The 230,686-nt window shown below is 49.0% G+C and carries 197 protein-coding genes, 2 tRNA genes and 1 riboswitch (1 of these 200 running past the window's edge); of the genes, 85 read left to right on the top strand and 114 right to left on the bottom strand.

The window, feature by feature from the left end; genetic code table 11:
- A protein-coding gene (locus I2I11_RS07660) for a PQQ-dependent sugar dehydrogenase (protein WP_196267091.1) crosses the window boundary here: on the top strand, nucleotides 1-1,341 show its 3' portion. The gene continues 147 nt to the left of window position 1, outside the view; the window shows 1,341 of its 1,488 coding nt (coding positions 148-1,488); its start codon lies beyond the left edge, outside the window; the stop codon is at nucleotides 1,339-1,341.
- 132 nt (nucleotides 1,342-1,473) lie between these two features.
- Here the strand turns inward: I2I11_RS07660 and I2I11_RS07655 are convergent, their stop codons facing one another.
- The 4 genes from I2I11_RS07655 to I2I11_RS07640 all read right to left on the bottom strand — a co-directional run bounded on the left by I2I11_RS07655 (nucleotide 1,474) and on the right by I2I11_RS07640 (nucleotide 6,549).
- Nucleotides 1,474-3,429 (bottom strand): CHU_0125 family OmpA-like outer membrane integrity protein, encoded by a 1,956-nt coding sequence (locus tag I2I11_RS07655; RefSeq protein WP_196267090.1) that lies wholly within the window; start codon nucleotides 3,427-3,429, stop codon nucleotides 1,474-1,476.
- Nucleotides 3,430-3,468: 39 nt separating this feature from the next.
- The gene (locus I2I11_RS07650) at nucleotides 3,469-3,951 is read right to left on the bottom strand and encodes a hypothetical protein (RefSeq protein WP_196267089.1); all 483 of its coding nucleotides are present in this window, start codon (nucleotides 3,949-3,951) and stop codon (nucleotides 3,469-3,471) included.
- Between the two features lie 290 nt (nucleotides 3,952-4,241).
- Nucleotides 4,242-5,024, bottom strand: coding sequence for a (Fe-S)-binding protein (locus I2I11_RS07645; RefSeq protein ID WP_196267177.1), 783 nt, complete (start codon nucleotides 5,022-5,024; stop codon nucleotides 4,242-4,244).
- A gap of 130 nt (nucleotides 5,025-5,154) precedes the next feature.
- Nucleotides 5,155-6,549, bottom strand: a complete 1,395-nt coding sequence (locus I2I11_RS07640; RefSeq protein WP_230679961.1) for a 4Fe-4S dicluster domain-containing protein — start codon at nucleotides 6,547-6,549, stop codon at nucleotides 5,155-5,157.
- Between the two features lie 147 nt (nucleotides 6,550-6,696).
- On the opposite strand from I2I11_RS07640, the gene I2I11_RS07635 reads away from it, so the two are divergent.
- Nucleotides 6,697-6,772 (top strand) — tRNA-Phe (locus tag I2I11_RS07635).
- Nucleotides 6,773-6,870: 98 nt separating this feature from the next.
- Here I2I11_RS07635 and I2I11_RS07630 read toward each other — a convergent pair.
- Complete coding sequence (locus I2I11_RS07630) at nucleotides 6,871-7,965, bottom strand: tetratricopeptide repeat protein (RefSeq protein ID WP_196267088.1); 1,095 nt, start codon at nucleotides 7,963-7,965, stop codon at nucleotides 6,871-6,873.
- 156 nt (nucleotides 7,966-8,121) lie between these two features.
- Here I2I11_RS07630 and I2I11_RS07625 point away from each other — a divergent pair, with 156 nt between their 5' ends.
- From I2I11_RS07625 to I2I11_RS07615, 3 genes are read left to right on the top strand one after another with little or no spacing between them, the layout of a single operon-like run.
- A complete protein-coding gene (locus I2I11_RS07625) occupies nucleotides 8,122-8,502 on the top strand; it encodes a phage holin family protein (protein WP_196267087.1) in 381 nt (126 codons plus the stop codon).
- Nucleotides 8,499-9,122, top strand: coding sequence for a hypothetical protein (locus tag I2I11_RS07620; protein ID WP_196267086.1), 624 nt, complete (start codon nucleotides 8,499-8,501; stop codon nucleotides 9,120-9,122). Before I2I11_RS07625 ends, I2I11_RS07620 begins: the two co-directional genes overlap by 4 nt.
- The gene (locus I2I11_RS07615) at nucleotides 9,112-9,879 is read left to right on the top strand and encodes a geranylgeranylglyceryl/heptaprenylglyceryl phosphate synthase (protein ID WP_196267085.1); all 768 of its coding nucleotides are present in this window, start codon (nucleotides 9,112-9,114) and stop codon (nucleotides 9,877-9,879) included. Before I2I11_RS07620 ends, I2I11_RS07615 begins: the two co-directional genes overlap by 11 nt.
- Here the strand turns inward: I2I11_RS07615 and I2I11_RS07610 are convergent.
- From I2I11_RS07610 to panC, 7 genes are all read right to left on the bottom strand, one after another.
- Nucleotides 9,862-10,788 (bottom strand): AraC family transcriptional regulator, encoded by a 927-nt coding sequence (locus I2I11_RS07610; RefSeq protein WP_196267084.1) that lies wholly within the window; start codon nucleotides 10,786-10,788, stop codon nucleotides 9,862-9,864. The genes I2I11_RS07615 and I2I11_RS07610 overlap by 18 nt on opposite strands.
- 161 nt (nucleotides 10,789-10,949) lie before the next feature.
- Nucleotides 10,950-12,089, bottom strand: a complete 1,140-nt coding sequence (locus I2I11_RS07605; protein WP_196267083.1) for an acyl-CoA dehydrogenase — start codon at nucleotides 12,087-12,089, stop codon at nucleotides 10,950-10,952.
- Nucleotides 12,090-12,319: 230 nt separating this feature from the next.
- Nucleotides 12,320-13,000, bottom strand: a complete 681-nt coding sequence (locus tag I2I11_RS07600) for a zinc metallopeptidase (RefSeq protein WP_196267082.1) — start codon at nucleotides 12,998-13,000, stop codon at nucleotides 12,320-12,322.
- Between the two features lie 12 nt (nucleotides 13,001-13,012).
- Nucleotides 13,013-13,498 carry a D-glycero-beta-D-manno-heptose 1-phosphate adenylyltransferase gene (gene rfaE2 / locus I2I11_RS07595; protein WP_196267081.1) on the bottom strand — a complete coding sequence of 162 codons (486 nt, stop codon included), beginning with the start codon at nucleotides 13,496-13,498 and terminating at the stop codon, nucleotides 13,013-13,015.
- Nucleotides 13,485-14,528 carry a lysylphosphatidylglycerol synthase transmembrane domain-containing protein gene (locus I2I11_RS07590; RefSeq protein ID WP_196267080.1) on the bottom strand — a complete coding sequence of 348 codons (1,044 nt, stop codon included), beginning with the start codon at nucleotides 14,526-14,528 and terminating at the stop codon, nucleotides 13,485-13,487. The genes rfaE2 and I2I11_RS07590 overlap by 14 nt, the downstream gene beginning before the upstream one ends.
- A 12-nt stretch (nucleotides 14,529-14,540) precedes the next feature.
- Nucleotides 14,541-14,888: an aspartate 1-decarboxylase gene (gene panD / locus I2I11_RS07585; RefSeq protein WP_196267079.1), complete on the bottom strand. Its 348-nt coding sequence runs from the start codon at nucleotides 14,886-14,888 to the stop codon at nucleotides 14,541-14,543.
- Between the two features lie 88 nt (nucleotides 14,889-14,976).
- A complete protein-coding gene (gene panC / locus I2I11_RS07580; RefSeq protein WP_196267078.1) occupies nucleotides 14,977-15,831 on the bottom strand; it encodes a pantoate--beta-alanine ligase in 855 nt (284 codons plus the stop codon).
- A gap of 134 nt (nucleotides 15,832-15,965) precedes the next feature.
- Between panC and I2I11_RS07575 the strand changes: the two genes are divergently transcribed.
- The 3 genes from I2I11_RS07575 to glmS all read left to right on the top strand — a co-directional run bounded on the left by I2I11_RS07575 (nucleotide 15,966) and on the right by glmS (nucleotide 20,065).
- A complete protein-coding gene (locus I2I11_RS07575) occupies nucleotides 15,966-16,778 on the top strand; it encodes a glycogen/starch synthase (protein WP_196267077.1) in 813 nt (270 codons plus the stop codon).
- Nucleotides 16,762-18,141 carry a DUF4270 family protein gene (locus I2I11_RS07570; protein ID WP_196267076.1) on the top strand — a complete coding sequence of 460 codons (1,380 nt, stop codon included), beginning with the start codon at nucleotides 16,762-16,764 and terminating at the stop codon, nucleotides 18,139-18,141. The genes I2I11_RS07575 and I2I11_RS07570 overlap by 17 nt, the downstream gene beginning before the upstream one ends.
- Before the next feature lie 88 nt (nucleotides 18,142-18,229).
- Nucleotides 18,230-20,065, top strand: a complete 1,836-nt coding sequence (gene glmS, locus I2I11_RS07565) for a glutamine--fructose-6-phosphate transaminase (isomerizing) (protein WP_196267075.1) — start codon at nucleotides 18,230-18,232, stop codon at nucleotides 20,063-20,065.
- A gap of 86 nt (nucleotides 20,066-20,151) precedes the next feature.
- Here the strand turns inward: glmS and I2I11_RS07560 are convergent, their stop codons facing one another.
- Nucleotides 20,152-20,829: a 3-hydroxyacyl-CoA dehydrogenase family protein gene (locus I2I11_RS07560; RefSeq protein WP_196267074.1), complete on the bottom strand. Its 678-nt coding sequence runs from the start codon at nucleotides 20,827-20,829 to the stop codon at nucleotides 20,152-20,154.
- A gap of 48 nt (nucleotides 20,830-20,877) precedes the next feature.
- Here I2I11_RS07560 and I2I11_RS07555 point away from each other — a divergent pair, with 48 nt between their 5' ends.
- Complete coding sequence (locus tag I2I11_RS07555; RefSeq protein WP_196267073.1) at nucleotides 20,878-21,258, top strand: RidA family protein; 381 nt, start codon at nucleotides 20,878-20,880, stop codon at nucleotides 21,256-21,258.
- Nucleotides 21,259-21,361: 103 nt separating this feature from the next.
- Here the strand turns inward: I2I11_RS07555 and I2I11_RS07550 are convergent, their stop codons facing one another.
- On the bottom strand, nucleotides 21,362-21,889 hold the full coding sequence (locus I2I11_RS07550; protein ID WP_196267072.1) for a Riean_0653 family protein: 528 nt from the start codon (nucleotides 21,887-21,889) through the stop codon (nucleotides 21,362-21,364).
- A gap of 352 nt (nucleotides 21,890-22,241) precedes the next feature.
- Here I2I11_RS07550 and gltX point away from each other — a divergent pair, with 352 nt between their 5' ends.
- The 3 genes from gltX (at nucleotide 22,242) to I2I11_RS07535 (ending at nucleotide 25,240) form a co-directional block, all read left to right on the top strand.
- Nucleotides 22,242-23,783 carry a glutamate--tRNA ligase gene (gltX, locus tag I2I11_RS07545; protein WP_196267071.1) on the top strand — a complete coding sequence of 514 codons (1,542 nt, stop codon included), beginning with the start codon at nucleotides 22,242-22,244 and terminating at the stop codon, nucleotides 23,781-23,783.
- Nucleotides 23,784-23,921: 138 nt separating this feature from the next.
- Entirely contained in the window at nucleotides 23,922-24,275 is a 354-nt protein-coding gene (locus I2I11_RS07540; protein ID WP_196267070.1) for a hypothetical protein, read from the top strand.
- A gap of 197 nt (nucleotides 24,276-24,472) precedes the next feature.
- Entirely contained in the window at nucleotides 24,473-25,240 is a 768-nt protein-coding gene (locus tag I2I11_RS07535; protein ID WP_196267069.1) for a TIGR00266 family protein, read from the top strand.
- A 392-nt stretch (nucleotides 25,241-25,632) separates the two neighbouring features.
- On the opposite strand, the gene I2I11_RS07530 is transcribed toward I2I11_RS07535, so the two are convergent.
- Complete coding sequence (locus I2I11_RS07530; protein WP_230679960.1) at nucleotides 25,633-27,150, bottom strand: GH3 auxin-responsive promoter family protein; 1,518 nt, start codon at nucleotides 27,148-27,150, stop codon at nucleotides 25,633-25,635.
- A gap of 28 nt (nucleotides 27,151-27,178) precedes the next feature.
- Entirely contained in the window at nucleotides 27,179-27,910 is a 732-nt protein-coding gene (lptB, locus tag I2I11_RS07525; protein ID WP_196267068.1) for an LPS export ABC transporter ATP-binding protein, read from the bottom strand.
- 196 nt (nucleotides 27,911-28,106) lie between these two features.
- Here lptB and I2I11_RS07520 point away from each other — a divergent pair, with 196 nt between their 5' ends.
- Complete coding sequence (locus tag I2I11_RS07520; protein ID WP_196267067.1) at nucleotides 28,107-28,919, top strand: glycoside hydrolase family 25 protein; 813 nt, start codon at nucleotides 28,107-28,109, stop codon at nucleotides 28,917-28,919.
- A 481-nt stretch (nucleotides 28,920-29,400) separates the two neighbouring features.
- Here the strand turns inward: I2I11_RS07520 and recJ are convergent, their stop codons facing one another.
- The 11 genes from recJ to I2I11_RS07465 all read right to left on the bottom strand — a co-directional run bounded on the left by recJ (nucleotide 29,401) and on the right by I2I11_RS07465 (nucleotide 42,701).
- Complete coding sequence (recJ, locus tag I2I11_RS07515) at nucleotides 29,401-31,107, bottom strand: single-stranded-DNA-specific exonuclease RecJ (protein WP_196267066.1); 1,707 nt, start codon at nucleotides 31,105-31,107, stop codon at nucleotides 29,401-29,403.
- Nucleotides 31,108-31,422: 315 nt separating this feature from the next.
- A complete protein-coding gene (locus I2I11_RS07510) occupies nucleotides 31,423-33,231 on the bottom strand; it encodes a tetratricopeptide repeat protein (protein WP_370582940.1) in 1,809 nt (602 codons plus the stop codon).
- Nucleotides 33,232-33,381: 150 nt separating this feature from the next.
- Complete coding sequence (locus I2I11_RS07505) at nucleotides 33,382-35,490, bottom strand: peptidylprolyl isomerase (RefSeq protein ID WP_196267064.1); 2,109 nt, start codon at nucleotides 35,488-35,490, stop codon at nucleotides 33,382-33,384.
- 76 nt (nucleotides 35,491-35,566) lie between these two features.
- Nucleotides 35,567-36,868 carry a hemolysin family protein gene (locus I2I11_RS07500; protein WP_196267063.1) on the bottom strand — a complete coding sequence of 434 codons (1,302 nt, stop codon included), beginning with the start codon at nucleotides 36,866-36,868 and terminating at the stop codon, nucleotides 35,567-35,569.
- A gap of 14 nt (nucleotides 36,869-36,882) precedes the next feature.
- Entirely contained in the window at nucleotides 36,883-37,056 is a 174-nt protein-coding gene (locus I2I11_RS07495; protein WP_196267062.1) for a hypothetical protein, read from the bottom strand.
- A complete protein-coding gene (gene lptC, locus I2I11_RS07490; protein WP_230679959.1) occupies nucleotides 37,053-37,592 on the bottom strand; it encodes an LPS export ABC transporter periplasmic protein LptC in 540 nt (179 codons plus the stop codon). The genes I2I11_RS07495 and lptC overlap by 4 nt, the downstream gene beginning before the upstream one ends.
- A 400-nt stretch (nucleotides 37,593-37,992) precedes the next feature.
- Nucleotides 37,993-39,285 (bottom strand): BamG family beta-barrel-assembly machinery protein, encoded by a 1,293-nt coding sequence (gene bamG, locus I2I11_RS07485; RefSeq protein ID WP_196267061.1) that lies wholly within the window; start codon nucleotides 39,283-39,285, stop codon nucleotides 37,993-37,995.
- The gene (locus I2I11_RS07480; protein WP_196267060.1) at nucleotides 39,278-39,997 is read right to left on the bottom strand and encodes a type III pantothenate kinase; all 720 of its coding nucleotides are present in this window, start codon (nucleotides 39,995-39,997) and stop codon (nucleotides 39,278-39,280) included. The genes bamG and I2I11_RS07480 overlap by 8 nt, the downstream gene beginning before the upstream one ends.
- A gap of 3 nt (nucleotides 39,998-40,000) precedes the next feature.
- Nucleotides 40,001-41,638 carry a pseudouridine synthase gene (locus I2I11_RS07475; protein ID WP_196267059.1) on the bottom strand — a complete coding sequence of 546 codons (1,638 nt, stop codon included), beginning with the start codon at nucleotides 41,636-41,638 and terminating at the stop codon, nucleotides 40,001-40,003.
- A gap of 97 nt (nucleotides 41,639-41,735) precedes the next feature.
- The gene (scpB, locus tag I2I11_RS07470; protein ID WP_196267058.1) at nucleotides 41,736-42,299 is read right to left on the bottom strand and encodes an SMC-Scp complex subunit ScpB; all 564 of its coding nucleotides are present in this window, start codon (nucleotides 42,297-42,299) and stop codon (nucleotides 41,736-41,738) included.
- Between the two features lie 12 nt (nucleotides 42,300-42,311).
- Nucleotides 42,312-42,701, bottom strand: a complete 390-nt coding sequence (locus I2I11_RS07465; protein ID WP_196267057.1) for a TraR/DksA family transcriptional regulator — start codon at nucleotides 42,699-42,701, stop codon at nucleotides 42,312-42,314.
- 369 nt (nucleotides 42,702-43,070) lie between these two features.
- On the opposite strand from I2I11_RS07465, the gene I2I11_RS07460 reads away from it, so the two are divergent.
- Complete coding sequence (locus I2I11_RS07460; RefSeq protein WP_196267056.1) at nucleotides 43,071-43,658, top strand: DUF3575 domain-containing protein; 588 nt, start codon at nucleotides 43,071-43,073, stop codon at nucleotides 43,656-43,658.
- 138 nt (nucleotides 43,659-43,796) lie between these two features.
- On the opposite strand, the gene ribH is transcribed toward I2I11_RS07460, so the two are convergent.
- From ribH to pdhA, 3 genes are all read right to left on the bottom strand, one after another.
- Entirely contained in the window at nucleotides 43,797-44,273 is a 477-nt protein-coding gene (ribH, locus tag I2I11_RS07455; protein ID WP_196267055.1) for a 6,7-dimethyl-8-ribityllumazine synthase, read from the bottom strand.
- 184 nt (nucleotides 44,274-44,457) lie between these two features.
- A complete protein-coding gene (locus I2I11_RS07450; RefSeq protein WP_196267054.1) occupies nucleotides 44,458-45,177 on the bottom strand; it encodes a tetratricopeptide repeat protein in 720 nt (239 codons plus the stop codon).
- A gap of 116 nt (nucleotides 45,178-45,293) precedes the next feature.
- Nucleotides 45,294-46,343, bottom strand: coding sequence for a pyruvate dehydrogenase (acetyl-transferring) E1 component subunit alpha (pdhA, locus tag I2I11_RS07445; RefSeq protein ID WP_196267053.1), 1,050 nt, complete (start codon nucleotides 46,341-46,343; stop codon nucleotides 45,294-45,296).
- A 121-nt stretch (nucleotides 46,344-46,464) separates the two neighbouring features.
- Here pdhA and recF point away from each other — a divergent pair, with 121 nt between their 5' ends.
- A complete protein-coding gene (gene recF / locus I2I11_RS07440) occupies nucleotides 46,465-47,571 on the top strand; it encodes a DNA replication/repair protein RecF (RefSeq protein WP_196267052.1) in 1,107 nt (368 codons plus the stop codon).
- 87 nt (nucleotides 47,572-47,658) lie between these two features.
- On the opposite strand, the gene I2I11_RS07435 is transcribed toward recF, so the two are convergent.
- A complete protein-coding gene (locus I2I11_RS07435; protein WP_196267051.1) occupies nucleotides 47,659-48,171 on the bottom strand; it encodes a DUF488 domain-containing protein in 513 nt (170 codons plus the stop codon).
- A gap of 90 nt (nucleotides 48,172-48,261) precedes the next feature.
- On the opposite strand from I2I11_RS07435, the gene I2I11_RS21540 reads away from it, so the two are divergent.
- The 4 genes from I2I11_RS21540 (at nucleotide 48,262) to I2I11_RS07415 (ending at nucleotide 51,059) form a co-directional block, all read left to right on the top strand.
- Complete coding sequence (locus I2I11_RS21540; protein ID WP_370582944.1) at nucleotides 48,262-48,495, top strand: nucleotidyltransferase domain-containing protein; 234 nt, start codon at nucleotides 48,262-48,264, stop codon at nucleotides 48,493-48,495.
- Between the two features lie 30 nt (nucleotides 48,496-48,525).
- Nucleotides 48,526-48,849, top strand: a complete 324-nt coding sequence (locus I2I11_RS07425; protein ID WP_196267050.1) for a DciA family protein — start codon at nucleotides 48,526-48,528, stop codon at nucleotides 48,847-48,849.
- Between the two features lie 63 nt (nucleotides 48,850-48,912).
- Complete coding sequence (locus tag I2I11_RS07420; RefSeq protein WP_196267049.1) at nucleotides 48,913-49,467, top strand: acyl-CoA thioesterase; 555 nt, start codon at nucleotides 48,913-48,915, stop codon at nucleotides 49,465-49,467.
- 209 nt (nucleotides 49,468-49,676) lie between these two features.
- Entirely contained in the window at nucleotides 49,677-51,059 is a 1,383-nt protein-coding gene (locus I2I11_RS07415) for a M28 family peptidase (protein WP_196267048.1), read from the top strand.
- A 215-nt stretch (nucleotides 51,060-51,274) separates the two neighbouring features.
- Here I2I11_RS07415 and I2I11_RS07410 read toward each other — a convergent pair whose 3' ends face one another.
- The 6 genes from I2I11_RS07410 to I2I11_RS07385 form a co-directional block, all read right to left on the bottom strand.
- Nucleotides 51,275-51,541, bottom strand: coding sequence for a hypothetical protein (locus tag I2I11_RS07410; protein ID WP_196267047.1), 267 nt, complete (start codon nucleotides 51,539-51,541; stop codon nucleotides 51,275-51,277).
- A gap of 143 nt (nucleotides 51,542-51,684) precedes the next feature.
- Nucleotides 51,685-52,407, bottom strand: coding sequence for a head GIN domain-containing protein (locus I2I11_RS07405; RefSeq protein WP_196267046.1), 723 nt, complete (start codon nucleotides 52,405-52,407; stop codon nucleotides 51,685-51,687).
- Between the two features lie 301 nt (nucleotides 52,408-52,708).
- A complete protein-coding gene (locus I2I11_RS07400) occupies nucleotides 52,709-52,894 on the bottom strand; it encodes a hypothetical protein (RefSeq protein WP_196267045.1) in 186 nt (61 codons plus the stop codon).
- A 1,002-nt stretch (nucleotides 52,895-53,896) separates the two neighbouring features.
- On the bottom strand, nucleotides 53,897-54,355 hold the full coding sequence (locus tag I2I11_RS07395; protein WP_196267044.1) for a hypothetical protein: 459 nt from the start codon (nucleotides 54,353-54,355) through the stop codon (nucleotides 53,897-53,899).
- Nucleotides 54,356-54,378: 23 nt separating this feature from the next.
- Nucleotides 54,379-54,894 (bottom strand): hypothetical protein, encoded by a 516-nt coding sequence (locus I2I11_RS07390; protein ID WP_196267043.1) that lies wholly within the window; start codon nucleotides 54,892-54,894, stop codon nucleotides 54,379-54,381.
- A gap of 129 nt (nucleotides 54,895-55,023) precedes the next feature.
- Nucleotides 55,024-57,666 carry a DUF3857 domain-containing protein gene (locus I2I11_RS07385; protein WP_196267042.1) on the bottom strand — a complete coding sequence of 881 codons (2,643 nt, stop codon included), beginning with the start codon at nucleotides 57,664-57,666 and terminating at the stop codon, nucleotides 55,024-55,026.
- A gap of 161 nt (nucleotides 57,667-57,827) precedes the next feature.
- On the opposite strand from I2I11_RS07385, the gene I2I11_RS07380 reads away from it, so the two are divergent.
- Nucleotides 57,828-59,684, top strand: coding sequence for an ABC transporter ATP-binding protein (locus tag I2I11_RS07380; protein ID WP_196267041.1), 1,857 nt, complete (start codon nucleotides 57,828-57,830; stop codon nucleotides 59,682-59,684).
- A gap of 310 nt (nucleotides 59,685-59,994) precedes the next feature.
- Here I2I11_RS07380 and I2I11_RS07375 read toward each other — a convergent pair whose 3' ends face one another.
- From I2I11_RS07375 to I2I11_RS07355, 5 genes are all read right to left on the bottom strand, one after another.
- Nucleotides 59,995-61,776: an SLC13 family permease gene (locus I2I11_RS07375; RefSeq protein ID WP_230679958.1), complete on the bottom strand. Its 1,782-nt coding sequence runs from the start codon at nucleotides 61,774-61,776 to the stop codon at nucleotides 59,995-59,997.
- A gap of 207 nt (nucleotides 61,777-61,983) precedes the next feature.
- Complete coding sequence (locus I2I11_RS07370) at nucleotides 61,984-62,613, bottom strand: rhomboid family intramembrane serine protease (RefSeq protein ID WP_196267039.1); 630 nt, start codon at nucleotides 62,611-62,613, stop codon at nucleotides 61,984-61,986.
- A gap of 287 nt (nucleotides 62,614-62,900) precedes the next feature.
- A complete protein-coding gene (locus I2I11_RS07365) occupies nucleotides 62,901-63,875 on the bottom strand; it encodes a polyprenyl synthetase family protein (RefSeq protein WP_196267038.1) in 975 nt (324 codons plus the stop codon).
- Nucleotides 63,876-63,883: 8 nt separating this feature from the next.
- On the bottom strand, nucleotides 63,884-66,169 hold the full coding sequence (gene rnr / locus I2I11_RS07360; RefSeq protein ID WP_196267037.1) for a ribonuclease R: 2,286 nt from the start codon (nucleotides 66,167-66,169) through the stop codon (nucleotides 63,884-63,886).
- Between the two features lie 198 nt (nucleotides 66,170-66,367).
- Nucleotides 66,368-68,197: an ABC transporter ATP-binding protein gene (locus I2I11_RS07355; protein ID WP_196267036.1), complete on the bottom strand. Its 1,830-nt coding sequence runs from the start codon at nucleotides 68,195-68,197 to the stop codon at nucleotides 66,368-66,370.
- 230 nt (nucleotides 68,198-68,427) lie between these two features.
- Here I2I11_RS07355 and I2I11_RS07350 point away from each other — a divergent pair, with 230 nt between their 5' ends.
- Together I2I11_RS07350 and I2I11_RS07345 are read left to right on the top strand one after the other, a co-directional pair.
- Complete coding sequence (locus tag I2I11_RS07350; protein WP_196267035.1) at nucleotides 68,428-69,042, top strand: HAD family hydrolase; 615 nt, start codon at nucleotides 68,428-68,430, stop codon at nucleotides 69,040-69,042.
- A gap of 315 nt (nucleotides 69,043-69,357) precedes the next feature.
- A complete protein-coding gene (locus I2I11_RS07345; protein WP_196267034.1) occupies nucleotides 69,358-71,313 on the top strand; it encodes a glycoside hydrolase family 97 protein in 1,956 nt (651 codons plus the stop codon).
- A gap of 145 nt (nucleotides 71,314-71,458) precedes the next feature.
- Here I2I11_RS07345 and I2I11_RS07340 read toward each other — a convergent pair whose 3' ends face one another.
- The 3 genes from I2I11_RS07340 to I2I11_RS07330 form a co-directional block, all read right to left on the bottom strand.
- The gene (locus tag I2I11_RS07340) at nucleotides 71,459-72,082 is read right to left on the bottom strand and encodes a lipoprotein signal peptidase (protein WP_196267033.1); all 624 of its coding nucleotides are present in this window, start codon (nucleotides 72,080-72,082) and stop codon (nucleotides 71,459-71,461) included.
- Between the two features lie 241 nt (nucleotides 72,083-72,323).
- Nucleotides 72,324-75,683, bottom strand: coding sequence for an isoleucine--tRNA ligase (gene ileS, locus I2I11_RS07335; RefSeq protein WP_196267032.1), 3,360 nt, complete (start codon nucleotides 75,681-75,683; stop codon nucleotides 72,324-72,326).
- A 664-nt stretch (nucleotides 75,684-76,347) separates the two neighbouring features.
- Complete coding sequence (locus tag I2I11_RS07330; protein ID WP_196267031.1) at nucleotides 76,348-77,850, bottom strand: glycine--tRNA ligase; 1,503 nt, start codon at nucleotides 77,848-77,850, stop codon at nucleotides 76,348-76,350.
- Nucleotides 77,851-78,072: 222 nt separating this feature from the next.
- Between I2I11_RS07330 and I2I11_RS07325 the strand changes: the two genes are divergently transcribed.
- Nucleotides 78,073-79,206 (top strand): hypothetical protein, encoded by a 1,134-nt coding sequence (locus I2I11_RS07325; RefSeq protein ID WP_196267030.1) that lies wholly within the window; start codon nucleotides 78,073-78,075, stop codon nucleotides 79,204-79,206.
- 110 nt (nucleotides 79,207-79,316) lie between these two features.
- On the opposite strand, the gene I2I11_RS07320 is transcribed toward I2I11_RS07325, so the two are convergent.
- The 11 genes from I2I11_RS07320 to I2I11_RS07270 form a co-directional block, all read right to left on the bottom strand.
- Complete coding sequence (locus I2I11_RS07320; RefSeq protein ID WP_196267029.1) at nucleotides 79,317-79,775, bottom strand: hypothetical protein; 459 nt, start codon at nucleotides 79,773-79,775, stop codon at nucleotides 79,317-79,319.
- Nucleotides 79,776-79,960: 185 nt separating this feature from the next.
- Nucleotides 79,961-82,042: a cation:proton antiporter gene (locus tag I2I11_RS07315; RefSeq protein WP_230679957.1), complete on the bottom strand. Its 2,082-nt coding sequence runs from the start codon at nucleotides 82,040-82,042 to the stop codon at nucleotides 79,961-79,963.
- A gap of 1,060 nt (nucleotides 82,043-83,102) precedes the next feature.
- Nucleotides 83,103-84,713, bottom strand: coding sequence for an Ig-like domain-containing domain (locus I2I11_RS07310; RefSeq protein WP_196267028.1), 1,611 nt, complete (start codon nucleotides 84,711-84,713; stop codon nucleotides 83,103-83,105).
- 70 nt (nucleotides 84,714-84,783) lie between these two features.
- Nucleotides 84,784-85,671, bottom strand: a complete 888-nt coding sequence (locus I2I11_RS07305; protein ID WP_196267027.1) for a class I SAM-dependent methyltransferase — start codon at nucleotides 85,669-85,671, stop codon at nucleotides 84,784-84,786.
- A complete protein-coding gene (mnmG, locus tag I2I11_RS07300; RefSeq protein ID WP_196267026.1) occupies nucleotides 85,672-87,534 on the bottom strand; it encodes a tRNA uridine-5-carboxymethylaminomethyl(34) synthesis enzyme MnmG in 1,863 nt (620 codons plus the stop codon).
- Between the two features lie 64 nt (nucleotides 87,535-87,598).
- Nucleotides 87,599-88,027, bottom strand: coding sequence for an rRNA maturation RNase YbeY (gene ybeY / locus I2I11_RS07295; RefSeq protein WP_196267025.1), 429 nt, complete (start codon nucleotides 88,025-88,027; stop codon nucleotides 87,599-87,601).
- Nucleotides 88,011-88,436, bottom strand: a complete 426-nt coding sequence (locus I2I11_RS07290; protein ID WP_196267024.1) for an ATP-binding protein — start codon at nucleotides 88,434-88,436, stop codon at nucleotides 88,011-88,013. The genes ybeY and I2I11_RS07290 overlap by 17 nt, the downstream gene beginning before the upstream one ends.
- A gap of 28 nt (nucleotides 88,437-88,464) precedes the next feature.
- Complete coding sequence (locus tag I2I11_RS07285) at nucleotides 88,465-91,785, bottom strand: DUF4175 family protein (RefSeq protein WP_196267023.1); 3,321 nt, start codon at nucleotides 91,783-91,785, stop codon at nucleotides 88,465-88,467.
- A gap of 435 nt (nucleotides 91,786-92,220) precedes the next feature.
- Nucleotides 92,221-92,982 (bottom strand): exodeoxyribonuclease III, encoded by a 762-nt coding sequence (locus I2I11_RS07280; protein ID WP_196267022.1) that lies wholly within the window; start codon nucleotides 92,980-92,982, stop codon nucleotides 92,221-92,223.
- Nucleotides 92,983-93,083: 101 nt separating this feature from the next.
- Nucleotides 93,084-93,434, bottom strand: coding sequence for a hypothetical protein (locus I2I11_RS07275; RefSeq protein ID WP_196267021.1), 351 nt, complete (start codon nucleotides 93,432-93,434; stop codon nucleotides 93,084-93,086).
- Between the two features lie 95 nt (nucleotides 93,435-93,529).
- On the bottom strand, nucleotides 93,530-93,883 hold the full coding sequence (locus I2I11_RS07270; protein ID WP_196267020.1) for a carboxymuconolactone decarboxylase family protein: 354 nt from the start codon (nucleotides 93,881-93,883) through the stop codon (nucleotides 93,530-93,532).
- 95 nt (nucleotides 93,884-93,978) lie between these two features.
- Here I2I11_RS07270 and I2I11_RS07265 point away from each other — a divergent pair, with 95 nt between their 5' ends.
- Nucleotides 93,979-94,665, top strand: coding sequence for a ComF family protein (locus I2I11_RS07265; RefSeq protein WP_230679956.1), 687 nt, complete (start codon nucleotides 93,979-93,981; stop codon nucleotides 94,663-94,665).
- A gap of 240 nt (nucleotides 94,666-94,905) precedes the next feature.
- Here I2I11_RS07265 and I2I11_RS07260 read toward each other — a convergent pair whose 3' ends face one another.
- The 7 genes from I2I11_RS07260 to I2I11_RS07230 form a co-directional block, all read right to left on the bottom strand.
- Nucleotides 94,906-95,289 carry a DUF3037 domain-containing protein gene (locus I2I11_RS07260; RefSeq protein WP_196267019.1) on the bottom strand — a complete coding sequence of 128 codons (384 nt, stop codon included), beginning with the start codon at nucleotides 95,287-95,289 and terminating at the stop codon, nucleotides 94,906-94,908.
- Nucleotides 95,267-96,073, bottom strand: a complete 807-nt coding sequence (locus tag I2I11_RS07255) for a HipA family kinase (RefSeq protein ID WP_230679955.1) — start codon at nucleotides 96,071-96,073, stop codon at nucleotides 95,267-95,269. The genes I2I11_RS07260 and I2I11_RS07255 overlap by 23 nt, the downstream gene beginning before the upstream one ends.
- Nucleotides 96,074-96,195: 122 nt before the next feature.
- Nucleotides 96,196-96,438 carry a DUF433 domain-containing protein gene (locus I2I11_RS07250; protein ID WP_196267018.1) on the bottom strand — a complete coding sequence of 81 codons (243 nt, stop codon included), beginning with the start codon at nucleotides 96,436-96,438 and terminating at the stop codon, nucleotides 96,196-96,198.
- A 124-nt stretch (nucleotides 96,439-96,562) separates the two neighbouring features.
- Complete coding sequence (locus tag I2I11_RS07245; protein ID WP_196267017.1) at nucleotides 96,563-96,907, bottom strand: type II toxin-antitoxin system PemK/MazF family toxin; 345 nt, start codon at nucleotides 96,905-96,907, stop codon at nucleotides 96,563-96,565.
- Nucleotides 96,894-97,106 (bottom strand): hypothetical protein, encoded by a 213-nt coding sequence (locus tag I2I11_RS07240; RefSeq protein ID WP_196267016.1) that lies wholly within the window; start codon nucleotides 97,104-97,106, stop codon nucleotides 96,894-96,896. Before I2I11_RS07240 ends, I2I11_RS07245 begins: the two co-directional genes overlap by 14 nt.
- A gap of 516 nt (nucleotides 97,107-97,622) precedes the next feature.
- On the bottom strand, nucleotides 97,623-98,855 hold the full coding sequence (gldJ, locus tag I2I11_RS07235) for a gliding motility lipoprotein GldJ (protein WP_196267015.1): 1,233 nt from the start codon (nucleotides 98,853-98,855) through the stop codon (nucleotides 97,623-97,625).
- Nucleotides 98,856-98,918: 63 nt separating this feature from the next.
- Complete coding sequence (locus I2I11_RS07230; RefSeq protein ID WP_196267014.1) at nucleotides 98,919-99,932, bottom strand: PorP/SprF family type IX secretion system membrane protein; 1,014 nt, start codon at nucleotides 99,930-99,932, stop codon at nucleotides 98,919-98,921.
- 657 nt (nucleotides 99,933-100,589) lie between these two features.
- Between I2I11_RS07230 and I2I11_RS07225 the strand changes: the two genes are divergently transcribed.
- Together I2I11_RS07225 and I2I11_RS07220 are read left to right on the top strand one after the other, a co-directional pair.
- On the top strand, nucleotides 100,590-103,574 hold the full coding sequence (locus tag I2I11_RS07225) for an AsmA family protein (RefSeq protein WP_196267013.1): 2,985 nt from the start codon (nucleotides 100,590-100,592) through the stop codon (nucleotides 103,572-103,574).
- A gap of 179 nt (nucleotides 103,575-103,753) precedes the next feature.
- Nucleotides 103,754-104,545, top strand: a complete 792-nt coding sequence (locus I2I11_RS07220) for a DUF4382 domain-containing protein (protein ID WP_196267012.1) — start codon at nucleotides 103,754-103,756, stop codon at nucleotides 104,543-104,545.
- A 175-nt stretch (nucleotides 104,546-104,720) separates the two neighbouring features.
- Here I2I11_RS07220 and I2I11_RS07215 read toward each other — a convergent pair whose 3' ends face one another.
- From I2I11_RS07215 to I2I11_RS07195, 5 genes are all read right to left on the bottom strand, one after another.
- Entirely contained in the window at nucleotides 104,721-105,197 is a 477-nt protein-coding gene (locus I2I11_RS07215; protein WP_196267011.1) for a DinB family protein, read from the bottom strand.
- 5 nt (nucleotides 105,198-105,202) lie between these two features.
- The gene (locus I2I11_RS07210; RefSeq protein ID WP_196267010.1) at nucleotides 105,203-105,595 is read right to left on the bottom strand and encodes a DUF6970 domain-containing protein; all 393 of its coding nucleotides are present in this window, start codon (nucleotides 105,593-105,595) and stop codon (nucleotides 105,203-105,205) included.
- A gap of 48 nt (nucleotides 105,596-105,643) precedes the next feature.
- Entirely contained in the window at nucleotides 105,644-106,024 is a 381-nt protein-coding gene (locus I2I11_RS07205; RefSeq protein WP_196267009.1) for a diacylglycerol kinase family protein, read from the bottom strand.
- 180 nt (nucleotides 106,025-106,204) lie between these two features.
- Complete coding sequence (locus tag I2I11_RS07200) at nucleotides 106,205-106,552, bottom strand: peptide-methionine (R)-S-oxide reductase (protein WP_196267008.1); 348 nt, start codon at nucleotides 106,550-106,552, stop codon at nucleotides 106,205-106,207.
- A 114-nt stretch (nucleotides 106,553-106,666) separates the two neighbouring features.
- Nucleotides 106,667-107,059: a methionine-R-sulfoxide reductase gene (locus tag I2I11_RS07195; RefSeq protein WP_196267007.1), complete on the bottom strand. Its 393-nt coding sequence runs from the start codon at nucleotides 107,057-107,059 to the stop codon at nucleotides 106,667-106,669.
- Nucleotides 107,060-107,271: 212 nt separating this feature from the next.
- Between I2I11_RS07195 and I2I11_RS07190 the strand changes: the two genes are divergently transcribed.
- Nucleotides 107,272-107,724: a Panacea domain-containing protein gene (locus tag I2I11_RS07190; RefSeq protein ID WP_196267006.1), complete on the top strand. Its 453-nt coding sequence runs from the start codon at nucleotides 107,272-107,274 to the stop codon at nucleotides 107,722-107,724.
- Complete coding sequence (locus I2I11_RS07185) at nucleotides 107,725-108,069, top strand: hypothetical protein (protein ID WP_196267005.1); 345 nt, start codon at nucleotides 107,725-107,727, stop codon at nucleotides 108,067-108,069.
- A 146-nt stretch (nucleotides 108,070-108,215) separates the two neighbouring features.
- Here I2I11_RS07185 and fumC read toward each other — a convergent pair whose 3' ends face one another.
- The 3 genes from fumC to I2I11_RS07170 form a co-directional block, all read right to left on the bottom strand.
- Entirely contained in the window at nucleotides 108,216-109,613 is a 1,398-nt protein-coding gene (gene fumC / locus I2I11_RS07180; RefSeq protein ID WP_196267004.1) for a class II fumarate hydratase, read from the bottom strand.
- Nucleotides 109,614-109,873: 260 nt separating this feature from the next.
- The gene (locus I2I11_RS07175) at nucleotides 109,874-110,572 is read right to left on the bottom strand and encodes a hypothetical protein (RefSeq protein ID WP_230679953.1); all 699 of its coding nucleotides are present in this window, start codon (nucleotides 110,570-110,572) and stop codon (nucleotides 109,874-109,876) included.
- A gap of 45 nt (nucleotides 110,573-110,617) precedes the next feature.
- Complete coding sequence (locus I2I11_RS07170; RefSeq protein WP_196267002.1) at nucleotides 110,618-111,100, bottom strand: Mpo1 family 2-hydroxy fatty acid dioxygenase; 483 nt, start codon at nucleotides 111,098-111,100, stop codon at nucleotides 110,618-110,620.
- A 258-nt stretch (nucleotides 111,101-111,358) separates the two neighbouring features.
- Here I2I11_RS07170 and I2I11_RS07165 point away from each other — a divergent pair, with 258 nt between their 5' ends.
- The 6 genes from I2I11_RS07165 to I2I11_RS07140 all read left to right on the top strand — a co-directional run bounded on the left by I2I11_RS07165 (nucleotide 111,359) and on the right by I2I11_RS07140 (nucleotide 120,101).
- Entirely contained in the window at nucleotides 111,359-114,280 is a 2,922-nt protein-coding gene (locus I2I11_RS07165; RefSeq protein ID WP_196267001.1) for a CHASE domain-containing protein, read from the top strand.
- Nucleotides 114,281-114,483: 203 nt separating this feature from the next.
- The gene (gene radA / locus I2I11_RS07160; protein WP_196267000.1) at nucleotides 114,484-115,863 is read left to right on the top strand and encodes a DNA repair protein RadA; all 1,380 of its coding nucleotides are present in this window, start codon (nucleotides 114,484-114,486) and stop codon (nucleotides 115,861-115,863) included.
- Between the two features lie 342 nt (nucleotides 115,864-116,205).
- Complete coding sequence (locus tag I2I11_RS07155) at nucleotides 116,206-117,393, top strand: baeRF3 domain-containing protein (protein WP_196266999.1); 1,188 nt, start codon at nucleotides 116,206-116,208, stop codon at nucleotides 117,391-117,393.
- Between the two features lie 113 nt (nucleotides 117,394-117,506).
- Nucleotides 117,507-118,529 (top strand): radical SAM protein, encoded by a 1,023-nt coding sequence (locus I2I11_RS07150; RefSeq protein ID WP_196266998.1) that lies wholly within the window; start codon nucleotides 117,507-117,509, stop codon nucleotides 118,527-118,529.
- 36 nt (nucleotides 118,530-118,565) lie between these two features.
- Nucleotides 118,566-119,495 carry a mechanosensitive ion channel family protein gene (locus I2I11_RS07145; protein ID WP_196266997.1) on the top strand — a complete coding sequence of 310 codons (930 nt, stop codon included), beginning with the start codon at nucleotides 118,566-118,568 and terminating at the stop codon, nucleotides 119,493-119,495.
- A gap of 27 nt (nucleotides 119,496-119,522) precedes the next feature.
- A complete protein-coding gene (locus tag I2I11_RS07140) occupies nucleotides 119,523-120,101 on the top strand; it encodes an O-methyltransferase (protein ID WP_196266996.1) in 579 nt (192 codons plus the stop codon).
- A gap of 104 nt (nucleotides 120,102-120,205) precedes the next feature.
- Here the strand turns inward: I2I11_RS07140 and I2I11_RS07135 are convergent, their stop codons facing one another.
- From I2I11_RS07135 to I2I11_RS07110, 6 genes are all read right to left on the bottom strand, one after another.
- On the bottom strand, nucleotides 120,206-120,544 hold the full coding sequence (locus I2I11_RS07135) for a hypothetical protein (protein WP_196266995.1): 339 nt from the start codon (nucleotides 120,542-120,544) through the stop codon (nucleotides 120,206-120,208).
- Nucleotides 120,545-120,877: 333 nt separating this feature from the next.
- Nucleotides 120,878-121,060 carry a FeoB-associated Cys-rich membrane protein gene (locus I2I11_RS07130; RefSeq protein WP_196266994.1) on the bottom strand — a complete coding sequence of 61 codons (183 nt, stop codon included), beginning with the start codon at nucleotides 121,058-121,060 and terminating at the stop codon, nucleotides 120,878-120,880.
- Between the two features lie 31 nt (nucleotides 121,061-121,091).
- Entirely contained in the window at nucleotides 121,092-121,895 is an 804-nt protein-coding gene (locus I2I11_RS07125) for an inositol monophosphatase family protein (protein WP_196266993.1), read from the bottom strand.
- A gap of 185 nt (nucleotides 121,896-122,080) precedes the next feature.
- Nucleotides 122,081-123,784 (bottom strand): apolipoprotein N-acyltransferase, encoded by a 1,704-nt coding sequence (gene lnt, locus I2I11_RS07120; RefSeq protein WP_230679952.1) that lies wholly within the window; start codon nucleotides 123,782-123,784, stop codon nucleotides 122,081-122,083.
- Complete coding sequence (gene rsmI, locus I2I11_RS07115) at nucleotides 123,711-124,397, bottom strand: 16S rRNA (cytidine(1402)-2'-O)-methyltransferase (protein ID WP_196266992.1); 687 nt, start codon at nucleotides 124,395-124,397, stop codon at nucleotides 123,711-123,713. The genes lnt and rsmI overlap by 74 nt, the downstream gene beginning before the upstream one ends.
- A 68-nt stretch (nucleotides 124,398-124,465) precedes the next feature.
- Nucleotides 124,466-124,720, bottom strand: a complete 255-nt coding sequence (locus I2I11_RS07110; RefSeq protein WP_196266991.1) for a 4a-hydroxytetrahydrobiopterin dehydratase — start codon at nucleotides 124,718-124,720, stop codon at nucleotides 124,466-124,468.
- A 127-nt stretch (nucleotides 124,721-124,847) separates the two neighbouring features.
- Here I2I11_RS07110 and I2I11_RS07105 point away from each other — a divergent pair, with 127 nt between their 5' ends.
- From I2I11_RS07105 to rpiB, 8 genes are all read left to right on the top strand, one after another.
- Entirely contained in the window at nucleotides 124,848-125,708 is an 861-nt protein-coding gene (locus I2I11_RS07105) for an SDR family oxidoreductase (RefSeq protein ID WP_196266990.1), read from the top strand.
- A 90-nt stretch (nucleotides 125,709-125,798) separates the two neighbouring features.
- Complete coding sequence (locus I2I11_RS07100) at nucleotides 125,799-126,107, top strand: hypothetical protein (RefSeq protein ID WP_196266989.1); 309 nt, start codon at nucleotides 125,799-125,801, stop codon at nucleotides 126,105-126,107.
- 82 nt (nucleotides 126,108-126,189) lie between these two features.
- Complete coding sequence (locus tag I2I11_RS07095; protein ID WP_196266988.1) at nucleotides 126,190-126,423, top strand: hypothetical protein; 234 nt, start codon at nucleotides 126,190-126,192, stop codon at nucleotides 126,421-126,423.
- A gap of 107 nt (nucleotides 126,424-126,530) precedes the next feature.
- Nucleotides 126,531-127,220: a metallophosphoesterase family protein gene (locus I2I11_RS07090; protein WP_196266987.1), complete on the top strand. Its 690-nt coding sequence runs from the start codon at nucleotides 126,531-126,533 to the stop codon at nucleotides 127,218-127,220.
- Between the two features lie 548 nt (nucleotides 127,221-127,768).
- Nucleotides 127,769-129,238 carry a T9SS type A sorting domain-containing protein gene (locus tag I2I11_RS07085; RefSeq protein WP_196266986.1) on the top strand — a complete coding sequence of 490 codons (1,470 nt, stop codon included), beginning with the start codon at nucleotides 127,769-127,771 and terminating at the stop codon, nucleotides 129,236-129,238.
- 185 nt (nucleotides 129,239-129,423) lie between these two features.
- Entirely contained in the window at nucleotides 129,424-130,698 is a 1,275-nt protein-coding gene (glyA, locus tag I2I11_RS07080) for a serine hydroxymethyltransferase (protein ID WP_196266985.1), read from the top strand.
- A gap of 22 nt (nucleotides 130,699-130,720) precedes the next feature.
- On the top strand, nucleotides 130,721-131,566 hold the full coding sequence (gene tatC / locus I2I11_RS07075; RefSeq protein WP_196266984.1) for a twin-arginine translocase subunit TatC: 846 nt from the start codon (nucleotides 130,721-130,723) through the stop codon (nucleotides 131,564-131,566).
- Nucleotides 131,566-132,003, top strand: a complete 438-nt coding sequence (gene rpiB, locus I2I11_RS07070; protein ID WP_196266983.1) for a ribose 5-phosphate isomerase B — start codon at nucleotides 131,566-131,568, stop codon at nucleotides 132,001-132,003. The genes tatC and rpiB overlap by 1 nt, the downstream gene beginning before the upstream one ends.
- A 338-nt stretch (nucleotides 132,004-132,341) precedes the next feature.
- Here the strand turns inward: rpiB and I2I11_RS07065 are convergent, their stop codons facing one another.
- A complete protein-coding gene (locus I2I11_RS07065; protein ID WP_196266982.1) occupies nucleotides 132,342-133,745 on the bottom strand; it encodes a hypothetical protein in 1,404 nt (467 codons plus the stop codon).
- Nucleotides 133,746-133,847: 102 nt separating this feature from the next.
- Between I2I11_RS07065 and rbfA the strand changes: the two genes are divergently transcribed.
- The 8 genes from rbfA (at nucleotide 133,848) to I2I11_RS07025 (ending at nucleotide 143,250) form a co-directional block, all read left to right on the top strand.
- On the top strand, nucleotides 133,848-134,243 hold the full coding sequence (gene rbfA / locus I2I11_RS07060) for a 30S ribosome-binding factor RbfA (RefSeq protein WP_196266981.1): 396 nt from the start codon (nucleotides 133,848-133,850) through the stop codon (nucleotides 134,241-134,243).
- A 21-nt stretch (nucleotides 134,244-134,264) separates the two neighbouring features.
- Nucleotides 134,265-135,074, top strand: a complete 810-nt coding sequence (locus I2I11_RS07055; RefSeq protein ID WP_196266980.1) for a class I SAM-dependent methyltransferase — start codon at nucleotides 134,265-134,267, stop codon at nucleotides 135,072-135,074.
- Nucleotides 135,075-135,167: 93 nt separating this feature from the next.
- Nucleotides 135,168-136,391, top strand: a complete 1,224-nt coding sequence (locus tag I2I11_RS07050) for an ABC transporter permease (RefSeq protein ID WP_196266979.1) — start codon at nucleotides 135,168-135,170, stop codon at nucleotides 136,389-136,391.
- A gap of 322 nt (nucleotides 136,392-136,713) precedes the next feature.
- Entirely contained in the window at nucleotides 136,714-139,635 is a 2,922-nt protein-coding gene (locus I2I11_RS07045) for a DEAD/DEAH box helicase (RefSeq protein ID WP_196266978.1), read from the top strand.
- Nucleotides 139,636-139,827: 192 nt separating this feature from the next.
- Nucleotides 139,828-140,268, top strand: a complete 441-nt coding sequence (locus tag I2I11_RS07040; protein WP_196266977.1) for an SRPBCC family protein — start codon at nucleotides 139,828-139,830, stop codon at nucleotides 140,266-140,268.
- Nucleotides 140,269-140,341: 73 nt separating this feature from the next.
- The gene (crtD, locus tag I2I11_RS07035) at nucleotides 140,342-141,826 is read left to right on the top strand and encodes a 1-hydroxycarotenoid 3,4-desaturase CrtD (protein WP_196266976.1); all 1,485 of its coding nucleotides are present in this window, start codon (nucleotides 140,342-140,344) and stop codon (nucleotides 141,824-141,826) included.
- A 5-nt stretch (nucleotides 141,827-141,831) separates the two neighbouring features.
- A complete protein-coding gene (locus tag I2I11_RS07030) occupies nucleotides 141,832-142,515 on the top strand; it encodes a carotenoid biosynthesis protein (RefSeq protein WP_196266975.1) in 684 nt (227 codons plus the stop codon).
- Between the two features lie 123 nt (nucleotides 142,516-142,638).
- On the top strand, nucleotides 142,639-143,250 hold the full coding sequence (locus I2I11_RS07025; RefSeq protein ID WP_196266974.1) for a TetR/AcrR family transcriptional regulator: 612 nt from the start codon (nucleotides 142,639-142,641) through the stop codon (nucleotides 143,248-143,250).
- A gap of 59 nt (nucleotides 143,251-143,309) precedes the next feature.
- Here the strand turns inward: I2I11_RS07025 and I2I11_RS07020 are convergent, their stop codons facing one another.
- Nucleotides 143,310-143,552, bottom strand: a complete 243-nt coding sequence (locus I2I11_RS07020) for a DUF6952 family protein (RefSeq protein ID WP_196266973.1) — start codon at nucleotides 143,550-143,552, stop codon at nucleotides 143,310-143,312.
- Between the two features lie 6 nt (nucleotides 143,553-143,558).
- Entirely contained in the window at nucleotides 143,559-143,879 is a 321-nt protein-coding gene (locus I2I11_RS07015) for a thioredoxin family protein (RefSeq protein ID WP_196266972.1), read from the bottom strand.
- A gap of 306 nt (nucleotides 143,880-144,185) precedes the next feature.
- Between I2I11_RS07015 and prfA the strand changes: the two genes are divergently transcribed.
- The 3 genes from prfA to I2I11_RS07000 all read left to right on the top strand — a co-directional run bounded on the left by prfA (nucleotide 144,186) and on the right by I2I11_RS07000 (nucleotide 147,590).
- Nucleotides 144,186-145,262, top strand: a complete 1,077-nt coding sequence (gene prfA / locus I2I11_RS07010; protein WP_196266971.1) for a peptide chain release factor 1 — start codon at nucleotides 144,186-144,188, stop codon at nucleotides 145,260-145,262.
- 402 nt (nucleotides 145,263-145,664) lie between these two features.
- Nucleotides 145,665-147,041 carry a right-handed parallel beta-helix repeat-containing protein gene (locus tag I2I11_RS07005; protein WP_196266970.1) on the top strand — a complete coding sequence of 459 codons (1,377 nt, stop codon included), beginning with the start codon at nucleotides 145,665-145,667 and terminating at the stop codon, nucleotides 147,039-147,041.
- A 126-nt stretch (nucleotides 147,042-147,167) separates the two neighbouring features.
- Entirely contained in the window at nucleotides 147,168-147,590 is a 423-nt protein-coding gene (locus tag I2I11_RS07000) for a secondary thiamine-phosphate synthase enzyme YjbQ (RefSeq protein ID WP_196266969.1), read from the top strand.
- 220 nt (nucleotides 147,591-147,810) lie between these two features.
- On the opposite strand, the gene I2I11_RS06995 is transcribed toward I2I11_RS07000, so the two are convergent.
- The 3 genes from I2I11_RS06995 to gpmI all read right to left on the bottom strand — a co-directional run bounded on the left by I2I11_RS06995 (nucleotide 147,811) and on the right by gpmI (nucleotide 151,548).
- Nucleotides 147,811-149,313: a M43 family zinc metalloprotease gene (locus I2I11_RS06995; RefSeq protein WP_196266968.1), complete on the bottom strand. Its 1,503-nt coding sequence runs from the start codon at nucleotides 149,311-149,313 to the stop codon at nucleotides 147,811-147,813.
- Between the two features lie 122 nt (nucleotides 149,314-149,435).
- Nucleotides 149,436-149,945, bottom strand: coding sequence for a hypothetical protein (locus I2I11_RS06990; RefSeq protein WP_196266967.1), 510 nt, complete (start codon nucleotides 149,943-149,945; stop codon nucleotides 149,436-149,438).
- Between the two features lie 76 nt (nucleotides 149,946-150,021).
- On the bottom strand, nucleotides 150,022-151,548 hold the full coding sequence (gene gpmI / locus I2I11_RS06985; protein WP_196266966.1) for a 2,3-bisphosphoglycerate-independent phosphoglycerate mutase: 1,527 nt from the start codon (nucleotides 151,546-151,548) through the stop codon (nucleotides 150,022-150,024).
- 376 nt (nucleotides 151,549-151,924) lie between these two features.
- Here gpmI and I2I11_RS06980 point away from each other — a divergent pair, with 376 nt between their 5' ends.
- From I2I11_RS06980 to I2I11_RS06950, 7 genes are all read left to right on the top strand, one after another.
- On the top strand, nucleotides 151,925-152,341 hold the full coding sequence (locus tag I2I11_RS06980; RefSeq protein WP_196266965.1) for a DUF4783 domain-containing protein: 417 nt from the start codon (nucleotides 151,925-151,927) through the stop codon (nucleotides 152,339-152,341).
- A 65-nt stretch (nucleotides 152,342-152,406) separates the two neighbouring features.
- Nucleotides 152,407-153,264 (top strand): carboxylating nicotinate-nucleotide diphosphorylase, encoded by an 858-nt coding sequence (gene nadC / locus I2I11_RS06975; RefSeq protein ID WP_196266964.1) that lies wholly within the window; start codon nucleotides 152,407-152,409, stop codon nucleotides 153,262-153,264.
- Nucleotides 153,265-153,380: 116 nt separating this feature from the next.
- On the top strand, nucleotides 153,381-153,968 hold the full coding sequence (locus tag I2I11_RS06970) for a hypothetical protein (RefSeq protein WP_196266963.1): 588 nt from the start codon (nucleotides 153,381-153,383) through the stop codon (nucleotides 153,966-153,968).
- 86 nt (nucleotides 153,969-154,054) lie between these two features.
- On the top strand, nucleotides 154,055-154,339 hold the full coding sequence (locus tag I2I11_RS06965) for a hypothetical protein (protein WP_196266962.1): 285 nt from the start codon (nucleotides 154,055-154,057) through the stop codon (nucleotides 154,337-154,339).
- A gap of 174 nt (nucleotides 154,340-154,513) precedes the next feature.
- Nucleotides 154,514-155,248 (top strand): SAM-dependent methyltransferase, encoded by a 735-nt coding sequence (locus tag I2I11_RS06960; RefSeq protein ID WP_196266961.1) that lies wholly within the window; start codon nucleotides 154,514-154,516, stop codon nucleotides 155,246-155,248.
- A 9-nt stretch (nucleotides 155,249-155,257) separates the two neighbouring features.
- The gene (locus I2I11_RS06955; RefSeq protein ID WP_196266960.1) at nucleotides 155,258-155,998 is read left to right on the top strand and encodes a ZIP family metal transporter; all 741 of its coding nucleotides are present in this window, start codon (nucleotides 155,258-155,260) and stop codon (nucleotides 155,996-155,998) included.
- A 149-nt stretch (nucleotides 155,999-156,147) separates the two neighbouring features.
- Nucleotides 156,148-156,501: a hypothetical protein gene (locus tag I2I11_RS06950; protein ID WP_196266959.1), complete on the top strand. Its 354-nt coding sequence runs from the start codon at nucleotides 156,148-156,150 to the stop codon at nucleotides 156,499-156,501.
- A gap of 94 nt (nucleotides 156,502-156,595) precedes the next feature.
- On the opposite strand, the gene I2I11_RS06945 is transcribed toward I2I11_RS06950, so the two are convergent.
- The 6 genes from I2I11_RS06945 to I2I11_RS06920 form a co-directional block, all read right to left on the bottom strand.
- Nucleotides 156,596-156,991 (bottom strand): hypothetical protein, encoded by a 396-nt coding sequence (locus tag I2I11_RS06945; protein WP_196266958.1) that lies wholly within the window; start codon nucleotides 156,989-156,991, stop codon nucleotides 156,596-156,598.
- 445 nt (nucleotides 156,992-157,436) lie between these two features.
- Nucleotides 157,437-157,880 (bottom strand): septal ring lytic transglycosylase RlpA family protein, encoded by a 444-nt coding sequence (locus tag I2I11_RS06940; protein WP_196266957.1) that lies wholly within the window; start codon nucleotides 157,878-157,880, stop codon nucleotides 157,437-157,439.
- A gap of 31 nt (nucleotides 157,881-157,911) precedes the next feature.
- Nucleotides 157,912-158,100: a hypothetical protein gene (locus tag I2I11_RS06935; RefSeq protein ID WP_196266956.1), complete on the bottom strand. Its 189-nt coding sequence runs from the start codon at nucleotides 158,098-158,100 to the stop codon at nucleotides 157,912-157,914.
- A gap of 135 nt (nucleotides 158,101-158,235) precedes the next feature.
- Nucleotides 158,236-158,988, bottom strand: coding sequence for a hypothetical protein (locus I2I11_RS06930; RefSeq protein ID WP_196266955.1), 753 nt, complete (start codon nucleotides 158,986-158,988; stop codon nucleotides 158,236-158,238).
- Between the two features lie 52 nt (nucleotides 158,989-159,040).
- Nucleotides 159,041-159,349, bottom strand: a complete 309-nt coding sequence (locus I2I11_RS06925) for a hypothetical protein (RefSeq protein ID WP_196266954.1) — start codon at nucleotides 159,347-159,349, stop codon at nucleotides 159,041-159,043.
- Nucleotides 159,346-159,789: a GNAT family N-acetyltransferase gene (locus I2I11_RS06920; protein WP_196266953.1), complete on the bottom strand. Its 444-nt coding sequence runs from the start codon at nucleotides 159,787-159,789 to the stop codon at nucleotides 159,346-159,348. Before I2I11_RS06920 ends, I2I11_RS06925 begins: the two co-directional genes overlap by 4 nt.
- A gap of 332 nt (nucleotides 159,790-160,121) precedes the next feature.
- Between I2I11_RS06920 and I2I11_RS06915 the strand changes: the two genes are divergently transcribed.
- The gene (locus I2I11_RS06915; protein WP_196266952.1) at nucleotides 160,122-160,349 is read left to right on the top strand and encodes a hypothetical protein; all 228 of its coding nucleotides are present in this window, start codon (nucleotides 160,122-160,124) and stop codon (nucleotides 160,347-160,349) included.
- 166 nt (nucleotides 160,350-160,515) lie between these two features.
- Here the strand turns inward: I2I11_RS06915 and I2I11_RS06910 are convergent, their stop codons facing one another.
- On the bottom strand, nucleotides 160,516-160,902 hold the full coding sequence (locus I2I11_RS06910; protein WP_196266951.1) for an Hsp20/alpha crystallin family protein: 387 nt from the start codon (nucleotides 160,900-160,902) through the stop codon (nucleotides 160,516-160,518).
- Nucleotides 160,903-161,312: 410 nt separating this feature from the next.
- Between I2I11_RS06910 and I2I11_RS06905 the strand changes: the two genes are divergently transcribed.
- The 4 genes from I2I11_RS06905 (at nucleotide 161,313) to I2I11_RS06890 (ending at nucleotide 163,797) form a co-directional block, all read left to right on the top strand.
- Complete coding sequence (locus I2I11_RS06905; RefSeq protein ID WP_196266950.1) at nucleotides 161,313-161,942, top strand: OmpA family protein; 630 nt, start codon at nucleotides 161,313-161,315, stop codon at nucleotides 161,940-161,942.
- Between the two features lie 179 nt (nucleotides 161,943-162,121).
- Nucleotides 162,122-162,565, top strand: a complete 444-nt coding sequence (locus I2I11_RS06900; protein ID WP_196266949.1) for a hypothetical protein — start codon at nucleotides 162,122-162,124, stop codon at nucleotides 162,563-162,565.
- A 226-nt stretch (nucleotides 162,566-162,791) separates the two neighbouring features.
- Nucleotides 162,792-163,214, top strand: a complete 423-nt coding sequence (locus I2I11_RS06895; protein WP_196266948.1) for a hypothetical protein — start codon at nucleotides 162,792-162,794, stop codon at nucleotides 163,212-163,214.
- A gap of 187 nt (nucleotides 163,215-163,401) precedes the next feature.
- The gene (locus I2I11_RS06890) at nucleotides 163,402-163,797 is read left to right on the top strand and encodes a Dabb family protein (protein ID WP_196266947.1); all 396 of its coding nucleotides are present in this window, start codon (nucleotides 163,402-163,404) and stop codon (nucleotides 163,795-163,797) included.
- Between the two features lie 128 nt (nucleotides 163,798-163,925).
- Here I2I11_RS06890 and I2I11_RS06885 read toward each other — a convergent pair whose 3' ends face one another.
- The 4 genes from I2I11_RS06885 to I2I11_RS06870 form a co-directional block, all read right to left on the bottom strand.
- Complete coding sequence (locus I2I11_RS06885; protein WP_196266946.1) at nucleotides 163,926-164,783, bottom strand: hypothetical protein; 858 nt, start codon at nucleotides 164,781-164,783, stop codon at nucleotides 163,926-163,928.
- Nucleotides 164,780-165,352, bottom strand: coding sequence for a DUF6978 family protein (locus I2I11_RS06880; RefSeq protein WP_196266945.1), 573 nt, complete (start codon nucleotides 165,350-165,352; stop codon nucleotides 164,780-164,782). The genes I2I11_RS06885 and I2I11_RS06880 overlap by 4 nt, the downstream gene beginning before the upstream one ends.
- Before the next feature lie 132 nt (nucleotides 165,353-165,484).
- On the bottom strand, nucleotides 165,485-167,863 hold the full coding sequence (locus I2I11_RS06875) for a ribonucleoside-diphosphate reductase subunit alpha (protein WP_196266944.1): 2,379 nt from the start codon (nucleotides 167,861-167,863) through the stop codon (nucleotides 165,485-165,487).
- A gap of 269 nt (nucleotides 167,864-168,132) precedes the next feature.
- The gene (locus I2I11_RS06870; protein WP_196266943.1) at nucleotides 168,133-169,092 is read right to left on the bottom strand and encodes a ribonucleoside-diphosphate reductase small subunit; all 960 of its coding nucleotides are present in this window, start codon (nucleotides 169,090-169,092) and stop codon (nucleotides 168,133-168,135) included.
- A gap of 615 nt (nucleotides 169,093-169,707) precedes the next feature.
- Between I2I11_RS06870 and rplU the strand changes: the two genes are divergently transcribed.
- The 4 genes from rplU (at nucleotide 169,708) to metF (ending at nucleotide 175,838) form a co-directional block, all read left to right on the top strand.
- Complete coding sequence (gene rplU / locus I2I11_RS06865; protein WP_196266942.1) at nucleotides 169,708-170,016, top strand: 50S ribosomal protein L21; 309 nt, start codon at nucleotides 169,708-169,710, stop codon at nucleotides 170,014-170,016.
- Nucleotides 170,017-170,089: 73 nt separating this feature from the next.
- Nucleotides 170,090-170,389, top strand: coding sequence for a 50S ribosomal protein L27 (rpmA, locus tag I2I11_RS06860; protein ID WP_196266941.1), 300 nt, complete (start codon nucleotides 170,090-170,092; stop codon nucleotides 170,387-170,389).
- 447 nt (nucleotides 170,390-170,836) lie between these two features.
- Nucleotides 170,837-170,945: riboswitch (SAM riboswitch) on the top strand.
- A 75-nt stretch (nucleotides 170,946-171,020) separates the two neighbouring features.
- Nucleotides 171,021-174,731 carry a methionine synthase gene (metH, locus tag I2I11_RS06855; RefSeq protein ID WP_196266940.1) on the top strand — a complete coding sequence of 1,237 codons (3,711 nt, stop codon included), beginning with the start codon at nucleotides 171,021-171,023 and terminating at the stop codon, nucleotides 174,729-174,731.
- Between the two features lie 153 nt (nucleotides 174,732-174,884).
- Complete coding sequence (metF, locus tag I2I11_RS06850) at nucleotides 174,885-175,838, top strand: methylenetetrahydrofolate reductase [NAD(P)H] (protein WP_196266939.1); 954 nt, start codon at nucleotides 174,885-174,887, stop codon at nucleotides 175,836-175,838.
- Nucleotides 175,839-176,058: 220 nt separating this feature from the next.
- Here metF and I2I11_RS06845 read toward each other — a convergent pair whose 3' ends face one another.
- Together I2I11_RS06845 and hemW are read right to left on the bottom strand one after the other, a co-directional pair.
- Entirely contained in the window at nucleotides 176,059-180,444 is a 4,386-nt protein-coding gene (locus tag I2I11_RS06845; protein ID WP_196266938.1) for a T9SS type A sorting domain-containing protein, read from the bottom strand.
- Between the two features lie 537 nt (nucleotides 180,445-180,981).
- Entirely contained in the window at nucleotides 180,982-182,121 is a 1,140-nt protein-coding gene (hemW, locus tag I2I11_RS06840) for a radical SAM family heme chaperone HemW (RefSeq protein WP_196266937.1), read from the bottom strand.
- 277 nt (nucleotides 182,122-182,398) lie between these two features.
- On the opposite strand from hemW, the gene I2I11_RS06835 reads away from it, so the two are divergent.
- The 4 genes from I2I11_RS06835 to I2I11_RS06820 all read left to right on the top strand — a co-directional run bounded on the left by I2I11_RS06835 (nucleotide 182,399) and on the right by I2I11_RS06820 (nucleotide 186,642).
- The gene (locus I2I11_RS06835; protein ID WP_230679950.1) at nucleotides 182,399-184,177 is read left to right on the top strand and encodes a BamA/TamA family outer membrane protein; all 1,779 of its coding nucleotides are present in this window, start codon (nucleotides 182,399-182,401) and stop codon (nucleotides 184,175-184,177) included.
- An 83-nt stretch (nucleotides 184,178-184,260) separates the two neighbouring features.
- A tRNA-Met gene (locus I2I11_RS06830) sits at nucleotides 184,261-184,333 on the top strand.
- Nucleotides 184,334-184,836: 503 nt separating this feature from the next.
- Entirely contained in the window at nucleotides 184,837-186,000 is a 1,164-nt protein-coding gene (locus I2I11_RS06825; RefSeq protein WP_196266936.1) for an RNA-guided endonuclease InsQ/TnpB family protein, read from the top strand.
- Nucleotides 186,001-186,111: 111 nt separating this feature from the next.
- Nucleotides 186,112-186,642 (top strand): restriction endonuclease, encoded by a 531-nt coding sequence (locus I2I11_RS06820; protein WP_196266935.1) that lies wholly within the window; start codon nucleotides 186,112-186,114, stop codon nucleotides 186,640-186,642.
- 394 nt (nucleotides 186,643-187,036) lie between these two features.
- Here the strand turns inward: I2I11_RS06820 and I2I11_RS06815 are convergent, their stop codons facing one another.
- The 6 genes from I2I11_RS06815 to I2I11_RS06790 form a co-directional block, all read right to left on the bottom strand.
- Nucleotides 187,037-188,272 carry a PepSY-associated TM helix domain-containing protein gene (locus I2I11_RS06815; RefSeq protein ID WP_196266934.1) on the bottom strand — a complete coding sequence of 412 codons (1,236 nt, stop codon included), beginning with the start codon at nucleotides 188,270-188,272 and terminating at the stop codon, nucleotides 187,037-187,039.
- A 77-nt stretch (nucleotides 188,273-188,349) separates the two neighbouring features.
- Nucleotides 188,350-189,564 carry a DUF4374 domain-containing protein gene (locus tag I2I11_RS06810; RefSeq protein ID WP_196266933.1) on the bottom strand — a complete coding sequence of 405 codons (1,215 nt, stop codon included), beginning with the start codon at nucleotides 189,562-189,564 and terminating at the stop codon, nucleotides 188,350-188,352.
- Nucleotides 189,565-189,593: 29 nt separating this feature from the next.
- The gene (locus I2I11_RS06805; RefSeq protein WP_230679949.1) at nucleotides 189,594-191,933 is read right to left on the bottom strand and encodes a TonB-dependent receptor; all 2,340 of its coding nucleotides are present in this window, start codon (nucleotides 191,931-191,933) and stop codon (nucleotides 189,594-189,596) included.
- A gap of 429 nt (nucleotides 191,934-192,362) precedes the next feature.
- Nucleotides 192,363-193,451: a PAS domain-containing sensor histidine kinase gene (locus I2I11_RS06800; protein ID WP_196266932.1), complete on the bottom strand. Its 1,089-nt coding sequence runs from the start codon at nucleotides 193,449-193,451 to the stop codon at nucleotides 192,363-192,365.
- Nucleotides 193,452-194,068: 617 nt separating this feature from the next.
- On the bottom strand, nucleotides 194,069-195,394 hold the full coding sequence (locus I2I11_RS06795) for an inositol-3-phosphate synthase (protein WP_196266931.1): 1,326 nt from the start codon (nucleotides 195,392-195,394) through the stop codon (nucleotides 194,069-194,071).
- Between the two features lie 291 nt (nucleotides 195,395-195,685).
- Nucleotides 195,686-196,288 carry a histidine phosphatase family protein gene (locus I2I11_RS06790; protein ID WP_196266930.1) on the bottom strand — a complete coding sequence of 201 codons (603 nt, stop codon included), beginning with the start codon at nucleotides 196,286-196,288 and terminating at the stop codon, nucleotides 195,686-195,688.
- A 444-nt stretch (nucleotides 196,289-196,732) separates the two neighbouring features.
- Between I2I11_RS06790 and I2I11_RS06785 the strand changes: the two genes are divergently transcribed.
- A complete protein-coding gene (locus I2I11_RS06785) occupies nucleotides 196,733-197,800 on the top strand; it encodes a polysaccharide pyruvyl transferase family protein (RefSeq protein ID WP_230679948.1) in 1,068 nt (355 codons plus the stop codon).
- Complete coding sequence (locus tag I2I11_RS06780) at nucleotides 197,797-199,188, top strand: Coenzyme F420 hydrogenase/dehydrogenase, beta subunit C-terminal domain (RefSeq protein ID WP_196266928.1); 1,392 nt, start codon at nucleotides 197,797-197,799, stop codon at nucleotides 199,186-199,188. The genes I2I11_RS06785 and I2I11_RS06780 overlap by 4 nt, the downstream gene beginning before the upstream one ends.
- An 81-nt stretch (nucleotides 199,189-199,269) precedes the next feature.
- Here the strand turns inward: I2I11_RS06780 and I2I11_RS06775 are convergent, their stop codons facing one another.
- The 7 genes from I2I11_RS06775 to I2I11_RS06745 form a co-directional block, all read right to left on the bottom strand.
- The gene (locus tag I2I11_RS06775) at nucleotides 199,270-200,211 is read right to left on the bottom strand and encodes a glycosyltransferase family 9 protein (protein ID WP_196266927.1); all 942 of its coding nucleotides are present in this window, start codon (nucleotides 200,209-200,211) and stop codon (nucleotides 199,270-199,272) included.
- Between the two features lie 201 nt (nucleotides 200,212-200,412).
- Nucleotides 200,413-201,297: a glycosyl hydrolase gene (locus I2I11_RS06770; RefSeq protein ID WP_196266926.1), complete on the bottom strand. Its 885-nt coding sequence runs from the start codon at nucleotides 201,295-201,297 to the stop codon at nucleotides 200,413-200,415.
- Between the two features lie 269 nt (nucleotides 201,298-201,566).
- A complete protein-coding gene (locus I2I11_RS06765; RefSeq protein WP_196266925.1) occupies nucleotides 201,567-202,754 on the bottom strand; it encodes a hypothetical protein in 1,188 nt (395 codons plus the stop codon).
- Between the two features lie 2 nt (nucleotides 202,755-202,756).
- Nucleotides 202,757-203,578 carry a type 1 glutamine amidotransferase gene (locus I2I11_RS06760; protein ID WP_196266924.1) on the bottom strand — a complete coding sequence of 274 codons (822 nt, stop codon included), beginning with the start codon at nucleotides 203,576-203,578 and terminating at the stop codon, nucleotides 202,757-202,759.
- A gap of 278 nt (nucleotides 203,579-203,856) precedes the next feature.
- Nucleotides 203,857-204,960: a carboxylate-amine ligase gene (locus I2I11_RS06755; protein ID WP_196266923.1), complete on the bottom strand. Its 1,104-nt coding sequence runs from the start codon at nucleotides 204,958-204,960 to the stop codon at nucleotides 203,857-203,859.
- Nucleotides 204,961-205,151: 191 nt separating this feature from the next.
- Entirely contained in the window at nucleotides 205,152-206,111 is a 960-nt protein-coding gene (locus tag I2I11_RS06750) for an ATP-grasp domain-containing protein (protein ID WP_196266922.1), read from the bottom strand.
- Between the two features lie 18 nt (nucleotides 206,112-206,129).
- Nucleotides 206,130-206,834: an esterase family protein gene (locus tag I2I11_RS06745; RefSeq protein WP_196266921.1), complete on the bottom strand. Its 705-nt coding sequence runs from the start codon at nucleotides 206,832-206,834 to the stop codon at nucleotides 206,130-206,132.
- Between the two features lie 157 nt (nucleotides 206,835-206,991).
- On the opposite strand from I2I11_RS06745, the gene I2I11_RS06740 reads away from it, so the two are divergent.
- The 8 genes from I2I11_RS06740 (at nucleotide 206,992) to I2I11_RS06705 (ending at nucleotide 219,799) form a co-directional block, all read left to right on the top strand.
- Nucleotides 206,992-207,801: an alpha/beta hydrolase gene (locus I2I11_RS06740; protein WP_196266920.1), complete on the top strand. Its 810-nt coding sequence runs from the start codon at nucleotides 206,992-206,994 to the stop codon at nucleotides 207,799-207,801.
- Between the two features lie 402 nt (nucleotides 207,802-208,203).
- Nucleotides 208,204-211,239, top strand: a complete 3,036-nt coding sequence (locus I2I11_RS06735) for a T9SS type B sorting domain-containing protein (protein WP_196266919.1) — start codon at nucleotides 208,204-208,206, stop codon at nucleotides 211,237-211,239.
- A 5-nt stretch (nucleotides 211,240-211,244) separates the two neighbouring features.
- Nucleotides 211,245-212,204: a PorP/SprF family type IX secretion system membrane protein gene (locus I2I11_RS06730; RefSeq protein WP_196266918.1), complete on the top strand. Its 960-nt coding sequence runs from the start codon at nucleotides 211,245-211,247 to the stop codon at nucleotides 212,202-212,204.
- 73 nt (nucleotides 212,205-212,277) lie between these two features.
- A complete protein-coding gene (locus I2I11_RS06725) occupies nucleotides 212,278-212,433 on the top strand; it encodes a hypothetical protein (RefSeq protein ID WP_196266917.1) in 156 nt (51 codons plus the stop codon).
- A 497-nt stretch (nucleotides 212,434-212,930) separates the two neighbouring features.
- Nucleotides 212,931-215,813, top strand: a complete 2,883-nt coding sequence (locus tag I2I11_RS06720) for a T9SS type B sorting domain-containing protein (RefSeq protein WP_196266916.1) — start codon at nucleotides 212,931-212,933, stop codon at nucleotides 215,811-215,813.
- Nucleotides 215,813-216,781, top strand: coding sequence for a PorP/SprF family type IX secretion system membrane protein (locus I2I11_RS06715; RefSeq protein WP_230679947.1), 969 nt, complete (start codon nucleotides 215,813-215,815; stop codon nucleotides 216,779-216,781). Before I2I11_RS06720 ends, I2I11_RS06715 begins: the two co-directional genes overlap by 1 nt.
- A 318-nt stretch (nucleotides 216,782-217,099) precedes the next feature.
- Nucleotides 217,100-219,145: an OmpA family protein gene (locus I2I11_RS06710; protein WP_230679946.1), complete on the top strand. Its 2,046-nt coding sequence runs from the start codon at nucleotides 217,100-217,102 to the stop codon at nucleotides 219,143-219,145.
- A 168-nt stretch (nucleotides 219,146-219,313) separates the two neighbouring features.
- On the top strand, nucleotides 219,314-219,799 hold the full coding sequence (locus I2I11_RS06705) for a hypothetical protein (RefSeq protein WP_196266915.1): 486 nt from the start codon (nucleotides 219,314-219,316) through the stop codon (nucleotides 219,797-219,799).
- Nucleotides 219,800-219,993: 194 nt separating this feature from the next.
- Here the strand turns inward: I2I11_RS06705 and I2I11_RS06700 are convergent, their stop codons facing one another.
- On the bottom strand, nucleotides 219,994-220,446 hold the full coding sequence (locus I2I11_RS06700; RefSeq protein WP_370582934.1) for a septal ring lytic transglycosylase RlpA family protein: 453 nt from the start codon (nucleotides 220,444-220,446) through the stop codon (nucleotides 219,994-219,996).
- 382 nt (nucleotides 220,447-220,828) lie between these two features.
- Between I2I11_RS06700 and I2I11_RS06695 the strand changes: the two genes are divergently transcribed.
- Nucleotides 220,829-221,737: a DUF72 domain-containing protein gene (locus I2I11_RS06695; RefSeq protein ID WP_196266913.1), complete on the top strand. Its 909-nt coding sequence runs from the start codon at nucleotides 220,829-220,831 to the stop codon at nucleotides 221,735-221,737.
- A gap of 303 nt (nucleotides 221,738-222,040) precedes the next feature.
- Nucleotides 222,041-223,519, top strand: coding sequence for an ATP-binding cassette domain-containing protein (locus tag I2I11_RS06690; protein ID WP_230679945.1), 1,479 nt, complete (start codon nucleotides 222,041-222,043; stop codon nucleotides 223,517-223,519).
- Nucleotides 223,520-223,725: 206 nt separating this feature from the next.
- Here I2I11_RS06690 and I2I11_RS06685 read toward each other — a convergent pair whose 3' ends face one another.
- From I2I11_RS06685 to dgt, 4 genes are all read right to left on the bottom strand, one after another.
- On the bottom strand, nucleotides 223,726-224,568 hold the full coding sequence (locus tag I2I11_RS06685) for a carboxypeptidase-like regulatory domain-containing protein (RefSeq protein ID WP_196266911.1): 843 nt from the start codon (nucleotides 224,566-224,568) through the stop codon (nucleotides 223,726-223,728).
- 448 nt (nucleotides 224,569-225,016) lie between these two features.
- Entirely contained in the window at nucleotides 225,017-227,101 is a 2,085-nt protein-coding gene (locus tag I2I11_RS06680) for an insulinase family protein (RefSeq protein ID WP_196266910.1), read from the bottom strand.
- 126 nt (nucleotides 227,102-227,227) lie between these two features.
- Nucleotides 227,228-228,562: a M16 family metallopeptidase gene (locus I2I11_RS06675; RefSeq protein WP_196266909.1), complete on the bottom strand. Its 1,335-nt coding sequence runs from the start codon at nucleotides 228,560-228,562 to the stop codon at nucleotides 227,228-227,230.
- Between the two features lie 264 nt (nucleotides 228,563-228,826).
- On the bottom strand, nucleotides 228,827-230,206 hold the full coding sequence (gene dgt / locus I2I11_RS06670; protein WP_196266908.1) for a dGTP triphosphohydrolase: 1,380 nt from the start codon (nucleotides 230,204-230,206) through the stop codon (nucleotides 228,827-228,829).
- Nucleotides 230,207-230,686 lie beyond the last annotated feature (480 nt).

Here is a 230,686-nt window from a genome sequence, read left to right as displayed (position 1 = left end):
CATGTCTCTTTGGCGAACGCTGTACAGGGCGAAATAAAGTTTGAGAAGATAGCGCTCCCTAACACAGCCGACAAGCATACCAGCCTGGCCATGGGTCCGGATGGGAAGCTATACGCCAGCACAATGGACGGACGGATCAAACGCTTTGCTCTCAGGGCGGATGGAACCCTGGATGATCCCGAGGTAATTTATACCCTGCAGGATGCTTCCGGGCAACGGGTTCCTCGACTTATCATCGGCCTCGCCTTCGACCCTGCTGCTACTGCCGACAGCCTTGTTGTATGGGTAACGCACAGCGCTTCTGTACTTAATGACGGCCCCGACTGGGATGGCAAACTAACCCGCCTGAGTGGCCCCCACCTGGAGGTGCTGCAGGATGTGCTCATCCACCTGCCCAGATCAGTAAATGATCACCTAAGCAACAGCATTGCCTTTGGTCCTGATAGCGCCCTATACTTTGTGCAGGGCAGCAATACGGCAATGGGCGCACCCGATGAAACCTGGGGATACCGCGAAGAACATTTACTATCTGCCGCGGTGCTTCGTCTGGATCTGTCGAAGTATAAATCAACGCTGCCCCTTGATGTAAAAACTGCGGAAGGAGGTACTTACAATCCTTACGCTGCCGATGCGCCGCTGACCATCTTTGCTTCCGGCATTCGTAATGGCTATGATTTGTTGTGGCACAGCAATGGCGAACTGTACGTACCCAACAACGGCTCTGCACCCGGTGGCAACACTCCCGCCTCTGTACCAGGTACCCGCAGACCCGACGGAAGCACGTATAAAGGTCCGAAGGTGCCGGCTATGTCTGATGTACGGTTGGATGAAAAAGATCATTTGTACAGAGTGGAGAAAGGCGGCTATTATGGACATCCAAACCCGGCACGCGGCGAATATGTGATGCAGGGCGGCAATCCTACTTTGCAGAACGATCCGGCTCAAGTAGAATCTTATCCGGCAGGTACTTTGCCTGACCCTAACTGGCGGGGCTCTGCCTTTGAATTTTCGGCCCATAACTCCCCGAACGGCATTATTGAGTACCACGGAAACGCCTTTAACAGTGAGCTAAAAGGAAAAATCATGGTAGCCCGGCTGGTTTACAACAGCGACATCCTGATTCTGGAGCCAGGCGGAAGCAAAAAGGATATCATCCGGGAAACTGCAGGCGCCACAATTCCCGGTCTTGGAAAATTCCTGATGCCCCTGGACCTGACAGAAGATGTAAATACCGGCAACATTTATGTAGCTGAGTTCGGCGGCAACAACGGCCGCATCGTTTTACTCCGGCCTGTTTCAGAGAATGCGCAGCCACTTCTGGTGCATAAGAAGCATAACTGAGGGATAAGTAGTTACAGCCTTCTGATTGTTTCTGCCGGTGTAAACCAAGATTATCAGCATACTCCCTTTAAAGCAGCGTGGCACAAGATTAAACTTGTGCCACGCTATTTATTTTATTTCTCTTAACAGTTCCTACTCCTCCACTCGCACAACCTTAAACTCGGTGCGCCGGTTGCGCTGGTGCTCTTCCTCGGTTGTAGCATTAGGCACCACCAGGCGGCTTTCGCCATAACCTTTTGCCGTGATGCGCGATGGGTCAATGCCTTTGGAGATAATGTATTCCACAGCAGATTCGGCGCGGCGCTGTGAGAGATCCTGGTTGTAGGTATCACTGCCACGGGCATCGGTATGGGAACTCAGCTCAATGGAAATTTTTGGGTTATCCTGAAGTATCTGCACCAGTTTATCCAGTTCCACAGCGGCATCCGGGCGAATGTTGGCTTTGTCGTAGTCGTAGAAGATGTTCTCCAGCACAATAGCTTTATCTTCCACAATTTCGTTCAGCACCAGTATAGCCGTCAGGCGCACCTCATTTTTCCCTTCGTGGAGTTCGCTCAGCGGAGGTGTCTTCCCTACGGTGGTTACGCTCTGGCGGGCAGTAAAGAAGCCCGGCTTCTCAGCAATAACTGAGTAGGCAGTGGCCGAGTCGAGAACGAAGCTGAATTTGCCTCTGGAGTTGGTTACAACGCCATCAATACGCTTGCCCTGATCATTCAGCAGCACAACAGGGCGATCTGGCACTGCAGTGCGCTGGCTGTCGCCCTCCTGCACCTGGTATAGCGTGCCATCCAGCACAAACACGACCTGCTTGCGCTGTGGCTTCCCGAAGTAGTATAAGTCGTCGTTGCCCCTGCCCCCTTCGCGGTTTGAGGAAAAGTAGCCGGAGGTGGTATCCTGCGGGAATATCCCGAAGTCATCGCCGGGCGAGTTGATAGGCTGCCCCATGTTTACGGGCTTGCCGTTTTCCACGCGGAACAAGTCCAGGTTACCCAAGCCCGGCAATCCGTCCGAAGCAATGTATAAAGTGCCATCCGGCCCTACAGACACGAAACTTTCGTTGCCCGTCGTGTTTATATCGGGGCCAAGGTTTTCCGGGTCCGAAAAGTGGCCATTACCATCCATGGTGGATTTATAAATATCATTTCCCCCTAGCCCGCCTTTGCGGCTGGAGGAAAAGTATAAAGTTTTACCGTTGGGTGAGAAAGCCGGTGAAGAGTCCCATGCTTCGGGATCGTTTATATTAAGCAGTTTGGGTTCTGACCAGGTACCGTTGCGGTTCAGCGACAGGAACAGGTCTACATTCTGCCGGCCTTTTTTGGTGCCTTCGTTGCCGCGTGCAAATACCATGGTGTTGCCATCGTTGGCAAAAGTAGCCAGAGCATCGTGCAGGCCTTCCACATTTATACCTTTAAACTCATGCACTGCCACGCCTGTTGCGGCAGAATCTGTGAGCGAGGCAGCATTATCCGTTACAGTAGCAGCGAAAACATCCAGGAACCCTTCGCCATTCCCTAAATATTGCTTTCCGCCGCCGCGTGTAGAGGAAAATACCAGTGCGTTGTCCCGCACGTAGGGGGCAAATTCTGAGGCCTGTGTGTTGAGGGCCGCCAGGTTGTATACTTCATACTTCTGGTTGCTGTTTAGGATATTGCTGATGGTGCCGGCATTCTCCACTTCTTTGGCCGCCAACGCCTTTAACTGCGGATTGGTGCCCACGCGCGCGTAATCCCGGAATTCGTTCAACGCCTCCTCATACTGCCCGTTAGCTTTCAGGGCCTGGCCATAGTAGAAGTAAGTATCTTCCCGCTTAAAGCCGCCATCCAGGGCAGCTTTATAGTAGGGTGCGGCTTGTGCTATGCGGTTGGAGCGGCGGTAAGCTTCTGCAATTCTAAAATTTATTTCGCCGGAACCGCCATCTTTGGCCAGCGCCTGCTTATAATATTCTATGGCTGCCTGGTACTGTTCCTGCGCAAAGCGTTTATCGCCTTTGCTCAGGTACCTGCCTGTGCCGCAGGCGCCAAGCAGCAGCACAAGCAGCAACAATAGGCTGATGGACTTCAGTTTATGGGTGATGGGCTTCTGTAGCATCTGATGTATGAACAAGTATAAGTATAGTATGTAGCCGGATCAGAAATACCTGGAAAGCCAGCTTTGGCTGGCAGGCCGCGGCCATGCCCCCTGCAGCTCCCCGTACTGCTGTATTAACGTATCGAAGTATAAGGTGTTCTTATCTATTTTACCTGTCGCCACGCTGTTTTTCAGTTCCTGCATCGCAACCATTTCTACCCGTCCTTCTTTCAGAAAAGCGAGCCGGGTGCGGTCGAAGAAAGAAACCTGCAGTTGTTGCTCCAGTTCGCGTACAAAATGCACCGATTTATCGATGGAGCAGCCGCTGGCGGAAGTAGCGCTCTCGTTGCTGGCCAGCACCAGAAACTGGTTGTGCAGCAGTTCTGCCGAAGCTTCCAACTCTTTGCCGTGGCTGCTCCACTCTTCTGCAAAACGTTGCAGAACAGGTTTTATTTCAGCTTGTTCTGCTTCAGTCAGCGGCCGGCCGGCCTGGTAAATCCAGAGGCGTGCGTGCGGTGGCAATTTGTCGAACGGAATATACATGGTGTTGGTTAATTGCTGAATGTTAGACGGTTGGATTGTTAAATTGCTTAATGGTTGAACTGTTTGATGGTTAAAGGCTGAATGGCGGTCTTCTCCATATTGTGCATTACCTCTGGCCACCTTTGCTCCTAAATTAAGTTATGGTTGCGGCCAATGTATAAGTATAAACCTGAGATACTGTTTCATTTTACCCGCCCGCTGGTGCGAGCTTGCAGCTCGTACCTTCATCTGCAGAATAAGTATGAGGCAAGCCCGCTCCAGCATAGTAAGCCCTTAGCAATCAGCAACAATCATTTACTCAAGCCTTCGGCTTGTGCAATCAGTTCTGCTATATCGAAAACTTTTACGTTTTCTTCCTGCTCCTTGTTCTTCACGCCATCGCTCATCATCACCATACAAAACGGGCAGGCAGTGGCTATTACGCTGTTGCCTGTACCCAGGGTAGCCAGTGCTTCTTCTGTACGCTCTATATTGATGTCTTTTCGGCCGGGTTCCGGCTCTTTCCACATCTGGGCACCCCCGGCGCCGCAGCAAAGGCCATTGGCGCGGCTGCGCTTCATCTCCACCAAATCGGCATCCAGGGCTGCCAGCACCTCGCGGGGCGCTTCGTAAATATCATTGGCTCGGCCCAGGTAGCAGGAGTCGTGATATGTGATGCGCTTGCCTTTAAAAGCCTCGCCACCCTGCACGTGTACTTTGCCCTCGTTTATCAGTTGCTGCAGAAAAGTGGAGTGGTGGATAACCTCATAGTTTCCGCCCAAATCCGGGTACTCGTTTTTGATGGTGTTAAAGCAGTGCGGGCAGGCGGTTACGATCTTTTTCACATTATAGGCATTCAGCACCTCGATGTTGGTAAGCGCCTGCATCTGGAACAGGAACTCGTTGCCAGCACGTTTTGCCGGATCGCCGGTGCAGCTTTCCTCCGTGCCGAGCACCGCATATTTTACCTCTACGTGCTCCAGTATCTGTACAAAGGCGCGTGTTACTCTTTTATAGCGGTCGTCGAAAGCGCCGGCACAACCCACCCAGAACAAAATTTCCGGTTCCTCGCCGTTGGCCGCCATCTGCGCCATCGTCGGCACTTTCACTAATCTTTTATTTTCTTCCATTTGTTTTTGAGTAGGCCACAAGTAGCAAGGCATAAGATGCAAGACTTCTCATACTTTGTCTTTTATCCCGTGTCTGACGCCCCGTGTCTTAGATCTAATTTTTTGAGGGCACATACAGATCCTCCGCCCAGTTAAAGCGGTCGGAAGGTGAGAAGGCCCAGGGTGCGCCATTATTTTCGATGTTCGAGAACATGGCATTTAGTGCGGCCGGTGCTGCGGACTCTTCCAACACCAGGAAACGACGCAGGTCCATGATGGTAGACAGCTGGTCGATGTTTACGGGGCAGGCTTCCACGCAGGCATTGCAGGTGGTGCAGGCCCATAGTTCCTCCGGCGTTACGTAACCCCGCAGCAAGGTATTCTCTTCGGTTACGGGCACCCTGTCTATGCCCAGTTCCTTGTAGTGGTTCGGCGCGAAAATAGCCGGATGCTCCCCTTTTTCCTCCATGCGGTCGCGGGTGTCCATTACAATTTTGCGTGGCGAGAGTAGCTTGCCCGTGATGTTGGCCGGGCATACCGCCGTACAGCGGCCGCACTCGGTACAGGTATAAGAGTCCATCAGTTGCTTCCAGGTCAGGTCCTCCACATCTTTAGCGCCAAAGCGTTGCAGAATCGGGTTGCCATCGGCATCCGTTTCCGGGGCTGGCGGCTGGTAAGCCGGGTCGAGCATGGCCTTGATCTCATGCGTGATAGCCGGATTGGTCGTAAACTTACCTTTGGGCAGCAGCTTGGAGAAGTATACGTTCGGGAAGGCCATGATAATGTGGAAGTGCTTGGAACTGGGCAGGTAGTTCATGAAAGCCAGTATGCCCAGAATATGAAACCACCAGCCTACGCGGCCAATCACGTGCAGGGTTTCCGGATCGCTGCCCAGCGCGTTTACAAAAAAATGACTTACCGGAAAGCTGCCTGCTACCTGATGTCCTTGCAGTTGTGCCAGCTTCAGGTCAGAAATATTGAAGGCAAACAGCGCCAGCATCAGCACGATTTCAGTTACCAGGATGATGTTGGCGTCCAGTTCCGGCCAGGCGCGCATCTCTACGCCATAGGCCAGTCGCGGCACTTTCTTCACATTCCTGCGCCACAGGAAAATAGCACAGGCCACGATCACCAGCAGCGCCAGTATTTCATTTATTGCCATCAAACCGCTATAGAGCACACCGGCAAAACCCAGGATGCGGTGCGTCCCAAAAATGCCGTCTATCAGAATCTCGATTACCTCGATGTTGATCACCAGAAAGCCGATGTATACAAACAGGTGCAATACGGCCGGAATCATACGCTTAAACATTTTCTGCTGCCCGAAGGCCACCAGCAACACCTTGTTCAGACGCTCTGAAGGGTTATCGGCCAGCACGAGGTCACGGCCCATCAGCACATTTTTGCGTATCCTGCTGATTTGCCATACAAACAAGCCGATGCCTAACGCAGCCACTAGCAGGAAGATGATGTTCTCAAGCCCTATCGCCATAAATTGTTCGTTATACATACTAATTGATAGATAAAGATAGTAAATAATGAGAATAAACGTGTGCAGCGGCTGTTTTAAAAATATTTTCTTGAGAGAGTGTTTGCTACTTAAATCTTTTTGCTACTTTTGCGTCACCCTTACGGAAAAGGGTGACGCAAAAGAGCTGGTGATGTAGCTCAGTTGGTAGAGCAAAGGACTGAAAATCCTTGTGTCGGTGGTTCGATTCCACTCATCACCACCAAAACCCTTGCCTTAACTGGTGAGGGTTTTTTGTTTTTACAGGCCTTTCCCGCTCACATACGTTCTTTCTACCTATACTTGCACCTGGCAACAGCAAGCTTAATTCTGACAATGTTCGCGCAGTTCCAGCAACGCTGCCGAATACCCCAACTGGTACGCCTTGCCAAAGTGGACACAGGCCGAGTCGGGCTGCTGCGCTGCCTCCACCCTGCCCAGCAGGTAGTATACGCGGCCGTTCTGGCTGTTTAATGCCAGGGCCTGCCGGTAATCCTGCTCCGCTAAAGTATGCTTGCCCAGCTTAAAGTATCCGAAACCACGGTACGTAAGCGCCTCTACCCGCCTGGGCTTGTCTTGGCTATGCTTCAGAAATACAGAAAAATCCTGTAGCGCCGGTTTATACTTGTGCAGGTAGAAAAGCCGTACCTGGCCCCGTTTCAGGTAAGCATTCCATAACTTTTTATTTAACTGCAGCGCCCTGGTCAGATCCGCCTCTGCCTGCCCGTACTGCTCCAGTTGCTGATAGCTGCGCCCGCGCATGTAGTAGGCTACTGCCGATGGTTTTGCCTGTAGTGCAATAGCTTGGTTCAAATCTTCCAGGGCGGCATGGTAATCTTCGAATATATTTAGTTCTATACTTGCCCTGGCCTGGTAAGCCCCCGCATTTTCGGGCTGAAAAGCAATGGCGTCGGACAGAAGCCGGTGCGCACTGCTATAGTTGCCATGCTGTATATATACCAGCGCCGTTTTATACTTATCTTCGCCTGTTACGGAGTCCATCACCACTTTCAGCAGTAAACTGATGAGCAGGAGGCCGCCCACAAATGCAAAGGTGATGTACCAGTCTTTTCGGGAAAAGCGGTTTTCGTCGCGGCGAATGGTGCGGTAATGACGCTCCGACACAGAGGCCGGCGGGCGGGTCTGGTAATAGCGCGCATCATACTGCTGCGGGTTTTGCCTGATGGTATGCTGCTGTGTGCGCTGGTATTGCAGCCGCAGATCGTAGCGCGCGCGCTTGCCGGGGTTCGACAGCGTCTGGTAAGCCGCACTTACCAGCTTAAACTGTTCCTCGGCGCGCGCATTCCCGGGATTTTTATCGGGGTGATATTTAAGCGCGAGCCGTTTGTAAGCTGCTTTCACCTCCAGCAGCGTGGCAGTGGTGCTTATACCTAAAACGGTGTAATAATCAGGCTCCAAACAGGCAGAATTTGAAAAAGATACGTATTAAAATTTGCTGATACCGCACAATATACTGCAATTTCCGTACTACAACTTCTAATTGCACTTAGTTTACGTAAATATTTAGCGCAACGCTCGTATACAGAAAAAGCATCAAAAAAAGTAAACAAAATTATGGCTATAGAAGACAACGGTACACGCGAAAGGAACCCAAACCTTATTGATAACCTGATGGGGTACATTGATACCCGCATTGATATTATCCGGCTGGAAATACAGGAAAAGCTCAAATCCTCTTTTGTGAGTTTAATTCATGCAGTGTTGCTTGGGTTCGCCGCCATTATGAGCGTTATCTTTGTCAGCATCTTCCTGGGCCTGCTCCTCAACCACCTCCTCGACAGTTCTTTCTGGGGCTTCGGTATTATTGCACTTTTTTATGTGATACTGCTGGTGGTGCTGGTGGTGGGCCTCGATAAAAAAGTATTCCAGGGTATAGCCGATAAAACATTCGACAACACTATCTATAAATCAGACAAACGAGAACCAAACGTATGAGCGAGTTAAACAATCCTCTTTTTGAAAACCAGCGGGAGTTTTTGGAGCGCCAGAAGGAAGAGTACAAAAACGCCCTGATGGGTGATGTGGATCAGATAAAAACGCAGGGCCAGGAAATTGGCAAGAAAGTGGCCATGGCCGGTGGCGTACTATTAGCCGGCTACCTGCTGAAACGCCTGTTTAGCGGAGGAGACAAAAAAAAAACTAAAAAATTAAAGCCGGCCTCCAGGAAATCAAAAAAGAACACCGCCAAACGCCCTGCTACGCGTCCCGTAACGGCTTCTACGCACGAGTACGATCTATCCACACATGATTACAACATGCTGGTGCATGACCGCCCGGAGAACAGTTATACTTCATCTTCAGAAACTTCGGAGCGTACGCCACGCGCTGACAACAGCCGCCACTCATCCAAGGCCCTGTCCAAAGGATTCCTGAAGTCTGACCTGGCCCAGGTAATATCGCAGCAGGTTATGGCTTTGCTGATGATATACATTACCAAAAAGGTGGACGAATACGTAAACAGTATCTCTGAAAATAACGATATTGCGGCAGCACCCGTGGAGGTGATTGAGATAGAGACTACGGAGATTATCGTACCGGAAGAGAATGCCCTTTAGCGAAAACCGCACACAAAAACATCAGAACCTATCAGGCAGGAAGCATCTCGCCGTGCTGCTCGACCCCGACAACCTGACGGAGGGCTCCTGCCTGCACCTGTTGGCATACAGCGGGTCCTGCCATGTCGATTTCTTTTTTGTAGGTGGCAGCCTTGTTACGACCAACAACCAATCCGGCATCATCCGGCTTATTAAAGCGCATAGCAGCACACCCGTTATACTTTTCCCGAGCAGCAGCCTGCACATCGATAAACAAGCCGATGGCATCCTGCTGCTTTCCCTTATCTCGGGGCGCAACCCTGACTTCCTCATCGGCCAGCATGTACTTGCTGCCCCCATGCTAAAAGCAAGCCAGCTACAGGTATACCCGACCGGCTATATACTGGTAGATACCGGCCGCCAGACCACCGCCTCTTACATAAGCGGCACCATGCCTATACCTTACGACAAGCCTGCTATTGCCGCCTGCACAGCAATGGCCGGTGAGTTGCTGGGTCTGCAATACATTTACCTGGATGGCGGCAGCGGCGCCTACCAACCTGTTTCCTCAGAAATGATAGCAGCGGTCAGGGCGGCAGTGGACGTGCCCGTGATAGCGGGTGGCGGCATTAACACGCTGAGCAAGGCAGCAGCAGCCCTCGATGCTGGCGCCGATGTTATTGTAATAGGCAACCATATAGAAAAAAACCCCGGCTTTCTGGCCGAGGTTTCTTCACTTGTTGCTTCTTATAATGTTGCCTTAGGTGTTCATCGCTGATTCGCGGCGGCGCATTTTACCGGCTGGTATACCAAACATCATCTTAAAGCGGCGGCAGAAGTAAGCCGTATCTTTGTAACCCACCTCTTTGCCAATTTCGCGGATGCTCTTTTTAGTAGTGCGTAGCAGGAATACTGCACGCTCCATGCGCTGATACTCAATATAATCCTGCGGGTTGATGCCTGTCAGCATTTTAAAATACTGGCCTACATAGTCCTCCGACACATTTGCCACGTTGGAAAGCACCTTGTTCGACAAATCACCGCCCAGGTTTTCCTTGATATAGTTGAACAAATCAATCAGGCGCGGATCTTTGAAATAGGTGCTGTTGGTAGCCAGTTGTTCCACAAACATGCGGTTGCGCAGGATGTGGCGTACAATTTCTACTACTATGTTTTCGGTGTAGATGTTGATCAGGCGCTCTCTGCCCGGCAGATCCTGCATGCTTTCTTCCACCACTTTGATGACCAAGTTGGCCAACTTGTTGTTGTTAGAAATCAGGAATGCAGGCAAATCCAGCGATGCAAAGAAGTTTACCGAATCAAAAACCTTCGCTTCGAAACTTACATAACTATGGCTTTCCTCTGCATCTCCTATTAAATCCAGGTCGTTGTTGCTTTTGAAGAATTTTTCGCGGTTGGTGATCAGGTCATCGTTCGTGATGGTTCTTCCCTGACCAGCCGGACCGTAGGTTATTCTTGTACTGCGCCCTCCGGGCACAAACAACAACTCTCCTTCTTCTACCAGTTGCTCTTCTTCCCCAAAGAAAATACTCCCTTTATGAAGCAGGATCAGGTTATTTCCGACGTCATAAGCGTTGCGAACCGTAAATGGCTGCTGCAACACTAGATTTTTAGCCTTAATGAACCGCACCCCAAGCGATTCAATAATTTTATTATAATCTTCCATGTGTGTGTTACCAACTAACTTTTATACTATTAACCCCTAAATTTGGCCTAAAGCTAAGATTAATCTTCATAAAATTCAAAATAATTCTAAAAATTAAATTTTAATTAGCAAAAGCCTATTCGTGGTTCAAACATCAACTAAACAGTATTTTAGGGTTCTCCTTACTTCAGCAATTCTCTCGAAATTACTATTTTCTGTATCTCTGAGGTACCCTCATAAATTTGTGTAATTTTTGCATCGCGCATCAGGCGCTCTACATGATACTCCTTCACAAAGCCGTACCCGCCATGAATCTGAACGGCCTCCACGGTTGTTTCCATGGCCACTTTTGATGCAAACAGCTTGGCCATTGCGCCGGATTTTCCATAATCCTGGTGCATGTCTTTGTCGTAAGCGGCCTGCAGGCACAGCAGCCGGGCTGCCTCAATATGGGTGGCCATATCGGCCAGCTTAAATTGTATGGCCTGGTGCTTGGCAATTTCTACGCCAAACGCCTTGCGCTCTTTGGCATACTTTACCGACAGTTCATAAGCGCCGGAGGCGATACCCAGCGCCTGGGCCGCAATACCGATGCGGCCGCCGGCCAGTGTAGACATGGCAAACTTAAAACCAAAGCCGTCTTCGCCAATCCGGTTTTCTTTTGGCACCTTCACGTCCGTAAACATCAGTGAGTGTGTATCGGAGCCACGAATTCCCAATTTGTTTTCTTTAGTACCCACTACAAAGCCTTCCATGCCACGCTCCACAATCAGGGCGTTAATACCCCGGTGGCCTTTTTCGCGGTGCGTTTGGGCCATAACCAGGTATACAGAAGCGGTACTGCCGTTCGTAATCCAGTTTTTGGTGCCGTTCAGTAAATAGTAATCGCCTTTGTCTTCGGCGGTGGTGTGTTGCGAAGTGGCATCTGAGCCCGCTTCCGGCTCAGAAAGACAAAAAGCGCCGATTATTTCACCTGTAGCCAGCCTGGTCAGGTATTTTTGCTTCTGCTCTTCTGAGCCATACCTCTCCAGCCCCCAGCAAACAAGCGAATTATTTACTGACATCACCACAGAAGCAGAAGCATCTATTTTAGAGATCTCCTCCATTGCCAACACATAGGCGACCGTATCCATGCCGCCGCCGCCATACTTAGGATCGACCATCATTCCCAGAAAGCCCAACTCACCCATTGTTTTTACCTGCTCCGCCGGAAACTTCTGATGCTCATCACGCTCTATAACGCCCGGCAGCAGCTCGGTTTGTGCAAATTCGCGGGCAGCAGCCTGTACTGCCAAATGTTCTTCTGTCAGTTGAAAATTCATGCTTGTTTATGTAAATATACAATGAGGCGAGATGATATATCGCGGTGCAAAGTTATAAAATCTGTTCTATTCTTTTAACCGATAAACTTAATAATTGTTATAGGCGATTTTATACTTACACGTTATCCAGCAGCCAAACATGCAGATAAGGCGGCTAAAAGTACAAAAAACGATGCCGGCTGCAATGTAAGCAGCCGGCATCGTTTCCCCTATGCAAAAATTACTTATACTTAGTTGCGGCGGCCCATCAGCAGCGACACATAGTACAATAAGGTAGCTAAAGAGCCTAATGCTGCCACCACATAGGTTAAGGCAGCCCACTTCAGCGAGTCTTTGGCCATGCCATACTCCTGTTTGGTTACCACCCCATTCTGGCTAATCCAGGCGAGCGCGCGCTTGCTGGCATCAAACTCCACAGGCAGGGTTACAAAGCTAAAGATGGTTGTCAGGCCAAACAGCGCCACGCCAATTGCCAACGGCACAGGTGTGGTCTGCAGCAGCAGAATACCAATCAGCAGAATCCATTGCATATACCGCGATGCGATACTCAGCGCAGGCACCATGGCCGAACGAAACTTGAGAAAGGCGTAAGCCCTGGCATGTTGCACGGCGTGGCCACACTCGTGCGCCGCTACGGCAGCGGCAGCAGCGCTGCGGGCCTCATACACGTACTCGCTCAGGTTCACGGTTTTGTCAGCGGGGTTGTAGTGGTCTGTTAAGCGCCCTGCCACCGACATTACCTTCACATCCGTAATGCCATTGTCGTGCAGCATCTTTTCTGCGACTTCGCGGCCACTCAGTCCCGAACTCAGCGGAATCTTTGAGTATTTCTGAAACTTGCTCTTCAGTCTGGCGCTCACGGCCCAACTGATAAGCATAAAAACGATGAGGATGATATATATTCCAGGCATTGTTGCTATAGTTTAGGTTAGTTGTTCTTTTATTTTATTTACGATATTGGTGGTTGAATAGCCTTTAACCAGCGGCACTGTTTTCACTTCGCCGCCCCGTGCTGTTACCACCTCGTGCCCCACAATTTGTGTTACCGCGTAGTCATCGCCTTTCACCAGTATGTCCGGCTGCACGGCTTTTATCAATTCCAGCGGGGTATCCTCATCAAAGAGCACTACTGCATCTATAAACAAAAGGGATGCCATAATGCGTGCCCGTGACATTTCGTCCTGAAGCGGCCGGCTTGGCCCTTTTATACGGCTGATAGAAGCATCTGTATTCAGCCCTAAAACAAGTTTGTCGCCCTGTTGTTTGGCTTTCTCCAGATAATCGACATGCCCCAGGTGCAGCAGGTCGAAGCAACCGTTGGTAAACACAATTTTACAGCCCTCTGCGCGCCATTGCTGCACCTGCTCCTGTAACTGTGCAAGGGAAAATATTTTATCAGTTGATTTCATTTCGAACTGGTATATTGATTTCTGCAGGCGGCATGTCTACGTGTTTGCGCTGCAGCATGCTGGAAATAAAACTAAATACGCCCATCACCACCACCAAAAGCGTTTGAGATGTATGAGCGAGCAGGGCGTAAGCCATACCTGCCTCTTTGTTAACGCCATAGAGCAGCAGCGTAGCCTGCACCAGCAGGTGGTAAACCCCTACGCCCCCCTGCACCGGCGCTGCCATACCCAACGTACCCACCAGAAGTATAGACAGGCCCGCACCCCAACCTAAATTATCGGTAGCAGGCAGGGCGTAAAGCACCACCAGACTCATGGTATAGTACATTACCCACACAAAAACAGTATGTCCCCAGAACGCAAGCTGGTTATCGATTTTGGTAATACTGAACACGCCCTGCAGCATGCCGCGCACAAAGCCCACTGCCTTCCTGAAGAAAGTATTCTGGCGAAGGCGGCTCAGGTAACGCAGGGCCAGCACAAGTATAACCACTGCAGAACCAAGCATCACCCAAAATACCCAGTAGAATGAGTGCAGGCTTTGTTCCAGGTTACTATACTTGTCGGTAAACATATCCAGGAAAAATTCGCGGATGCGGCCAAACTGTAGCAGGAACGTGAGGGCTACAACCAGCAACAGCATCATGGTATCAATAAGGCGCTCGGCGATAACGGTGCCGAAGCCGGTATTAACCGGCAGGCCATCGGTACGTTTCAGCACGCTGCAGCGGGCTACCTCGCCCACACGCGGCAGCACCAGGTTGGCCACATAGCCTATCATCATGGCATTGTAGGTATGCACCAGCGAAGGATTATAACCGGTTGGCTTGATTTGCATTTTCCAGCGGATAGCCCGGCTGACATACGCCGCCACCCCCATCAGCAGGGATACGGCTACCCAGCTATAATCGGCGTTCAGCAACTCGGCCCACATGCGGGCAAAGTCAAGCTCTTTGAGTGCATACCACATCAGCAAAACCGATACGCCTAAAAGCAGGCTATACTTCAGAAAAGAGAGCAGCTTTTTCATGCGGGGCAGCGGCTATACCAGGCGGTTGTGCTGGTCAGGGAAAACAAGCGTGGGCTGATGTGTTCTGGCGTCTTCGAACTTAATGCTGCAGTAAGAAATCACAATTACAATATCGCCTACCTGCACCCGGCGGGCGGCGGGCCCGTTAAGGCAAACGGTGCCGGTACCGCGTTCTCCTTTAATTACATAAGTTTCGAAACGTTCGCCGTTGTTGATGTTTACAATTTGTACTTTTTCGTTTTCCACGATGTTGGCGGCGTCCATCAGGTCTTCATCAATGGTGATGCTGCCTACATAATGCAGCTCGGCCTGTGTTACCTTGCAACGGTGGATTTTTGATTTTAAAACCTCAATATACATAGTGCTTGCTGAAATAAAGGCGCAATTTAGATAAAAGCCGGATATTAACTATCATAGCAGCGGCATTACCACTCGCCCTGATAACAAGCTACAACCGGTTTAAATTCACCAGAATATTGTCTATCAGGCGCACCGGGCCTACAAAGGCAGCAATGCAAAGGGCTACCTCCTGCACATCGCGCACCTCAGCTACAGGTTGCAGCGTATCCGGGTGGGCTATCTCAAAATACTCCGGCGTTAGCTGGTTTATACTTGCCAGGTATGCCGCCACAGTTGCTTTTATACTTGCTACGGGCTGTTGCAGCAGTTGCGCCCTGGCCAGTTGCAGGGCCTTATACAACGAAGTAGCCACCTCCCGTTGCTCAGGGCTCAGGCGCTTGTTCCGGCTTGACATGGCCAGGCCATCTGCTTCCCGCACAATAGGGTACCGCACCAGCTCCACGTCAAAGCTCAGCCCGTTTATCAGTTGCTTTACGATGGCTACCTGCTGCAGATCTTTCTGCCCGAAATAAGCGCGGTGCGGGTGCACGATATGAAACAATTTGCTTACTACTGTAGCTACGCCATTAAAGTGCCCGGGGCGGTGCTCCCCTTCCATTACAGCCTCCAGCGGGCCGAAACTAAACTGCAGCAGCGGCTGTTGTGGATATATCTCCTCCTGGTCCGGGGCAAACAGGTAATCGCATCCTGCTGCTTCCAGTAATTCGATGTCCTGCGTTAGCGTGCGGGGGTATAGCTTGTAATCGTCGGAGTTGTTGAACTGCGTGGGGTTTACAAAAATGCTGCATATGGTCACATCGTTTTGCCCGGCCGACGCGCGCAGCAAAGCAAGGTGCCCCTGATGCAGGGCGCCCATAGTGGGCACAAAGCCAATCTGCTTGCCGCTGCACCGCAGTGCCTGCACAAGACTGCGTATAGCGCCGGCCTGCCGGATAACTTCCATGGAGGAGTGTTTAGTTTAATTGATATGTAAAACCGGCAAAAGTAAGTTATAGCTTATAAAATTGAAAGTTAGAACAAAAAATGCTAATTTTGCACGTCCCAATACTGTTGCTTATTAAATTTTAACCTCATACCATGTCTAAATTGCGCATCTTATACGCCGCCACCGAAATTAATCCTTTTCTACAAACTACAAAAGTAGCGGAGTTCCTGGAAACGTTGCCACAGGGCATGCAGGAACGCGGCATGGAAATTCGTATTTTTGTTCCGAGATTCGGTCTTATTAACGAACGCAAGAATCGTTTGCACGAGGTGGTACGCCTTTCAGGCATAAACATTGCGGTGGGCGATGATGAAAAACCGCTGGTTATTAAAGTAGCGTCTATCCCGAATGCCAAGCTGCAGGTATATTTTATCGATAACGAAGACTATTTTCACCGGAAGTCCGTTTTCGTTGACAAGAACAATAAATTTCACCAGGACAATGACGAGCGCGCTATCTTCTTTTGCAAGGGTGTGCTGGAAACAGTGAAAAAACTGGGCTGGGCTCCTGACGTGGTGCACTGCAACGACTGGATGACGGGCCTGATTCCGATGTACCTGAAGTCGACTTATAAAAAAGACCCGATTTTTAAAGATGCCAAATCTATGTTCACGGTGTATAACCACGATTATAAGCATAAATTTGACGGCAACCTGCTGGAGAAAGTGAAGATGCTGGACATTGATGATGACATGATTGCCAGCCTGCAGTCCAGCGATCTGGACAGCTTTATCAAAATTGGCATGGAGTATGCCGACGCCGTTATCAAAACAAACGAAGATTTCGGCGACAACATTAATGCGCTTTTTAACGACTACATGCAAACCAAAAGCATCAGCACCGTTAGCGCCGACGACACCCTGTTAGACTCTTACTATAACTTGTATAATGAACTCAGCCGTTAGAAGATTATTTTTTTTCTTCTTTGCCATTACCGCCCTTTCTTCCTGCGAAGACGCCAGTGAAATCGGTATAAATCTACAAGACGAAAATCAGATTGGCACCGATTTTACCGATACCTTAACTATCAAGACAGGCACAGTGCTGCTAAACGACTCCGTACTTTCCTATCAGGCGTTGCCTGTGCAGGTAGGGCAGTATGTTGATCCGGTTTTAGGTACAGTTAAGGCGACAGCCTTTACCGGGCTGTCGCTTGGCGGAACAAACGTAAAGTTTGGAGACAATCCGGTGGCCGATTCTGCCGTGCTGACTCTGGACTATACCTCTGTTTACGGCAACAAAAGTGCGCCGCTTACGCTGGAGGTGCACCGCCTGACAGAAGGCTTTCAGGAAAAAGCATCTTACTTTACAAACTCTACACTGGCGTATGCTCCTGAACCGCTGGGTACTGTTACGTTTCAGCCCCGCTTTATTACTGTTTCGCGGAACAACAAGGATGTCGATTCTGCGGTAGTGGCCCGCGTAAAACTGGACCCTGCTTTTGCCAGCGAACTGGTGGCACAATCAGGCCAGAGCACGTTTGCAGACCAGGCCAGCTTCAGTAATTTCCTGAAAGGGATTGCGCTTGTACCGGCGGGTGATGCGGCAGGCAATGTGGTGGGTTTTAACCTAAGCTCCGCCAGCACCAAGCTTACCCTGTATTATACCTCCGGCGCGGAACAGAAAACGAAAGTTTTTAACGTAACCAGCAACCAGCCCTTTTTTACGAACATACAAGCCGACCGCACCGGCACCGTTCTTGAAGGTTTAAACCAGAAGGGCGACTATATACCTGCCTCCGAAACGGGAGGAGAGAGCTACATACAAACCAATACCCAACTGCTTACCAAGGTAGAGATCCCGAACCTGCAGCAGTTAAAGGCGCAGCAGGGTGATATCATTGTTAACAGGGCTGAACTAATTTTTCCTGTGAAAAATGCGTCTACCGATGCACTGGCACCTCCGCCAACCCTGGTGCTATACCCCACCGACAGTTCTAACCGTATCTTTAAAAATACGACAGGCACTCCTATCACCGTGCAGCAGGACGTAGCATTTGCGCTAAACAGCACCAGTTATACGGCCCCGCTGGAGTATGATGCCAAGAAGAACACCTATGCACTGAATGTAACCAAGTATGTGCAGGCGATATTGCTTGGCAACAAGGAAAACAACGGATTTCTTCTGGCGCCGGCGGTGGTTACTGCCAGCACAACTACGCAGGGAGCAACAACAGTTACGACAGAAACATCGCCTTACAGAGCCATTATCAGCAATACCGGCGATCAGCAGGTGAAGCTTCTGCTATATTTCTCAAAACTTAAGTAAAATTAACGTAACCTTATATTGTAAAAACAGGTACTTGTGCGGGTACCTGTTTTTTACTTTATATTATACTTTTTAACAGAAAATTACCATGTGTGGAATTGTAGCATACGTTGGACACCGGGAAGCGTGCCCGATTATCATTAAAGGCCTTAAGCGCCTGGAGTACAGAGGTTATGACAGCGCAGGTGTCGCTCTGATGAATGGATCTCTTAGTGTATTTAAAAAGAAGGGGAAAGTAGCTGACTTAGAAGCTTTCATCGCTGACAAGGACGTACACGGCAATATCGGAATGGGCCACACACGATGGGCAACACATGGCGAGCCAAACGATGCGAATGCACACCCTCACTACTCTTCGTCCAAGAACATCGCCATCATCCACAACGGTATCATTGAAAATTACGCCACACTCAAGCAGCTTTTAATAGAGAAGGGCCATACCTTCCAATCCGAAACAGACTCGGAAGTATTTATTAACCTGATTGAGGATATCAGAACCAACAATCACTGTTCTTTGGAAGAGGCAGTACGTTTGGCACTGCACGAGGTGGTAGGCGCTTACGCCATTGTAGTGCTTAGCAAAGACAGCCCGAACCAACTGGTTGCCGCGCGAAAGGGCAGCCCGCTGGTAGTTGGTATTGGCGAAGGAGAGTTCTTCCTGGCTTCTGATGCTACACCGATCGTCGAGTATACCAAAGATGTAGTATACCTCAACGATTATGAAATGGCCCTGATCAAGGACGGAGAGCTGGAAATCCGCACCAGGGAAGATGTGAAACAAACACCTTACGTACAGCGCCTGGAAATGGCCCTGGAGTCGATTGAGAAAGGTGGCTACGAGCACTTTATGCTGAAGGAGATCTATGAGCAGCCACGCTCTATCCTGGACAGCATGCGCGGCCGTATGATTGCAGAAAGTGATCACCTGATGATGGGCGGCATCCGTGAATTCGAAAATAAATTTGTAAACGCTGATCGCATTATCATTGTAGCCTGCGGCACTTCGTGGCACGCTGGTCTGGTAGCAGAATACCTCTTCGAAGACCTGGCCCGCATCCCGGTGGAGGTGGAATATGCTTCCGAGTTCCGTTACCGCAACCCGATTGTAAGCGAGCGTGATATTGTGATTGCCATTTCACAATCCGGCGAAACAGCGGATACACTCGCAGCGCTGGAACTGGCCAAATCAAAGGGAGCCACTATTTTCGGTATCTGCAACGTGGTAGGCTCTTCTATCGCGCGCGCTACCGACGCCGGCGCTTATACGCACGCCGGTCCGGAGATAGGCGTAGCCAGTACCAAAGCCTTTACTGCACAGGTAACAGTGCTTACGCTGATTGCGATGATTATTGGCAGCAAGCGCGGGGCCCTGGAAACCAGTAAGCTGCATGAGCTGATGGTGGAATTGGAGAATATTCCGGCCAAGGTGGAGCAGGCCCTGCAACTGAACGATCAGATTATAGAAATTTCTGAAACGTTTAAGAATGCAACCAACTTTTTATACCTGGGTCGTGGTTATAACTTCCCGGTAGCACTGGAAGGAGCCCTGAAGCTGAAAGAAATTTCCTACATTCATGCTGAGGGTTACCCGGCTGCAGAGATGAAACACGGTCCTATTGCGCTGATTGATGCGCAAATGCCGGTAGTAGTTATCGCCACAAAAGACAGCTCCTACGAAAAGATTGTATCGAATGTACAGGAGGTGCGTGCCCGTAAAGGCAAGGTAATCGCTATTGTTACGGAAGGCGACACCATCATACCAGCTATGGCCGATTACGTAATCGAGATTCCTGAGACAAGCGAGCAACTGGTTCCATTGCTGTCTGTTATTCCGCTGCAGTTGTTGTCGTACCATATCGCCGTAATGCGCGGCTGTAACGTAGATCAGCCCCGTAACCTGGCAAAGTCGGTAACGGTAGAATAAAAGTTTAATGCTATAGTTCATATAAACAGAAAGCGGAGGCCAGGTATGGCCTCCGCTTTCTGTTTATATGAAACACCTTTGCTGCTTTATGCTATACTTCCTTTCAGATAAGCCGTTTTCAGCAAAGGGCAAATTTTATAGCGTTCGTCCCTGGTGTCTTCATACATCGCGCTGAGCACTTTGTACACGTTTGTTATACCTATCTGTTCCGCCCATTCGAAGGGCCCTTGCGGGTAGTTGGTACCCAGTTTCATACCCAAATCAATATCGGTTATACTTGCTGTTTGCTCCTGCAGGGTATAAAAGGCCTCGTTGATGATCATACACAGCATCCGCGGCATTACCATCCCCACGCGATCATCCACCAGCAGATAATCCGTTCCCAATGCCTCGCATACTTCCGCTAATTTATCTCTATCCCCTGAACGGAGAACACTTACCTCCAGCACCTCGCGGTTGAAGAGCGTTGGCAGCCCGTTAAACCCGAATAAAATGCCGTGCTGCGCTACCTCCGCCTGTTTTACCAGCGCAGCCAACTGTACGGTGGCGGCATTGCAGAACACTACCTGCCCTGGCTCATACTTACTGAGGCGCGCGGGTTTTTCATGCAGCAAAAAATCAAATACGATGTCAGCAGATGTTAGCTGCTCTATAGTTATATGCTGCGGCTGCAGGAAAGTATAGGTATGGCTGCCCTGATTCTCCGGGAACTTCTGCCTGAACTCAGCGGCCATTTCCGGACCCAACAAAACAAGTATGCGCATAATTATGTACTTTTGATGACAAAGATATACAATTAAACGAACCTGTTTATGGCACATACCATCATCAACTCGCCTGACGCTCCAGCTCCGATCGGGCCATACAGCCAGGCAACCATGGCAAACGGTATCCTCTATGTTTCGGGACAGATACCGCTGGACCCACAGAGCGGCAATTTAATCAACGCCAGCATCGAGGCGGAAACACACCAGGTAATGCGCAACCTGCGGGCTATACTTGCTGAGGCCGACATGGATTTCAGCAACGTACTGAAGTGCACCATCTTTGTAAAAGATCTCAACAATTTTGGCCGCATCAACGAAACGTATGGCAGCTATTTTATCAGCAACCCACCGGCCCGCGAAACGGTGGAGGTAAGCCGCCTGCCAAAAGACGTAAGCGTGGAGATTTCCTGTATTGCCGCGAAGTAAGATCTGCCAAGTATGGCTTAAATCAAGGAGGAAAGATTCGAACTTCCTTCGTGTCTTTCCTCCTTTTTTCTTTCTGGTTAGAAGTTTCGTCTCATGAACGCCTTCAAAACAGCTTCTTGTCAAATCTGCCCTCTGTCACGCGGACGGTGTCGCAGCCAAGCTTGGCCAGCGTGAACTCGAACTTGCCCGCGATGATGCCGTTAGTCAGGTCTAGTTTGGTAATCTCAAGTTTGCCCCTTCGGTATACTTCTGGTTCTCTTTCATAGGTACAGTGCGACCAAAAAGTTGCCGTACCAAACTTTGGATTATCGAGGTTATATATACCTTCATGGTCCAACTGGCTCATATAGATAAATATATAATCATCCGTGTTTTCTGTAACTCTAAATGCCTTGATTTCCAAAGAGCCCGCTTCATACCCCGGATCATATACAACACTTAGATTCGACTCGTAGAAATTGGGCCTTCCTTTGGGCGTCCATACTTTCCCGTTCACCATAGCTCCGAAAGTGTTCTTTCCCTCCATGGTGGCGGCAGGGAGTTGAGGTTCTGCCTTGTCTTTTTTGCAGGAGGAAGCCGCTAAGAGAAGTACAAGCAGCGGCAGAAGGATAAGTTTATTTAAGTATTTCATAGCAAGGACGTTTAAGTAGCCTAAACATAGCGAATATAGTGTATAATATTAATAAGATATTAATATCTTATTAATAAAAACAAGTCTACCCATTCCGCACACCCGAATGCTGCGAAAGAAACAGTTGAAGAAGACGGTTGTCTGAATCAGGATTTGCCAGATTTCAGGATTTCCAGCATCGTAATATGGCAAAAAAGTCAACGGCAAATCCGAACGCGCATGCACAGGACAGTTATACTTGATACACCCGCACTTCTCCTGCACCACACGGCCACAGGTTACCCTGCAAAACCATACTTAATTTCGTACCTTTGTGGCAGATTTACAAAAGATTTTGCTTAAATAACCATACATGGAAAGAGAAGTAAGAGTACGCTTTGCCCCAAGCCCGACCGGGGCTCTCCATATCGGTGGTGTGCGCACTGCCCTTTATAATTACCTGCTGGCCCGCAAAACAGGCGGCAAAATGATTCTGCGCATCGAAGATACCGATCAGAACCGCTTTGTGCCCGGCGCAGAGGATTACATTCGCGAGTCGCTGGCGTGGTGCGGTATTGAGCTGGACGAAAGCCCCTGGAATGGCGGCCCTTACGCGCCATACCGCCAGTCGGAGCGTAAGCCCATGTACATGCAATATGCCCTGCAGCTAGTAGAGAGCGGCCACGCTTACTATGCTTTCGACACGCCGGAAGAGCTGGAGGAGATGCGCGAGCGCCTGAAAGCCGCCAAAGTAGCCACGCCGCAGTACAACGCCATCACCCGCGCTACCATGAAAAACTCCCTCACCCTGCCGGAGGACGAGGTAAAGCGCCGCTTGGAATCGGGCGAACCGTATGTGATTCGCCTGAAGGTGCCCCGCAAAGAGGAAATCCGCCTGAAAGATTTGATCCGTGGCTGGGTGATGGTACATTCTTCGGCCATAGATGATAAAGTACTGATGAAGTCGGATGGCATGCCAACTTACCACCTGGCCAACATTGTAGACGATCACCTGATGCAGATCACGCATGTAATCCGTGGAGAGGAATGGCTGCCTTCGGCGCCGCTGCATGTGCTGCTGTACCGCTATTTGGGTTGGGAAGATACCATGCCGGAGTTTGCGCACCTGCCGCTGCTGCTGAAGCCCGATGGCAACGGCAAGCTGAGCAAGCGCGACGGCGACAAGCTGGGCTTCCCGGTATTCCCGCTGCGCTGGGTGGACCCAAACACGGGTGAGGTATCCTCCGGCTACCGTGAGAGCGGCTACCTGCCGGAGGCTTTCGTAAATTTCCTGGCCTTTCTAGGCTGGAACCCCGGCACACAGCAGGAGATATTCTCGATGGAAGAACTGATTCAGGAATTTACGGTTGAGCGCATCGGCAAATCCGGCACCCGTTTCGATATTCAGAAAGCCCGCTGGTTTAACGAGCAGTACCTGCGCGCCAAGCCCGACAGCGAACTGGCAGATTACCTGCTGCAGGCACTGGCAGAGCACAACATCACGACCTCGCACGAAAAAGCCGAAAAAATTGCCGGGCTAATGAAGGAACGTGTAAGCTTTCCACAGGATTTCTGGCAGGAGGCCCGGTACTTTTTTGTAGCCCCAACGGAGTATAGCGATAAAGTAGCCTCCAAGAAGTGGAATGCGCAGTCGGTTGCTGTTTTCGAGGATTTCAAAAATGAGTTACCCTCATTGTCGGATTTTAATGCCGATAGTGTTAAAGAGCTTTTAAGCAGTATCCTGGAGCGCCACAACATGAAACTGGGCCAGGTAATGCAGGCCCTGCGCCTGGCTGTAACGGGCACTGAGGCTGGTCCCGATCTGATGCACATCATTGAGGTGATTGGCCGTGACGAAACTGCCCAGCGCATCGAAACCGCTATCAGCAAGCTAAGTCCGTACGCGGCTGCTTAAGTATAACAATCATTAGTTTACAAACAGCAAGGAGGCTGGCCATACTTATGGCCGGCCTTTTTTATGGCCGCTTTACAGCTGCGCTGCAACAAATTACCGGTGCTTCTCTTATATATCAGAAGTATAAACCCGGAAACTATGGCTAAGAACAAGAAAGAAAGTAAAAGCGACAAGAAGAAATCGCGGGTGCACCAGGACCTGGAAGGCTTCGAAATCAAAGTGAACGAGCATGGTGAAATCATCTCCAATTATAGCATCGACAAAATAAACGAGTTCCTGAACAAAAACGTGGACGACAAAAAGCTGGTAAAGCGCGACGCAGCCGAAAAAGCCAAGCGAGAGGAAGAGGAATACCACGTGGAAGAAGGCGAGGAAGAGGAAGAAACAGACGAGGACTTTGTGCGCAATACTACCTCAACATCAGACGAGGAGAATGAGGAGGAACTGCCCAAACCCAAACGGCGCAAAAAAGGTGAAGAAGACGAAGATTAGTTCTTTGTCCGTCAGGATTTGCTTCGGCTTACCCTAGTGTTTGTCCTGACATACCCTGGCGTAAGCGTCCGCTTGTGCCTTGTAGCTAGCAGACACAAGCGGACGCTTACGCCAAATGAGGCTGTGGAAAGTATGAGCAAGTATGAAGTATAAATCTTTTGTCTTACATTTCTGTCAGCAACACAACCTTCTATACTATGAGAAACTCACACGAAATCGATTACAAAATTTTTGGCAACGACATACAGGTACTGGAGATTGAACTGGATACCAACGAAACGGTGATTGCCGAAGCGGGCGCCATGGTATACATGGAGGAAGGCATCGACTTCCAGACCAAAATGGGCGACGGCTCAAATCCGAGTCAGGGCTTTCTGGGCAAGCTCGTATCAGCAGGCACGCGCATGATAACGGGTGAGTCGCTGTTTATGACGCACTTTACGCACCATGGCTATGGCAAAAGCCGCGTAGCTTTCTCAGCGCCTTATCCCGGCACTATCCTGCCCGTTGATCTGAGCACTACACGCGGCAACAGCCTGATTGCACAAAAAGATGCTTTTCTGGCTGCGGCACTAGGCACCAAGCTCAGTATTCATTTTAGTCAACGGCTGGGTGCAGGCTTTTTTGGCGGTGAGGGCTTTATACTTCAAAAGATGCAGGGCGACGGTCTGGCTTTTGTACACGCCGGCGGCACTATCGTAGAGAAGCAACTCAACAACCAGACACTACGTGTGGATACAGGCTGCGTGGTAGCCTTTGAGGAAGGCATCGACTTTAGTGTGCAACGCGCGGGTGGCCTGAAATCGATGATATTTGGTGGCGAAGGTATTTTTCTGGCGACGCTGCGTGGCACCGGCCGCGTATGGCTGCAATCTATGCCGGTGAAGAAGCTGATTGAGGCGCTGATGCCGCGTGGCGAAAACGCCAACAAAGAAGGCGGCCTGCTCAGCAGCTTCCTGGAGTAGGTAGTCGCTGCGCTCCTAATTACGAAATAGCTATACTTGCAAGTATGACTGAAAAATAATATCCCTGCAGTTTATACTTGCCGGGATATTATTTTTATAGTTCCCCGCTTCTGCCGCAAGTTTAGCGGAGCGTAACTTGTGACGGAGCATGATGCAAGTTTGTAGCTTGCTTTCTGCGACAGCAGAAAAATATACTTCTACTGAACTATACTTCAAATCATTTCAGGCAAACTATAAACTATAGTAGCCTGGTCGTTGCAATCCTTGCTTTTGCAAAGCAAAGAAGTTGAAAACTTCTATCCATACAGCCACAAGTTACGCTGCGCTAAACTTGCGGCAGAAGTGGCAGGAGTAATGGCAATCAATTATCCTAACGTTTAACTCTCAAGGCTCTACAACCCGCTTATTTGCATCATCTCTTCCAGGTACTCGCGGGAGTTGCTCAGGCGCGGAATTTTGTGCTGCCCGCCCAGTTTGCCTTTGTGGCGCAGCCAGTTGGTAAATGTGCCTTTCGGCGCAGCGTGCACTTTGGGTTCCTGCAAGGCAATGTCGTTCTGGCGCTTGGCATCGTAATCAGAGTTTATCTCGCGTAGCGCCTCGTCCAGCACCTGTGTAAAGCGTTGTAAACTATGTGGTTCCTTTTCAAATTCTATCAGCCATTCGTGGCTGCCGCGCTTGCCGCTCTCCATATAAACGGGTGCCGCCGTAAAATTGGTGATAATCGCGTCTGTGGCCTTGCATGCCTTTATGATAGCTTCTTCGGCATTCTCTACAATTACTTCTTCTCCGAAAGCATTAATGAAATGTTTGGTACGGCCAGAAATTTTGATGCGGTACGGACTCAGGCAGGTAAACCGGATGGTATCGCCGATTTTATAGCGCCACAGGCCTGCGTTGGTTGAAATTACGAGCGCATAGTTTTTGCCCAGCTCCACCTGGTCCAGCGTCAGGGCTTTGGGATTCTCCTCCTCCAGTTGGTCCATGGGTATAAATTCATAGTATACGCCATAGTCCAGCATCAGCAGCATTTCGTCTTCTGTGCCCGCCTGATCCTGTATCCCGAAAAAGCCTTCTGAGGCGTTGTATACTTCCAGGTAATTCATTTTATCTGAAGGAATGATTTCGCGGAACAGCTCGCGGTAGGGGCCAAATGCTACGGCTCCGTGCGTAAACAGCTCCAGGTTAGGCCATACTTCCAGGATGTTACTTTTGCCCGTTACCTCCAGTATGCGCTTCAGCAGTACATAAGTCCAGGTGGGCACGCCACTTATGCTGGTTACATTTTCCGGCACCGTCAGTTCCACCATCTTCTCAATCTTTTCTTCCCATTTGTCCATCAGCGCTACTTTCAGCGGCGGCGTGCGCAGGGCTTCTGCCCATACAGGCAGGTTCTGCATAATCACTGCCGACACATCGCCACACGATACTTTTTCGTTCAGTTCGCTGGGGCGGTGGCTGCCGCCGATGGAGAGGCCTTTGCCGGAGAAAAGCTTGGTTTCGGGGTATAGGTTTACGTAAATGGAGAGCATGTCTTTGCCGCCTTTGTAGTGGCAGTCTTCTAAAGACTCGGGGCTAACCGGAATATACTTGCTGCGGGCGTTGGTGGTGCCCGACGATTTGGCAAACCATTCCACTTTACCTGGCCACAACAGGTTCTGTTCCCCTTTTATTACGCGCTCAATGTAGGGATACAGGCTTTCATAGGTGCTGACGGGCACCCGCTCCTGAAACTCCCGCACCGAATTTATACTTGCGTAGCCGTGCTGCCTGCCCCATTCGGTACTTTTGGCCGTGCTGATCAGGTTTTGGAATAACTCCTCCTGCACATCATGCGGGTATTTCCGAAACAGATCTATCTGGTGAATCCGCTTCTTTATCACCCACGTTACAATCGAATTGAATATCTCCAAATTGATGGATGGCTAAATGGTTAATTTGCTAAATTTTCCGCTTCAACTCGAAGTGCTTGCCCAGGTATACGCGCCGCACCTGCTCATCAGAGGCAAGCTCTTCGGCAGTGCCGGACTTCAGAATTTTCCCTTCAAACAGCAGGTAGGCGCGGTCGGTAATAGAAAGTGTCTCGTTTACGTTGTGGTCGGTGATAAGGATACCGATGTTTTTGCTTTTGAGTTTGGCCACAATGCTCTGAATCTCTTCCACAGCAATGGGGTCTACCCCGGCGAAGGGCTCATCAAGCAATACAAATTTAGGATCTACGGCCAGGGCACGGGCTATCTCGGTGCGGCGGCGCTCACCTCCCGACAGTACAATGCCCTTGCTTTTGCGTACGTGCGTAAGCGAGAACTCCTCCAGCAGTGACTCTACCTTTTCGTGTTGCGCAGCTTTCGGCAGCTTCGTCATCTCCAATACCGACAGGATATTTTCTTCGACCGACAATTGCCGGAAAACAGATGCTTCCTGCGCCAGGTAACCCACGCCCCGCTTGGCACGCTGGTACATGGGCAGGTCAGTGATATTTTCATCATCCAGGAAGATCTTGCCGCTGTTGGGTTTCACCAGGCCCACAATCATATAAAAAGAAGTTGTTTTGCCGGCGCCGTTCGGCCCCAGCAATCCCACAATCTCGCCCTGGTTTACCTCCACGCTCACATCGTTTACAACAGTGCGTGATTTATACTTCTTAAATAAGTTTTCTGCGCGTAGTATCATCGCTGCTAAATTACGCATTAAAGCTGCCGTGTGCAACGCCTGTACTTTGCCCTGCCCTGCCGGCAACACCTCTCTTTAATATTATTCATTTTATATCTTAACTCAACTAATATAATTTATGAAAGTAACGTTATACGCTTGCTTTGAAACGTATAAATGCCTAGTTTGAGTTTTGATTTTATACCAGCTTCTGCGCATGATATTTACGGTACTTCTTTCAGCTTCTCAAAAACTCCTTACACTAAGCTTTCTGCTGTACGCCGGCTTGCTGGGCATGCCTACAGGCGACGACAAAGAAGGCACAGATAAGGATGCTGACAAAAGCACAAGCATCAGAAACAGCGAAGCAAGTATAAGAGGCGTGGACGTATCGCGGTGGCAGAAAGAAATTGACTGGTCGCTGGTGAAAGAGGCGAATGTGTCTTTTGCATTTGTAAAAGCAACACAGGGCGATTTCCGCCTCGACCCATACTTTGCCCGCAACTGGGAGGAAACCAAACGCATGGGCATCAAGCGGGGCGCCTATCATTATTTTAAGCCTGAAGACCCCATAGAAGGCCAGATCGAGATTTTTATACGCACAGTTACGCTGGAGCCCGGCGACCTGCCGCCGGTGCTGGATGTAGAAGTATCGGACTCCAGAATTCCGCCCCAGGAACTGCGCCAGAATATCCGCACCTGGCTGGAAGCTATCACAAAATACTATGGTGTAAAGCCGATTATCTATACCAGCCAGAACTATTACCGCCGCTGGCTGCAGGGTTACTTTCCGGAATACCATTTCTGGATTGCCCGCTACAGCGATGTACAGCCGGAAACGCATCACACCGATTCCTGGAAGTTCTGGCAGTTTACTGATAGCGGCTCTATTGCGGGCATTAACTCCGCTGTAGACATGAACTTCTTTGCCGGCGATCTGGATTTGCTGTCGCAGTTGTGTATGCCTGAGTTTGTAGTGGCGCAGGAAAGCCCGCTCAAGCAGATGAAGTACATCCAGCCCCAACCGTAGACATCGTTATGTTTTTCGTTGATTGGGAAGTATAAAGCATCCTTTGATGCATATCTTCAACGTGCAATGTCAACTCGGATGCCTTGTTTCACTTGTGGTGGCTCCTCATACACTCGCGGGAGCTGCACACACCGCGAGGTCATGTAAGCAAGTATCTCAGTTTAGCTATTTAAGTCCTGATTGGATTACAATCCTGGAAAGTAAAACGGCATTATAAATCCCGCTCAGCATTTATAGTAAGTCAGCAGGTATAAATTGATTTTGAAGGCTTGGTATCTTGCGAAAACCTCGCAGTGTGTGCAGCTCCCGCGAGTGTTTGTACCAATCCCCTGTAAATTATACTTTGAAAGCGACATAGCGCTAAGAACTATACTTATCCCTCGTCTTAAAGGAATTTATCCATCAAAAAACCGCCTTTGCATTTAATACATGGAAGATGCTTCTTACAGGTATAAACGCCGCTGTTATATGTCGGTTATACTTACTTCACCCGGATATCTTTGATGCGCAACTGCAGTGAGGAAACTCCTTTATAAATATTTTCTTCTACGGTATAACACACATCAAACGGAATGCCTTTGGAAATAGCTTTGTAGTAATCGCTCAAGCCGAAGCCGATGGCATCTATACTATAAAAGCCGTCCTGCGTCAGGCGCAGTTTGAGGTGCGAATCGCCTACTACGCGCAGGTTGCCTGTATCATACACGCATTCCGATACAAACACCGGCCGCATGTTGCCCGGCCCGAACGGCTCCATCTGCTTAATGATATTGTAAAAGTTGCGGGTAATCTGGCTGAGTTTGATGGGCGCGTCTATTTCAATCTGCGGAATTTTCTGATCGGCCGTAATCGTATCGGCTACTACCTGCTCAAAGCGCGCTCTGAAGGCTGGCACATTCTCTACGGGCAGCGTAAGGCCGGCTGCATACATGTGCCCGCCAAACTGCTCCAGCAAATCAGCACAGCTCTCGATGGCGCTATGCACGTTAAAGCCGTGTACGGAGCGGGCCGAGCCGGAAGCTTTGCCGTTGGAGTGCGTCAGGATGATGGTGGGGCGGTAGTATTTTTCGATGCAGCGGGAGGCCACAATGCCGATCACGCCTTTGTGCCAGGTTTCTTTGTAAAGCACTGTTGAGTTGGCAGAGCGTAGAAAATCATCTTCTTCAATCATCTGCAGCGCCTCTTTGGTAATGTTGCTGTCCTTGTCGCGGCGTGCTTTGTTGGACTCGTTGATGATATCTGCCGCCTTAATGGCTTCTTCCTTGGTTTCGGCCAGCAGCATGCGCACTGCATTTTTGGCATCTCCCATACGTCCGGCCGCATTAATGCGGGGTGCGAAACCAAACACAATGCTGGTAATATCCATCTCGCCACTGATGCCTGCCAGTTCTTTCAGGGCATCCAGGCCGGGCCGCATGGGTTTGGCCCCGTTCAGCAGTTGCAGGCCATAATAAGCCAGTATGCGGTTTTCGCCGGTGATGGGCACAATGTCAGCAGCTATACTTACTACCAGCAAATCCAGCAGATCATAAACTTGTTCAGGGGCAATGCCATTTTGTATGCAGAAGGCCTGTATCAGCTTAAAGCCAACGCCGCAGCCTGACAGCTCTTTATAAGGGTATGGGCAATCGACGCGTTTGGGATCGAGCACAGCTACTGCCTGGGGCACATCTTCGTCCGGCAGGTGATGATCGCAGATAATAAAGTCTATCCCTTTAGCAGAAGCATAAGCTACTTTATCGGCTGATTTAATGCCACAGTCGAGGCTAACGATAAGCGTAAAACCGTTTTCTGCCGCATAATCTACGCCCTGTACCGATACGCCGTAGCCCTCTTTATACCTGTCCGGAATGTAAAATTCTACTTCCGAAGTGTGCTGCCGCAGGAAACTGTACATGAGCGCCACAGAGGTAGTGCCGTCCACATCATAATCGCCGTATACCAGTATTTTCTCTTTATGGTGCAGGGCTTCGCTCAGGCGGTTTACGGCCCGATCCATGTCCTTCATCAGGAAGGGATCGTGGAGGTCGTCTAAGCTGGGGCGGAAAAAATGTTTGGCTTCCTCAAAGGTGCAGATGCTGCGCTGGCACATGATACCGGCAAGCGTGGGACTAATCTTCAGGCTTTGGGCTAATTGTTCTACTGCCTCTGCCGGCGCCTGCCGGGCATATTCCCACCTCTTGTCCATATACATTCTTCCGCTTAATTTGGCTGCAAAGGTAGCTAATTTAACAGGATTCCGGGGCAAAAGCCACCCGGCAGTTGTATCCCTTCCCCTGAATTTCGTACTTTCGCATCCGTATAACAGGTTTGCCCGTGAAACGATTCAGAGACTTTTTCAAAAAGTATAAAAACTATTCCCTGGACCTTATCATGTATGGGTTCTTCCTGCTTTTTATACTTATACTTTTCATATTCTTCAGCTAAGCTAAGCAGGGGATCGGAAGGATGTTTATACTTTGTTGATCATCCTGAAGAAAACAGATAAAACCCGTGCCAGACTTTAATTAACCTTATCGCCGCGCAGCTTGCGGAAGCGTTTGCGGGCTTCTGCGGCATATACGCTTCCCTGGTATTTCACCAGAAACTGGTTGTACAGTTCCTTCGCCTTTTCCGGCTCATTCAGGTTACTTTCGTAAATGTAGGCCATTCTGTAGAGGGCATCGTCGCTCAGAATATCGTTTTGCGGATTGCCCGTTATCTTCTGCAGGTTCGCTACAGCCTGTTCAAAATTGCCCTCACGCTCATAGATTTTTGCTTTCTGGAAGTATATTTCATCTGTGAGGCTATGGCCCGGATACTGCTGCAGCATCTTATCCAGCGCTGCCTGCGCCTCGGGTAGCTTGTGCTGGAAGATCAGTAAATCAATGGCGGCGTAGTCCTGCATGGCAGCCGTGGAGGTGTCGAGGCCGGTATTGTCGGTGATGAGCAGGCTCAGGTCCATGGCATCGTTGGCAATTTCGCGGCTGGTCGCCAGTTTCAGAATATCCAGGTGCGCCTGCGCCAGCTCAAAATCGCCTTTATAATAGCTAAGCCGGGCATTCCGCAGCTTGGCCTCGTGCCCGATAGGTGTATCGTCGTTAGCTTTTTCGACCTGAGCATACAATAAAGTGCTTTCCCAGGGCTCTCCTTTCAACAGGTAGATGTCGCCGAGGGTCAGCTTGCTCTCTGCTACCAATGCCGGGCTTGCCTGCGGCATGTTTACAGCCTCCTGCAGTAGCGCAATAGCTTTGTCTTTATCATCCAAGTAAAAAGCATACAGGTTGGCCATGTGCTGCAGCACCTCCACTGTTTGGGCGTTCCGGCCTACTTCCGCTAAAAGCGCTTCATAATCGGCAATCAGGCTGCGTACCTTTTGCAAATCCACCGGGAAAGTATGCTGCACCTGCTCCTCTCGCGCATTAATCAGGCGCTGGCGGGCTATCAGGTAATATGGCCCTTCCGGGTATTCTTTGATGATGTACTCGTAAGCCTCGATAGCGCCCTGATAATCTTCGTTTTTAGCGCTGATGGCGCCCAGTTCCATTACCCTTGCGCCGCCGCTGTGCGTGCGCCTGTCTACAGCACGGGCCTGCAACATGGCACTGTAAAAATCACGGCGCTGGATGTATAGCCAGACCAGCAACTCGTTTAAGGCAAGTTTATCAGGATTCTGCTGCACCCGTACCAGCAACTCTTTTTCCAGCACGTCAAAATCCTCTTCTTTTGAGAGCGTATTTTGCAGCATGTTCTGCACATAAGGCAGTTCCTGATCGTCCTGTGCCAGCAGGTTAAGCACCTCTGGTATCAGGCGGTCGCTCTTGCGCTGGTAAGTATAAAGTGCTATGAGGGCATGATTATACTCCAACGGATTCTTATTAAGCTCACGGCCACGCAAGTATGTTTTCTCGGCATAGTCGTACAACTCATTCTGCATGAAAACACTGGCTACGGCAATTACTTCTTCAGGCTTCAGTTGTTCCAGCAGCTTGCTAAAGTATTTCTCGGCCCCGACCTTGTCGCCCGCCGCCTGGTATACCAATCCTAGATCCACCGCGTAGCCAGGCACGTCAGGATAGCGTTTGATAGTTTTCTTTACCAGCTTTTCAGCCTCCTTGTAATTGCGCCGGGCCAGCAGCGTGCGCAAGTAATCCGGGTACACCGCTTCAAACAGGCGCGGCTCTGCTATCAACTTGCTGTAAAGTGCCTCCGCTTTGCCATAATCGCCCTGGCTGAAATACTCGCGAGCCAGTTCCAGTTCCTGTGTCTGGGCTTTTGCTGCCGGAGCAGCCAGCAACAACAGGGCAAACAATAAGATATAGTATGATTTCACAAGCATAGTTCTCTTAGAACGATAGTATGGCTAAAGATGATGTGCAGATTAGGGTATAAAATATAGCTTCAAAACAAGACTGCTCTGCCACTAAAGCAAAAAGCCACTCTTTACAGAATGGCTTTTTGCTTTGATGATTCGATAATGTGGTTAAAAGAACTTCACGCGGTTATCTTTGATATCGGATTTTTCTTTAATCGCCTCAAATGCATCGTTTGCAGCCCGTGTTGCGCGTGTGGCAACCAATTGCTCTTTTACGCTGGCCAGGTTGTCAATCTCAGGCGCTTTGTTCAGGCTTACCAGTTCCACTATCATCACGCCGCCCTGACCCTCGAAAGGAGCAGTTTGTGCACCCGGCTTCAGGCCGAAAGCTTTGCCCACTGCAACCGGCTCGATGCCGATGCCGGGTATAGCGCCGGAAGCAAATGTTACACTATCAGCTGATTTCACCATAGCTTCAGGGCCATAGCTGGCGGCAATCTGCTCCAGGGTACCTTTGCCGGTTTTTAACTTCTCAATAATTTGCTTTGCTTTTATTTCGTTGCGCACCGCGGCAGTCAGTTCTTCCTTGATGTCTTCCACATCAGCATAGCCTTTTTCACGTTTGCCGGTAAGCGTAGCCACTACAAATTGATCATCAATTTCGAACACAGGCGATACATCTCCTATTTCGGTATCTTTGCTGTAAGCCCAGCGCACCAGTTCGCGGGCATTGTTCAGGTTGTTTACCAATACATTGTTTTTGCCGATGTTGGCGGCTTCTTCTTTTACCAGCGACTTGTCTTCAGCAACATTCTTTCTGAATTCCTCTGTGCTTCCGCTGGTACCGGATAACTTATCGGCAATGGCGTAAGCAGCATCGCGGGTTGCTTCGCTTGGCTCGATGCTGCGCTGTACGGCTGCAATTTTATAGGTCTCGTTTGTTTTAGGCGCTGTTACCTTTACAATATGATAGCCGAACTCTGACTCTACCAGGTTTGGCAGCAGGCCTGTTCCGGAGAAAGCAAATACCGGCTTCTCGAATGCAGGCACCATGCGGCCTTCTGAAAACCAGCCTAAATCGCCACCCATAGCAGCTGTGCCATCGGTGCCATACTGTGCTGCCATCTGGGCAAAGTCAGCACCGTTCTTGATCTGGTTCAGCACGTCCTGCGCCTTTGCCTTTGCAGCAGCTTTGGCTTCCGGCGTGTCGTTCTCGGGCTTAATCAGGATGTGGCTTGCTTTTACAGTGCTTGCCCCTTCTCGGGCGTCAACTACTTTATACAGCGCCATTGTGCCGTTGTTGGTGTAGGGGCCGTATACTTTGCCCTCCTGCAGCGGCATTTGCTTGCGCAGTTCTTCTGGCAAATCCCCCGGTGTGCGGTAAGTGCCATCGTAAGGCTGGTCGGAGTTCATGTTTACGAAAGCAGAGTCGTTGTCCGCTGAGGCAAACTGCTGCGTGAGCTGCGCAATTTCCTCTTTGGCGTACGTGCTGTCTTCAACAGAAGCGCTCACCGGTATGGTAACATACTCCAGCGAACGGCCTTCTTCCACTTTATATAAGTCTTTATGGCTGTCGTAGTAGTCCTGCAACTGCGCATCTGTTACCGTTACCGAAGAGTCGGGTACGGTGAAGTATGGCACAAACAGCGCCTTGATGCTGGCGGAAGCATTCTGGGCGTTGTAGAAGTTTTTAGCCTCTGCCGTAGTCACGTATACTGTGTTGCTCAGCAGGTTGGCATACTTGGACTGCAAACGATCTGACAGAATGCCCTGCTCAAAGTTCGTCCACATCGGGCGGGCGTTCGGGCCCATCTGATCGAGGTTTTTCAGGTACTGTATTACCTGTGTGCGGTCAAACTCGCCGGTTTGCGGATTGGTGAAAGCCTGCTTAACGGCCGGGTGGATGTTGTTGCCCTGCACCATATCGGCCAGTTCATCATCTGTTACCTCAATGCCCAGGCGATCATACTCCTTCTGCAAAGCTATTTTAAAGATAAGCTGGTTCCAGGCCTGCTCCCGTATCATGGCCAGTTCGCCTTCGTTGGCGGCGCGGCCTACCTGGTTCTCGTAATTTGCTTTTGCCTGCTGGAATATGGCGTCAAACTCCTGGTATTCTACCTTCTCGCCGGCAATCTCGCCTATCACGTTGGCGTCGTTGCCCATCAGCCTGGAGTTGCCTCCTAACAGGTCGCCCCCAACGATAAATACACCAAGCCCCAGGGCAATGGCGCCGACAGCCCAACCCGACTTTTCTCTAATCTTATTAATTAATGCCATTCTGTAGTTAACTTATAAAAAGGATTGTGCAAAATAAGGTTAATCGCGCTAAAATTCAAAATTTTTATAGCTACGTTTATGCATCAGCATCTGCCTGAGCCACTGTGTTTTTCACCAGCTTCACGGCATTGATGCGGTTCTCGTCCATCGAGAGGATGGTGATGGTATAAGCCGCCACGGTTATTTCGTCGCCGGGCAGCGGTATTTCGCCGTAAACAGAGAGTATCAGGCCGCCCAGCGTTTCGTAATCTCCCTCTGGCAGCTCCAAATCATACTTCTCGTTCAGGTAGTCAATTTCGATGCGGGCAGAAAACAGGTAAATGCCTTTTTCGGGCCATACCTGCTCCAGCAGGGCATCGTTTACGTCATACTCGTCCTCTATCTCCCCGAAAATTTCTTCTATTACATCTTCTACAGTAACTATGCCAGATGTCCCGCCAAATTCATCCACCACTACTGCCACGCTGCGGTGCTCCGACACGAAGCGTACAAACAGCTCACTGGCCAGCATACTTTCAGGCACCAGGCTCACCGGCGAGAGGATTTCGCTTATACTTGCCGGCTGCTTAAACATGTCGAGCTGGTGGCAATACCCTATAATGTTGTCGATGCTGTCTTTGTAAACCAGTATTTTGGAATGGCCTGTCTCCACAAAAGCCTGCCGCAGTTTGTCTGTCGAGTCGCTTACCTCTACGGCTTCTACCTCGGTGCGCGGCACCATACACTCGCGCACCCGCACGGTTTTAAATTCCAAAGCATTGTGGAAGATGAGCGGATCTACTTCCGGGGCATCTTCCTGCTCAGGGTAATACAAGCGGTTTTTGATGAAGGCGTTGAGATCCGTAAACCCAAAAACGGGCTTCTCCTCCGAAAACTCAATCTGAAAGATTCTTTCTGCCACCCATTTGCTCAGGCTCACAATCAGGTATACCACGGGGTAGAGCAGGTAGTAGCAGATAATAACGGGCACGGCCAGCACCTGCAGCATGCGGTTAGGGTTGATGGCAAACAGGCTGCGCGGCAGAAATTCGGCTGTGAGCAACACCACCATAGAGGCAATCACGATCTGAAGCGCCAGCACCAGGATATCTATTTGCAGCGGCTCGGGCAGGTATAACAGCAGGAGTTTGTTAAGCACACTTGCAATGGCAAAGCCATACAGTACCAGCGCCAGGGTGTTGCCAATCAGGGTGGTGCCCATCAGGCGGGCGGGGCGCTGCAACAGGTAGCCCAGTATGCGCCCCGACAGCACACCGTTTTTTTCGCTCAGCTCAATTTGTATTCTGTTGGCCGCCATAAAAGCCAGTTCTATACCCGAAAAGAAGGCGGAGAACAGCAGCGCCACCAGCAGCAAAAGTATATGGTTGGGGTCTATCATGTGTAATAAATGGCTCAGGCGCGGTACTTCTTGCGCCGATACCACCAAAGTATAAACAGCACCAGCGCCACCATAAAAATCCAGTAGTTGCCTACAATATCATTGTAAGTTATACTTCGGTGCGCGCCAATAACGGCAGCAACAAACGCCAGCGAAAGTAAAATGCTATTCACTAATTTTTGGTTCATTCTTCTTTCAGGTTGATAATGCCTGTTGGTTTAAGTATACGCCAGTTTGTAAAATCCTGGTTCGCCCGCAACCCTTCTCCTGTCAGAATCTCCTCTGCTGTCGTAATCCGCACAAACTTATCTGTGTAGATTTTGCCTTTGTTCTTGTCCCAGTACAGCTCTTCGGTTTCCAGTTTCTCTTTCTTCTGCAGGTTTTCTACAATTACATTACCCCGGGCAATGTACAGGTTTTTCCGCTTGTCGTTTTTGCCATAATTGGCTTTCAGGGTGGAGGTAATCTGGCCTGGCTCCCCATAAAATTCTACATAAAGCCCCTTCGGAAACACGCCGTCGCCATTATCAAATTCCTGCTGCACCGGCGCTTTCAGCTTTATCTGCAGCCGGGCCGAGTCGCTGAAGAGCATAATTATATCGTGGTTCTCGACAAGCGGACCCTTATAAATCTCTACTTTGTCCGGGTCTTTTAACTCCTCGTTACAGCCGAAATTCAGGCAGGCCAACATGGCCACAAGGCTGAAAACCCATGCTTTGCGCATAGGCTGTTGTAAGTATAAAAACAGATATTTGGGTAGGTCAGGCAAGGCTTTTAAGTATAAAATAATGCTTCTGCAGCGAATCAAAGAAAATACAGCAAAAGATGAAAGATTAAAATTACAAAATCAGCTCACTAATGGCTTTATACGCAGGCATATTTACATTTTATACTTCAATAACATTGCCAGGCTAACTCAAGCCTCCATATCAGGAATAAAGCGCTGATTAAAGGCAAGAAGCAGACAGATACATTATTACTGCTCTATACGCATCTTCTTCTCTCTGTATAAGCAGCAAGCTTTATACTCATTTCTCCTCCATATCTGCTTTTAGCCATTAGCAGAAGCCACAAAAAAGGCCGCTCCAAGAACGGCCCTTATACTTTTTGCTATTGCTATTTTGTTATTCTATTCTGCGCTTGATAAACCAGCGGCTGTTGATGGTAATGCCGGCGCTAAACTGAAAGTATCGCTCCGCAATCAGGCCGTTGGCTGTTGTGCCGCGCTGCCCGTAGCCGAGTGCGGCGTTTAGCTGGTATAAATCATAAATGGTAGAGCGGCCGATGGGCAGGGTAAAGCCTACTGTTACGCCTTTGTCTTTCACCTGCGTTCCGTTTACCTCATAAGGCGTTTTGCCATAGTATAAACCCCCGCGGTATGTTATACGTTGCAGGTAACTTCCGATAGCGGTAGCATCAGGTGTAAACTCTCCGCCAACGGCCAGGCGGTAGCTATCTGCCAGTTCCTGCTCCCCGTCAAAGTTACGGAATTTAGACCACTGCTGCGTTGAGAAATCGGCTACCAAGGTCATGTTGGTGCCATTATCCAGCGCTATGCCTGCCTGCCAGCTTTGTGGCACCAGCACCTTGCCATCTGCACTGTCGGGCATGATGTTTTCGTCAATGATGCCGTCGTAAATGGTCCTGCGCTCATAAGAGTTTCTGCGGTTGGCATTCATCTGGCGCTCAAAACTGTAGGTACCGCCTACGCTCAGGAAAAGCTTTTCTTTCAGTTCGTGCCGGTAGTTAACACCGCCTTTGAAAAGGAAATCATGGTAGCGGGTGCGCTCACTATACACCACACGCTCTGTAGACAAGCCTGAAAGAGAATCGTCCTGTATCAGGGAAGAAGCTTCTTTGGTGATGGTGCCAAAAATGTAAGAGGCACTGGCGCCTACCGTCAGCCCTTTGGCAATTCTAACACCATTCCCAAAACTCAGCTCCGACAAGCCACCCTCTCCTTTATATCCCTGCACCACGCGCGCACGCGGATTTGCCTGGAGCGGCATAACAGCATTTATCTCGTAAGACACATCGCTGTAAGGCCGCAGCGACAAGGCCGAGCTCCAGCGTTTGGAAATAGGCACCACCAGCGACAAGTTAGCCAGGTTGGCATTGCCGTCGCGCTGTGTCTGCTCGCCATTGCTGATAGTTTTAACCTGTCCGCGGATGCCCATGTCGAACACCGTAATGCTGTTGTAGTAGAGCAGGGCCGGGTTCGAAATATTTGCCTGGTAACTGTTGGCTGCGCTTATGCCGGCGCCCGCCATACCTGCGTTGCGGGCATTGCCCGGATTGGTATTAATTTCTCCCAAACCATAACGGGAGTACGGAGTGTTGCCAATATATTGCGCCTGTGCGGCTGGCGCCACACATAGCAGGGCAAGCCCTATCAGTACTCGGAGTGTTTTATACATTATATACTAAAATTCTGTGAAGCCCGATCAAGACCAGTTCAGGAATTGCAAAGATGCGTCCTTTTAGCGTACTTTCAAAAAATTCAGCGTCGCCGCCACAAAGTATCACCACCAGGCGCGGCGCTTTTTGCATGTATGCCGCAATCAGGCCGTTAAGTTCGAAGACAGAGCCGGCCAGCACACCACTTAAGATAGATTCCTGCGTAGTTTGCCCGGTGAGCGTGAAATCGTTTTCGATACGCTGTACTAACGGCAGGCGCTCCGTAAAAGTATGCAGGGCTTTGAATTTCATGTTCAGCCCCGGCGAGATACCGCCGCCATGGTAGTTGCCCTCGCTATCAATAAAATCGTGCGTAATGCAGGTGCCTGCGTCCAGTACGAGGCAGTTGCGGCCCGGGAAAAAGTATGCGGCGCCTGCGGCGGCGGCTTTCCTGTCGGCTCCCAGCGTTTGCGGCGTTTTATACAGGTTGCCAACAGGCAGGGCTGTCTGCGCCGCCAGCTGCACGAGCTTACCGGAAACAGACAGCCCCTGCAAAATAGTGTGCGGGTTTTCGGCTACCGAAGCAACAATGGCGTTATCGAAAGTCTGGCTTTGCAGTGCCTCCGGCAACTGGTTTTTATCAGGAAAATAACCCTGCTGTACCAGCGCATCCCCCTCAAAAAGGCCATACTTGGTGCCCGTGTTGCCTATGTCGATAGCGATGCTCCGCATTTTTTACATAAAGAACTTCAGGCGGACAACTTCTTTTTCGGTTAAGTAGCGCCAGTTGCTACGCGGCAGATCTTTTTTGGTCAGGCCGGCATACTGCACGCGATCCAGGCTGACCACATCATAGCCCAGGTGCTCAAAAATACGGCGCACAATGCGGTTGCGGCCAATATGAATTTCTAACCCTACAAACTTGCCTGTGTCGCCCAGCAACGCCACGTCGTCTACGTCCGCTTTGCCGTCTTCCAGTTCCACGCCCTCAGCCACTTTCAGAAAATCTTCTCTGGTAATAGGTTTGTCCAGCTCTACCTGGTAGATTTTCTTCACATTGTTAGAGGGGTGCGTCAGCTTCTGAGCCAGTTCGCCGTCGTTGGTAAACAGCAGCAGGCCGGTGGTGTTACGGTCCAGGCGGCCTACCGGAAAAATACGCTCCGAAGAGGCGCTGGCCACCAGGCTCATCACTGTTTTCCGTCCTTCCGGATCATCCGTCGTTGTCAGGAAATCTTTCGGCTTGTTTAGCATCACGTATACCAGCTTCTCGCGGTTCAGTATTTTTTTGCCATACTGTATGGTGTCAGCCGGCTGTACTTTAAAGCCCATCTCTGTTACTACCTGGCCGTTTACCTTTATCTCACCGGCCTCAATCAGCAAATCAGCCTCACGGCGCGAGCAGATACCCGCATTGGCAATATAGCGGTTCAGGCGAATCGTGCCGTCATCTTCTTCCTTAATGTTGGATTTCTTAATGCGTGTGTTGTTCTTGTAGCGGTTCAGGTTATAGTCCGGCGTTGCAGGTGCGCTGTCACGCTCATCAGCACGGCCCCTGCTGCGGTCATTGCCTTCTGGCCGGCCGCTGCCTTCTGCCCGGTAAGGTTTTTTATCGCCAAAGCTGCGTTTCTCGCCATAAGCGGGCCTGCTGTCGCGGCCTTTGTAAGGGCGGCCCTCACCGGCCCGGCTGCTATTTCTGCTATCTGCATCAAAAGAACGGCGTTCTCCTCCCTCACGCCTGTCAGGACTAAAAGAGCGGCGGTCGCTGTTTTCTTTTCTGTCTCCGCCTTCGCGTCTATCGCCATAAGGGCGGCGCTCACCGCCTTCTCTTTTACCGCTGTAGTTGTTTCTGTCTTCGCGTTTATCTCCATAAGAGCGACGCTCGCCGCCTTCACGGTTATCACCGCCGGTGCGATCGTCTCTTCTCTTGAGGCTGAAGGACTTTATTCCGCTGTTTTCGCGGCGTTCACTCTGCTCCTTTCTGTCACCGGACTGGCGACGGTTTGTCCCTTCGTTCCGGCTGGCGCCAAATGGCTTTCTGTCGCCATCATCACGTCTCGGACGGTCACTACTAAAGGTGCGCCTGTCGCCGTCTCTATCGTTTCTTCTGTCCGCGCCGAACGGCTTTCCTGCGCTACCTTCCCGGCGATCTCCGCCAAAAGAACGGCGTTCACTACCTTCTCTTCTGTCGTTATCTCTTCTGTCAGGATTGAAAGAGCGGCGTTCACCGCCTTCGCTTCTTTCAGGCTTGTCTCTTCTGTTAAATATCTTTTTACCGTCGCGATCGTTATTTGGCCTGCCGGAATTATTCCTGTCAGCGCCTCTTCTGCCTTCGCCGGCGTTGCCGCGCGCAGGTCTTTCGTTGTCTCTTGCCATATTATATTAATTATCGATGCAGTATCGCTACTGTACCCTGGTGTGCAGCACTATGAAATTGTAATGATTTATACTTTGCTGATTAAAGCCGGGCTGGCTAATCGGCCACTTCCCCAATGATGTTTTCTTCGGTGGCGAAGTCTTTTAGCTGTGGCAGGTCTTTGATGTGGTTGATGCCGAAGTAGTCCATAAACTTCTGAGACGTGCCGTACAGCACAGGCCGCCCGATGGTTTCGGCTTTGCCTTTGATCTCGATAAGCTCTTTTTCCAGCAATTTATGGATGGCATAGTCGCAGCCCACGCCCCTGATCTGCTCTACCGCCGATCTGGTAATGGGCTGCTTGTACGCGATAATGGCCAGCGTCTCCAACGAAGATGCTGACAGCTTTTTCTTTGATTTCTGTTTGAGGAACGTGCTCACGGTATCCTGATACTCGGGTTTGGTCAGGAACTGGTAGCCGCCGCCAATCGCATAAATCTGAAAGGCAAAATCTGCCTCCAGCAATTGTTCATTTATACCTTCTATCGCCTCCAGCACATCGCTCACCAGCACCTCTTCCAGCCCCAGCGCCTCCTGCAGGCAGCGCTGGATGTCCTCGATGCTGACAGACGACTGGGCGCAAAAAACAAGCGCCTGGATATGACTTTGCAGAATATTCAAGGTATAAATGTGTTAGTCGTTGCGCTGAAGCTTGGCTTCAATGGTATGCTGCGTGTGCGGCACAGCGCGTAAGCGCTCTTTCGGGATAAGCTTGCCGGTAACAATGCAAACGCCATACGTGCCGTTTTTGATGCGGATAAGGGCGTTCTCCAACTGCTGGATAAACTTCATCTGGCGCGAAGCCAGCTGGTTGAGGTTTTCCTTTTCAGCAGTATCTGCGCCATCTTCCAGCACTTTGGTAGGCGAGGCCGTGTTATCTGTACCAGAGTCGTTTTTGCGGCTCAGCGTGTCCTTGATAAAAGCTACTTCTTTGCGGGCGTTAGTCAGCTTCTCAAGTATAATTTTCTCAAACTCGTTTAGCTCCTCTCTGGAGTAACGCTGGTTTCCTTCGTTCGTATTCATTCGGTTGTGTTAAAGAACTATATTAAAGCTATCAACTATCCTACACTTTGGGCAAATCAAACAAAAGTTGCGCTCTGTTCTTTGCGGCATAACAGCAGCAAACGCTTTTTAGTTTAGTTTGAGTTTACAGGCAGCCAGATCTATACTTCAGAAGTAGTATTTTGGCTAAATTTCGTGCAAAAATAACAGATATATCCATACTTTACTATGCCTTGCATCTAATTTAACTTTTTTTCTGCCTGATTTTCGGCTAACCATGGCTGTGCCGCTATTTGCTAAATGCTTGTAAATCTGGAACAGATGTTGTTAGCTTGCATCTTAAGCTATAGAAGCATGAATTCGCTTCTCTTAAAAACTGCAAACAAGCACATGAAAAGAATTATCCTATTATTGGCCGCAGCCTTTGCCTTAGCTGCTGCTCCTTTATCCAAAACAGTTGCGCAGGCACAGGCGCCCGGCAAAACAGTGCTCAAAATAAATGTGCTCAGCCCCTTTGTAGCAACGGGTTCAGGCTTTATAGAACATGCTTTCGGCCCGCATGTCAGCGGGCAGTTTGGCGCTTACATCACGGGCGCGTCGGTATCAGGCGTCAGGTTTAGCGGTTATGGCTTTACACCTGAGGTCCGTTATTACCTGTCGGATTACAAACCAGCTCCGATGGGCTTGTACGTTGCCGGTTATGGCCGGATCCTGAACTATGAACTGACCGGAAAAGACAAAGATACCGGGAAGGAGTATAAAGCCTCCTACACGCCCGTCGGAGCCGGCGTAGCGGCAGGTAACCAATGGATTTTTAACAGCGGCCTGACTTTAGACATTTTTTTAGGAGCTGGCTTTAACGGCGGCAGCCTGAAGATAAATACAGGTACAGAAGACGATTTCGATACTGGTTTTCTGAACCTGCTGGGCAGTGGCTTCCGGGTGCGGCCGGGTATAACAGTGGGATATAGTTTCTAGACTAGGATTTTGGGATTTCAGAATGAATAGGATGACTATAAGTAGAGACGCAATATTTTGCGTCTTGCCTACTCTACAGTGTTTCCTGAAATCATACTTTATAAATCCTAGTAATCCCGAAATCCTAAAAATCCTAGTCTAGAAACTCAGCATGTGGATGGCGGCGGCGGCGGCTTCCACGCCTTTGTTGCCGTGCTTGCCGCCGGCTCTGTCCAGGGCCTGCTCTAAGTTATTGGTAGTTACCAGGCCAAACGACACAGGTTTGTTATACTTGAGCGAAACAGTAGTTAAACCGTTTGCCACCGCGTGGTTGATATAATCGTCGTGCTTGGTATCGCCTTTTATCACCACGCCAATACAAATTACGGCATCTATGCCCTCCTGCTGCGCCAGAAATTGTGCGCCCAGCGTTAGCTCGAAGCTACCAGGTACAGTGTTGCGGAAGATATTTTCTTTCTTGGCGCCATGCTTTAGCAGTGTATCAATGGCACCTGTGCAAAGCACATCCGTAATGTCGTTGTGCCAGTCGGCCACTACAATGCCAAAGGTTTTATCAGAGATGTCGGTAAAGTTTTCTTTCTGATAATCGTTCAGGTTTTTTAGCGCTGTCGCCATAGTTCGTTTTGGTTATTCGTTTATCGGATTTGTAAACTGCTCTTCCATGTATTGCAAATCTAAGGAGCAAAGGAATACACTTTCCGGGAGTATAAAAAAGCGGCTTTCTACAAAGCAAGAAGCGCTTTTGCCTTTACGAAAGACAAAAGCGCTTCTTTTATACTTCGGCTCAAGCCGTTTATACTTACTCTTTGGTGGTACCGCCAGCCAGCATCTCAGCGCGGGCTTTATACTTCTTGGCGTCGTTTACTTCGGCAGAAGCTACATAGTCCGTAATAATCTTATCGTAGGCTTCAGCAGCAGCTTTGTAGTTGTTGTCTGCCTCGTAAGCAATGCCGGCCTTCATTAAATACTGTGGCGAGAAGTATGGATTAGGCTTTTCGTTGGCGGCTTTGAGGTACATATCAGCAGCTTCCTTGTTTTTGCCCTGCTCCAGCAGCGCGTCGCCTGTCAGGCTGTAAGCACGGGCCTGCATCAGGTAATCGTCCGATTCAAAATCCTTCAGATGCTCAACGGCTTCAGCAAACTTACCTTCTTTGAGCAAAGCTACGCCGGCATAAAAGTCAGCTAAGTTGCCCGCTTTTGTTCCGCCATACTCCTCTGATATAGCCAGGAGGCCATCGTACTGGCCGTCGCCGTTTAAAGCACGGTTCAGCGAGTCTGCCTCAAAATAATATACGGCCGGAAACATGGCGCGCTGTGCTTCCGCATTTTGGGTACGGCGGTAATTAAAGTATAAAAAGCCTCCTACTATCACAGCAGCAACCAGGGCAAATATACCGAGCAGCATCGATTTGTTTCTCTTCACAAAATCCTCGGAGCTCGCAAAGCGATCTGCCAGTGCATCCGGGTTTTCTACCAGCTCCTCAAAATCGCGGTGCTTCTTAACTGTTTCTTTAGCCATTAGTACAAATAAATTAGAATCTCAAAATTAGAAATTAAAAGTGATTAGAATCAATACTTATAAATTCTGAACACCAAATTTATAATTTTTAATTCCTGACTGTAATAAAATATGGTTTAATCCATGATATATGGATAGTCACTCTCCGCATAAATATCGGTATATAACTCCGATGGGTCCGGGTAAGGCGATTCTTCGGCAAATTTTACCGCCTCGGCCACTTTTTGTTTTGCCTGTTCGTCTATCTGCTCCAGCTCCTCTTCCGTAGCCCATTTGTTCAGCAGGATGGTCGCTTTCACGGCTTCTATCGAGTCGCGGCTTTTGTAATCTTCCAGTTCTTCCTTGGTTCTGTACTTGGCCGGGTCCGACATGGAGTGGCCTTTGTAGCGGTAAGTTCGGAACTCGAGCAGGGTTGGGCCCTCGCCGGCACGCGCACGCGCAGCCGCTTCGGCTACAGCCTCATGCACGTTTTCTACCGACATGGCCTCTACCGGGAAAGATGGCATATCGTAGCTTTCGCCCAAAGTATAGAGCTGCTGCACGTTAGATGTACGCTCCACGGATGTACCCATGGCGTAACCGTTATTTTCAATCACAAATATTACGGGCAGCTTCCAGGTCATAGCCATGTTCAGGGCTTCGTGGAAAGCTCCCTGGCGCACGGCGCCGTCGCCCATATAGCAAATGCACAGGTTGCCGGTTTTGTTATACTTCTCGGCAAATGCAATGCCTGCGCCCAGCGGCACCTGCGCGCCTACAATGCCGTGGCCGCCCATAAAGTTCACTTCTTTATCGAACATGTGCATAGAGCCGCCCTTGCCTTTGGAGCAACCGGTAGCTTTGGCAAACAACTCGGCCATAATAGCGCCCGGATCAGTACCCAGCGCCAGCGGATGTGCGTGGTCGCGATAAGCCGTAATCCATTTATCGTCTTTGGTAAGCGCTGTAACAGCGCCCGCCACGCAGGCTTCCTGGCCAATGTACAGGTGGCAGAAGCCTTTTATTTTCTGCTGGCCATACAGCTGGCCTGCTTTTTCCTCGAAGCGGCGCATGAGTTTCATGTTCTCATACCACCACATGTAGGTTTCTTTTGAAAACGTGGGCTTAGCCTGTACCTTTGCTTTTGCCGGCGCCACTTTTTTTGCCTTATCTTTCGTATCAGCCATGGTAATGTCTTTTATAGTTATCCGTTAGCAGCCCGGCATTGTAAGCCCCTGTAATGTGGCCGCCATAGTCCGCACGGTTGAGCATGCGAAATTAAGGAAAAAGATATCAAAGTAGAAACGAATGCTCCTCGAAAATCTAAGTTTGCTGTTTTTCAAGAATTATGAAGAAGCTGCTGTCAGCTTTTCAGAGCATATCAACTGCTTTATCGGCGACAACGGCAGCGGCAAAACCAACCTGCTGGACGCTATTTATTACCTTTCCATGACCAAGAGCGCCTTTCCGGGCACCGACGCACAAAGTATAAAACAGGACGCCGATTTTTTTATGGTGAAAGGCCGTTTTCTCGTAGAGGGCGAAAAACATACCGTGCAGGTTAGCCTGAAGCAGGGCCAGAAAAAGACAATTACCCACAACAAAGCACTTTATGATAAGATGAGCGAGCACATCGGGCGCTTTCCGGTTGTACTTATCTCGCCTTACGATACTGATTTGATTCGCGAGGGCAGCGAGGAGCGCCGCAAATATTTCGACAGCCTTATCTCGCAGCTCAACCACGTATACCTGGAGCAGCTTATACAATATAATTATGTGCTGAAGCAGCGCAACTCCCTATTAAAGCAATTTGCCGACCGCCACTACTACGACCGCGATTACCTGCATATCCTGAACGAGCAGCTGGTGCCTTTTGGCGAGCAGTTGGCAGAGGCGCGCGAAAAGTTTCTGGCGGAATTCGTGCCGATTTTCCAGAAGCATTACCGCCACATCTCCGGCAGCAGCGAGGAAGTAACGCTTACCTATAAAAGCCACTTGCCCGGCGCCGACTTTGCGCAACTGCTGCACCAGGCCGAGCGCAAGGATTTGGCCTTGCAGCGCACCACGGTGGGACCACACAAAGATGATTTCGTGTTTCTGATGGATGGCAACCCCGTGAAGACCTTTGGCTCGCAGGGGCAGCAGAAAAGCTACGTAATTGCCCTGAAGCTGGCGCATTTTGAGGTAATGGCCGCCAAACACCACCACAAGCCCCTGCTCCTGCTCGACGATATCTTCGACCGCCTCGACGAAAAACGCATCACGCAACTGATGGAGATGGTGGCCGCTCATACCTTCGGTCAGATCTTCCTGACGGACACACACCTGGAGCGCACCGACAAGATTTTGGAAGGCCTCTCGGAGAGTATCCGTAGATTTGAAGTAAAGGAAGGTACCGTGAAGGTAATTGGGTAGTTGTTGAATGGTTACTTTATACTTCTGCCCTGAGTGTAGATTTTATACTTGCCGGTACAGTTTCGAAGCCGTTTGCGGCGGTTATACTTACACCTGGTGTGTTTCCAGAAATGCCGATGTATAGGGATGTTCCTGCGCCACATCTTCCTTCATGATGTGCATTACGGTCCATCCTCTGGCTTTGAGGTAATCCGAGATAATGGCACGATGGCACCGCCACCATACAGCTTCCGAACACATATAGGCGGTTCGTTTTAGCTGCGCTACTTCTGTCAGCCTGGTTATAGCCTGCGCAAATGCTTCTGTTTCAGCGTAATCAGCATACCCCCTGAAGGACTCGCTCTTCCATACTGTGTTTTTTGAGTCAGGTTTTGGTTTCCTGCGGCCGCCCAGCGCTACTTCGGGCATGTAGCCGATGCCTGCTTCGGATAAGTATACTTCCAGCGCGGATACGTTAAAGTGCGGGTATTTTTTAGAGCCAGGGTAACGCCGCACATCCACCAGCACTTCTATCCGGAATGATTTCAATGCTGCTACAAATTCCTCCGGGCTTCGGGTGGAGTGCCCAAAGGTCCAGATAGTATTGTTATTTTCTGCCATATCTTTGCGGTTCAGGAAATCTGCCGTTGGAGTTTTATAACAGGTACGGCTGTTGCAGAAGTATAGCTTACGTATCATAAGCCAAACCAGATTTTCTCCCTATCTTTAGCCTTAATAACCTTATGGGAAGAAATAAAGATTGAATTAGAAGGCTTTTGGAAGCTTTGCAGAAGCCATCAGGTAAGATATCTGTATGCCTTTGGTTCTTCTGTTACAGACCGGTTTGATAAAGAAACAAGTGACATTGATTTGCTGGTAGAAATTGATGTGCCAGATCCGATAGAAAGAGGCGAAATGCTCATGTCCCTTTGGGATAAGGTCTGATATCTATTCACCCATTCAAAATTCCAACACGTGCGCTACTATAAAAAGAAAGAGGAGATTGACAGGCGCAGAGCCGACATACAGCCGATTGGCGAAAGTCTGAAGGCGCTGATGAAGGCCTACCGGCTGGATGGCAAGCTGAGCGAAATAAACATTGTGCAGAGCTGGGAGCGCATCATGGGCAAACCCATCGCCCTGAAAACGCAGGAGCTATACTTCCGCGATCACAAACTGTTTGTGCGCCTTACCTCCGCTCCGCTCAAACACGAGCTAAACATGTCGAAAAGCAAGGTGCTCGAGCTGCTCAACCGCGAAGCAGGCGAAGGAACTGTTGTAGACGTGGTATTTTTATAGACTTGTAGCTGCGCCGCAAACCATGCGTCGCCGTATAGTTGCAGATAACCATCCTTTCTCCTGATGACTACTCCCGCTTTTCGCCCTGTTTCTTACTCTCAAACTGTTCTGACTGAACTGATGATACCGAGCTACGCCAATTTCGGTGGCAAAATACATGGTGGCATCCTGCTCTCGCTGATGGACAAAGTAGCTTACGCCTGCGCTGCCAAACATGCCGGCAATTATTGCGTGACTGTAACGGTGGAAGGCGTTAACTTTTTACAGCCCGTGGAAGTAGGTGAACTGGTGTCGTTGAAGGCTTCCGTGAACTATGTGGGCAACACCTCGCTGATGGTCGGTATCCGGGTAGTAGCCGAAAACGTGAAAACAGGTGTGGTGAAGCATACCAATACCTCGTACTTTACGATGGTGGCCAAAGGCGATGATGACAAACCCGCTCAGGTTCCCGGTCTTCTGCTGGAGAGCCGTGAAGATGGCCGCCGGTTTTTGGAAGCCATCAAACGCCGTGAGCTTTCCCGCCGCTACCAGACAGAACTGGCCAACTCCAAAACCATACTTGAGGTAGACAAAGAACTGCATTTGCTGCAGCAGGAGCGTTGTAAAATAGCATTTTAGGTATTTCACGCTTCTCCCAAAAGCTAGTTCAGGGAATAGCAACTGCCAGGCTGTGATCCCTTCAAAGGGAGGAATAACAAATGGCCCGGCGTAATCTTTCCGGTGGGTACAATTCCGGCTGTGTTTTTTGCTTACACTTATGTCTGAACAATGATTTCTGAAATCTGCTTTGTATCTTTAAAATTCAGACTTACACTTTAAATCAACATATGACTTTCAAGACTACTCTCACCCGGCTGCCGGCGTTACTCCTGCTGGCAGGTTTATACTTTAGCACCAGCACCCGAAGTATGGCGCAGGAGCCTGTACGCCTCGACGATGAAATCAAGAAAATGGTAAATGAGATTTCGGCTAAAAAACTGGAAGAAGATGTGCGCAAAATGGTCAGCTTTGGCACCCGCCATACGTTGAGCACCACTACCAGCAAGAAAGAAGGCATCGGTGCAGCCCGCGAATGGGTAAAATCAGAATTTGAGAAGTATGCCCAGGCCTCAGGTGGCCGCATGGCTGTGGAAATGGATCGCTTTATTATAAAAGCAGACGGCCGCCGTGTACCGCAGGACGTGGAAATGGCCAACGTAATGGCTGTTCTGAAAGGAACCGACCCTACCGACGACCGTGTGTTTATTGTGAGCGGGCACCTCGACTCCCGCGTTTCGGATGTAATGGACGCCAAAAGCAAAGCGCCGGGCGCCAATGACGATGCATCGGGTGTAGCGATTGTAATGGAAATGGCGCGGGTGATGGCTTCGCGTAAGTTTCCGGCTACAATTATTTTTGTAGCCGTGCAGGGTGAGGAACAGGGCTTATACGGCTCTACTCACTTAGCCGAGCGCGCCAAAAAAGAGAACTGGAACCTGGTGGCGATGCTCAACAACGACATCGTAGGCAACTCTTTCTCCACCGAAACCGGCCTGCACGACAACACCCGCGTACGGGTGTTTAGTGAGGGTACGCCTGCCAATGAAACCGAAGAACAGGCACGCCTGCGCAGAACGCTGGGCTCCGACAACGACAGCCCCAGCCGTAACCTGGCCCGCTACATGGAAATGGCCGGCGAAAAGTATGTAGACCAGATAGACGTGGTGCTCGAATACCGCGCCGACCGGTTTTTGCGTGGCGGCGATCACACGCCTTTTAACAGACTGGGCTTTACAGCAGTGCGTATGAGCGAAATGAACGAGGACTTTAACCACCAGCACCAGGACCTGCGCACAGAGAACGGCACGCAATATGGCGATTTAGTTGAGTTTATGGACTTTGAGTACCTGCGCAAAAATACGGGCGTAAACCTGGCCACCATGGCCAGCCTGGCCTGGGCGCCTTATGCTCCGGAAAAAGTGGGCGTGATTACCTCGAACCTGACCAACAAAACAGATCTGAAATGGGAAGCCCCGGCCAAAGGCCAGAAACCAGCCGGTTACTATATACTGATGCGTAAAACCAGCAGCCCTACCTGGGAGCAAAAGTTTTATGTAACCGATACCAAAGCTACATTGCCTTACTCCAAAGACAACTATTTCTTCGGCGTGCAGTCAGTGGATAAGGAGAGCCATGCCAGCCTGCCGGTATTGCCCCTGCCGGTGCGTTAGTACTTTGCCAAAGTTTTTGTGCTACATGCAGAAGTATAGATGCGCACGGGAACTTTGTTTCCGGCTGATAGTTTAAAGTATATAGAAGTATAAAACCGAGGCCCGGTACTATGTAGTACCGGGCCTCGGTTTTATACTTCTATGCTGTTTGCCATAATACATAAACAGCAAAGTTGATGCAAAAGTCTTTTGCCAGGAACTCCTTCCTTCAAATATTAATCCCTGCTCACCAGCTTGTTAAAAGCGCTGTCGGGCTGGTGAAGCAGCGCCAGTTTGTTTTTGTCAAATTCTTTAAAGAACTCATCCCAGCTGATTTCCTCAAAGTTGTCATTGTCTTTGCTTTTTTCCGGAAAGTGGATGCGCAACACTCCCTCGCCTTTGCCATCGTTCTCAGTACCTTTGATAATAGCGGGCACACCGCCGTGCTCCTCGGCCCACTGCTGAATCTCTTTATGATTGGTTGTTTTCTTCGCTTCACTCATAGTTAAAGTAGGTTTTTATAGTTGATGTATAACTGTTTACCTATACGCGCAGCCACTCCGAAAAGATGAGGCCGGCGCTATAACGTAAAAAAGCAACCCTGCACAGGGTTGCTTTTTGGTTTTACGGATAAGTATATTTACGCTTACAGCTTAGAAACCCTGGCTGCTGCCGATACATTGGTATTAACCGCAGGGCTACCTTTATAGTACACGGCCGATGCACCTGAAGCATTAATATCGAGGGCATCTTTGGCGTATACTTTCACTTTGCTGGCGCCGCTGGCTCCTATCTTCACATGGTTTGCCACTAAATCAGCAGCCTCAACTTTAGAAGCGCCCGACATATCCATGTTTACCTCATCGGCCCGGCCGCTTAACTCTACTTTGCTGGCGCCGCTCATATCGGCTGTAAGTTGCTTTGTATTGAGGGCCAGTTTTACATTAGAACCGCCGCTCATATCCAAATCAAACTTATCTGCTTTAAACGTTGAGTTGCCCGTTACTTTTACGCCCCCGCTAATGTCAACACTGCGCAGTTCTTTTACCGTAATATAGGCTTTCATACCTTTGTTGGTGCTCAGGCTTTTGTCATTATAGATGTGCAGCACGCCGTTCCGCACCTCTGTTTTGATATTGTCCAGCAGGTTTTCCTCTGCTTCCAACTTTACGCCCTCCTTACTGCCCTGCGTTATTTCCACCTCAAAACCGCCACTCACCTTAATGCCATCAAAGCCTGATGCATTCCTGCTTTCCGTTTTGATGTTGCCATTGCCGCGTAGCTGCTGCGCCATCAGAGGTACACTTGCCAGCAGCAGCGACATCACAAAAACGGCAACAGTGGTGGCGTAAAATTTCACGATCTTCATAGTTTTGGGTTTATAATTTTAAAATCTGTTTTGCTCAGAGATATTCTTCCGGAACTGCTCTATGGCTAAAAGATGCAGCAATCTGAAAAAGGTTGCCTGATGTTTTAAAATTAATTTAGGAATGAGCGCTGGTAGAGGCAGTAAAGTAACCCAATTTGATAAACCAAAACCGGTAAGCTGGTATACCTGGAAGAGAAGGTGAGGGAATAATGGTTTTGTGGCAGCAGGCTGTTGCACAGCTGATTTTAGAAGTCTGCCATAGTTGCCAATGGTGTGCTGGTGTATCGGCCCCAATGAAATGCTACAAATTTTCCTTTTCAGGCTGGCTAACCCAGGCCAGTAGTGCCAGCACGATGCCTGCTATGTAAAGCAATGTCATCACCAACACACTGCCAGCGTGCCAGAATCCTGTCCGGAGGTAGTGCATCAGCACAGCCAACAGAAATACCACTACCGCAAGTATAAAGGGTTTGTAGACTTTTGCCATATTTATTTCGGAAAGCAGGATTAAAATAAAATAGCTATACTTAATTTACAGAGACATAGTTGCAAGTGTTAACTGAACATTTTACTCATCTTTGATCCGCACCTGTATTGCTTGGTAAGTGATCCCCCGGCAATATGGCCGCGCTGCAGGTATAAACAGATCAGCCGGTCAGGAACTACCAGGTATAATTTTATGAAGAATACGCCAGCATAAGAAAAGCGGGTTTGCAGCTTACATTTTTCCTTTTAAAGCCTTTGTAGCTGGTTATGTTCCTCCGATTGCATTGGAAGAAAAGCATGCTCGCGGCTTACAAACCCATATGTGTTTAACATACATTTCTACTTTCAAAACAAACCCATTAAATCAGGCAATTTTATATCGCGCTGCTATCCGGGTATATTAATTTTTCCTGCCGGGCCAAGTTCCCGGATGACTGCCCTGCCGCGCGTTATTACCTGTGCCTGCCTGCTCTTGCCTTCAAAGCACAGCGCTTTGCCTGCTGCAGCACTGCCAGCTATTGCGGTGGCAAGCTTATGTACCTCTACCTGATTTTGTACCAAATCGCAGTTCAGGATGTACTATAAGCATCCTATATTCATAAATATTTATACTTTTGTATTTTCAAGTAATGCCTTGTTAATCAGGAATATGAGCTTCATCAAAAAAGACGCCATAATAGCTATAAAATATTTCGCTGGTTCTGTTTGGTTATTTAAAACTAAACACATACTTTTGCACCCGATTTAAGCGAGGTAATTATCAGGGAAAGCTGCCAGACACTCTGCTATGGTTTATGCTACAGCGCTCTATAATTTATTAGAAATATAGGTTATGCTTAAATCAGCTTTGCAGTGTAAATTGGACAGAATCCAGCTGCAGGCCCTGAACAGGAAGAATGTCAACAGACACAAGATAAGGTTAGTTAAAGTTTAGATTAGTTTGTTTAAAGTGAGAGAAAGCCCCGCCATCTTGGCAGGGCTTTTCTCATTTGCGTACCCCATATTATACCTGCTGCATAACGGCTATCCATGCCGCCACCACCGCTACGGGTATAGCAGCAAGTATAACTTTCATCATAAGCCCCGGCGATGCAGTACCAGCTTTCCAGGAACTGCGGCCAAGTGTGTAGCGCGCGCTGACTGTTAAAGAAGCCAAAGCCAGGACAGACAGCGCAGCATGTAAAATTAAAACAGCCTGCAATACGTCTGCTCCCGGCGACCATACCCGCAACCCTATCCGCACCAGCCAGGGCACTACCGCCAGCAGGCATAGTAAAGCCAGCAGGGAGCCGGCTTTTATCCGGAAAAGTGTAAGCCACGAAGCCATCCCGAAGAGCAGCATCCCGGCTCGCAGGGCCACATCAGAATAAACTGTGTGTGGCACCGCCACGTAACCCCTGAAAAACAGGATAACGGAGGCAATAGCCACGCCGGTCAGGAAATACAGCAGGTATCTTGTCATAGCTGTATCATACTATACTTAGGCTATTTGAGATACTTTTCAGGGATGGTAAATTTTGCGCTTTCGGGGGTAAAGATTAAACTGGCAATCCACCAGCGCCCCTGATCGTACACTAACTGATAAGTATTCACGCCCCGATCTTCTATTTTGCCGTCTTTGCTGCCGGTGCGTGTTTCGTAGGTCTGGAAGGCCGTTGCGATGTTGCCGAACTGTTCTACGCGCAGTGCCAGTTGGTTCTCATAAAAGCCCAGGTTCTGATAAGCCGGCCCGTTGCGCTCGGCAAATTTCTCTGCTGTTGTAATACGTACAAAGCTGCTGTCGTCTTTAAAGAACACACCGCCAAGCTGTGCTCCAGGGAGAAACAAAGCTTTAAAAGCATCCATGTCCCGCGCCTGCCCTTTCGGTCCGGAGATAATGCGCAAGCCGGCGGCTGTTATGGCTTCTACAGAAGCAACATCCTGATGTGATATGGCAGTTGTTTGCGCCAGGCAAGTATAGCTCACGATGGAAAACAGCAGAAACAAGAGGTAGCTTTTCATACTTTAAAATAATTATTTCCGGCTGAACCGGCCTCAGATTTATTATACCTTTAATGCCTTTACCTCAGGATGATAAACCGGTTATGCTTTACGAAATAATTCCTCCGAACTGCTCCCGAAACTTTAACCTTATGCCAGTATATCTTTACTCTCCAGTTCTACAGCATCTTCTTCCAGTACGAGTGGCGCTGGATTTAGCTGCTCTACAAAAGTGGCTTTTACCCGCTGAGAATGGTAGAAGTATGGTATCCAGATAATAACAGGTACCAAAGCTTTCAGCACATCACTTGTACTATTTGTTTCATTTCCTAACGGGATACGTAGCATTGCCAGCGCGGCATACTCTGCTACAATAAACACAAAGTTAAATCCATAGAAAAGGATCATCAGCTTAGGGATGCTTGTTCTTCGCTTAAAGAAAAGGTAGATCAACAGCAGACTGAACGCCAGCAGGGCCATGTTCACGGCTATTTCGAGAACAATTATCACTGCCAGCCCGGATGAATAAGCAGCAGAACCTGCATCGAGCATAGCCGACCAGGTGCTTTTATCGAAATAGTTATTGGTTGCAATTGTGCTTATTATCCGGATTGGTGAACTTATCAGACCTATAGCTACCAGTGCTAACCAGCCGCCTATACTTTCTTTATCCAGCACACTAAAGCCTGGGGCCGGCTGCGGGTCCCAGCAGTATAGCTTGTATGCCCCGAAAGCTGCCGCACAGAAGGCAAGTATCGCAAACGCAAATGCGCTCCAGCTAAAATTACCTGATCCTGCATTTCCATTGCCAGCCACAGATTCATCATACGTAAGGCCGTAGCCCATCTGGTCCAACATGTCGTTCAGGTTCCTGAGATAGGCCGGTGTGGCTTTTGCTTCTACATAATCCTGGTGCGATTGGTACGTATAGGTCACGACCAGTTCTTTGCCGCTATGGCTATAAGCTACATCTTTTGTAAAGGTGAAGGCATCATCCTTAATCTCTTCGGTTGCATTGTCTATAGGCCAGGCGCTGGGAAGCAAAATCGTCATCTTCTCTTCTATGTGCAGCGGGTAATTCAAAGCCAGCGGCATCGTGCGCTTACTGATTTGCGGCCGTGAAAGGTATCCTTGCATTACCTGCGGATAAAAGCCACAGGCTATGATTTTGCTGTTATCTTTCTGCTTCTCCCAGAAGTTGCTGATGCTATACTTCTCGATAACCGTAAAAACGTTATTTTCTTCCTCATCCTGGTACGAGACATCCGCCATCGCCTCTATTTCCGGGTAGTTTTTGGCATAAAAATTCAGATAATCTTTTTCAATATCCTGCAAGCTGTTGGAGGCGAAGTGGCTGCGCTGGTAATCGGCCTGGGAGTCGCGGTAGTCGGTGCGTACTTCCAGTTTTACCGGCCCCTGAAGGCTATCAATATAAAACACCTCGTGCACCTGTACCTGCGGCACTTCTATTGTGGATGACGTAACATTTGCCAGACTTTTGGTTTGTGGCGCCAGTACCAGGGCTTTACCATAGTTGGGCAGGTAAATGTTTTTGTAATTGCCGCGCTGCTTGCTTAGGGTAGCATCGTACCAGTAAGTCTTGCCACCCAGCAACTTTACTTGCACAATGCAGTGGTTAAAGGCTCCCGGCGAGGGCAGAAAGTGCTGGATTTCTTTTCCATAAGTTGAATTTACCAGCGCCGGATAAGCCTCTATACCCATCTGATGCAACATAGAACTTAACAGCAGGGCTTTGTCTTTACAGTCGCCGAGGCGCTGGGAAAACACGACTGAAGGTGGCCGCGGCTTAAATCCGCCGATGCCTGCCTCCAGCCCCAGATAGCGCACCTCATCCTGTACAAACCGCAATGTTGCTTCCAGACGCGCTTCATCGCTGCCATTAGCGCTCATTATACTGTCTATTCTGGCTTGCAAAGCCTTCCCCGGATTCTCATTCAGGCTGTACATGGGCAAGGCCCACTGCGCCACTTCTTCCCACGATCTAAACTCCGAGAGGTATACCCCCGGGTATGGATCAAACCACGACGGGGTTTCGGCATCTACTTCGGTGGCAGGCAGGTTCTTCAGGTGCCAGGTATAGGTTATGTTACCATTGGCTTGAGCAATTACCGGTTTCTGCTTGGTGCGATACAGTTTGTAATTAATTTTGCGCTCCTGCGGCATCACGATGTATACCAGCAGTTCGTCCATCGGGTCATAGCCCTGCAGGTTGAATGAGTTAAAAAACTTACTCTTAAACACCGGGTTGCTGCCCTTCAGGGTGCAGGCATACTCTATCACATCTCCTACCCTGATATCATCCAGCACCAATACCGCCGTCAGGTTATCATCATAGATGTAGCGCTCCATTCCTTCCTCACGCTGCAGCACTTTTATTTTGTTCAGGTTCAGCTTATTGATTGGTTTGCCATTGCGCCATACAATTACCTTGTGGCACAGCAGCTTTTCGTAGTTCGGATCAAAGGTGAAGCGTATCTCCGAGTTATTCTGAACACCCTCCTCCGACGTAATTTTATAAATGTAGTGGAAGTATCTTTCTTCCCTGGCTACCTCAAACTGTGTGTCTTGCAGCAAAGTCAGCGAACCGCCATTTACGTGCTCCGGGTTAATGTTTGTTTCGGTGCGTAAGGGTAGTTTTTTGACCCAGGCGGGCTCAGGGGCAATACCTACCTGGCGCGGTGCTGCAAGTGCGGTTTGCTGCCACAATAGCCCTAGTAGCAATAGTAAAGTATAAACGAAGTTAATTTTTTGTAAGGGGTAAGACTCTTCCATACTATAAAGTAGATTTAATTATTCAAATATAGTAAAATATATGTATTATAAACATAATTTTACTAAATATTCTATAAAATCTTATAAAATAGTTGCTGTGGGAAGTTTTAAAACATATTACCTGTCCGGCGGTATAGAAATTGCTACGTTTAAGTACAAGTATGAGTAAGCAAACTAAAGGCGCACGGGCTGCCGCCAGCCAGCCTAATAGCGATAAGAAAAGCCTGCGCGAGCAAATGGGCGCGCTCCGGAACCTGCCGCGGTTTTTTGGCCTGATATGGAGTACGAGTAAAAGTATGACCACCGGCAACGTGCTGCTGCGGCTGGTAAAAGCGGCCCTGCCACTGGCCCTGCTGTATGTAGGCAAGCTGATTATCGACGAGGTTATTCGGCTGATTGCGCTGACTGGCGAACGCGATCTTTCTTACCTGTGGCTGCTGGTGGCTGCAGAACTGGGTCTGGGTATAGTATCAGACCTTATCAGCCGGGCTATTACGCTGCTCGACAGCCTGCTGGGCGACCTGTTCTCCAACAAAACTTCTATTGCCCTGATAGAGCACGCCGCCACGCTGGACCTGGCCCAGTTCGAGGATGCCACTTTTTACGACAAGTTGGAGCGGGCACGCCGGCAAACCGTAACGCGGGTGGTGCTCATGTCGCAGGTGCTGGCGCAGATGCAGGACATCATTTCAATTGGTTTTCTGGCAGTGGGTTTGATAGCTTTTAACCCCTGGCTTATACTGATACTGCTGGTGGCTGTTATTCCGTCGTTCCTAGGCGAAACGCACTTTAACGAACGCACTTACTCTCTGTCGCGCAGTTGGACGCCCGAGCGCCGTGAACTGGATTATCTCCGCTACATCGGCGCCTCCGACGAAACGGCCAAAGAAATCAAGACTTTTAACCTTTCCGGCTTTCTGTCCTCCCGTTTTAAGCTGCTCTCCGACCGCTATTACCTGCTTAACAAAAGCCTGATTGTGCGGCGTGCCGTGTGGGGCAGTGTGCTTTCTTTGCTGGGTACACTGGCTTACTATGGCGCCTATGTGTTCATCCTTTTCCAGACAGTAGCCGGGGTGATCACGGTTGGTACGCTTACCTTTCTGGCGGGCTCGTTCAGCAACATGCGCGGGCTGCTACAGGGCATCATGACGCGCTTTTCGCAGATAGCTGAAAGCGCTTTATACTTGCAGGACTTATTTGACTTCCTGGCACTGAAGCCACAGATTACGCCTCCGGCAAATCCGCTCCTGGTCCCGCGGCCCATACAAATAGGCTTTACTTTTGAGAATGTCGGCTTTAAGTACCACAACAGCGAACGCTGGGCAGTGCGGCATTTGTCGTTTCATTTAAAAGCCGGTGAGAAACTGGCGTTGGTAGGCGAAAACGGTGCCGGCAAAACCACACTCGTAAAGCTGCTGGCCAGATTATATGAACCTACAGAAGGCCGCATATTGCTCGATGGCATTGACCTGCGCGACTACGACCTCAACGATCTGCGCCACCAGGTAGGCATCATCTTCCAGGATTATGTAAAATTCCAGATGAGTGCTTCCGATAATATCGCTATCGGCCAAATCAGCAATATTTCAGATACAGATCGCATCCAGACCTCCGCCCATAAAAGCCTGGCTGACCTCGTGATCCAGCGCCTCCCCGACAAGTATGAACAGGTGCTGGGCAAGCGCTTCAACAACGGCGTAGAGCTGTCTGGCGGCGAGTGGCAGAAAGTAGCGCTGGCCCGTGCCTATATGCGCGAGGCCCAACTGCTGATATTGGACGAACCTACTTCAGCGCTGGATGCACGTGCCGAGCATGAGGTGTTTCTGCGTTTTTCAGAACTGATATCGGGCAAAACAGCCGTGCTTATCTCCCACCGCTTCTCTACGGTGCGTATGGCCGACAGAATCCTGTTTCTGGAGCAGGGACAGTTAAAGGAGTTCGGCTCGCATGAGGAATTACTGGCACAGAATGGCAAGTATGCGGAGCTGTTCCATTTGCAGGCGCAAGGGTATTTGTAATCTCAATTTTGATTAAGTGAATACCTCGTATTATTCCGCTGGCGCGAGCTTTCAGCTCGTGCCTTTACACTACCCACACCTAATTCTCATCTGACCAATCTAAATCATGTATTACTGAAGCTTAAATATCTGGTAAAATATTTACAAGGATGAAGGTACGAGCTGAAAGCTCGCACCAGCAAAGTACAAGCTACCTGTAATCTGAATTTTGAGTAACTGACTTTTGAATAATAGAATGCCTAAGCATATTTTCCAAATACAGTTATTCAAAATTATTCACGTGGAACATCGGAACGAACAGGCTTTATACTTAGAACGGGAAAAAGTATGGCAGAATGAGCGAAGCCAGCAGCCACAGAATCAGGTTAAGCGGCGTGCCTACCTTCAGGTAATCGGAAAAGCGATAGTTGCCTGGACCGTAAATCATGGTATTCGTCTGGTAACCCATAGGCGTCATAAAGCTGAGCGAGGCAGCGTAGGCTACGGCCATCAGGAAAGGTTTGGCGCTCACGCCCATCTCTGCTGCCGTAACAATGGCAATGGGTGCCAGCAGGGCGGCTGTTGCATTGTTCGACATAAAGTTGGTGATTATAAAGGTGATAAAGAAGAACGCTGACAGCAGCACATGGGGTCCGTAATCGCCTATGCCATAGATAATGTATTGGGCCAGCAACCTGGCGGCGCCGGTCTTCTCCAGTGCTGTACCCATCGACAGCACGCCGGCCAGCATAAATATCACTCTCCAGTTAATAGCCTTGTATACTTCGTCGGCCCGGATACAGCGGAAAAGTATAAGCGCAATGGTACCCACCAGCGCACTCAGCACAATAGGCATTAATCCGGCAGCGGCGGCAAGCACCACGCCAGTGCTGATGATCATCACCGGAATAATCCTGCTGTAATTGTAAGGGCTGCGCTCCGTCTGTGAGATAATCAGCAAATCCTGGTTCTGGCGTAGTTTTTCGGCCTGCTGCTGATCGGCTGTAATCAGCAGTACATCGCCGGCCGAAAGCTTTACGTGAGCCAGCTTTTCGTGCAGAATTTCCTCGCGGTGACGAATAGCCAGCACCGAAGCGCCATAGTTGTAGGATCTGAAATCCAGCTCTTTCAGCGACTTGCCTTCTATGTAAGAATTGGGGGTTACAACGGCTTCGTAAAAATTTGCGCCGCTGATGCGTAAATCATTCTCCGGAAACCGGCGCTCCGACTTCAGCTTAAGGCCTTCTATATCCTTCAGCATTTTGAGCTTTTCTACGTTGCAGCGCACTTTCAGCACATCGTTGGCATGCAGCACCAGCGCCGGATAGGCCTTCAGCTTATACTTTTTGTCGCGTATTACCTGCAGCACTTCTATATCGAGGTTTTGTACCAGGCTTGTGCGGCTGATAGGTTTGCCCACAGATGGCGCATCCGGCAGCAGCACCACTTCTGTCAGGTAATCCCCCATGTTAAAATCTGCTGATAAGTCTTCGGAGTACGGGCGGTTGGGCAGCAAATACCTGCCAGCAACGAACATGTACACGATGCCAGTCAGCAGAAACAGAACACCGGCCTTTGTAAAGTCAAACATGCCGAGGGGCGGTTCTCCCTGTGCCTGCGCAATGCCACTTACCAGAATATTAGTAGAAGTACCAATAAGGGTGCAGATGCCGCCCATCAACGCGCCGAACGAGAGAGGAATCAGTAATTTGGAAGGGCTGATTTTAGTATCGCGGCCTACCTGTATCACAACCGGCATCAGCAGCGCCACCACCGCTGTATCGTTTATAAAAGCCGACAGTATACCTGAAAGCAGCATGAGCGAAAGCAGGCACAGCAGGTAATTTTTCCGGCCCATACGCGTAAGTAGCAGCCCCACATTGTTGAGCACACCCGACTTAAAAATAGCGGAACTGATGATGAACATCAGAGCGACAGTAATGGTAGCCGGATTGCTGAAGCCGCTCAGGCCCTCTGCAGGTGTGAGGATGCCTGTAAGCATAAACAGCGACATGATAAGTATGGCAACCGTGTCGATAGACAGGCGCTCGCTTATAAAAAGCACAACGGCCAGCACGATGATACCTAATACAATGCCGATGTCGGTTGTCATACAGGAATGCAGGGAGTATAGGTTTGCTACCAGTATAGCCGCAATCATTATACATATAACATGCACTTGTTCAGAACCTAACAAACAAGCTGCATGTAGTTTTCCCTATAACTGTTTTTCAACAGCTATGGCTATAGCCATGCACCGGCATGTTAAAGCTAAGGCGGCAAAAAATAAACAAGTATCAATAGTACAATTTTGCAGGTATTAAAACAAACGCCACTGGCTAATCTGGCTGATAAATCCCGGAAAAGCCGACGGCACCAGTAGCAGGCTGAGCACAAAGCCATACAGCGCGCCGTAAAAGTGAGCATCGTGGTTGATGTTATCGCCCATGCGCTTGCCGGAGAAGTAGGAATACATCATATACAGCACCCCGAAAATGAAGCCCGGTATACAAAGCGCCGCAAACAGGCACACATCCACTGTCGGGTAAAACAGAATACTGGCAAACAGTACCGACGCTACGCCGCCGGAAGCACCCAGGGCCCGGTAGCCGGGATCGTTGCGGTGCTTTAAGTAAGTAGGGATATCGGAAACGATAATACCCCCAAGGTATACCAGCAGGTAGCACAGTTCCCCGGCAATGGTGCCGAAAATACCAATCAAAGTATACTCCACGTTGGTGCCAAAGAAGTATAGCGTAAACATGTTGAAGAACAGGTGGCTGAAATCGGCATGCAGAAAACCTGAAGTCAGGAAGCGGTACCAGGAATTATCGCGCTGCACAGCGTAAGGCTGAAAAATCCAGCGGTGCATCAGTTCCGGCTTCTGCCACGCCTGCCACGACACTAAAACGGTAATACCTATAAGTATAAGGGTGATATTGAGTTCCATGCTTTATTTAATGTGCTGATGTGCTAATGTATGGATTTGAAAATAGAAAGATGTGGAAATTTGAAAATGGTTTCCTGTTTCTGTAACCGGGCACTAATTATCTCCCCTGGCGCAAAACCTGACAAAAAAGACCTCGCGGTGTGCGCAGCTCCCGCGAGCGTCTGATGCGTGCTACGAAGTTATTGGTTAATCCAGACACTCGCAGGAGCTGCGCACGCTGCGAGGTCAATGCTATAACGTTTTACCAGCAGAAACTTTGGAACTTAAAGACGACGGCAATGAAGCAATTAATTATCCCGCTCCATCAGCTGCAGCGCCAGCCCACGAATGGTCGCTTTGCGCTCCTCCGGCAGTTGCACAGCATCCAGGTGCTGCAAGGCTTTCTGAAAGTATAAGTCGATTTGCTGCTCGGTCTGGTGGCGGATGTTGAGGGCATCATACACCGCTGTAACAGCGCTTACTTTTTCTTCGGCTATACTCTCTCCTGTTTTGTTACGCCAGCTGATGATGCTTTGCAACTGCTGTTCGTCGGCCTGCTCCAGCGCCGTCAGCATCAGAAAGGTTTTCTTATCTGATAAGATATCGCCGCCCACCTGCTTGCCAAACTTGGCTTTGTCGCCGTATACATCCAGCAGATCATCGCGCAGCTGAAAGGCTATACCAATACTATGGCCAAAGGCTTTTAAGTGCTCCGCATCAGGCATTGGTGCGTTTTGAAGTATGGCACCCAGCTCTAAACTTAAGCCTAGCAATACGGCCGTTTTCAGGGTTATCATCCGGATATACTCGGGTATGCTCACCTGGTCGCGTTGCTCAAAATTCATGTCAAGCTGCTGGCCTTCGCATACCTGGGCGGCTGTTTCGCTAAACCGTTCGAGCATGTGTGCCAGCTTGCCTTGCTCTACACCTGTTAACAGTTGATAGGCACGTACCAGCATCACGTCGCCGCTAAGTATGGCCGTGTTGGCGTTCCATTTTTCGTGCACCGTTTGCTTGCCACGGCGCAGCGGTGCGCGGTCCATGATGTCGTCGTGCATCAGGGTGAAATTGTGGAAAAGCTCAATTGCTGCTGCCGGCAAAAGTGCCTTCTCCACATCCTTATCATACATTTCAGCTGCCAGGAGCACCAGCAAAGGGCGGATGCGCTTGCCGCTCAAAGCCATTATATACCGGATGGGTTCGTACAGTTCCGCCGGGTCTTCGCCGTAGCGCAGTGTGGATAAGGTATGGTTAAATTTTTCTGAAAGATGCGTGATATCCACAGGTTTTCTTAGTGTTGTTTCAGGGTTTTGACAAGTTCCAGATCGATGGTGCGGTCGTTCAGGTTGGCGCTTTTTACTTCTACCAGCACCTCATCGCCAAAGGAAATAATGCGCTTGGTCTGGCGGCCGATGATGCGGTAATTATTAGCATCCAGCTCGTAATAATCATCGTTCAGGTCTGATAAACGCACCATGCCTTCACATTTATTTTCTTCGATTTCCACAAAGATACCCCATTCTGTAACACCCGACACAATGCCTTTGTATTGTTTGCCGATGGTATCTTTCATAAACTCTACCTGCTTATACTTGATAGAAGCACGCTCGGCATCGGCGGCACGTTTCTCCATCTCCGAAGAATGGCGGCAACGCTCTTCATACTCCTCCGCATCAGCAGATTTGCCTCCATCCAGGTAATGCTGCAACAGGCGGTGCGCCATCATATCAGGGTAGCGGCGGATGGGTGACGTAAAGTGCGAATAATGCTTAAACGCAAGTCCGAAGTGCCCTTCTTCCTCGGTGCTATACTTGGCCTTGGCCATCGTCCGGATGGCCAGGTTCTGCAACACGCTCTGCTCGGGCTTGCCTTCAATTTCTTCAGTCAGGTTATTCAGTTCCTGCGAAATATCGCCTTCGGGATCTACTTTATAGCCAAACTTGCGGGCAAAAATTGAGAAAGTGCTGAGCCTGTCGGGGTCCGGGGAACCGTGGGTGCGGTACACCATTGTCGGATGTTTTTTGCCTTTACCGAGGTTGTACACATACTCCGCCACCTTGCGGTTGGCCAGCAGCATGAACTCCTCAATCATTTTGTGGGCATCCTTGCGCTCTTTTACATACACCGACAGTGGCTTGCCATTTTCATCCAGCTTAAACTTAACCTCGGTGGTCTCGAAACTGATGGCGCCATTTTTGAAGCGTTTGGCCTGCAATTTTTTCGCGATGCCATTCATGAGATTTATCTCCTCAGCAAAATCGCCTTCGCCGGTTTCGATGCGTTCCTGCGCCTCTTCGTAGGCAAAGCGGCGGTCGGAATAAATAATGGTGCGGCCAAACCAGGTATCGTACAGCTTGCCTTGCTCGTCCAGCTCCAGCACTACCGAAAAGGTCAGCTTTTCTTCGTTTGGCCTGAGCGAACAAAGGCCGTTGGAGAGGCGCTCGGGCAGCATCGGGATGGTTCTGTCCACCAGGTATACCGAGGTAGCACGGTGATAAGCTTCTTTTTCGAGCAGGGTGCGGGGTGTTACGTAATGCGTAACGTCCGCAATGTGCACGCCTATTTCGTAGTGGCCGTTCTCCAGTTTGCGGATCGACAGCGCATCGTCAAAATCTTTGGCATCAGCCGGGTCGATGGTAAAGGTGGTGATGTCGCGGAAGTCGCGGCGTTTGGCTATTTCCCCTTTGGTTATTTTATCTGATATGGTTTCGGCCTCCTCCTCTACTGCCTCGGGGAACTCAAACGGCAAGCCGAATTCTGCCATGATGGAGTGAATCTCAGCCTCGTTCTCGCCGGCGGGGCCAAACACGCGGATGACCTCGCCTGTCGGGTTTTTGTCGGGTTTGTCGGGCCACTCTACTATCTTCACCAGTACTTTATCGCCGGAGTTCGCCCCGTTCAAACCGCGCTCGCCCACAAACACATCAAAGTATAGCTTCTTAAAATCGGGCACCACAAAGCCAAAGTTCTTCGACAGCTCCATAATACCCACTAGTTCTGTACGCGAACGCTCCAGTACTTCGATCACCACGCCTTCCTGGCGGCCGCCGCGCACTGTCGGCGATACTTCTACTTTTACTGTGTCGCCATCCATGGCATACTTCAGGTGCTCCCGGAATACGCGCACGTCTTCCTCCCGTCCTTCCGACACGATATAGGCATACTTGCTGTTGGCCAGATCCACGCGGCCGGTTATTATATCAACCTTCAGGTTTAAGGTATACTTGTCGCCGTCTACCAGTAGCAGTTTATTTTCGTTTTTCAGCGCATTCACGATGCTTTCTAGCTGCTCGCGGCCTTTCTGATCTGTTATACCCAAACGGCGGAACAGCTGGCGCAGCGTAAACACGGTGTCGGGGCTGTTAGAGAAATTCTCTAACACAAGCGCTTTCATGGATTTGGGAGCACTCCTGCGGCCGGAAGATCCACCATCACTACGCCTGGAGGATGATTCGCCTCGTGTAGAAGATTTGCCCCGATCTGATGATTTTCCTCTGGATGATGATTCGCCCCGTCCTCTGGAGCTGCTGCGGTTGTCGCGGCTTTCGTCGCCGCCTTTATTCTTTTTGCTTCTCATGTATCTTTTTCAATCTGGAGACAGCTACAATAGCTGCCACTTCTATTTACAAACGTCTGCTTAAATAGTTTGTTAACTATACGGCTGTAAGGCTAAAGTAAGTTCTTATTTTCAGGTGAAGTTATGTAGATCATTTTATATGTGTACAATTAGCGGCTAAGTAGTGAGAAAACTGGCAGGAATTAAAGACCTGCCGGGTTATACTTCTCCCAACTTCATCTTCTCTCTTTTTTCCTGAGCGGCCACAATATCTTCGGGCTCCCCTTTCGGAATGGCGTTGAGGAGGATGCGCGTGTACTCCTGCTGCGGATCCAGGTATAACTGATCCGGCGTGCCGGTTTCTATAATCCTGCCTTTACTCATCACCAGGATGCGGTCTGACATATACTTGGCTACCGACAAATCGTGCGTGATGAAGATATACGTTATTCCGAACTCCTGCTTAAGCTGGTTGAGCAAATTAAGTACCTGCGCCTGCACCGACACATCCAGAGCAGATACTGATTCGTCGCAGATGATGCACCTGGGCTGCAGCGCCAGCGCCCGGGCAATACAGATGCGCTGGCGCTGGCCACCTGAAAATTCGTGTGGATAACGCAGAAAGTGTTCCGGCATAAGGCCTACTTTCTCAAGCAGTCCCATTGTTTTAGCGCGGCGCTCTTTGTCGTTGGTATAGAGTTTATGCACACGCATCGGCTCCATAATCGCATCGCCCACGTTATGCATGGGGTTCAGGGAAGCGTACGGGTCCTGGAAAATCATCTGAAAATCGCGGCAGCTTTTACGCAGTTCCTCAGCGCTGATTCGGGATATGTCTCGGCCCTCAAACAGAATGCTGCCTGCTGTTGGCTCCACCAGCCGCAGCAACGCACGGCCCAGCGTTGTTTTTCCGCAGCCCGATTCGCCCACCAGCCCGATTGTTTCGCCGGGATATACCTCAAAGCTCACCCCATCGACCGCTTTCACATAATCTGTTGTGCTGGCAAAAAGGCCTTTCTTGATGGGAAAGTATACTTTCAAATCCTTTACCTCCAACAGCGGCGGTGCTTGTTTGTTTTCCTGCTGGTACTTTATACCTGTTCCCTCGCCTGCCGGTTCGTCCGCCGTAACCGGAAGCATGGGTTTGTATACCTGCTTTTTCTTTTCGATAATGTGCCCGGACGCATCCTCCTCCATAAAATCCGAAACCGTTGGAAGTATGGATTGCGCCTTTGCAGACAATTTGGGGCGGCAGGCCAGCAAGCCTTTGGTATAAGGATGTTGCGGATTTGTAAAAATGCCCAGCACCGTACCCTGCTCTACCAGCTTGCCTTTGTACATCACCAGAATCCGGTCGGCAATTTCAGCGACCACTCCCAAATCATGGGTGATGAATAGCACAGCCGTATTTTCTTTCACCCGCAGTTCGTCTATCAACTGCAGCATGCGCGCCTGCACGGTTACATCCAAAGCGGTTGTTGGTTCGTCAGCAATCAGTATGGCCGGCTCGCAGGCCATGGCCATGGCAATCATCACGCGCTGCTTCTGTCCGCCCGAAATTTCGTGTGGATAAGCATCGAATATCTTTTCCGGGCGCGGCAACCGGGCTTTCTCAAAAAGCTGAATGGTGCGCGCTTTAGCTTCTTTTTTAGATAAACCGGTGTGGAGCAGCAATACCTCCGCTACCTGTTTTCCACAAGTATAAACAGGATTCAGCGACGATTGGGGCTCCTGGAAAATCATTGACATTTCATTCCCGCGCAGCTGCTGCATCTGCTTTTCAGGTAACTGAAACAAATCTACCTGCCCATACTTCTCCGACTGAAAAATGGCTTCTCCTGCTGTTATCCGGCCGGGCGGCGTATTAATCAGCTGCATGACCGACAGCGCTGTTACCGATTTGCCAGACCCGGATTCTCCTACAATAGCGACCGTTTCTCCCCGGTATACTTCAAATGATATTTTGTCTACAGCTTTAGTCGTGCTGCGATGCGTAGAGAAAACGGTTTCTAAGCCGCTGACCTGAAGTATGGGAGTTGGTATAGCCAAGTAAAACTGATAAATGCTTTGGTAAAAATAAGTTTTTTCGGGATGAAAGACTATAAAAGAGATGTCTATAAGTACCTTACGTCTGGCGCAAGCGCCTGCTCGTGCCTTATGGGTTTATGCCAAGGTGCACTGGCCGTTACAATCTGAAAACAGGCACAAGCAGACGCTTGCGCCATAGCAAAATACCTGCTAATTTTAATACTTATCTATACTTGATACTTTTATACCCTATGACCAAAACTATCATCTTCGATCTTGGCGCGGTGCTGATCGACTGGAACCCGCACTACTTGTACCGCAAGATTTTTAGCGAAGAAACCGCAATGCTTCACTTTCTGGAACACGTTTGTACGCCTGAGTGGAATGAAGAACAGGACGGCGGCCGTTCGCTGCAGGAAGCGACAGAATTGCTGGTAGCCAAACATCCCGATAAGGAGGAGAACATTCGTGCGTATTATGGTCGCTGGGACGAGATGCTTGGCGGTGCTATAGAAGGTACGGTAGAAATTCTGAAGGAGCTTAAAGATTCTGGCAAGTATAAGCTGCTGGCGCTCACCAACTGGTCAGCAGAAACTTTCCCGGTTGCACAGGAACGCTATGACTTTCTGAACTGGTTTGACGGGATTGTGGTGTCGGGCACCGAAAAAAACCGGAAGCCTTTTGCCTCCTTTTACCAGCTGCTTTTAGAACGGCATGATGTAAAGCCGGAAGAAGCAATTTTTATCGACGACAACCTGCGGAATATAAAGGCGGCGGAGCAGTTGGGTATTCCATCCATACATTTTACATCTCCGGAACAGCTGCGCGCGCGCCTGGAAGAGGAAGGCATACTGTCATCTTTTTAAGAGCCTCTTAGGGCCTCACAGTGCGCGCAGTTCCCGCGAGCGCCTAGATTCAGGTCGCTGTTTTAAAGCGATAATCTGACGGCCGCTGTTATGTTCGGAAGTGTACTCATTTCAGCAAAACAGGTACTTATAGTATACTTTTCTGTGTACCAGCAGGTTGCAAAAGCAGAATTGCATACGGCATTTGCACTTATGAGGGTAATTGCTTATCATAGTATAAACAGACGAGGTAAAAGTATCTGGCGTACCAGAATTTTATACTAGCGGGCACTGCACCTGGTCTTGTTCTCCCTGAATTAGATTAACTATACAACCATGTCCAAACAACTTTTTACAAGCTTTTTCTTATTTCTTCTTTGCTCCTTATTCACGCTGCAGGCCCAGCAATACCAGTTACTTTCGCCTGATAACAAGATCAAGGTCGAGGTTTCTGTTACTGACAGCATTTACTACCAGGTTACCGCAGATGGCAAGCAGCTGGTGCGCCCTTCTGCTGTTGGCCTCACCACAGACTTTCTGAAAGGGAAAAACTGGAAAGTATCCAAAGCTAAAAGGCAATCGGTAGACAAGGTGCTGCACCCGGTAGTATGGCAGAAAAGCAAGGAAATAGAAGACAAGTATAACGCCCTGCACCTGGATTTTAGCAACGGCCTCTCGCTGGAGTGGCGGGCTTATGACAATGGGATTGCCTGGCGCTGGCTTATCAACAAGAAAGGAAACAGCAAAGTACTCGCTGAGAAAGCCACTTTCGCCTTTGCTGAAGGCAGCAAAGCCTGGTACCCGCTGGAAGACAGCTTTTTCTCGCACAATGAGCGCCTCTACCACCAGCTGCCGCTCGATAGCATCGGCCCCCGTCAGCTGGCCAGCCTGCCGGCCCTTTTTGAGGTACAGGATATGAAAGTGCTCCTCACCGAGTCTGACTTGCTTGATTATGCGGGCATGTGGCTCAGGGGCAGCGATAATGGTAAAATCAAAGCCGTGTTCCCCTACTACCCGAAGACAACAGAAATACAGGGCGACAGAAATAAACCGGTAACAGCGCGGGAGGATTTTATTGCAAAGATCGACGGGCCGGCTTCTCTTCCCTGGCGGATACTGATGGTAGCCCGGGAAGACACTGACCTGCTGACCAACCAGCTCGTTTACCAACTGGCCAGCCCGGCCAAAGGTGATTACAGTTGGGTAAAGCCCGGCAAAGTGCAGTGGGATTGGTGGAATGCCAACAACATCTACAATGTAGATTTCCGGGCGGGCATTAATACCGAAACTTATAAGTATTACATCGACTTTGCCTCTAAGTACGGGCTGGAGTACGTGCTGCTGGATGAGGGATGGAGCGATACCAGGGATTTGCTGAAAGTAAACCCGAATGTTGATATGGAAGAGCTCGCTGCTTATGCCCGCCAGAAGGATGTGGATTTGCTGCTTTGGGCTAACTGGCTGGCCCTGGATAATAACCTGGAGCCGGTGCTGGATCAGTTTGCCAAATGGGGCATCAAAGGCATCAAGGTCGATTTTATGCAGCGGGATGACCAGGAAATGGTGAACTATTATGTACGTGTGGCAGAAGCCGCGGCCAAACGGAAGATGCTGGTCGACTTTCACGGCGCCTACAAACCAACAGGCTTGTACCGTACTTATCCGAACGTAATAACCTCGGAGGGCGTGTATGGATTGGAGCAAAGCAAGGGAGACAGGAACAAAAAGATAGACCCAGAGCATAATGTAACCATACCCTTTATCCGGATGGCAGCCGGACCAATGGACTATACGCCGGGTGCTATGCTGAATGCCCAGAAGGACAACTGGAAGCCCATCGGCAACAAGCCCATGAGCCTGGGTACGCGCGCGCATCAGCTGGCCATGTATGTGGTATATGAGAGCCCTCTGCAAATGCTGGCTGATAACCCGACACACTACTATGACGAGCCTGAAAGTATGGCTTTTCTGGAAAAGGTACCGGTGGAGTGGGCACAAACTGTACCGTTGCAGGCGCAGGTCGGAGATTACGTACTTATTGCCCGGCAGGCCAGAAACGGTGACTGGTATGTGGGCGGCATGACTGACTGGTCGCCCAGAGAGCTTAAGCTAAACCTTTCTTTCTTGGGTGACGGAGACTACCTGATGCAGGTTTGGAAAGATGGCATTAACGCCGACAGGAATGCCCAGGACCTGAAAACGGAGACATTATCTGTAAATAAGAATTCTGCTGTAACCGTAAGTATGGCAAAAGGCGGCGGCTGGGTAGCCCGTATTACGAAGGCGAAATAATGGCTATAGGAGCATCCTGAACTTTTTATAATAAGCAAGAATTCCAGCGCAGGCGAAATGTTTTTCCCTGCGCTGGAATTCTTGCTTTGAAGCCATTAACCTGCTTCTGCTGAAAATGATTCTGAATTAAATACTTTGTACCTGCTTACAATCCCTGCTGATGCTCAACGGGCGTTGTTTTCTCAGGCTCATGATGTGTACCAAAGAAGCGCCGCTGGTTTAGCAGAATCAGCACCACACCTATAAATATCGAGGAATCGGCCACGTTGAAAATCGGCCACAGCGACATGGGCTCGCCACCCAAAAGCGGTACCCACTGCGGGATAATTCCTTCCCATAGATCCACATAAAACATATCAATTACCTGCCCATGAAACCAGGGCGTAACAGCATCATAGGGAGCATTGTCAAACCACACACCGTAAAAAGTACTATCAATGAGATTGCCGATGGCACCCCCTAAAATCAGGGCGATGCACCAGAGCAGGCCTTTCGGAGCGTGGTGCTTTACCAGATAGTATAAATAGTAACCAATACCGAACATGGCCACCAGCCGGAACAAGGTAAGTATAAGCTTGCCGTAATCTGAGCCCAGTTCTACACCGAAAGCCATACCTGGGTTCAGGGTATAATGCAGCTTCAGCCAGTCCCCAATCAGGTGAATTTCGCCGGGCATGCCCATTTCCATGTTGTAATACACCGTGAACTTCACCGCCTGGTCCAGCAGAATGACGCCAATGGCCACCAGGTAATATTTCCAGTATTTCATATTTGTTTGTTACGCCATTATGATGGACATAAGTATCAGGACACAAGATATCAGATCCTTCCGTAGTGCTGCCTTATACTTTAATGTTTGATAACTGCTACAAGTATACTTTTATAGATTATCCAACCACCCCTAACCCCTCCTTTTCTAAGGAGGGGAATTAAGATTACTTTTCCAAAAACTCCTTACCCATAAACATAGCAGTAGCAAAAGCAATTATACTTTTGCTACTGCATTTTGCTTATATAACAGCGTTCTCCTCTATCTGAATGTGGATGTATACCTGATACTCATCAATATCCAGTAGCGTAGAACCTGGCAGCATTTCGTCTGTGATGTCCAGTGTCAGGGCCTGCGTTTCGGCACATATATAGGTTTTGTAATTCAGCACAGCATCGTTCACTTCCGGCGCAGCCAGTTGCATGATGATATGGATCTTGTCCTGTACTTCCAGGTTGCTGTCTTTGCGCAGGTTCTGAATGCGGTTTACCAGGTCGCGGGCAATACCTTCCTGCTTTAGTTCCTCCGTAATGGTTACATCCAGCGCAACCGTTAACCTGCCTTCATTGGCTACCAGCCATCCCGGAATATCTTCCGAAGAGATTTCTACGTCATCGGGGGTAAGTATGGCCGTTTCTTCGTCGTTGATCTGTAACTCGATGCCGCCTTCACGCTCCAGGTGCGCAATGTCGTTCTGGTTCATATTCTGCACAGCAGCCGCTACCAGTTTCATCTTTGGTCCGAACACCTGCCCCAGCTTCTTGAAGTTAGGCTTGATTTTCTTCACCAGGATGCCGGAGGTGTCATCAATGTATTCGATGTGCTTCACGTTCACCTCGCTCATGATCAGATCGGCCACAGCCTGAATCTGCTCTCTTGTATGGTCGTTCAGCACAGGTATAAGAATGCGCTGCAGCGGCTGGCGCACCTTGATCATGTGTTTCTTCCGCAGCGAGTGTACCAGCGACGATACTGTCTGCGCCAGTTGCATCCGCTCTTCCAGGTCCTTATCGATAGCATGCTCAACTACTTCCGGATACAGCGCCAGGTGCACCGATTCTTCCGTGTTCTTTTGACTCACGCTGTTCAGGTCGCGGTATAGTTGCTCGGTATAAAAAGGCGCAATCGGTGAGGCCAGTTTGGCTACTGTTTCCAGACAAGTATAAAGTGTCTGATAAGCGGCCACTTTATCCATGTTGTATTCGCCTTTCCAGAAGCGTTTGCGGTTGAGGCGCACGTACCAGTTGCTCAGGTCATCCACTACAAAATCCTGTATCGCACGGGCGGCTCGTGTCGGGTCGTAATCCGCCAGGTAATTGTCTACGTCCTGCACCAGCGTATTCAGCTTCGAAATTATCCAACGGTCTGATTCTGTACGCTGCGCCAATGGTACATCCGCCTCGGCATACGTAAAATTATCGAGGTTGGCGTACAGCGCGAAGAAAGAGTACGTGTTCTGCAGTGTGCCAAAGAAGCGGCGCTGCGTTTCAGCCACACCTTCCGGGTTAAATTTCAGGTTGTCCCAGGGCGGCGCGTTGGCAATCATGTACCAACGTGTGGCGTCCGGGCCATAGTTGCCGATGATTTCGAATGGATCGATGGCATTGCCGAGGCGCTTGCTCATTTTGTTACCATTCTTGTCGAGCACCAGGCCATTGGCGATTACGTTTTTGTAAGCCACACTGTCTTCGAGCATCACTGCCAGCGCATGCAGCGTGAAAAACCAGCCACGTGTCTGGTCCACCCCTTCGGCGATATAATCAGCCGGGAAGTTCTGCTCAAACTTCTCCTTGTTCTCCAGCGGGTAATGCCACTGTGCATAAGGCATCGCGCCAGAGTCGAACCAAACATCGATAAGGTCTGTCTCTCTGTACATTGCCTTTCCGGATTTGCTCAGCAGCACAATGTTATCCACGTACGGCCGGTGCAGGTCCTCCAGGTCGACGGCACCATGCATGGCGCCGGCTTCCACTGCTTTCTTTATCTCTTTTTTCAGCTGATCGATAGAGCCGATGCAGATTTCCTCTTCGCCATCTTCGGTGCGCCAGATAGGCAGCGGTGTGCCCCAGTAGCGCGAGCGCGACAGGTTCCAGTCCACCAGGTTCTCCAGCCAGTTACCAAAACGGCCTGTACCTGTTGATTCCGGTTTCCAGTTGATGGTTTTGTTCAGTTCAATCATCCTGTCCTTTACTGCCGTTGTCCGGATAAACCAGCTATCCAGCGGATAGTATAAAACCGGTTTATCGGTGCGCCAGCAGTGCGGGTAGGTGTGCTCATACTTCTCTACCTTAAAGGCTTTGCCTTCTTCTTTCAGTTTGATGGCGATAAGTACGTCTGTAGGCTTATAGTCAGCGGCAGACTCATCCTGCCCGTCATAGTTTTTCACGTACATGCCGGCAAAGTCGGTAACCTCCTGCACGAAGCGGCCCCGTTTGTCAACGAGCGGTGTTGGCTTTCCGTTTTCATCTGTTACCAGCAATGCCGGGATGTTGTTCTGAGCGGCTACCCGGAAGTCATCAGCACCAAATGTAGGTGAGATGTGCACGATACCGGTACCATCTTCTGTCGTTACAAAATCACCTACTACAACCCGGAAAGCCGGTTTATCGGGCTGCACGTATGGCATCAGCTGGTAATACTCCACGCCTTCCAGATCTTTGCCCGTAAACTCCTCCATCACCTTAAAAGGCATGAGTTTATCACCCGGCTGATATGCTTCCAACTGCAGGTCAGCAGCTTTTGGATTAAAGTAGCGGCTCACCAGATCTTTTGCCAGTATAACCGAAACAGGCTCGTAAGTATAAGGGTTATACGTTTTAACCTTCACGTACTTGATGCCTTTGCCCACGGCCAGCGCGGTGTTGGCCGGAAGCGTCCAGGGAGTAGTTGTCCAGGCCAGCATACATACTTTCTCCTCTTCGTTGTCGAACAGGAACATGTTGCGGGTTATCTTTTTCAGCTCAAACTGCGCCACAATGGTAGTATCTTTTACCATTTTGTAGCAGCCCGGCTGGTTCAGTTCATGCGAACTCAGGCCTGTGCCCGCACCTGGCGAATAGGGCTGGATGGTATAACCTTTATAAAGATAGCCTTTGTCGTAAAGGCGCTTCAGCAGTGCCCAGCAGGTTTCGATGTAGTCGTTCTCGAAAGTTACATAGGGGTTATCGAGGTCTACCCAATAGCCCATCTGCTCCGTCAGGGTATCCCACTGGTTTTTAAAGCGCATCACCGTTTCGCGGCAGCGCTGGTTGTATTCTTCTACCGAAATCGTTTTCCCAATATCTTCTTTGGTGATACCCAGTTCTTTTTCAACCTGCAGTTCTACGGGCAGGCCGTGGGTATCCCAGCCGCCTTTGCGGTTTACCTGGTATCCTTTCAGGGTTTTGTAGCGGCAGAAAATATCCTTTACCGCTCGGGCCATCACGTGGTGAATGCCCGGCGTACCATTGGCCGAAGGCGGCCCTTCATAAAACACAAAGTTTTCGTGACCCTCGCGGGTGGCTACCGACTTTTCGAAGATGTGGTTCTGTTTCCAGAAAGCCAGTATGTCCTGGCCCACTCTGGCGTAATTCAGGTTTTTATACTCGTTATACTTTACCATTTCCTGGTTTCTCTTGATCTTTCTTATTTGTAGCTATTCCAGATCCGGCTGCTCCCCGTTTGAAGCATGGTTTACCTTCATTTCTACAATTCAGCAAAGATAGGCAATTTTGCGCATTTTACGGTTTTTGCCTCTACAGAAAGCGCCTTATTACCAGCTTCTGCTGTGTAAGTTTCTTTTCTAAATTTCACTGGCTTCAGATACACCAAGGCTATGCTCATACGTGTGTGAAACCGAAGCATTTTCTGTCCTATTCAAGCGATAAAGGCATATCTTATACTTTATTTCCACAAGTTTGCCTGTGCTGCCTGGCCACTTATTCAATGTGCTCTTTACACTTCCTATCCCGCGCTTGTGCCGGTAGGCTTTATGTGTATTCCGATCTTTTTAAGCTGTGGATTATACTTTGTAAATAATACAGCACACACTTTATAGGCTATAATCAATCAGTTTTTCAACAGCAGTTTTCCATTTTTTTCACAGGTATTTTCCACAGGTATGTATAAACTTAGTAAACATAAGTATCCAACTATGAGGCACCTATTGTAGCTGGGAACATACTTGTTTATACTTAACAGCCTTATATTCTACTTACCGCCGGTAAACAAAAAGGCGGTGCTGCCGAAGCAACGCCGCCTTTTTCAGCTGAAATTAGGCTTTATACTTAAGCCAGCTTTTCGAATATGCTTTTAAAGTTTACAGCTTTGTCGATGTAGCTTCTCAGTTCGCTACTCGGGATGCGTATTTGCTCGCGGCTGTCGCGGTCGCGTACGGTTACAGTATTGTCTTCCAGCGTCTGGTGATCTATGGCGATGCAGAAGGGCGTACCTATTAAATCCTGACGGGTATAACGTTTGCCGATGCTGTCGCGCTCCTCATAAATCAGGTTGAATTCATACTTCAGCTCATCGAAAATTTCAGTTGCTTTTTCCGGCAGGCCATCTTTTTTGGTAAGCGGAAGTATCGCTGCTTTTACCGGCGCAAGCGCAGGATGCAGTTTCAGGAAGGTACGCGTTTTTGTCGCTTCACCTTCCGTAATTTCTTCCTCCTGGTAAGCGTTGCACAGCGTCATCAGGAAGAGGCGGTCGGCGCCGGCAGAAGTCTCAATTACATAAGGTATGTAATTGCCGTATGGCTTACCCTCTTCGTTCAGATCATTATCGAAATACTGCAGCTTCTTGCGGCTCAGCTCCTGGTGCTGGCTCAGGTCAAAATCGGTGCGGGAGTGAATGCCTTCTACTTCTTTAAACCCGAACGGGAATTTATACTCTATGTCTACCGCAGCATTGGCGTAGTGGGCCAGTTTGTCGTGGTCGTGGAAGCGGAGGTCATCGGCAGGTATACCGATGGCTTCATGCCATCTTTTGCGCGTCGCCTTCCACTGCTCATACCATTCCATTTCGGTGCCCGGGCGTACAAAAAACTGCATCTCCATCTGCTCAAATTCGCGCATCCGGAAGATGAACTGGCGGGCTACAATCTCATTGCGGAAAGCTTTACCTATCTGCGCAATCCCGAAAGGCACCTTCATGCGGCCGGTTTTCTGCACGTTCAGGAAGTTTACAAAAATGCCCTGTGCTGTTTCGGGGCGCAGGTAAATCGTGCTGGATTCCTCGGCTACCGAACCTACCTGTGTCGAAAACATCAGGTTAAACTGGCGCACTTCGGTCCAGTTGGCCGTGCCTGAAACGGGGCAGGTAATGTTTTCACGGATAATGAGTTCGCGCACGCCCTCCAAATCTTCGGCTTCCAGCAACTTTCCCATTTCGGCTGTCAAAGCTTTGCCACGTCCGGCATCACCTTCATTCTCATACTGCGCAGCTTTGTCTTCTATCAACACATCGGCCCGGTAGCGCTTCTTCGAATCTTTGTTATCAATCATCGGGTCGTTAAAGCTGTCTACATGGCCGGAAGCCTTCCAGGTAAGCGGGTGCATAAAAATAGCGGCATCCAGGCCTACCACATTCTGGTTCAGCTGGGTCATACATTTCCACCAGAGCTGCTTGATGTTATTCTTCAGCTCTACTCCCATTTGGCCATAATCATACACCGCCTGCAGGCCATCATAAATCTCACTCGAAGGAAAAATAAAGCCATATTCCTTGGCATGTGAGATAATATCTTTTAAATCTGCGTTTTCTGCAGTTGTTTTTTCTTGTGTTGCCATAGCGCAAAGATAGCTTTTTCGTATTTTAATATGATAATCCTGTTGCAACTGTTTTCAGTTTAAGCTTTTTATTCTTCCAGAAAATCATCATAAAGCAGCCTTACAGGCTCCCTGACGCATTTTACCTGTTAAAGCTAAAATTTAATGAATAGCGTATAAAAAGACGCTTTTCTTTTTGGTGTAACTTGCACCGCTTTTTGATTTCTCACCTATACTTTTAAAATGGCCAAAGCAAAAAAAGCGAAACATGTGGTACCGGTTCAGCCGCATAAGTTCACAAAGCGGTTCAGCCTGGTTGACGTTGTTATCCAGAAAGAGAAGAAGTTTCTGTACTTCATTGCTTTTTCTTTTATTCTGGCAGGAGTTGTTTATCCATACCCTTCTATTGCGATGTGGGTTGGATTTGCTTTTGCCGCCTATTCTGCCATCGCCAACGACAGCATCCAGACCATCGGAACATTTATTGTTGCCAACGAAGACAAAGAATGGTACTGGCAATGGCTGTTTATGGGGCTGATTTTCCTCGGCACTGTTGCGTACAGCTGGTACGTATTTAATGGGGATGTGTCTTATCAGAGGCTGTCTACACCGGGTTTAGACGAGGCACCAGAAAGCTTTGTATACCTGCAACTGGCCTCTCCGATTGTGCTGCTGCTCCTTACAAGGTTCAGGATCCCTGTTTCTACCACGTTTATGTTGCTTAACGTGTTTACCGCTTCTTCCGGCACTATTTTCGGGATGATTGGGAAAAGCCTCTCAGGATATGCTGTAGCCTTTGTGTCTGCTTTGATTATTTACCTGTTGCTTACCAAGGTCATCAAACGTTTTATTAAAGGCAAAGCTCATATCTCCTGGACAGTTGCGCAATGGCTTATCAGCGGCTTTTTATGGTATATCTGGCTTGCACAGGATTTGGCTAACGTGGCCGTTTACCTGCCCCGGCACCTCAGTATCATCCAGTTTGCTGTTTTTGCGGGCTTTATCTTTATCCTTTTAGGATTCCTGTTTTTCATGCGCGGCGAGAAAATTCAGCACATCATCAGCGAAAAATCAGAGGTACGTGATGTACGCAGCGCCGCCATTATCGACCTGGTGTATGCTGTTATACTTTATTACTTTAAGGAAGTTAACAACCTGCCCATGAGTACTACCTGGGTGTTTGTGGGTTTGCTGGCTGGTCGCGAACTGGGCATGCACATTCAGTCGCATGACAAGAGCAAAAAATATGTGAAAACATTCCGGCTGATTGGGAAGGATATACTGTCTGTAACCATAGGTTTGGTTATTTCTGTTATACTGGCTGTAGCCATCAACCCGGTCATGCAACAGGAAATTATTGATTTTATGTTTAAGTAACAGATTTGCGTAGCAAGTATAAAAATAAAGGCCCGGTATAATACCGGGCCTTTATTTTTATACTTAGCGCTGCTGTGCAATGCAGGCTGTTATTTTATAATTTTTATTTTCTATTTCTCAGGCCATTTCACTTCCAGATCATCCCCGATAAATACACCGAAGTTTACGGCTATCAGTTGTTCGTCGTCGAAGTAGAGGTCTATCATTTCCTTTTCGAAGGAAATGCGTGTTTCGCCACCTTCCATTTCTTCTTCTTCCGGATCGTTCATGTCGTTATCGGCGAAGAGCTGCAGGATTTGGTTCGGGCTCATTTCAAAAATACGTTCACCCCACAGCTGTACTTCACGGTTAGCTGTTTCGATGCAGCTCAGGCGGTAATCGTCTTCTTTATCGAAGTATAAGGAGTAACCTTCTTCCCAGTAGTTCCAGGCCTCATGCTCAAAATCATCCTCCTCCTCTGATTCTTCTATTTCCTCAGGCTCTCCTACGAGGGCCTCTACTTCTTTCATTGTCAGGCCAAACTTGATTTTACCAAGCCCCTTACCCAACCTGATGTCCTTGTTGATCATGATAAATCGTAAGTTGTTTTTGTGCAAAGATACATGAATTATTTTTTCCGGATTTATACTTTCGTGTTAATTATGTTTGGTTCTAAGGGTTTTAACCTCCAGATTACACAGCAGCATCAATAGTTACACTGCTTTTGCTTTTCCATTCTCATCCTTCCCGCGGCTATCCGGCAACAGAACCTAAACTATACATTCTGCTCCGATTCTCCTTCGTTTACCTCTTCCATTTCTCCTGATTTTACCTGTATACTCTGGTACACCGGATACTGCTCTGGGTAAATAACAATGAAACTATTTTCTTTATAGTCCCTGGACAGAACGCGCGGCACATAATCCAGGTTATTATTGTAAGATACGGTTCCTTTCCTGGCCGATACTACAATTACCATATCGTCAGCCCCCAGTTCCGATTTCATTGAAGCGAACTCGTTTAAGTTAGCGTATGGATGAAACTCCGCATCTACTGTTGGTTTTGACTTGCTGATAGCGATCTTGAGTTGGTTAAGCGTTCTTTTGCGCGCCCTGAACACAATTTTTGCACCCAACTGCTGCGAAAGCAGTTTCACCGATCTTAACCAGCGCAGAAAGCCCCGCTCCAACTCTGCATTGGTGGGCACAATCACCACCAGCCTGCCGGTTGTATTCAGTGGCTGTATAATTCTGCACACCAGGATCATCTGTTCCGTATTGTCCAGCAGGTTGTCCAGCACCGTTCCGAAAATCCGGTCGCGCGTTGTTATTTTCGCATTCCAGCCCAGCACTACCTCCGTTATCATCAGCTCCTTTATTGCCCTGAGAATACCGCTTGAAATGTTGATGTCGATTTTAGAAACCAGCTGCACATCGCTGTCGGTGGCGGAGGCATGTTTTATAGCTTCCTGCAGCATTTTGTTCTTCTTGTAAATCTCTTCTTCTGCATTGTTGTTTTCTATCACCACTGCCAGCGGGTAAATTGGCTCATGGTAATCCGGATTTTTTAGCATAATCGATAAATCGACCAAGTTTTCGATCGTTTTCGGGTTGGCTATGGGGACCAGAATTCTGTCCGGCTTCTCACTTACTTCGGGCTTGCGTCTTTTTTCTACTATGGCCAGTTTCCGCCCTACCTTCTCAGTTGTCAGCGAGCTCACCAGGCTTGATGCCAGTATCAGGCCTACGGCGCCGTTCAGCGCACTTTCCCCTATTATACCTATCTCATATCCAGCCAACACTACGGCCAGCGTGGTTGCGGCATGTGCGCTACTCAGGCCAAACATCAGGTGCCGCTGCAGCACGGTAAACCCGAATAACTTTTGTGCTACAAAGGCCGCCGTGTATTTGGCTGCAGGCGCCAGTATAACAATAGTTCCTGCTATTATCAATGCAGTTGTATCCGTAAACAACACCCTTACATCTACCAGCATACCTGTGCTGATCAAAAAGAAAGGGATGAATATATTATTCCCTACAAACTCTATCCGGTTCATCAGGGGTGAGGTGTGTGGTATCAATGTATTTAGTGCCAGCCCGGCCAGAAACGCCCCGATAATAGCCTCCATACCGGCCAGCTCTGAAATAACTGCCGCTGCAAAAACCACGGTTAGCACATAGATGTACTGCGTTCCTTTCTCGCTCTCCAACTGCTTAAACATCCACTTTGATATTTTCGGGAACAGCCATATCACGATAGCCACAAATACGGCCATCTCCACAGCCATCTTTATCCAAATGCCTGGCCCCGAATTGCCACCGGCAGAATTGGTGATAATGGATAAAACCAGCAGCACGGCTACATCTGTTACCAGTGTTCCGCCTATCGTTATGGTAACGGCCTCATTTTTACTCAAGCCCAGCTTGCTAATAATCGGGTAAGCTAACAATGTGTGTGGCGCCATCATACTTCCCAGCAGTATTGCCGGGGCCACACTATAACCTAGTATATAATGAAAAACCAGGGTGCCTGCAGTAAAAGGAATCAGAAATGTTAAAGCTCCGAAAATAAGGCTTCTGGTTTTATACTTTTTAAAATCGATCATATCAATCTCCAGCCCTGCCAGAAACATGATGTATAAAATGCCTACCGTACCGAGCAACTCTATACTTCCTTCCCTTGATAAAAGATCAAATCCATTCGGGCCAACAATTACGCCGGCTACAATCAGGCCGACTATGCCCGGAATTCTTAATCTGCCCAGTATGGTTGGCACTATCAGTATTATCAGGAGTACCAGTGTAAAAATCATTACCGGCTCTTCAAAGGGCATGTGCAATTCTAACAGTAGCTTCATTTTTTATAATCTTTTCAGGCCTTGCCTTTAAATATACTTTTTTTCTGGTGATTGATCTGTGTAACTGATGGCTTTTCCTTTTACATTTTTGTCTTTCCATGCGCTTTCCACATTCATCAACCTCTAATAATTTTATTTAATTAAATTCTTTAAAGAATCTTTCTTTCATTGTTATGTGTGTTAATAAGTGTATAACTATACTCAATTTTGTGTAAAGTATACAACTTGTTTACATTCCTTTTGTTTTTCACCAAGTGTTCCACAGGCTCTTTTTGTTTATTAATTTAGCTGTCAAATCTTTAAGCTACTTTTCCACTTTTTATAATTTAATGTGTATTTCTTTATACACGGTTTACATACGCGTGGAAAGCCTGTTCCAGGCAGCTCATTTGTACACCTTTGTCCACTTTTTTGATGTTCCACGGGCATTTCGCCTATTGCCTCCGGTCAGGTGTGTAAATTATCCGCCTGATTACCCACGCTTATCCACAGTTATACCCACGCCTTTGTGGATTTCTCTTATCTGTTTCTTTTATCTAAATAATGGGCAGGTTTTCTACACTTATTCAGGCCAGCGCTTCTTTTTACGTGCGAAATGATTTTTCTTTTCCTGTTTATTCCGGCAGTGTAATCAGGCACTTATTTTACACACCAGAGAAATCCGGCTTGTGGCAGAGCAGTTGATGGCTTGAGTGTAAATGTTTGAGAGCAAGTTTTTGCAAAGGAAACAGCGTAGGTCTGAATGTATAAGACGTTTGGGCATTTACACATTGCTCCGGTTTAGGTTTATGCCAGGAGAATTTGCGTGTGCTTACGTGTTGTCTTCCCTTATAATGCTCTTCTGCAGTTTATTTTACCAAATTAAAGTATAGGCGACGTGATGTAATTATTAAGTATAAATCAGCTGTGGCAATAATTGCGGTGGTATTGGCTTTACGTTTATAAGCAACATGGCGTGGCCAGCACTTCTGCGCTGCCTTCCTTTGCCTAATACCGTAACAGCTCGCAATAAAAAAGGGAGACCAAACTGGTCTCCCTTTACTTTGCTGATTAAGCGATTTTAGAATTCTAGCTTGATATCTTCTACATCCCAGTTGGCTCTTACATCAATGGGCTGCGGATAGAAATATACCTGCTCCATGGGTTTTTTTAGTTCCGGATCGGGTTTATCCCAGCTCCCGTTCTTGTTTTCGTCGACCAACACCCGGATGCGATACTGCCCCGGCTCCAGCTTAGGGAAAGCAAATTTCTTCTTATTAGCTATTTCGGCTATAGGCACATAATCCATGTTCAGCAGCTGAACGATAAAGGAAGTTTCTTCTGTATTTACCATTCCCTTTATACTACCTGTGCCGCTTGTTTCTGATATAGCAATGGGCAAGGCTTTAAACTTCAAAGCTTCTCCCTGCAGCGGAACTATTGCTGTGCTGTCTAATAATAAGCTCAGTTGTCTGTTGTTGGATTTGATAGCAGGCAGTTGAAAGCGCAGTTCTGTTTTTGAGGGATCCAGGGTAATCTCCTCCGGGTACTTCAGTTTCTGCAGCAGCACCGAGTCAGCCATTATACTTATCGGTTCTGTGCCCGTTATATTCACCGGTGTTTCAAGCTCTATTGTTACTGTTTGCCCGGCGCTGTAATCGCCATCGCTTTTGTTGGTAACTTTTAGCTGTGCACCTTTTATTAACTGCGCGCGCTTGCCTGTAAATTCTATCTGCAGTGTATCTATGGCCATATTGCCCGCCGTATCAACAGCTGATAGAATTGCTTTTCCACCAGCAAAGGTCTGCGTTTTAAACAGCTGAAATGCTTTGCCGTCTATACCCGGTTTAAAATAAATACTGTCAGTTGGCTGCTCCAGAGGACGGGCGCTAAAGGTTTGGATGCCCTCGTTGTAGTTGGCTATGAAGCGGTCGGTATAGTTCTCGCGGCGGAGCAGGATAGGCTTCTTTGTATCAATCCGGACGGTCTGAAGCTTTACTGGTTCGGTGGTTGGCGAAACATGAACGGTTGTGGACAAATAGCCTATTTTCTCATTCTCATTATCATACTTAGAGTTTTTGTTCTTATCTATCAACGCGTACATGCGGTAATCTCCCTCTTTTATATTCTCAAAAAAGAAGCTGCCTGATGAGTCTGCCTGCGCCTGGTAATAAGGTAAATCCTCTCTAATGTTAAGCGTATCGGCAGCGGGATATAATGCTACAATAGCTCCTATTTCCGGCTCCTGAGTCAGCAACTCCACTACTGTTCCGGCCACTTTGCTGGAGTCGATAAAGGTACCCGTACTAAAGGCCAGCTTCAAGCCTTGTGCTACGTTGCTTTCCGTAATATCAGTCAGGCCTTCCCTGAAGTTTAAAGTATAGGTGGTGTTCTCCTGCAGCGGCTCTTCAAACTCCAGCGTAATCGTTTCTTTATCAGTTTTAACTTCGTACTTGTTACCGGTATTCGGGGTAATTAACAATTCACGTGTCAGGTTCTTTGCCTGTATCAACTCATTAAAGGTGAGGCTTATGGTTTTGCCTGTTACATTTAGTTGCTGGCTTTTGGGGCTGCTGCTCACCAGAATGGGGGCGGCCAGATCTTTGGGCCCGCCGTCGGGGCTGCTGATACTGGCACAGGAACAAATGCCCAGGGCTGCTGCGGCTGTTAAAAGTAGGGAGTATATCTTCATTTTCGGGGTTCTTGCTAAAACAAAAGAGGCAAACTTTCGCTTGCCTTCTCTGCTTTATACTTCAGATTCTTTACTTCTTTTTCGCTACAAAGATAAGGCTTGAGTAATCGTTGCCGTTTTTTTCTGCGTGGCTGTTTGATTTATACCCGTTCATTACGCTTGTGAGCATGCTGGCTTTGCCTTGTTTGTGTTTTTCGCTGAGCATACTAACGTAGTAAGCGTCAAACTTCATTGGCAGCACCTCTTCCAGGTTCATCCTGTGCTTCTTCAGAAAGCGCTTCATGGTAACCTGCGTAAAGTGGTACAGGTGACGGGGTACATCGTAAGCGGCCCAGTTTTCCTTATACTGCTGCGCATCATGCGAGTCGGCGTTCGGAACAGCTATTATCAGCGTGCCATCGTCCTGCAGGCAGTCAATGAGCTGGTCTATGGTTTCGTTTAAAGTATGGATGTGTTCCAGCACATGCCAGAGTGTAATGATGTCATACTTCTCGCCTTCAATGTCCTGCAGGTCAGTGGCAATTATCTCACCTGTATCTGCAGCGGCAATTTGTCTCGCCTTTTCGTTTGGTTCTACGCCTCTCACCTCCCAGCCATCCTTTTTGCAGGCCGTCAGAAATACGCCGGTACCGCAGCCATAATCCAGCACATTGCCTTTGGCGGGAACATACTTGTTGATGAGCTCTACCTTTTGTTTGGTTGTGATGGAGCGTACCACATGATACGCCTTGTTGATAAGCCCGTCTTTGGTATTGCTGTGCGAGATATAATCTTCTGATTCATAATAAGCTCCGATACTTTCGGCATCAGGTCGTGGGTTGGTAAACTTAAAATGGCAGTTCTCACATTCCACAATCACGAAGCTCTCTTTTGATACAGCATTATCCGCAACCACTAAAAAGTTTTTGAACTCGCCTTTGCCGCATACCGGGCAATATTCCAGTCTTTCGTAGGTCATTTATTTTCCGAGGTATACCATTAATACTGAAATATCAGCCGGCGTTACACCGCTGATTCTGGAAGCCTGCCCGATTGTTTCGGGGTTTATCTTCAGCAGTTTTTCTTTTGCCTCTGCTGATAAAGCAGGTATGTTACGATAATCTATTTTCTCTTTTATACTATAGTTTTCGAGCTCGCTCATCTTGCCGGCCATCATGTGCTCTTTTTCAATATAGCTTTCATACTTCACGGCGATGCCTGCCTGCTCTACACTATTCTTCTGAAACTTGCTGAGGTACTCTCCAATGGATGGCACTGCTGCAGCCAGGTGTTCAATCTCGATATTCGGGCGCTTGATGAGCTGGCCGGCACGCTGCTTTTCTGAGATTGGTGCGGAGCCGAGTTCTTCCAGCATGCTGTTGATATCTCCGGGCTCAAGAGGCTTATTATTCAGATAGGCAATGATTTCGGCTGTTTCGCGGATCTTCTTATCCACAGCTTTTAACCTGCTTTCGTCTGCCAGGCCCAGGTCATAACCGAGCTTTGTCAGGCGGATATCGGCATTGTCCTGGCGTAGCAAAATGCGGTGCTCGGCGCGTGAGGTGAACATGCGGTACGGCTCGTTGGTACCTTTGTTTACCAGGTCGTCTATCAGCACGCCGATGTAAGCTTCAGAGCGCTTGAGTACAAACGGCGCCTTGTCGTTGACTTTGTTATGCGCATTGATGCCTGCCATCAGTCCCTGGCAGGCGGCTTCTTCATAACCGGTTGTGCCGTTTATCTGTCCGGCAAAGTATAGGTTGGCCACCAGCTTTGTTTCCAGCGTCAGGTTCAGTTGTGTAGGCGGAAAGAAATCATACTCGATAGCATAACCCGGCCGGAACATTTTGGCCTTTTCAAAACCAACTATCTTACGAAGCGCTTTCAGTTGCACGTCTTCCGGCAAAGAGCTCGAAAAGCCGTTTACGTATACTTCTACCGTGCTCCATCCTTCCGGCTCCACAAAAATCTGGTGGCGGTCACGATCAGCAAAGCGGTTAATTTTATCTTCTATACTTGGGCAGTAACGTGGCCCCAATCCCTGAATGCGGCCCTGAAACATAGGCGATTTCTCAAATCCAGTTTTCAGGATTTCATGCACTTCCGGATTAGTGTAAGTGATATAGCAGCTGCGCTGTGTTTTTAAGGGCTCAGTATCGGTGTAAGAGAATTTGGATGGGTTCTCGTCGCCATACTGTTCTTCCATACGAGAGTAATCCAAGCTTCGGCCATCTACGCGTGGTGGCGTTCCGGTCTTCATGCGGCCTGCTTCGAATCCTAGTTCTACCAGTTGTTCCGTAATGCCTTTTGCTGCTTTTTCTGCGGCGCGGCCACCTCCCAGTTGCTTCTCCCCGATGTGGATAATACCATTCAGAAAGGTGCCATTGGTTAAAACAACGGCTTTCCCAGGTATGGTTATCCCCAGGCTTGTACGGATGCCGGCGGCTTTACCGCCCTCTACCATAATGCCTGTTACCATGTCCTGCCAGAAGTCTATGTTCTCGGTTTGTTCCAGGATCAGGCGCCAGGCTTCGGCGAAGCGCATTCGGTCACTTTGCGCACGCGGGCTCCACATGGCAGGACCTTTGGACTTATTGAGCATGCGAAACTGGATCATGGTCTTGTCGGTAATGATGCCGCTCATACCACCTAGCGCATCAACTTCACGTACTATCTGGCCTTTTGCCACACCACCCATAGCCGGGTTACACGACATCTGCGCGATAGTGTTCATGTTCATTGTTGCCAGCAGTACCTTAGAACCCATTTTGGCAGCAGCGGCAGCGGCTTCACAGCCGGCGTGCCCGGCTCCTACAACTATAATATCGTATTCTGGAAACATGGATCTGGTTATTAAAGATGTTTCACGTGAAACATGATACGGAGGTTTGTAATTCCGTATGAGGTTAAAACTTTCGCAAAGATAACGAAGAATCCTCTTCTTTGCGCATAAGTGCCTCGTCGTGTTCAGACTTATCTTTAAAACCCAGCAGGTGAAGTACACCATGTATGATAACCCGGTGCAGTTCGTCTATAAAAGAAGTGCCGGCGTCAGATGCATTGTCGCGCACGCGGTCTATGCTTATAAAAACATCACCTTCAATAATGCCGTCTTCATCGGCAGTATTGAAGGTGATGATGTCTGTAAGCGTATCGTGGGCGAGGTACTCCACGTTCATTTTGTGGAGGTAATCATCAGAGCAGAAAATATAAGTAAGGCTGCCCAGTTCCTGCCCATGCTGTTTGATAACTGTAGCGATCCAATCTGCAACCTGCTCAGGTTCTTTTAGGCTGAAATCGATTTCCTCACTAAAAAACTCAATTGGATAATCCATTTTGGGAGGTAGAGATATTAAATATCAGTTGTACCTTTTTGCCGCTTGCTGCAAAATTAACTTCATCGCAGAGATTACGCATCAGAAAGATGCCGCGCCCGCCGGGGCTCTCCAGGTTTTCAGGAGCGGTTGGATCAGGCAGGTGCTCATAATCAAAACCCGGCCCTTCATCTTCTACCTCAAACAGAAGTTTATTGTCTTCTACCTGTAGGGTAAGAAATACGTTTTTGTCTTTGTCAAACTTGTTCCCGTGGCGGATAGCGTTATTTACTGACTCTGTAACAGCAACCATAATGTTGCCATAAATGTCATCTTCAAACTCGAATTCTTCTCTGGAATTGTCGATAAAGCTTTCTACTACTCTGATGTTTTCGATTAGGGAAGGAATCTGAATTTTAACCTGATTCATATTAATCGTTAAGTGAAACTATGGTTGCTTAATTATTACTAATATTCTGAAAATATGCGTTTACCTTCTGCTTATAGTACGGCGACAAAGCAGGCGGAATGGTTTTGAGTAATTCAGTTTGCTTCTCTTTTGCTTTTAAATACTTTTCAAAAGATGGCGGAACTTTACGCGCTATCTCCTGCGCTGACTTTGCCTCCCGTTTGTTATCCAATTCCCGCTGCTTTGCTGCCTTCTCTGCCTCCAGCAAACGCGTCAGTATTTCACGCTGCCGCATGATGGTTTGCTCGGTCAAACGTTTGTTAACGAGATCGGTTTCGCTTTGTTCCATCATCTTACTGATATTTCCCATTTGGCCGTTTTCACCGTTTTCACCGGGTTTTTGGCCTTGCTTTTCCATCTCCTGCATTGCATTGCGAAGAGCTTCCTGCTCGGCAGCTAATTTAGCTAATTCTTCAGAAAGCGCCTTGCCTGTTTTGCCTCCTTTTTTTAAATCTTCGATTTTTTGGTTCAATTGCTGCTGCAATTCGCCCAATCCACCGGGCTTTGGCTTGGCACCTTTCTGTTTGCCGGCCATACTGCCCTGCATTTGCTGCATGGCTTGCTGCATTTGCTTCAGTGCATCGTTCAGCATCAGTGCCAGGTTGTTCATACTTGTCATGGCCAGTTGCTGCTGCACGTTTGCCTTCGGAATATTACGGTCGCTGAGTTCCTTCATGCTGTTGTCCATGCTCTGGTTCATGGCGGCCACTTCGCGGGTTACGAACGACTGAATCTGGAACACCTTTTTAGAAAGTGCAAACAGGCTATCTTCAATTACTTTGGCGTTATCCTTCAGGTTAAGCTGCTGCTGCGAAAGCGTAATGAAGCGCGGGTCGCTTTGGTTTACGGTACGGAACTGCTTCATCAGGTCTTCCTGGTCGAAGGACAGCGTGATGAGGTTTTCGAGGATGTCGCGCAGGTTGTCGAGGTTCTGCTGCATGCCGGCCATACTCATACTGCTTTTCATCTCCTGCATTTTCTGCGCCATCTTCTCCATCTTCTCCCCTGCCTGCTGCTGCGATTCGCTTGCTTTCTTGTTCTGGTCCTTCTGCAACTGCTCCTGGCTTTGTTCCATTTGCTGCTCTATACTTTGCTGGTCCTGCTGCTGTTGCTGTTCGTCCATGCTGTTGGGGTTTTCCAACTTCTGGTTGAGGTCTTTGAGTTCGTCCATCTGCTTTTTCACGTCCTCAAAATCCTGCTGCAATTCTTTCTGTTCTTCCTGCAGTTGTTGGTTTTCTTCCTGCTTTTGCGCGGTTTTGTCGGCGAGCTGCTTTTCGTCTTTGGCCATCTCATTCAGCTTCTCCGAGATATTATCCAGCTTCTGCTCAAACTGCAGCTGCTTAAAGAGCTCCAGTGCCCGCTCTATCTCGCGTTCCAGGTTTTTTTCGCGGTTATCGAGCTTACTAAGCAGCTTCTGCATTTCGGTGTCGTTGGGCTGTTGCTGCTGCAGCAGTTTCTCCAGTTCTTCGTAGAGCTTTTTGGTTTCAGGATCGAGCAAGTCATTCATCAGTTTCTGCAGTTGCTGCGCTTTCTCGGCCAGTTGCTTGTTGGGTTCGCTGAGCATGTTCTGCTTTTTGCTAAGCTGATCAAACATATCTTTCATGGATGATAGATCCTGCTCCAACTGCTTCTTCTTCTCCATCAGATTTTCCAACTGCTTTTTGTCCTGCCAGTTCAGGTCGCGCTTCGTCTTCATCTTGTCCTCTGATTTGGCCAGCTCTTTCTGCAGTTGATTGGCCTGGTTCAGCGTCTGGCTCAGCTGGCTTGAAACTGATTGTGCATCACTGTTCAGTTCTTTCTGCAGTTCGCGCTTGTCCGGCACTTTTAATTCGAAGGTGCGGGTACGCGCGCTTTTCGGTCCATGCAGGCCATCGTTGTCCCATACCTGTACAAAATATTCCAGCTTGTCGCCGGGCTGCATGTTTAGGGCAGCAGTATTCCACTGGTAATAATATGTCTGGCTCACCTGCTGCGGATTCAGCGCCAGTGCCTGCGTTTTATACTTAGCCTGCGGATTTTTGTCGTTGCTGAGGCGGTAGTGTAGTGCTAGGCGCGTGAGCCCGTAATCATCCGACACATCGCCACCGAGTACCAGGAAAGTATAAAGCGCCGTATCCTGAAACTGCTCTATACTTATCTGCGGGCTTCGGTCCGGAATGGTGGTAATCTGGTAGATGATGGGCTCTTTGTTACTGCTGTGCGCGTTGCGGAGTTTGATGCTGTAGTCCTGGCTCTGGTTAAACTGCTTGCTGGCGCTAAAGCGGTTGCCTTCTTTTTCGGCTATTACTATTATATGTTGTGCAGGTGCTTCAAAATTCAATTTTATACTATCTGTTTCGGTTGCCGAGAAGTTCCAGGTGATGGTGCTGCCTTCAGGCACATTAGCATTTCCGGTGTTTTGCACCTGCTCCGGCTTGCGCTTCAGGTAGGCAGGGTAAGTTACCTGCATCTCAAAATCCCTGAGGTTAGGCCGCGAAAGCAAAGCCAAAGTATAAGCGTCAGAAAAGAACCCGGAACCTTCCAACTGAAAATCCACAGGCTTTTGCAGTTGCTTAAAAGTATAAGTATAAGCGCCGTCAGCGTTTTGGCTGAGCTTCTGGCGGCGGCCGTTGTAGTTGATGTATACTTCGTTTGGCACGGCCTCACCCGTGATATTTACTTTCAGTTCAAAATCTTCGCCACGGTAGGTTTGCAGCGGATTGCTTTGCACTACAAAATCAAAAGGAGCCTGAGGCGTGTAGTGCGTCTTGTAATGGATGATGCGCTCGGTGCCCTGTACAAATATGGTGGGATAGATCAAGGCAATAAGCAGGGCTACCAGCGCAGGCAGTGCCACGTACTTCAGTAGCGGTGTGTTTTCGCGGTAAGTAACAGCATCCGCAAACCGGAAAGTGATGAGCTGACCTGTGCGTTGTTCTATACTTGCTGCAATCAGTTCATTTGTGCGGTCGAGGTTCTTTAGCTGAATAGCATTCAGTAATTTGTCATGGATATCAGGATAATGGGAGCCTACGCGCTGCGCCGCCTGTTCGTCGGTGAGCAGTTTCCGCAGGTTGGCCAGGGCTGAGACAGGCAGTATAATCCAGCGCACAAAAACATACACCACCACTGCCACAAAAGAGAAAAGCAGGAACGCGCGCACGTACTCCGGAAAGTAAAACATGTACTCCAGCAAGCTGTACGCAATGTAAACCGACAGCAGCAGGCCAATGGCAAAGATGCCGCCGCGCAGCAGCATGTTTCGGTAAAATTTGCGTTTAAACGCCTGCAACTGATGCAGCAACTGGTCAAGTGCATCGTTATGTTTCATGTCTGGCTCCTTCCTCCGGGTTTATCGCATGACAGCTATAGTTGCTGTTTAATTACTAAACGCTAACAGCCTGTTCTATAGTACGAAAAGTTCGTGGTGCTGCCGCTAAAGTATAACTAAATTTTGCAAGGTTATAAACATAAAATAGATTAAGCTGCTTTCATTCTAAGTTATACTGGTTGTTCTAACGGAAAACCATGTCTGGGAATCATCTGTCGGGGACATCCCTGTGCCGTAAATACCATACAGCATGCAAACAAAGATGCCTGAAACAGCAGTTCTTAAGAAAAGTAATTAGAAACAACCCTTTCTTCTACTCCGGCAGTGAGATTACTTTGCTGGTGCGAGCTTGCAGCTCGTACTTTTCTGTAGATGAAGGTACGAGCTACAAGCTCGCACCAACGGGTTTTCTCCTTTATACTTAAGGTCCACCCCCTACTCCACTTCCAGCAATACCGGGCAATGGTCAGAGTGCTTGGCTTCGGTAAGTATGGCCGCGCGTTTCAGGCGATGGCGCAGGTTTTCGGTGGCCATGTTATAATCAATACGCCAGCCTAGATTTTTGTTGCGTGCCCCGGCCCGGTAACTCCACCAGGTATAGTTGTGCGGCTCCGCGTTAAAATGCCGGAACGAATCGATAAAGCCGCTGCCGACAAACTTCGTCATCCAGTTGCGCTCCTCCGGCAAAAAACCGGAGCTGTTGGCGTTGGATTTCGGGTTGTGGATATCGATGGGCTGGTGGCAGATGTTATAGTCGCCGCTGATGATGAGCCCCGGCAATGTTTGCTTCAGGTCGCTGACGTAACCATGAAAATCATCCATCCACTGAAATTTAAAGCTTTGCCGCTCTTCGCCACTGGAGCCGGAGGGCATGTACACGCTCATTACCGAATAATCGTTAAAATCAGCGCGCAGCACGCGGCCTTCGTTGTCGTAGCAGGTTATGCCGCAGCCGGTTTCTACATGTCTGGGTTTGTGTTTGCTAAGTATGGCTACACCGCTATAGCCTTTTTTTATGGCCGGGTGCAGGTATACATGGTAGCCCAATTGCTCAAAAAGTTCTTTGTCGAACTTTGATTCGTCGGCTTTTATCTCCTGCAGGCACAGCACGTCCGGGTTGGCAGCAGTGAGCCAGCCGGAAAATCCTTTGGTAAGCGCGGCACGGATGCCGTTTACATTGTAGGTGATTATTTTCATGGTTTACTGAGAAGTTAGACGCTAGAAGGTAGACGTTAGACTTTTGTTGTCTATATGAAAGGTCTAACATCTAAAATCATATCAATTAAAAAATTTACGTCTTATTCAACTTGTTTAAAATACTCGATGACGTGCCATTTAAGCATATTTTCCTGTTCGCGCAGGTTGGCAAACGGAATGGATTTGACAGTTTTATAGTGTGGCCATCCCTCTTCGTCGGTGCCGGTAAATTCATAGTAGCCCGACAGGCTGAATACTTTGCAGGTGGCAATATGCATCAAATCCTGCTTCTCTTCTTTGGTAAATTCCCGTATGCCGATGCCGAGTTCCTGTATGCCAATCAAAAACAGAATTGCGTTCATATCCGGCTTTTTGCCGAATTGCTTCATCAGTGCCGCCCGCAGTTGCGTCCAGTTATGCTCCAGGTTATCGGATTCTAAATCTAGGTTCATGTTAACTGTTGTCTTGTTTGTTGTTGATTATTGTTCGCAAAAATGTGCTTACACTTCAGAAAGCAACATTCAGGAATCAACAATCAACAATAAATTTACTCTGCACTTCCGCGCGCTTTCAGTTCCTCCCAGTATTCCACGGCTCTTCTGAAATGCGGAATCACGATGGAGCCGCCTACCAGGTTGGCGATAGAAAATACCTCCATTATTTCTTCGTCGGTCAGGCCTTCGTCGTAGCATTTGCCCACGTGGTACTTGATGCAGTCGTCGCAACGCAACACCATCGAAGCCACCAGCCCCAGCATTTCCTTCGTTTTCACGTCCAGGGCGCCTTCCATGTAGGTGTTGGTGTCGAGGTTGAAAAAACGCTTTATTACTTTATTGTCGTAAGACATGATGCGCTCGTTCATGCGCACACGGTAGTCGTTAAATTCTTCTACTAAGCTCATTGTTGCTATCCGGATTACTTTTTCAGCTATAAAATAGTATAAGTATAAAGTTAAGCGAAATTAACTATAATACCTTAAACCGTATTGCCCGGCCTATGTTTAACGACCTGCTTGCGCTGCTGTTCCCCGAGAGTTGCTATGCCTGCGATGGCGCTATGGCACGTGGCGAAAAGTATATCTGTACCAAATGCAACGTAAAGCTGCCCTACACCGATTTTCATGTGCATGGTGCTACGGAGCTGAACCCTTTGCAGCGCCGGTTCTGGGGTAAGGTGCCGGTGCGGTTTGCTTTTGCTTATTTACACTTTGTGCCGAAAGGACGCGTGCAGCGGCTGTTGCACCGGCTCAAGTATAAAGGCGCGCAGGAACTGGGCGCGCACCTGGGACAGCGTTACGGTTCCCTCCTCTCTGAGCATCAGTATAACCAACAATTTGATTTGATAGTGCCCGTGCCACTGCACAAGTATAAACTGCGCCGCCGCGGCTATAACCAGTCCGACACGTTTGCCAAAGGTTTGGCCGAAGCCATGAAGGTGCCCTGGAGCAGCAACACATTGGCGCGCCTGCTGGATACCGCTACCCAAACAAAGAAAAACCGCCTGGACCGCTGGCAAAACGTGGAACAGGTATTTCAGGTAGTGCGGCCGGAGCAGGTGCAGGGCAAGCGCATACTTGTAGTAGACGACGTGATGACAACAGGCGCTACTTTAGAAACCTGTGCGGTAGAACTGTTAAAGGCAGGTGCTGCAGAGGTAAGCGTGGTAACAATAGCGGCAGCATAGCTCTAGGTCCTGTAAAATATCGGAAAGAATAATAATTAGGCTGATAATCCAGCATATACTTTTGCTACTATTTCGGACATCCATGTTCCCATAACAGCATCAGAAAGGTAGTATACTGCTCCTTTTTGCTTAAAAGAATGGTACGGCTTTGTTGTTTTGTCATCCTGAAAGGATCTTGTGAATGAAAAGTAGGTAATACACAAGATCCTTTCAGGATGACAAAATAGGTACTTCCGCTCCTTACAGAACCAGTTGCGCAAAAAGCCGTGCAAGCGTTTGCGGGGCATCTGCACACAAACCCGGATGAACCGGAGAGGTTTGTACTACGGTGCTGCGGGCAGCCGTAAGCCAGCGAAAACGCGAAGCTACTGGCAACTGACCAATAGTGCCGCCCATTGTGCGGCCTGCGCAAATCCGCTCAAAAGCACAAAGACGCTCCACCAGTTCCTGCATGTTTAGCTCAGCAGAGAAAGCACGGAGGCGCTCTTGGTCGAGCTTATACTTTATTTGCAGAAATCCCTGCGCGGCACAATACATAATTACGCCCACGTTCAGAAATTCCTCGCGCTCTACCCGTGGTACCACGCGGATAACGGCATACTCAAATAAGTGCTTTTCTTGCATGCTGCGCTTCTTTGACAAAGATTTCTGAATGGGCCAGGCGAATCTCTAAAAACCGGACATAAGCCTGCCGGTGCTCCTCGGCCGAGGCAAACTCGTTTACAAGCCACTCGTCAGGGATTAACGAAGCAATGGAACGGATGCGCTCGGGCGTAAGTATGGCACGGAAACCGGCATCTGCTGTATCAAGTTCGGAAGCCTGGGGCAATAACACATGGTCTTTTACCTGCACGAACGGCCGTTTGGCCTGCTCTTCCCAGTTTTGCCAGGAATGATGGAAGTATAAGGCCGCGCCATGGTCAATCAGCCATAATTCCCTGTGCCAGATAAGCATGTTGGTGTTGCGGGGTGTCCGGTCTACATTCATCAGCAGGCAATCCAACCACACAACCTGAGAGGCCAGCTTCGCATCCACCGTGTTTACCAGCGCATCAAACGTAATGGCGCCGGACAGGTAATGCAATCCCAGGTTAAGGCCTTCGCTCGCCCGCAGCAAATCCTGGATTTCCTCGTCAGGCTCTGTGCGTCCGAAGGCTTCGTGGAGGTTGATGAGCACGATTTCCGGCACCCGCAGCCCAAGCGCGCGGGCAATTTCGCCGCCGATGAGCTCGGCAATCAGCGCTTTGATGCCCTGCCCTGCTCCCCGGAATTTAAGTACGTACAGAAAGTCGTCGTCTGCCTCCACAATGGCAGGTAAGGACCCTCCTTCGCGCAGGGGCGTAACATAACGCGTTACGTTCACGGTTCTGAGTTCGGGCGGACTATACTTTACAGGTATGTTGTTCAAAATTTATCTTTGGAGTTCGGCAAAGTTACGAAGTTGAGGCTTCTTTAAGAATAACTGTCCTATGTGATTTCTGAAGGCTACATCTGTTACTTAAAAGTTAGATTCAGGCTTTCTTTTATTAATCAAGCAGCAGTTTCATATAGCTTTTCTATATTTTTAGGAGGCATTATTTTTTCGGCAATTCCTAGCACTCTAATCGCTTGTTCTTTGCTTACGGTTGGAAAATCTTCTAAAAATTCGGCCAGAGGAACTCCCTTTTCTAAATGCAGGAAAAGTGTTTCTATCGGAACCCGGGTTCCCTCGAAAACAGGTTGTCCGCCTAAGATTTTCCGGTCAATGCTAATGAAGTCCCAAATATTGATCATAATGTCAGATTACGATTTTTACAAAAGAAAAGCGATTCTTTAGCTTGAGCCTAACTTTTGGAACATGCTGTGGACGAGGTTTAGCTGAGTATACAGCATGTGCTGTGTTGGAGCACGTTTCTCTTCAATCTTCTATGGAAAAAACTTTAGCTAACCCAGACTTTATCTCTTCCAACTGATTTGAGGTTACCTTACCCACTTTTTTAGCGAAGCGGAGTTCTGATAGTGAGCGCACTTGGAAGCAGTCAGCTGCAGATAGTTTGGAAAGGTTATTTGTTTTATCTGGTGTTATTTTCACCATCCACGGTGCAATTGCATACCGATCTTTCCAGTCCGTTAGTGGGACGATTATTTTTAATGGCAATTTGCCTAAAGCATTGTTATTAACGACAATGGCTGATCTTGTCTTTTTAATTTCAGCACCAACTGTTGGGTCTAAGTTAATTAACCATATTTCACCTTGTTTCATAGAAATCTTCAAAGTCAAGGCTGGTCAAAGAAGTAAGTTCTTTGTCAGTTGCATAATCACCATACAAAGCTATAGCTGCCCTTCTAAGTTGATTCTTATTTTCGGTTTCTCTGATTGACTTCAATGTTTGCTCGACAATTCTTAGTCTCTTGTCCATTGGCAGCCTTTTTATTTCTCTTATTATTTCTATCATTCCCATATTTCAAATATACAAATTTTGATAGAGAATAGTTGACCTTCTTTAATTGCAAATGTGCTCCAACTTATCGTATAGCAGGAGTACTATCTCTGCTATGCTACCCAATATAAGCGAATAAAGGAAATAATTATCATAACAACTATAATGATTGCTGCTCACGCTAGCAAATAATCGCTGAAGTATAAACTGTTACTAAGAGCCCCAATTAGAGGTGAAAAGCATCTTCTTATACTTAAAGCTAGCAGTGTTTTACTACCAGATTTTATTCATCTTTTAGTAAATCAGTGAGCTTATCAGGGCTTTGTCTGCTATCCCAGGCCAAAAGGATTTCTATTCTACTCTCCATTTCTTCATAAGAGAGCAGGTAATCCCTTACAATCTTTAACCTTATTTTTATGGCTTAACCGTAACAGCCAGTATAGAAAAGTAGAGATTTGAAACGGAAATTACAACTCCTGCTAAACCAAAAAAGCCCGGAATTGCTTCCGGGCTTTTTGCTATACTTGATATTATACTTTATTTGTTGGAACCAGCGTTGATCATGGCGCAACGGAAGCCGATGGTGGCGGTGGCAGAATCCTGTGCCATAAAGCGGCGTGTACCCGGAGACAACCAGTAAGCTACATCTTTCCAGGAGCCGCCTTTAAATACGCGCACCTCGTCGTTGATCAAAGAATGGAAACCTTCGCTGGAATCATAATTTTCTGACTCGTCCAGGTAGTCGTTGCGGCGGAAAGGGTTCAGGTCTTCCACATCCTGGTACGAAAGCGGACGGTAAATGTCCTGCACCCACTCGTTTACGTTTCCGGCCATGTTGTACAAGCCGTAGTCATTTGGCGGATAGCTGTAGATATAGTCCGTAATCATGGCGCCATCGTTCAGGGCGCCGGCAATACCGGCGTAGTCGCCACGGCCACGCTTAAAGTTAGCCATAAACTGGCCCATATTTTTGCCATACGGGTTGCGTACCTGGTGGCCGTCCCAGGGGTAAAGTCTCCTGTTGTTCTGGTTTTCGTCGTCTGTATACTGTGTGCCAATCAGTGCTTGTGCGGCATATTCCCATTCTGCTTCTGTGGGCAGGCGGTAGTTTGGCAATACGTAGCCCGATTCTATAGATGGTTTTGTGCCTTCGGGTGCTGCATCGCCACCACCTTTTTTTCTACCGAACAAGCCACCGCCGCCACCGCCGTTGGCCTGCTGTGCCAGGTTTTCGTTTACTTTAGCGGTACGCCAGATGCAATAATCGTTGGCCTGCAGCCAGCTTACGCCCACCACCGGGTAAAAACGGAAGCCCGGGTAGCGCAGATAATATTGCTCGTAAGGGTCGTTAAAAGACAGCTGCGAAGACCACACCGTGGTGTCCGGCAAAGCGGCCTGGTATACTTCCGGCAGCGAATCAGCCTTCAGGTAATGCAGGTATTCCAGCCAGTGGATGTTGGCCACCTCTGTTTCATCCATGTAAAAAGAGGCTACCGTAACCGTACGCTCTATGTTGTCGCGTGTCATGGCCACGTCCTCTTCCATAGAACCCAGTGTGGTGCGGCCGCCCTCAATAAACACCAGGCCCGGGCCCTGCGGGAACTGCGCATAATCAGCTACCTGAAATGAGGTTTCATCCTCATTGTAGGCAATCCCTGTGGCCGTACTTGTATCTCCGGGATCTGTGCTGGTGGGTTGTCCTCCTTTAGAGCAGGCGGTCAGGCAAAGCCCTCCCACAACTGCAGCTGACACATACTTGAAAAATCTCATAAAATAGCACCCGATTTAAATAAGGTTCTTGTAAGGTAATTTAATCCGCAATTATAATTAAAATTAGAATGCCGGACAAACAATGTTGCCGTTATCTTTGCGTCCTAATCGGCTTTTAAACAAATTGTTAAAGTCAATACGTTCAAAAGTCAGTGAAATTTCATTGGCGCCTCCCGCCTGCCGGCTAAAGCCCTTTAAACCTGCATCATGGCTGAAGCCCACTTTAAACTGCTCCAGTTCTAATCCAATTACGACGGCCAGGGCCTGATCGGGGTTGGGGCCGCCTGTTACAGGCACGCCTTTGTATATCAATCCTAACGTCAGCGGCGTGTAAATAGTGTACAAACCAAGGTCGGTGCGGCTAAAATTTTGCTGCCGGGTATAAGTTACGGCCGGCGAAAAGCTTAATTCAAACAGCCGGCCCTGATTCTGATAAGTTCTGGCATAGAATTTATACCCGGTATTGGCCACAAAACGTACCGGAAGTTTAATTGTCTGGCCGAAGCCGTAAGCGGGTTTGTTCAGGTTTGCCGCCGTCAGCCCAAACCAGAACTGATCGGTATAAGCCAGGCCGCCAAGCGCAAAGCTCACATAATGTGCCGGCTCAAAAGTATTGGCTTCCGCTGAAGTTACGGCCACCATACCATTGTCTGATAACTGATCTCCGAACACCAGATTGTCGTAGTTAACGCGGAGCGAGGTAATGCCGGCCTGCAAACCGGCTGCCATGGCCCAGGTGTCTGTCAGGCGGGTATGATAGGCATAGGCAAGAGCAGCCTGCAGTTTCTGTAATCCGCCAATACCTGCCCTGTCCTGCTGCACCAGGGCTGCTACGGCGCCTTTCTGGTTGGGCAGCCTGTAGTCGGCAGCCACTTGGTTGGTAATAAAGGCGCCGTTGAGAGCGGGCCACTGGTTGCGGTGCGCCGTCGTTATGCTCCAACTGTGGTTCAGCCCGGCATAAGCAGGATTTAAGTACAAGCGGTTGGCGTACTGCTGCGTAAATGCGGCGTCCTGGGCAATGCCCGAAAGGCTCCCAAACATGCACAAACAGCATAAAGTCATCCATTTAAAGCGCATACTTATACTGGTTTAAAACCGGAATGGCAGGTGATGAAGTTTAACATTCAGATAAAAGGAGCCTGCCAAAAGGTGCAAAACCAGCAGTATAAAAGTTGTACTGAACTTAGGCTTGTACTTTTGCCAGGCTTCTGCTTCTCTGTTATCGTTTTTATACTTTATTTATACTTCAGGCAAGCCAGGTTTTACTACCTGAGTAATCCTGAATCAGATCTATTGCAACAATGGTTTGCGAGGTTTTTTAACTACGCAGGTATAATAATGTTTGGCCTACGCTGTTGCGGAGCAGACACTCGCGGGAGTTGTGCACACCGCGAGTGTCAGGGTCAGAGTTATCCCTGCTGTCCTGCTGCAGGCTAAAATTTCTGCTTCTGCAGCGTATCTTTGTGGCGCCGTTGTCATGTATCAACGTATTTATACCTGCTGGTTATACTTTCCGGGAGCATTTTATTAGCGCAGCCTCCTGTAAAGTATAAACTGCGGGTACTGCCGCGCTTCCAACATTAACGTAAGCATCCGGACAAGCCAAAAACAAGTATGGCAGCGGCTGCCTGAATGCCCGTGTGGCCGTACTTATTCTTTTCGTGCACGGTTTTTGCCAACGTTTTACGTTAGCTTTAATAATGATGATCCAGGAATAAAATTATACTCTGTTCTATGAAAAAAGTAGTAATCGGCTTTTTTATCTTTCTGGCGGTGCTTTTTGCCGCTGCGGCATTGGTGCCGCTTCTTTTCAAAGATAAAATCAAACAGGCCATCGACAATGAATTAGCCAAAAGTATAAACGCAAAGGTACTTTATCAAACCGATGATGTAAGTGTTTCCCTGTTGCGCCACTTCCCGAACCTGTCGCTGGACATAGACAACCTGACGGTAATCGGTATAGATTCTTTTCAGACCGACACACTGGCGCAGATACCTTCCTTTAACATGGGCCTCAACCTGATGAGCGTCATCAGCGGCGATGAGTTAAAAGTAAATTCCATTACGCTGGACGAGCCTGTGATACACCTGGTGGTGCTCAAAAGCGGCAAAGCCAACTGGGATATCTTTGTGGAGGATACCACTGCTGCTCCCGCCGACACGGCCGCTTCGGATTTTAAAATGGCTATTAACCACTGGGAGGTAAATAATGGGACGCTCTTTTACGATGATCTGAGCATCCCCTTTGGCATGGCGGGCTACCACGTAAACCATACCGGCAGCGGCGACTTTGAACAGGATGTATTCGATATGGTGTCTGAGACCACAGCCGATGGCGTAACTATCACCTACGACGGCGTAAACTACGTGGAGAATGCCACACTGGATGCCGATGTGACCATGGCGATGGACCTGGACAAATCGCTCTATACTTTTAAGGACAACAGAATCCTGCTGAATGCGCTGCCTTTTACCTTCAACGGCTCTATCCTGATGCCGCACGACGATATTGACCTCGACCTGGCTTTTAAAGCAACCGATGCGGATTTCAAGAGTGTGCTATCGGTGGTGCCTGGTATGTATACCGATAAATTTGACGAAATCAAGACATCCGGCAAACTGAGCTTCGATGGTTACATCAAAGGGCGCTACAACGATACGCTGATGCCCGGCTTTGGGACGGAGTTGCAGATTGCAGACGGGATGTTCAAGTATCCCGATCTGCCGGAGGCCGCCCGCAACATCAACGTAAACATGCGCATCGATAACAAAGACGGCATTGTAAACAATACCATTGTTGATGTGCGGCGATTTCACCTGGATCTGGGCAAAAACCCTGTGGATGCCAAAGTGCTGATAGAAGGGTTGGAACCGATGAAGATAGCCGGTAACGTGAAAGCCAACGTAGATCTGGCAGAATTAACCAAAGTATACCCTGTGGAAGACCTGACTTTGCGCGGCCTGCTGAAGGTAGATGCCGATGCCAAAGGCGTGTACAGCGAAACAAGTATGCCGGTAATCGATGCCGACCTCAACCTGACCAACGGGTACATCAAATCAAAGGATTTTCCGGCGCCTATACAAAGCCTGAACATGGTAACGAATGTGCGCAACACCACCGGCAATACCGACGACACCCGCATCAACATAGAGCGCTTTAACATGAGCCTGGATGGGGAACCGCTGGCGGGTAACATGCTGATAGTCGGCATAGACAAGCCTGCTTTCGACGGCCGCATCAAAGGTATACTTGACCTGACGAAGCTGACGAAGATTTTTCCGCAGGAAGGTATGACCGTATCGGGCAGGATAAAGGCGGATGTAGCTGCTAAGGGAAAGCTAAGCGACATTGAGGCTGAGAAGTATAACAACGTAACAGCCAACGGTACCATGGCCATCAGCAACCTGAATTTTGTAAGCACAGATTTGCCGCAGGGTATAAAAATAAGCCAGGCCGATGCGGTGTTCAACAACGAGCGCATTGACCTGAAAAACATGAGCGGCTACCTGGGCAAAAGCGACATCCGGGCCAGCGGCACACTTTCTAATCACCTGGGCTATGCCCTGGCCGATAACCAGGCACTGCGCGGCAATTTCAACATCAGCTCCAACCGCTTCGATGTGAACGAATGGCTGGTAGATGATGAAGGCGCGCCGGCAGATCAGTCTACCGAGGGTGTGGTGGAGGTACCGGCAAACATGGACGTCACCCTGAACATTAACGCCAAACAGGTGCTTTATACCGATTTTAAGCTAAACAACGTAGGCGGACGTGTGCTGGTAAAAGACAGGATTGCGAAGCTGGAGGAAGTAGGCTTTAACATGCTGGGCGCCACGTTTGCCACCAGCGGCAGCTATAATACCCAGGATTTGCTGCGCCCGCTTTTCGATGTGAAATTTGCTATCAACAACCTCAGCTTTAAAGAGGCTTTTAACAATTTTAATACGGTAAAGGCCCTTGCTCCTATCGCAGCCCTGCTGGAAGGCAAGTTTTCTACTGACTTTAATTTTGCGGGCGAACTGGGCCAGGACATGATTCCGGTATTTAAAACGCTGGACGGCAGCGGCGTGATAAACATTATCCGGGCGGCTTTGGGGAATGTGAAGATTGTAGATAAAATCAGCAGCCTTACCAATTTCAATGAACTGAAGACCTTCGTAATCGAAAACAAGAAGATTGATGCGGAAGTGGTGAACGGAAGCCTGGTTATCAAACCATTTGACCTGAAAATTGGGAATGTGGAGATGACAGTAGGTGGCGCGAACAACCTTGGCGGGCAGATAGATTATGTAACTGCCCTGAACATGCCGGCAGGTAAAATAGGCCGCGAAGTAAACACGCGTTTATCCGGCCTGCTGGGCAAGGAGCAGGTGCAGGCCGCCGACCGCATTACCCTGAATTTAAAGATTGGCGGCACGCTGACTGATCCGAAAATAGGCCTGGCTGGCGGTTCTGTAAAAGCCCAGGCCAAAGACATGGTGAAGGAAGTAGTGCAGAACAAGCTGGACGACGTGAAGCAGCAGGCCAAAGATACACTACAGGCCGAACTGAACAGAAGAAAGCTGGAAGTTGAGCAAAAAGCACGTGAGGAACTGGAGCGGAAGCGCACGGAGGCCGAAAAGCAGCTGAAACAGAAAGCAGCAGATAAAGTAGGTGGTTTCCTGAAACAAATCACCAAACCGGCAGTCAAACCTGATACTACCAAAGCAGGCAACTGATTACCCGGCAAGTATACGGATTGTGTTTATGCCACATGACCCGCCTAAACCCCGCAAAAGCTTTTGCTTCTGCGGGGTTTGTTTTTAAGCTATAGTTATATTTTAGTGCAATAAAGGTTGGCTATATGATTGAATTCTTTAGTTTTGCAACTATAAGTTTTTATTTTAATACAATTAATATGAGGAAGAGATATTTTATCACTTTTTTGATGAGCGGGCTGGTATGGTTCAGCTCATGTGACAGCGACAATGATACCAATGGGTCTGCCACCATGCAGGTGCGCCTGACAGACTCGCCCGGCGACTACGAGGAAGTAAACGTGGACATTCAGTCCGTGCAGATACACAAGGAAGACTCTGATGATGAGAGCGGCTGGCAAACCCTGGATGAAATCCACCCGGGCATATACAACCTGCTGGATTTTGCCAATGGCCGCGATACGCTGCTGGCTAGTGCTAACCTGCCTACAGGCGCTATCTCCCAAATCAGGCTGATACTCGGTGAGAATAACACGCTGAAGTTGAAAGATGGCACTCTGGTGGAGCTGAAAACCCCGTCCGGCCAGTCTTCCGGCGTAAAGTTGCAACTGAATGCCAATTTAAAAGAGGATGTCACCTACGTGGTATTGCTGGACTTTGATGCGGCAAAATCGGTGGTGGCCCGTGGCAATGGGCAGTATAACCTGAAGCCCGTGGTGCGCACGATTACGCAGGCCATTGCAGGTGGCATTAAAGGCAAGGTGTCGCCGGCCGAGTATAAGCCCGGCATTTACGTGATTTCGGCTGCCAGCGATACTACCGGCGGCTTTGCCAACGATAATGGCGATTTCCTCATCAAAGGTTTGGAAGCAGGCACCTATACTGTTAAATTCTATGCAGCCGACAGCGTACACAACAAAACGGTGGAGAATGTAACGGTATCGCAGGACGAAATTAAAGATCTGGGCACAGTGGAGTTGCCGCTGCAATAGAATGAAACAAAATACTGTCTGGCAGGATAGAAAGCACCAAAGAAAAAATTATCAGGAACATAGGTTTCTGCTTTCCTGCTGATTTCAGTTACCGGATAATTTCAAATTTTACCCTGTAAAAGAAAAGGGGCTCTTCAAATCGAAGAGCCCCTTTTTGTCTATCTAGTTGTACAGCCTAAAACACCTGTCCCATCAGTTCGCGCACGTAGGTTACGTAGTCGGTGTTGGGTGGGGTATGGCCGCATTTGCGGAGGTCGGTTGCTACCTGTGCGCGGTGGTAGGTGGCGTGGTTAAAAGCATGCGTCAGGATGTCGAGCACGCGGGTGCTATACTGCTGGCCCAGGCTGTTGGTATAATGTATAAGCCGGTTAAACTCTTCCTCGTCTGCATCGGCTACCAGTTCAGCGATTTTGTAAGAGGCGTAATTATGCAGCGCCACCAGTTCTTCCAGCGGGTGTTCCTGCCATACTTTCACCGGGCTATCGGTGCCGGTAATCCGGGCAATCCAAATGGCCTGCGCATTAAGGGCGTGGCTCTGCAGGCGCAGTGCATTTCCCGGTACTTCGGGCAAGGTGGCAAACACATCCAGCATCGTTTTGTTGGCCCAGATGTTATACTCTGATAGGTTTTTTAGTACGTCGTTTCCAGTCATGATAATCAGTGTTCTCGTTTATCTTCCCAAATTAAAGTTTCATTCTTGCGCTGCTCAAAAAAATCAGGGCAGCGGCCGTCTCCCTTGCCCGTAATGCCGCCGTCCGGCTCGCAAAGCACGTTGCCATACATGTCGTATACTTTGCCGGGTATGTCGCAGCAGCGGCTGGTGAGGTAGTATACTTCCTGGTCGTGGTAAGTATAGCGGTAGATTTTGGCAGGCGGATTAGCGGGTTTGTCTTCCTGTAGCTGCTGTATCAGTTGGCTGAGCCAGGGAGCGGCCAGGGCGTTGGCTGTGGCGCCGTCAGGTATCTGCGGCGACAGGCCCGGCCTGCAGGCGGCCAGCAGGCAAACCAGCAGTACAGGCAACGCCCCGAAACATAACCTTTGTGTAGCCATAGCGGCGTAAATATAGTAAACCCGCAGGTGTAAAAGAAGCTTACCGGCTCAACTGTTCAGGTAACGCATCCAATAAGGCACAAACAGGATTAGCCCGATAATGGCTGCGGTGATAGAGGCCATGAGCACAGCGCCCGCGGCCAGATCTTTTGTTTTGCCTGCCAGCGGGTGAAGCTCCGGCGACACCAGGTTAGTGAGCGTTTCGATGGCTGTGTTAAAAATTTCCGCCATCCAGACCAGGCCCACACAAAAAACAAGAATACACCACTCGTTGCGTGTTACCTTAAACCGGAAAGCCATGATAAACACTATCATGCTGGCCAACGCATGCAGGTGCATGTTGGGCTCTGATCGGAAAACGGCACTTATACCTTTAAATGCATACTTAAAGCTCTTGTAGCGGGTGCTGAAAAAAGAAGGACGGCGCATCTTTTTAGTAGGAATAGTGAAGTATAAAGGTGTTTTACCGCAGCGGCAGGTATAAAGTTATACTTTAAGATGTGCGGGCTGGTATCGCCGGAAACAAAGCTGCGGAAGAAATATATGCTGCTTGGCGGAAGATGCCAGGTTTATACTTGTTGCCCTTATTGCCCAAGGCAGGCGCCTTCTCTACTCCTCTGCTTTAAACTGCAGCGCATTGGCATTGATGCAGTACCGCAGGCCGGTCGGTGTTCTTTTATCTTCAAACAGGTGGCCCAGGTGCTGGCTGCAGCGGTTGCACAGCAGTTGTATCCGGTCTCTCCCATATGTATCCAGGTGGTTTTGTCGGACGCTCTCTCCGGCATGTTGCCAGAAACTCGGAAAGCCGGAGCCCACATCAAACTTCTTATCTGCTTCAAATAAAACATGGCCACAGCTGGCGCAGGTATAAACGCCCGGTTCGTGCGGCCGTTCCTCCGGGTTTACCGGCTGATTCCGGACCAGGATTTTTGTGGTTTTTGGATGAGTAGGATTCATAGATTTCAAAACGGACATACTTCATGGCGTATAAGCCTTTGAACTTTAGCAATGAGGCATAATAATTATCAGCCGGTAAACATGTAATCTTAAAATCTATGAATCCTACAAATCCTAGTCCAGATCTTCTACCGGCACGAAATTCATCGACAGGGAATTAACACAATGCCGCACATTCTTGGGCGTCTGGTACTCGCCCTCAAACAGGTGGCCCAGGTGCGCGCCGCAGTTGGCACAAACAATTTCGGTGCGGCGGCCGTCGGCATCCGGCACGCGCTTTACGGCGCCCGTTATCTCATCGTCAAAGCTCGGCCAGCCGCAGTGCGACTCAAATTTATACTCCGAGGTATAAAGCGGGTTGTTGCAGCGTTTGCACAGGTACACGCCTTCGGCCTTGTGGTTGTTGTACTCACCCGTTCCGGGATATTCGGTGCCTTTGTTTACGATAATGCGTGCTTCTTCTGATGTGAGCACGTTGTATTCTGATGGATCTTTTGCTACTTTCATATTTATACTTATGTTTTGGCTTGATTATACGTGTAGTAACATAAACAAACAACGGCGCCAAAGGGTTTGATTCAGCGCCATGGCTGTTTCTGCGGCAAGGGTGCTGCCTGGCAAAATGCCGGCCGCACAAGTATAAGTTAAACCAGATTCGTTTGAATCAATATTTTTATCTATTCGTTCTATTGTAATACCTTTGTGTAAATTTATCTGATATGAAAGTATATGATAGCGTGCTACTTGCCAAATATATGATGGCGCTGGCATATGAGAAAAGGATAGTCCTGAATGTAACGAAGGTGCAGAAGTTGTTGTATATTGTGTATGGCTATTACCTCTCCAAATACAACCATCCGATTACGGTAGAGATGCCCAAAGCATGGCCCTATGGCCCGGTGTTTCCCAGAACCAGAAAAGAAGTAGATTATACCAACATTTTGCCTTTGTCTTCAGAAGAGTTTAAGGAGATCAGAGAAGATCAGGAGCTGACAGAAGTTCTGAACAGGGTTATTGAGAAGTATGCTCCTTTTTCTGCGTCCAGGTTGTCCGACTGGTCTCATATTGAAGGCGGTCCCTGGGATAAAACGACAAAACAGAAAGGGTTTGACTGGAGCCATCCGATACCAAACGAGTATATAGCTGAGTATTTTTCGTCTATGAATATTTAAATGGCTGCCAAGAACTTACTGGATGTAATACAACATACATCGAGGTCTAAAAATAAAGATATTGATATTGATTCGGACGAACTGGAAGCACAGAAGGTCCAGAAAGCGCTGGAAGCAGACAGGTATTCCTCCGATACCAGAGACAGGAAATGGCTTGCTATCTGGACGGCTGTGATAGTGTCTATATGGCTGCTGGTTGTTTTATTGATTCTGGTGCTTAATGCAAAGTGGCAGCTGGGCTTACATGATGCCATACTGGTGGCATTGCTGGGCACCACCACTTTAAACGTACTGGGACTTTCATTCATCGTACTGCGCGGGCATTTTAACGGGTATAATAAGTAGTTTATCAGGCTACAGGCAGATAAAAACAAAAAAGCAGCTCCAAACGGAGCTGCTTTTTTGTTTAGCTACTAAGACGCAATATTTTGCGCCGCTACAAGTATGAACAAGTATAAAAGTCCTGTGTCTAGCGTCTAAAATCTAACGTCTTATTTTTTCAAACTGCCGATCATGTCTTCCGGTTTCACCCACTCGTCATACTGCTCCGAGGTGAGCAGGCCAAGTTCAATGGCGGCTTTGCGTAGCGTCGTACCTTCTTTGTGGGCTTTCTTTGCAATTTTGGCGGCGTTGTCGTAGCCGATGTGGGTGTTAAGCGCTGTCACCAGCATCAGCGAGTTCTCCAGGTTCTCCTTGATCTTCTCTGTATTTGGCTCAATGCCTACGGCGCAGTGCTTGTCAAAGGAGTCGCAGGCGTCGCCGATAAGCTGGGCGCTCATCAGCAGGTTGTAAATCATCACCGGTTTAAACACATTCAGCTCAAAATGGCCGTTCATGCCGCCCACCGAAATGGCCACATCGTTGCCGATTACCTGGGCACACACCATCGTCATGGCTTCGGCCTGTGTAGGGTTTACTTTGCCCGGCATGATGGAAGAGCCCGGCTCATTTTCCGGAATCTTAATCTCGCTGATGCCGGAGCGCGGGCCGGAAGCCAGCAAACGGATATCATTGGCAATCTTCATCAGGCTTACAGCCAGTTGCTTCAGTGCGCCCGAGGTTTCTACAATAGCATCGTGGGCGGCCAGCGCCTCAAACTTGTTTGGCGCCGTGATGAACTCCTGGCCTGCATACTGTGATATTTTTTTGGCCACCAATTCGGCATAACCTTCGGGCGTGTTCAGGCCCGTGCCTACCGCCGAACCGCCGAGTGCCAGTGTGCTCAGGTGTGCCAGCGTGTTGCGGAGCGCTTTCATACCATAATCCAGCTGCGCTACATAGCCCGAAAGCTCCTGCCCCAGTGTCAGCGGTGTGGCGTCCATCAGGTGCGTGCGGCCAATTTTTACCACATCCATAAACTGCTCCGACTTGCTGTGCAGCGTGTCGCGCAGCTTCTGCACCATTGGCAACGTATGTTCCACCACTTTTTTGTAAGCGGCAATGTGCATGGCCGTCGGAAACGTATCGTTCGAAGACTGCGACTTGTTTACGTCGTCATTTGGATGGATTTTCTTTTTCTCATCCATTAAATCACCTCCCAGCAGTACGTGTGCGCGGTTGGCGATCACCTCGTTCACGTTCATGTTCGATTGTGTGCCCGAGCCCGTCTGCCATACGACCAGCGGAAACTGATCGCTTAGCTTGCCTGCCAGGATCTCATCGGCTACTTCAGAAATCATATCGGCTTTGTCCTGCGGCAGCACACCCAGCTCGGCATTGGCCTGCGCAGCAGCTTTTTTAAGTATAGCAAAGGCTTCGATTATTTCCTTCGGCATTAGCTGGCCGCCTATGGTAAAATTATCTTTGGAGCGTTGCGTCTGTGCGCCCCAGTATTTGTCTGCAGGCACCTCTACGGGGCCCATGGTGTCTTTCTCTACGCGAACTTGCATATCTTTTTATCTAATGGTTATAACAGAAATACGTGTCTGTGGCAAAGCTACAAAAATATTTTTTCGGGTTTGGAGCCCATACGTAGCGTTATACCTCTTCAGCCACTCAGAACTTACGCGAAATCCGGTAAAGACGCTATGAACGTATGCAGTATCGTGCTTCCAGGATTTGTCGGCTCTTAGGAGCTTGTTTCAGGTAACCGGCATAACAGTAAAAGCAGAACTATACTTCAGGATCACGCACGTTTATACTTGCAGTCTTAGTGTATCACCCGTTTGCCCGAGTACTGCGAGAGCAAGGCTATTGTTTCGGGCTGCACAGGTTTGAGGTAGGCCGTATTGATGATACGAGCATCATTAAAGCTGATCAGATACGCTCCCTCCCGCCCCAGCGACTGAATGCTGCTGATATCCTGCATGGAATAAGTGTGATCCTGCTGCAAGAAGCTGCTTACACTGATTTCCTGCTTTGTGATGGTGACATGCCAGCGCATGGCGTACCAGGCACCCAAGGCCGCTATCACCAGCATCACCAGAAAGAGAATACGATAGGAGCGGCTGGAATTGTGCCCTTCCTGTTGCTGCATGTAGGTCTGGTACAAATTATAGTCGTGGCCCAGCAGGCTGCTTTGCGCAGCGCGCAGCGGGAGTACAGCCAGCGTAAGCCCCAGCAGCAGCCCCGGTGCAAAGAGCGCCTGGAAATTAGGCGTGAGAACGTAAATATCCCTCTGGCCGGAGGCATACAGGATGCTGGAAAGCATGGCCAGTACACCGGCAGCAAAAACCGACAGCACGGCGGCAAAAAAGAAGTAAGCCACCGTCAGTTTCCATTCCTGTCTCTGGATATACTTCAGCTCACTGGCATCCAGCACTGTAAGCTGCCGTGCAGGCGACAGCCTGCGCAAGGCATAGCGAACCACGGGCAACAGCACGGCTATCGCAAAAAATCCAATTAACATGCTTCTGATTATTTCCAGCATAAGGCAAGGGTTGTGGCTGCAAAGTTAATACGGTATCCCCAATTTCCGGTAAATAAAACCAAGCAGCCAGGCAGGCCCTATCAGCAGGAACTGCAGGTCGTTGAAAAAGGATGGTTTTTTGCCCTCTACCTTATGCCCGTAAAACTGCCCGGCCCAGGCCAGCACAAATATTACAAGGCAAATCAGCCACAGCGGAGTGCCGGTAGCGGCATCTAAAGCATGCACGGCCCAGAGCACCACGGCACACACCAGCGCCATACCCAAAAACATAGTAAACGATAGCCGCAGGTAAAACAGCAGGCCCAGCACCAGGACCACAGTGCCGAAATGGATGTATGGCTGCATTGCCGGTGGGAAAAGGGCTTTCAGTACATCGCTCGGAATGCTGGCCAGCAGCCCCACGATACTGAAGAAAATAAGCGGAACGCAAATCCAGTGAATAAGCTTGTTGGTGTGGTTCTGGTGGCTCTGGCCATACGCATCGAACCATTGCTGCATGTTTTTCATACTTTCAGCTGCTTTTATGCCGTTGTACACTTATATTTAGTAAATAAGAGGTAAAGCTGCTTTGTTTGAGCCTAAGCCGCAGCGCCGGCCAGAGGCAGACAGCGTAATTACTTGCCCGGCACAGCGTTTATACTTAGCGCACGGACTTGTTTTTTTACTATATTTGGGGTTGAAGCAGCAAGCTCCGCCAAGCCGTAAGTAATTGTGTTTGTAGCGGATTTGCTGTATAATAAGTTGCCAAGCCATAACCTGTAGCATATGAATTTTGCCAAGCCGGCTGCTTTTACAAAAGATTACTTTATCGCCATTTCTTCTTTCCTGCTGATATTTCTGCTGACGCTTTTTATTTACGATGAAACGAAGAAAAAGGCAGAGGAGCGTGGCGCCAAACTATTCGAGATACGTGCCAGCCAGGCTTCTGAGTCTATCCAGACAAGGGTGAAAGATTATATACAGATTCTGATTGGTGCCAAGGCGCTCTTTATTGCTTCTGATACGGTAACGCGCTCCGATTGGCATACGTACTACGAAACCCTCCATCTGGAGGAAAATTATCCTGGCATACAGGGCTTTGGGTATACGCACATAATATACCCAGACGAGCTAGCGCGCTTTGAGCAGCAGATCCGGAACGAAGGCTTCCCTGATTTTAAAGTATACCCGGAGGGCAAGCGCAATATATATTCCTCTATTATTTACCTGGAGCCTTTTGGCAGTCGTAACAGGCGGGCTTTCGGCTATGATATGTTCAGCGAACCCGTGCGCCAGTCAGCCATGCGTATTGCACGCGACACCAAACAGCCGGCCATGTCGGGCAAAGTACGGCTGGTGCAGGAAAACGGCAAAAATGAGCAGCCCGGATTTCTGATTTACCTGCCCATATACAAGGATAACGCTGATCCGAAATCGATGCAGGACCGGCAGCGCCTGATTAAAGGGTTTGTATACAGCCCCTTCCGGGTACACGACCTCATGAACTCAGTGCTGGGAGACGATTACCAGGACCTGGACATTGAAATATTCGACGGCAACACGCTGAGCAGAGAATCCCTGCTGTACAACACCGACTCGACGTTTCACTTTAACAAGCATGGCGGGAGCAAGTTTCATAACCGCAGCACTCTTTCCATCGGCAATCATACCTGGCGCATTTTTATCACCGGCAAAGAAAGCTTTGTGCGCACGGCCGATGCCGATCTTCCGTATTTTATACTTTGGGGGGGCAGCATCATCAGCTTCCTGATGTTTTTCATCATCTGGTCGCTGTCGAACACGCGGCGCTCTAACCGCCTGAAGCAAACTATCACCGACAATGCAACCGCCGGATTGTTTATCATGAACGCCAATGGCTACTGTACCTTTATGAATCCGGCTGCCGAAGAAATGACGGGCTTTACTTTTAAGGAGATGCAGGCCCGGCCGCTGCACCAGATGATCCACCATCACCGCCCTGACGGAACGCCGTACCCACTGGAAGAATGCCCGATCGACAGAGCCCTGCCCACCAACAACAGCATGCGGGCACACGAAGATATGTTTATCCGCAAAGACGGTACCTTTTTCAACGTAACCTGCGCGACCCGTCCTATCATAGAAAACGGTGTGCCGGCGTATACCATTATAGAGGTGCGGGATATTACGGACGAAAAAAGAGCCCAGCAGGCTATTATCGAAAGCGAAGCCCGCTTCAGAACAATGGCCGACAATGCGCCGGTAATGATTTGGGTAGGCGATGCCAGCGGTAAGTGCGTGTACGTGAATAAGCAGTGGACAAACTTTACCGGGCAGACTTTTGCACAAAGTATAAGTATGGGCTGGCGGCAGGTAGTGGTAAAGGAAGAAGAAGCCGCTTATGCCGAGACGTTCAGAAAGGCAGCGGAGCATGCAGAAGCCTTTAAGATGGAGATGCGCATGCGCCGCCATGATGGTGAAATACGCTGGGCCATCAACACGGCCATGCCGCGCTTTGGCGTGAACGGGGAGTTTTTAGGCCACATCGGCTCTATTATTGACATTACGGAAATAAAAGAAGCCGAGCGTAAGGTAAAGCAAAATGCCGAACTGCTGCAGAAACTGTTCCTGGAGGTGCCGGCGCTGGTGGGGCTGGTGCGTGCGCCCGATTACCAGTATGCGCTTGCCAGCCCGCTTTATCGCCAGCTTTACGGCAACCGCCCGCTGGTAGGCAAAACCATATTCGAAGCACATTCCCCGTCGGAAGGCGAGGGCTTTTTCAGCAAGCTGGAGCATGTATTTAAAACCGGCGAGCCATTTGTAGGCAAAGAAGTGCCTACCACTATCGACTGCCTGAACAGCGGTGGACGCAGAGATGCCTACTTTAACCTGGTATACCAACCCCTGCTGGACACGAGCGGAGAAGTAGAGGCCGTGCTGGTATTTGCGGTGGAAGTTACCGAACTGGTAGCGGCCCGCAAGCGGATGCTGGAAGCAAACGATGAACTAAGCGAAAAAAACAGCGAACTGCAGCGCATCAACAACGACCTGGACAGCTTTGTATACACGGCATCCCACGATCTCAAATCGCCGATTGCCAACATGGAAGGCCTTACGGCACTACTGCGCGATGTACTGGATGGTAAGCTGAACCAGGCAGACAATAAGATCCTGGACATGGTCAGCGACTCTATCAACAAGCTGAAGCAAACGATAGCCGACCTGACCGAGATTACAAAGGTGCAGAAAGACCTGCAGGCGGAAGTGGAGCCGATTTATTTTGAGAAGGTGCTGCAGGATATAACCAGCGATATACAACGGCTGGTGCTGGAGTCTGACGCTACTATCACGACCAATTTTCAGGTAGATAGCATCCTGTATACGCGCAAAAACCTGCGCAGCATCATCTACAACCTGGTTTCCAACGGAATCAAGTATAAAGCTTTGGAGCGGCGGCCGGAGGTAAACATCAGCACCTACCGCCAGGGCGAGTTTGTGGTGCTGGAGGTGGCGGACAACGGATTGGGTATAAAAAAGGAGCAGCAGCACAAACTGTTCAGCATGTTCAGGCGCCTGCACACCCACGTAGAGGGCACCGGCATCGGCCTATACATTGTGAAGCGCATTATCGAAAACAACGGCGGCCGCATTGAGGTGGAAAGTGAACTGGGCCAGGGTACCACTTTTAAAGTATACTTCAGGCAGGAACCAGAGCCCGTGCAGGTATAATGCGGACAAGTATAAACCCGGCAGGTTTTAAAACCTGCCGGGTTTGCTTTCTGGAAGTATAAAAGCAGGCTCAGCAGTATAAAAAGGAGCTTTATTTCCCTCAATTTTGTTCTGATTAGCTGTGCCAGCTACTTCGGGAAGTATCACAGCTCATACTTAAAGGCTCCCGAAAAACGAATAACCAAACACGAACAACGACCTTAATGGCCAAGATAAAAACATCCTATTTCTGCCAGAACTGCGGCGCCCAGTCAGCCAAGTGGATTGGCAAATGCCCGGCCTGCGGCGAATGGAATACCTATGTAGAAGAAGTGGTGCAGCGCGAAGAACTCACGCCCACTACCGCCTGGAAAGTAGGCAGCAGTTCCGCGCAGGTTTCCGGCAAACCGAAACCCATAGCCGACATCAGTTACCAGGAGCAGCAGCGCATTATTACACAGGACCAGGAACTGAACCGCGTACTCGGTGGCGGCATTGTGCCCGGGTCTATGGTGCTGATTGGCGGAGAGCCCGGCATCGGCAAATCTACGCTGATGCTGCAGATTGCCCTAAGCCTGACGAGCCTGTGCGTGTTGTACGTGAGCGGCGAAGAAAGCGAGCAGCAGATAAAAATGCGTGCCGAGCGCCTTGTCGCCCAAACCTCGGACTGCTTTATACTTACCGAAACCGGTACCCAGAACATTTTTAAACAGATTGAGCAGCTGCGCCCGCAGGTGCTGGTCATTGATTCTATCCAGACGCTGCATTCTTCTTTTATTGAGGCGGGTGCGGGCAGCGTGAGCCAGGTGCGCGAGTGCACGGCTGAGTTGCTGAAGTTTGCCAAAGAAAGCGGCACACCCGTATTCCTGATCGGCCACATCACCAAAGACGGCAACCTGGCTGGTCCCAAAATTCTGGAGCACATGGTGGATACGGTGCTGCAGTTTGAGGGCGATCGCCACATGACGTATCGCATTCTGCGCACCACCAAAAACCGCTTTGGCTCCACTTCAGAACTGGGCATTTACGAGATGCTGGGCTCCGGCCTGCGCGAGGTAAGCAACCCCTCGGAGATCCTGATTTCGCAACGCGAAGATTCGTTTAGCGGCATTGCCATCGGTGGCACGCTGGAGGGCAACCGCCCGCTGCTGATAGAAGTACAGAGCCTCGTAAGCCCTGCCACTTATGGCACGCCGCAGCGCACCAGCACCGGCTTCGATGGCAAGCGCCTGAACATGCTGCTGGCCGTGCTGGAAAAACGCGGCGGCTATAGGTTAGGCACACAGGACGTGTTCCTGAATATTGCCGGCGGCCTGAAAGTAGAAGATCCGGCACTGGATTTGGCGGTATGCGCTTCTATACTTTCCTCGTTCGAAGAAATGCCGATCCCGTCCACAGCCTGTTTTGCTGCAGAAGTTGGCCTGGGAGGCGAAGTACGGGCTGTAAACCGCGTTGAGAACCGCATCACGGAAGCAGAAAAACTAGGCTTTAAAGATATTTATATTTCAAAGTATAACAAGAAAGGCGTAGACCTGAGCAGGTTCTCCATCAACATACATGCTTTTGGCCGCTTAGAAGAAGTATTCACCAGCCTGTTCGGTTAAAACATTCTTTGCCATACTTCAGGCTTCTCTCCCGCTCCCCTGAAAAAGAGAGCGGGAGTTGTTTTTAATGGAGTAGCAGTAAGTATAAAATAGCGGTTGCAACGGCAGGTAGTTAAACAAGTACAAGACACAACTGGCAGCGCTGATCGCTAAGTATGGCAACAAGTATAAATCTGCCAATGCAGCGGCAACTCCCATAGCATCGCTTCTGGCACTTTCGGCGGCAGCAAAATAACCGTTGCCATTTTGCTGCGTACTTAAATCCTATACCCCTGGATATTTGCCAAGGTACAAAAACTGAATTTCCAGGGTATTGTATTGCTACTTTTAACCCACAAACTTATGGCATTAATCAACAAAAAAGACATTGAAAAGCTCGTCAATGTGCAGAACAATACGCAAAATGCCCTGTGCATTTCTATCTACATCCCCACACACCGCGCAGGTAAAGAAACACTTAACGGCCAGGATCATATCCTGTTCAAGAATAAAGTCCGGGAAGCGAGAACGCTGCTGGAACGCCATGATGTGCCGGAAACAGAAATAGAAGAATACCTGAAGCCGGCGGAGGAATTGCTGAACGACAACAACTTCTGGCGCCACCAGGCCGAAGGACTCGCGGTTTTTATTACCAAAGGCTTCTCTGCCCACTATACCCTGCCTGTAACTATGCCAGATGAGGTGTATGTGCTGGATCAGTTTTATTTCACGCCGATGCTGCCGATTCTGAGCCAGAACGGGCGTTTCTTTATACTTAGCCTCAACCGTGACCACGTTGCCTTTTATGAGGCCACGCTGGAGAGAATGCGGGCCATTGACATCAGCTCTTTTGCGCCTGCATCGATAGATGAGGCCCTAAAGTTTGATGTAAGAGGCAAGGACCAGGATTTTAACACCAGCAGAACGACAGTGAATGGGGTAAACATACTTGGTAACCCTGCAGGATCTACCAAAGGCGATTTTGAACATGCACGTGTGCGCGAATTTCTGAATGATCTGGACAATGGCCTGCAGGAGATTCTGCACGACGCCCACGAGCCACTCGTGCTGGCCGGCGTAGATCATTACTGCGCTATTTTCCGTAAGTACAGCAAGTATAAAAATATTGTGCCGCAGAATGTGCCGGTAGACGAGAATACAGAATTAAACAACCTGCAGGCCATACACGACAAGGCCTTGGCCCTGGTGAAGCCATTGATGCAGCAGAGTCATGTAGAGTCGCTGGACCGTTATCAGAACGTGGCGGGTACCGGCTCTACCTCCGAAGACATTGCCACGGTTGCCGCAGAGGCAGTACATGGCCGCGTGGATACCTTGTTTATTGCACCCGGCGCGCCGGTGTGGGGTACTTACAACAGCGTTAGTGCCGTGGCCGAGGTTCATGACGAATACCAGCGCGGCGATGACGACCTCATCAACCTGGCAGCGATTAAAACGCTGTCGCAGGGGGGCAAGGTATTTGTGAGCAGCTATGATGGCATGGCCGAAGTGGGCGACGGAGCCAACGTAAAAGCACTTTTCAGGTATTAGCAATATATTTTTGGCTTCCGGGCCGGAAAGTATAACTTGTGGGGCAGGCCGCCGGGTTTGCCCCACCTTTATTTTAAGGAGAATACTTCTTTTGCCGCTTTGCTTTTTCTTACATGATGCCGCACCTGACCGACGGGATTAACTTTATCTCAAAGCTAACGCCGCTGCGTGCGCTCAATGCCCTGCAGGTAGCAGGCAGTTACCTGTTTTCCAAAATTACAGGCAAGGCAAGGCACTGGGGGCAGCCCATCAGCATTTCGCTGGAGCCCACTACCTCCTGTAACCTGCGTTGCCCCGAGTGCCCCAGCGGCCTTCGATCCTTTACCCGCCCCACCGGCATGTTGCCCGACGAGCTGTTTAAACAAACCATAGATCAGCTGCACAGCCGTCTGCTATACCTTATCTTCTACTTTCAGGGCGAGCCATACCTGCACAAAAATTTCCTGGAGCTGGTAAAGTATGCATCAGCCAAAGGCATTTATACTGCCACCTCTACCAACGCCCATTTCCTGGATGACGATATGGCGCGCCGCACCGTAGAATCCGGCCTGGACCGTTTGATCGTATCTATAGATGGCACTACCCAAGAGACCTATGCGGCCTACCGTATAGGTGGTAAACTGGAGAAAGTGCTGGAAGGAACGCGCAACGTGGTAAAGTGGAAAAAAAAGCTGCAGTCGAAAACCCCGCATATTATGTTTCAGTTTTTGGTAGTGCGGCCAAACGAGCACGAGCTGGAAGACGTAAAGAAGCTGGCTCAGGAACTGGGCGTAGATGAGGTGGTCTTTAAAACGGCACAGATTTATGATTATGCCCAGGGCTCTCCCCTTATCCCCACCATCGATTATTACGCAAGGTACCGGCACAACGGCGACGGCAGCTATAGTATAAAAAATAAACTGCTAAACCACTGCTGGAAAATGTGGCATTCCTGCGTAATAACCTGGGATGGGCTGGTGGTGCCCTGCTGCTTCGACAAGGATGCCGAATACCGCCAGGGCGACCTGACACAGCAAAGCTTTACACAGGTATGGCGCGGGGCAAAGTATAACCGGTTCCGGCAGAGCCTGCTGCGTGGACGCTCAGAAATCGAGATGTGCCGCAATTGCACCGAAGGGTCCAAAGTGTGGGCATAGTTAATGTAAACCTTGCTTGATGCAAATTTATAATTTATGACAGATATCAATAATGCGCTGGAGCTACTGCTGGAGAAGATTCAGTCGTGGGGCAAGCACCTTTTCATCATGCTGCCTAATATTTTTGTGGCGCTGCTGGTGCTGATCATCACCTTTGTAGTAGCCCGGTTTGTCCGGAACACGATGGATCGGGTATTCAGTCGTTTCTCGCATAGCGCTGCTCTGGTTAACCTGTTTACTACCCTGATATACATTGCTGTATTGATTGTCGGCTTTTTCTTTATGCTGAGCGTGCTGCAACTTGACAAAGTGGTACTCTCGCTGCTGGCCGGTGTCGGTATTATTGGCCTGGCCCTGGGCTTTGCCTTTCAGGATATTGCGGCTAACTTTATTTCAGGAATTATTATTGCCGTGCAGAAGCCCTTTAAGGTAGGCGATACAATTGAAACCAATGACTACTTCGGCAGGATCGAAAAAATCACCCTGCGCACCATCGACATCCGGCAGACAACAGGCGAACTGGTGTTGTTGCCGAACAAGATGGTATTCGAGAACCCGCTCACCAACTTCTCGGCACAGGGTACCAGGCGGATAGACCTGGAAGTAGGCGTTTCGTATGCCGAAGATTTAGAACAGGTGCAGCAGGTGGTAATAGACGCGTTGGCGGATGTAAAAAACCGTGTAAAAGCAAAAGACATAGAAGTGATGTTTGATGCTTTCGGGGACAGTTCAATTAATTTTAAAGCCAGGTTTTGGATAAATTACAAGCGCCAGGGAGATTACGTAATCGCTAAAAGCGACGCTATTATCCGCATCAAGAAAGCCTTCGACGACAAGAAGATACTTATTCCATTCCCTATCCGCACCCTGGATTTTGCTATAAAAGGAGGCGATAAACTAAGTGAAGAACTGCAGGCCGTGGCAGCTAACAGTAAGGATGGGCAACAGCCCAGAGATAGCAAATAGTTGTAAGCTATTATAAGCTAATAAATAATGAAAGAAGAAATAAACCAGCAGTTCCCGGAGTCTTACATCGCTGTTGGTGAAGCGACCAAAGTATCAGGTTTTACAATGGCCTCAGATGTGTTAACATGCTCTTTGCTTCGGACGCTTGCTGGCTCTAAACCATCAAGCAAATTTCTTGAACTCGGAACAGGAACAGGGCTATCAACAGCATGGATTCTGGACGGAATGGATAATGGCTCCACACTGGTTTCAATAGACAATGAAGCTAAGTTCCTGGAAATTGCAAGGAGGTTTCTTGGGAATGATAAGCGGCTGGAACTGATTGATACAGATGGTGGCGAATGGATTAAAAGTAACAAGCATCAAAAGTTCGACTTCATTTTTGCTGACACATGGCATGGAAAATATCTTCTTTTAGATGAAGCATTATCTATGTTGAACAGAGGAGGGCTATATATTATTGATGATATGCTGCCGCAACCGAACTGGCCAGAAGGACATCATGAAAAGGCAATCAACCTTATTGAATATTTAGAAGCAAGAGAGGACTTGATTTTGACAAAGCAGGTGTGGGCGACAGGAATAGTCGTTGCCGCAAAAAAATAAACAGCTTGCAACAAGGTACATCAGCCACACTTCGGCTACGCCTTACTCGCTTTACGTACAAGCCGTTAAACAGAAAAGGCCGGTGTCGCACCGGCCTTTTCTGTTTACTTGTCTTTCTTGTCGAGGTTCTTACCGAGGTCTTCTACCTTCTTCAGAAATTCATCGACTTTCGCATCTGCGTAAGGGCCATAGGAGTTAGAAATAGTGCCTTTCCGGCCTGAAGCTGTCTCAATCGCATACAGGATGGACATGTCGTCGGGATTGCTTTCACCCTCAAAACGGTAGTGATCTACAATGCGCACCTGGTCGGGTGTAAATGTTTCATCGTCTTCCATGGTGCAAAGGGTACCTTCGCCGGAGACTTTAAAATCACATTTATAGCCGTCTTTGTGCAGGCGGTTTAGGACGTTTACGAGCGATCTTTCTTCAACTTTATCTTGCATAGCTTATTTTTTAAGGTACTGTTTTCAATTTTAAGTATAAAGCAGCATTAACCTTATGCCGTTGCAGCAGGGATGTTAACGGATTAATTTCCATGGCGCCTGCCGTTAAACGTTCATTAGTTAGCGTTGTAGCCCAGCCCGGAATAAAGTTTAAGGAAGACAAAGGGGTAATAAAAGCGGAATTATTCCGGCCACTGATACAGCTGCATAAGTTATACGCAAAAACAGCGGCAGGATACGAAAAGCAAGAGAACTTTGCCTGTAAAAACGGGAAGAGGTACGTATATGCGAACAGCTACAACAACGTTTCATCGCACGTATGCTGGCGGCTTTTTAACCGTTTACCTGCATGCGCTTCTTTTCCAGATCTTTCTGAATTTTTTTAAAGTCGATGGCGGAGCAGCCGCTGCAGCCGCTGGCACAACCACCTTTCACCGTAAAGTTGCGGTAGAGCATGCGGCCGATATAGGCTAACGCTGCTATAAAAACGAGGAGAATGATAATTTGCTGTACCATAACATTACAACTGCGTGAAAGTATAAAAAGTTTACTGAAAAGGCTCTTTCCAGTGCGCTGCAATTGTTTCCAGCATCTCTGCATGGATCTGCCCGTTGCTGGCCACTACCTCTCTGCCAAAAACATAATCGCCACCCTCGGTAAATTTAGACACATGGCCGCCCGCTTCCTTTACAATAAGCACACCCGCAGCTACATCCCAGGCATTCAGGTTATATTCAAAAAAGCCCTCTACGCGTCCGCAGGCCACATATACCAGATCTAAAGCGGCAGAACCCAGCCGGCGCACCCCATGCGATTTTTGCATGAAAGCGCTCATTACCTCCAGGTACTGCTGCATCAGGCCAAAGTCGTAGTACGGGAAGCCTGTGGCGATCAGGCCGCCTTTCAGCGCTGGTACTTCCGATACATGAATGGGATTGTCGTTACAGAAGGCGCCGCCGCCTTTATACGCCGAAAAGCACTCGTCGCGGTTCGGATCGTATACGGTACCCACCACTACCTCATCGCCGTCCGTCAGGCCTACGCTCACGCAGTAAACAGGCAGGCCGTGGGTAAAGTTAGTGGTGCCGTCCAGCGGGTCGATTATCCAGTTAAAGCGCTCGCCTTTGGTAGTTTCGGTGCCTTCCTCCGTAACAAAGCCAGCCTCCGGCAGCAGTGTTTTCAGCCCTTCCACGAGCTTCTCCTCTGCCTGCTTGTCCACATAAGATACCAAGTCGTTAAAGCCCTTCATTTCAATTTTAGAGCGATCAAAGTTCTCGGATTCGTGCCGGATAAAAGCGCCCACATTGCGGGTAAGTATGTTCAGGTTCTGGGAAAGCTGTTGCAGGTTCATAGTTGGTTATACTTGGTTACGGGGTTATACCTACGCAAAAGCGGCGGCAAACGCTGTTTTTTATGTACGGACAAATTTAACAGGTATAAAAACTTCTGTTAGGTATAGCAGGTCTCTAAACATCAAACTTATACTTTTAAACAAGCCATAATATGCCTGGTGTCCTGATACTTGTGTCCCTTTATTTAGTTACTGTTTTTAGCCGGAGATCCCCTGTGGACAAACGCCAGCACTACTGCTACAACAAAAAGCGCCAGCGCCGCCCATAGTGCTGTATGCCCGATGTATTCGCCGGTGCGGGTGTAAAAAGTCATTTGCTGATTCGATTTGATGGTGCCACGCAAAGCTGCCTGCACCCACCAGTCAGAACGCTGCACAATCTCGCCTTTCTGGTTGATGAAGGCAGAGATACCGGTATTGGCAGAGCGGGCAATGCTGCGGCGCGTTTCGATGGCGCGCAGGGTGGCATACTGCAGGTGCTGTTTATACCCCGGCGAATCGCTCCACCAACCATCGTTGGTAAACACAAAAATCATTGTAGCGCCCTTGCGCACATACTCCGACACATAATCACCATAGATAGATTCGTAGCAGATAACGGGCGCGGCGCCCATACTCGGCTGCGGTTTGTAAAAGAACACATCGCGCGTATCCTGACTGCCCACGCTGCCCACAGTGCCACCCAAGTCTATAGCCAGCGGACCCAGAAATTTGAAGAAGCCTGGATAAGGCAGCTTTTCCACGCCGGGCACCAGCTTCGATTTGTGGTACAAATCTATTTCTCCGGCGGTATTGATGTGCATGCCGGCATTAAATGAATCATAATAGCCAAAGCCTTCCAGGTGGCGCGCCGTGGGGCTGGCATCTTGGTTATCGCCGTAGAAAGTATACGTATCAATACCGGCCACCAACTCCAGGCCCGGATGACGTTGCAGGAAAGCTTTTAACTGCTGAATGGAAGGATAAGAATCCAGGCGTTCTTCCCAGTAGCCTTCGTCGATGCGCAGCGAAGTTTCCGGCCATACCACAAACTTGGTGTCCGGCGTTATCTTTTGCTCTGACAGGCTGATAAGCCGCGCCATCTGCTGCTCATTCGGTATAAAATTTTCGTGGCTGGCATATTTCTCGTGGTAAGGATCGATGTTGGGCTGCACCACCACTACTTCCACGTTCTGCCCCTGCTCCTCGTACCCGGCAAGTATGGCATAAGAGATGGCGATGGGCACCAATACAAGTATGGCCGGCAGTATGGTTTTTTCCCATTGGATGCGCTGCGGGTAATGCACAAAGGCCCGGAAAAGGAGCACATTTACAAGCAGCACCCACACCGAGCCGCCCAGAAACCCGGTATACTCATACCATTGCACCCATTGGTTGAGCGTAGCAAAACCATTGCCCAGCGTCAGCCACGGCCAGGATAAGTCCCAGGTGAGGTGAAACTGCTCGAAAGCCACCCAATAAATAATAAAGGAAATGTAGCCGATGGTGCGCCCCAGGTACTTCTTGGTGAAATAGAAAGCCATGAGCGGGGAACACATAAACAGCGCGTTAAACACCACTGCGGCTATACCGCCCGGCACCGTGGAGTACATTACCCACCAGGTGGTAAACAGGTTCCAGAAAAACATGGCCAGGTAGCCATACTTAAAGAAAGTAAAGCCTGGCGATTTGTGCTGGTGGCGCTCCACAATGTAATGCTCCATGTAGAGCAGCGGCACAAAACCGAAAAACAGGAAAAAGGCCAGCGGCTTTACGGGCCAGCCCATCCAGAGTATAACGCCCGTTGCCAGCGCCAGCAGCAGCAGTATAAACCGGTTATTTGCTGCCCTGTACGACAAGGACGAATTCGCCTTTGATTGCTTTGGTTGTGAAGATATGGACAAGCTCATCTAATGTACCGTTAATGGTTTCTTCAAACATTTTAGAAATTTCACGTGAAACAGAGGCTTCGCGCTCACCACCAAAATATTCCTTAAACTGTGTTAATGTTTTAAGCAGGCGGTGCGGCGATTCATAAAAAATCATAGTGCGCTCCTCTGCTGCCAGGCTTTGCAGGCGTGTCTGGCGGCCTTTTTTTACCGGCAGAAATCCCTCAAACGTAAACCTATCGGTGCTGAAGCCCGATTTTACCAGTGCCGGCACAAAAGCTGTTGGCCCCGGAAGGCACTCAACTTTAATGCCGTTTTTCAGGCACTCGCGCACCAGGTAAAAGCCCGGATCAGAGATGCCCGGCGTGCCTGCATCCGAAATCAGCGCCATTACTTCTCCGGCCTTTAAGCGGTCAACCAAATGGCCGGTTGCTTTGTGCTCGTTGTGAAGGTGGTGGCTGTGCATGCGCTTTTCTATGCCCAGGTGGTGCAGCAGTTTGCCGCTGGTGCGCGTATCCTCAGCCAGAATCACATCCACTTCTTTCAGTATCCTGATCGCGCGCAGCGTAATGTCCTCGAGGTTGCCGATAGGCGTCGGCACTAAGTATAAGTTCGTTTTTTCCTGCTCCTGCATAAGTCACAAAGATACGATAAAATGAGTTCTGGATTGAGTTCCGGGCGAAGGGGAAAATGACTCGTAACTCAGAACCCGGAACTCGTAACTTCATCGTAGATTTCATCTATGCGCTTGGCCAGCTGCCGGTCTTTCGCTGTTACGGTATTGCCGGCATCGTGCGTGGTGAGTTCTATCGTTACTTTGTTGTATACATTGCTCCACCACGGGTGGTGATCCATCGCTTCGGCCACATCAGCCACCTTGTTTATAAAAGCCATGGCCTGCTTAAAATCCTTGAACGTAAGGCTGCGCTTTAACTTATTGTCTTTTTCCTGCCACATAGCGTTTGTGTTTTTGGGTATGTTATACGTAATCAATGCGCTAAACTATAAAACCAGGTGCCTGACCCAGCGTATGAGATAAGGCTGTCTTTAAAAGACAGCCATGTACTATAAAGCTACAAAACCCATGGAAAACAAACCAGAATCTTTGCCTGCGCAGGAGCAAAAGAACCAGCCGGGCGATCAATATAAAATGAACCCGGAGCCGGAAGTAATCCGGAAAAGCTACAAGGGCAGTGATAAACTGAAAGGTAGGGCTGCCCTGATAACTGGCGGCGACAGTGGAATAGGCCGTTCTGTGGCAGTACATTTTGCGCGCGAAGGCGCTGATGTGGCCATTGTATACCTGAATGAGAACAAAGACGCACAGGACACCAAAAAAATGGTGGAAAAAGAAGGGCGGAAATGTATTATCATAGCCGGAGATGTAGGCGACGAGGACTTCTGCCGCCAGGCGGTGCAACGTGCGGTGAAGGAACTGGGCAAGCTGGACATACTGGTGAATAATGCCGCCGAGCAGCACGAGCAGCAGGATTTGAAAGACATCACAAAAGAGCAGCTGCAGCGCACCTTCCAGACAAATATCTTCGGGATGTTTTATGTAACGAAAGCAGCACTGGAGCACTTACAGGAGGGCAGTTGTATTATTAACACCACTTCCATAACCTCTTACCGCGGTAGCGAGCACCTGATGGACTATGCTTCTACCAAAGGAGCCATCACCGCCTTTACCCGTTCGCTGTCCAGTAATCTGGCAGAAAAGAATATCCGTGTAAATGGCGTAGCGCCGGGCCCGATCTGGACGCCGCTCATCCCGGCTTCTTTTGATGCCGACAAGGTAAGTAAATTTGGTCAGGATACGCCGATGAAGCGCCCGGGCCAGCCCTCTGAAGTAGCACCGGCCTATGTCTTCCTGGCTTCGGAAGATGCTTCCTATATTACGGGGCAGGTAATACACATAAATGGTGGTTCGCAGATAGGTTCATAGCGACGACACTGAACCCAAACTGCGGAAAACAAGTAAAACCATACTATAGGCACTTGTTGCAGGTGCCGTGAATTAAACCAGATAAAAGCTATGGCTGAAGATAAAAACCAGGATAAAAAAGGCGCACTGCAGGGGCAGTCGCCTGAAGACCGCCCTGTAAGGGTGATAGAAGACGATACCAGCGAGCAGGAAATGCGTATGGGGCACATCATCCCCGGTGCTGACCCGCCAAAGAACGAACACCAGCGCGGCGGCTTTGGCAACCGCGACGGCAAGCAAGGCTTCGGCAGCGATACGGCTTCGGAAGGACCTTCGGCCACAGGCGTAAACGACTATGCTGATGACGGCACACCACCGCCAGACAACATGCGTACCGAATCTGAAGGGCGCGGCACCTGATAAGCGCAATTTTAATCTAAGGCAGTTTTATACTTGATAAAGACTGCCTCAGCAAATGTTTTATTTAAAGAAGGAGGAAATTATGCCATCATACAAGCACACACAAGGCAGTTCGGAGAATGAGGGAAACCCATCCGGCAGAGGACAAAGCAAAGCAGGCGTAAAAACTGTTGATCCCAGCCAGACAGGCGCGGAGCACGAAGAGCTGAAAAAGAAATATACCGACGGGCCGGATAAGCCGTCTGCAAACGTGAAAGTTGAAGATCCGAACCGCAACTTAGACAAGCCCGAACTCGACAACGGGAAGTATAACTAACGTATAGAAGCTGATATGATAAAAATAGCACCTGCCAGAGCAGGTGCTATTTTTATATGTTGCATCGATCACAACGCTGACAACTGCTAAAATCAACTATAAACCCGATGGCCCGCTACGCTTTGACCGACATTCATGGCTGCATCCGCACCCTTAAAGCACTGGTGCAGCAGCTTGGTTTGCAGAAAACGGATGAATTGTACATACTCGGTGACCTGGTAAACAAAGGGCCGGACAGCAAGGGCGTAATCGATTTTATACTTGATTTACAGCAGCACCATCAGGTACGCTGCCTGCGTGGCAACCACGATCAGATGCTGCTGAAAGCTGCTAAAAAAGGCGAAAAGGCATTGTCGCTGACCGCTACCGAGAAAAAACTGGTGTTGCAGAGCTTTGGCATTGAATCGTTTGAAGACTTACCCAAAAAGTATAAAAGTTTTCTGAAGCAGCTCCCCTACTATTTCGAATTGCCCGATTATTTTCTGGTGCACGCAAGCTTCGACTTCACGCAGGCCGATATTTTTCAGAATAAAAAGGCCATGCTGAATATCCGCGATTATAAGGTGGCCTGGGGAAAAATTAATAACAAGCGCCTGCTGCATGGCCATACACCTACTGCCTTGCACAGCATCAAAAAAAACGTTTGCCACCGCGATGCCCGCCTGAACCTGGATGCCGGTTGTGTATACTATAGAAATGCCTCTTTTGGCAACCTCGTAGCTTTAAACCTGGACACACAGCAATTATACGTGCAGCCCAACATCGATCGACCCTACCCTGTAGCGCGTAAGAGCTAAAGACGGGCTTCCCTTACCTATTCTCTTCTCCAGTATTTTATACTACCCGGCATAAGGTAAAAAACAAGTATTGCTTTTAAACATCCGCCTTGTTGCCTTTCAGAATTATTTTATCCTTTTGATTGATAACGGCACAACATAAGCGATACCTTTTAAGCAACTTATCGCCAGGTATAGAAGCTGATTGCAAAGTATAAAATGCTGACTGCCAAGCATAAGCAAGAATAAAGTCTTGCAGCTAATAACTTGATATTTATGCCTTTTACTTAGTATAAATTACGCCCATCATATCCGGCAGCCCGGTACAATGCTCCTGCAAAGTTAAACCTTATCATAAGCAACCTTCGTCTCGCGGGCTGGCTGTTGAGGAGAATACATATATTCTTATTCCGAAAGTATAATAAATTATAATTTATTATACCTATTTAACTATCTTAGTCGTACCTGCCAGAAGGTTACGCTTTGGTTAAATAAAGTTTATGGCAAAACGCTACAGCTTACTACTTAAAAGATGGGTATTTCGGCCGCTGCTCCTGCAGTGTATACTTATGGCCGTATTTGTGGTGCCGGGGTTCGGGCAAAGCACCATCTTTAAGGAAACCATGGGAACAGTCACATCGCCTACTGTTGAAGAGCATGAGCTATATAACTACTTTTCAAACATAGATCTGACGATGACCGGTATAAAAATCGGCGATCCGGCAGGTTATGGCCCCTCAATCTCAAATGTGTCTCCATCGTCCCCCGCGTATTATGCAGGAGCCTCAGGGGCATCTTATGTACAGATACTGCCTGGAACCGAATTTAAAATTGCAGGTATCAGTACGCTTAATTATACAAACTTAAGTCTGTCTTTCGGAATCAAGAAAACACAGGATGCGTCTGCCGGGGCTGAGCTTACGATAGAGTACAGCGCTGACGATGGGGCCAACTGGAAAACGCTTGTTTTGCCATCTTTAGATAAGACGTCTACCAACTGGGAGTATAAAACCCTGTCAGCTAAGCCGGGAGAAGAGATTCCTGCAGTTTCTAACCTGATGCTGCGTTTCAGAAACCTGGACGTGGGCGCGCTTCAATTCAGGATAGATGATATTGAACTGGTTGGAGAGCCGGCAGGGTTACCGGCTATTACGATTACTGCTGCCCTGCAAAATTTTAATACTGCTGCAGGCACCGCGTCGGTGGCGCAGGCCTACACGGTATCGGGCGTAAACCTTACGGAGGGCATTACTATCACAGCGCCGGCTAACTTCCAGGTAGCAACAAGCACAGACGGAAGCAGCTTTGCCGATAAAGTAACAATTGCGCTAACCAATGAACAGGATGGCAGCCTCGCTGAAACCACTATTTACGTAAGGTATCTGCCTGCCGCATCAGGAGAGCATAGCGGCAATATTGTGCATACCTCTACAGGCGAGATCCAAAACCTGGCGGTGCTGGGCTCTACAAGTACTTACCCGGTTGAACTAACCACTTTTACAGCTGAGCAAAGCAACGGCGCCACCCTGCTTAGCTGGACAACGGCCTCTGAAAAAAACAATGCATACTTTGATGTGGAGATGGCGCCTGACCAGGAGAGCAGCTTTAGAAAGATAGTAACGATAAACAGTAAGGTGACCAGCAGCGCCCTGTCCACGGACTATACTTACAGCCATACTTACTACGGTAACAGCCGCGTACGCTACTATCGCCTGAAGCAGGTAGATCTGGACGGCACCTATACTTACAGCAAGACCATAGCCGTAAAAGCTGCAGCCCTGCGCCCGCCTTTTGTACGCGTAGCGCCAAACCCGCTCAACTATACTTCAAAAGTGTACCTGATGGCTGCCGGCAGAGGCAAAGCAGTCGTGCGCCTGCATGGCATTACGGGAGTGCAGGTATACAGCAAGGCGGCGGAAGTGCAGGCGGGGCAAAACGAAATACAACTGCCCCTGTACGACAAACTGCAAACGGGCGTGTACATACTTACTGTGGAGCTGGAAAGCGCCCGCTACCAGGTTAAAGTCGTAAAGCAGTAAGGATATTTGATAAAGCAGAAGCCCGGCAACTTCGTGGTGCCGGGCTTCTGCTTTATATTTTTCTGCCTTACCGGGCGCTGCCTAAATCTGAAGCAGTGTTTCTGTGCGTATATAAACTTCTGAAACATTGGTTTATTTGGGGCACAACCGTTAATTTTGAGCGCTTTATAAAAACCGTAAAACTAATGCAAAAAGACACAGCCATATTTGACCTCATTGCCCAGGAGAAAGCCCGGCAGATACATGGAATTGAACTAATCGCTTCTGAAAATTTTGTTTCGGAGCAGGTGATGCGTGCCATGGGCAGCGAAATGACCAACAAATATGCCGAAGGCTTACCTGGCAAACGGTATTATGGCGGCTGTGAAATTGTGGATCAGGCAGAGCAACTGGCCATAGATCGCGCCAAGGCGCTTTTTGGGGCAACATGGGTAAACGTGCAGCCGCACTCGGGGGCACAGGCAAACGCAGCCGTGATGCTGGCGGTGCTGGAACCAGGCGATAAAATCCTGGGCTTCGACCTGTCGCATGGCGGCCACCTGACGCACGGCTCTCCCGTTAACTTCTCAGGGAAACTCTACAAGCCTTCGTTTTATGGTGTAGAGAAAGAAACAGGGCTGATTGACTGGGACAAAGTAGTAGCGAAAGCACGCCAGGAGCGGCCAAAGCTGATTATCTGCGGCGCCTCAGCCTATAGCCGCGACTGGAACTATAAAAAGCTGCGTGAGGCGGCAGATGAAGTAGGCGCTCTGTTGCTGGCCGATATCTCCCATCCGTCCGGCCTGATTGCCAAAGGCTTGCTGAATAACCCGTTTGATTATTGCCATATTGTAACAACCACTACCCATAAAACCCTGCGTGGCCCGCGTGGCGGTATGATTATGATGGGCAAAGATTTCGAAAACCCATTCGGACTGAAAACGCCAAAAGGTGAAACACGCATGATGTCCTCGTTACTGGATGGCGCTGTTTTTCCAGGTACGCAGGGCGGGCCGCTGGAGCACGTGATTGCCGCCAAAGCAGTAGCTTACTTCGAGGCGCTTTCTGACGATTATGGAACCTATATCAGGCAAGTGCAGCAAAACGCGCAGGTAATGGCCAATGCCTTTACAGAGCGTGGCTATAACATTATTTCAGGCGGCACCGATAACCACATGATGCTGATCGACCTCCGCTCAAAAGATCTTACAGGCAAGCTGGCCGAGAGCACACTCGGAAAAGCCGATATCACCATCAACAAAAACATGGTGCCTTTTGACGACAAGTCGCCGTTTGTAACATCGGGTATGCGCGTTGGCACAGCAGCCATTACCACACGCGGCCTGAAAGAAGATGACATGATCCGCATTGTAGATCTGATAGACACAGCGCTGATGAACCACGACAATGAAAGCAGATTGAGTGAAGTGCGCCGCGACGTAAACAACTGGATGCAGCAGTATCCTTTATTCGCATACTAACTAAACCGGACAGGCCCTATTAATGGATCAACCCTTTATTGAAGAACAAGAGCCTAAAGAGATGTCCTTTGTGGACCATCTCGAAGAATTAAGATGGCATATCATCAGGGCAGTAGGCTCTATTGTTGTGTTTGCAACAATAGCCTTTCTATCCAAAGATTTTGTCTTCCATGATGTTATTCTCGGGCCATCCCGGCCGGATTTTCTGAGTTACCGCCTCATGTGTGAGCTGGGCCAGAAAGTCGGGTCCTCGGCGCTCTGCATCGATAAGTTGGGGTTTACCATTCAGAGCCGGGAAATGAGCGGGCAGCTGACCATGCACATCATGGCATCGCTGATAATAGGGCTTTCCTGTGCCTTCCCGTATGCTTTCTGGGAGATATGGCGCTTTATAAGCCCCGGCCTATACCCGCAGGAGCGTCAGAGTTCGCGCGGCGCCGTATTTTTCGTATCCATCCTGTTCGCCATGGGTTTGTGCTTCGGCTATTTCCTGGTAGCGCCGATTTCTATTAACTTCCTGGCAGGTTATCAGGTTGATCCGTCTATTACGAACCAGTTCGACCTGTCATCCTATATTTCTACGCTCACGACCCTGTGCCTGGCCTGCGCTTTTATGTTCGAAATGCCCGTTATCGTGTTTTTCCTGACAAAAGCAGGCCTGGTTACACCCGAGATAATGAAAGTATACCGCCGACACGCTATTGTCGTAATCCTGATAGTGGCGGCCATCATCACGCCACCGGACGTTATCAGCCAGATGATGGTTGGCTTGCCGCTGCTGATGCTTTATGAGATAAGTATCGGCGTGTCCAGGTATATCAAAAGAAGTGACCTGAAACGATTGAACAAAGAAAAGACCACAGAGTAATGGCTTATAAAATCGCTATCGGCGGAGATCATGCCGGCTATACTTATAAAAGTATGCTGAAAGATGTGCTGGCAACGCTTGGCCACCAGGTACATGATTTTGGACCTGATTCCGACGCCTCGGTAGACTACCCCGATCATGTGCATCCACTGGCAAAGGCGGTGGTGAACAAAGAGGTGGATTTCGGCATCCTGATTTGCGGCAGCGGCAATGGTGTAGCCATCACAGCCAATAAATACCAGGACATCAGGGCAGCCCTGTGCTGGAAAACAGAACTGGCAAAGCTGGCCCGGGAGCACAACGACGCCAACATACTTTGCCTGCCGGCGCGTTATGTTTCAGAACAGGAAGCGGCCGACATGGTGCGCGTATTCCTGAGCACCGCTTTTGAAGGAGGCCGCCACCAGACGCGCGTCAGTAAAATAGCGCCCTGTTAAGCCACAGGTAAACAGAAGCAGGTATAAACAGCAGCGCTTAGCCGGAGGGAAAATCTTTAAAAGGATTTATACTTCTACCAAGCTTTCTTCTGCTTAGTCGTATAAAGAAGTACGGGCTATACTTAAAGTATAGCCCGTACTTCTTTATACGTGTCCATCAATTTTATTTTAAATTGCTCCCTCCTCGGCCGTGCGGCATCTTCCATACCTGCGGGTGTCTTGTCAGATACTAAAAAATTACGAGCGGCTTAAACTTCAGGCACATTCCTTTACGAAGTATAAAGCACCTATTGTTAGCTGTAAATCAACAGGAAACATAGTGCCTGAACCCTTACAAGCTAACGCACCCGTTGATAAATGCCATCGCTGCCGGTGGGTTTATACTTGCCGAAAACAGCCGGCAGCTTGTACTGTAAATGCGGCATCAGGTTTACTTTATCCACAATATAGGCCGGCTGCTCCAACTGAAAGTTCTGGTAAATATCAAATACTGCTTGGTATTCGGAGAGGTGGGCAAAGTGACGCTGCGCCAGTTGCCAGTTCAGGTACGGCGTTACAGGCCTGTTGTAAGTATAATAGCTGATGTCGTTGCCCAGCACCAGTACTGTTGTGTTTTTTATACCTGTTTCCGGGGGGGCAGGCAGCACCAGCGGCGACTCATCAACTTTTATAAGCCAGTTAAGGCCCGGCAATTGCCGGTAACGCAGCACCAGCACGCCTGCCAGCACCAGCAGGAAAATCAGGTTCAGCAGCCAGGTTTTGCGGCGCGAGGTAAAGAAGAACTCACTGAAATAGGCGATTGGCGGCAGCAGCAGCACAAAAGTACCTGCAGAAATATCGTGGCGGGTAAAGATAACCACCAGGCTGATTACAAGCCATACCCACATTACCTGCTGAAACTTAACCTGAAACACCAGCCGCTGTGGCAGCGACAAGGTACTCATTAGCGAAATCAGCAGTACCAGGGCAGGCAGTGCCATCAGCTTAACCAGGTCGGCGGGAGCAAGTATAAAGCCTACCTCCAATCGCCACGGCTGCAACAGGTGCAGCGTCAGGAACTCAGTGAGAGAGTTGGTGTAGAGATAATAGGTACCCAGCACCGCATACGGAAAAGCGAAACCGCACAGCATCAGCAGAAAGCTCCGGAACGTGCTGGAAGCAAAGAAAATAACGGCAAAGGTGCCCACCATCAGAAACAATGCCAGCGGCAGATAACTCAGCGCCGCCAGCCCCAGCATAAATCCACCTATAAACAAGCGATTGTTGTCGAGGCCCTCGCGCGACACGGTGATAATGTAAGGGAGCGACAATATCAGAAAGGTATTGCCGATGAGCAGGGGCGTGAGCATGCTAAATTCAAAAGAAAGGCTGCCCAGAGTCAGGTATAGCAGGGCCGGCAGAAAGTTTTTGCCGGCGTATACACTATGGCGGTTCAGGGTAATGTTAAACAGCAGCGCCTGCAGGAGCAGCAATGCCAGGGCTACCACCCGGTAGGTCAGGAACGAACGGCCTGCCAGCAGGTCTGTGAGCCAGTAAACCAGCGCGGAGAGCGGCGCCGTGTCGTCGTAAATCTGGCGATACAGGGCAAAGCCGTTGGCCATGCGCTCGCCCACCAGCATGTGGAGCAACTCAGGTGCCGTAGCCGGTGTACCCGCCAGCAACAACGATGCCTGCAGCCCCAGGAAAAGCAAAATCAGCAGAATCAGTCGTGAGGGAAGTATGCTGCGGAAGTAACTTATCAAGGAAAGATGGTGTTAGAAGAACCGGGACATTTGCCTTGCCTGAAATGAGTAAGGCCCTTTTGGGGTAAAAATGCGAAATTAATATGATATTTGCAGCTTCATATGGAAAGTAAAAGACAACAGAAATTTTCACGCCTGATTCAGAGGGAATTGGCAGACATCTTCCAGCGGGAGGTGCAGCATTTATTCGGCAATGCTTACATAACTGTGAGCGTGGTGCGGGTATCGCCCGACCTGGGGCTGGCGCGGGTTTATCTCAGCATAATGATGGCGCAGAACAACGAGGCCGTACTGCTGGAAGTGCGGATGAATACCAAAACTATCCGTCACCTGCTGGCGCAGCGCATCAAAAACCAGGTACGCGTTATCCCCGAACTTAACTTTTACCTGGACGACAGCGCCGCGTATGCTGCCCAGATGGACGAAATTTTCAACAAACTCGATATTCCGCCGGCCGACGAAAATGACGGTGTAGACGACGAAACATACCCTAACTAGCTTTCAGCTTCTCTTCCCCTTATGCAGTACGATCCGATAAAGCGGGTGCTGGGCGATGTATTTAACAAAACCCCGTTCCTGCGCCGCGTATTTTATAACCTGCTGGACCTGCTTCTGCTACGCACCTGGCATGTGCACAAAGAACTGCGCGCCTGGGCGGCAGACCGGCGCAACAAAGAGCAGCAAATTCTGGATGCCGGCTCCGGTTTTGGCCAGTATACTTACTACCTGTCCGGCCTGAGCCGTAAGTGGCATGTGCTGGCCGTAGATGTAAAAGAAGAGCAGGTGTCGGACTGCAACCGGTTTTTCAGGGCAATCGGGCGGCACAATGTGCTGTTCCGGATTGCAGACCTGGTGAAATACCGCCAGCCCAACAGCTACGACCTCATCCTGTCGGTAGATGTAATGGAGCATATTCTGGAGGATGTGGAGGTGTTCAGGAACTTTCAGGCTTCGCTGCGCTCCGGCGGCATGCTGCTCATTTCCACCCCCTCTGATCAGGGTGGCTCTGATGTGCACGGCGACAATGAGGCATCTTTCATCGAGGAGCATGTGCGCGACGGCTATAACATACAGGACATACAGGACAAGCTCAAACTGGCGGGCTTTCGCCGGGTAGAGGCACATTACTCCTACGGCAAGCCGGGGCAAATTTCGTGGCGGCTGTCGATGAAGTACCCGATGCTGCTGCTGAATGCTTCTAAGCTTTTCTTTATCGTGCTGCCGTTTTACTATCTTGTTACTTTCCCGTTCAGCTTAATCTTGAACTGGATGGACGTAAACGGCAAACACCGGTCAGGCACCGGCCTGATAGTAAAAGCCTGGAAGTAAGTATAATTACGAATCACGAATTGTAGATTATAGTAGTTGATTAAGCTGTAGTAAGAACGAATAACGAAACACGATCAACGAAAAACGAAATAGATGAACGTACCTTTTCTGATAGCGAAGCGATATTTCTTCTCCAGAAAGAAGAGGAACATCATCAGCATTATCTCCAACATTGCTATGATTGGCGTGGCCGTGGGCACCATGGCGCTGATTGTGGTGCTCTCGGTATTCAACGGCCTCGAAGACCTTATCCGCGAAATATACTCCAGCTTTGATCCCGACCTGAAAGTAAGTGCTGCAGAAGGCAAATCCTTTGAAACTGACACCGAGTTTATGAACCGCATCCGGCGCACGCCCGGTGTGGCCGTGGTGTCGGAAGTGATAGAAGACAATGCCCTGCTACGCTACAACGACCGCCAGATGGTGGTAAAGATAATGGGCGTAAGCGATAACTTTTTTAAGCAGAACAGGATAGATTCCGCTGTAGTAGAGGGCCACAGCCAGCTTATACTTGACGGCACTTACTATGCTTTGATAGGGCGCGGGGTGCAATACCAGCTATCTATCAGGCCTGGTAACCAGTTTGAGCCACTGCAGTTCCTTTACCCGCGCAACACCAAGTTTAACCCGCTTAACCCGGAAGGCGCCTTCAACAACCTAAGCATTTTGCCGGGCGGTATTTTCGCTATTGAGCGGCAGTACGACGATGCCTACGTGTTTGTGCCCCTCAACTTTGCCGAGCAATTGCTGGAGTATGGCAGCCGGCGCACTTCACTGGAGATAAAAGTAAAACAAGGCTACGAAGCAGAGCAGGTAAAAAGCGCGCTGCAGCAACTGCTGGGCAAGCAATTTAAAGTACAGAACAGCGATGAGCAGCACACCAGCCTGCTGCGCGCCGTAAAAGTCGAGAAGCTGTTTGTGTTCGTTACCTTTGCTTTTATCCTTTTTATTGCCTCCCTCAACATCTTCTTTTCCCTTTCCATGCTCGTTATCGACAAGAAGAAAGACATTGCTATACTTGCCTCTATGGGCGCTACAGCCAGTACCATCCGCAATATCTTTTTGCTGGAGGGCGCATTGGTGGCCTGCATCGGGGCGGCCTATGGCCTGACGACCGGCATGCTGGTGTGCAACCTGCAGCAGGCATTCGGGCTGGTAAGTATGGGCATGGCTACTTCGGTGGTGGAGGCTTACCCGGTAAAAATGCAGGTACAGGATTTTGTTCTCACGGGGCTGGCCATTATCATCATCACCCTGCTGGTTTCTATCCGGCCGGCGCGCAAGGCGGCGGCTTTGTCTGTTACCGAAAATTTGTAGGGAATACTTGTTTACTGGCTGATGTTGTCCGGCCATTTCAAAAGACCTCGCGGCGTGCGCACATGTCCTGAAGCATTTCGGGAGCCCCCGCGAGTGTCCGTGCCGCTGCAAAGGAAACCTGCATTCTTGCCGGGTTATCAAATCTCCGGTACTTTTCTGAAGGCATTCTCTTCAGGGATATTATACTTAAACAATCGGGCATGTTACCTGTTGCTCAAACGGTTTAGCGGGCAAATTTCTTTGTCACGGTAAAACAAGTATATTAAGTAGGATATTATCCGGTTTGGGACTATATTTGAAGTCCTTAAAATTTGTCTTTGGCATGAAAGTATACACCACCCAACCTTTTCAGGTGATATACTCGTTGTTTGAGCACGAGTATCTGGGCTACCTGTTCGAGTCTTTTGTGGTGCAAATCAACACCAAAGGCCAGCTGACGCTGCAGCACCAGAACATTTCTGCCAAAAATGCCGACGAGTTTGCCTCGCGCCTCGATGCCAGCGACTTCAAACTCATCACGCTAATAGACCAGATACAGCAGGACACGGTACTTAAGCGCTTTTCCTCTAAGAAAGTGTCGCCCGTAGATTTCTTCCTGAAAGTATACGACGCCGGAAAAGGTGACAAGGCGCTGCAGGAAACCATCAGCCACTACATACAGGGCCGTATGGGCAAGATAATGGAGCTGCTCCGCCACAAGATGACTTTCATCATGGGCAAGGACGGCGAACCCACCTGGAAGCGCATTCAACTGGCGCCTGAAAAAGCTACTGTCCTGTTCCATTTTATGCGCAATCAGGATAACACCCATTATTTCCCGACGATAAAGTATGGCGGCCAGAAGCTGGAATTCCAGTACCGCGATGCAGCGCTGATTTGTTATGAACCGGCCTGGCTGCTGCTGAACGACACCGTGTATAGCTTCGAGAAGGCCATAGATGGTAAAAAGCTGCAGCCTTTCCTCAACAAAAAGTTTATTGTAGTGCCCCGCTCCGTGGAAGAAAACTACTACAGCAAGTTTGTAGCGCCACTGGTAGAGTCGTTTGATGTGCATGCCAAAGGCTTCGATATACGGGCCGAGAAGTATAAACCAAGCCCTTTCCTGACATTTACAGAGATAAAAGGCGCGGACGCACCGGCTTTGCTGACCAGGGCTAAACCAGAGCGCGGCGCTGTTATAAGTGATAAGATCCTTTTTGACCTCTCATTTAAGTATGGCGCTTACATGGTGCAGACGCAGGAGGCGAAGCGTGTGAGCGTAAGTATGGAAAAAACGCCGGACTCTTACATCTTCCATAAGTTAATACGGGACGTGAACTATGAAAAGGAGTTCGTGAAGGAGCTGGGAAAACGGGCGCTGGAGGTAAAGAACGGCCGCGTGGTGCTGGATAAAAGCGATGCATTTGCCTGGCTCAACAGCAACCTGCTGGAGCTGGAGGAGTTGGGCTTTACGGTGCAGCAGGGCGAGCAAGGCGGGAAAAACTACTTTATCGGAGACATTTCGGTGCAGGTAGGCATCACAGAAACCAATGACTGGTTTGATATTTACGGCACTGTGCGCTTCGGGGCATTCGAGATTCCGTTTATCCGGCTCAAAAACCACATCCTTACCAAAAATAACGAGTTTCAGTTGCCCAACGGCCAGATAGCCATCATACCGGAAGAATGGTTTACGCAGTACATCGAACTGTTTGCCTTTTCGGAGGGAGAAGAGCGCCTGATGCTGAAAAAGCACCACATGGCTCTGGTAAACGACCTGCAGGAAGGCAACCTGGCCACCGTAACGCTCACCCGCAGGCTGGAGCGGCTGCGCGAATTTGAAACCATAGATGACCAGCCCATGCCGGCGGGTTTTGTGGGCGAACTGCGGCCTTATCAGAAAGCAGGTTATAACTGGCTGCACTTTGTGCAGAACTATAAATTTGGCGGCTGCCTGGCCGACGATATGGGCCTGGGCAAAACCGTGCAAACCCTGGCTATGCTGCAGCACCGCAAAGAAAAGGGGGCTGAAGCAGCCTCGCTGCTCGTAATGCCCACCTCGCTGGTGTATAACTGGCAGAACGAAGCGCAGAAATTTACACCAGGTCTGCGGATTCTTAACTATACGGGCACCTACCGCGACAAGAACGTAACCCAGTTCGAAAATTACGATGTGGTGCTGACCTCCTACGGCATTGTGCGCCTGGATGCGGAGCTGCTCAAAACCTATTATTTCGATTACATTATACTGGATGAGTCGCAGGCCATCAAGAACCCGGATTCTACTACCTCGCGCGCTGCCCGTTCGCTGAAGTCACGGCACCGGCTTATACTGACCGGCACACCTGTAGAAAACAGCACGATGGATTTATGGGCGCAGATGTCGTTCATCAATCCCGGCCTGCTGGGCAATCAGCATTTTTTCCGGAAGGAGTTCCTGAAGCCAATCGAGAAGGAGAAGGACGAGCAGAAAACACGCAAGCTGCACGCGCTCATCAAGCCGTTTATACTTCGCCGGCACAAATCGCAGGTGGCCAAAGAGCTGCCCGAAAAGGTAGAGCATACTACCTTCTGCAAAATGACCGAAGAGCAGGAGCACGCTTACGAAGAAACAAAATCATACTACCGCAACAAAATACTCACGAACCTGGAAGAGCACGGGCCGGGCAATACGCAGTTTATGCTTTTGCAGGGCCTTACGAAGCTGCGCCAGATTGCCAACCACCCGCTGATGACGGACACTGATTACGAAGGTGAATCGGGCAAGCTGAAAGAAGTGTTGCGGATGACAAAGAATGTAGTAGGTAAAGGGCACAAAGTGCTTATTTTTAGTCAATTCGTAAAGCACCTGGATATTATCCGGCATGCGCTGGATGATCGCGGGATAACGTATGCTTACCTGGATGGCAATACCAAAGACCGGCAGGCGCAGGTAGCGCTTTTCCAGAATGATGCTGCCATACAGGTGTTCCTGATATCACTGAAAGCCGGCGGCGTGGGCCTGAACCTGACTGCCGCCGATTACGTGTTTATACTTGATCCGTGGTGGAATCCGGCCGTAGAAGCCCAGGCCATCGACCGCGCACACCGCATCGGACAGCAGAAAACGGTGTTTACCTACAAGTTCATCACTAAGGATACGGTAGAGGAAAAGATACTGGCGCTGCAAAACCGCAAAATCCAGCTCGTCACCGACCTCATCAGCACCGACGAAACCGTTATCAAAAGCCTGACAAAAGAAGACATAGACAACCTGCTGAGTTAAATTGTTGACCGTTTTTGTAGGGACAGGTCGCGCCTGCCCTTGTCTGCAAATTCGTTATGGCCTGCCTCCGCTGGTGCGAGCTTGTAGCTCGTACCTTTACATCTACAGGAACAAAGTACGAGCTACAAGCTCGCACCAGCAAAGAGGTTTTACTCCGGCAGCCATTTAACAATTAAATAACCAGCAATCAAAATGCAGCTCCACCTCAAAACGCACGTTCGGCAGAACTACAAAACCGTATTCAATGCGTTTGATGAGCAGCTGTTCCGCAGGTTGTCGCCGCCATACCCACGCCTGAAGCTGCTCCGTTTCGATGGCAGCGCGCCCGGCGACATGGTGGAAGTGGAGTTACAGACAGGTATAAAGTCCTTTCGCTGGACAAGCCTGATAACGGACAGAAGTATAACCGGCACCGAAGCATACTTTATAGACGAAGGCCGGGAACTGCCGCCTCCCCTCCGGTTGTGGCGCCACAAGCACCTGGTTAGCCAAAGCGGTAGCGGCACCATCATCCACGACATCATCACTTACAGCACTGGCTTTAAAGTTGTAGATGCGCTGTTATACCCGCTTATGTGGGCAGCTTTTGGAATGCGCAAGCCGGTTTACCGGAAAGTATTCGGCAAAGTATAAGCGTGCGGACAAACCTTTGCTATGCTCTGCCAGTTAAGTTCACAGAAGAAATAAAAGCGTATATCTTGCAAGTATGAACAAAGCAGCCATCGTAGGAGCAGGCATCGGCGGTATTGCGGCGGCTATCCGGCTGGCGGTGAAGGGCTACGAAGTAACGGTATTTGAAGCAAATGAAAGCTTTGGCGGCAAGATGCACGAGTTCTGGCTGGGCAAGTATAGGTTTGATGCAGGGCCGTCGCTGTTTACATTGCCCCATCTGGTAGACGAGCTTTTTGAACTCGCCGGCCGAGAACCATCCGCGTACTTCACCTATACCCGCCTTGACCCGATTACGCATTATTTCTGGCCCGATGGCAGCCACCTGAAAGCATATGCCGCGCCGGAAGAATTTGCGGCTGAGGCCGAACGGCAACTGGGCGTGCCGAAACAGGATGTGTTGCGCGCGCTGTCCTCAAGTGCCCGGCTGTACCAGGGCACTGCCGGTACCTTTCTGCAGAAATCGCTGCACAAGGCCGGCACCTACTTCAGCCCGGATGTGCTGAAAACACTCACCTGCCTCCCCGACCTGGGCTTGACCACTACCATGCACAAGGTCAATGCCCGGCGCTTTAAAGATTCGCGCATGGTGCAACTCCTCGACCGTTTTGCCACCTACAACGGCTCCGACCCTTACCAGGCGCCCGGCACGCTCAACATCATTCCGCACCTGGAGCATAACATTGGCGCTTTTTATCCCGACGGCGGCATGTATGCCATTGCCAACAGTCTGGTAAAACTGGCAGAGGAACTGGGCGTGATGTTCAGATACAGGGAGCCGGTAGAGCAGATTATAACGAAGGGCGGCAAAGTAACAGGCGTGCAAACCGGCAAAGCTAACTATAGTGCTGAGGTGGTGGTGAGCAACATGGATGTGGTGCCGACCTATCGCCGATTGCTGCCTCACCATCCGGCGCCCGAACAAACGCTGAAACAACCCCGCTCCAGCTCCGCCCTGATTTATTACTGGGGCATCAAACAGCAATTTCCGGAGCTGCACCTGCACAACATTTTCTTCAGCGGCAACTACCAAGAAGAGTTCGAGCATATTTTCCGGCACAAAACCATCAGCCCCGACCCTACCATCTATGTCAATATTACTTCTAAAATGGAGCCGCAGGATGCACCGCCCGGCTGCGAGAACTGGTTTGTGATGGTAAACGTACCGCATGATCAGGGCCAGGACTGGGAGAAGCTGATAGCTGTTACACGTGAAACCGTTTTAAAGAAACTAAGCCGCATGCTGGGCACCGACATCGCGCCGCTCATAGAACAGGAACAGGTGCTGAATCCGTTGCTGATCGAAAGCCGCACCTCCTCGTTTGCCGGCGCTTTGTATGGCGGCAGTTCCAACAGCCGGATGGCTGCTTTTCTGCGTCATCCTAATTTCAGTTCTGCCATAAAGGGTTTATACTTCTGTGGCGGCAGCGTGCATCCGGGCGGCGGTATTCCGCTTTGCCTGCTGTCGGCCAGAATTACGGGAGACCTGGTGCCGGATGTTACAAGACAGGAAGAAGTATAAAACCGATGGCTGAGACGACAAAAACCGAACATGTGGCTGTTGCTTCCAGGCGGAAGTATAGCAGGTATGCTTTGCCTGGTGCGGTGGCCGTGCTTGTTATTTTCCATGCCGTTGGGTTCTGGGGATTGGTGTTCAGCGGCGACCCTGTTTATTTCCAGCAGCTCACCCCCCTTAACCTGCTGCTCACCAGTGCATTGCTTTTCAGCTTTCACCGGTGCTGGAACCTGCCCTTTGTATTGTTTGCAATTGCTGTTTTCCTGGTAGGCTTTCTGGCGGAAGCTGTAGGCGTGCACACGGGCCTGCTGTTCGGCAACTATGGTTATGGCCATGCGCTGGGTACAAAAGTATGGGAAGTGCCGCTGCTGATTGGGCTTAACTGGCTGATGCTGGTGTACAGCACCGGTCACATCAGCAACTATACGCGCCTGCCGTGGATGATAAAAGCCATACTTGGCGCGCTGCTGATGGTGCTGCTCGACTACTTTATTGAGCCGGTGGCCATGCGCTACGACTTCTGGAACTGGCAGGGCGGCTTTGTTCCGTTTTCTAACTATGCGGGGTGGTTTATACTTGCTTTTCTGCTGCAGCTATACTTCCAGCGGGCAGGCTTTTTCAAGCAAAATCCGCTGGCGCCGTATATCTTTTTAGTGCAGCTGGCCTTCTTTACAGGTTTAAACATTTATCTGTAGCGGCGCTGTTTGTTAGCGCCAAAAGTATAACTATCTTTACATAACAGAAGCTACAGCACTGCCGGGCAATAGCTTTTATGTTTATTTCCCTGTTATACTTATCAGATGCAGCAGCACGGAACGATGACTTTCTTGGAAACTATTTTAGAGGAGATTCTGCGCATCTTTAAAGCAGAGGGGATTGAAGCAAACTCTGAAGCTGATATAATCAGGAAGCTGGACATCAGGCCTACTACTTACCAGGAATTGTTCTCCGGCAAAGCTGATATGGTAAAGCAGGTAGCCCGGTTTGACATGGAGCAGCAAAGAAGAGAGCATGACCGCTTTCTGGCTACTGCCCAAAGCCCGATAGAAGAAATTATGTTGCTGCTGCAGGATGGCATCAACAATATAAAGCAAACGAGCCCGCTTTATATCATGGATTTGCAGCGCCACTACCCCGAAGTATGGCAACTGGCCTTAGACCACCTCAACAGCTATTCCTATCACCAGATATCCGGCATTATCAACAACGGCATATTGCAGAACCTGTTCCGCAGAGATATCAACATACAACTGGTAACCAAGATTATTCTGGAGCAGCTGCCCATGATGCTGAACCCTGCCATCTTTCCGCCGGATAAGTATAACCTGGGCGAGGTGTTCAGGAGCATTTACCTATACTATGTCAGGGGTATTTGTACAGATAGCGGTGGCAAAATGGCCGAAGAATTCTTTTCTAAACACAATATATAAGTATAAAAAGAGGCGCGGAAGTAAGTTTCCGCACCTCTTTTTATAACAGTGTTGATGTTTTAGCTGATAGACACGCGTACCTTTTTGGTATACTCGCGCAGTGCGGTTTTAAAGTCGGTGCTGTGGTCTTGCATGTGGTTCAGAATCCAGATGGCAGCCATTACGTGGGTTAGTTGCTCGCCGTCATCTTCGCCTTTCACTTCTATTTCGGGCATTTGCTCTTCTATAATAGCTTCTTCTGCGGCTACCAGCGCTTCCAGCGTCTGGTTCTCCACCAGGTCTTTTATAACAGGTATTTTCATGGCAAATTAAGCGTCTAGTTTGTGGATAAGGTTACGAACAGCCTCCTCTTTGCTGGCTGCTACCGAATCGAGCAGCTTGCCCCCCTCGAAAACAGCGAAAAAGGGCAGGTTTGTTACATTGGCCAGCTTGCGGGCCTCAGGGTTGTTTTCAGCATTTACGTCCACAAAAGCCACATTGGTAAAAGCGTCGTCATCCGACATGCGCTTAAATTTGGGAGCAAACAGGCGGCAGCTGCCGCACCAGTCAGCATAATATTTTACTACCACTTTCTGGTTGCTATTCAGTACTTCATTAAAATCGGTGTCAGTTGCTTGTATTACAGCCATAGTATTCTTTTAATCTTTAATCGTTTTTGATATTACAAAAGCACGTTATTAAACATACTTGCTACAAAAGTAAATGTTTTGGGTTAAACATGCATCTGCTGTAGCGCTTTATAAAACAGGCGGCGCCCGTACATTGTTTACAGAAAACAGGAACAGGGCATTAAAAACTGCGGAGAAAAACTAACTATAGCCGTGAAATCATATGAAATAACCCGCTGTGCCGATTGAACATCTTTTCAGCCAAAATTGTATAAATAATAAACAAGGCAAATTCGTATCTTTGCAGCCTAAAACCGCACAAGCATCATGTTAGATAAATTAGAAGCCATTAATCAGCGATTTGAAGAGGTAAGCCAACTGCTTATCCAGCCTGATGTGGCCAGCGATATGAAGAAGTATAAATCGCTGAACAAAGAATATAAGGATCTGGGCAAAATCGTTTCTGAATATAAAAAGTACCTCAACATCCTGAGCAACATCGACAGCGCCAAGCAGGTGATTGCCACAGAAAAAGACGAGGATTTCCGGGAGATGGCCAAAGAGGAGCTGGACGAGCTGCTGCCGCAACGCGAGCAGATGGAAGAAGCGCTGAAAGAACTCCTGATCCCCAAAGACCCCAACGACAGCAAAGACATTATCATGGAGATCCGGGCGGGCGCGGGTGGCGACGAAGCCTCCATTTTTGCCGGCGACCTGTACCGCATGTATAGCCGCTTTGCCGAGAAAATGGGCTGGCGGATAGAACTTATAGATGCCCAGGAAGGCACCTCCGGTGGTTACAAAGAAATTATCGTGGGCATGTCGGGCGAGGATGTGTATGGCAAAATGAAGTTCGAGTCGGGTGTGCACCGCGTGCAGCGCGTGCCGGCCACCGAAACGCAGGGTCGCATCCATACCTCTGTAGCCTCGGTGGTAGTATTGCCGGAGGTAGAGGAATTTGATGTGGAGCTGGACATGAACGATATCCGCAAAGATCTTTTCTGTTCTTCCGGACCAGGTGGGCAGTCGGTAAACACCACTTATTCTGCCGTGCGTTTAACACACCTGCCTACCGGTATTGTGGCACAGTGCCAGGACCAGAAATCGCAGCTCAAGAACTTCGACAAAGCCCTGACAGTGTTACGCTCCAGGGTGTATGAGATTGAGCTGGCCAAGAAGCAAGAAGAGGAAGGCGCCCAGCGCAAGAGTATGGTGGGCGGCGGCGACCGTTCCGACAAAATCCGCACCTACAACTATCCGCAGGGCCGCGTAACCGATCACCGCATCGGGTATACCGTATACAACCTGCCCAACGTGATGGACGGTGGCATCGAAGACTTTGTGGAAGAGCTGCGCATAGCAGAAAACGCAGAAAGGCTGAAAGAAGGCGCTACTGCAGCATAACATTTTGCTGTGGATAACCAGCAAGTATAGCAAGGATGCAGCCAGGCAAGTATAGCCGTGGCTGCATCCTTTTTTATTATGGGCTAAATGGTTATTAAATTGTGGTTAGAAAGTTATCTGCTGCAGGATTTCATTTTAGGGCTATTCAGTAGGCCAGGTTTTAACTGGCGTAAGTATAAAACAAGTATAAAGCGTGGCGCTCGCCAGTTAAACCTGTCCCGAAGCATTTCGGGGAACTGGCCTCATTTATACTTCAGGTTGAAAACTTGAAGTATGAGGAAAGAGAAGCGGATTATAGTATAAATCACTATTTTGCCGGATGGTTAAAAAGCTGACTCGGCCCATTTACCACTGGCTCAGAATCAGGCATCATTCCCACATTAAAAAAATCAGCATATTAATTTGAAATACCTGCTTGCCATACTTCCCCTGCTCCTTTTGCTTTCGTTGTTTTCCTGCGAGCCAAAAGACGAAATCATTACCACCGACCCGAACGCGATACTGTCGTTTTCGGCGGATACGGTTTTATTTGATACGGTTTTTGTGAGCCAGGGCAGCGTAACCAAGCGGCTCAAAGTATTTAACCCCAACCCCAAAGCGGTGCGCATCAGCGGCATTACGCTGGCAGGTGCCGCTTCGTCTCCTTATCAGCTTATCATCAACGGCGTGCAGCGCCCGCTGGCGAATAACATCGAACTGCGTGGCAACGACAGCCTGTATGTGCTCGTGAAAGTTAATATCAACCCATCTGACGAGAACCTGCCTTTCCTGGTAGCCGACTCTATACTTTTCAGCACCAACGGGCAGCAGCAAAGCGTAAAGCTGGTGGCTTATGGCCAGAATGCCTACTTCCACCGCAAAGAAACTATCGGGAATACAACATGGCCCAATGACAAACCCCACGTGCTACTCGATTCGGTGCTGGTGAAGGCAGATGCCACGCTTACCATACCCAAAGGCACGCACATCTACGCAGCAAACAAGGCGGTACTGCTTATAAACGGGCAGCTACTGGTGCAGGGGACGCCGGAAGAGCGGGTAACTTTCAGCGGTTTGCGACGGGAGCCGGATTATGTAACAGCGCCGGGCCAGTGGGAAGGCATCCGGATACTGACGAAGAGTGCAGGCAACGTGCTGCAGTATGCCGATATTCGCAATACCCAGTATGGACTTCGGATCGGCAACCCGGGCAAAGCCGGAACACTGATAGAAGGTTGCGTGGTAGCTTACGCTTTTCTGGATGGAATCGTCGGCTATACCTCGGACGTGAAGGTGGTAAACACGTTGATATATAATTGTGGGCAGTATGGCTTTGGCGGGTTGGGCGGCGGCAACTATGAAGTGCTCTACGCCACCATCGTAAACTATGGTAACCGGCTGCCCCGCGAAACGCCTGCTTTGGTAATAGCGGATTATATACCTGGCACAGAAATTAAAGATAAGCCAACGTTGCTCCGGCTCGTCAATTCCATTGTTTACTCTGAGAGTTATGGGTTTAAGGATGAAGTACTGTTTGATGTTGGTCCCGAAGCTTCACTGGAAATAAGAAACAACCTGCTGCGGACAAACATTTATGCGGAACAGCTACATCAGAGCAATAATATTCTGAACAGGGAGCCTGCGTTTAAAGCCCCGGACAAAGCGGATTTCAGTCTGGATACTTTATCGCCGGCCAGCAGTGCTGCCCTTGTGCTGCCAGATATAACCACTGATATCAAAGGCAAGCCCCGCAGCGCGACCGAACCAGACATGGGCGCCTATGAACGTACGATAGATTAAGCCGTTCAATAGACCAGACCCGGCAGATTTAAGTAAGCAATTTCTGAGACAGCAGAATTATACCTTGAAAGCTGCCAGATTCCTGTGAAGCGGGTTTTATACTATATAAATTCATCCATTAAGCTTATGTGGTTTCAGAAAGAGATTAGGTTACCGGCCGTAAAACGTGGCTTTCATTTGATAACAGATTTGCTGGTGGCGCAACTGCCGGAACTGGAGGAAATCAATATCGGGCTGGCACATGTGTTTATCAAACATACATCGGCGAGCCTAACGATAAATGAAGATGCAGACCCAACTGTGCGGCAGGATTTTGAAAGCCATTTCAACCACCTGGTACCCGAAAACCAATCCTACTACCGCCATACATCAGAAGGCCCTGATGACATGCCGGCCCATCTGAAAGCCGCTATACTGGGGAGTTCTGTTACAGTGCCTGTTACCAAAGGCCGGCTGAACCTGGGTACCTGGCAGGGCATTTACCTCTGCGAGCACCGCAACCATGCTTCCAAACGCACCGTGGTGGTTACGCTGCAGGGAGAAGCTTAAAATGAGTTACGAATTAAGAATTATCAATTACAAATTGATGCAGTACATTCTTCTCATTCTTTTTCGTTCGTAATCTATGCGAATTAGCGGTTAAGATCCTTGTTGTGCGTAGTTCCCCTCCGCTGGTGCGAGCTTGTAGCTCGTACTTTTACATCTGGAAATAAAGGTACGAGCTATAAGCTCGCACCAGCGGAGGCTACCTTAATTAATAGTTCGTAATTTATTTCACCACGCTTATCTTTTTTATTACGCTGCCGTTGGTGCTGGTGATGTGTAGGAAGTAGATGCCGGCTGGCAGCTGGCGTATATTTATGCGCAGCACCCTGTCCCGGACTTCTGCTGTTAGTATGCGCTGGCCAAGCTGGTTTCGTATTTCTACCTGGCGAACCGTTACGCGGGCGGGCTGTTCCACAATAATGAAATCTGAAGCCGGACTAGGGTATACAACCAGATCATCTACAGTTACATGAATGTAGCCAGCCTTTGTTTCGGTGCTGCTGAGTGTGCCGTTGGTGATGGTGAGTGATACCTTATACTTGCCGGGTACCGGGTAAGTAACCGTGGGGTTAAGTTCTGTGGATGTAGACGGAATACCTCCCTCAAACTGCCACAGCCTGGACGTTGCCTTGATACCCTGTGAGGCATCGCTGAAAGAAACAGCTTTGCTCGCTATTGTTAAAGTGTCGCTGAGGGAGGTGGCTTTAAAATCGGAACGGAGGGTACGGGAACAGGCAATGGAATTCGGGATGGAGCTGCGCACGCTGCTGAGTACGCCTCGCATATAGGCAGCCTGCCCTTTGGTGAAAAGGTTCATGCAGGCATCATCGGTATAGTCCATATAATTCTGAAACATGTCGCCGTAAGGCTCGTTGCCGCAGGAAGCGTGCGTTTCGCCGGGGCAGCCGTTATTTTCTTCCAGCTGGTTCGGCGTGTCGTTTATCCCATCAGAGTCTATGCAGGAAGACCCGTTGCCCCAGATGTGCCGCAGGCCAAGCCAGTGGCCGATCTCGTGTGTAGCGGTGCGGCCGCCGTTGTAAGCCCATGAAGCTGTATTGTCAGGCGCCGCACCAATCACAGCGAAGTGCAGCACCACACCGTCGGCATCAGCCGGTGAGCCGGGCGTGCTGGCATATCCAAGTACATCATCAGATATGGCGCACACCCAGATGTTCAGGTAGCGGTCCCGATCCCAGATATCAGCTCCGCCCTGTGCCGTATGTTTTACATTATCGTTGAGGTTAAAGCTGGTGTGGCTTGTTTTGGTACGCGTAATACCACTGGTTTCATTCCCTTCCGGATCAACCTTTGCCAGGCAGAATTCTATTTCCGTATCGGCGGCATAAGGTGTAAAATAATCCGGGGTATTGGCGGTATCAGCATTCAGCCTTCTGAAATCTGCATTTAGTACGGCCAGTTGTGAGTATAGCTGCGCATCCGGGATATTCTGCTGTGCTGTGTTATACACCACATGGAAAACAACCGGAATGGTGAGGGTGGCCTGGCGCTGTTGCTGCCCCTGGGGCTTTGCCCGTAAGACCTCCTGTATCGCTTGTGCCGCCTGCTGCTGCATCCGGGTAAATTCCGGTCGCTGTTGCTGCAGGGCAGTGAGGTATGGCTCAACGCCGCAATTGCGTCCGCGGTTTGGTAGCGGAGGTATATTTTGGGCAAAGGCGGCCACGCTCCACACAAGACAGAAAGTAACGGTAAGGATAAAGAGGCGCATGGCAAACCAGTTAATCGGGCACAGATAAAGCTAAGGCGCACAAGTGCTTAGCTGTGCAAGATAATAAAACTATAGCTCTGCCGGAAGCCGACAGCAAGTATAAATGCGGTTCAGGCGCGAAGTTACAGATTAGTGTCTACGCTGTAGTTCAGGGTATCGCCGAAAATGAGTTTTTGTGTACCCTCCACACCATAGCCGCTGAGGTTGCCGTTCGCAGGATCTGCTGTCAGCTGCAGGTTGCGACGGGTAAAGAACAGGATGTTCTGGTCCTGCACCAATGCCTGTAACTGCTCCAGGTGCCGGCTGGGGCTGAGGCGCAGGTACAGGTGCTGTACAGGCGCTTCAGCATCAGGCCGCCGATCATAATGGATAGAGATGCTGCCATCGGCCAGGGTGCTGTCGGTGCGGGTATAGTATTCCTGCAGTGTAGGCTTGTTTAGATCCAGATCCTGGAACATAGCCAATTCTTCCTCCCAATCCACTTTGGCCGTTTCCACAGTCTCTACGGGCTGATCTTCTGTTTTTACAGACTTCAGGACCATTGGCTGCTCCTGTTGCAGGCGTTGTATCTGTTGCTGCAGGTATGCATGCAGGTTGTAAGCGCCACTGGCAGCATCTGCGGCAGGTGGCACTGGGCGATCACAACCTGATGTAGCGGCTAGTAACAGGCCAAATAAAACAAATAAGCTATACCTGAGCACGCGCTGCTTACTTATTGATTAAAGATACGCCCGTCATCTCCTGCGGCTGCGGTATGCCCATCAGTTCCAGTATGGTAGGGGCAATGTCACCGAGTTTGCCCTCGTGCAGGGAACCTTTAAAGTCGTTGCTCACCAGAATGCAGGGCACCAGGTTAGTAGTATGAGCCGTATTGGGCGTACCATCCGGGTTAATCATGAAATCGGCATTGCCATGGTCTGCAATAATAATACTGTCGTAGCCATTATTTAAAGCAGTAGTTACTACCTTCTCAGCACACTTATCTGCGGTTTCGCAGGCTTTCACCACGGCTTCAAACACGCCCGTATGGCCTACCATGTCAGGGTTGGCAAAGTTAAGGCAGATAAAGTCGACAGATTTGCGTTCCAGTTCCGGCACAATCGCGTCGCGGATATCGGCGGCGCTCATTTCCGGCTGCAAATCATAGGTGGCAACTTTGGGCGATGGGCACATCAGGCGCTTTTCGCCGGGGAATTCGCTTTCGCGGCCACCGGAAAAGAAGAAGGTAACGTGCGGGTATTTTTCTGTTTCAGCAATACGTATCTGCGTTTTACCGGCATTGGCCAGCACGGCGCCGAGGGTGTTGTTCAGGTTGTCCTTCTCGAAAATAGCCTTTACACCTTCAAATGTTTCATCGTACGTGGTCATGGTAATGTAGTGCAGGTTCAGGCGGTGCATGTCCTGCTCCGGAAAGTCGCGCTGCGTGAGGGCCTGCGTAATTTCGCGGCCCCGATCCGTGCGGAAGTTAAAGCAAATCACAACATCGCCGTCTTTTATAGTGGCAACCGGCTGGCCTGCATCATTCACCTTCACAATGGGCTTGATGAACTCATCCGTTACCCCGGCATCATAAGAATCCTGTACAGACTGGATAAGGTTTTGGGAGTGTTCGCCCGCACCTTTCACCAGCAGATCGTAGGCCAGTTTTACACGCTCCCAGCGGTTGTCGCGGTCCATGGCGTAATAGCGGCCAATTACAGAGGCAATGGTGCCGGTGCTGTGTGCCAGGTGCTCCTGCAGCTCCGTTAAATACCTGGCGCCACTTTTGGGATCGGTATCGCGGCCATCGGTAAAAGCATGTATGTAAACATCGCGCAGCCCCTGATCAGAAGCTACCGAGCAAAGCGCCTTCAGGTGGTTGATGTGCGAGTGCACGCCGCCATCAGACAGCAGCCCAATAAAGTGTACCGGCTTGTTATTTTCTTTGGCATAGGCAAATGCATCAGCCAGCACGGGTATCGTGCCAAGCTGGTGTTCAGCAATGGCTTTGTTGATGCGCACCAAATCCTGGTATACCACACGCCCTGCACCCAGGTTCATATGGCCAACTTCTGAATTGCCCATCTGCCCTTCGGGCAGCCCGACGGCCTCGCCCGAAGCCTGCAACCGGGTGTTAGGATATTGCTGAAGTATAGCATCGAAGAAAGGTGTTTTGGCTTTTGCAATAGCCGAAACCTCGGGGTGGGTAGCGATGCCCCATCCATCTAAAATCACTAAAAGAACCTTTTTATCCATAGCGCAAATATAACTAAGTAAAAAGACACAAATACCAATATATGAAGTATAAGGCTTTTTTTATTTGTTTATAACCAACGACACGCGCTTTATCCCTTGATGATAAAACGTGTGGCTGGCATGTTTTTGCCGCTTGCCACCGGGCACTTCATAAGGTGGTTTTAAGCCTGCCCGGGCAAGCATACTTATACATACCTGTTAAAAGCTACTGTTATAGCCGGCTAAGAGTTTTATTAGGGGCAATTAAAGCGGGCAGGAACAGCTTTTGCACAACGTCGGGATATTTGCATAATGCTATTATGTTTTACATTTATTTCATACCTTGTTTACTGGCATAGTTTTGGCTGCTAACAGTTCAAAGTCACAAGTTGTATTCATGAAAAAAATTAGACACATTTTAGCAGTATTTTCGTTGTTGCTGGCAACGGTATTTTTTACAACATTTCCTGCCGCAGCGCAGGGCAGCGATGCCATGGGCAGCGTAAAATACGCTATGAAGGCCGGCTCTGCCAAAGACCTGGCCCGCAATTTCAGCAATGTAGTGGAAATTACGCTGGATGGCGGGGATGCAACCAACTACAGCAGCACCCAGGCTGAGTTTGTGATGAAGAACTTTTTCAGCAAAAATACACCTGTAGACTTTTCAGTTAACCACGACGGCACCTCCGAAAAAGGGCAATTGTATGCCATCGGCACCTATACGTCTAAAAGCGGTACATACACGGTCCTTATCCGCATGAAGGCCGCAGACGGTAAATACCAGGTGCACTCCATGAGTTTTATAAAAGATTAAAAGCAGCAGGCAATAGATTTTTAAAAAGCCCGGTATTTATGCCGGGCTTTTTTTATTTTTGCACTGTGAAAGCGACATACCTAAGTCCACAAAGTATAAACGAGTTTATCTCACGGGCGCTGGCCGAGGATATTGGCGACGGCGACCACTCCTCGCTGGCATCTATTCCGGCGGATGCGCAGAACCAGGCGCGCCTGCTCGTGAAGGGCGACGGCATACTGGCGGGTGTGGAGCTGGCCGGCTATATTTTCAGCGCTGTAGACCCGGAATTGGAAGTGGAGGTGCTGCTGCCCGATGGCGCTGAAGTGAAGTATGGCGACGTGGCCCTGACGGTGAAAGGAAGAGCACAGTCTATACTTACAGCGGAGCGACTGGTGCTGAACTGTATGCAGCGCATGAGCGGCATCGCCACCTATACCCATCACCTGACCGAACTGATTAGAGGCACCGGAGCCAAACTGCTGGACACGCGCAAAACCACGCCCAATTTTCGCCTTCCGGAAAAATGGGCCGTGCTGATTGGCGGCGGCATAAACCACCGCTACGGTCTGTTCGACATGATAATCCTGAAAGACAACCATGTGGATTACGCCGGCGGCATACGCGAAGCGATTACGGCCACGCAAAGGTACCTGCAGCAAAAGGGCAAAGATCTGGACATTGAAGTAGAAACGCGCACCCTGCAGGAAGTGAAAGAAGCAGTAGACACCGGCGGCATCTCCCGCATTATGCTCGACAACATGCCCCCTGCCATGATGCGCGAAGCCGTAGCCATCATCGGCGGTAAGTATGAAACAGAAGCATCTGGGGGTATAACCGAAGCGACTATCCGCGAAGTGGCGGCATGCGGGGTAGATTATATTTCGGTAGGCGCGCTTACGCACTCCATCAAAAGTATGGATCTGAGCTTAAAAGCATTTTAATTTAAAGTACCTTTGCCCCTATCGCAGGGATTGCGGATTGTGCCTGCTGGCGTGCTGCTCCAGGCGCCGTGAAGCAATCAGCAGCAGAGATTGACATTACAATTTTTATTTTATTTATGCAGCAACCAAATCAACGCGGTTACCGGGCACAGCAGGGTTCTTCTCCACTGGCCATCCGCACTAAAAAATATCAACTCGACAAAAAGGTGTATACCAACATGGCGCTGAAGCAGGTATGGCGCAAAGATTGGTGGTATGCACTTATCCCGCTGGCGCTTTTCCTGTTGCCGGCTGTTTTCAGCTTTTCGTGGTGGTGGGTAGCCGCGGCGGTAGTTGTCACTATTTTATTTATCCTGCTGCGCTCGGCCCAGGTGCTGGGCATCACCCAGATGGAACAGGGTGACGTGCTGTTCGAGAAGCTGAACTATGAAATTGACCAGCGCCAGATACTGATGAAACGCAACGAACGCGAAGGCATGGCCCTGACCTGGGATATGATAGACAAAGCCGCCAAGCAGGACGACGCGTATATGCTGTGGTTGAAGGCTGCAAGCGGCGATCAGCTGCCCAAAGGATGGAAAGGCTGGCTGGCGAAAACATTTCAGGTACCGGTTTTTATTTACCTGCCGTTCCGCATTTTTACGGGCGCGAATGATCTGAAGCTGATGGAAAGCATGCTGCGCCGTAAAAACCTGCTGGCCTGATATAACCGGGCCGTGCCGGTTAACCGTAATAAGATATAATTAAGGCCTTTGGGTTTAAAGTATAAAGTAGTATAAATACAGCAACGATGAATAAGAACGTATTAATAGTTTTTGCCGCCGTGTGCGGATTATGTATGGTTTCCTGTGGCGATCCCTCTGACCTGCGGCCGGAAGAGAAAGTATCGGTGGACGTAGTAGAGCCCGGAACACGGGATACTTACAACATAGGGAAAGTAAACTCCATATACGATGAAAACGACAAGGAGCAGGTAATGCCGAACCGGGACAGGGGTGGAAACAGCATCCAGAAAGCGGACAGCGTAAACGAAGCATCAGAAACAAATACCGCTGAAGGCGCCGATATAGATTAACGAGCGTTATACTTACAGTATGGGGCCTGCCCTTGCGCCAACCGGAGCAGCGGCAGGCCTTTTTATGCCTGTCCGGTATGTTGCTGCTGCCATACCTGGTGTATAAGAGGGAGCTGATGGCCGGATATCAGGTTTAAATTTTATCTTTGCAACACAATTGCTTTTACCACGCCTATGGCTCAGCAGGACGAATGGTTTACTACCTGGTTCGACTCTCCGTATTATCATATACTGTATAACAACCGCAATGCTTCGGAGGCGCGGCAGTTTATGGATAACCTGCTGACCTATCTACATCCAAAGCCGCATGACAAGATACTGGATCTGGCCTGCGGCAAAGGCCGCCACTCTGTATACCTCAACCAAAAGGGCTACAATGTAACAGGAATTGATTTGTCGGAGCAAAGTATTGCTTACGCCAAGCAGTTTGAAAATGATCGCCTGCACTTTGCCGTGCACGACATGCGCGAGGTATACGAGCCCGAAACCTTCGACTTCATCCTTAACCTGTTCACCAGCTTCGGCTATTTCGATAACGAAACAGAGAATGTGGTGGCATTGGTTGCTGTAACACAGAGCCTGAAATACGGAGGCAAGCTGGTCATCGATTTTATGAATACAGATCTAACCATTGCCGGGCTGGTAGCAGAGGAGGAAAAAGAGGTACAGGGCATTACATTTAAAATACACCGCGGCGTAGAGAAGGGCTTTATCGTGAAAACTATCCGCTTTGCCGATCAGGGGCGCGACTATTGTTTTGTGGAGCGGGTACGGGCGCTGCGGGAAGAGGATTTTCTGGAATACTTTGCCATGGCCAAACTGCGCCTGGCGGACGTGTTCGGCGACTATAACCTGAATGCTTATGACGCTGATAAAAGCGAACGTATGATTTTTGTATTAAAAAAATAGCGAAGCTGCATGGTCATAGCCATACTTGTCCTCTTTCTGGCCGTAGTTATTTCCGGCCTGCTGGTAAAAGTATTTCCGCCTACGCAGGGGCGCTGGTTAAAGCTGGCGCTGGCTTTTAGTGGAGCATACCTGTTCACTATTACCATTATTCACCTGCTGCCCGAGGTGCTGCTGCGCAGCGCTAATCCGCAGGTGGTTGGTTACTGGGTGCTGGCGGGCTTTTTCCTGCAGCTGGTGCTAGAAATGTTTTCGCATGGTGTAGAGCATGGGCATATTCACACGCATGGCCGCATTGGCTCCATGCCTTTTCTGCTGTTGGGCTCGCTGTTCGTCCATTCTTTTCTGGAAGGAAGTATACTCGTGCAGCCAGTTGAGCAGCACCTGGGGCATGCGCACCAGCAAAGCAGTTTCTACCTGGTGCTGCTGGGAGTCGCGCTGCACCACATTCCGGCGGGTTTTGCCCTTATGTCGGTGCTGCTGTCGCGCCTCGGCAACTTCCGGAAGGCTTTTCTGTGGCTGCTGATATTTGCCCTCGGCTCACCGCTGGGAATACTGGTGAGCAACACACTGCTGAACGAGGCGCCGAATGGTGCGCTTTATACTGCCCTGACCGGTTTGGTGGCCGGTAATTTCCTGCACATCTCCACTACTATACTTTTTGAAACCAGCCCCGACCATCATTTTAACCGCAGCAAACTGGTGGCAACGCTGCTGGGCCTGTTGCTGGCTTTGGGGAGCAATTTTATTTGATAATTACCCCTCTGGTACTATCCGGAAACCCTTACATTGTAGAAAACAAAACAGCTGGCATGAAAGGAGCTGTAAGGTTGAGGCAGGTTTAAAACCAACAAAGCATTACGCAAGTATAAATAACCATGTAAAAGCTTAAGTTGCTGCAGATGAAGTTCCTCAAATATTTTGCCCTCACTTTAATGATGCTGGTGTTTCAGACCGGGGCACAGGCGCAATCCAGCGATTTAGATGTTTTTCTCGGAAAGTTGAAGGCGTATGCGGGCAGGCATCGGGCAAACCATACCTGGACGATGCCGGTCATAAAGCCAGATAACAAGCAGGCGCGGATGCCTTCACCAACTATAATCGGGTATATGGAAGACCCTGAAACCGGTTTGAGGTATTCCCCTAAATCAGGTTTGATTTATGACCCGGAAACAAGCTTTGCCTTTGATATCCGGACAGGGGAAATTTATAAGGGGAAATCAGAAATAAAGCTGGGCAAGCCTGAAAAGATATAGTTACTAATCCTATTCTGATGTATGGCTTTTATATGCCGGGCACAAAGCGCAGCTTTAAGGCTAAAGCAAGTGTCGCGAAGAACAAATCAGAAATTTAGATAATAGTTGAAAGCAGCGAAGCTGCCAGTGCCTTCAGTGTTACCACCACAGGGCCGGGGTGGGCAGGAGCTTCCATGTCTTCCTCTTCTGAGGAGAAAGCATTACGCAGGTAAGACATCGGGCTGTCCAGTACGTCAGCATCCAGTATCGATTTTTCGCGTGGTTTGGTAATAGCTTTGGTCTTAGGCTTGGCAGCGGGCATATTACCTGTACTTACGCTGGCTTTTGTTTGCTGCGCTGCATCAACCTGGGAGGAAGTGGTAGATGTATTCGCCTGCGTAGAGGCAGTGCCGTTTGTGCCGGACATAGCAACGGGAGCCTGTACCATGCACAGGAGCAGCAGTGCTGCCACTGTAGTTAAAGCATGTACCGGTTGCCGCAGATTTCTCATGTTCAAATGTAAACGGTAGTATCTGAAAATACAAGTATGAGGCAGCATAATTTGGAGATTAGCATTTCTGCTATGGTAAATACAGTTTATTGGCTGGTAATTGGCAGGCAGGCAGCGGGGAAATGATAGAGAGTATGGACTTCAAGTATGGAAGGGGCTGAAAATAAAGGAACTATATCTTTTCTGGGACTGCGTATACCTGATGAATATTGTACCTTTTCTCCTGCTCCAAACTTAAGGTTTATACTTGAGCAGCACGGTTTCTATCTAAGTTGACCAGCGTTTACAAGCAATCAGGCAAAAGCCAGCATGGCTGATTTTTTCACCGGCAACTCATACTTCAGCAGTCCTTAAGCGCGGGTGCCGGCACATAGCAAGACCATCCGTAATTATAAGATAAATACGGAACTACTTCATCCCTAAAGACCGGAAAAGTAGGTTCACCTTACTTTTTGTCCGGCACCGGGCCGATAACTTTTATCCGCACAGGCACTACACCTGCCTTTATCGCGTTCAGTCGCCTGGCTGCCTTACCCGATAAGTCCACGATGCGGCCCCGCACAAAGGGACCCCGATCAGTTACTTTCAGCTTTACACTTTTGTTATTCTGCAGGTTGGTTACTTTAATTCTGGTACCCAGCGGCAGTGTTTTGTGCGCTGCCGTCAGCCTGCCATGCCGGTAAGGTTTGCCGTTTGCCATTTTGTGGCCCTGCAGTTTGCGGCTGTAATAAGAGGCTTTGCCCTCTTCGGTGTAGCCGCGCTCGCCAAAGGCCGGGCGGCTGCCGGCGCACGAAGCCAGGCTGGCACAAAGGCATACAGCAACAAATACCTGGAAAGCAAACGATACAAACTGGCGATAGGTAAAGCAAAACGGTAAACGAGCAGGCATAAAGTATAATGTTGTTTGTAAAGGTAACGGATTAAGGCTGCAGGAATTGCTTTATTTCGTAAGCCAGCCGCTGCGTCATAATGGTTTCGGGCGGGTGGCGGGTAGCTCCAGCAGGTAAGATGTCTGCGGCAAACATATCCATACTAAAAGGCGCTTGTGGCAGTGCTTTTCCACCATGGCCGGGAGCACATCGATGAGGGCAGAACAGCAGGCTTTCCATGAGCAGGTTTATAAGAGGTAGCTAAATTAAGCACTTTTGCGGTGCCTGTAGCTTCTGACTGCTATAAAAAAGCAGGCGGGGCTACAATAAAGTAGCCCCGCCTGCTGCACAGGCTAAACAAAGTTCAGCAAAAGCTTACTGCTGTACCTGGTAATTATATACTTCTATGGCCTGCGTCAGTTTATCTTTCTGGAACAGGTTGATAACGAACTGTGCGCCCAGTATGCCTGCCCCCGCATACATAAGCGGCGATACGGTGATTGAACTGCCTCCACTGGGGGTGGTTTGGGCACTGCCGGCTGTAATAAGGCCTCCGGCAGCCAGCAGGCCGGCTCCTAAAACCGAAACGCCTGTGTTGATGAGCTTGTCCTTGCGGTACTTACGGAGCATAGCTGTGCTGGCAGCATTATCGGCAAGAGCTTCCTCCAGGTTCTCATAGTTAAACAGGTATAGCGGGCCATCGTCTTTGGAAAAGAAATAGATGCGGCGCCGGCTGGTATTGGGGCCGCCGTAACCATAAGCGCCATAGCCGTAACCATAGGGATTATAGTCATAGGTGGTGCGCGAAGTATAAAACTTATCAATGCGTGGCCCGTCGAGAAGGCGCTTGGCAAAGGAATCGTAGCTGTTGCCAACTTCTACGCGTGCAAAGTAACCATCTTCGTCCTGAAAAGCGGCCACATTGCCGGGGTTATACTTCAGGGAGTCATCCAGCAGGAAATAATTCTGCTTAAAAATAGGCGACTTGTACTGTAGCTTATCGGCATACACGATTTGCCCGTTCTGGAGCTGAATATAATACTTGCCAGGGCGCGAATACTCAGTCTGGGCATGCGCCGCCACGCCCGACAGCAGGCACAGCAGCACGAGGTAAATAACTTTTCTCATACAAGGTATAAAGGCTATAAATTACGCCGGACAGCAGCCTGCCGGCCAGGGTTTAATTAAACAGTAAAAACAACATCACTATCATGCCCAGCAGGGCCAGGTATACCCAGCGCATCAGCTGGCTGCGGTACCTGCTAGGCATCATGTTGCTTACCAGCATTACAACGATTAACAGGCCTAAAATATATAAAAGTATAAACGAAACCGCTTTAACCCAGTTGGGGACAACTGTGTTTTCGGGCTGCAACTGGTTCGTTTCGCCCATGTCGGATAAAATGTAGCTCAGGCCAAAGTACATTACCAGCTCAAACAGGATAAAATAGCACAGCCAAACCAGCCAGCTATACTTGCCATTGCTCATAGGCTTTTATAAAAATGATAGCTTTTGATATGAAATCCCTCGCGGAAGTAAAACCTGTGCGCCGCGCTGTTGCTTGTGTAAGCGTCCAGCATGATAGTATCGCAGTGGTGGCGTTGTGCCTCCTGCAGCATCCAGTCCGAGAGCAGCTTGCCCAGCCCCTGCGAGCGGTATGCCGCATCTACTACAAAGTTATCTGCTTCCAGGTACTTGCCACTGTATAGTTTGGTGTTGATCCAAAAACCGGAGAGGCCGGCGCAACTGCCCGCTTCATCAAAAACACCAATCATCCGGTAACCGTTCGGCAGCATCTGGCGCAGCATTTCCTCGTAGCGTGGCAGGCTCAGAAGCGGGTTTAACTGCAGGATCAGGCGGTGCTGCACCAGCATCTGTTCCAGCCCCTGTATTTCCGCCAGCTTAAAAGACATCTGATGGTTACTCATATATGTTTGTGCTACGCTGATAATGGTTAATACACTCCAAACTGGCAGCCCTGTACATCAGAACCACAAAAGCTGTAAGCAGGTGCATGGCATTGCCGGGTTTATGACGGCGGTGTAGCGCCACAGGCACCCGACGTGTTTGGTATTGGATGGTCATCTTATTGGTTGTAAGGCCCTAACAAAGATAAACTTCTGACGCAACTTAGCCAGCTCCTGCAATAATTTGCTATGCTGTAAATGTATGATTATTGAAAGAATATAATTGCATCCTTGCTGAAACTGAAACAAAATCCCCCATAAGCACCGTTAGAATACCAGTAGAAGGCATGAGTATGAGGTTATTAAGAAACATAAAAGTCGATAATTATAATTTCTTTAACAGCAGCAAAACAAGAAAGATTTTTAGCGTGGGGTACGAAAACCTCACGGCGTTTGTGTATTACCAGGAGGCGAGCAAAAACTTTATTCTGGTGATAGCTAAAAATGACGACCAGCCGCTGATTTTAGAGAAAAAGATTAGCCGGGCAGAAGCTTTCCGGTTGATGAACACCCGTCCGTAATTTGGGACGCTATTGAGGCATTGCTTACGTATTTTATTGTTTATTGCTGACGGCAAATTGCGCAGCAGGCCTGTACTTCTGGTTTTACCGAAGTATAAATTCAAACATATTCTTTATCTATTTAAAACAGGAGAGGCGCTAACGTTAGCGCCTCTCCTGTTTTAAATTATAGTTGTTTTATTTCGATTTCACGCGGATGATCTGCCGACTCATAGTATGGCAGCTTTACCTGCAACTGACCATCCTGGTAAATGGCCTCAACCTGGCCCAGATCAACCTGTGGCGGTAGCTGGAAAGTCCTGTTAAAGAGTGGCACCGCCATTTGCGGGTTCTCCTCGCTATGCAGCGCCGACAAAATCATGAGCTGGTTGTTGTGCAGCACCACCCGGAAGGATTCAGGGTTCACGGTTGCGGCCCATACTTCAATTACAGCGCCTTTTTTATATTTATGTACATCCACGTAGGTTTCGCTTACACCACCTCCCACTGTGTTGAGCAGGTTAATCTGGTGTGCGATGTTCTGTAGTAATTCTTTATCTTTTATCAGTTTCATTTTTCTTTCTCCTCAGTCTTATTCTGAGAAGAATAATGCAAAACTGATGCCAGTAATGCCATGTTACCCCGGTTATACCTGCTGGTGCTCCAGAATGTCATAATGGCTTTAATCTCTTGTTTTGCTCCTTTATGTATGGTCATAATGTCATATTACTATCAGGTGCGCTATGGTTATAATGCAACTGCCTGCGCCGGGTTTCTAACACCGCTGTTCTTTTAACAGATGCCAGAATTCAGGTATAAGCCTGGTTTTTGTGCAGATTTGGCAGCGGTGACGCCGCTTTTATACTTTCCGGAAGCGTTGCTGTTGTATGGCTTATGGCAGGTTTTAGACAGGCTTTTAAGCATGTCAGAATAACGAAGCTTTAGCGGTCGCGTACATAAGTACTAAACCAACAAAACCAAGCTATGAAAAAAGTATTAATACCAGCTTTTATGCTGACGACTGTAATGTTTAGCGCCTGTAACGACCCAAAAGGCGGTGTGAAAGAAGATACGCTTGAAGAAGCCACAGCAGATACTGCCGTGATGTATGATGATGAAAACGCACGTGTAGACGCAGACGGCGTTGAGATAAAGCAAATAGACGAGACTTTCTGGAACGATGTGGACTTTGAAGCGCCTGTAGTAGAAGTTGCCGTTCTGAAAGGGGTAGACGTAGAAAAGCGTGCTACAGAAGATTATACCATCTATACCATGGATGAGGAGGTGATGTTTGACACAGACAAAGCCGCCATACGCGAAAATGCAGAGCCTAAATTGCAGGAGATAGTAAATGAAATAAAAAACATACCTGGCGATGGCCCGATCCGGGTGTATGGCTTTACCGATGCCCGCGCCAGCGCAGATTATAACATGGAGCTCTCGCAGGAGCGTGCCCAGTCTGTAAAGCAATGGCTGCAGGACAAAGGCGGTATTGATGCTTCGCGCATCTCCATTCAGCCAATGGGCGAAAAAGCTCCTGTTGCTACCAACGAAACGCCTGAAGGCCGCCAGCAAAACCGGCGCGTGGCCATTGTAGTGGCTACTACGGAATAGCGTACTCCGAACGCATTCTCAGGTCTTTTATATTGCTGGCCGGTCACCTGGCAGCAGATACTACAATATATAAGAAAAGCTGCGGAGAACCTCCGCAGCTTTTCCTGTAATTGGTACAACCTAATTGCAGGTGCTTATACTTTGATTTTTATACTTCCTGTTCTTTTATCCATTCAAGTGTGGCATTTACAATAATGCATCCCTATTTTAAGAATCCGCTGGTGAGCCTGTACTACAGCAGAGATGCTAGTGTGGGGATGGCGGTATGGCGGGGACATGTGCACGGGGCTGCTTTCCGGGAGGCAATATTGCTTTGCCTGGAGCTCATGAGCAGGTTCGAATTGCGGGGATGGCTTTCAGACAATCGTAAAATCAGAGCCATTAACCTGCAGGACCTGCAGTGGAGCTTAAAGGTAATTGATACCAGAATTGCTGCTATTCCGCTGTTGCGCCTGGCGCGGCTGCCATCTGACGTTGAAGAGGTTCGCAGCGCAGTAACAGCAGTGTTGTTGGATGCAGAACTGGTTTCGGCCGGCAAAGGGCTTTTTTGCAATTTTGGCGAGGTACGCGAAGCCATGCAATGGCTAACAGATCAAACAACTTCTAAAGAAGGAGATGCTTAACGGTTCCTCCTTTTTCTTTGCACATTTAGGGCGGGTATATAATAGCCTTCCCGAGGTTGCAAGGTGCTTTACTTCCCGGTTAAATGATGGCATGATGGCAAGCAGCAGCAATACCATGAAATTGCTATTCCAGCATTTTACCCGGATATGCATACATCAAAAGAATATTGCCGTACACGGAGAAGATCTAACTTTGCGGTTGCTGAATTCTTTAAGCCATTGATTTATGTTAAAAGTCTACTTCCAAACTCAGGCCGTTACCCTTACTTATGATGAGGAGCATCAGCTAGGTATCGCCGAATGCGTGGGATTTCTAAGTAGTGAGGAATTCCGGGAAGCCACTATTATGTGTGTCCGAATGATGGAGGAGTACAAGCCGCTCCGCTGGCTGGCCGACAACAGCCGGATGCGGGCCATCCGGCAGGCCGACCAGGAATGGTTTGCAGCCTATACTTTGCCCAGGCTGCAGACCGGAACCATCCGCCGGAATGCTACCGTGGTATCAGAAGATATCTTCAACAAAATGGCGGTCGAGCATTTTATGAGGCGTGCGGATAACCTGGGCGATTTGGTGTTAAAAGAATTTAGTAACAGAGCGGAAGCCCTGGCCTGGGTAAATCAGCCTATTCTTTTTCAGGCACAGGGATAATAGCTGCGAGACGGCTTTTTGCCAGGCCAACAATACGCTGTTGCTTTGTTGCGCCCGGTGTAGGCAGGCTTAAGGTACTTTATCTTCTGAATACGAGAGATTAATTATTTTATAGTTGCACCATCAACCAATTATAGTTATACTAGATCCGGCATAACAGATCCAAAAACTAAAATAACATTCAGGTATGAAAAAGATAACAGGTGCGGGTTTACTTATAGGCGTTTTCACCGCGATATTCTTTCTTTCAGGATTTCAGACTTCAAAACAAGAGCAAGTGCGACATATCGTTATTTTCAAGTATAAGCCCGGCGCTACCGACGAGCAGATAGCAACGGTAACCAAGGCCTTTGGGGAACTACAGAACAAAATACCCGGCATTGTAGCCTTCGAGCACGGCGTAAATGACAGCCCCGAAAACAAGAACCAGGGTTTTACCCACGTGTACTTGGTTACCTTTAAAGATGCTGCCGCGCGGGATGCCTATCTGCCACACCCGGCCCATAAAAAATTCGGCGAATTGCTGGGCCAGTTAGGTGTGCTGGAAGATGCTTTTGTAGTGGATTATGCACCTGTGAAGTAGTAAGCTGTAGTCCGCATGCAGGTTTACACGCGCTGCAAGTAAACGCCTAAAGACCTCGCAGTGTGTGTAACTCCTGCGAGATCCTTGATGTTTCCTCTATCTCAGAACTGCAAATAAGATGTACTTTCCTACGCAGCAAATCCGCCATTTGGAGGAAGAAGCTCGGGTGGTAAATGTGCGAGGATGTTTTCTCTGCTTGACCAGTTAATCGGTGTTGAGCTTGTATTTGTAATTAAATGATCAATATAGGTAGATGTCTTATTCGGCATAAAGCCAGTCGCAGAATCATCTATTAAGCATATTTTCTTCTTTATATAAGGTTTAACTTCTGATTTGTCTGCAAGCTCAAAGACAAAGTTTGCTTTGGTAATGCTATTGTTAAAGTAGTACAAATTACTACCCGTAATATAGTTAATAAGAATTAACTGAGACTTAGTAGCCTTTACCAAAGCACTTACTCTAACTTCCTTTTTGCTATCTATGTAACTACCTATCTCTAGTTTGCCTTTCGGTATAATTTGTAGGAGATAATCACTCGCCATTTTATTGAAGCGTTCTTTAGTTTCTTTTTCTTCCTTACCAGAAAACTCAACATCTGAAAGGCTTACTAATGCACAAATAAAGCTTGATAAGTCAAAAACGAGAGATGGTACTGCAATAGCGGTCGAAGTTTTTTTGTAGAAGTATTTTGTTTCTGCAGGGCCATTTATTTCTTTAACTCCATAGGAGTCTAAATGATGAAGAAATATTTTATTATAGGACTCTTCTTCCAAATTAAAGGTGTTGTCATAAATACCTGCATCAATCCAGCCTCCATCAGTAACGATATATTCACCATACTGCTCGGTTAAAAAAACAGAGATGAATTTTTGAGATGTGGTGGCAAATGGTGTAATAATTTCTAATGATTTACCTCTTTCCTTAAAGGACCAGAGCTTCCCAAAGGAAGCTCTTATGTCATTATATATTCCTTCGTAAATCATCATAAAAAATTAATATTTGTTGTTGGGTCGTCCTTGGTTAGGGAAAAAGGTAAAGCTTGAGGTAATATTCTAATCTCTGGAAACTCTTCATGATTTAATCTAATATTTGCTTCATGGCAAAAGTGCTTAATGCACAAGTTAATATCTTCAAGTGCTTGCCTTTCAGCTTCATTTTGAAGGTGTGGCGTTTTATATGCTATGTTTATACCTTTTTCATTATAATAGTGAAAATGTGGAGTAGTTACCTGTTGCTCTGAGAGTGGTATCCTCTCATCATGATTCCGATGAGTATCTCCATCATTATCATACCTAAAAAAAGGCTGCGCACACAGATCCTTGCAGCGTAATTTAAACTGGAAAAACTTATAGTTACTGACCTTTACGTTTACTATGAAAAGTATAGTATTAGCTAAATGTGTATGCTCTACATCTGTGGTCTGTTCTAAGGTGTTTGCATTGTTACCAACTTCTGTGATTTCAATAACTTGCTTAAATACTGATTTACGCTCTTCTAGAAGTTTAGTATAAAAGCTATAGTTATCTCTTATTGATTCTATTACCTCTTTTCTCATAATGTATTAAAAGTTGCAAACTACCTCTGAGCCTCCAAAGCTATCTAATTATTTCAAAAGTTGCATTATAGAGTATGCCACCAATAAAAAGAGCCGCTATATTAGCGGCTCTTTTTATTGTATGGGTTTTCCTTACGACCCGCAAGCTTCGCAGGCGTCCGGATTATCTAAACTGCAGCTCATATCGCTGCGGTTCTGCTCCTGGTTATACACCGGCGAGAGCGTTTCGGCGGCTTGTTTCTCTACGGTAAACTTGATGGCGTCTACTGCAGATTTGGTGCGCAGGTAATACATACCTGTTTTCAGGCCGCGCTTCCAACTGTAGAAGTGCATGGAAGTCAGCTTGCCGAAGTTTACGTTTTGCACGTGCAGGTTCAGCGACTGGCTCTGGCAGATGTATGCGCCGCGGTCAGCACTCATGTCAATGATGGTGCGCTGGCTGATTTCCCATACTGTTTTGTACAGGTCTTTGATATTCTGCGGGATGTTCGGGATGTCCTGTATGGAACCGTTAGCCGCAATAATATCCTGCTTCATCTGGTCGTTCCAGATACCCAGGGCAATCAGGTCTTTCAGCAGGTGCTTGTTCACTATCATAAACTCACCACTCAGTACGCGGCGCAGGTATATGTTGGAAGTATAAGGCTCAAACGACTCGTTGTTGCCTAATATCTGAGCGGTAGACGCGGTTGGCATGGGCGCTACCAGCAGCGAGTTGCGCACACCATGCTCCACTACTTCCTGGCGCAGGCTCTCCCAGTCCCAGCGGCCACTTTCCGGCGATACGCCCCACAGGTCGAACTGGAACTTGCCTTCCGACAGCGGCGAACCTTTAAACGTTTCGTAAGGGCCATTCTTTTTCGCCAGATCCTTAGAAGCCGTCATAGCTGCAAAGTATATGGTTTCGAAAATGTCCTTGTTCAGGCCGCGTGCCTCATCGCTTTCAAACGGCATACGCAAGTGAATAAAGGTATCGGCCAAACCCTGCACGCCCAAACCAATCGGACGGTGGCGCATGTTAGAATTACGTGCCTCCTTTATCGGGTAATAGTTGATGTCGATAACCTTGTTCAGGTTTTTGGTAACATGGTAGGTTACATCAAACAGCTTCTGGTGATCGAATACCTTGTGGCCGTTCTCCTCCTTTATATAACGGGGCAGCGCCAGCGAAGCCAGGTTGCAGACAGCAACCTCGTTCTCGTCGGTATACTCCATGATCTCGGTGCACAGGTTCGAACTCTTGATGGTACCCAGGTTCTGCTGGTTGCTCTTACTGTTTGCATGGTCTTTGTAAAGTATATAAGGTGTGCCGGTTTCAATCTGCGACTCTAACACAGAGAACCATAATTCCTGGGCTTTGATGGTTTTGCGGGCACGGCCTTCGCGCTCATACTTCTCGTAGAGGCGCTCAAAGTCCTTGCCCCAGCATTCGCTCAGGCCGGGCGCTTCGTTCGGACAGAACAGGCTCCAGTCGCCGTTTTCTTCCACGCGCTTCATAAACAGGTCTGGTGTCCAGAGGGCGTAAAACAGGTCGCGGGCGCGGTTTTCCTCTTTGCCATGGTTCTTCTTCAGATCCAGGAACTCGAAGATATCGGCATGCCAGGGCTCCAGGTAAATAGCGAAAGCACCCTTGCGCTTGCCACCTCCCTGATCTACGTAGCGGGCCGTGTCGTTAAACACCTTCAGCATCGGGATGATACCGTTAGACGTGCCGTTGGTACCTTTGATGTAAGAACCGGTGGCGCGCACATTGTGTATAGAAAGGCCAATACCGCCGGCACTCTGTGAAATCTGGGCGCATTGCTTCAGCGTGTCGTAGATACCCGGGATGCTGTCGTTCTTCATCGTTAGCAGGAAGCAACTGGACAACTGTGGCTTGGGCGTACCTGCATTGAATAAAGTAGGTGTCGCATGCGTAAACCACTTCTCCGACATCAGGTTGTAGGTCTCGATAGCAGACTCAATATCCTCCTTGTGTATACCCACGGCTACGCGCATCAGCATGTGTTGCGGGCGTTCCACCACTTTGCCGTTCAGGCGCAGCAGGTACGAGCGCTCCAGCGTTTTATAGCCGAAGTAATCGTAGTTATAGTCGCGGTCGTAGATGATGGTGGAGTCGAGCTGGGCAGCGTGCTTGCGGATGATCTCATACACATCGCGGGCAAGCAGCGATGCATTTTCACCGGTTTTCGGGTCCTCGTACGTATACAGGCGCTTCATGGTGTTGGAAAACGACTTGCTCGTCACCTTGTGCAGGTTAGAAATGGCAATACGGGCCGCTAACACCGCATAATCGGGGTGCTTGGTGGTGAGCGAAGCAGCCGTTTCGGCTGCCAGGTTGTCCAGCTCCACGGTGGTTACGCCATCATAAATGCCGTCAATCACCTTTTTGGCCACTTCAATCGGCGACACATAATCCATGTGCAAGCCATAGCACAGCTTCTCGATGCGTGCGGTAACCTTATCAAATTTGACAGACTCGCGTCGGCCGTCGCGTTTAACTACTAACATAGGCGATATACTTTTAGCGAGGTTCAAGGCCCCGGGTTGATAAATAAACTGTATAGGTAATCCTCGCTGCCGGAGCAGGAGGCGGTTGTGCGTCAGGAATTATATGCAGACAGGACTTGTGTTGCTGCCATCAGACACGCACAGAACTAAAGATGCTGTAAGGTCTCTTGAGCGCCAAACTTTTCCGCAGGTATGGTTTAATGGTTGGTTTGCCGTTATCATCTTTTACAAGCTTTTAACCATTTAGCAATCCAACAATCAAGGTATACTTAAAAGTCTTCGTCCAGCGAGAATACGTTTTTGTCGGAGCCACCCAGCACACCGGCTTTCTGGTACTCGCCCACGCGCTTCTCGAAGAAATTGGTCTTGCCCTGCAGCGAGATCATCTCCATAAAGTCGAAAGGATTGGTAGCGTTATAGATCTTGCCGCAGCCCAGTGCCACCAGCAGGCGGTCGGCCACAAACTCAATGTACTGGCTCATCAGTTTGGCGTTCATGCCAATCAGGTCTACCGGCAGCGCATCAGTCACAAACTCCTGCTCTATACTTACCGCATCGCGGATAATGGCTTGCACCCGTTCTTCAGGCAGCTTGCTTTGCAACATCGAGTAGAGCAGGCAGGCAAAATCGCAGTGCAGGCCTTCGTCACGGCTGATCAGCTCGTTCGAAAAGGTAAGGCCCGGCATCAGACCGCGCTTCTTCATCCAGAAAATAGAGCAGAAAGAGCCGGAGAAGAAAATGCCTTCCACGGCGGCAAACGCAATCAGGCGCTCCGTAAAGTTCTCGCTGTTGATCCACTTCAAAGCCCACTCTCCTTTCTTTTTCACGGCAGGCACTGTTTCCAGGGCATTAAAAAGGTAATCTTTTTCTGATTGCTTTTTGACGTAGGTATCAATCAGGAGCGAATACGTTTCGGCATGGATGTTCTCCATCATAATCTGGAAACCATAAAAACAACGCGCTTCCGGCAGCTGTACCTCCTGCATAAAGTTAACAGCCAGGTTCTCGTTCACGATACCATCAGAAGCCGCGAAAAAGGCCAGTACATGGCTGATGAAGTGGCGCTCGCCATCGTTCAGGCTTTCCCAATCCTTCAGGTCCTGCGTCAGGTCGATTTCTTCTGCGGTCCAGAAGCTGGCTTCGGCCTTTTTATACATTTGCCATACTTCGTCGTGCTGGATGGGGAAAAGGACAAAGCGGTTGGGATTCTCTTTCAGTATGGGTTCCATATTGCGTAGCGTTTATTCGGTTAATGATGGCGGCGCGGGTGCCATTGCCACAACCCGCAGGTATTCTAATTGTTCGGACGGCACGACTGCCATTCCGGTGTATTATGAGTTCAAATATATAGAAAGGAACTTGAAAACAGGGGTGAAAGTTGTTCAATTTATGCACATCCTTGTAAGCTATTGTTGCTCTGTAACTTATGAGGTAATGCACATGTTTTTCCACATTGTTGGTAAACTATATAGGTATGCTAAAGTATTGTGATGCAGCACTTTACTTCATGTTTTGCATGCCAGACAAGCTGTTTTTACCGCCAGGATTATACTTGCATCAGGAAAATTTATAGAAAATGGCAAAGGGTATAAGCCTTATGGAAAATGGTGCGGCATGTGTGGAAAACGTGCATTTCCGGGAAGCATGACACGCCCTTGCAATGTAGTAGAATTTTATTTTCCAAGAGGTATAAAGCCCGGCGAGTGGCATCTGAAAGCGGGAACTGTCCTTTTTAGGGGCAGCTTATAAATGTGCCGGCAGAACAATTTATGCAACAGGACTTTGTATATTAAAAAAAAGTGCCGTACTTTTGCAGACTAATTTTAATTTATACATTGAAGCTGATGTACGCAATTGTAGAAATCGCAGGTCAACAGACCAAAGTAGAAAACGGCAAGTTTATCTACGCTAACAAGCTTTCCGGCAATGAGGGTGACGCCGTTGAGTTCGCCAATGTTCTTCTTACTGATGATAACGGAACTGTTACGTTAGGTGCTCCTTTTGTGAGCGGTGTTAAAGTGGTTGGTAAAATCCTTGGCAACGTGAAAGGCGACAAAGTAATCGTTTTCAAAAAGAAGAGAAGAAAAGGATACCGCAAGAAGAATGGCCACCGCCAGCACTTCACCAAGGTCCTGATCGAGAGCATTGGATAAGGTTAAGAAGAAATTTATCGTAAAAATCTTTCAGGGAAAGCGCCCCGCCAACCTGGACTAAATAGTAAACAACATGGCACACAAAAAAGGAGCTGGTAGTTCTAATAACGGCCGCGAGTCGCATTCCAAAAGACTCGGTGTTAAGATTTATGGTGGACAGGCTATCATTGCCGGCAACATCATTGTAAGACAAAGAGGCACCGCCCACCACCCAAGCACAAACGTAGGTATTGGCAAAGACCATACGCTGTTTGCACTGACTGATGGTGTGGTTGAATTCAGAAAAGGCAAAAAGAACCGTTCTTACGTTTCTGTAAAGCCCGTAGAAGAAGCAGAAACGGCTGCAGTAGCAACTGAAACTGTAGAAGCCTAAGCATTGAACGTTGCCGGATGGCAGTGTTTGCAAAAAAGGGAAGCCGCAAGGTTTCCCTTTTTTATTTGCCGGGGTTTGTGGTTGCTCAAATCCTGGTAGTAGCCTTGAAGCCATGCCCTTGTCCTGACCTTTACGGGATGTAAGTTGTCATGTGTGCGCTCCTACTTCTGGCCGCCAGATGGTTTATACTTGTTAAAGTTGATTCAGGCACTCGCGGGAGCTGCGCACACCGCGAGGCCATTGCTGTCTGAGACTTTGGAGCCGGTTTATACTTGCCGACAAGCCTATAAAGCCCGGACGAAGTTTATAATTCACTTCTGCTTAAACAAGGATTTGCAATCCGGCATCTGGTGAGGTGCTTATCCCTGTTTTTATACCTGCTGCGGCCGGTTCATATTTTAATGCAACAAAATTTTCTATTCTGCGGATATACCCGTAAATTGCAGCTTCTTATCAAGAAAGACTGAGGGACAGGGCCCGACGACGTCTTAGCAACCTTGTACCAGCTTGGTGCTAATTCCCTTCTGAAGTATAAAATCTTTGGAAAAGATAAGAAAGTCCATCCTGCCTTTTGGGTGTCCTTCTTGATAAGTATAAATACCGAAGACTTACAAGAAGAAAGACATCCGCTATGAATAATCATCCGATATACCAGTTGTTGCGTGAGCGCGTTTTAGTGCTGGATGGTGCCATGGGCACTATGATCCAGCGTTACCAGCTCAGCGAAGCAGATTTTAGGGGCGAACGTTTCAAAAGCCATCCCTCCGACCTGAAAGGCAACAACGATCTGCTGTCCATTACGCGCCCGGACATCATTAAAGCCATTCACCTGGAATATCTGCACGCCGGCGCCGACATCATCGAAACAAATACTTTTAGCGGCACCAGCATCGCCATGGCGGATTATCACCTGGAGGAACTGGTATATGAGCTGAACTATGCATCGGCAAAGCTGGCGCGCGAAGCAGCAGATGAGGTAATGGCGCAGCATCCGGATAAGCCGCGCTTTGTAGCCGGTGCTATCGGTCCGACAAACCGCACCGCTTCTCTTTCTCCGGATGTGAACAACCCGGGCTACCGTGCCATCACCTTCGACCAACTGGTAACAGCTTACTATGAGCAGGTGCGCGGCCTGGCAGACGGCGGTGCGGATGTGTTGCTGATAGAAACCGTTTTTGATACGCTGAACTGCAAAGCAGCTATTTTTGCGGCCGAGCAGTATGTGCAGGATGGTGGCAAAGAGCTGCCTATTATGATATCCGGTACCATTACAGATGCCAGCGGCCGTACTTTATCCGGCCAGACCGTGGAGGCTTTCTGGAACTCTGTTTCGCATGCGCCTATACTCAGCGTAGGCTTTAACTGTGCTTTGGGCGCGCGCCAGCTCAAAACGCATATCCAGGAATTGTCGCGTATTGCTGGCTGCTACATTAGTGCTTATCCTAATGCCGGCTTGCCTAACGCCTTTGGCGGTTATGATGAAACAGCCAGCGAAATGGGTGCCATCGTAGAGGAGTACCTGGGCGAAGAACTGGTGAACATACTTGGTGGTTGTTGTGGCACCACGCCGCAGCACATTAAAGTTATTGCAGACCTTGCTGCCAAGTATAAACCACACACGCCGCCGGTTGTTCCTCCTTTCTCGCGTTACAGCGGCCTCGAACCCCTCACTATCACACCTGAAAGCCTGTTTGTAAACGTGGGCGAACGCACCAACGTAACCGGCTCCAAGAAATTTGCCCGCCTGATTGTAGATGGCAAGTTTGAAGATGCCCTTTCCGTGGCGCGGCAGCAGGTAGAAGGCGGGGCGCAAATCATCGACGTGAACATGGACGAAGGCATGCTCGACTCAGAAGAGGCCATGACCAACTTCCTCAACCTCATCGCCTCCGAACCTGATATTGCCAAACTGCCCATCATGATCGACTCCTCTAAATGGAGCGTGATTGAGGCCGGTTTGAAGTGCGTACAGGGCAAATCCATCGTGAACTCCATCAGCCTGAAAGAAGGCGAAGAAAACTTTAAGGAAGTAGCCCGCAAGGTGCGCCAGTACGGTGCCGCTGCCGTGGTGATGGCTTTTGACGAGCAGGGCCAGGCCGATACCTTTGAACGAAGAATTGAGATTTGCGCCCGTGCCTACCGCATCCTGACGGAAGAAATAGGCTTTCCGCCGCAGGACATTATTTTTGACCCGAACATACTAGCCATCGCCACAGGTATAGAAGAGCATAACAACTATGCCGTAGAGTACCTGGAGGCGGTAAAATGGATAAAAGCCAACCTGCCGCACGCTCTGATCAGCGGTGGCGTAAGCAACCTGTCGTTCTCGTTCAGGGGCAATGATCTGGTGCGCGAGGCGATGCATACCGTGTTTTTATACTATGCCGTGCAGGTCGGTATGGACATGGGCATTGTGAATGCAGGCATGCTGGGCATTTATGAGGAGATTCCGTTGGAGCTGCGTGATTTAATTGAAGATGTTATCTTCAACCGCCATCCTAATGCGACGGAAAAACTGGTAAACTATGCCGAAACCATCAAAGGAAAAGGAAAAGCAGCTGCGCAGGCCGATAATGCCTGGCGCGAGGCACCCGTAGAGGAACGCCTGAAGCATGCGCTGGTAAAAGGCATTGTTGACTTTATCGACGAAGATACCGAAGAAGCCCGCCAGCGCGCAGACAAAACGCTGGACGTGATTGAAGGGCCGCTGATGGCCGGGATGCAGGTGGTAGGCGACCTATTTGGAGCCGGCAAAATGTTTTTGCCGCAGGTGGTAAAAAGCGCCCGCGTGATGAAGAAGTCTGTGGCCTACCTGCTGCCGTTTATGGAACAGGAAAAGCTGGCATCCGATACCTCAAAATCTACGGCAGGCACCATTCTGATGGCTACCGTGAAAGGCGACGTGCACGATATCGGCAAAAACATTGTGGGGGTGGTGCTGGCCTGTAACAATTATGAAGTAATTGATTTGGGGGTGATGGTGCCGCTGGATAGAATATTATCGGAAGCGGAGGCGCACCAGGTAGATATGATTGGCCTGAGTGGGCTGATTACGCCTTCGCTGGATGAGATGACGTATGTGGCGCAGGAAATGGAGCGCCGCGGCCTGAAAATTCCGCTGCTGATTGGCGGCGCCACGACCTCCAGGGTACACACTGCCGTGAAGATTGCACCCAAGTATAGCGGGCCGGTGGTACACGTACACGACGCCTCGCGCAGCGTAACGGTGGTGAGCAGCCTGCTGGGCAGCAACCGCGACAGCTATGTGGCTGAGATAAAGGCTGAGTATGAAAAGCTGCGTGCCGACCACCTGAACCGCACCAAAGACCGCGCTTTTGCAAGTATAGCCGAGGCACGCGCCAACAAGTACAAGATAAACTGGGAAGAGGCCGCGCCGGTAAAACCAGGCTTTATCGGCAACAAAGCATACACCAACTATCCGCTTGCTGAGCTGGTGCCCTTCATCGACTGGACACCGTTTTTCCATGCCTGGGAGCTGAAGCGCCAGTATCCGAAAATCCTCAGCGATCCGGAACTGGGCGTGGAGGCGCAAAAGCTTTTCGCCGATGCGCAGCAGATGTTGCAGCAGATAATAGACGAAAAGCTGCTGGAAGCCCGTGGTGTAGTAGGCTTTTACCCGGCAAACGTAGTTGATGACGATACTATTGAAGTATACGCCGACGATGCCCGTGAGCACGTGCTGGCGGAGTTCCATACCTTGCGGCAGCAGGGCAAAAAGGGCGACAAGGTGCCAAACCTGGCTTTCTCTGATTTTATCGCTCCAAAAGAAACAGGCAGAAACGACTATATCGGTGGCTTTGCAGTGTCGGTTGGCTTTGGAATTGAGAAGCTGCTGGCGGAGTATGCCGCAGAGCACGATGACTACCGTTCTATTATGCTGAAAGCCCTGGCTGACCGTTTAGCCGAAGCCTTTGCCGAGCTGATGCACGCCAAGGTGCGGAAAGAACTGTGGGGCTATGCGCCGCAGGAAAACCTGGCGAACGAGGAGCTTATAAAAGAGCAGTATCAGGGTGTACGTCCGGCGCCCGGCTATCCCGGCTGCCCTGACCATACCGAAAAGATTACGCTGTTTAATTTACTGGACGCAGAAAATAGCACAGGCATTATGCTGACAGAGAACCTGGCGATGTACCCGGCCTCTTCGGTGAGCGGTTTATACTTTGCGCATCCCGAGTCACGCTATTTCGGCCTTGGTAAGATAGGTGAAGATCAGGTAGCCGACATTGCTCGTCGCAAAGGCATGGCGCAGGAAGAACTGGAACGCTGGCTGTCGCCAAACCTGAATTACGAGCCGCAGCCGGTAGCGCAGCAAACAGTATAAAGAGATGTTAGACGTTAGACTTTAGACTTGTCATTGGGCATATGCGCTATATGGGTACAGGTATAGCTGCTGTCATAGTTTGAAGTTAAATAGATTGTCTAATGTCTAGTATCCAGCATCTAAAGTCTAAAAAACATCACCCTTAGCATCAATATGAAAATTACGGATCACTTCAAAAACGCCGATAAGACACTGTTTACCCTGGAAGTGCTTCCTCCGCTGAAAGGAGAGAACCTCAAGAGCCTGTTCAGCCACATCGATCCGCTGATGGAGTTTAAGCCGCCGTTTATCGACGTAACTTATCACCGGGAGGAATATATATATAAGCAGCGCGAAAACGGCTTGCTGGAAAAACGGACCACGCGCAAGCGTCCCGGTACGGTGGGTATTTGTGCCGCCATTCAGAACCACTATAAAGTAGATACCGTACCGCACCTGATTTGTGGTGGCTTCAGCAAAGAGGAAACCGAGAACGCCCTCATCGACCTGCACTTCCTGGGCATCGACAATGTGCTGGTGCTGCGCGGCGATTGTGTAAAGAGCGAACAGCGGTTTATACCTGATCCCAAAGGCCATACGTACGCTTCGGAGCTGATTGAGCAGGTGGTAGACATGAACAACGGTGTTTACCTGGATGATGAGCAGATAAACCATAATGGTACGAATTTTTGCATCGGCGTGGCCGGCTACCCGGAGAAGCACTCTGAATCACCGAACTTGAAAGCCGACCTGCGCTGGCTGAAAAAGAAAGTGGAACTGGGCGCAGATTATATCGTGACGCAGATGTTCTTCGATAACCAGAAGTATTTCAACTTTGTGAAGCAGTGCCGCGAAGCGGGCATCAACGTACCGATTATACCCGGTCTCAAGCCCCTGACATCTAAATCGCAACTCACAGTTTTGCCAAGTCTTTTCCACCTCGAGATTCCGTGTGAGTTGGCCGATGCTGTGGAAGCCTGTGCCGACAACAAAGCCGCCGCGCAAGTGGGGGTAGAGTGGGCCATTCAGCAATCAAAAGAGCTGGTGGAGTTCGGGGTACCCTGCCTGCACTACTATTCTATGGGCAAGTCCGAGTCTGTGCGCAAAGTAGCCGAGGCGCTGTTTTAGAAAAAAATCATTTATATTTTAGCTGAACTCAGCAACACTAAGAAGTTTGTATAAATAGTTTTAACAGATGTAGAAGCGCCACAACTGTTTTTATCATTTTTGTTAATTAGCTATCAAAAGTAATCCAGGTAACGGGCGGCAATGTTGCCGCCCGTTACCTGGATTACTTTTAGGTAAAACCTTTCTAACGGCTCCTGTTATAGCAATCAAAGCTATGATACTACTTGTTTAATATCAGCCTTTGAAAGCTGGTATGGTCAGCAGTTTGCAATCGAAGAATATAGATGCCTTTTGATTGGTTCGCCGCTGGCCGCCACTGTACCTCATATGCCTTTCCGCCCTGCACCTCGCCTTCATATAGCGTGCTTACTATGCGGCCCTGGCTATCATATAGCTTTAGACTGATTGCTTGTGTCCGCTTTAAGTTAAAAGAAATCGTAATTCTATCAGAGAAGGGATTTGGCCATCCGCTGAATTCAGCATACTTGGCGACTATAGCTGACTGGCCAGCCACTGCTGCAGCCACAGCAGTTCCAGTGACAGGGCCCACTTTTACCAGCCAATAGTCGGTGCCGCCTTGGCTGGGTTGCGATTTGTCGCCGCTTGCCCCTGAGTCAGACCTGCCGCCCAGCAGGTAGCCGCCGTCAGGAGTATGTTGAATATAGCGGAATTCATCGTTACCCGCACCGCCAAATCGCTGATCGTACTCTTTATTACCCTGCTCATCCGTTTTTACCAGCCAATAGTCGGTACCGCCTTGGCTGGGCTGCGTTTTGTCTCCGCTCACACCAGAGTCTGAGCTACCAGCTAAGACATATCCTCCATCCTTTGCTTGTATAATAGAACGTAACGTTTCATCTCCTGCGCCCCCAAAACTCTTATCCCATAGTTTTGCACCGGTCTTGCTAAGCTTAAGCATCCAGTAATCCGAACCTCCCTGGCTGATCTGGCTCTTATCGCCACTCTTGCCCGAACTACTATGGCCAGCTACAAAATACTCCCCGTTTCCAGTAATGCCGATAGAGTATAATACATCGTCTTTGTTGCCGCCATAAGCTTTGTCCCACAGCATAGTGCCACTGCTGTTTATCTTCACCAGCCAGTAGTCTTTACCGCCTTGTGAGTCCTGTGTTTTATCGCCGGACTTACCTGAAGCAGAACTGCCGGCCAGTAGAAAGCCTCCGTCAGGAGTTTTGGTAAAGCTTTCCAGATCTTCGCGTCCAGATCCTCCATACCGTTTGTCCCAAAGCTTGTTGCCGTTACTATCAATCATAACCACCCAGTAATCTCTGCTGCCCCAACTTGGTTGGCTCTTGTCTCCGCTTAAAGGCGAGTTGCTCTGTCCAACTAAGAGGTAATTCCCGTTGGATAGCTGATTGACCTTGCGCAGGTCATCAAATCTGGAGCCGCCGTAGGTTTTATCCCACTGCTTGGTACCATCGCTGCTGATTTTAATAATCCAGTAATCCTGATCACCCTGAGAAGCTTCTGTTTTGTCGCCCCCTAAGCCTGACTTAGAAGAGCCGGCCAGCAAGTAGCCGCCATCTTTTGTAGGAATGATCCGGTTTAAATAATCGTCTGCTGTGCCGCCATAGGTTCTGTTCCAGAGCCGGTTACCATGCTTATCGGTTTTGATAATCCAGAAGTCATACCCGCCGCGGCCAGCGTAATCTCTATCATAGGCACTAGGGATCTCGCCTTTGTCGCCTCTGCTGCCATAAGCGGCATAGCCTCCCAGCAGGTAGCCGCCATCCTTTGTTTTGATAACAGTTGTGAACCGATCGGTGCCTGCGCTGCCAAACCGCACATTCCAGGCATTGGTAACAGGCGGCGTAGCGGTATCTTCAACTTTAACAACCCAGAAGTCGCTGTCATGCTGTTCGCTTCCGTCCCAGTTTCTGGTACCACCCAGCAGATAGCTGCTGTCAGGCGCTACCAGCATGGCGCTTAGGTAGTTGCCGCCAGAGGCAGTAGCATCGTCGCTGTCGTTGCCAAAAGCCTTGTCCCACAGCTTGTCGCCATTCTGGTTAAGCTTTACGACCCAATAATCGCTTAAAGGCCGGAAGGTCTCAGCTCCCGTAGAATCTTTGTAAGTATAACCCGATATGTTTGCTTCAGTGCGGTCGCCACTTATCCCTGAGGTAGAGGAGCCGCCCAGCAGGTAACCTCCGTCTGGGGTAGCCAGCAACGCTGCCAGCTTGTCATCTCCCGTTCCGCCAATTGTTCTTTCCCACTGCTTCAGCCCGTTGCCGTCTATGTCAATTATGTAATAATCATTGGGTGTTGTTCCAGTTACATAATCTATATGATCCTCATCATATCCATAAGTATAGTCGTAGGAAGTTCCTCCTAATAGGTAGTGACCATTAGCAGTAGGGATCATTGCTTGCATTTTATTTAAATGTCTATTGCCATAGAAGCCCTTCTCCCACTCTTCCTCACCATCAGCATTTATCTTTACAACTGCTAAAGAATAGGAAGGATTCTGAAAATTTGCAGACATGCTACCATACTTTTTAGATGTGCCGCCAAGTAGATAGCCGCCATCCGGAGTGCTGAATATAGCGGTAAGGTATTGCTCATCAGCATCAAAAGACAAAGCCTTATCCCATACTTTGTTTCCGTTAGAGTCAATTTTAACTAACCAGGAATCCATATAGTTAAGTTGCTCTGCGGTCCGGTCGCCTCCTCCTCCAGTAGAGCCTCCGGCAAGCAAGTAGCCGCCGTCTTTTGTAGCCACTATGACTTCTAATTCATCGCTATATAAGCTTCCAAAAGTTTTATCCCATACCTTGTTGCCCTCGGCATCAATCTTTATAATCCAGTAATCCTCTGTTTTGCCATGCGATTCTCCGCGATTGGGCTCGCTCTTATCGCTGCTTACACCGGAGAGGGAAGAGCCGCCCAGTAAATAGCCGCCATCCTCGGTAGCGATAATTGAGACTAACTTATCATCTTCGCTGCCCCCAAAGGTCTTGTCCCATAGTTCATTGCCCTTAGCGTCAGTTTTCACCACCCAATAATCAAAGCCTCCGCGGCTGGCCTCGCTCTTGTCGCCACTGATGCCGGAGTTAGAGTAGCCGCCGGCCAGATAGCCACCGTCTTTAGTTTTGAGCCCTACTATGAGCCGGTCCGCCCCCGAGCCGCCATAACTTAAAGCCACCGTTGTGTCCATGGGTGGCGATGTGGCGGTGTTTTTTACTTTGATAATCCAGTAACCGTTTTTGTCTTCGCTTTTCTCGTTACCGGCAACTGCTGCTGATTCCCCTCCCAGCAGGTAGCCCCCATCGGCGGTTGGTAAGATGGTTTTCAAAATATCAGCACCTACTTCCTTACCCATTATCAGCATTGTGCCCCCGCCAAAAGTTTTGTCCCAGAGTTTGGTGTTGCCATCAGCCGATACCTGCACTATCCAATAATCGAAATCGCCCCGGCTGGCTTCACTCTTATCCGTGTCAATACCTATGTCCGCGAAGCCGCCTAATAGGTAGCCTTCTGCGTTAGCTACAACAGTATACATGTTGTAATAGCCATTTCCACCAAAAGTCTTATCCCATACTTCCTCACCCGTATTGTCTATTTTTACGATCCAATATCCCTTCTTGTCCTGGCTCTTGCTGCCACTTAAGTTAGACCGGGTGTCGCCTCCCAGCAGATAGTTGCCATCAGGCGTATTAATCATGGTTCTCAGGATATCATCTTCATTGCCTCCAAAGGTTTTATCCCAAACCTTTGCTCCGTTGCCGTTTATTTTTACGACCCAGTAATCTCTGGTACAATACTGGCCTTCGCAGGTACCCAGATTGGGCTGGCTTTTATCACTGCTGATTCCCGACTTTGAATAGCCTCCCAGCAGATAACCGCCATCGCTGGTGGCTAATAATGCCGTGAAATTATCATCTTTGTTGCCTCCTAATGTTTTGTCCCAAACCTTGTTCCCCTGCGCATCTATCTTTACGACCCAATAATCGTTATCCCCGCGGCTGGCTTCGCTCTTGTCGCCGCTTATTGCTGAACTAGAATAACCTCCCAAGAGGTAACCCCCATCAGGAGTAGTTACCATGGAGGATAAATAATCAGACCTGTTGCCTCCTAATGTTTTATCCCAAATCTTGTTCCCCTGCGCATCTATCTTTACAATCCAATAGTCATAATTTGCGATCCAGGACTCTAGTGCCTCGTCCCGCGCACTGTTTTCTTCACTCTTGCCGCCACTTTTACCGGAGCTAGAATAACCGCCCAGCAAATAGCCCCCATCCTCTGTCGTGATGATAGCCTCCAAATGCTCATAGCTGTCGCCTCCGAAAGTTTTGTCCCATAGCTTATTACCTTTCGTATCAGTCTTTACAATCCAGTAAGCTTTGGATTCGGTATCACCACCTAATAGGTAGCCTCCATCTGGCGCAGCAACCATCGTAGCAAAATGAACCTCATCATCAAAGGATTTAAGGCCGTAAACTTTGTCCCACTCCTGATTGATTTGCTGCCCAAGTGCGGCAGAAGAAAGACTGATAAGGAAAAGCAGAACAAGACTTGCTCTGCAACTCCAATAGCTATGCAAAACAAAATCAGTTTTAAATTTGTGTAGCTGTAGATGTGTTTTCATTCGTCTGGATGGTTAATATTTAAACAATAAATATTGTGATCATAACTTCTTTACAAGTTAGAACAAAAGAAAGTTGTTATAACTTGTATTTAAATTGTTCAATTAGTAATAATTTACCGAATGAGTTTACCTTATAAAGGTGAATCATCTATAGCAAGCGTATAATAGGAGTTGTACAAAAGGTGCTTTTATAGTATAAATGCCTTTTTAGAATAGCCATTTTAATTTAGAAAATAAAATTATAAAAAGATAAATTCTTTGAATAAAGCTATATCCTATGACTCATATTGGCTTTTAAATATGCTTGGAGCCAGAATTTTAAGCGTTTACATAACTCCTACATGAGATTAATGTACAAAGTTTAGCTAAGGTGTAGTAGCTGAGGCATTGCAGAGGAGACAACAAAAACTGTATGAGAGCCGGGAATGTACTTTTTTTACTTCTCTAAGGATAGATCTATCATTCTATTTGAGAGGCAGTTGCAGGAAAGAGGAAATTTCCCCGCAACTGCTGTGCAGCCAGTGCAGTCGAAAAAACTCATGTCTCCTGTTGCTCCACCATCAGGTCCAGCGTGATCTGGTCGGCCAGCAGCTTGCCTTTAGCGGTCAGGTACAGCACTTCGTCTTTTATACTTGCCAGGCCTTTTTGTTGCAGCTCGTGCAGGTAGGGCGCATGGTTGGTGTACACGTCATAGCTATACGCCTCCCGAAGCTTTCGTAAGTCGCAGCCCCAACTAGTGCGCAGGCTGGTGAGCAGGTAATCGTTGGCCTGGTCGGCGGGGGTGAGTTCTTCCAGTTCAAACGGCACGGTGTCCTGCCCCAGGGCATCGACATACTTCTTGTTGTGCGCCACATTGTACTGCCGCGAGTGCCCGTTAAAAGAGTGTGCGCTGGGGCCGACGCCCAGGTAATGCACGCCGCGCCAGTAGTTGCTGTTGTGCCACGACTCGTGACTTGGCAGGCAGAAATTCGATATCTCGTACTGTTCGTATCCCTGTTGCTGCATCTGGTCCAGCAATAGCTCAAACTGCCGGGCCGTAAAGTCATCTTCGGAGGGTTTAAACTTGCCTTTTTTGCTCCAGCGGCCCAGCGCCGTGTCGGGCTCAATGGTAAGGGCGTAGCAGGACACATGTGGCACGCCCAGCGCAAATAAGGTTTCCAAATCCTTTAACCAGATAGTATGGTCGGGCGCCGGAATGCCGTAAATCAAATCTACAGTAATATTGTCGAAACCGGCTGCCTGCGCATCTTTCACGCAGTTTATACTTTCGGTGGCGCTGTGGGCGCGGTTCATCAGGCGCAGGTGCGGCTCATGAAACGATTGCAAGCCAATGCTCAGCCGGTTGATACCTGCCGCTTTCAGTTCCTGTAGTTTTTCAGGCGAAAGGTCGTCCGGATTGGCTTCGAGGGTAATTTCAGCATCCCCCGAAACTATAAACTGTTCCCGTATCGTTTGCAGCAAAAGTTGCAGTTCGGCCTGGCTGAGCAGCGAAGGCGTGCCACCGCCGAAGTAAATGGTCTGTACCGTTTGCCCCTGCAGGTATGACTGCCGCAGCACAAGTTCCCTGGCGATAGCCTGCACCGTTTGCTCCTTTAACCCCATGCTGGTGCTAAAGTGGAAATCGCAGTAATGGCACGCTTGCTTGCAAAAAGGGATATGTAGGTAGATTCCAGCCAAGTGTTTAAGGTGCTAATTTGTTAATTGGTAATGTGGTAATAAGTTAATGTGCTGATGTGTTAATTGTTAAATTAGCGTTAGTTAATGCGCTTCCGCTGGTGCGAGCTTGCAGCTCGTACCGTTATCTACAGAAGGAAGTACGAGCTGCAAGCTCGCACCAGCGCAGTAACTTACAAGTATAAAAATGCAATCAGAACTTACAGTATTTAGCACATCAGCACATTACCTAATTACCACATTAAACAAACTCTTCAGCACTTGAAACAATTCACTGCAAATGTATAAAATCGTAGCCTTAGTCTGGTGTTTGCTTTTTTGCCTGCCTGTTGTGGCGCAGGTGCAGGGGGAAACACACGCCGGCAGCGCCATGCCGGCACAGCAAAAGGTAGCGTTACGGTTCTATACTTCTGAGGAGGATGCTCCAACGCTCCGCAAGTATAATTACGCGGCTATACTCCCGGATTCGGCAGCGGCACGGCAGGAAGTACAGAATTTGGTGTATCAGTTGCAACAGGATGCTTTTCTACTGGCCTCGGCGGATAGCTTATACCTGCGCAACGACACGCTCCACGTGAAACTACATATTGGGCAGGCGTTTAAATGGGCTCAGTTGCGCAACGGCAACCTCAGCGAAGGCATTTTGGTAGAGTCCGGTTTCCGGGAGAAGTTTTACCATGAGGTGCCGTTTAAACCTGCCGAGTACGTAAAACTGCAGCAACGCATCTTGGATTATGCCGAGCGCAACGGCTATCCTTTCGCCTCTGTCTGGCTCGATTCCATCAACATAGAAGACAATAAAATTTCGGCAGCGCTGATGGTGGAGAAGGCTTTTGTGGTTACCTACGATTCGCTGCAGGTGCTGGGTGGCAGCAAAACCAAGCCGAAGTTCCTGATGCATTATTTACAGTTATACCCCGGCCAGCCCTACAATCAACAACAGATAGAGGCGTCGCAGCGGATGCTCACGGCCCTGCCCTATATTAAAGTAACGCGCCCGCCGCAGGTGCGCTTTGCCCGCGACAAGGCCCGCGTATACTATTTTCTCGAAGACCGGCAGGCCAACCAGCTCGATGGCGTGGTGGGTTTCCTGCCCGACCCAACCCGGTCCGGTAACAAATTGCTGATAACCGGCGAGGCCAGCCTGAACATCCGGAACATAAAAGGCACGGGCAAAAGTATAGGGCTGCAATGGCGGCGCGTAAACAAAGGCTCGGTTATCCTGAATGGCGAATACCTGCACCCCAACCTGTTGGGCACCCCTTTTGAGCTGGGCGCTAAGTTTAATTTGCTCAAACAGGATTCGTCGTACATTACCGTGCAGCCGCGCCTGCAACTGGGCTACTATACGTTGAAGTATAGCAAGTTCAGCGTGTTTAACGAGTGGCGCAACTCCCGCATTTTGTCGGCGGCCAACCCACAACAGTTGCAGAACCTCGACCTAGCCGATGCCCGCACCACCACCTATGGCCTGAACTACCGCTGGAACAACCTCGACGACTTTTACTTTCCGCGTCGCGGGCGTTCGGTAGAGCTGCAGTTGGCGGCCGGCACCAAAACATTGCTGCGCAACCCCGACCTGGAAAAGAGCTTCTACGATACCCTGGACCTGAAAACCAACCAACTCAGTATAAGTATGCGGCTGGAGAACTTCTTCCGGCTCGGCAAAAATAGCGCCTTGCTTACGCGGCTGCAGGGCGAGGCTTTGCTCAACGACCAGATTTTCCTGAACGACATGTACCGCATCGGCGGCCTCTCCTCGCTCCGCGGCTTCGACGATTACTTTTTCTATGCCTCGTCCTACGCCGTGGGCACGCTGGAGTACCGCCTCTTTACCGCCCAGGATTCTTACGTGCTGTTGTTCTACGACCAGGGCTACTACCGCAGTGACTTAAAAGCATCGCTGGCAAGTGGTTTTCCGTTGGGTGTAGGCGGAGGCATTAGTTTTAGCACCGGAGCCGGTATTTTTCAGCTGGTGTATTCATTGGGCAAGTCGGAGCAGCAGCCCTTGTCCTTTAAATATTCGAAGATACACTTTGGGATAACCAGTAAATTTTAGAATTGAGCACTTTTTTTGATGTTTTTAACTGCCGGGGCTTGCATCGTAAAAACATTAGCCCTACTTTTGTAACACAATAACAGTGCGGGATGGAGCAGTTGGTAGCTCGTTGGGCTCATAACCCAAAGGTCACAGGTTCGAGTCCTGTTCCCGCTACCTCAGATGAAGATAAAGCCTTGTAAGTGATAAACTTGCAAGGCTTTATGCTTTTCAGGTGACCAAATAGGTGACCAATTATACTTCCAACTGTAGTACGATGGACTAAAGTTAAGCAAGCTTTGCGTGAAATAAAAGCTATCTAGCTTACCCGCCTATCTGGGTTCGCGCTAAAAGAAATGCTCTTGCTCACATTTATAGCGTCGCAAACTTCGAATTTAGGTCAACTAGTGTCAGATTTAAATAAAGGCATTTTCATGTATCTATAAGCTTGTTTCGGCAAAAATTTACCGATTTACCTTGTATTGGCGCAGTATTGATTGATATTCGCCACATTCGCTCCAAAATTTTAATTTAGCTATAAACAGCAGAGTCAAACCCACTTCTACCTTTCAGTTTTTTGTTAAATAAGGCGGTTACATTTAACATGAATTGTTTGCAGTTATCCAAGATAAACATTAAGTTCACTACTGTAATTACACAACTGTACTCCTTATCGTTTAATGTCTTCGATTAAAACATACCGATTTAAGCTTAAACCTACAAAGGAGCAGGTTTTGGTATTTCAGCGCTGGATTGGAGCGTGCAGGTATGTTTATAATTTGGCGTTGGAGACTAAAGAGTACGCCTATAGAGTCCACAGGATTTCACTATCGAAGTATGACCTTTGCAAACAATTAACTGAACTCAAAAAAGACACACTTTGGATAGCCGAAACCTCTTCTCTAGCCTTAGAGGACGCTGTTCATCGCTTAGACTTTGCGTATCAAACCTTTTATAGAGGGGGCGGGTATCCGAAATTCGCCAGCAAAAGATTTTATCGCTCATTTACAGTAAGGCAAAATATCAAGGTTTGTGATAAAACCTGTACGATTAGATTGCCTAAGATTGGGAAAGTGAAGTTTCGAAAGAGTCAAAGTGTTGTAGGGAAGTTAAAGACAGCAACTATTGCTCATTGTACTGACGGGTGGTATCTGACACTAACCAGTGAAATAGATATTGAAAAATTGCCTACGCTCAATACTTCCATAGGTATCGATTTAGGCATTAAGTCATTCCTTGTCACTTCCGAGAACCAAATTGTAGAAAATCCTAAAAACCTTTACAGATATAAACGGGAGTTAAATAAAGCGCATAGGGCTGTAAATAGAAAAAAGAAAGGCAGCAGTAATCGAAAAAAAGCAGTTGCTAAGCTAGCAAAAGTGTATTTAAAAGTATCCAACACAAGGAATGATTTTCAGCATAAATTAAGCAGTAACCTCATTCGCGAGAACCAAACGATTGTAGTAGAAAATCTGCGAGTATCAAACATGCTTAAAAATCATAATCTAGCTAAAAGCATTGCCGATGCCTCTTGGCGGCAGTTTGTGCGCATGTTGGAATACAAAGCTAAGTGGTATGGAAGAGAACTAATCAAAGTGAATCCTCAGTGCACCAGTCAGGATTGTTCAACCTGCGGAGCAAGAAATGCGGAACTGAGATTAGCTACGAGGGAGTGGAAGTGTGAACATTGCGGTACGTTTCATGATAGGGATGTGAATGCGGCCATAAACATAAAGAACAAGGCGGTAGGGTATACCGTGTCAGCTTCTGAGATATACGGCTCCACTGGGAGAGTAGCGGAAGAATACGCTTCAAATCAGAACAATACCACTGGTTTAGTGTAGTGCCAAATCGCTAACGCAAAAAACAAATTTTTTGATTGTAAGCCTACCAACTCTTTTAAAGAGAGCCTTGCTTTACTCAGTCCAGCTATTAACCCCCTTCTAAAGTTATCCATGTTAATGATAGAATGTCTTAAGCAAGGCAACATAAAGATTAATTCCGAACTGAAACAGCTTGAAATAGCAGACGGGCAACTCATTTACCCCTTCGATAAAATCAAAGGCAATGAATGGGGCTTTGTCTATGAAAAGTTTGTAGGTCAAATTCTAGAAGGTGAAGGCTTCAAAGTTATCTACAACGGGTTTAACGGATATACAGACGGTGGCATAGATTTGATAACTGAGAAGGGAAACACGATTACCTTTATCCAGTGCAAGTATTCACAAACTAAGAAGCTTTCTAAAAGCCATATCAACAACATACTGTTTAAGGCTTCAAGAAAACTATTTCAAGCCTACAAAAACAAGGAAAAACAACTTGCCTTCGCATTGATAGTGCATTGCACCAAGAGCAACTTCAGACGTGCTCCACTTAAAGAAGACCCAAAAAAACGTGAATACCCTTGGCTGGATTACTTTAAAAGCCAAGACGGTAAGTATAAAGGTCTGAGAGTGGGATTAAGAGAAATAGCAATGCACACATAAGGTTCGTTCCATATCTAGAATGACCATTGTAGCTATGTCTGTTATTTACTAAACACACGTTTATTAAGTGTTAAAAGGGAATTTTAAGCCAAATAATGGCGCTTATGCAAAGTATGCAATAGCCAATAAGTCATCAAGGAAGTTATTCGATAATTGGGTGCTTTGGTCTACCTCAGATAGAGATAAAGCCTTGTAAGTGATAAACTTGCAAGGCTTTATTGTTTTATAGGAAAACTATAGGGAAACACTTTCGCTTTTCTTACAGACGAGCTGCCACTTCATTCCTGTAGTTTATCAGCTTATTCAGGCATACGATTCTCACTATAATAAAATCAAAAAAGCTACATGTTCGATCCATGTAGCTTTTTTGATTTAGAAATATCCTGCCAAAACTCTATGCAGGGGCCAGTCCGGTTTGTGTGGGTTTCCTCTTTGGAGCGCTTCCGCCAAGCGGTGCCTTTCGCTTTGCTTTCTTTCTTTTATTCCACCACACCAGGAACCCGGTAATCGGCAAACTGGCACAAATCAAGCTGATAAAAAAAGCAAGAATTTTACCTGGCAGGCCCCACGCCGCACCAATATGAATATCATAGTTGAGCATTACGAGCTGGTCGGCAAGATCGGCTTCAGAATACTTATCTCCTTTTACGCGGTAGTGTTCTAAGGTGTATTGGTCGTAGTAATACTCGTTGCGGTTGTACCATGAGCCATGATCCTGGTACGCAATAATTTCAATAGCATCTTCTTTATCGTGCAGCTCCGGCGTCATGTAAAAACCTTGTGCAGTTGGTTCCTGCGCCAGCGTTTTGTACCAGGCTTTATCCAGCACCGAAACAGTATCGTTAGCAAGTAAATAGGCTTTAGATTTATCAGAATGTGGATGGTGGTGTTCGGGCATCTCCTCGCCGCCGGATGTAACATAGTATAGCGAATCAGCGAACCACTCAAAGCTCCAAACAAGGCCGGTTACACCCAACACAAAAGCCAAGGCCAAACTATAGAACCCAACTACATTGTGCAGGTCGTAGTTGACGCGTTTAAAGCTGCCGTTCCATTTAATTTTAAAGCTCTTGTTTCGCTCAGACTTATTCCATTTTCTTGGCCACCACATTACAAGCCCTGTACCCAGCAGCACCAGGAAAATAAGCGTAGCCACACCAACTATAGGCCGGCCAATTTCATAAGGCAGCCAAAGCGCACGGTGGCCATCAATAATAAACCGGAAAAAATCAAACTCCCCTTCGCCTATACTTTGCTGTTTCTGCAGAAACTCGCCGGTGTAAGGATTCATGAAAACAGCTGTAAACGTGCGCTCACCATTTTCTTCGCCTCCAAAGCCCACCGCTGCGGCACCTTCTTTAGTGCTATAGGTAAGGCCCGTGGGCTCAGCGCCGGGCATGTACACTTTGGCAGTATCCAGCAACTGGCTGGGCGGCACAAAGGGTTTATCCTGCGCCTGCACAAAGCGCCAGGGCTCCATAGCATCCTTTATCTCCACCTCAAAAGCATAAAAGCAGCCCGTAATGCTAACGATAAACACCACAATGCCGGAAGAAAGGCCAAGCCACAGGTGCAGCCAGTCGTTCACCTTCCTGAAAATGCCATTATTGCTGTTCTTTTTGCCTTTCATGTACGCTTAATAGGTAATGGTAAAAATTTACCAGCCCTGCTTATACTATAGCAGAGCTGATAAGTATGGCTTGTAAACTATAGTTTAGAGATACCTGCCACGAAGTTTGCCTGTATTTCAGCACCTTTTGTAGCCGTGTTGTTTTCCAGGTTAATTCTGTACATATATATTTTATTGCCTTCCGGAATAGCCACATACAGATTGTTCCCATCGTGCAGGGCGCTCAGTCTGCGACCAAGACCTGAATGCTCCGGCAAACCCTGAATATAAGTGATTGCTTTCGTGTTCAGATCAATCACAGCCGATTTAAGCGGGCTGTCCTTCCATCTCTCCTGCTGCGGACGGTCTGTCGTGTTCACTTCAACAAATACTTTTCCGTTGCCCAGGTATAACATATGCGAAATGGTTTTACCACCCGTTACAGCTGCTACATCAAAGAAATAAGTCTCGTCAATTGTAGTCTGGCCGCTGTTAATGCGTATAATGCCGGCTGGCTTGGTAGATTGGCTGTAACCATTCCCTGGGTTTGAATGAGAAACGGCGTAGATATTGCCCTGCTCGTCTTTGATCAAACCTGATTTTGTGTTAAACCCACCTATCGGACCAACGCGTGTATCTTCCATTACTTTCACAAACTCCAAAGCCGGATACGTGAAAACGGCAATCTCAGCTTTATCAGTGGACGGTGTGTTAAATGTGCTGGGGTCGCTGATGTAATATGCCAGGTACAGGTAGCCATTGCTGATACGCATGCCGGCGTAAGAAGGCGCTACCTGATTTGTGATAGCTGCAACCTGGTGCGTTTCGGTGCCTTTTACCGTCAGGGTATTGGTATTAAATGTATGGAATTTGATAACATCAGAATTTCCATCCATCTCTACTCCAACTAACGTGTTAGCATCGGCCTTTACAATATCTTTCAGGCTGTTGGTAAACGACACATTTCCAATCTGCTTCAGTTCGCCGTTGGCATCTCTGGTAATACCTACCACGTTCACATCATCCAGCCCGCCGATGCTGTAAATGGTGTTATCAATCTGCGTGAAGTCGAAATAACCCGGCTGCTCAATACCTTGCCCTACTGCAGAGAGTGTTCCGCTCATTACATCCTCAAAAGGCACTGTATAGTAGGTAAAGGTATTGCCGTTTCCCTGTAAAGCCAGCGATACAACAAACTCTCCGGTAGATGGATTAGGTACGTTATCGTCGTCGCTGCAAGCTACCAGCATTGTTGTTGCGCAAAGGCCCAGTAGCGGTAAAGCAAGGCTTTTTCTAAGTTTAGTTAAGTTCATGTGTGTTATTATTTTGTATAAATTATAGTTTAAAGGACGTATCGCAGCTTCAGGTAAAAAGCACGTCCGGGTTTTTGCAGTTGGAATTTATCATAAAGTCGGGCGTCGGTCAGGTTGCGGCACTCCGCCGAAATATTATACTTTCCGTTGGCCAGATTCAGGAACACTTCAACGCTGTGTGAAGACTGTTCTGGAATTGTATACTTGCCATCGATGTAGCCAAAACGAGCCCAGGTCAGGTAGTAGTTCTCTACAAAATTGAAATAATAGTTAACTCCGATTACTGATTCTGCTGCTACCAGATTTTTGAATGTGAGCCCGGCATTTGCATTAGCAAACAAGTAAGGTTTGTTTGGCAGACGTGAGCCATTGTATATATTTGGGGCCCAGCCATTATAATCGTTGTAAATCGAATCGGCCTGATCTGTAATATCCTGGTATGTTGCATTTGCACCCAAATGCAACACATCGCGCCACTGGTATTTCACGCTTCCTTCCACACCCAATGTGCGTACATCACTTAAATTACCGTAAGTTGTTTCAGCACTTACAACATTTACACTTTGGTGAATCAGGTCTTTTGACTCGCGGTAAATAAAGCTGCTTTCTAAGTTCAACTGATGATCTTGGGCAAGTTTGAAACTATAAGCAGCACCCAGGTTATAGTTATCGCTCTGCTCAGGCCCCAGGTTCGGGTTTGGGTTGATGAACTGCGCATCACCGAAAATTTCGTCAGGCTCTGGTAGGCGGTACGTATGCTCATAAGATGCCTTTAGCTGCAGCGTTAGTAGCAAAAAGTAGGAGCTTGCAACACCATAACCGAAATCTTCATTATTAACCTGATAGGCATCGATACCACGGTTATCAGTTCCAAAGCCAAATTCTTTGTCGGTTTCAACATGTAGCAGGTACATTTTACCAAACACCGTAGTAGACCATTTTTCAGACAGGTCTGATTTATAGGCTAGCCCCAGTATGTGCTTATTTAATGCTTTTGGGTATTTGTTCTGTATTTTATCCGGGTCTTCCTTATCAAAGGCTTTGCGTTTGAAGTATGAAACAGCATAATTGAATGCTAAGGAGTGCCGGGGATTTATAGTATAGCCCGCGTTTATCTGGCTATTAAAGTCGGTATCGTCAAACGTGGTGAAGGTCCGCAGGCGCTCGCCATCTGAAGAACCATCTTCAAACCGCTCACCGGCCCAGTTAAACCTGACGCCACTCAGCGTATCAATACTTTCGCTTTTGGTATAGTTGAAAGCCGTATTCAGGCTTACGTTCAGGCCTTCGGTAAAGAGGCCGTCTTTGCTATACTTTAAAGTTGGTACCACCGACTGGCTGTTGCGCAACATTCCACCATATACTTTTCCCATCGTTGCCCCTGTCTGCACCTGCTTGTCGTTACCTGATGCGATGAGGCCAAATAGCAGGTTATCGGCAAACTTTCGGCCCGTCCAGCCGGTCTCCAACATCATGGTGGCAGATCGGTAACGGTCATGGAAGCGTTCTACTTCGGCACTATTTATTACATTACCATTTTCGTCCGTAATATCTGCCCATACTTTATAGTTATTATCGGAGTAGTTATAGTTGCTACTGCCCCTAAAGGTAAAGCCGTTTTTAGGGTTCGTATAAGCTCCGTTCAGTGACAGGCGGTGTGTGTTAAAAGAACCTACAGCATAAGATGCATCCAGGTAGTTATCTTTTTTATTTGTGATGATGTTCACCGCGCCACCCAGTGCATCAGTACCAAGCCAAACAGGCACTACTCCCTTGTACACTTCTATTCTTTCAATAGTATTAACCGGAATATCGCTAAGGCTGAGAGATGACGAGAAATTATCCATCGGCAGGCCATTCAGGAAAAACTTAACCTGATCGCCTGAAAATCCATTTAGACTAAAGCTGGTATTGGATCCCAGTCCGCCCTCTTCCAGCACTCTTACACCAGATACCCGGTTTAAAACCTCTTTTGCATCGGAAGTGCTGTTTAGCAATTCTTTTGTAGAAATAGCCGTAACGGCGTAGGCTTGCTCGTTTACCTGCGTAGTAGATGATTTTCCAACAATCTCCAGTCCTTCTATTTCAAAGGCTTTGTCCTGAAGCGTGAAATCGATTTTTAAATTCTGGGACGCTTTTAGCTGTATATTTTTTTCCTGTGTTCCAAACCCCAGCATGCTAACCACTAGTGTATAGTTGCCAGGTGTAATCTCGGATAAATTAAACTGGCCTTTTGCGTCTGTAGTAGTTCCAGCCTTAGCTTCTTTAATTACTACTGTTACGCCTGCTAAGGCATCACCTGCTGAAGAACTTACTATTCCAGAAATACTAGCTTTACCTATACCTTGACTTAAAGCAGTATTGCCCAAGCAAACTATTGCCAGAAAAATGAAGAACGTAGTGATAGGTCTACAATACAGTTGCAAAACTTGTGCTTATTTAGAATTATTTTAAACTGCTGCAAATATAGGATGAAATATGATGCAGGAAAAATTGTTTAGAATAAATCTAAATAGTTATTTAGGAGAAACCCAGATTAAATATCCCTGATAATTTGATTAAAGGGATGAAATCAATAGTATTTAATCTTAATTCTAAAATTACTATCATACTTGATCAGGTATGTAGCGCCTTTACATTCATCTACTGAATTAAACCGAACGGAAGAAATCAGCTATGGTTGCTAGGTCATCTGAGGTAGACCAGATTAGTATTCGTTGTAAAGCTGCCTTCTTACTATAACGCAGGTCCCCCTTCATCTTTCCAAACAAGTATAAATGCAGCATACTCACTTTACATTATTCTTTCGGAAGCTCAATGTAAAAGGTGGTGCCAACATTTACTTCACTCTCAAACCATATCCGGCCCTGGTGCCACTCCACGATGGTTTTAATAATGGACATGCCGAGGCCCGTGGAAGGTTCTCCGTCCAGGCCGGGCCTGCGCGCATTGGTAAATTTATCGAACAGGGTGTCGTGGTATTTCTCCGGTATACCAATGCCATTGTCGGCTACTTTGATTAAAACAGTTTGCGCGTGCTCTTCCAGGCTCACAGTGATTATGCCGCCTTCGTGGGTAAATTTAATAGAATTAGAAATGAGGTTGTTTATCGCCTGTAGCAGCTTAATGTCATCAAACTCAATGTAAATTTCTTTACTGGCACAGAAGAAACGGAAAGTCTTGGTAATTTCTCTTTCAGATTGCTGGTACTGTTCCATTATTTCTTCAAGCCTCACGACAATGTCTGCCCTTCGCTTGATAAGATCTACCCCAGTTGTCTCCAGAAATTCAGTATCAATAAGGCTCTTTATCAACGAAACCCCATGTTTGCTGGTTTTTTCTATCAGACTGATGAGGTGATCAAGATCCTGGCTTCCATAAGACTTTACCTCTTCAGACAATAGTTCTGAAATGCTATGAATCATACCGAGGGGACCTGCCAGATCATGTGCCAGGATGTGCAGCACAGAGTCCTTTTTGTTCCCGAATTTCTTTAAGTAGTCATTGTATTGCTTTGAAGCGGTAATATCTTCCACGTAACCAATAATGCGGTGTTCTGCTGCTGCATCGTTCAGCAGGAAAGGCGTGAGGCATATCCACCGCTCTTCCTGCTCGGGTAAATTTATGCGGAACTCCACTTCTTTGCTGCCTTTTTCCTGTAACAGCTTCCGGCTTGCTTCCGCTACATATTGCCGGTCATCCGGATGCACCATGTCCAGCAAAGCCGCCGGAGTTATAACACTTTGTGCCGTCAGTTTAAAAGCTTGCTCAAATGCGGGGTTCTGGTAAGTAAATTGATTAGACTCCACCTCATATACAAAGATAGAATACTTGATGTTAACGGCTAAAAACTGTAGATCTGTGGGGTCAAAGTTTGTATGTGGCATGATATGGTGAAAAGGCGCTATAGATTAGAGCGCCTTTAAGTAAAGGTAGCTAAGTGTCCGGACAAATGAAATCCAGATAAAGGACAAAAGGCTTCCAGGTTTAAATTATTGAGAGCAATAACTTATAGCTTAGCCATACTTGTTTATACTTAAAGGTAATTTCTTTCTGATACCTGATAAGTAGCTGTGAGGATTAACATGCCCTGTTTTGCCCTCCTGCAAGTATAAATGCCGCACTTATCGCGGGGATATTGTCTGGAAAATTATGCTGCTTCATAAGCGTAATGCCCGCTAACAGGATTCTTCCGGAACGGCAGCATCTGTTTTGCCTCAAACTATTTTTGCACTGCAGTTTAACTTTAATGAAGAGTCTGCTTTTGTAAAGCTAAAATTATTTCTGCCGAATGGCTGTATTGCTGTCATTTACCGGAAGAAGTAAATGACAGCCAGTTACTGTGCTCTGTCGGATGAGAAGCCACAGGTATAAACAAAACAGCCGGTAGCATATTAATTGCAACCGGCTGTTTTTAATCATTCAGCAATTTTTAATATCCTTTGAAGAAAAAGCGCAGTGTGCTTAAAGTATACACTGATGAAGATTAAAGCTGGTTAAAAGATTACATGGTTTCTACCAGGTCCTCATCATAATCCAGGCCCAGGTGCGTGATCAGATCTTCGCCCATCAGGTGGCGTAACGTATTCTGCAGCTTTATTAATTGCTTAAAAATATCATGCTCCGGACGCAGGCCGGCCATTGTTTGTGGCGATTTAAAATAAAACGACAGCCACTCCTGTATGCCGGACATACCCGCTCTTTTCGCCAAATCGCTGAACAAAGCCAGGTCCAGCACAATGGGCGCGGCCAGAATAGAATCGCGGCACAGGAAATTGATCTTGATCTGCATGGAATAACCCAGCCAGCCGAAGATGTCTATATTGTCCCAGCTTTCTTTGTTATCGCCATGAGGCGGATAATAATTGATGCGTACTTTATGATAGAGTTCGCCGTACAGTTCCGGGTTCGTTTCAGGATGCAGGATATCTTCGAGCACACTAAGCTTCGACACCTCCTTGGTTTTAAAATTATCCGGATGATCCAGTACATAACCATCGCGGTTGCCTAAAATGTTGGAAGAGAACCAGCCTTTGATGCCTAAGGCCCTGGCCTGCAGGCCGGGTGCCAGAATCGTTTTCATCAGCGTTTGGCCGGTCTTGAAATCCTTACCGCCGATGGGGGTATCCGTTTGCTTGGCCAGCTCGATTAAAGCCGGAATATCGCAGGTTAAATTGGGTGCTCCATTCATAAACGGCACGCCCAGTTTGATGGCTGCATAAGCATAGATCATGGAAGGGGCAATGGCCGGGTCGTTGTTTCGCAGGCCTTCTTCAAAATGCTCAAGGGATTCATGCACTGCCGAGCGCTCCAGGTATATCTCAGTAGAGCCACACCAAACCATTACAATGCGCGAGCAATCATTGGCGTCTTTAAAGTTTTCGATGTCATCCATCACTGCCTTGGCCAGGTCGTATTTGGTAGCCGCCTGCTTTATGTGATCACCGTCCAGGTTAGAAACGTAGGCGCGATCAAAAACAGCTTTCATGGGTTTAACAGCTTCCAGTTCGGCCTTTACGGCATGCAGCAGCATAGGCTCAATCACCTTTGCTTTCATGGCTGCTTCAAACACATTGTCGTTGTAAACATCCCAACCACCAAATACAATGTCCTGCAGATCGGCAAGCGGCACAAAGTCCTTTATTTTAGGATAACGGTTCTCTGTCCTTTTTCCTAACCGGATATTACCCATCTGGGTTAAGGAGCCAACCGGCTGCGCCAGGTTCTTCTTTACGGCCTCTACGCCCGCAATAAGTGTAGTGGCTACAGCACCTAAACCAGGCGTTAGTATACCGAGCTTTCCTTCTGCTTTATCTATTGTATTATGCATATGACTTGTTTTAGAGTAATGAAAAATATGGTTGGACACTGAATTACAGACAAAATACCAATTAATTGAATGCTAAACCTGTTTTACTTTATTTATTTAGGAAAATAAAACATAGAAATTACATGCGTGCGCGTTATCCCCTTGGTAAAAAATATTTGAGGTAAGTTATGCATCATACTTAATGAACAACAGGCAAATAAACTACAGTAATGGCTTTGGCCGGACTCTATTAAAGGTTTAAGGGCGCTGCACGTGATGGCGGCTGAAAAAGTACAACTCTCATACGCAGCGTTAAATCTTTATCCCGCCAGTGTCATTAACCAGCAGGATCCGCGCTGTTTCGTCGTAAATTTCAATCACGCTTACGGAGGCCGGGCTAATTTCGAGTCGCTGAAACATATCCAGGTGAATTCCGGCATAGTATGCAACGGCAGCTTTGATCAGGTCGGCGTGGCTGACCACGGCAACAGTTTCCTGCGGGTGCTGCACGCACAACTTTTCAAGTCCTGTGATTATACGTGCCTGCGCTTCCAGCATCAGTTCACCACCCGGAATACGCGTGCCACTTCGGAACGAATTGAAACGCTGGAATTGCGGTTGCTTTTCCAGATCCTGAAAGGCGCTATTTGTCCATTCTCCGAAATTTATTTCCATAAAATCCTCGCGAACGGTGTTTTCAAGATGAAGTAATCGGGCAATCGGTTCGGCAGTTTCGACAGCGCGCTCCAAAGGGCTGCTGTAAACAGCCGTAACCGGCAGGCTGGCGAGGCGTTCGGCCAGCTTTTGCGCCTGTGCCTGCCCTTCTTCGTTTAAAGATACACCAGGCGTTCGTCCGGTGAGGCGCTTGCCAACCGTATCGTTCGTTGCGTGGCGAATCAGGAGAAATCTGGTCATTAACTTATGTTTGGGATTTGGTTCGTATCTGTATCTTTCGGATTACCTTATGTTCTTCGGAAATAAATGCCGTAATTAACTGCACAGGGCTTATCTGTGGTTGGCCATACTTCTAAAGTATGTAAGGGTACGAAACACAGGTACAAACCGTTTTAAGTGGTGCGGCCAGGGCAGATATGTTGTGCATACTTGTGCACCCGGCCGGCAGCCATACTTCCAGAAGCTTACTGCTTTACCTGTATGCCCGGGCTGCCAATCCCGGAATGAATTAAGAATGGGTTGCATTGTAGCAGAACCTAAACAGCGCCTGCGCCGTTGGCATATACCAGTTTTAAGTATGCCTGCAACTGTGCAAAATGCGTGTTACGGGCACCCGCAAGTATAAAGTAACTAAGAAATAAATCAGAGAAAGCGACGAGAATGACTGTTTTGAAAATAGGGGTTTTGACATTTCACAGATGTATTAATTACGGCAGCTACTGGCAGGCACGCTGCCTGGCTGAAGGGCTTCAGGCACGTGGACACAACGCCGTTATACTTGATCACGACTCGCAGGAGGTAAACCTTGCGGAATGGAAATGCGCTTTACAGCCGGTGCTGCCCACAGCGGTTCCGAAATCAGATTATCCCCTTTACCGGGAAAAAGTTCTCAAATTCTTCCGCGCTTTTAATTCGTTGCCGCTTTCGCCGCGTTTTCAGCTAGATAATCCGGCAGAAATGGGAAACTACGATGTGGTAGTGGTTGGCAGCGACGAAGTATGGAACCTGAGTCATCCGTGGTTTGGGGGCTATGCTTTATTTTATGGAGAGGGTATTCGGGCGCAACGCCTCGTATCTTATGCGGCCAGCTTTGGAAATTATGACGCCTCCTGGGGCATGGAACAGGCTTGGGCCGAAAAACTGCGCAAATTTGAATTTATTTCGGTGCGCGATGAAAACTCACAGGCTGTAGTTGAAAACGCGCTGGGGTTTGAGCCGGAAATGGTGTTAGATCCATGCCTGCAGTTTCCGGTCGTGCCCGATGAACGAAACCTGGACAAGCTGCAGCAGCCGTATGTAGCTGTATACGGGCACAATTTTTCTGAATATTTTGCCCGCGAAATCCGGCGATGCGCCGATAGCAAAAACCTGCCGCTCATCAGCATCGGTTACCGGAACGACTGGGCAGACGAACAATGGCTTACCGCCGACCCGCATGATTTTGCGCACTTTATGGCGCACTCCGAAGCAGTAGCGACTAATTTCTTCCATGGCTGCGTTTTTGCATTGCGTAATGTAAAGCCATTCGTTTGTGAGACGTCCCCTTACAGAAGGTATAAATTACAAGGGCTGATGGCAAAAATCGGCGGCGAAAAACACCTCATTACAGAAGAGACGCCGGCAGCCGATTATGATGCCCGCCTAAGTGAGCCGCTTGGACAGGAAATTATTCAGAAGATTGAGCGCCTGCGCCAGACCTCCAATGCTTACCTGGATCGGGCACTTGTGCTTAAACAACTACAACCTGCATGAATAAGCTGCTAAGCCCCAGGGATATTGTTCGTTCCGGTTTATGTATTGGCTGCGGCAGTTGCGTTGCACAAGCTGGTTCGCCTGATACCGAAATGACATTTGATGAGTATGGGCAACTGAAGCCGCAAGGTAGGCCGGAATGGTTTCGCAGCAATTCCGAAAGCTTTACACTAACCTGCCCGTTCTCACCAGCCGCCCAAAACGAAGACCAATTGGCTGCTGAACTTTTTCCTGCTGTTGAACAAAGCGATGTAGCCGTAGGTCGTTTTGAGGGAGCCTACGTCGGGCATGTGGGCGAAGAGGATTTCCGGATGCAGGGCAGTTCGGGCGGTATGGTGACGTGGGTGGCAACTGAACTGATGCGGAAAGGGTTGATTGACGGCGTAGCGCATGTAGTGGCAACCGAAGATCCGCAGCAAGATGGCCGCTATTTCCGTTACCGCATTTCACGCACCGAAGCGGAGGTACGCGAAGGCGCCAAATCGCGCTACTATCCCATCGAGTTATCAGAGATTCTTAAAACCATACACGAGGTACCTGGCCGCTATGCCGTGGTTGGTATTCCGTGTTTTATCAAAGCGGTGCAGTTGCTTCGCCGCCAGGATCCGGTTATTGGGGAACGCATCCGGTTTACGCTGGGGCTTTTCTGTGGGCATATGAAAAGTGCGCGGTTTGTCGAGAGCTTTGCCTGGCAGATGAAGGTGCCGGTAAACCAGATCCAAAGTGTAGAGTATCGCCAGAAAGACCCGAACCGCCCGGCCAACTGGTATAATGCCAAACTCACTTTGCGCGACGGAAGCAGCGTTAACAGAGACTGGTGGCACCTGGCAGACGGCGATTGGGGTGCAGGCTTTTACATGAACTCGGCCTGTAACTTCTGCGACGACGTAGTAGCGGAAACGGCTGACATCTCGTTTGGCGATGCCTGGGTGGAGCCCTACTCTTCTGATGGAAGAGGAACAAACGTGGTGGTCGTGCGCTCGCCGGTTGTTCAGAGTCTGGTGGCAGGTGCCATAGATGAAGGACGATTGAACCTGGATGCGGTAGATGCTAAATTTGTAGAGCAAACGCAGGCTGCAGGTTTCCGGCAGCGCCGCGAAGGACTGGCTTACCGGCTTACATGGCACCGCAGCGGCATACAGCCGCGCAAGCGCGTGGCACCCGATGCTAAAACACCTGCCAGGCAGCGCAAGCTTATTTACCGGATGCGGTATCTGATTTCAGCGTGGAGCCATCGTGTTTTCCGGTTTGCCCGCCGGCTCCAAAAACCGCAGCTATACCTGCGGTGGGCGCGCATGGCCGCGGCTGCTTATCATGGATTGGCCTACCACCAGGGGAATTTCGGGGAGATGCAGAAGCGCTTTAAAGAACTGAATAACCAGCCATAACAGCACGGGCAATTGTTATACTGGTATTTGGCAGTCTGCTGTATCTATACTTCCTGAAGTAGATAGAGCGGCCTGCTATTTTTATTTAATGTTTGGATTGAGTGCCAGGGAACTGAGCTTTTCCAGTTCAGCAGTAATCCGCGCTATAACACCTCTCCAATCACCTGGCTGCTCCTGCCGGAAGAGCCGCATGGTAGGGTACCAGGGGCTATCTTCCCGGTTATCCATCCAGCGCCAATCTGCCTTAGCATGCAGTAGGGTCCAGACGGGTACGCCAAGCGCCCCGGCAAGATGCGCCGGCATAGAATCAACCGTAATCAGCAAATCCAGCCCGCTGATAACACGTGCATAGTCATACAAACTGAACTCGCCGGGATGAACGCCAAATCCTTCCTGCCATCCCGCTGCTACAGCATCTGCCTGTAGAATATAAAGCCTGATGCCCTGAATCTCGGCTAAGGGAGCAAGCAGGGAAAACGGAATAGAACGGTTTCCGTCCCAATCCCCTGCTTTCCAGACAAGGCCGACAGCAAGTTTCCCATTATGCGATGAAAGATGTTGCGGTTCTACCTGCAGGTAGGGAATTTCAGAAGGTATAGTTGCCAGCGTGGTGCGAAAGATGTGCGATAGTTCCATGATCTCGACATCCGCATCATACGCTACATCAGGAGTACCATCGTGCAAAGGTAAAAGCTGGTCAATGCCGGGTACTGTTTCCAAAAGCGGAATGAGCGGCGGCTGTGCCCAAACGAGTACCTCTGCAGCAACAGCCTGCAGGAGTGGCATATACCGGATAAACTGAATGGTATCGCCAAGGCCATGATAGCAGCGCACCAAAACGCGCCTGCCCTGGAGCGATGTGCCATCCCATACATACTGAAAGTGCCGTGGCAGGTGCCAGCATGGCTTGCCGGCACGGGCTTTCAGTTCTGCATCGCTGGTTTCCCATGCTTTTTCAAACGCTCCGCTGCGCATGTGGCGCATCCACAGTGTGGAGGTATCTTCCTGAATGTCCTGACGCATACAGGTCTTCTAAGTAAATGGACAAATTAAAAGCATACTTCTTCATCCTGAAAGGATCTTGAAGGCAAGCATCAGCTAACTGCTACTGCCTTTCTCCACTCAGATCCTCACACAAAGACAAGGGTATACTTGTATCATTCGTGCTGCCCTTATGCTTGGGCGGAACAGCACTTTTTCACGCCCGCCCTGATGGGAGATTAATCAGGCATAGCGGCGCATCATTTCAGCACAAAAATCAGCAAACTCTTCCACGTTTTGCGGTGGGCTGGTATGGTGAGGCTGAATGCCTTTTTCTTCGGGCGTAAAACAGAAGGTAGCTGTTACATCAAACTCTTCGAGCGCCTTCATCATGCGGTCGAACCATTTTTCGGCATCCGGTCGCAACCAATCGGCCCAGCTTAAGCCGGTTCGCAAACGTTTTACGCCCAATTGCCTGAGTCGCTCTACGGCAGCATCAAGGCGGTGGTCTTCAAAATGGAACCACTGGCAAATGCCCATCTCAGGAGTGTAATCTGCAAATTGCCGGAAAGCGATCTTCGGGGTGCCATCTTCGCGCAGCAAGCCCATGTGGAAGTGGCGGTAATATGAGGAACCTTCGGCTTCCCGGTGGCGCGTTGTGGCTTCCCAGGCGCTCGGCAAATCATACAGGCTGTACCAGAAAATGCGGTCTACGCGCCCCATCAACAACTCAGCTGTCCGGCGAAGGCCAAATTCCTGCACTTCTTCTGCGCCAAAGGTCGAAACACCAACTTCTGTTACCCACACCGGCAGGTCCGTAACTGCTTCAATTTCCGCAACTTTGTCCTGCCATTCGTGTATCTGCCACAGGTTCCAGTCGAGCGGAAAACCATGAACAGCAACTGCATTTAAATCGTTGAGTGTACCGTAGCCTTGTAGTGTTTTTATAAAATGCGGGTCAATGGGCGAAATGCCGCCAAGAACACGCAGAACTTCCGGGTTCTCGGCTTTTACAGCCTGTGCCGCCAATTTTACCATTTCGGCGTAAATCCGCCATTCCGGGTCAATTTCAAAAGCCCAATGCGATTTGTTGTTTGGTTCGTTCCAGAATTTTACAGCTTCAATCATAGTTTAAAATTTTGCTTGTTTTAGCCGGGTTTTCGGCATGAGAGCACGTTTATATTTCTTCTTTTTTAAGGATGCACAATAATTTTACGGTAAACAAAGTGCTGTAATCAGGCACAATAACCTGCCTGAGAGTAAGATAAAGGCTTGCAGGAGCACAAACTGCAGGCCTTTATTCAGGACTTAGAACATAGCCGCTTATACTTCCCTGATGCTCAATGAGAGCTTTCAGGCAAGCGCAGCCTGACTTAAAGAAAGCCTTACCGTGATTTTCAGAACAGGCAAACGGTGCCGCCCACCCAGTCAAAGTCCTTGTTGTAGCGCACGCCTATCATCTTACCCCTGCTCAGCCGCGCCAAATTTATAGCAAGCGTTGGTTCTGCATCGCCATCCGGCCATACGTACATCAGCCTGATTTCGCATTTCACCTCCCCGTCAGGCGCTTTTACCACAGGCTCATAGTTAACTTTCTCCTGCAGAATCCAGTTTGCAGGGTCTTTAATGGCTTTGATGTCAGCTTCCGACACATCAATAATCACCCCCTGCCCGGCAAATGAAAAAAGCGGTTTCAGCACATAGTTCTGCAGGTCTGCAGGTATGGCTTCTACATCGGAGAGGAACATGGTTTGGGGTACAAAGGCACTTTTCAGAAAAGGCATGGTATACTTGCTGATGCGGTAAAACCAGTTCGGATGTGTTACCCACTCCACCTGATCGGAGTTCAGGAGATCGGGAATTTGGCTGAAAGCTTCTTCCTTGTTTTCTACTTCGTCAAAGATAAGCCTGTTGTAAATTCTGTGGACAGGATGCTCTGCGCCATCTTTGATGTAATAAAACTGATCGCCGTGCTGCCTTAGCTCCTCCAGAGATACGATGGCAATGCCCAGGTGCCGCGCTGTTATATAAAAATCTACCGCAGTTTTTTGCTCCCTGGCATTAATATCAAGTAAAATAACTTCATCTGACTGATGGTTTCCAAGAATGGTGCGGCGCAGCAAATCAAAATAAGTTTGCTCATCTCCATTCTGGAAGTATGGCGAAAGGCCGCGCGTAACCGGGAAGCGCTTCTGGAATTGTGCTGCCAGTTCCGCCTGAAAACCATACAACGAAGGGAATCCCTGCAACTCAATAAGCTTGGGCACCAGTTCTCCGTCCGCACCGCGGCATACGGCAAAGTCAAAAGTAAGGAAATGCGGATGAGCAGTTTCGTGCGCCGCCCGCCATACTTCCGGGATAGCTCTTTCTGTGAGTTGCTTAAAGTCAGCACGCAACACTGTCTTTACCAGATCGTTGCCAGCCGCTATGAGCTTGTTTTTGAAATCCTCATCTATAAAAACAGGCGTTTCCGCTATTCTGAAAGCGATCTTATTTTCCAGATCCTCATTGAGATCTGCCAGCAGTTGCCGGTAAGCTTCTTCGGTAAAGGCAGCGTTATACTTTTCTCGGATTCCTTTCATCATAATCAGGCGACCAGCATGCTGTTGATGGCATAATGTATAAACGAAGGTATGATCTCCTTGCGGGTGAGCTCTAACTTGCTCGGGTCATCCAGCAAATGCAGTATTTCATAATACTTTTCTTCACCATGCGCGGCAATCACCTTTTCTTTGTTTTCTTCTTCCAGCAGATACTTCTTCATTCCAATGGGGTCTGCCTCCGGGTGAAACTGTGTGCCAAAGAAATACTGGTTAAAGCGGATGGCCATCATGCAGCGCTCCAAATCAACATGCGCGCGCTCTTTTTCTATAGCCAGCAGCGTGGCCCCTATGCGTTCAAATTGCTCTTCGTCGGGTTGTATTACCTGCCAGTCGCGCGAATCCATGGCAAAGAAAGTTTCGTCTGCGCCGCTGAAGATCTCCTCATTATCCCAGGCCGCGGTTTTATGAACAGGAAAGATGCCGTAAGAGGTAGAACGCCTTTTTGCGACCTTGCCTAATTTATACTTGCGGCACATAAGCTGAAAGGAATGACAGATGAAAAAGCCATACTTTTTATCAGTCCGTTCAGGGTTGTTGTTGATAGCTTCGAGCTTGTCGACGAGATCAAAATAATTGTTTTCCCAGGCGGAGCCTTCGCTTTCTACGGGGCTGCCAGGGCCGCCGCTGGAGATATAAATATCAAAACTGGTATCAGGAACTTCGTTTTTGCCGCGCACATCGAATATTTCATATGTCAGGTCAACGGCATTGGCCGTGCGGAAGCGGTTCAGTATTTCCTGAATGCCGCGCATTCCCTGGTTCGGATAGCCATCGTACAAATCAAGGATGGCAACTTTTATAGACATAATGTTAAACCAAATAATATGCGCCTGCAGGCAGGCGCTATGAATAATCTTAATTTATTAGAACAACTTAGAACACCATAATAGTGCCTTTTGCCAAACCTATACGGGAGATTAAGCGAAGCGAGCAAAAACCAACCTTCTATTTTAAGGGGCACAAGTAGCAGGGCATCAGACAGAAGAATTCTTATACTTCAGAATGTTACATCTTATAACGAAGTTTTGATTGCTCATACTTGAAAGTCTTGTGTCTAACGTCCTGATACTGGTGTCCCTTTTACTTAAACATCCACGCCCTGCAGCGTTTGCGATGTAATATAATCTACTACATCCGTAAAACTCTGATTTTTGCTGTATACCTCCAGTTGCCGGTCGGCGCCGGTGCCATGCTCCAGTATCTGATGCACATAGTTAATCTCGTTGCGGCTGCCCAGTTCGTCCACCACGTCATCCACAAAGTCGAGCAATTCCAGAATTAAAGATCTGGTATTTACTTCCAGCTCTTTCCCATAATCTATCATTTTGCCGTCTATGCCGTACCGGGCAGCCCGCCACTTGTTCTCGTTTATAAGCGCCCGGCTGTAGGTGATAAACTTCAGGTTCTGCAGCCGCAGTTTGTACAGTTTGGCACAAAGGGCCTGGAAAATAGCGGTGAATGCCATGGTTTCATTTACCAGCATCGGGCAGTCGCAGATACGGAACTCGATGGTATCGAAAAACGGATGCACCCGCACATCCCACCATATCTTCTTGGCGTTGTCGATGCAATTGGTTTTCACCAGCAGCTTGATGTAACTGTCGTAATCCTCTATACTATGAAAGTGGTCAGGAATGCCGGTGCGCGGAAATTTGTCGAATACCTTTGTCCGGAACGATTTATACCCTGTATTCCGGCTTTCCCAGAAAGGCGAGTTGGTGGACAAGGCGTATACGTGCGGTAAAAAGTAGCGCACTTCGTTGGCGATATGCATGGCCACGTCGCGCGACTGGAAACCCACATGCACATGCAAGCCGAAAATCAGGTTAGAGCGGGCGGCCTCCTGCAGTTCGTTCACAATTTCGCTGTAGCGCGGATGATCCGTGATGAGTTGGTGCTGCCAGTGTGAAAAAGGATGCGTGCCGGCTGCCCCGATGCGCAGGCCCAACTCTCCGGCGAGCGTAGCAACGGTTTTCCGCAGTTTGGTAACTTCTGCCCGTGCTTCATCTGTGTTTTTACATATGTTGGTGCCCACCTCTACCACCGCCTGGTGCATTTCTGCTTTCACCTGGTCTTCGTGTATCTTTTGAGCGGCTTCTACAATCTTCTGGTCATGGGAGGTGAGCTCGCGCGTTACAGGGTCCACCACCATAAACTCTTCCTCTACCCCTAATGTGAAATCATTCATAAAGCACGCATTTAAGTTTAAGACAACATACGTAAAAAGAACTTTATTTTCACTGCAAGCTATACCCGTTTCTGCCGGGGCAAATAAGCGCCCTTGTTCACATTAACGCCCAACCACAAAACGGAATTTGTATAAACCTGGTTTGCAGTAAAGCAGCTTTATACGCGTTTATTCTTTGCGGCTTTTGCAGCTTATCCGAGCAATGGCGTATGGGCACTGCCTGTTTTTACAAACTTGCCCCACGTTAAATTATCCTGGCCAGGCTTGTGGCTTTTTGCTCTTTCGATGGCGTACGTAGCGGCCGTTTCCACTACCCACTCAAAGTTCTCTTCGCCCACACTGGTCCGCTCGGCATCCGGCGCAGGGTTGCAAAAGTCAATCGCGTAAGGTATGCCGTCACGTATGGCAAACTCTACCGTGTTAAAATCATACCCCAGGAACTGGTTGAGTTTGATGACGTATTCTTTTACTTTGGCCAGCAGCTCATCCGAAGCGGGGGCTTTGCCGTGCTCATACCTTAAATGATGCGGGTTGCGTGGCTCATACTGCATAATGCGCACGTGTTCGCCGCCGATGCAGTAGCACCTGAAGTAATCTTCAAAAACAATTTCTTCCTGGAGCATCATCACCAGCCGGCCTGTCTGGTTATACTTGTCGAAGAAATCTTCGGGGTTGTGCAGTTTGTATACATCTTTCCAGCCGCCGCCGTCGAAGGGTTTCATGTATGCCGGAAAGCCTACGTAGTTAAAGATGCCTTCCCAGTCCAGCGGATAAGCCAGGTTGCGGAAAGAGTTGCCGTTGGTATCTTCCGGCATGTCGCGCGAGGGCAGCAGCACTGTGTTGGGCACCGGCACACCCAGCTTCACGGCCAAAGCATTGTTGAAAAACTTCTCGTCTGCGCTCCACCAAAAGGGGTTGTTGATAACGGCTGTGCCCGTAATGGCCGCATTCCGCAACATGCCGCGGTAAAAAGGCACGCTCTGCGATATCCGGTCCACAATCACGTCATAGCCCGGGCCTTCGGCCTGTATGACCTTGTCTATATTTACAAACTCTGCTGTAATACCTTCTTCTGCCTTATGGTTGATACGATCTATAAAAGCCTGCGGAAAACTGTTTTCCTGCCCGAAAAGGATGCCTATTTTTTTCATGGTATATTCTTTAAAGATTTAAATCAAGGATAAATAATGCGGAAACATTTCGCGCCAGACAGGCCAGTCGTGCACTGCATCCGGCCTGATGTCAAGCCAGTGCGGAATATTTTTACGTGACAATATTTCGGAGAGGCGTATATTTGCATCTTTGCAGATGTCATGTTCTGAGGTGCCCAGTATAATTTTCATCTGCCAGAGTGCGGGATCGCTGCTGTTTTGTACAAAATCAACAGGATTGTTAAAGTAGGCATCATCATTGTAGAAACCATCGAGCTGTGTTTTGATGTCGAATGCCCCGCTCATACTAAACATATGGCTTACTTTGTCGGGGTGTTTAAACGCAAAATTGGCGGCATGGTAACCGCCAAAACTGCAGCCGGCCACGCATACTTTGCCAACACCGGTTTCGTGTATGGCCCAGGGCGCCAGTTCGTGGTACAGCATGTTGTCGTACCAGATGTGGTTTTTAACCCGCTCCGACGGATGCGCCGCCTTGTTGTACCAGCTTAAGTTATCTATAGAATCGATGCAGTAAATTTTAACAAGCCCCTCCTCCACAAACCACGAAACACTGTCAATCAGCTTGAAATCCTTGTTTTCGTAGTACCTGCCCATCGAGGTAGGAAAGAGAATAACTGGGTAACCGCGATCGCCGTAGACCAGCATTTCTATATCAGTGCTTAACTGCTGCGAATACCATTTGTAATACTGCTCTTTCATAGACGAAGCATTTTTTAAGATGGATGGTTGCTGTTTCTAAGTTAGAATATTTAAGTAATTGCCTCAACCCGGCATATCCGGAAAACGAAACATCAGGGCATGTCGGTTGTTGAACGTAAATAAATAGTTTTTAGAGTTTCCTTAATTAAAAAATATAATGCTATTAGACTTTGCAATAACCGATGTAAGCATACGTGCAGATGAACTGACAGTAAAATCGGTAATTTTAGAACGGGAGGTAACCTGTGTGATTTACCTGCCGGAAATGGATGTAACAGAACCGCTGCACTTGCTTTTAATCAACGACGGCCAGGATCTGGAAGCTATGCAATACGACCAGATACTGCAGCACCTTTACCAGAAAAAACAGATTCGGCCGGTTTTAACGGTTGGGATAAAAGCAGGCGACCGGTTGAAGGAATTCGGTGTTTCCGGCAAGCCTGATTTTAAAGGCCGTGGAGGCAATGCACAGCAATACAGGCAGTTTATAGTAGAAGAACTGCTGCCCGCTATTTACGATAAAACCAATATCAGCGATTTTTCAAGTTATACCATAGCCGGGTTTTCGCTGGGGGCGCTTTCTGCCCTGGACGTAGCCTGGCACCATGCCGATATTTTTTCGAAGGTGGGCGCTTTTTCGGGCTCGTTCTGGTGGCGGAGCAAAGATTCTACCAAAGGAGACCCGGACAGCAACCGCATTGCCCACAAACTGGTCAGCGAAACAGCGGGAAAACCGGAGCTGAAGTTCTGGTTTGAGGCCGGCACGCAAGATGAGAAATCGGACAGAAACCAAAATGGGATTATCGATTCGATTGATGACACTACGGCGCTGATTTATGAGCTGTATCAGAAAGGCTATCAGAAAAACGAAGATATCACGTATGTGGAGCTTATCGGAGGCAGGCATGATGTGCCCACCTGGGGTAGAATGATGCCTGATTTTCTGCGTTGGGCTTTTGGCAACTAACCTATGCGCTGCAGGCGGTTTGGATTGCTGACCTGGATAAAATAACTTTAAAAAGAAGGAGCTGCCATTAAAGTGGTAGTTCCTTCTTTTTTATGGAGGCAGGATAGTGCAAAATTGATGCAATTTACTGAGCGCCAAATCGTTTATTAATTGTTTCGCATGAAAGAGGAACCTGGCGTAACCTTTTTAAAAGTTTGGCAATAGAGGTATAGGCGATTTTATGTAACTTGTCTGTTTCAAAACGTGAAACCTGTTGAATACAGCTTGTTTTATGCGAATGGTGCCCCCGAATTTTATGCCATGTAAGATGTTGCTTCAAAAAGCAGCAGCCTGTATGATATAGCTTTAAATTTTGTTTAATAAGTTGGTTTAGCCCTATATTTCACCCATTACCCGAACCCGATGCGCCTTCATATACGCAAGCCGTTTTGTTTTCTTTTGCTCTTTCTGCTGCTGGCCCTATGCAGGCAGGCAGCAGCACAAACCTGTACCGTAGGCATCAGCACACAAAATGCCACAAACTTATGCCAGGGAGAAGCTGCTTTGCTTGAAGGTGCTGCCAGTTTCGCTGCTACTAGCTGGCAATGGTACCGGGACGGGCAGGAAATTACAGGCGCTACCGGGGCTACCTACCAGGCCCGGCAAGCTGGAAACTATACCGTGAAAGCTTCCGGCGGCGCCTGCTCTGATGTTACCTCAAATGGCAGCATTGATGTTACGGTAGTACCCGAGCCAAACCGTCCTGCTTTTTCTTTTACGCCGAACGCTGCTGCCTGTGCCGGCACAGCCATTACCTTCTCTGTTGCAACACCTGAGGCGGATGTCGTTTATACCTGGGACTTCGGCGATGGCACAGTAGAGCAGGGCAACCCAATTACACATACATATACATCTACCGGCAACGGAGTCGTTTCTTTTAATGTGAAAGTTTACGGAACCCGTCAGGGATGTAATTCTGCTCCGGTTACACAGAGCATCTCGGTAAGCCAAACACCTGAAGTATCTTTTACAGAGCGGAAAAACTTTCAGCTTTGTGTGCCCGACACGGTTAATGCAGATTCCCTAAATGTGTTTGCTGTGTTGGCCAACACAACACAGGAACCGTCACTGTCGGAAATAACAGGCTATACCATCGACTGGGGCGACGGAAACGGGCCTCAGCCATACCCTACTTTCACCGATTCTATAACAAGCCCGAATCCGTATCAGAAGGTGGGCGATTACCCGATCATCATCACGGCAATGAGCAAAAACGGCTGCCCGGTTACCTTTGAGCAGGTATACTCGCTAAGCCAGAAACCCAAAGCCAACTTTACCCTGGACAAGCAACCTGCCGAAACGCCTCCTAACTGTACACCCGTTATCGTATCGCTCGGCGACAGCTCTACCGGCGGCGGAACAATGACCCGCAAATGGGAAATCAAGCAGCCGAATAATGGCGGTTACAGTATTGTGTATGGCGGGTTGGATGAGGACTCGCTGCAAATCAGGTTTGAGGTTCCGGGGGTTTTTAACATACAGCTTATCGTCGAAAACGGCTGCGGAAGCGACACCACCGATCAGAGTGTAATAGTAGGCTACCCGCAGATACAACTGCCACAGGATGTGACGGTTTGCGGCGACACGGTGCTGGCCTATAATGCACAAAATACCATGATTGACCCTAACCTGGGGCAGATTATCAAGTATGAATGGTTCCTGACCGGGCCCAACAACATCAGCTATCAGTCAGCGGAGGAGTTTCCCAACTTCCCTGCCCTCACCAAGCCGGGTGTTTACACGGTTAGTGCGCGGGTTACCAACGATTGCGGCACAAGTGATGATATAGGCCCGCCGCAGCCGCAAAAAATAACAGTACTTCCCGTGCCGGGAGCGCCGGTTGTGCAGGATAGCCTGACCACCTGCGCGGGTGATTCTATTACTATTGCACCCACAGGCCCCGCCGGCGCCAACTATGAATGGTACGACCAGGAAAGCGGCGGAACACTTTTATTTTCAGGACCCGATTTCACCACGCCTGCCCTTACGGCTACCGCTACTTACTATGTGCAGGCCGTAAGCGGACTGAATTGTACCAGCGCACGCGTGCCCGTAACAGTAACTGTAGCACCGGATATTGCTGACAACACCATTACGGCAGAGACAGAGAATATCTGTGCCGGAGACAAACCCGCTGCTATAAAAGGGTCTGTGCCGACAGGAGGCGTGGGCAAGTATGTTTATAAGTGGGAAAGCAGCACCACCGGCCCGGAAACCGGTTTTACAGCTGCCGGCGGTGCCAACGACGGACAGAACTATACGCCAGCCAGCATCACCAATACTACCTGGTTCCGGCGTATTGTTACTACAGCTAGCTGCGGTGCCGATACCAGTGCCGTCGTGCAGATATCTGTTAATCCGGGAATTGAGAACAACACCATTGCTGCCGCACAGGAAGTATGCGTAGGCAGTGTGCCGGATGCCCTGACAGGTACAGGCGCAGCGCCAACGGGTGGGAACGGAACTTACGAATACTTATGGGAAAGCAGCATCAGCGGCCCCACTACAGGCTTCTCGCCGGCTGCAGGAGCCAATTCCGATAACGCCTACACGCCGCCGGCGCTTACCCAGAACACCTGGTTCCGGCGGCTGGTGATGTCGGGCGGTTGTACGGATACTTCTGCCGCCGTCGCGATTACGGTTACGCCTGTGCCTGCCGCGCCCGTGCTAACCGTGCGGAACGCAACAGCCTGCCTCGACAGCTCCGCCACTCTAACGGTACAGAATCCAAACAGCGGCTATACTTATGAATGGTATACGGAGCCGGCCGGTGGCGCTGTGGTATTTGCCGGGCCTGAATTCCGGACACCTCCCCTGACGCAGCCAACTACCTACTATGTGCAGGCTGTAAACGCGAATGGGTGTGCCAGTTCTTCCAGAGCGGGTGTAGAAGTTGCCGTGATTACGCCAGTAGCCGACGCCGGTGCGGACGTAACCATCATACAACACCGGACAACAGAACTCCGGGCTTCCGGCGGTGTTACCTACGTGTGGGAACCGGCTGAAGGCCTCAGCAATCCTAATGTAGCCAACCCGATTGCGAGCCCCGACAAGACCACCACTTATACGGTAACTGTAACAACAGAAGAGGGCTGTGCTGCGACAGATGAAGTAACCGTAACCGTAATTCCGGCTATAATAGTGCCCAATGCTTTCTCACCCAACCATGATGGGGTAAACGAAATCTGGGAGATTGGCAACATCCAGAACTATCCGGAGGCGCGGGTGGAGATATTCAACAGATGGGGTAATATTATCTATACCTCTAACAACGGATACGGCACCCCCTGGGATGGCACCTATAACGGCAAAGAACTGCCTGTGGCCACGTATTATTATATAATTTATCTCAACGCGTCTGAGAAACCTATCTCCGGCAACGTGACCCTTATCCGCTAACGCACATGAAAAAGCCGCTCATTCTTCTGATTGCTTTCGTGGCCGTTGCTGTGCAGGCTTTGGCGCAGCAGCGCCCGCAGTACAGCCAGTACATGCTCAATAATTACCTGCTGAACCCCGCTATTACCGGCATCGAAGATTATGCTGACATCCGGGTGAGTACCCGCCGCCAATGGGTGGGGCTGGATGGCGCACCTGTAACTTATTATGTTTCGGCCCACACGCCGCTCAACAAGGGCGCTGCAAGCAATAAATTTCATAAAGAGCTGGCACATCATGGGGTAGGGATTGCCTTTCATACCGACAAAACCGGCCCTTTGCGCCGCTCCGGCCTCACAGGCTCCTATGCGTACCACCTGCCGCTTACCCGAAAGATAAACCTGGCAGCGGGCGCTGCGGTTGGGCTGATACGCAACTCTCTGAGTAGCACAGAGCTGGAGTTTACCAATCCCAACGATCCGCTGATAGGCAGTGCAAGCCTGAATAACAACCAGTTTGACCTGAACCTGGGGCTGTGGCTATACGCGCGCAACTTCTCTGTTGGCGTGTCGGCGGCGCAACTGCTGGAGGGCGCGGGCAGCTTCCGCACACCCGAAGAAAACCGGGCGGCTTTTGGTTTGCAGCGCCACTACTTTATTACAGGCAGCTACCGGCTGGAGCCAACGGAAACCTTGGATATAATTCCCTCTGTGATGGTAAAGCTGGCCAGTCCCAGCCCGGCCTCTATTGATGCGAGCGTACGCGCCATTTACGATGATCGGTTTTGGGTAGGGGCCTCATACCGGCACAAAGATGCATTAGTGGGTATGGTGGGCGTCTACATCAGCCCCTTGCTGGATGTGTCTTATTCCTATGATGCCACGCTTTCCAGCATAAACAGAGTAAGCGCCGGCACACACGAGGTTGTGCTGGGCTTTAAACTCCTCAACAACCGCCGTATTATCTGTCCGCAATGGATTTGGTAGCCTAAAGCTATCAAGCTGCTATAAAGAGAACCGCTGTACTTGTTATGGCGGTTCTCTTTTGTTTATACCTGGTGTGCTTATACTTATGCTGGGCTATAGTATAGCATGGAAAGGATGTGGCGAAGTAACAGAACAGAATTACACTGCCCGCTTTATCATCCGGAAAGACGCAGATCCCGGACTGCTTCCGGAATGCCAGTTCCGTATTTATTGCGGGGAATTCCGGTAACCTCATGAAGCGCAATTCTTTGCGTCTCCTTCATCTTCCTGCGGTAAAGTATACTTTATACATTAATAGCTGAGATTTACATGTATATGCTTTGCATTGTTTGCGGAAACTTATGCTGCCTATCTGCTTAAAGTATAATTTCAGACGCTTTCCTCGTCACGTAAAATCCATAAATATAAAATTCAGCACAGCGCTAATACATATAAATTTATGAATATTATAATGGTGCTTGTAAATGAAAAAGTTTAAATTTTTAAGTAAAATTTGGATGGTATAATTATTTGTTAAAATTTAGATACCAGCATCACTGTAAGCCTGAATAAAGGCATTCTTATACTTGGCAGGTATGACTTTTTAAGTATGGCAATATGGATAAGGAGCAGAAGGGGTATACAAAAAGTACATAAAGGATTGATTCTGCATAAACTACAGCATGTGATGTTCCCCGAATTTCAGAGAAAGCAATTTAATACAGTCAATTTATACTTTATCTTTTAATGCGAAGCTTTTTAGGGAAAGTTATACTCCCGGTAGTATGCTTTTATGCTGTGTTCCTGCTGGCAACTGCCCAATGGGGTGCAGCACGTGCCGCAAATATTAAAGCTTCTCCGGACCTGTCTTCTGCCGGTAAGTCTACGATGCCTTTCCCCGTAGTTATTGCCGATGCTACTTCTGCGGATCTCAAAATAACGCTGCAAAAGAGCGCCGGCAGCATCGCCCCGGATATACATGGGCTGGGAGACGACATTACCTATACGATAACTGTCGAGAACTTGGGCCTTAAAGACGAAACCGGTATAAAAGTGAACATTTTGCTGGCCGGCGTAATCAAAAGCAGCAGTGCTACCAAAGGAACGGCCCTGCTGAGCCCAACCCCCGATAACACGACCAGCAGCGGCGCCTGGAATATAGGCAGCTTGGCAAATGGGGCAAAGGCAACCCTCACGGTGATAACAACGGCAAAGGTGGCAAGCAACGCCTTAGCCAATGTATCGGTAGCCGGCGCAGGCGTAGACAGTAATCAGTCCAACAACTTTGCAAATATCTTCTTCTGTGTAGTGCCGGATACGGCAGGCGAGATTACGGGGCCGTCTGTTGTATGCCGTGGCCAGTCTTATACTTATAGTATAACGGCAGTGCCGGGGGCATCATTTTATACCTGGACCTTCCCGGAAGGCTGGGATGTAACAATTGACCCGGATAAGCCTGAAACCGCCGTCGTTAACAAAGCAGGCGCTTCAGGTCAGATAAAGCTGGCCGTGGGCAATACCTGCGGACAGGGGCCTGAGAGAATCTTCGATGTTGTTTCTGCTTCCGGCAAGCCTCTTATTACGTCGCCCATCCAGGGAGAGCAATACCCCTGCGCAGGCGCAACACTTACCTACACAACAGCGCCACTTGACGGGGCGGCGAGCTATGCCTGGACAGTGCCTGAGGGATGGAAAATTCAGGGGGCAACCGATGGCGCTGATATAACTGTAACAGCGGGCACAACCAGCGGAGATATTTCCGTAAAAGCACTGAATGCCTGTGGGGAAGGAGAGGCTGTAAAGCTGCCGGTATACCCGCAGGTAACTGCGCCGGCAAAGCCCGAAATAGGTGGCGAAGTTAATGTATGTGAGGGGTCAGAAGGCAATATTTATAGTATAGCAGCCATTGCAGGGGCAACATATAGCTGGAAAGTGCCGGATGGCTGGGCGATTGCTTCGGGGCAGGGCACCGACAAGGTAACCGTAACCGCAGGAACAAAAGAAGGTACCATCAGCGTAACAGTAGCCAACAGTTGCCAGCTTACTGCTACGGCAGACATTGCAGTAAAGCTGGTACCATCACCACCACCCACGCCCGAGGCCATCAGCGGGCCGGGCGCTGTATGCGCCGGTCAAAAGAATGTTTCTTATTCTATAAAACCGGTATCGGGCGCCAGTTCTTACCGCTGGGAAGCACCGGGCTGGACCATTGTATCAGGAGAGAACACGACAGATGTCATATTTGATGCCGGTGCTTCGGGAACAAGTATATCAGTTGTGGCTATCAACGCCTGCGGCGTAACCAGCGCGGTACAGAAAGCAATTATCGTTACACAGACAGCTCCCGCAGCGCCGGGCGATATTAAAATACCCGCCAGTTCTTTCTGCCAGAACACGCCTGGTCTGGTATTCAGCATTGAGCCGGTTACGGGTGCGGCTGCCTATACCTGGGAAGTTCCCGAGGGCTGGAAAATCACGGCGGGCCAGGGCACAACCAACATCACGGTAACAGCCGGAACAGCGGCAGGCGAGATAAAGGTATACGCCAGCAACAGTTGCGGGCAGGGCCCGGTAAAAGCGCTGCCGGTAGCGCCGCAGCAACTGCCGGCAGCGCCCGAAATCACTATCGGCCCCGAAGACCCCTGCAGCGGTGGCAGCACGGCATACAGTGTAGCGCCCCTGCCAAATGTAGATAGTTATGTGTGGGAGTTGCCGGAAGGATGGGAGATTGTTTCAGGTGATGGTACAGCGGCTATCGAGGTGCTGCCTGCCGCAACAGGAGGCACCATCAAAGTAAAAGCAGTAACAGCCTGCGGTGAGGGGCCGGCAACAGAACTGAATGTAGAACCGGTAACGGGCATACCCGCCGCGCCGGCCATGATACAGGGGGAACCGGATGTATGCACCGGTCGCACGCTAAGCTATACTATAGATACGGTGGCATTTGCTTCTTTTTATACATGGGCCGTGCCCGAAGGATGGGAAATTACATCGGGGCAGGGCACAGCAACAATTACAGTGGTGGCCGGCAGCAAGAGCGGCGAAGTGGCAGTGGTGGCCGGCAACGGTTGCGGTACCAGTTCAGGCGTAGCCCTGCAGGTAACGGCGCAACCATTGGTGCAATTAGGCGACATAATGGATTTGAGTTCAGCCTGTACCGGGCTGGCTTACGAAGTGGCGCCTGTAGCCGGCGCGAAAACCTATACCTGGGCGGTACCCGATGGCTGGGAGATTTCTTCGGGGCAGGGCACCAGCAAAATTACGGTAACGCCCGGCCAGGCTAACGGCAGCATTTCGGTGGTGGCAGACAATGGTACCTGCCAGAGTGACCTGGTAACGCTGGTGCCGGATGCCCGCCTCGGCGGCACTGCGCTTTTCTTCCCGAATGTATTTTCCCCGAACGGCGACGGCAACAACGATGCCTGGGTAATCCAGAACCTGGGCAACTACTCCGCCAGGGCGCTGACGGTGCTGAACCGCTGGGGCACCGAAGTATACAGCAGCCAGGCTTACCAGAACGACTGGGACGGCGGCAACCTGAGCGAAGGAACTTACTACTATATTGCCCGTGTCACGGGGTGCGACGGCATAGAAAAAGCATATAAAGGCTATGTAACGATTGTAAGGTGATGAGAAGAAAGGCAATAACGATACGGAGCTTTTGGATGTTGCTGGGCATGTTGCTGGCACAAACAGTTGCCGCGCAGCAGGCGCCCCAATATTCGCAGTACATCTTCAACGAACTGGTGATTAACCCGGCCTACGCAGGCAGCAAAGAAATCCTGAACATCAATGCCACCTACCGCAACCAGTGGACAGGACTGGAGGGCGCACCCACCACGCAAAGTATAAGCGTAGACGGCCCCACCAGTAACCCGCGCCTGGGCTGGGGAGCGCATATTATCAACGATGTGCTGGGCGCGCAGCGGCAGTCGGGTGTGTATGCGGATGTGTCGGTGCGGATTGCTACAAGCCATTTTTCAAAGCTGGCGCTGGGTATCTCGGCCGGTGCGGTGCAGTACGTGCTGGACGGCACCAAACTGCAGGCGGGCAGCAGCCTACCCGATGTGGCCGTGCCTGAAGGTATGGAATCCCAGATATTACCGGATGCAAAAATCGGCGTTTTCTTTAACACAGAGCGCTTTTATGCCGGTTTTACCGCCGCCAGCCTCATCCCTTACAAAACCGGTAACCTGCTGGTGGTAACGCCGCGGCGCCAGTACTTTTTGTCTACCGGGTATATGTTTGACCTGGGCCATACCATACGTCTGAAACCAAGCATCCTGCTGAAAGAAGATTTTAAGAGCCCCACCAACGTTGACCTGAACGCTTTTTTGCTGTTGCACGAACGCTTCTGGGTGGGCGCATCGTACCGCACGGCTTTGCCCATGTTCACCAACCTGGAGATGAAGCAACTGGGCAAGCGCGACGCCGTGGCCCTGATGGCGCAGGTGTATGCCACGCCCCGGCTACGGGTGGGATATGCCTACGATATCAGCCTCTCCAGGCTCAACAATTATTCCAGCCACGAGGTGTCGGTGGGTTATTCGTTCTTTAAAAAGCAACACGGCCGCATCCTCACCCCCCGGAACTTATAAGTATACCCGGGCCTGGTGCAGCCGGACAAAATAAAACATGACTTGTTCACAAAAAAAACTAAAGCGAAAGAAGGCTAAAACAGATAAAAGGTTGCCAGGTGCACTTAACGACGCTTCACTCTTCGAGCGTTCAGCGAGTTTGAAGCGTCTTGATTCTTTTGCTTACGGGGGTAGGGGCCCTCTCTTTTTCTTATCAAGAAGAAAAGTAAGGCCTAGCCGGCGAGGCGAAAAGCTAACTATAAATCTTTAAAATCTGAATTTGTTAAGAGCTTCTCTATGAAGCCAGGGTGTTACCTACAAAGTATAAAACCATCAGAAATGAGAACTTTATACCCAACACAGATTCCTATTTATACTTCATTTGATTTTGCCTTTATACTTACCATGAAATTACGGTTTATACTTGCTTTGCTTTTGCTGACAGGAATGCTGCGGATGGCTGCTGCCGTGCAGGCGCAGGACATGAAGCAGGCAGATAAATACTTCAACAACTTCGAGTTTACACAGGCGCTGGCTGCCTACAAAGCTATCCTGGAGAACGGCGAACCTAACCTGACGGTGGTGCAGCGCATCGCCGACAGCTACCGCATCATGAACAACAGCGAGCAGGCAGAGTTCTGGTATGCGCAGGTAATCACTTTCCCGAGCGCCGACCCTTCCAATCTATACTTATATGCTGAGTCGGCAAAGCGGAACGGCAATTATGAAAAGGCCAGGCAGTTGTTTCAGGAATATGGGCGCAAAGTGCCACAGCAGGCTGCGCTGGCGCAAAAGATGGCCGCATCCTGCGACACGGCAATAGTTTGGGTGAAAGAAGCCAAGCCTTACGAAATAGCAAAAGTCAGTACCCTGAACTCCGATGGGGCAGATTTCAGTCCGGTGAAGCTGCCTGACGGTTTGCTGTTTGCCTCCGACAGGCTCAGCGCCAAAGAGCAGCAGACGGAGGAGCGCTACGGCTGGACAGGCAACGGCTACATACAGCTATACTTTGCTAAATCCGCAACCGACAGCACCTGGGCAAACCCGGAGCCGCTGCCGCCGTCTGTGAACACCGCTTACCACAACGGCCCCGGTGATTACCTCGAAAAAGAGCAGGCCCTATACTTTACCCGCACGCACGTAGTAAAGCGCAGCAGCAAATCCAGTCCTGACCCGACGAGCTGGTTTAAAGGCAGCGAAGCCGGTACCCACACCAACCGCCTCGGTATTTATATAGCAGAGCGCAAAGGCGACAAATGGGAAAACGTAAAGCCATTTAAGTATAACAACACCTCTGCGTACTCCATCGGGCACCCGGCCCTGACGGCAGACGGGCAGGTGCTATACTTTGTGTCGGATATGCCGGGCGGCCTGGGCGAAACGGATATTTACTACTGCGAGCGCCAGAAAGACGGCAGCTGGGGCAAGCCTGTTAACGCCGGAAACGTGATTAATACCAGCGGGCGCGAGAGCTTCCCGAGTATAGGCGAGGATGGTAATTTATACTTTTCTTCGGACGGGCACCTGGGTATGGGCAGCCTCGATATTTTTAAAGCTACCGGCAGCCACAAAGCCTGGACTGGCGTAGAAAATCTCAAATATCCGCTCAACACCTCGCATGATGATTTTGGTATATTGATGCATGCCGACGGCAAGAGCGGCTTGTTGTCTTCGGGGCGCATGGGGCGCGACGGTTTTGATGACATCTTTTCCTTTAAGGAAGTAAAAGTACCATGCACCCTCACAGGCCGCACGGTAGAGCGGCTGGCGCAGGATGGAACTGTAAAGAAAAAAGAGATACCGGTGGCGCAGGTACTGCTGCAATTGTTTGAGGAAGGCAGCAGCAAGCCCATAGAAGTATACTCAGACCAGAACGGCAACTTCACTTTTCCGGTGAAAGCTGCCACCAACTATACCATTAAAGGCACCAAGCCCAAATACCTGACCCAGACACTGAGCATGGTGCCGGATTGCCGCTTCAACACGGATTCGGTGAAAGTAGAAATGGTGTTTAACCGCGATACGCCAAACAAGCCTATTGTGGTAGAGAACATCTATTACGATGTAGACAAAGCAGACATAAGTCCAGCAGCAGCCAGAGAGCTGGACAAGCTGGTGCAAACGTTAAAAGATAATCCCGATATCCGCATTGAACTGAGTTCCCATACCGACAGCCGCATGAGCGATCGCTACAACGAGATGCTGTCGCAGCTCAGAGCACAGTCAGCAGTGATGTACATCATCTCCAAAGGCATCGACCGCGACAGGCTCACGGCCAAAGGCTACGGCGAAACCAAGCTGCTCAACCGCTGCAAAGACGGCGTAAATTGCTCCGAAGAAGAGCACCAGGAAAACCGCCGCACCGAGTTTAAGATTTTACGCTAAGTATGATTAGGTTGCTAAAGCCATCTGAGAGCTGCTTCCTAAATGACTTTAGCGGATGCGGCCTTGTATTCTTGTGATTTTCAGGGTGCGTATGTAATGCATTTTTTTTCGCTAAATGGCCGGGCAGGAGCATAACTAAGTGCCTCTGAAACATTAACTTGCCCCTGCATGAAACCAACACGGCTGCACTACAGAATAAGCGACTCGCTGGGGCCGGGGCCAAAAATGGTGGGCATTGTGGTTGTGCTGGCTGTGGCGTATCTGTTTCGTCCACACCCCCTGCTGGCTTTGCTCCTGCTGGTTATTGGGTTACTCCCTCTTTTGATACACAAGTGCATCGAATTTGATTTATACAGAGGCGTTTACAGGGTAGGTGTTTGCCTGGCCGGGAAAACTTTCGGCAGAGAAGAGCCTTACCCGGGTGTAGACTTTCTCTTCCTGAAAAAGAACAGGCACATCACGGAAACCCAGACCAGGTATGCCAGGTTCGATAACGTTGCTATCACCTTCGATGGATTTATAAAATTCGCTGACGGCACAAAGGCGCTTTTAATCAGGGTAAAGGATAAGCAGAAAGCCATACAATTCCTGGGGCGCATGGCCAAAGATTTAGAGGCAGAGGTGCGCGATTTTACCGAAGGGCATTACTACTAATATCCTGCACTTTGGCTTTTAACCCTATGCAGAGAAGTTCTTAGTGTACAATACCATATCATACTTGCCTGCCACAACCGGTTTGGCTGTCAGCTTCCGGGCAGGTATAAACGCAAAAATCGCAGCGCCTTTAGCAGACGCTGCGATTTTTGTTGAAATACAAGAGGATGTGCCCGCCTCTTTCACCGAGGCTTTTAGCCGTTCTTTGCCGTAAAGTCCTGATTCGCCTCTAAAGCGGCGCCATAATCAGCAAACTCGGTGATGTTGAACTTAAATCCTTCGGCCGATGCAATCTCGGAAGGAGTGTCTAATACCTCTATCTTCACAAGACCGGTGCCCTGGCCTCTTATTTCGAGCTTGCGGGCTGCTGCTTCTGATACATCAATGATGCGGTTGCCTACAAACGGGCCTCTGTCGTTGATGCGTACAATAACGGTTTCGTTGTTGGCGAGGTTGGTAACTTTTACCTTTGTTCCGAAAGGCAGTGTTTTGTGTGCGGCAGTCATGGCATGCTTGTCATAGCGCTCGCCGCTGCTGGTTTTTCGGCCATGATACTTGCTGCCATACCAGGAGGCTTTCCCTTTTTGGGTGCCTTCGGTTTGCGCGGATACTGGTTGGCTTAAACCGATAAATAAGGAAATGATCACTGAAAAAATGAAGCACTTTCTATTAATAAACATACAGTTAATAGTTGGTGAAGCTGCAAAGGTACAGATTTTTTTAAAAACGAGCCCTTTTACGCTAATATTGTGTTCTGGGTGTGGGGGGATACAGGCTCACAGGCTGCAGGTGCTGTAAGTCAGATATTGCAGAAAGGTGCTTTTAAAGTATATAAAGCCTTATTTTTAACTGCCTCAAGGGGAAAGCACAGCGTATAAAAAATCAATAAAAAATTTAGTGGCGAAAAGTAAAACAGCGTAAATTTAAGTTGTTTCTGGCAATGGCCGGGGGCATTGGGACTTGCAGCCGGCGCCGGATTTTACTTTGCAGGAACCTGGTCGTATACCGGTAAAAATTAACGTATAGATTATGGATTTCGGAAAGCTGGCAGACATCAGCCGCGTAGACTTTACGCTGCCCCCCGACCACCCCGACACATTGCCGCTGCTGCGCCGCTTTAAGAACGATGCCAGGCCGGATGTGCATGTCGGGTTGCCGGTATGGGTAAACAAAGCATGGGAGGGCGAATATTATCCGGCCAGAATGCCCGGCAAAGAGGCATTGCTGTGGTATGGCAGGCAGTTCAACACCATCGAGCTCAACAGCACCCATTACCATATTCCCGATCCGGCTACCATCGACCGCTGGCGGCAGAGCGTGCCGCAGGGCTTCCTGTTCTGCCCCAAATTTCCGCAACTCATCAGCCACGAGTCTGCTCTGCGCAGCACGCAAGGTATAACGGCAGCTTTTTGTGAGGCCATTGCCGGGCTGGAGGAAAAACTGGGAGATTCGTTTCTGCAACTCCCGCCCAGCTTCGGGCCGCGTCATCTACCCGATTTAGAGCATTTCGTCCGTTTTATTCCTGAAACCATACCTATCACGATAGAACTGCGCCACCCTGACTGGTTTGTGGATAACGTGGCTTCGCTGGAGCTGTTTGAACTGCTGGAAAAGTATAGTATGGGCACGGTGCTAACCGATGTGGCCGGCCGCCGCGACGTGCTGCACATGCGCCTCACCACGCCCTCTGCTATGATTCGCTTTGTAGGTAACGGCCTGCACCCGACAGACTATACCCGCATCGATGCCTGGGTAGAGCGCCTGAAAGAATGGTTTGAGAATGGCCTGCGCCAGCTATACTTCTTTGTGCATGAGCCCGATAATACAGCCTCGCCCGAACTGGCTGCCTACTTCATCAATCAACTTAACAAAGTATGCAGCCTTGCTGTAAAGCCACCCAAAAAGATTGTGCAGCCGGTACAGGGGAAATTATTTTAAGCGGATGGTGTAAAGTGCACTTTTGGATAAAGGTGTCCGCAGCAGGGTTGTTTTCAGATGCTAATTGCCGCTTCTCTTAAGAAATGCTGAGATGTGTTCTGCTGAAATAGAAAGTAAATATTAAGGGAAACACCTGATTAATTTAAAACCATCCTAAGCTTTAGATAAAGAACTGAAGCGATTGGTTGAATTCCTGCCTAAGTATGATTAAACTTGAGGTATAAACATCACTTTGGCTAAATTATGCCCGGCGCGCATCCTCTCCTCTCTCTCGAAAACATCACCGTCCGTTATTTAAACCAAATGCTGTTCACAAACCTGAACTTTCAGGTAAATGAGGGCGAGCATTGGGCTTTGGTGGGAGAAAGCGGTTCAGGCAAATCCGGCTTGCTTCAAACTATAGCAGGCAGCTACAACGTGGTAAACGGAAGCATACACCATCATTATTACCAGGAATATCTCCGGCAACATCCGGAGCACGATGCCTTCTTCACTTACCGTAACCTGTTAGCGGAGGTATCGCAAAAGCACAACTTCAAAAACCTGTCGAACACCACCGACTTCTATTATCAGCAGCGTTACAATTCCTCCGATTCGGAAGATGCCCCGACGGTAGCATCGTTTCTGTCTGCCACAGCAACCCCCGCCCTGGGCACAGCAGCGCCTTTCTGGAACTACGACAAAACGATACATACTTTTGAGCTGGATAATTTGCTGGACAAGCAACTGATTAAACTGTCGAACGGTGAGACAAAAAGGCTTTTGATTGCCGCCGCTCTGCTGAAGAACCCGCGCCTGCTGCTGCTCGATAATCCATTTACGGGCCTGGATGTGCATACCCGGATAGAACTTAACCGCATCATCAGCGACATCGCAGGCTCCGGCATTACCGTGATTATGGCAACCTCTCCTGTCGAGATTCCAGATGCTATCACCCATGTGGCAATGTTGAAGCAAAGAGAAATTGTAAGTATGCTGCCGAAAAGCGATTTTGAACCTGCGCAGGTAAAAGTATCATCTGTAGTTTCTCCTGATGAGGAAGAACTGCAGGCCTTGCTTTCTTTAAACGCTCCGGCCCGGTTTGATACTATCGTCGGGATGGAAGATGTATCGATCAGGTACGGTGATAAGCAGGTGCTGGACAAAGTAAACTGGCGCATCCGGCAGGGAGAACGGTGGGCGCTGCTGGGGCATAACGGAGCGGGTAAAACTACTTTGTTAAGTCTCATTAATGGCGATAACCCCCAATCCTATGCCAATAAAATTACGCTTTTCGACCGCAGGCGAGGCAGTGGCGAAAGCATCTGGGACATCAAAAAAAGGATCGGTTTTGTTTCGCCGGAGTTGTACCAGTATTTCCCTTACGGCAGCACCTGCCTGGAAACTGTGGAATCCGGCTTTTACGATACACTCGGCCTCTTCCGGCAAAGCGAACCTGAAAATGCAGGTATAGCCTTGCGCTGGATGAAGCTTTTAGGCATTGAACAGGAAGCTGCAAACCAGCGGCTCCGGAATGTGTCCGCCAGCACCCAAAGGTTGTGTCTGCTGGCCAGGGCGCTTGTTAAAAACCCGGCCTTACTGATCCTGGATGAGCCTTGCCAGGGACTGGACCAGCACCAGCAGCAACAGTTTAAGCAGCTACTGGACGCCATTTGCGCCCATAGCCCTACTACCCTGGTTTATGTAACTCATTATCAGGATGAGATCCCGGCATGTGTTACAAAAGTGCTGCGCCTGAAAGATGGGTTGGTTGTATCAGAAGAACAGGCAATAGACGCATAAAAGCGCATTTAGTTACGGGAAGCCTGATTTCTGTTGAGCAAGTATACCGCCACACCTTCGTCGCCAGCCAGACGACCGCTTGGTATCATAAAGCCGGACAGCTGCATCAGGTGCTATATGAAAATAACCTAAAATCTCTTGCGGGCCCACGTAGAGACGCAACATTTCGCGTCTCCTCCACTATCTTGTAGGAAGCAAGATTAACACTACTGCCTTACCGTTACGTAAGCGGAAAGCCTGCCGCCTGCTGTTGTTCGCCACTCGCCTAAACTAACGTTCCGGGCATAGATACTGCCGCCCAACACTGCACCATAGAAGAACAGGAATTTCTCTGTGTTGCGGCTGTCCGGTAAATACTCAAAACCGATAAAGAAATCATCGGCTACAAAAATTCCGTATGGTTGCAGGTCTACTGCTACCCATCCATTGCTTAACGGGAGGCGCTTTATGATGCTTTTCTCAACGAGGCGCTGCCCCGGCTGTCCGCCTGCATTTTTGTAAAAGTTAATCCTGAACGTAGCGGAATCAGCCTTCGTGCTTTTCAGATAAACGCTAGCCGATAGTAGTTCGGCGCTTTTGCCATCGATGTTTATCAGCTGCGCCAGCTCTGATATGTCGTTGTTGTTTCTGGTTTGTGCCGTGCCCATGATAAAAGGCAGTTTATACTTTACGCCAAGCTTCCGGATTTCAGGCTTTTTGCTTAGCACAAGAACTTCGCGTAGTGCAGTGGACTTTTCTTCAAGTATAAATTCACGCGTCTTATCCATTACAATAGCCTTTACCGGCATAGAAAGCTCCTGGTACCCTATGGCAGAAAAAGTGAGCGTATCATCCAGGAATTCATTTCCAAGTTTCAGTGTAAAATTCCCGTTCGCATCTGCTGCGGCGCCCACGCCCTTCTTTTTGATGCCAATGTTCACAAAAGGTATAGCTTCCTTTGATTCGCTCCTGACTACTCCCTGAATGGTGGGAGTTTGGGCATGGGCTAGTGTGACAGTGAACAACAGGAATAGTACAAACGTTAGTTTGGCAATAACAGCTTTGTGCATGAGGTTAGGTGCTTTTGGATGAAGGTTTTGATAAGACGTTGAGGGTTGCCAGGGCAGTTTGTATAGAAGATGCCTTTTGCGGCAGATGGGTTGCATTGGTTTTCTTATTATAGTGGCGCGAGCCTGTTTTCTAAGGTAAAATCTCACTCGATTGATAGCTATTCTGAACTAATTTGCTGAATTGCTGAAGTATAAGCTGCCAGAGAAACAATTCACAACAATAGAAAGGCAAGCAACTATAATTTGAAGCTTTTAGCTTCAGTAAAGTCGCAGACTTCACATCATGGTTAGGACACAAGTTTAAAAACTTGCGCCAGCGGCAGGATAAAGGTAAAGTATAAACAAAAGAAGCGGCTGACTCATTTGAGTCAGCCGCTTCTTTTGTTTTAATAACAAAGTATAAATCTTAAATATAACGTCTACTATCTAGCGTCTAGCGTCTAAAAAACTACAGTTTAAACACATCGTCGCTGATGCCTTTGTTTACTTCAACGGTCTGCACTTCGGTTTTAATCTGCTGCGGCCCCATCGAAATCTCAACCAGGTAGGGGAACTTCACGCCGTTTACCTCTTTGTAGTTGCTGTAGTTTTTGGTTTGCGTAATTACGCCCTGCGGTGATTCCAGGCTGTTTACTTCTTTCAGCAGCAAACCGGAATCTTTAGCGAAATACTGCATGGTTTTCTGGCCGTTCGGCATTGTTACTTCTATCACGTAAGCATCCTTGCCATCTACCTTGTCGAGGCCGGTTAGTTTGGATTTGATGCCCAGTTTGTCGTACTGCAGCACCGAGAAAGTGTTAGCTTCCAGCTTCTGTGCGGCCAGTTCTTCTTTGGTTATCTCCTTGTTGATGCCCTGCATCGGCGATTCTATTTTGCCTTTGTCGCCGTTGATGATCACGCGCTGCATCGGGTTGTTGTTCATCAATACCTGCACAGCAAACTTGTCGTCGCCTTTCTGCTGCTTTGTAAACACCAGTTGCATACCCTGAATTGTGGCATTGCTGGTAATGGAAAGATCTTTTACTTTTTCGATGCTGGCTTTGCCACCTATGGCTTTGATGTAATTGTCGAGCACCTGATCTGCTGTTATTCCAGCCGGCACGCCCATGGCGGCACGATCCACTTTCTCGCCGGTGGCGCTGTAGTAGGTTATACTGTTATCGTCTTTGTCGAACGGCAGCAGCTTGCCGGCTACTTCGCCGGCATTGCCCACAGCTACGATATACATGGCGTTGGGCTCGACATACTTTTGAGCTACGCGCTGCACATCAGTTGTAGACACGGCATCTACTTTCTTGAGGTAATTGGCATAATAATCTTCCGGCAAGTTGTAGCGGGCTGTGTTGATGGCGTAAACAGCCACGGTAGCCGGATTTTCCAGGCCACGGGCGAAGCTGCCAGTCAGATACGCTTTTGCGTTTTTCAGTTCCTGGTCGCTTACCTGCTCCTGGCGGATTTTTGTCAACTCGTTCATAAACTGCATAGCGGCGCTGTCGGTAACGGCGTTGCGCACGTTGGCATAGGCATTGAAGCGGCCCAGGATCTCATCCGAAGAAAGAGAAGAATAAGCACCATAGGTATAACCGTGTGCTTCGCGCAGGTTTTTGAACAGGCGGGCATCGCTGCTGCCTCCTAAAATGTTGTTCATCAGCTGTGCGGCCACTGCATCCGGAGCGCCCGGTTCTAAACCGGCAGCATTCGTAAACGACAGCACTGTCTGCACTGCACTCGGCCTGTCTACCATTACCACCTGCGTTTGCTTTGGCTGCTGTGGCAGCTCATACTTCATCTCTTTCACTTCACCGGCTTTCCAGCTTTTAAGAGATTTCTTCAGCATTTTCTTTATCTCTCTTGGCGTCACGTCGCCAACCACTGCCAGGTAGCCGATGTTGGGTTTGTAGTAAGTGTTGTAGTAGTTCTGGATGTCCTCCAGCTTGATGTTATCCACGGTTTGTTCCGTCATCAGCTCGCCATAAGGGTGATTTTTGCCATACAAGAGCATGTTGCGTGTCTGGCTGGCAATGGCATCCGGATCGTCCTTCGACTGTGCGAGTCCGGCCTGAAGTTGCTTCTTTACTTTATCCAGCTCTTCCTGCGTAAACTTCGGGTGCAGCAGGGCATCGGCGGTCAGGTCGAGCAGGGTGGGCAGGTGCTTTTTAAGTGAGGAGGCGCTGAAACCGGTAGAAGAAAAGCCTAAATCCGCACCAATAAAGTCTACCTGCTCGTCAAACTGGTCTTTGCTGCGGCTGGTGGTGCCGGTACGCATCATCTGGCCGGCAGCCTGCACGTAACCGGCCTTGTCGCCTTCCAGAATTGGGTCACGGTCCAGCACCAATTGCATTGATACCACGGGTTGCTTGTGGTTTTCGACCACGTATACTTTCAGGCCGTTTTTTAGTTGAAAGCTTTCATACTTGCCCAACTCAATTTTGGGGGCCGGGCCGGCCGGTGGCGGAGTATTCAACGATTGTGCCGGCGCCACATACACCAGCGCTACCGCCAGAAACAAGGTACTATATATTTTTTTTATCATGATTGCTTTTTTAAGGATACAAGTATCAGGACACAGGACTTTTTGTGATCTTAGGAATCTGGTGTTGCTTTCACTCATCAGATCAGAGTATACAATCTTGCGTCTAACGTCTTATGTCTAAAATCTCTATTTCGGTTGGGCTGATTTCGGAAGGTAATGCAGCACCACGCGGTTGTCTTTGGTCAGGTACTGCTTGGCTACGCGCTGAATGTCGTCTTTCGTCACCTTCATGTAGCGGTTCAGTTCCGTATTGATCAGGTTGGCGTCGCCGTAGTATACATGGTAATCGGCGAGGCTTTCGGCACGGCCTGCCACGGTGCTGTTCTGCTGCACAAAGTTGCTTTCTATCTGGTTGCGCAGTTTCTGGAACTCACGGTCGCTGATAGGCTCTGTTTTTACGCGATTGATCTCTGCATCCATCGCCTGCTCCAGCGTATCCACATTCACGCCCATATTGGCGATGGCGAAGGTCAGAAACAGGCCCGGATCTTCGGTCGGGAAAGGTATGGAAGAGGCAGCTACGGCTATCTGCTGCTTATCTACCAGTGCCTTGGGCAGGCGCGCACTCTCGCCGCCTGATAGCAGTGTGGTCAGCATCGACAGGGCGTAATAATCTTCAGTGCCCTGCTCCGGAATATGATATGCCTCGATAACGGCCGGCAGCTGAATGTTGTCATATACCGTTTTGCGGCGCTCTTCTGTTTGCTTTGGCTCCACCACGGTCGGGCGAGGAATTTCCTTCGTGCCCTTGGGAATGCCTGCAAAATACTTCTCGATCATCTGTTTGGTAGAGTCGATGTTGATATCGCCGGCAATAGAAAGGGTCGCGTTGTTGGGCACGTAGAAAGTATGATAGAAATCGCGGAACTCGTCGATTTTAGCATTGTTCAGGTCCTCAAACGTACCAATAGGCATGTTGTGGTAGGGATGTTCTTTGAAAGCCAGCGCAAAAACGTTCTCGCCTATGGTGCCGTAGGGCTGGTTGTCGATGCGCTGCCGTTTCTCTTCCTGCACTACTTTGCGCTGGGTTTCCACGCCCGTTTCGTCTACTTTGGCGTGTTTCATACGCTCGGCTTCCATCCAGAGACCCAGGGCAACCTGGTTACTCGGCAGCAACTCGTAATAATACGTGCGGTCGAAGGAGGTATTAGCGTTCAGGGCGCCGCCTGCGTTCTCCACCATCGCCATGTACTGGCCACGATCTATGTTTTCGCTGCCTTCAAACATCAGGTGCTCAAAAAAGTGTGCAAAGCCGGTGCGGCCTTTCTCCTCGTTTTTAGAGCCCACATGGTACAGCACCGACACTGCTACGTTGGGCGTGGAATGATCGGGGCTAAGGATAACGTGCAGGCCATTCGGGAGGTCATACTCCGTAAATTTGATTTCGCTGCTTTTCGTCTGGGCCATGGCCGTAAAGCCGGAGGCGCAGATCAGCAGGCCAGTTAAAAACTTGCGTTTCATGTGTTTAAATTGATGTAAGAAAGATGTGCGGTTTTGTACCACGCTAAGTTGTTGGTATAATCCAATGTATAAAATTAGTTTAATACATTGGATTATACCAATTCCAGTGCCAGAAGCCGGCAGTTATTCTGCTATCCCTGCATGAAAGCAGACCAACCAGCCTTTTTTATAGATGAACATGAAGTGCCAGACCCCTTCATGTTAAGTATAGAGGTAGAAATATCAACCTTTTTCCTGCTCGGAGTTCCGATGTTATGGCTTGTGTTAATACATGCGCGGCAGCTCTATTCCTTTAATTTTCCGGTAGAGGTTTATGGCGGCCTGATCAGTGAGCCCGGCTACAAAATCGGTGATATGGATGATGCGCTCGTAATCAGTGGCTCCGTCAGGCAAGTGGATGAATTGCGGCGGAATGAGTGCGGCCAGCTTGCGGTGGCGCATCGATTCAGGTTTAAATACGGCCTTAATGCAGGCATCCAGCAAACCTCCGAGCACTTCGAATCCGGCAGCTTCAATCTCCAGCACCGGGCGGTTCTGGTAAATCTGCGAAACCGACAAGTCCCTTATTTCATCCAGCACCGGCTTGCATGTTAGTTCATTGATCAGGGGTTTGTCGTAGGTGCCGGCCAGTATTTCCGGCTCGTGTTCCAGAAATACTTTCGTTGTTTCCTCTATCAGTTTGCCGATGATGCGGGCACGCAGGTAGCCAATCTCTTCGCGCCAGTCATAAAAGGTGAGGCTCGACTTGCGGCCGGGCGCATCATTCAGAATGCGACGGAAGAGATCCATGCCTTGTTCCTGCGGTATCAGGCCCAGTTTCAGGCCATCTTCAAAATCGATGATGCGGTAGCAGATATCGTCGGCGGCTTCTACCAGGAAGGCAAGCGGGTGACGGTGGTAAAATACTTCTTCCGGCTTGCCTTTCGGGAGCAATTCTAACTCCTGCGCAATGGTGTTAAACCAGGCTTTTTCTGTCTGGAAGAAGCCATACTTCTTCTCGCTCGTATTTTTTGTGCCGCTTATTACAGGAAGCGATTCTTTGGGATATTTGGTAAAAGTAGCCAGTGTGGTATAGGTTAAGCTAAGGCCGCCGGGCAGGCTGCAGTGGGCAGGGTAAGTATAGGTGAGCACCCGGAACCCGGCCGCGTTGCCCTCAAACCGGGCCAGGTCGTCCAGTTCGGCGGCTGTTAAAGCAGTTAAGTATGGCTGCGCCTCTTCGCTCTGGAAGTAAGCCGAAATAGCATCCTCACCGGAGTGCCCAAAAGGCGGGTTGCCGATGTCGTGGGCCAGGCAGGCCGCGGCTACGATATCGCCGAAATCAGCTTCCTGTATGTTCTTTTCATGCGCCAGGGCGGGGTGGCGCTCCAGTATACTTTTGCCCACAATACGGCCCAGCGAGCGCCCTACCACAGATGCCTCCAAACTGTGCGTAAGCCGGTTGTGTACAAAATCGCTCTCGGGCATGGGCATTACCTGCGTTTTGTTCTGCAGCCTCCTGAAAGCCGGCGAAAATACAATACGGTCATAATCACGCTGAAACTCACCCCGCACCGACTCGTCTATGGTTGTAGTATGCTTTTTATCGGGAGTATCGTAACGCTTCTTCGAGATAAGTTTGTCCCAGGTGGTGGTGGTATGTGGCATAAAAGCGTATGTTAAGTATAAAGTCTTTGTTGTGCTGGGTCCGGATTCTTTCCCAAATATAGCTTTATGGCTATTACGGTGCTAAAATCCGGTGCGTTAGTTGCGTAGTTTTTACAGCCGCTGCAACAGAAAAGTAAACCGCCATGTTACAAAATGCTGTGTTTTGTGCAGTACTTTAAGCTTCTGTTTGTTGTTTAAGGCAGCTTTATAACTTTATGCCTACATCCTGAAGTATAAAATGCCTGTTGCAGCCCTGCAATAAAAGTCCTTGTGAGGAGGCGTACATAACCCGAATTTTGCCCTATACTATGTTACAGGCTTTTCCAATCTATAAAACAAACTTAAACTCAGACCTGTAAAACCGCACCGCCCGGAGGATAGTGGCAGAAAGGCAGGCATGGCAATGCTGCGAAATACTTTTCTCTCTGTGAATGTCTGTTGCAGACCAACTACCTAAGGCCGTTGTGTTTCCGGAAGGCG

It is taken from the genome of Pontibacter rufus (genome assembly GCF_015694705.1).
Classification (GTDB): domain Bacteria; phylum Bacteroidota; class Bacteroidia; order Cytophagales; family Hymenobacteraceae; genus Pontibacter; species Pontibacter rufus.
This window is presented reverse-complemented; position numbering and strand designations above follow the sequence as displayed.

Coding starts and splice junctions, on each gene's coding strand:
- I2I11_RS07600 (WP_196267082.1), bottom strand. CDS start 13,000: ATGCCTGGAATATATATCATCCTCATCGTTTTTATGCTTATCAGTTGG.
- gpmI (WP_196266966.1), bottom strand. CDS start 151,548: ATGGATAAAAAGGTTCTTTTAGTGATTTTAGATGGATGGGGCATCGCT.
- recF (WP_196267052.1), top strand. CDS start 46,465: ATGCTCCTCGAAAATCTAAGTTTGCTGTTTTTCAAGAATTATGAAGAA.
- I2I11_RS07230 (WP_196267014.1), bottom strand. CDS start 99,932: ATGCGCTTTAAATGGATGACTTTATGCTGTTTGTGCATGTTTGGGAGC.
- ileS (WP_196267032.1), bottom strand. CDS start 75,683: ATGGTAAAGTATAACGAGTATAAAAACCTGAATTACGCCAGAGTGGGC.
- I2I11_RS07050 (WP_196266979.1), top strand. CDS start 135,168: ATGAACGTACCTTTTCTGATAGCGAAGCGATATTTCTTCTCCAGAAAG.
- I2I11_RS07555 (WP_196267073.1), top strand. CDS start 20,878: ATGGCACATACCATCATCAACTCGCCTGACGCTCCAGCTCCGATCGGG.
- I2I11_RS06715 (WP_230679947.1), top strand. CDS start 215,813: ATGAGAAGAAAGGCAATAACGATACGGAGCTTTTGGATGTTGCTGGGC.
- I2I11_RS07260 (WP_196267019.1), bottom strand. CDS start 95,289: ATGCAAGAAAAGCACTTATTTGAGTATGCCGTTATCCGCGTGGTACCA.
- I2I11_RS07400 (WP_196267045.1), bottom strand. CDS start 52,894: ATGGCAAAAGTCTACAAACCCTTTATACTTGCGGTAGTGGTATTTCTG.
- I2I11_RS07385 (WP_196267042.1), bottom strand. CDS start 57,666: ATGGAAGAGTCTTACCCCTTACAAAAAATTAACTTCGTTTATACTTTA.
- I2I11_RS07165 (WP_196267001.1), top strand. CDS start 111,359: ATGAATTTTGCCAAGCCGGCTGCTTTTACAAAAGATTACTTTATCGCC.
- I2I11_RS07590 (WP_196267080.1), bottom strand. CDS start 14,528: ATGAAAAAGCTGCTCTCTTTTCTGAAGTATAGCCTGCTTTTAGGCGTA.
- I2I11_RS07465 (WP_196267057.1), bottom strand. CDS start 42,701: ATGAATACGAACGAAGGAAACCAGCGTTACTCCAGAGAGGAGCTAAAC.
- prfA (WP_196266971.1), top strand. CDS start 144,186: ATGTTAGATAAATTAGAAGCCATTAATCAGCGATTTGAAGAGGTAAGC.
- I2I11_RS06695 (WP_196266913.1), top strand. CDS start 220,829: ATGGATTTCGGAAAGCTGGCAGACATCAGCCGCGTAGACTTTACGCTG.
- I2I11_RS06995 (WP_196266968.1), bottom strand. CDS start 149,313: ATGCGCCTCTTTATCCTTACCGTTACTTTCTGTCTTGTGTGGAGCGTG.
- I2I11_RS06835 (WP_230679950.1), top strand. CDS start 182,399: ATGTATAAAATCGTAGCCTTAGTCTGGTGTTTGCTTTTTTGCCTGCCT.
- I2I11_RS06970 (WP_196266963.1), top strand. CDS start 153,381: ATGCAGCAACCAAATCAACGCGGTTACCGGGCACAGCAGGGTTCTTCT.
- I2I11_RS07650 (WP_196267089.1), bottom strand. CDS start 3,951: ATGTATATTCCGTTCGACAAATTGCCACCGCACGCACGCCTCTGGATT.
- I2I11_RS06680 (WP_196266910.1), bottom strand. CDS start 227,101: ATGATAAAAAAAATATATAGTACCTTGTTTCTGGCGGTAGCGCTGGTG.
- bamG (WP_196267061.1), bottom strand. CDS start 39,285: ATGTATAAAACACTCCGAGTACTGATAGGGCTTGCCCTGCTATGTGTG.
- I2I11_RS07390 (WP_196267043.1), bottom strand. CDS start 54,894: ATGAAAAGCTACCTCTTGTTTCTGCTGTTTTCCATCGTGAGCTATACT.
- gldJ (WP_196267015.1), bottom strand. CDS start 98,855: ATGAGATTTTTCAAGTATGTGTCAGCTGCAGTTGTGGGAGGGCTTTGC.
- I2I11_RS07655 (WP_196267090.1), bottom strand. CDS start 3,429: ATGCTACAGAAGCCCATCACCCATAAACTGAAGTCCATCAGCCTATTG.
- I2I11_RS06720 (WP_196266916.1), top strand. CDS start 212,931: ATGCGAAGCTTTTTAGGGAAAGTTATACTCCCGGTAGTATGCTTTTAT.
- I2I11_RS06795 (WP_196266931.1), bottom strand. CDS start 195,394: ATGCATAATACAATAGATAAAGCAGAAGGAAAGCTCGGTATACTAACG.
- I2I11_RS07395 (WP_196267044.1), bottom strand. CDS start 54,355: ATGACAAGATACCTGCTGTATTTCCTGACCGGCGTGGCTATTGCCTCC.
- I2I11_RS06740 (WP_196266920.1), top strand. CDS start 206,992: ATGCTATTAGACTTTGCAATAACCGATGTAAGCATACGTGCAGATGAA.
- I2I11_RS06930 (WP_196266955.1), bottom strand. CDS start 158,988: ATGAGAAAAGTTATTTACCTCGTGCTGCTGTGCCTGCTGTCGGGCGTG.
- I2I11_RS06745 (WP_196266921.1), bottom strand. CDS start 206,834: ATGAAAGAGCAGTATTACAAATGGTATTCGCAGCAGTTAAGCACTGAT.
- lnt (WP_230679952.1), bottom strand. CDS start 123,784: ATGAGCTTGTCCATATCTTCACAACCAAAGCAATCAAAGGCGAATTCG.
- I2I11_RS06875 (WP_196266944.1), bottom strand. CDS start 167,863: ATGTTAGTAGTTAAACGCGACGGCCGACGCGAGTCTGTCAAATTTGAT.
- I2I11_RS06870 (WP_196266943.1), bottom strand. CDS start 169,092: ATGGAACCCATACTGAAAGAGAATCCCAACCGCTTTGTCCTTTTCCCC.
- dgt (WP_196266908.1), bottom strand. CDS start 230,206: ATGCCACATACCACCACCACCTGGGACAAACTTATCTCGAAGAAGCGT.
- I2I11_RS06685 (WP_196266911.1), bottom strand. CDS start 224,568: ATGCACAAAGCTGTTATTGCCAAACTAACGTTTGTACTATTCCTGTTG.
- radA (WP_196267000.1), top strand. CDS start 114,484: ATGGCCAAGATAAAAACATCCTATTTCTGCCAGAACTGCGGCGCCCAG.
- I2I11_RS07480 (WP_196267060.1), bottom strand. CDS start 39,997: ATGCGGAGCATCGCTATCGACATAGGCAACACGGGCACCAAGTATGGC.
- I2I11_RS07215 (WP_196267011.1), bottom strand. CDS start 105,197: ATGACTGGAAACGACGTACTAAAAAACCTATCAGAGTATAACATCTGG.
- I2I11_RS06710 (WP_230679946.1), top strand. CDS start 217,100: ATGAGAACTTTATACCCAACACAGATTCCTATTTATACTTCATTTGAT.
- mnmG (WP_196267026.1), bottom strand. CDS start 87,534: ATGTTTCCAGAATACGATATTATAGTTGTAGGAGCCGGGCACGCCGGC.
- I2I11_RS07520 (WP_196267067.1), top strand. CDS start 28,107: ATGATATTTACGGTACTTCTTTCAGCTTCTCAAAAACTCCTTACACTA.
- I2I11_RS07040 (WP_196266977.1), top strand. CDS start 139,828: ATGCAGCTCCACCTCAAAACGCACGTTCGGCAGAACTACAAAACCGTA.
- I2I11_RS07290 (WP_196267024.1), bottom strand. CDS start 88,436: ATGAATCAGGTTAAAATTCAGATTCCTTCCCTAATCGAAAACATCAGA.
- I2I11_RS07200 (WP_196267008.1), bottom strand. CDS start 106,552: ATGAATCCTACTCATCCAAAAACCACAAAAATCCTGGTCCGGAATCAG.
- I2I11_RS07155 (WP_196266999.1), top strand. CDS start 116,206: ATGGCATTAATCAACAAAAAAGACATTGAAAAGCTCGTCAATGTGCAG.
- I2I11_RS07610 (WP_196267084.1), bottom strand. CDS start 10,788: ATGGAAGATTATAATAAAATTATTGAATCGCTTGGGGTGCGGTTCATT.
- I2I11_RS06750 (WP_196266922.1), bottom strand. CDS start 206,111: ATGAAAAAAATAGGCATCCTTTTCGGGCAGGAAAACAGTTTTCCGCAG.
- I2I11_RS07315 (WP_230679957.1), bottom strand. CDS start 82,042: ATGAAGCTACTGTTAGAATTGCACATGCCCTTTGAAGAGCCGGTAATG.
- I2I11_RS07245 (WP_196267017.1), bottom strand. CDS start 96,907: ATGAAACAAGGTGAAATATGGTTAATTAACTTAGACCCAACAGTTGGT.
- metF (WP_196266939.1), top strand. CDS start 174,885: ATGAAAATTACGGATCACTTCAAAAACGCCGATAAGACACTGTTTACC.
- I2I11_RS07125 (WP_196266993.1), bottom strand. CDS start 121,895: ATGAACCTGCAACAGCTTTCCCAGAACCTGAACATACTTACCCGCAAT.
- I2I11_RS07605 (WP_196267083.1), bottom strand. CDS start 12,089: ATGAATTTTCAACTGACAGAAGAACATTTGGCAGTACAGGCTGCTGCC.
- pdhA (WP_196267053.1), bottom strand. CDS start 46,343: ATGGCTGATACGAAAGATAAGGCAAAAAAAGTGGCGCCGGCAAAAGCA.
- I2I11_RS06730 (WP_196266918.1), top strand. CDS start 211,245: ATGAAAAAGCCGCTCATTCTTCTGATTGCTTTCGTGGCCGTTGCTGTG.
- I2I11_RS06810 (WP_196266933.1), bottom strand. CDS start 189,564: ATGAACTTAACTAAACTTAGAAAAAGCCTTGCTTTACCGCTACTGGGC.
- I2I11_RS07225 (WP_196267013.1), top strand. CDS start 100,590: ATGAAAAAAGTAGTAATCGGCTTTTTTATCTTTCTGGCGGTGCTTTTT.
- gltX (WP_196267071.1), top strand. CDS start 22,242: ATGGAAAGAGAAGTAAGAGTACGCTTTGCCCCAAGCCCGACCGGGGCT.
- I2I11_RS07085 (WP_196266986.1), top strand. CDS start 127,769: ATGGCCGTATTTGTGGTGCCGGGGTTCGGGCAAAGCACCATCTTTAAG.
- I2I11_RS07140 (WP_196266996.1), top strand. CDS start 119,523: ATGAAAGAAGAAATAAACCAGCAGTTCCCGGAGTCTTACATCGCTGTT.
- I2I11_RS06965 (WP_196266962.1), top strand. CDS start 154,055: ATGAATAAGAACGTATTAATAGTTTTTGCCGCCGTGTGCGGATTATGT.
- I2I11_RS07150 (WP_196266998.1), top strand. CDS start 117,507: ATGATGCCGCACCTGACCGACGGGATTAACTTTATCTCAAAGCTAACG.
- rfaE2 (WP_196267081.1), bottom strand. CDS start 13,498: ATGAAATCAACTGATAAAATATTTTCCCTTGCACAGTTACAGGAGCAG.
- I2I11_RS06845 (WP_196266938.1), bottom strand. CDS start 180,444: ATGAAAACACATCTACAGCTACACAAATTTAAAACTGATTTTGTTTTG.
- I2I11_RS06910 (WP_196266951.1), bottom strand. CDS start 160,902: ATGAAACTGATAAAAGATAAAGAATTACTACAGAACATCGCACACCAG.
- I2I11_RS07345 (WP_196267034.1), top strand. CDS start 69,358: ATGTCCAAACAACTTTTTACAAGCTTTTTCTTATTTCTTCTTTGCTCC.
- panC (WP_196267078.1), bottom strand. CDS start 15,831: ATGGAAGTTATCCGGCAGGCCGGCGCTATACGCAGTCTTGTGCAGGCA.
- I2I11_RS07560 (WP_196267074.1), bottom strand. CDS start 20,829: ATGCGCATACTTGTTTTGTTGGGTCCGGAAATGGCCGCTGAGTTCAGG.
- I2I11_RS07505 (WP_196267064.1), bottom strand. CDS start 35,490: ATGGCATTAATTAATAAGATTAGAGAAAAGTCGGGTTGGGCTGTCGGC.
- I2I11_RS07330 (WP_196267031.1), bottom strand. CDS start 77,850: ATGGCAACACAAGAAAAAACAACTGCAGAAAACGCAGATTTAAAAGAT.
- I2I11_RS07240 (WP_196267016.1), bottom strand. CDS start 97,106: ATGGGAATGATAGAAATAATAAGAGAAATAAAAAGGCTGCCAATGGAC.
- I2I11_RS06980 (WP_196266965.1), top strand. CDS start 151,925: ATGAAAAAAATTAGACACATTTTAGCAGTATTTTCGTTGTTGCTGGCA.
- I2I11_RS07320 (WP_196267029.1), bottom strand. CDS start 79,775: ATGATCAACAAGGACATCAGGTTGGGTAAGGGGCTTGGTAAAATCAAG.
- I2I11_RS06775 (WP_196266927.1), bottom strand. CDS start 200,211: ATGCGTCAGGACATTCAGGAAGATACCTCCACACTGTGGATGCGCCAC.
- I2I11_RS07015 (WP_196266972.1), bottom strand. CDS start 143,879: ATGGCTGTAATACAAGCAACTGACACCGATTTTAATGAAGTACTGAAT.
- I2I11_RS06905 (WP_196266950.1), top strand. CDS start 161,313: ATGAAAAAAGTATTAATACCAGCTTTTATGCTGACGACTGTAATGTTT.
- I2I11_RS07100 (WP_196266989.1), top strand. CDS start 125,799: ATGGCTGAAGATAAAAACCAGGATAAAAAAGGCGCACTGCAGGGGCAG.
- I2I11_RS06885 (WP_196266946.1), bottom strand. CDS start 164,783: ATGATGATTTACGAAGGAATATATAATGACATAAGAGCTTCCTTTGGG.
- I2I11_RS07460 (WP_196267056.1), top strand. CDS start 43,071: ATGAAAAGAATTATCCTATTATTGGCCGCAGCCTTTGCCTTAGCTGCT.
- glmS (WP_196267075.1), top strand. CDS start 18,230: ATGTGTGGAATTGTAGCATACGTTGGACACCGGGAAGCGTGCCCGATT.
- I2I11_RS06880 (WP_196266945.1), bottom strand. CDS start 165,352: ATGAGAAAAGAGGTAATAGAATCAATAAGAGATAACTATAGCTTTTAT.
- I2I11_RS07375 (WP_230679958.1), bottom strand. CDS start 61,776: ATGACAACCGACATCGGCATTGTATTAGGTATCATCGTGCTGGCCGTT.
- I2I11_RS07405 (WP_196267046.1), bottom strand. CDS start 52,407: ATGAAGATCGTGAAATTTTACGCCACCACTGTTGCCGTTTTTGTGATG.
- I2I11_RS07310 (WP_196267028.1), bottom strand. CDS start 84,713: ATGAAGATATACTCCCTACTTTTAACAGCCGCAGCAGCCCTGGGCATT.
- I2I11_RS07265 (WP_230679956.1), top strand. CDS start 93,979: ATGTTTAACGACCTGCTTGCGCTGCTGTTCCCCGAGAGTTGCTATGCC.
- I2I11_RS07305 (WP_196267027.1), bottom strand. CDS start 85,671: ATGACCTACGAAAGACTGGAATATTGCCCGGTATGCGGCAAAGGCGAG.
- I2I11_RS06790 (WP_196266930.1), bottom strand. CDS start 196,288: ATGACCAGATTTCTCCTGATTCGCCACGCAACGAACGATACGGTTGGC.
- I2I11_RS07130 (WP_196266994.1), bottom strand. CDS start 121,060: ATGGTACAGCAAATTATCATTCTCCTCGTTTTTATAGCAGCGTTAGCC.
- I2I11_RS07325 (WP_196267030.1), top strand. CDS start 78,073: ATGGCCAAAGCAAAAAAAGCGAAACATGTGGTACCGGTTCAGCCGCAT.
- recJ (WP_196267066.1), bottom strand. CDS start 31,107: ATGGACAAGAGGTGGGAATATGCCCGGCAGGCGCCGGCAGAGGCAGTA.
- I2I11_RS07030 (WP_196266975.1), top strand. CDS start 141,832: ATGGCTGAGACGACAAAAACCGAACATGTGGCTGTTGCTTCCAGGCGG.
- I2I11_RS07495 (WP_196267062.1), bottom strand. CDS start 37,056: ATGAACCAAAAATTAGTGAATAGCATTTTACTTTCGCTGGCGTTTGTT.
- I2I11_RS06765 (WP_196266925.1), bottom strand. CDS start 202,754: ATGATGAAAGGAATCCGAGAAAAGTATAACGCTGCCTTTACCGAAGAA.
- I2I11_RS07540 (WP_196267070.1), top strand. CDS start 23,922: ATGGCTAAGAACAAGAAAGAAAGTAAAAGCGACAAGAAGAAATCGCGG.
- I2I11_RS06735 (WP_196266919.1), top strand. CDS start 208,204: ATGCGCCTTCATATACGCAAGCCGTTTTGTTTTCTTTTGCTCTTTCTG.
- I2I11_RS07435 (WP_196267051.1), bottom strand. CDS start 48,171: ATGGCAGAAAATAACAATACTATCTGGACCTTTGGGCACTCCACCCGA.
- I2I11_RS07185 (WP_196267005.1), top strand. CDS start 107,725: ATGGCTGCCAAGAACTTACTGGATGTAATACAACATACATCGAGGTCT.
- panD (WP_196267079.1), bottom strand. CDS start 14,888: ATGTATATTGAGGTTTTAAAATCAAAAATCCACCGTTGCAAGGTAACA.
- I2I11_RS07205 (WP_196267009.1), bottom strand. CDS start 106,024: ATGCGCCGTCCTTCTTTTTTCAGCACCCGCTACAAGAGCTTTAAGTAT.
- I2I11_RS07045 (WP_196266978.1), top strand. CDS start 136,714: ATGAAAGTATACACCACCCAACCTTTTCAGGTGATATACTCGTTGTTT.
- I2I11_RS07095 (WP_196266988.1), top strand. CDS start 126,190: ATGCCATCATACAAGCACACACAAGGCAGTTCGGAGAATGAGGGAAAC.
- I2I11_RS07270 (WP_196267020.1), bottom strand. CDS start 93,883: ATGAGCTTAGTAGAAGAATTTAACGACTACCGTGTGCGCATGAACGAG.
- I2I11_RS07020 (WP_196266973.1), bottom strand. CDS start 143,552: ATGAAAATACCTGTTATAAAAGACCTGGTGGAGAACCAGACGCTGGAA.
- I2I11_RS07145 (WP_196266997.1), top strand. CDS start 118,566: ATGACAGATATCAATAATGCGCTGGAGCTACTGCTGGAGAAGATTCAG.
- I2I11_RS06815 (WP_196266934.1), bottom strand. CDS start 188,272: ATGAAAGGCAAAAAGAACAGCAATAATGGCATTTTCAGGAAGGTGAAC.
- rnr (WP_196267037.1), bottom strand. CDS start 66,169: ATGAGAAGCAAAAAGAATAAAGGCGGCGACGAAAGCCGCGACAACCGC.
- I2I11_RS06675 (WP_196266909.1), bottom strand. CDS start 228,562: ATGAAACGCAAGTTTTTAACTGGCCTGCTGATCTGCGCCTCCGGCTTT.
- I2I11_RS06825 (WP_196266936.1), top strand. CDS start 184,837: ATGTCTTCGATTAAAACATACCGATTTAAGCTTAAACCTACAAAGGAG.
- I2I11_RS07280 (WP_196267022.1), bottom strand. CDS start 92,982: ATGAAAATAATCACCTACAATGTAAACGGCATCCGTGCCGCGCTTACC.
- I2I11_RS06895 (WP_196266948.1), top strand. CDS start 162,792: ATGTTAAAAGTCTACTTCCAAACTCAGGCCGTTACCCTTACTTATGAT.
- glyA (WP_196266985.1), top strand. CDS start 129,424: ATGCAAAAAGACACAGCCATATTTGACCTCATTGCCCAGGAGAAAGCC.
- I2I11_RS07285 (WP_196267023.1), bottom strand. CDS start 91,785: ATGAAACATAACGATGCACTTGACCAGTTGCTGCATCAGTTGCAGGCG.
- I2I11_RS06690 (WP_230679945.1), top strand. CDS start 222,041: ATGCTGTTCACAAACCTGAACTTTCAGGTAAATGAGGGCGAGCATTGG.
- I2I11_RS06890 (WP_196266947.1), top strand. CDS start 163,402: ATGAAAAAGATAACAGGTGCGGGTTTACTTATAGGCGTTTTCACCGCG.
- I2I11_RS07420 (WP_196267049.1), top strand. CDS start 48,913: ATGACTACTCCCGCTTTTCGCCCTGTTTCTTACTCTCAAACTGTTCTG.
- I2I11_RS07475 (WP_196267059.1), bottom strand. CDS start 41,638: ATGGCAAGAGACAACGAAAGACCTGCGCGCGGCAACGCCGGCGAAGGC.
- I2I11_RS07570 (WP_196267076.1), top strand. CDS start 16,762: ATGAACTCAGCCGTTAGAAGATTATTTTTTTTCTTCTTTGCCATTACC.
- I2I11_RS06925 (WP_196266954.1), bottom strand. CDS start 159,349: ATGAGCAATGGCAAGTATAGCTGGCTGGTTTGGCTGTGCTATTTTATC.
- I2I11_RS07210 (WP_196267010.1), bottom strand. CDS start 105,595: ATGGCTACACAAAGGTTATGTTTCGGGGCGTTGCCTGTACTGCTGGTT.
- I2I11_RS07195 (WP_196267007.1), bottom strand. CDS start 107,059: ATGAAAGTAGCAAAAGATCCATCAGAATACAACGTGCTCACATCAGAA.
- I2I11_RS07000 (WP_196266969.1), top strand. CDS start 147,168: ATGTGGTTTCAGAAAGAGATTAGGTTACCGGCCGTAAAACGTGGCTTT.
- I2I11_RS07055 (WP_196266980.1), top strand. CDS start 134,265: ATGCAGTACGATCCGATAAAGCGGGTGCTGGGCGATGTATTTAACAAA.
- I2I11_RS07575 (WP_196267077.1), top strand. CDS start 15,966: ATGTCTAAATTGCGCATCTTATACGCCGCCACCGAAATTAATCCTTTT.
- I2I11_RS07380 (WP_196267041.1), top strand. CDS start 57,828: ATGAGTAAGCAAACTAAAGGCGCACGGGCTGCCGCCAGCCAGCCTAAT.
- I2I11_RS06960 (WP_196266961.1), top strand. CDS start 154,514: ATGGCTCAGCAGGACGAATGGTTTACTACCTGGTTCGACTCTCCGTAT.
- I2I11_RS06780 (WP_196266928.1), top strand. CDS start 197,797: ATGAATAAGCTGCTAAGCCCCAGGGATATTGTTCGTTCCGGTTTATGT.
- I2I11_RS07645 (WP_196267177.1), bottom strand. CDS start 5,024: ATGGCGCAGATGGCGGCCAACGGCGAGGAACCGGAAATTTTGTTCTGG.
- I2I11_RS06820 (WP_196266935.1), top strand. CDS start 186,112: ATGTTAATGATAGAATGTCTTAAGCAAGGCAACATAAAGATTAATTCC.
- I2I11_RS07110 (WP_196266991.1), bottom strand. CDS start 124,720: ATGTGGCAGGAAAAAGACAATAAGTTAAAGCGCAGCCTTACGTTCAAG.
- rsmI (WP_196266992.1), bottom strand. CDS start 124,397: ATGCAGGAGCAGGAAAAAACGAACTTATACTTAGTGCCGACGCCTATC.
- I2I11_RS07410 (WP_196267047.1), bottom strand. CDS start 51,541: ATGAGTGAAGCGAAGAAAACAACCAATCATAAAGAGATTCAGCAGTGG.
- I2I11_RS06760 (WP_196266924.1), bottom strand. CDS start 203,578: ATGTCTATAAAAGTTGCCATCCTTGATTTGTACGATGGCTATCCGAAC.
- rplU (WP_196266942.1), top strand. CDS start 169,708: ATGTACGCAATTGTAGAAATCGCAGGTCAACAGACCAAAGTAGAAAAC.
- ribH (WP_196267055.1), bottom strand. CDS start 44,273: ATGGCGACAGCGCTAAAAAACCTGAACGATTATCAGAAAGAAAACTTT.
- I2I11_RS06940 (WP_196266957.1), bottom strand. CDS start 157,880: ATGCCTGCTCGTTTACCGTTTTGCTTTACCTATCGCCAGTTTGTATCG.
- I2I11_RS06955 (WP_196266960.1), top strand. CDS start 155,258: ATGGTCATAGCCATACTTGTCCTCTTTCTGGCCGTAGTTATTTCCGGC.
- I2I11_RS07450 (WP_196267054.1), bottom strand. CDS start 45,177: ATGGCTAAAGAAACAGTTAAGAAGCACCGCGATTTTGAGGAGCTGGTA.
- I2I11_RS07640 (WP_230679961.1), bottom strand. CDS start 6,549: ATGTATAACGAACAATTTATGGCGATAGGGCTTGAGAACATCATCTTC.
- I2I11_RS07370 (WP_196267039.1), bottom strand. CDS start 62,613: ATGGAACTCAATATCACCCTTATACTTATAGGTATTACCGTTTTAGTG.
- fumC (WP_196267004.1), bottom strand. CDS start 109,613: ATGCAAGTTCGCGTAGAGAAAGACACCATGGGCCCCGTAGAGGTGCCT.
- rpiB (WP_196266983.1), top strand. CDS start 131,566: ATGGCTTATAAAATCGCTATCGGCGGAGATCATGCCGGCTATACTTAT.
- I2I11_RS06800 (WP_196266932.1), bottom strand. CDS start 193,451: ATGCCACATACAAACTTTGACCCCACAGATCTACAGTTTTTAGCCGTT.
- I2I11_RS06915 (WP_196266952.1), top strand. CDS start 160,122: ATGAGGTTATTAAGAAACATAAAAGTCGATAATTATAATTTCTTTAAC.
- ybeY (WP_196267025.1), bottom strand. CDS start 88,027: ATGGATTATCCAATTGAGTTTTTTAGTGAGGAAATCGATTTCAGCCTA.
- I2I11_RS07175 (WP_230679953.1), bottom strand. CDS start 110,572: ATGTTAATTGGATTTTTTGCGATAGCCGTGCTGTTGCCCGTGGTTCGC.
- I2I11_RS06770 (WP_196266926.1), bottom strand. CDS start 201,297: ATGATTGAAGCTGTAAAATTCTGGAACGAACCAAACAACAAATCGCAT.
- I2I11_RS07340 (WP_196267033.1), bottom strand. CDS start 72,082: ATGAAATACTGGAAATATTACCTGGTGGCCATTGGCGTCATTCTGCTG.
- I2I11_RS06950 (WP_196266959.1), top strand. CDS start 156,148: ATGAAGTTCCTCAAATATTTTGCCCTCACTTTAATGATGCTGGTGTTT.
- I2I11_RS07220 (WP_196267012.1), top strand. CDS start 103,754: ATGAGGAAGAGATATTTTATCACTTTTTTGATGAGCGGGCTGGTATGG.
- I2I11_RS07025 (WP_196266974.1), top strand. CDS start 142,639: ATGACTTTCTTGGAAACTATTTTAGAGGAGATTCTGCGCATCTTTAAA.
- I2I11_RS07625 (WP_196267087.1), top strand. CDS start 8,122: ATGGCTATAGAAGACAACGGTACACGCGAAAGGAACCCAAACCTTATT.
- crtD (WP_196266976.1), top strand. CDS start 140,342: ATGAACAAAGCAGCCATCGTAGGAGCAGGCATCGGCGGTATTGCGGCG.
- I2I11_RS07615 (WP_196267085.1), top strand. CDS start 9,112: ATGCCCTTTAGCGAAAACCGCACACAAAAACATCAGAACCTATCAGGC.
- I2I11_RS07105 (WP_196266990.1), top strand. CDS start 124,848: ATGGAAAACAAACCAGAATCTTTGCCTGCGCAGGAGCAAAAGAACCAG.
- I2I11_RS07500 (WP_196267063.1), bottom strand. CDS start 36,868: ATGATAGACCCCAACCATATACTTTTGCTGCTGGTGGCGCTGCTGTTC.
- I2I11_RS06705 (WP_196266915.1), top strand. CDS start 219,314: ATGAAACCAACACGGCTGCACTACAGAATAAGCGACTCGCTGGGGCCG.
- I2I11_RS06945 (WP_196266958.1), bottom strand. CDS start 156,991: ATGAGAAATCTGCGGCAACCGGTACATGCTTTAACTACAGTGGCAGCA.
- I2I11_RS07250 (WP_196267018.1), bottom strand. CDS start 96,438: ATGATCAATATTTGGGACTTCATTAGCATTGACCGGAAAATCTTAGGC.
- rpmA (WP_196266941.1), top strand. CDS start 170,090: ATGGCACACAAAAAAGGAGCTGGTAGTTCTAATAACGGCCGCGAGTCG.
- I2I11_RS07190 (WP_196267006.1), top strand. CDS start 107,272: ATGAAAGTATATGATAGCGTGCTACTTGCCAAATATATGATGGCGCTG.
- I2I11_RS07135 (WP_196266995.1), bottom strand. CDS start 120,544: ATGCAAGATAAAGTTGAAGAAAGATCGCTCGTAAACGTCCTAAACCGC.
- I2I11_RS07550 (WP_196267072.1), bottom strand. CDS start 21,889: ATGAAATACTTAAATAAACTTATCCTTCTGCCGCTGCTTGTACTTCTC.
- metH (WP_196266940.1), top strand. CDS start 171,021: ATGAATAATCATCCGATATACCAGTTGTTGCGTGAGCGCGTTTTAGTG.
- lptC (WP_230679959.1), bottom strand. CDS start 37,592: ATGCGCAAAGCATGGGTTTTCAGCCTTGTGGCCATGTTGGCCTGCCTG.
- I2I11_RS07415 (WP_196267048.1), top strand. CDS start 49,677: ATGACTTTCAAGACTACTCTCACCCGGCTGCCGGCGTTACTCCTGCTG.
- I2I11_RS07275 (WP_196267021.1), bottom strand. CDS start 93,434: ATGAACCTAGATTTAGAATCCGATAACCTGGAGCATAACTGGACGCAA.
- I2I11_RS07170 (WP_196267002.1), bottom strand. CDS start 111,100: ATGAAAAACATGCAGCAATGGTTCGATGCGTATGGCCAGAGCCACCAG.
- I2I11_RS06755 (WP_196266923.1), bottom strand. CDS start 204,960: ATGAATGATTTCACATTAGGGGTAGAGGAAGAGTTTATGGTGGTGGAC.
- I2I11_RS06920 (WP_196266953.1), bottom strand. CDS start 159,789: ATGAGTAACCATCAGATGTCTTTTAAGCTGGCGGAAATACAGGGGCTG.
- I2I11_RS07535 (WP_196267069.1), top strand. CDS start 24,473: ATGAGAAACTCACACGAAATCGATTACAAAATTTTTGGCAACGACATA.
- I2I11_RS07620 (WP_196267086.1), top strand. CDS start 8,499: ATGAGCGAGTTAAACAATCCTCTTTTTGAAAACCAGCGGGAGTTTTTG.
- rbfA (WP_196266981.1), top strand. CDS start 133,848: ATGGAAAGTAAAAGACAACAGAAATTTTCACGCCTGATTCAGAGGGAA.
- I2I11_RS07350 (WP_196267035.1), top strand. CDS start 68,428: ATGACCAAAACTATCATCTTCGATCTTGGCGCGGTGCTGATCGACTGG.
- tatC (WP_196266984.1), top strand. CDS start 130,721: ATGGATCAACCCTTTATTGAAGAACAAGAGCCTAAAGAGATGTCCTTT.
- lptB (WP_196267068.1), bottom strand. CDS start 27,910: ATGATACTACGCGCAGAAAACTTATTTAAGAAGTATAAATCACGCACT.
- I2I11_RS06935 (WP_196266956.1), bottom strand. CDS start 158,100: ATGGAAAGCCTGCTGTTCTGCCCTCATCGATGTGCTCCCGGCCATGGT.
- I2I11_RS07090 (WP_196266987.1), top strand. CDS start 126,531: ATGGCCCGCTACGCTTTGACCGACATTCATGGCTGCATCCGCACCCTT.